218 protein-coding genes, 1 tRNA gene and 4 pseudogenes (1 of these 223 cut by a window edge) are annotated in these 224,566 nt (G+C 67.2%); 120 read left to right on the top strand and 103 right to left on the bottom strand.

Going from position 1 to position 224,566, the window contains the following annotated elements; all coding sequences use genetic code 11:
* On the bottom strand, positions 1-1,192 hold a 1,192-nt coding region (locus tag VM780_RS08260; protein WP_325446793.1), incomplete at its 3' end, for an NAD(P)H-binding protein.
* 90 nt (positions 1,193-1,282) lie between these two features.
* Positions 1,283-1,717 carry a hypothetical protein gene (locus VM780_RS08265; protein WP_325446794.1) on the bottom strand — a complete coding sequence of 145 codons (435 nt, stop codon included), beginning with the start codon at positions 1,715-1,717 and terminating at the stop codon, positions 1,283-1,285.
* A gap of 315 nt (positions 1,718-2,032) precedes the next feature.
* Between VM780_RS08265 and VM780_RS08270 the strand changes: the two genes are divergently transcribed.
* On the top strand, positions 2,033-2,434 hold the full coding sequence (locus VM780_RS08270) for a ferritin-like domain-containing protein (protein WP_325446795.1): 402 nt from the start codon (positions 2,033-2,035) through the stop codon (positions 2,432-2,434).
* A gap of 210 nt (positions 2,435-2,644) precedes the next feature.
* Positions 2,645-2,857: a hypothetical protein gene (locus tag VM780_RS08275; RefSeq protein ID WP_325446796.1), complete on the top strand. Its 213-nt coding sequence runs from the start codon at positions 2,645-2,647 to the stop codon at positions 2,855-2,857.
* Positions 2,858-3,162: 305 nt separating this feature from the next.
* Here the strand turns inward: VM780_RS08275 and VM780_RS08280 are convergent.
* Positions 3,163-3,969, bottom strand: a pseudogene (locus VM780_RS08280) (transglutaminase-like domain-containing protein).
* Between the two features lie 636 nt (positions 3,970-4,605).
* Between VM780_RS08280 and VM780_RS08285 the strand changes: the two are divergent.
* The 5 genes from VM780_RS08285 (at position 4,606) to VM780_RS08305 (ending at position 9,436) form a co-directional block, all read left to right on the top strand.
* Entirely contained in the window at positions 4,606-5,325 is a 720-nt protein-coding gene (locus tag VM780_RS08285; RefSeq protein WP_325446797.1) for a Crp/Fnr family transcriptional regulator, read from the top strand.
* Positions 5,326-5,404: 79 nt separating this feature from the next.
* Positions 5,405-5,611: a hypothetical protein gene (locus tag VM780_RS08290; RefSeq protein WP_325446798.1), complete on the top strand. Its 207-nt coding sequence runs from the start codon at positions 5,405-5,407 to the stop codon at positions 5,609-5,611.
* A gap of 367 nt (positions 5,612-5,978) precedes the next feature.
* Positions 5,979-6,983: an HWE histidine kinase domain-containing protein gene (locus VM780_RS08295; protein WP_325446799.1), complete on the top strand. Its 1,005-nt coding sequence runs from the start codon at positions 5,979-5,981 to the stop codon at positions 6,981-6,983.
* A 1,313-nt stretch (positions 6,984-8,296) separates the two neighbouring features.
* Positions 8,297-8,776 carry a thioredoxin TrxC gene (gene trxC, locus VM780_RS08300; RefSeq protein WP_414652805.1) on the top strand — a complete coding sequence of 160 codons (480 nt, stop codon included), beginning with the start codon at positions 8,297-8,299 and terminating at the stop codon, positions 8,774-8,776.
* Positions 8,777-8,992: 216 nt separating this feature from the next.
* On the top strand, positions 8,993-9,436 hold the full coding sequence (locus VM780_RS08305) for a DUF1931 family protein (protein ID WP_325446800.1): 444 nt from the start codon (positions 8,993-8,995) through the stop codon (positions 9,434-9,436).
* On the opposite strand, the gene VM780_RS08310 is transcribed toward VM780_RS08305, so the two are convergent.
* Positions 9,433-10,437: an LLM class oxidoreductase gene (locus VM780_RS08310; RefSeq protein ID WP_325446801.1), complete on the bottom strand. Its 1,005-nt coding sequence runs from the start codon at positions 10,435-10,437 to the stop codon at positions 9,433-9,435. The two genes, VM780_RS08305 and VM780_RS08310, sit on opposite strands and share 4 nt — an antisense overlap.
* 147 nt (positions 10,438-10,584) lie before the next feature.
* Positions 10,585-11,103, bottom strand: coding sequence for a host attachment protein (locus VM780_RS08315; RefSeq protein ID WP_325446802.1), 519 nt, complete (start codon positions 11,101-11,103; stop codon positions 10,585-10,587).
* A 98-nt stretch (positions 11,104-11,201) separates the two neighbouring features.
* Between VM780_RS08315 and VM780_RS08320 the strand changes: the two genes are divergently transcribed.
* Entirely contained in the window at positions 11,202-11,696 is a 495-nt protein-coding gene (locus VM780_RS08320; RefSeq protein WP_325446803.1) for a hypothetical protein, read from the top strand.
* Positions 11,697-11,757: 61 nt separating this feature from the next.
* Here VM780_RS08320 and VM780_RS08325 read toward each other — a convergent pair whose 3' ends face one another.
* The 7 genes from VM780_RS08325 to VM780_RS08355 all read right to left on the bottom strand — a co-directional run bounded on the left by VM780_RS08325 (position 11,758) and on the right by VM780_RS08355 (position 24,390).
* Positions 11,758-12,216 (bottom strand): PRC-barrel domain-containing protein, encoded by a 459-nt coding sequence (locus VM780_RS08325; RefSeq protein ID WP_325446804.1) that lies wholly within the window; start codon positions 12,214-12,216, stop codon positions 11,758-11,760.
* Positions 12,217-12,496: 280 nt separating this feature from the next.
* Positions 12,497-12,631 (bottom strand): hypothetical protein, encoded by a 135-nt coding sequence (locus VM780_RS08330; RefSeq protein WP_325446805.1) that lies wholly within the window; start codon positions 12,629-12,631, stop codon positions 12,497-12,499.
* Between the two features lie 15 nt (positions 12,632-12,646).
* On the bottom strand, positions 12,647-13,252 hold the full coding sequence (locus VM780_RS08335) for an HdeD family acid-resistance protein (protein WP_325446806.1): 606 nt from the start codon (positions 13,250-13,252) through the stop codon (positions 12,647-12,649).
* A gap of 112 nt (positions 13,253-13,364) precedes the next feature.
* Positions 13,365-15,071 carry a cation:proton antiporter gene (locus VM780_RS08340; RefSeq protein ID WP_325446807.1) on the bottom strand — a complete coding sequence of 569 codons (1,707 nt, stop codon included), beginning with the start codon at positions 15,069-15,071 and terminating at the stop codon, positions 13,365-13,367.
* Between the two features lie 103 nt (positions 15,072-15,174).
* The gene (locus VM780_RS08345; RefSeq protein WP_325446808.1) at positions 15,175-15,828 is read right to left on the bottom strand and encodes a BON domain-containing protein; all 654 of its coding nucleotides are present in this window, start codon (positions 15,826-15,828) and stop codon (positions 15,175-15,177) included.
* A 790-nt stretch (positions 15,829-16,618) separates the two neighbouring features.
* Positions 16,619-18,343: a response regulator gene (locus VM780_RS08350; RefSeq protein ID WP_325446809.1), complete on the bottom strand. Its 1,725-nt coding sequence runs from the start codon at positions 18,341-18,343 to the stop codon at positions 16,619-16,621.
* 8 nt (positions 18,344-18,351) lie between these two features.
* Complete coding sequence (locus VM780_RS08355; RefSeq protein ID WP_325446810.1) at positions 18,352-24,390, bottom strand: HAMP domain-containing protein; 6,039 nt, start codon at positions 24,388-24,390, stop codon at positions 18,352-18,354.
* A 1,151-nt stretch (positions 24,391-25,541) separates the two neighbouring features.
* On the opposite strand from VM780_RS08355, the gene VM780_RS08360 reads away from it, so the two are divergent.
* The 9 genes from VM780_RS08360 to VM780_RS08400 all read left to right on the top strand — a co-directional run bounded on the left by VM780_RS08360 (position 25,542) and on the right by VM780_RS08400 (position 31,637).
* A complete protein-coding gene (locus VM780_RS08360) occupies positions 25,542-25,817 on the top strand; it encodes a metal-sensitive transcriptional regulator (protein WP_325446811.1) in 276 nt (91 codons plus the stop codon).
* Complete coding sequence (locus VM780_RS08365) at positions 25,814-26,224, top strand: hypothetical protein (RefSeq protein ID WP_325446812.1); 411 nt, start codon at positions 25,814-25,816, stop codon at positions 26,222-26,224. The genes VM780_RS08360 and VM780_RS08365 overlap by 4 nt, the downstream gene beginning before the upstream one ends.
* A gap of 122 nt (positions 26,225-26,346) precedes the next feature.
* Positions 26,347-26,571, top strand: a complete 225-nt coding sequence (locus VM780_RS08370) for a hypothetical protein (protein WP_325446813.1) — start codon at positions 26,347-26,349, stop codon at positions 26,569-26,571.
* Between the two features lie 59 nt (positions 26,572-26,630).
* Complete coding sequence (locus VM780_RS08375; protein ID WP_325446814.1) at positions 26,631-28,013, top strand: TolC family protein; 1,383 nt, start codon at positions 26,631-26,633, stop codon at positions 28,011-28,013.
* Positions 28,014-28,027: 14 nt separating this feature from the next.
* Positions 28,028-29,431, top strand: coding sequence for a copper oxidase (locus VM780_RS08380; RefSeq protein WP_325446815.1), 1,404 nt, complete (start codon positions 28,028-28,030; stop codon positions 29,429-29,431).
* A 28-nt stretch (positions 29,432-29,459) separates the two neighbouring features.
* Positions 29,460-29,930 (top strand): cupredoxin family protein, encoded by a 471-nt coding sequence (locus VM780_RS08385; RefSeq protein ID WP_325446816.1) that lies wholly within the window; start codon positions 29,460-29,462, stop codon positions 29,928-29,930.
* 23 nt (positions 29,931-29,953) lie between these two features.
* Positions 29,954-30,235 carry a copper-binding protein gene (locus VM780_RS08390; RefSeq protein WP_325446817.1) on the top strand — a complete coding sequence of 94 codons (282 nt, stop codon included), beginning with the start codon at positions 29,954-29,956 and terminating at the stop codon, positions 30,233-30,235.
* 168 nt (positions 30,236-30,403) lie between these two features.
* On the top strand, positions 30,404-31,147 hold the full coding sequence (locus VM780_RS08395; protein WP_325446818.1) for a glutaredoxin family protein: 744 nt from the start codon (positions 30,404-30,406) through the stop codon (positions 31,145-31,147).
* 19 nt (positions 31,148-31,166) lie between these two features.
* A complete protein-coding gene (locus tag VM780_RS08400) occupies positions 31,167-31,637 on the top strand; it encodes a DUF411 domain-containing protein (RefSeq protein ID WP_325446819.1) in 471 nt (156 codons plus the stop codon).
* 46 nt (positions 31,638-31,683) lie between these two features.
* Here the strand turns inward: VM780_RS08400 and VM780_RS08405 are convergent, their stop codons facing one another.
* Positions 31,684-32,142 (bottom strand): hypothetical protein, encoded by a 459-nt coding sequence (locus tag VM780_RS08405; protein ID WP_325446820.1) that lies wholly within the window; start codon positions 32,140-32,142, stop codon positions 31,684-31,686.
* A gap of 47 nt (positions 32,143-32,189) precedes the next feature.
* Positions 32,190-32,402 carry a hypothetical protein gene (locus VM780_RS08410; protein WP_325446821.1) on the bottom strand — a complete coding sequence of 71 codons (213 nt, stop codon included), beginning with the start codon at positions 32,400-32,402 and terminating at the stop codon, positions 32,190-32,192.
* 119 nt (positions 32,403-32,521) lie between these two features.
* On the opposite strand from VM780_RS08410, the pseudogene VM780_RS08415 reads away from it, so the two are divergent.
* Positions 32,522-32,965 (top strand): annotated as a pseudogene (locus tag VM780_RS08415) (LysR family transcriptional regulator); the annotation flags it as partial.
* Between the two features lie 787 nt (positions 32,966-33,752).
* On the opposite strand, the gene VM780_RS08420 reads toward VM780_RS08415, so the two are convergent.
* The 4 genes from VM780_RS08420 to VM780_RS08435 all read right to left on the bottom strand — a co-directional run bounded on the left by VM780_RS08420 (position 33,753) and on the right by VM780_RS08435 (position 40,063).
* Positions 33,753-35,630 (bottom strand): putative bifunctional diguanylate cyclase/phosphodiesterase, encoded by a 1,878-nt coding sequence (locus tag VM780_RS08420; RefSeq protein WP_325446822.1) that lies wholly within the window; start codon positions 35,628-35,630, stop codon positions 33,753-33,755.
* The gene (locus VM780_RS08425; RefSeq protein ID WP_325446823.1) at positions 35,627-37,453 is read right to left on the bottom strand and encodes a CHASE4 domain-containing protein; all 1,827 of its coding nucleotides are present in this window, start codon (positions 37,451-37,453) and stop codon (positions 35,627-35,629) included. Before VM780_RS08425 ends, VM780_RS08420 begins: the two co-directional genes overlap by 4 nt.
* A 343-nt stretch (positions 37,454-37,796) precedes the next feature.
* Positions 37,797-38,165 carry a response regulator gene (locus VM780_RS08430; RefSeq protein ID WP_325446824.1) on the bottom strand — a complete coding sequence of 123 codons (369 nt, stop codon included), beginning with the start codon at positions 38,163-38,165 and terminating at the stop codon, positions 37,797-37,799.
* The gene (locus VM780_RS08435) at positions 38,162-40,063 is read right to left on the bottom strand and encodes a PAS domain S-box protein (protein WP_325446825.1); all 1,902 of its coding nucleotides are present in this window, start codon (positions 40,061-40,063) and stop codon (positions 38,162-38,164) included. The genes VM780_RS08430 and VM780_RS08435 overlap by 4 nt, the downstream gene beginning before the upstream one ends.
* Positions 40,064-40,711: 648 nt before the next feature.
* Here VM780_RS08435 and coxB point away from each other — a divergent pair.
* The 7 genes from coxB (at position 40,712) to VM780_RS08470 (ending at position 47,716) form a co-directional block, all read left to right on the top strand.
* Positions 40,712-41,734: a cytochrome c oxidase subunit II gene (gene coxB, locus VM780_RS08440; RefSeq protein WP_325446826.1), complete on the top strand. Its 1,023-nt coding sequence runs from the start codon at positions 40,712-40,714 to the stop codon at positions 41,732-41,734.
* Positions 41,735-41,964: 230 nt separating this feature from the next.
* The gene (gene ctaD, locus VM780_RS08445) at positions 41,965-43,869 is read left to right on the top strand and encodes a cytochrome c oxidase subunit I (RefSeq protein WP_325447005.1); all 1,905 of its coding nucleotides are present in this window, start codon (positions 41,965-41,967) and stop codon (positions 43,867-43,869) included.
* Complete coding sequence (locus VM780_RS08450; protein ID WP_325446827.1) at positions 43,866-44,471, top strand: cytochrome c oxidase subunit 3; 606 nt, start codon at positions 43,866-43,868, stop codon at positions 44,469-44,471. Before ctaD ends, VM780_RS08450 begins: the two co-directional genes overlap by 4 nt.
* 41 nt (positions 44,472-44,512) lie before the next feature.
* A complete protein-coding gene (locus VM780_RS08455; protein WP_325446828.1) occupies positions 44,513-44,803 on the top strand; it encodes a hypothetical protein in 291 nt (96 codons plus the stop codon).
* Positions 44,800-45,738, top strand: coding sequence for a cytochrome c oxidase assembly protein (locus tag VM780_RS08460; RefSeq protein WP_325446829.1), 939 nt, complete (start codon positions 44,800-44,802; stop codon positions 45,736-45,738). Before VM780_RS08455 ends, VM780_RS08460 begins: the two co-directional genes overlap by 4 nt.
* Before the next feature lie 284 nt (positions 45,739-46,022).
* Positions 46,023-47,165 carry a DJ-1/PfpI family protein gene (locus VM780_RS08465; RefSeq protein WP_325446830.1) on the top strand — a complete coding sequence of 381 codons (1,143 nt, stop codon included), beginning with the start codon at positions 46,023-46,025 and terminating at the stop codon, positions 47,163-47,165.
* A 107-nt stretch (positions 47,166-47,272) separates the two neighbouring features.
* Positions 47,273-47,716 (top strand): SRPBCC family protein, encoded by a 444-nt coding sequence (locus VM780_RS08470; protein WP_325446831.1) that lies wholly within the window; start codon positions 47,273-47,275, stop codon positions 47,714-47,716.
* A gap of 138 nt (positions 47,717-47,854) precedes the next feature.
* Here the strand turns inward: VM780_RS08470 and VM780_RS08475 are convergent, their stop codons facing one another.
* Positions 47,855-49,642 carry a PAS domain S-box protein gene (locus VM780_RS08475; protein ID WP_325446832.1) on the bottom strand — a complete coding sequence of 596 codons (1,788 nt, stop codon included), beginning with the start codon at positions 49,640-49,642 and terminating at the stop codon, positions 47,855-47,857.
* A gap of 212 nt (positions 49,643-49,854) precedes the next feature.
* On the opposite strand from VM780_RS08475, the gene VM780_RS08480 reads away from it, so the two are divergent.
* Genes VM780_RS08480 through VM780_RS08495 form a run of 4 tightly spaced genes read left to right on the top strand, consistent with a single transcriptional unit; the run spans position 49,855 to position 53,052 of the window.
* Positions 49,855-51,030, top strand: a complete 1,176-nt coding sequence (locus VM780_RS08480) for a zinc-dependent alcohol dehydrogenase (RefSeq protein ID WP_325446833.1) — start codon at positions 49,855-49,857, stop codon at positions 51,028-51,030.
* A 13-nt stretch (positions 51,031-51,043) separates the two neighbouring features.
* Complete coding sequence (locus VM780_RS08485; RefSeq protein WP_325446834.1) at positions 51,044-51,631, top strand: hypothetical protein; 588 nt, start codon at positions 51,044-51,046, stop codon at positions 51,629-51,631.
* Between the two features lie 25 nt (positions 51,632-51,656).
* Positions 51,657-52,730 (top strand): potassium channel family protein, encoded by a 1,074-nt coding sequence (locus VM780_RS08490; RefSeq protein ID WP_325446835.1) that lies wholly within the window; start codon positions 51,657-51,659, stop codon positions 52,728-52,730.
* 22 nt (positions 52,731-52,752) lie between these two features.
* Positions 52,753-53,052 carry a hypothetical protein gene (locus VM780_RS08495; RefSeq protein ID WP_325446836.1) on the top strand — a complete coding sequence of 100 codons (300 nt, stop codon included), beginning with the start codon at positions 52,753-52,755 and terminating at the stop codon, positions 53,050-53,052.
* A gap of 88 nt (positions 53,053-53,140) precedes the next feature.
* Here VM780_RS08495 and VM780_RS08500 read toward each other — a convergent pair whose 3' ends face one another.
* Positions 53,141-53,482: a hypothetical protein gene (locus tag VM780_RS08500; protein WP_325446837.1), complete on the bottom strand. Its 342-nt coding sequence runs from the start codon at positions 53,480-53,482 to the stop codon at positions 53,141-53,143.
* A 415-nt stretch (positions 53,483-53,897) separates the two neighbouring features.
* Here VM780_RS08500 and trhA point away from each other — a divergent pair, with 415 nt between their 5' ends.
* On the top strand, positions 53,898-54,539 hold the full coding sequence (gene trhA / locus VM780_RS08505) for a PAQR family membrane homeostasis protein TrhA (protein WP_325447006.1): 642 nt from the start codon (positions 53,898-53,900) through the stop codon (positions 54,537-54,539).
* A gap of 185 nt (positions 54,540-54,724) precedes the next feature.
* The gene (locus tag VM780_RS08510; RefSeq protein WP_325446838.1) at positions 54,725-54,970 is read left to right on the top strand and encodes a hypothetical protein; all 246 of its coding nucleotides are present in this window, start codon (positions 54,725-54,727) and stop codon (positions 54,968-54,970) included.
* A 44-nt stretch (positions 54,971-55,014) separates the two neighbouring features.
* Here the strand turns inward: VM780_RS08510 and VM780_RS08515 are convergent, their stop codons facing one another.
* The 3 genes from VM780_RS08515 to VM780_RS08525 form a co-directional block, all read right to left on the bottom strand.
* Complete coding sequence (locus VM780_RS08515) at positions 55,015-55,344, bottom strand: low affinity iron permease family protein (protein WP_325446839.1); 330 nt, start codon at positions 55,342-55,344, stop codon at positions 55,015-55,017.
* 84 nt (positions 55,345-55,428) lie between these two features.
* Complete coding sequence (locus VM780_RS08520) at positions 55,429-56,058, bottom strand: response regulator transcription factor (protein WP_325446840.1); 630 nt, start codon at positions 56,056-56,058, stop codon at positions 55,429-55,431.
* Positions 56,059-56,173: 115 nt separating this feature from the next.
* The gene (locus tag VM780_RS08525) at positions 56,174-56,674 is read right to left on the bottom strand and encodes a hypothetical protein (RefSeq protein WP_325446841.1); all 501 of its coding nucleotides are present in this window, start codon (positions 56,672-56,674) and stop codon (positions 56,174-56,176) included.
* A 448-nt stretch (positions 56,675-57,122) separates the two neighbouring features.
* Here VM780_RS08525 and VM780_RS08530 point away from each other — a divergent pair, with 448 nt between their 5' ends.
* From VM780_RS08530 to VM780_RS08595, 14 genes are all read left to right on the top strand, one after another.
* Positions 57,123-59,015, top strand: a complete 1,893-nt coding sequence (locus tag VM780_RS08530) for a methanol/ethanol family PQQ-dependent dehydrogenase (RefSeq protein WP_325446842.1) — start codon at positions 57,123-57,125, stop codon at positions 59,013-59,015.
* 133 nt (positions 59,016-59,148) lie between these two features.
* Positions 59,149-60,015, top strand: coding sequence for a methanol oxidation system protein MoxJ (gene moxJ, locus VM780_RS08535; RefSeq protein WP_325446843.1), 867 nt, complete (start codon positions 59,149-59,151; stop codon positions 60,013-60,015).
* Between the two features lie 43 nt (positions 60,016-60,058).
* Positions 60,059-60,625: a cytochrome c(L), periplasmic gene (moxG, locus tag VM780_RS08540; protein ID WP_325446844.1), complete on the top strand. Its 567-nt coding sequence runs from the start codon at positions 60,059-60,061 to the stop codon at positions 60,623-60,625.
* Between the two features lie 97 nt (positions 60,626-60,722).
* Positions 60,723-61,034: a methanol dehydrogenase gene (locus tag VM780_RS08545; protein ID WP_325446845.1), complete on the top strand. Its 312-nt coding sequence runs from the start codon at positions 60,723-60,725 to the stop codon at positions 61,032-61,034.
* A gap of 220 nt (positions 61,035-61,254) precedes the next feature.
* Positions 61,255-62,310: a MoxR family ATPase gene (locus tag VM780_RS08550; protein WP_325447007.1), complete on the top strand. Its 1,056-nt coding sequence runs from the start codon at positions 61,255-61,257 to the stop codon at positions 62,308-62,310.
* Positions 62,307-63,182: a DUF58 domain-containing protein gene (locus VM780_RS08555; RefSeq protein ID WP_325446846.1), complete on the top strand. Its 876-nt coding sequence runs from the start codon at positions 62,307-62,309 to the stop codon at positions 63,180-63,182. Before VM780_RS08550 ends, VM780_RS08555 begins: the two co-directional genes overlap by 4 nt.
* On the top strand, positions 63,182-64,081 hold the full coding sequence (locus tag VM780_RS08560) for a hypothetical protein (protein ID WP_325446847.1): 900 nt from the start codon (positions 63,182-63,184) through the stop codon (positions 64,079-64,081). Before VM780_RS08555 ends, VM780_RS08560 begins: the two co-directional genes overlap by 1 nt.
* Positions 64,078-65,112, top strand: coding sequence for a vWA domain-containing protein (locus VM780_RS08565; protein ID WP_325446848.1), 1,035 nt, complete (start codon positions 64,078-64,080; stop codon positions 65,110-65,112). The genes VM780_RS08560 and VM780_RS08565 overlap by 4 nt, the downstream gene beginning before the upstream one ends.
* Complete coding sequence (locus VM780_RS08570; RefSeq protein ID WP_325446849.1) at positions 65,109-65,669, top strand: hypothetical protein; 561 nt, start codon at positions 65,109-65,111, stop codon at positions 65,667-65,669. The genes VM780_RS08565 and VM780_RS08570 overlap by 4 nt, the downstream gene beginning before the upstream one ends.
* Positions 65,666-66,631 carry a vWA domain-containing protein gene (locus VM780_RS08575; protein ID WP_325446850.1) on the top strand — a complete coding sequence of 322 codons (966 nt, stop codon included), beginning with the start codon at positions 65,666-65,668 and terminating at the stop codon, positions 66,629-66,631. Before VM780_RS08570 ends, VM780_RS08575 begins: the two co-directional genes overlap by 4 nt.
* A 16-nt stretch (positions 66,632-66,647) precedes the next feature.
* On the top strand, positions 66,648-67,166 hold the full coding sequence (locus VM780_RS08580) for an SRPBCC family protein (protein WP_325446851.1): 519 nt from the start codon (positions 66,648-66,650) through the stop codon (positions 67,164-67,166).
* The gene (locus VM780_RS08585) at positions 67,163-68,104 is read left to right on the top strand and encodes a YncE family protein (protein WP_325446852.1); all 942 of its coding nucleotides are present in this window, start codon (positions 67,163-67,165) and stop codon (positions 68,102-68,104) included. The genes VM780_RS08580 and VM780_RS08585 overlap by 4 nt, the downstream gene beginning before the upstream one ends.
* 57 nt (positions 68,105-68,161) lie before the next feature.
* Positions 68,162-68,665 carry a hypothetical protein gene (locus VM780_RS08590; protein ID WP_325446853.1) on the top strand — a complete coding sequence of 168 codons (504 nt, stop codon included), beginning with the start codon at positions 68,162-68,164 and terminating at the stop codon, positions 68,663-68,665.
* 23 nt (positions 68,666-68,688) lie between these two features.
* A complete protein-coding gene (locus VM780_RS08595; protein ID WP_325446854.1) occupies positions 68,689-69,294 on the top strand; it encodes a hypothetical protein in 606 nt (201 codons plus the stop codon).
* Positions 69,295-69,416: 122 nt separating this feature from the next.
* Here VM780_RS08595 and VM780_RS08600 read toward each other — a convergent pair whose 3' ends face one another.
* From VM780_RS08600 to VM780_RS08655, 12 genes are all read right to left on the bottom strand, one after another.
* Entirely contained in the window at positions 69,417-70,856 is a 1,440-nt protein-coding gene (locus tag VM780_RS08600; protein ID WP_325446855.1) for an LLM class flavin-dependent oxidoreductase, read from the bottom strand.
* 236 nt (positions 70,857-71,092) lie between these two features.
* Positions 71,093-71,398, bottom strand: coding sequence for a putative quinol monooxygenase (locus tag VM780_RS08605; RefSeq protein WP_325446856.1), 306 nt, complete (start codon positions 71,396-71,398; stop codon positions 71,093-71,095).
* A gap of 48 nt (positions 71,399-71,446) precedes the next feature.
* Positions 71,447-72,283, bottom strand: a complete 837-nt coding sequence (locus VM780_RS08610; RefSeq protein WP_325446857.1) for a TorF family putative porin — start codon at positions 72,281-72,283, stop codon at positions 71,447-71,449.
* Positions 72,284-72,461: 178 nt separating this feature from the next.
* A complete protein-coding gene (locus VM780_RS08615) occupies positions 72,462-73,025 on the bottom strand; it encodes a cytochrome c (protein WP_325446858.1) in 564 nt (187 codons plus the stop codon).
* Positions 73,012-74,262, bottom strand: coding sequence for a sulfite dehydrogenase (soxC, locus tag VM780_RS08620; protein WP_325446859.1), 1,251 nt, complete (start codon positions 74,260-74,262; stop codon positions 73,012-73,014). Before soxC ends, VM780_RS08615 begins: the two co-directional genes overlap by 14 nt.
* A gap of 477 nt (positions 74,263-74,739) precedes the next feature.
* Positions 74,740-75,795 carry a hypothetical protein gene (locus VM780_RS08625; RefSeq protein WP_325446860.1) on the bottom strand — a complete coding sequence of 352 codons (1,056 nt, stop codon included), beginning with the start codon at positions 75,793-75,795 and terminating at the stop codon, positions 74,740-74,742.
* A 76-nt stretch (positions 75,796-75,871) separates the two neighbouring features.
* On the bottom strand, positions 75,872-76,402 hold the full coding sequence (locus VM780_RS08630) for a flavin reductase family protein (RefSeq protein WP_325446861.1): 531 nt from the start codon (positions 76,400-76,402) through the stop codon (positions 75,872-75,874).
* Positions 76,403-76,452: 50 nt separating this feature from the next.
* Positions 76,453-77,574 (bottom strand): 3,4-dihydroxy-2-butanone-4-phosphate synthase, encoded by a 1,122-nt coding sequence (ribB, locus tag VM780_RS08635; protein WP_325446862.1) that lies wholly within the window; start codon positions 77,572-77,574, stop codon positions 76,453-76,455.
* A 106-nt stretch (positions 77,575-77,680) separates the two neighbouring features.
* Complete coding sequence (gene sfnG / locus VM780_RS08640) at positions 77,681-78,772, bottom strand: dimethylsulfone monooxygenase SfnG (RefSeq protein WP_325446863.1); 1,092 nt, start codon at positions 78,770-78,772, stop codon at positions 77,681-77,683.
* 119 nt (positions 78,773-78,891) lie between these two features.
* Positions 78,892-79,446: an NAD(P)H-dependent oxidoreductase gene (locus tag VM780_RS08645; protein WP_325446864.1), complete on the bottom strand. Its 555-nt coding sequence runs from the start codon at positions 79,444-79,446 to the stop codon at positions 78,892-78,894.
* A 257-nt stretch (positions 79,447-79,703) separates the two neighbouring features.
* Positions 79,704-80,957, bottom strand: coding sequence for an MFS transporter (locus tag VM780_RS08650; protein WP_325446865.1), 1,254 nt, complete (start codon positions 80,955-80,957; stop codon positions 79,704-79,706).
* The gene (locus VM780_RS08655) at positions 80,954-81,433 is read right to left on the bottom strand and encodes a MaoC family dehydratase (protein ID WP_325446866.1); all 480 of its coding nucleotides are present in this window, start codon (positions 81,431-81,433) and stop codon (positions 80,954-80,956) included. Before VM780_RS08655 ends, VM780_RS08650 begins: the two co-directional genes overlap by 4 nt.
* A 477-nt stretch (positions 81,434-81,910) precedes the next feature.
* On the opposite strand from VM780_RS08655, the gene VM780_RS08660 reads away from it, so the two are divergent.
* The 6 genes from VM780_RS08660 to VM780_RS08685 all read left to right on the top strand — a co-directional run bounded on the left by VM780_RS08660 (position 81,911) and on the right by VM780_RS08685 (position 89,281).
* Positions 81,911-82,519, top strand: a complete 609-nt coding sequence (locus tag VM780_RS08660; protein WP_325446867.1) for a TetR/AcrR family transcriptional regulator — start codon at positions 81,911-81,913, stop codon at positions 82,517-82,519.
* A 471-nt stretch (positions 82,520-82,990) separates the two neighbouring features.
* A complete protein-coding gene (locus VM780_RS08665) occupies positions 82,991-84,433 on the top strand; it encodes a hypothetical protein (RefSeq protein ID WP_325446868.1) in 1,443 nt (480 codons plus the stop codon).
* A gap of 592 nt (positions 84,434-85,025) precedes the next feature.
* Positions 85,026-87,371: a TonB-dependent siderophore receptor gene (locus VM780_RS08670; RefSeq protein WP_325446869.1), complete on the top strand. Its 2,346-nt coding sequence runs from the start codon at positions 85,026-85,028 to the stop codon at positions 87,369-87,371.
* Between the two features lie 19 nt (positions 87,372-87,390).
* On the top strand, positions 87,391-88,077 hold the full coding sequence (locus tag VM780_RS08675; RefSeq protein WP_325446870.1) for a Fe2+-dependent dioxygenase: 687 nt from the start codon (positions 87,391-87,393) through the stop codon (positions 88,075-88,077).
* Positions 88,074-88,760: a tetratricopeptide repeat protein gene (locus VM780_RS08680; protein WP_325446871.1), complete on the top strand. Its 687-nt coding sequence runs from the start codon at positions 88,074-88,076 to the stop codon at positions 88,758-88,760. The genes VM780_RS08675 and VM780_RS08680 overlap by 4 nt, the downstream gene beginning before the upstream one ends.
* Before the next feature lie 11 nt (positions 88,761-88,771).
* Positions 88,772-89,281 (top strand): DUF4405 domain-containing protein, encoded by a 510-nt coding sequence (locus tag VM780_RS08685; RefSeq protein WP_325446872.1) that lies wholly within the window; start codon positions 88,772-88,774, stop codon positions 89,279-89,281.
* Between the two features lie 99 nt (positions 89,282-89,380).
* On the opposite strand, the gene VM780_RS08690 is transcribed toward VM780_RS08685, so the two are convergent.
* The gene (locus VM780_RS08690) at positions 89,381-89,689 is read right to left on the bottom strand and encodes a hypothetical protein (RefSeq protein WP_325446873.1); all 309 of its coding nucleotides are present in this window, start codon (positions 89,687-89,689) and stop codon (positions 89,381-89,383) included.
* 228 nt (positions 89,690-89,917) lie between these two features.
* Between VM780_RS08690 and VM780_RS08695 the strand changes: the two genes are divergently transcribed.
* The gene (locus VM780_RS08695; protein ID WP_325446874.1) at positions 89,918-90,424 is read left to right on the top strand and encodes a hypothetical protein; all 507 of its coding nucleotides are present in this window, start codon (positions 89,918-89,920) and stop codon (positions 90,422-90,424) included.
* Positions 90,425-90,433: 9 nt separating this feature from the next.
* Here the strand turns inward: VM780_RS08695 and VM780_RS08700 are convergent, their stop codons facing one another.
* Positions 90,434-91,639, bottom strand: a complete 1,206-nt coding sequence (locus tag VM780_RS08700; RefSeq protein WP_325446875.1) for a cation:proton antiporter — start codon at positions 91,637-91,639, stop codon at positions 90,434-90,436.
* A 147-nt stretch (positions 91,640-91,786) separates the two neighbouring features.
* Between VM780_RS08700 and VM780_RS08705 the strand changes: the two genes are divergently transcribed.
* The 5 genes from VM780_RS08705 (at position 91,787) to panB (ending at position 94,511) form a co-directional block, all read left to right on the top strand.
* Positions 91,787-92,581: a sterol desaturase family protein gene (locus VM780_RS08705; RefSeq protein WP_325446876.1), complete on the top strand. Its 795-nt coding sequence runs from the start codon at positions 91,787-91,789 to the stop codon at positions 92,579-92,581.
* A 4-nt stretch (positions 92,582-92,585) separates the two neighbouring features.
* Positions 92,586-92,975, top strand: a complete 390-nt coding sequence (locus tag VM780_RS08710; protein ID WP_325446877.1) for a hypothetical protein — start codon at positions 92,586-92,588, stop codon at positions 92,973-92,975.
* 30 nt (positions 92,976-93,005) lie between these two features.
* Positions 93,006-93,230 (top strand): hypothetical protein, encoded by a 225-nt coding sequence (locus VM780_RS08715; protein ID WP_325446878.1) that lies wholly within the window; start codon positions 93,006-93,008, stop codon positions 93,228-93,230.
* A complete protein-coding gene (locus tag VM780_RS08720; RefSeq protein ID WP_325446879.1) occupies positions 93,227-93,532 on the top strand; it encodes a DUF6166 domain-containing protein in 306 nt (101 codons plus the stop codon). Before VM780_RS08715 ends, VM780_RS08720 begins: the two co-directional genes overlap by 4 nt.
* Before the next feature lie 94 nt (positions 93,533-93,626).
* Positions 93,627-94,511, top strand: a complete 885-nt coding sequence (gene panB / locus VM780_RS08725) for a 3-methyl-2-oxobutanoate hydroxymethyltransferase (protein WP_325446880.1) — start codon at positions 93,627-93,629, stop codon at positions 94,509-94,511.
* A 6-nt stretch (positions 94,512-94,517) separates the two neighbouring features.
* Here the strand turns inward: panB and VM780_RS08730 are convergent, their stop codons facing one another.
* The gene (locus VM780_RS08730; protein ID WP_325446881.1) at positions 94,518-95,231 is read right to left on the bottom strand and encodes a GntR family transcriptional regulator; all 714 of its coding nucleotides are present in this window, start codon (positions 95,229-95,231) and stop codon (positions 94,518-94,520) included.
* A gap of 203 nt (positions 95,232-95,434) precedes the next feature.
* Here VM780_RS08730 and VM780_RS08735 point away from each other — a divergent pair, with 203 nt between their 5' ends.
* The gene (locus VM780_RS08735) at positions 95,435-96,853 is read left to right on the top strand and encodes an MFS transporter (RefSeq protein WP_325446882.1); all 1,419 of its coding nucleotides are present in this window, start codon (positions 95,435-95,437) and stop codon (positions 96,851-96,853) included.
* A gap of 523 nt (positions 96,854-97,376) precedes the next feature.
* Here the strand turns inward: VM780_RS08735 and VM780_RS08740 are convergent.
* Complete coding sequence (locus VM780_RS08740; protein ID WP_325446883.1) at positions 97,377-97,505, bottom strand: hypothetical protein; 129 nt, start codon at positions 97,503-97,505, stop codon at positions 97,377-97,379.
* Between the two features lie 44 nt (positions 97,506-97,549).
* A complete protein-coding gene (locus VM780_RS08745) occupies positions 97,550-98,221 on the bottom strand; it encodes a phosphoribosyltransferase (protein ID WP_325446884.1) in 672 nt (223 codons plus the stop codon).
* A 324-nt stretch (positions 98,222-98,545) separates the two neighbouring features.
* Here VM780_RS08745 and VM780_RS08750 point away from each other — a divergent pair, with 324 nt between their 5' ends.
* The gene (locus VM780_RS08750; RefSeq protein WP_325446885.1) at positions 98,546-98,791 is read left to right on the top strand and encodes a hypothetical protein; all 246 of its coding nucleotides are present in this window, start codon (positions 98,546-98,548) and stop codon (positions 98,789-98,791) included.
* A gap of 44 nt (positions 98,792-98,835) precedes the next feature.
* On the opposite strand, the gene VM780_RS08755 is transcribed toward VM780_RS08750, so the two are convergent.
* The 3 genes from VM780_RS08755 to VM780_RS08765 form a co-directional block, all read right to left on the bottom strand.
* Positions 98,836-99,465, bottom strand: a complete 630-nt coding sequence (locus VM780_RS08755; RefSeq protein WP_325446886.1) for a response regulator transcription factor — start codon at positions 99,463-99,465, stop codon at positions 98,836-98,838.
* Entirely contained in the window at positions 99,462-100,889 is a 1,428-nt protein-coding gene (locus VM780_RS08760) for a histidine kinase (RefSeq protein WP_325446887.1), read from the bottom strand. The genes VM780_RS08755 and VM780_RS08760 overlap by 4 nt, the downstream gene beginning before the upstream one ends.
* 287 nt (positions 100,890-101,176) lie before the next feature.
* Positions 101,177-101,392, bottom strand: a complete 216-nt coding sequence (locus VM780_RS08765) for a SlyX family protein (protein ID WP_325446888.1) — start codon at positions 101,390-101,392, stop codon at positions 101,177-101,179.
* A gap of 654 nt (positions 101,393-102,046) precedes the next feature.
* Here VM780_RS08765 and oxlT point away from each other — a divergent pair.
* Complete coding sequence (oxlT, locus tag VM780_RS08770; protein WP_414652807.1) at positions 102,047-103,288, top strand: oxalate/formate MFS antiporter; 1,242 nt, start codon at positions 102,047-102,049, stop codon at positions 103,286-103,288.
* A 160-nt stretch (positions 103,289-103,448) separates the two neighbouring features.
* Here the strand turns inward: oxlT and VM780_RS08775 are convergent, their stop codons facing one another.
* Complete coding sequence (locus VM780_RS08775; RefSeq protein WP_325446889.1) at positions 103,449-103,601, bottom strand: hypothetical protein; 153 nt, start codon at positions 103,599-103,601, stop codon at positions 103,449-103,451.
* Between the two features lie 202 nt (positions 103,602-103,803).
* Between VM780_RS08775 and VM780_RS08780 the strand changes: the two genes are divergently transcribed.
* Positions 103,804-104,385: an HPF/RaiA family ribosome-associated protein gene (locus tag VM780_RS08780; RefSeq protein WP_325446890.1), complete on the top strand. Its 582-nt coding sequence runs from the start codon at positions 103,804-103,806 to the stop codon at positions 104,383-104,385.
* A 24-nt stretch (positions 104,386-104,409) separates the two neighbouring features.
* Here the strand turns inward: VM780_RS08780 and VM780_RS08785 are convergent, their stop codons facing one another.
* Both VM780_RS08785 and VM780_RS08790 read right to left on the bottom strand, forming a co-directional pair.
* On the bottom strand, positions 104,410-104,922 hold the full coding sequence (locus VM780_RS08785; RefSeq protein WP_325446891.1) for a flavin reductase: 513 nt from the start codon (positions 104,920-104,922) through the stop codon (positions 104,410-104,412).
* Positions 104,923-104,946: 24 nt separating this feature from the next.
* Positions 104,947-106,260 (bottom strand): NtaA/DmoA family FMN-dependent monooxygenase, encoded by a 1,314-nt coding sequence (locus VM780_RS08790; RefSeq protein ID WP_325446892.1) that lies wholly within the window; start codon positions 106,258-106,260, stop codon positions 104,947-104,949.
* Positions 106,261-106,499: 239 nt separating this feature from the next.
* Between VM780_RS08790 and VM780_RS08795 the strand changes: the two genes are divergently transcribed.
* The 5 genes from VM780_RS08795 (at position 106,500) to VM780_RS08815 (ending at position 112,343) form a co-directional block, all read left to right on the top strand.
* On the top strand, positions 106,500-107,099 hold the full coding sequence (locus tag VM780_RS08795) for a helix-turn-helix domain-containing protein (RefSeq protein WP_325446893.1): 600 nt from the start codon (positions 106,500-106,502) through the stop codon (positions 107,097-107,099).
* Complete coding sequence (locus VM780_RS08800) at positions 107,096-107,881, top strand: nitrilase-related carbon-nitrogen hydrolase (RefSeq protein WP_325446894.1); 786 nt, start codon at positions 107,096-107,098, stop codon at positions 107,879-107,881. The genes VM780_RS08795 and VM780_RS08800 overlap by 4 nt, the downstream gene beginning before the upstream one ends.
* Positions 107,882-108,097: 216 nt before the next feature.
* Entirely contained in the window at positions 108,098-109,942 is a 1,845-nt protein-coding gene (locus VM780_RS08805) for an assimilatory sulfite reductase (NADPH) flavoprotein subunit (RefSeq protein ID WP_325446895.1), read from the top strand.
* 8 nt (positions 109,943-109,950) lie between these two features.
* Complete coding sequence (cysI, locus tag VM780_RS08810; RefSeq protein ID WP_325446896.1) at positions 109,951-111,681, top strand: assimilatory sulfite reductase (NADPH) hemoprotein subunit; 1,731 nt, start codon at positions 109,951-109,953, stop codon at positions 111,679-111,681.
* Between the two features lie 29 nt (positions 111,682-111,710).
* Complete coding sequence (locus tag VM780_RS08815; RefSeq protein WP_325446897.1) at positions 111,711-112,343, top strand: peroxiredoxin; 633 nt, start codon at positions 111,711-111,713, stop codon at positions 112,341-112,343.
* Positions 112,344-112,397: 54 nt separating this feature from the next.
* On the opposite strand, the gene VM780_RS08820 is transcribed toward VM780_RS08815, so the two are convergent.
* Both VM780_RS08820 and VM780_RS08825 read right to left on the bottom strand, forming a co-directional pair.
* Positions 112,398-112,694, bottom strand: coding sequence for a hypothetical protein (locus VM780_RS08820; RefSeq protein WP_325446898.1), 297 nt, complete (start codon positions 112,692-112,694; stop codon positions 112,398-112,400).
* Positions 112,695-112,782: 88 nt separating this feature from the next.
* Positions 112,783-114,027 (bottom strand): phosphatase PAP2 family protein, encoded by a 1,245-nt coding sequence (locus tag VM780_RS08825; protein WP_325446899.1) that lies wholly within the window; start codon positions 114,025-114,027, stop codon positions 112,783-112,785.
* 293 nt (positions 114,028-114,320) lie between these two features.
* Between VM780_RS08825 and VM780_RS08830 the strand changes: the two genes are divergently transcribed.
* A complete protein-coding gene (locus VM780_RS08830; RefSeq protein ID WP_325446900.1) occupies positions 114,321-115,562 on the top strand; it encodes a glycosyltransferase family 1 protein in 1,242 nt (413 codons plus the stop codon).
* A 63-nt stretch (positions 115,563-115,625) separates the two neighbouring features.
* Here VM780_RS08830 and VM780_RS08835 read toward each other — a convergent pair whose 3' ends face one another.
* The 6 genes and pseudogenes from VM780_RS08835 to VM780_RS17590 all read right to left on the bottom strand — a co-directional run.
* Positions 115,626-117,173 (bottom strand): hypothetical protein, encoded by a 1,548-nt coding sequence (locus tag VM780_RS08835; RefSeq protein WP_325446901.1) that lies wholly within the window; start codon positions 117,171-117,173, stop codon positions 115,626-115,628.
* Positions 117,170-117,844 carry a hypothetical protein gene (locus VM780_RS08840; protein ID WP_325446902.1) on the bottom strand — a complete coding sequence of 225 codons (675 nt, stop codon included), beginning with the start codon at positions 117,842-117,844 and terminating at the stop codon, positions 117,170-117,172. The genes VM780_RS08835 and VM780_RS08840 overlap by 4 nt, the downstream gene beginning before the upstream one ends.
* Before the next feature lie 437 nt (positions 117,845-118,281).
* Positions 118,282-118,668, bottom strand: coding sequence for a response regulator (locus VM780_RS08845; protein WP_325446903.1), 387 nt, complete (start codon positions 118,666-118,668; stop codon positions 118,282-118,284).
* A gap of 12 nt (positions 118,669-118,680) precedes the next feature.
* Positions 118,681-119,259 carry a hypoxanthine phosphoribosyltransferase gene (gene hpt, locus VM780_RS08850; RefSeq protein ID WP_325446904.1) on the bottom strand — a complete coding sequence of 193 codons (579 nt, stop codon included), beginning with the start codon at positions 119,257-119,259 and terminating at the stop codon, positions 118,681-118,683.
* A complete protein-coding gene (locus VM780_RS08855; RefSeq protein ID WP_325446905.1) occupies positions 119,246-119,674 on the bottom strand; it encodes a hypothetical protein in 429 nt (142 codons plus the stop codon). Before VM780_RS08855 ends, hpt begins: the two co-directional genes overlap by 14 nt.
* Before the next feature lie 324 nt (positions 119,675-119,998).
* A pseudogene (locus tag VM780_RS17590) lies at positions 119,999-120,091 on the bottom strand (zinc-ribbon domain-containing protein); the annotation flags it as partial.
* A 155-nt stretch (positions 120,092-120,246) separates the two neighbouring features.
* Here VM780_RS17590 and ftsE point away from each other — a divergent pair.
* The 5 genes from ftsE (at position 120,247) to VM780_RS08880 (ending at position 124,116) form a co-directional block, all read left to right on the top strand.
* Positions 120,247-120,906: a cell division ATP-binding protein FtsE gene (gene ftsE / locus VM780_RS08860; RefSeq protein WP_325446906.1), complete on the top strand. Its 660-nt coding sequence runs from the start codon at positions 120,247-120,249 to the stop codon at positions 120,904-120,906.
* A 140-nt stretch (positions 120,907-121,046) separates the two neighbouring features.
* Positions 121,047-121,925, top strand: coding sequence for an ABC transporter permease (locus VM780_RS08865; RefSeq protein WP_325446907.1), 879 nt, complete (start codon positions 121,047-121,049; stop codon positions 121,923-121,925).
* Between the two features lie 108 nt (positions 121,926-122,033).
* A complete protein-coding gene (locus tag VM780_RS08870; protein ID WP_325446908.1) occupies positions 122,034-122,738 on the top strand; it encodes a YdcF family protein in 705 nt (234 codons plus the stop codon).
* Positions 122,726-123,571 (top strand): lysophospholipid acyltransferase family protein, encoded by an 846-nt coding sequence (locus tag VM780_RS08875; RefSeq protein ID WP_325446909.1) that lies wholly within the window; start codon positions 122,726-122,728, stop codon positions 123,569-123,571. The genes VM780_RS08870 and VM780_RS08875 overlap by 13 nt, the downstream gene beginning before the upstream one ends.
* Positions 123,572-123,618: 47 nt before the next feature.
* On the top strand, positions 123,619-124,116 hold the full coding sequence (locus tag VM780_RS08880) for a hypothetical protein (protein ID WP_325446910.1): 498 nt from the start codon (positions 123,619-123,621) through the stop codon (positions 124,114-124,116).
* On the opposite strand, the gene VM780_RS08885 is transcribed toward VM780_RS08880, so the two are convergent.
* Entirely contained in the window at positions 124,017-124,559 is a 543-nt protein-coding gene (locus VM780_RS08885) for a gamma-glutamylcyclotransferase (RefSeq protein ID WP_325446911.1), read from the bottom strand. The genes VM780_RS08880 and VM780_RS08885 overlap by 100 nt on opposite strands.
* A gap of 102 nt (positions 124,560-124,661) precedes the next feature.
* Between VM780_RS08885 and VM780_RS08890 the strand changes: the two genes are divergently transcribed.
* Positions 124,662-125,720 (top strand): DUF2125 domain-containing protein, encoded by a 1,059-nt coding sequence (locus VM780_RS08890; protein ID WP_325446912.1) that lies wholly within the window; start codon positions 124,662-124,664, stop codon positions 125,718-125,720.
* Positions 125,721-125,741: 21 nt separating this feature from the next.
* Here the strand turns inward: VM780_RS08890 and metX are convergent, their stop codons facing one another.
* From metX to rsmI, 5 genes are all read right to left on the bottom strand, one after another.
* Positions 125,742-126,926: a homoserine O-acetyltransferase MetX gene (metX, locus tag VM780_RS08895; protein ID WP_325446913.1), complete on the bottom strand. Its 1,185-nt coding sequence runs from the start codon at positions 126,924-126,926 to the stop codon at positions 125,742-125,744.
* A gap of 89 nt (positions 126,927-127,015) precedes the next feature.
* Positions 127,016-127,933, bottom strand: a complete 918-nt coding sequence (mepA, locus tag VM780_RS08900; RefSeq protein ID WP_325446914.1) for a penicillin-insensitive murein endopeptidase — start codon at positions 127,931-127,933, stop codon at positions 127,016-127,018.
* Positions 127,933-128,874 (bottom strand): glutathione synthase, encoded by a 942-nt coding sequence (gshB, locus tag VM780_RS08905; protein ID WP_325446915.1) that lies wholly within the window; start codon positions 128,872-128,874, stop codon positions 127,933-127,935. Before gshB ends, mepA begins: the two co-directional genes overlap by 1 nt.
* A 17-nt stretch (positions 128,875-128,891) precedes the next feature.
* Positions 128,892-129,257, bottom strand: coding sequence for a YraN family protein (locus VM780_RS08910; protein WP_325446916.1), 366 nt, complete (start codon positions 129,255-129,257; stop codon positions 128,892-128,894).
* Positions 129,258-130,190, bottom strand: a complete 933-nt coding sequence (gene rsmI / locus VM780_RS08915; protein ID WP_325446917.1) for a 16S rRNA (cytidine(1402)-2'-O)-methyltransferase — start codon at positions 130,188-130,190, stop codon at positions 129,258-129,260.
* Positions 130,191-130,309: 119 nt separating this feature from the next.
* Between rsmI and VM780_RS08920 the strand changes: the two genes are divergently transcribed.
* Positions 130,310-131,557 (top strand): penicillin-binding protein activator, encoded by a 1,248-nt coding sequence (locus tag VM780_RS08920; protein WP_325446918.1) that lies wholly within the window; start codon positions 130,310-130,312, stop codon positions 131,555-131,557.
* A gap of 12 nt (positions 131,558-131,569) precedes the next feature.
* Here VM780_RS08920 and VM780_RS08925 read toward each other — a convergent pair whose 3' ends face one another.
* From VM780_RS08925 to dapB, 3 genes and pseudogenes are all read right to left on the bottom strand, one after another.
* On the bottom strand, positions 131,570-132,583 hold the full coding sequence (locus VM780_RS08925; RefSeq protein WP_325446919.1) for a TraB/GumN family protein: 1,014 nt from the start codon (positions 132,581-132,583) through the stop codon (positions 131,570-131,572).
* 187 nt (positions 132,584-132,770) lie between these two features.
* Positions 132,771-133,388: pseudogene (locus VM780_RS08930) on the bottom strand (2,3-bisphosphoglycerate-dependent phosphoglycerate mutase); the annotation flags it as partial.
* Between the two features lie 84 nt (positions 133,389-133,472).
* Positions 133,473-134,279, bottom strand: coding sequence for a 4-hydroxy-tetrahydrodipicolinate reductase (dapB, locus tag VM780_RS08935; protein ID WP_325447009.1), 807 nt, complete (start codon positions 134,277-134,279; stop codon positions 133,473-133,475).
* Positions 134,280-134,491: 212 nt separating this feature from the next.
* On the opposite strand from dapB, the gene hemA reads away from it, so the two are divergent.
* On the top strand, positions 134,492-135,721 hold the full coding sequence (gene hemA / locus VM780_RS08940; RefSeq protein ID WP_325446920.1) for a 5-aminolevulinate synthase: 1,230 nt from the start codon (positions 134,492-134,494) through the stop codon (positions 135,719-135,721).
* 352 nt (positions 135,722-136,073) lie between these two features.
* On the opposite strand, the gene nagA is transcribed toward hemA, so the two are convergent.
* From nagA to VM780_RS08955, 3 genes are all read right to left on the bottom strand, one after another.
* Positions 136,074-137,219, bottom strand: a complete 1,146-nt coding sequence (gene nagA, locus VM780_RS08945) for an N-acetylglucosamine-6-phosphate deacetylase (RefSeq protein WP_325446921.1) — start codon at positions 137,217-137,219, stop codon at positions 136,074-136,076.
* Positions 137,216-138,085 carry a BadF/BadG/BcrA/BcrD ATPase family protein gene (locus VM780_RS08950; protein ID WP_325446922.1) on the bottom strand — a complete coding sequence of 290 codons (870 nt, stop codon included), beginning with the start codon at positions 138,083-138,085 and terminating at the stop codon, positions 137,216-137,218. The genes nagA and VM780_RS08950 overlap by 4 nt, the downstream gene beginning before the upstream one ends.
* 173 nt (positions 138,086-138,258) lie before the next feature.
* Positions 138,259-138,408 (bottom strand): hypothetical protein, encoded by a 150-nt coding sequence (locus VM780_RS08955; protein ID WP_325446923.1) that lies wholly within the window; start codon positions 138,406-138,408, stop codon positions 138,259-138,261.
* Positions 138,409-138,563: 155 nt separating this feature from the next.
* Between VM780_RS08955 and VM780_RS08960 the strand changes: the two genes are divergently transcribed.
* From VM780_RS08960 to VM780_RS08970, 3 genes are all read left to right on the top strand, one after another.
* On the top strand, positions 138,564-139,214 hold the full coding sequence (locus VM780_RS08960) for a bifunctional 4-hydroxy-2-oxoglutarate aldolase/2-dehydro-3-deoxy-phosphogluconate aldolase (RefSeq protein WP_325446924.1): 651 nt from the start codon (positions 138,564-138,566) through the stop codon (positions 139,212-139,214).
* Positions 139,215-139,287: 73 nt separating this feature from the next.
* A complete protein-coding gene (locus VM780_RS08965) occupies positions 139,288-140,082 on the top strand; it encodes a tellurite resistance TerB family protein (protein WP_325446925.1) in 795 nt (264 codons plus the stop codon).
* 74 nt (positions 140,083-140,156) lie between these two features.
* Positions 140,157-140,456, top strand: a complete 300-nt coding sequence (locus VM780_RS08970; RefSeq protein WP_325446926.1) for a DUF2934 domain-containing protein — start codon at positions 140,157-140,159, stop codon at positions 140,454-140,456.
* Between the two features lie 49 nt (positions 140,457-140,505).
* On the opposite strand, the gene VM780_RS08975 is transcribed toward VM780_RS08970, so the two are convergent.
* Positions 140,506-141,687: a pyridoxal phosphate-dependent aminotransferase gene (locus tag VM780_RS08975; protein WP_325446927.1), complete on the bottom strand. Its 1,182-nt coding sequence runs from the start codon at positions 141,685-141,687 to the stop codon at positions 140,506-140,508.
* Between the two features lie 139 nt (positions 141,688-141,826).
* On the opposite strand from VM780_RS08975, the gene VM780_RS08980 reads away from it, so the two are divergent.
* The 3 genes from VM780_RS08980 (at position 141,827) to VM780_RS08990 (ending at position 143,665) form a co-directional block, all read left to right on the top strand.
* Positions 141,827-142,396, top strand: coding sequence for a type 1 glutamine amidotransferase domain-containing protein (locus VM780_RS08980; protein WP_325446928.1), 570 nt, complete (start codon positions 141,827-141,829; stop codon positions 142,394-142,396).
* A gap of 74 nt (positions 142,397-142,470) precedes the next feature.
* A complete protein-coding gene (locus tag VM780_RS08985; protein ID WP_325446929.1) occupies positions 142,471-142,869 on the top strand; it encodes a hypothetical protein in 399 nt (132 codons plus the stop codon).
* A gap of 85 nt (positions 142,870-142,954) precedes the next feature.
* Positions 142,955-143,665, top strand: a complete 711-nt coding sequence (locus tag VM780_RS08990; RefSeq protein WP_325446930.1) for a GNAT family protein — start codon at positions 142,955-142,957, stop codon at positions 143,663-143,665.
* A gap of 3 nt (positions 143,666-143,668) precedes the next feature.
* Here the strand turns inward: VM780_RS08990 and VM780_RS08995 are convergent, their stop codons facing one another.
* Positions 143,669-144,151, bottom strand: a complete 483-nt coding sequence (locus VM780_RS08995; RefSeq protein WP_325446931.1) for a MarR family winged helix-turn-helix transcriptional regulator — start codon at positions 144,149-144,151, stop codon at positions 143,669-143,671.
* Between the two features lie 143 nt (positions 144,152-144,294).
* Here VM780_RS08995 and VM780_RS09000 point away from each other — a divergent pair, with 143 nt between their 5' ends.
* The 3 genes from VM780_RS09000 (at position 144,295) to VM780_RS09010 (ending at position 146,056) form a co-directional block, all read left to right on the top strand.
* Positions 144,295-144,942, top strand: coding sequence for a hypothetical protein (locus VM780_RS09000; protein WP_325446932.1), 648 nt, complete (start codon positions 144,295-144,297; stop codon positions 144,940-144,942).
* A 17-nt stretch (positions 144,943-144,959) separates the two neighbouring features.
* Entirely contained in the window at positions 144,960-145,772 is an 813-nt protein-coding gene (locus tag VM780_RS09005) for a creatininase family protein (RefSeq protein ID WP_325446933.1), read from the top strand.
* Positions 145,773-145,843: 71 nt separating this feature from the next.
* Positions 145,844-146,056 carry a hypothetical protein gene (locus VM780_RS09010; RefSeq protein WP_325446934.1) on the top strand — a complete coding sequence of 71 codons (213 nt, stop codon included), beginning with the start codon at positions 145,844-145,846 and terminating at the stop codon, positions 146,054-146,056.
* Positions 146,057-146,072: 16 nt separating this feature from the next.
* Here the strand turns inward: VM780_RS09010 and VM780_RS09015 are convergent, their stop codons facing one another.
* On the bottom strand, positions 146,073-147,032 hold the full coding sequence (locus VM780_RS09015) for an alpha/beta hydrolase (RefSeq protein ID WP_325446935.1): 960 nt from the start codon (positions 147,030-147,032) through the stop codon (positions 146,073-146,075).
* A 68-nt stretch (positions 147,033-147,100) separates the two neighbouring features.
* On the opposite strand from VM780_RS09015, the gene VM780_RS09020 reads away from it, so the two are divergent.
* A complete protein-coding gene (locus tag VM780_RS09020; protein ID WP_414652806.1) occupies positions 147,101-147,589 on the top strand; it encodes a secondary thiamine-phosphate synthase enzyme YjbQ in 489 nt (162 codons plus the stop codon).
* A gap of 87 nt (positions 147,590-147,676) precedes the next feature.
* Positions 147,677-148,348 (top strand): response regulator transcription factor, encoded by a 672-nt coding sequence (locus VM780_RS09025; protein WP_325446936.1) that lies wholly within the window; start codon positions 147,677-147,679, stop codon positions 148,346-148,348.
* Between the two features lie 9 nt (positions 148,349-148,357).
* Here VM780_RS09025 and VM780_RS09030 read toward each other — a convergent pair whose 3' ends face one another.
* Both VM780_RS09030 and VM780_RS09035 read right to left on the bottom strand, forming a co-directional pair.
* Positions 148,358-149,296 (bottom strand): sulfotransferase, encoded by a 939-nt coding sequence (locus VM780_RS09030; protein ID WP_325446937.1) that lies wholly within the window; start codon positions 149,294-149,296, stop codon positions 148,358-148,360.
* Positions 149,297-149,430: 134 nt separating this feature from the next.
* Positions 149,431-152,937: a PAS domain-containing hybrid sensor histidine kinase/response regulator gene (locus VM780_RS09035; protein ID WP_325446938.1), complete on the bottom strand. Its 3,507-nt coding sequence runs from the start codon at positions 152,935-152,937 to the stop codon at positions 149,431-149,433.
* Between the two features lie 159 nt (positions 152,938-153,096).
* On the opposite strand from VM780_RS09035, the gene mscL reads away from it, so the two are divergent.
* Both mscL and VM780_RS09045 read left to right on the top strand, forming a co-directional pair.
* Positions 153,097-153,525 (top strand): large conductance mechanosensitive channel protein MscL, encoded by a 429-nt coding sequence (gene mscL, locus VM780_RS09040; protein ID WP_325447011.1) that lies wholly within the window; start codon positions 153,097-153,099, stop codon positions 153,523-153,525.
* Between the two features lie 4 nt (positions 153,526-153,529).
* Positions 153,530-154,159, top strand: coding sequence for a glutathione S-transferase family protein (locus VM780_RS09045; RefSeq protein ID WP_325446939.1), 630 nt, complete (start codon positions 153,530-153,532; stop codon positions 154,157-154,159).
* 3 nt (positions 154,160-154,162) lie between these two features.
* On the opposite strand, the gene VM780_RS09050 is transcribed toward VM780_RS09045, so the two are convergent.
* On the bottom strand, positions 154,163-154,930 hold the full coding sequence (locus tag VM780_RS09050) for a PhyR family response regulator anti-anti-sigma factor (RefSeq protein ID WP_325446940.1): 768 nt from the start codon (positions 154,928-154,930) through the stop codon (positions 154,163-154,165).
* A 298-nt stretch (positions 154,931-155,228) separates the two neighbouring features.
* Between VM780_RS09050 and VM780_RS09055 the strand changes: the two genes are divergently transcribed.
* Entirely contained in the window at positions 155,229-155,804 is a 576-nt protein-coding gene (locus VM780_RS09055) for a sigma-70 family RNA polymerase sigma factor (RefSeq protein WP_325446941.1), read from the top strand.
* A 10-nt stretch (positions 155,805-155,814) separates the two neighbouring features.
* On the opposite strand, the gene VM780_RS09060 is transcribed toward VM780_RS09055, so the two are convergent.
* Positions 155,815-156,024 (bottom strand): NepR family anti-sigma factor, encoded by a 210-nt coding sequence (locus tag VM780_RS09060; RefSeq protein WP_325446942.1) that lies wholly within the window; start codon positions 156,022-156,024, stop codon positions 155,815-155,817.
* Between the two features lie 249 nt (positions 156,025-156,273).
* On the opposite strand from VM780_RS09060, the gene VM780_RS09065 reads away from it, so the two are divergent.
* The 3 genes from VM780_RS09065 to VM780_RS09075 are packed head-to-tail and all read left to right on the top strand — an operon-like array spanning position 156,274 to position 159,025.
* Entirely contained in the window at positions 156,274-156,639 is a 366-nt protein-coding gene (locus VM780_RS09065; protein ID WP_325446943.1) for a hypothetical protein, read from the top strand.
* A gap of 48 nt (positions 156,640-156,687) precedes the next feature.
* A complete protein-coding gene (locus tag VM780_RS09070; protein ID WP_325446944.1) occupies positions 156,688-157,938 on the top strand; it encodes a cytochrome P450 in 1,251 nt (416 codons plus the stop codon).
* Between the two features lie 52 nt (positions 157,939-157,990).
* Complete coding sequence (locus tag VM780_RS09075; RefSeq protein ID WP_325446945.1) at positions 157,991-159,025, top strand: ATP-dependent DNA ligase; 1,035 nt, start codon at positions 157,991-157,993, stop codon at positions 159,023-159,025.
* 13 nt (positions 159,026-159,038) lie between these two features.
* Here the strand turns inward: VM780_RS09075 and VM780_RS09080 are convergent, their stop codons facing one another.
* Positions 159,039-159,389 (bottom strand): hypothetical protein, encoded by a 351-nt coding sequence (locus VM780_RS09080; protein ID WP_325446946.1) that lies wholly within the window; start codon positions 159,387-159,389, stop codon positions 159,039-159,041.
* A 132-nt stretch (positions 159,390-159,521) separates the two neighbouring features.
* Here VM780_RS09080 and VM780_RS09085 point away from each other — a divergent pair, with 132 nt between their 5' ends.
* Positions 159,522-159,863 (top strand): hypothetical protein, encoded by a 342-nt coding sequence (locus VM780_RS09085; protein ID WP_325446947.1) that lies wholly within the window; start codon positions 159,522-159,524, stop codon positions 159,861-159,863.
* 316 nt (positions 159,864-160,179) lie between these two features.
* Positions 160,180-160,803, top strand: coding sequence for a phospholipase D-like domain-containing protein (locus VM780_RS09090; protein ID WP_325446948.1), 624 nt, complete (start codon positions 160,180-160,182; stop codon positions 160,801-160,803).
* A gap of 239 nt (positions 160,804-161,042) precedes the next feature.
* Here VM780_RS09090 and VM780_RS09095 read toward each other — a convergent pair whose 3' ends face one another.
* Entirely contained in the window at positions 161,043-162,764 is a 1,722-nt protein-coding gene (locus VM780_RS09095) for a glycosyltransferase (RefSeq protein ID WP_325446949.1), read from the bottom strand.
* A gap of 207 nt (positions 162,765-162,971) precedes the next feature.
* On the opposite strand from VM780_RS09095, the gene VM780_RS09100 reads away from it, so the two are divergent.
* Positions 162,972-164,228, top strand: a complete 1,257-nt coding sequence (locus VM780_RS09100) for a hypothetical protein (protein WP_325446950.1) — start codon at positions 162,972-162,974, stop codon at positions 164,226-164,228.
* Positions 164,229-164,377: 149 nt separating this feature from the next.
* Here the strand turns inward: VM780_RS09100 and VM780_RS09105 are convergent.
* Positions 164,378-164,454: transfer RNA gene (locus tag VM780_RS09105), tRNA-Arg, on the bottom strand.
* A 292-nt stretch (positions 164,455-164,746) separates the two neighbouring features.
* On the opposite strand from VM780_RS09105, the gene VM780_RS09110 reads away from it, so the two are divergent.
* Positions 164,747-165,625, top strand: a complete 879-nt coding sequence (locus VM780_RS09110; protein WP_325446951.1) for a hypothetical protein — start codon at positions 164,747-164,749, stop codon at positions 165,623-165,625.
* Between the two features lie 102 nt (positions 165,626-165,727).
* Here VM780_RS09110 and VM780_RS09115 read toward each other — a convergent pair whose 3' ends face one another.
* On the bottom strand, positions 165,728-166,543 hold the full coding sequence (locus VM780_RS09115) for an NYN domain-containing protein (RefSeq protein ID WP_325446952.1): 816 nt from the start codon (positions 166,541-166,543) through the stop codon (positions 165,728-165,730).
* A 212-nt stretch (positions 166,544-166,755) separates the two neighbouring features.
* Between VM780_RS09115 and VM780_RS09120 the strand changes: the two genes are divergently transcribed.
* The 5 genes from VM780_RS09120 (at position 166,756) to VM780_RS09140 (ending at position 174,454) form a co-directional block, all read left to right on the top strand.
* Positions 166,756-168,279, top strand: a complete 1,524-nt coding sequence (locus tag VM780_RS09120; protein ID WP_325446953.1) for an ATPase domain-containing protein — start codon at positions 166,756-166,758, stop codon at positions 168,277-168,279.
* The gene (locus VM780_RS09125; RefSeq protein WP_325446954.1) at positions 168,276-170,657 is read left to right on the top strand and encodes a PAS domain S-box protein; all 2,382 of its coding nucleotides are present in this window, start codon (positions 168,276-168,278) and stop codon (positions 170,655-170,657) included. Before VM780_RS09120 ends, VM780_RS09125 begins: the two co-directional genes overlap by 4 nt.
* Positions 170,658-170,832: 175 nt before the next feature.
* Complete coding sequence (locus tag VM780_RS09130) at positions 170,833-171,858, top strand: iron ABC transporter substrate-binding protein (RefSeq protein ID WP_325446955.1); 1,026 nt, start codon at positions 170,833-170,835, stop codon at positions 171,856-171,858.
* Entirely contained in the window at positions 171,855-173,408 is a 1,554-nt protein-coding gene (locus VM780_RS09135) for an iron ABC transporter permease (RefSeq protein ID WP_325446956.1), read from the top strand. Before VM780_RS09130 ends, VM780_RS09135 begins: the two co-directional genes overlap by 4 nt.
* Positions 173,408-174,454, top strand: coding sequence for an ABC transporter ATP-binding protein (locus tag VM780_RS09140; RefSeq protein ID WP_325446957.1), 1,047 nt, complete (start codon positions 173,408-173,410; stop codon positions 174,452-174,454). Before VM780_RS09135 ends, VM780_RS09140 begins: the two co-directional genes overlap by 1 nt.
* Here VM780_RS09140 and VM780_RS09145 read toward each other — a convergent pair.
* The 4 genes from VM780_RS09145 to VM780_RS09160 all read right to left on the bottom strand — a co-directional run bounded on the left by VM780_RS09145 (position 174,441) and on the right by VM780_RS09160 (position 178,585).
* Positions 174,441-175,877 carry a UdgX family uracil-DNA binding protein gene (locus VM780_RS09145; RefSeq protein WP_325446958.1) on the bottom strand — a complete coding sequence of 479 codons (1,437 nt, stop codon included), beginning with the start codon at positions 175,875-175,877 and terminating at the stop codon, positions 174,441-174,443. The two genes, VM780_RS09140 and VM780_RS09145, sit on opposite strands and share 14 nt — an antisense overlap.
* A complete protein-coding gene (locus tag VM780_RS09150; RefSeq protein WP_325446959.1) occupies positions 175,874-177,103 on the bottom strand; it encodes a putative DNA modification/repair radical SAM protein in 1,230 nt (409 codons plus the stop codon). Before VM780_RS09150 ends, VM780_RS09145 begins: the two co-directional genes overlap by 4 nt.
* Positions 177,104-177,205: 102 nt before the next feature.
* Positions 177,206-177,691 (bottom strand): peroxiredoxin, encoded by a 486-nt coding sequence (locus tag VM780_RS09155; protein ID WP_325446960.1) that lies wholly within the window; start codon positions 177,689-177,691, stop codon positions 177,206-177,208.
* 57 nt (positions 177,692-177,748) lie between these two features.
* Positions 177,749-178,585: a protein-disulfide reductase DsbD domain-containing protein gene (locus tag VM780_RS09160; protein ID WP_325446961.1), complete on the bottom strand. Its 837-nt coding sequence runs from the start codon at positions 178,583-178,585 to the stop codon at positions 177,749-177,751.
* 129 nt (positions 178,586-178,714) lie between these two features.
* Here VM780_RS09160 and VM780_RS09165 point away from each other — a divergent pair, with 129 nt between their 5' ends.
* Positions 178,715-179,338: a YqgE/AlgH family protein gene (locus tag VM780_RS09165; RefSeq protein WP_325446962.1), complete on the top strand. Its 624-nt coding sequence runs from the start codon at positions 178,715-178,717 to the stop codon at positions 179,336-179,338.
* Positions 179,339-179,360: 22 nt separating this feature from the next.
* Here VM780_RS09165 and VM780_RS09170 read toward each other — a convergent pair whose 3' ends face one another.
* The 7 genes from VM780_RS09170 to rfbC form a co-directional block, all read right to left on the bottom strand.
* Positions 179,361-179,990, bottom strand: a complete 630-nt coding sequence (locus VM780_RS09170) for a tetratricopeptide repeat protein (RefSeq protein ID WP_325446963.1) — start codon at positions 179,988-179,990, stop codon at positions 179,361-179,363.
* Positions 179,991-180,038: 48 nt separating this feature from the next.
* On the bottom strand, positions 180,039-180,164 hold the full coding sequence (ykgO, locus tag VM780_RS09175) for a type B 50S ribosomal protein L36 (protein ID WP_020186918.1): 126 nt from the start codon (positions 180,162-180,164) through the stop codon (positions 180,039-180,041).
* A gap of 191 nt (positions 180,165-180,355) precedes the next feature.
* Positions 180,356-182,032, bottom strand: a complete 1,677-nt coding sequence (locus VM780_RS09180; RefSeq protein ID WP_325446964.1) for a calcium-binding protein — start codon at positions 182,030-182,032, stop codon at positions 180,356-180,358.
* A gap of 235 nt (positions 182,033-182,267) precedes the next feature.
* On the bottom strand, positions 182,268-183,146 hold the full coding sequence (gene rfbA, locus VM780_RS09185) for a glucose-1-phosphate thymidylyltransferase RfbA (RefSeq protein ID WP_325446965.1): 879 nt from the start codon (positions 183,144-183,146) through the stop codon (positions 182,268-182,270).
* On the bottom strand, positions 183,143-184,027 hold the full coding sequence (gene rfbD, locus VM780_RS09190) for a dTDP-4-dehydrorhamnose reductase (RefSeq protein ID WP_325446966.1): 885 nt from the start codon (positions 184,025-184,027) through the stop codon (positions 183,143-183,145). Before rfbD ends, rfbA begins: the two co-directional genes overlap by 4 nt.
* Positions 184,024-185,106 carry a dTDP-glucose 4,6-dehydratase gene (rfbB, locus tag VM780_RS09195; protein WP_325446967.1) on the bottom strand — a complete coding sequence of 361 codons (1,083 nt, stop codon included), beginning with the start codon at positions 185,104-185,106 and terminating at the stop codon, positions 184,024-184,026. The genes rfbD and rfbB overlap by 4 nt, the downstream gene beginning before the upstream one ends.
* Positions 185,107-185,129: 23 nt before the next feature.
* Positions 185,130-185,681 carry a dTDP-4-dehydrorhamnose 3,5-epimerase gene (gene rfbC / locus VM780_RS09200; RefSeq protein ID WP_325446968.1) on the bottom strand — a complete coding sequence of 184 codons (552 nt, stop codon included), beginning with the start codon at positions 185,679-185,681 and terminating at the stop codon, positions 185,130-185,132.
* A gap of 601 nt (positions 185,682-186,282) precedes the next feature.
* On the opposite strand from rfbC, the gene VM780_RS09205 reads away from it, so the two are divergent.
* The 7 genes from VM780_RS09205 to VM780_RS09235 all read left to right on the top strand — a co-directional run bounded on the left by VM780_RS09205 (position 186,283) and on the right by VM780_RS09235 (position 195,074).
* Complete coding sequence (locus tag VM780_RS09205) at positions 186,283-187,158, top strand: DNA repair protein (protein ID WP_325446969.1); 876 nt, start codon at positions 186,283-186,285, stop codon at positions 187,156-187,158.
* Positions 187,040-188,608: a DNA polymerase Y family protein gene (locus tag VM780_RS09210; protein WP_325446970.1), complete on the top strand. Its 1,569-nt coding sequence runs from the start codon at positions 187,040-187,042 to the stop codon at positions 188,606-188,608. Before VM780_RS09205 ends, VM780_RS09210 begins: the two co-directional genes overlap by 119 nt.
* The gene (locus VM780_RS09215) at positions 188,605-191,856 is read left to right on the top strand and encodes an error-prone DNA polymerase (protein WP_325446971.1); all 3,252 of its coding nucleotides are present in this window, start codon (positions 188,605-188,607) and stop codon (positions 191,854-191,856) included. Before VM780_RS09210 ends, VM780_RS09215 begins: the two co-directional genes overlap by 4 nt.
* An 81-nt stretch (positions 191,857-191,937) precedes the next feature.
* Complete coding sequence (locus VM780_RS09220) at positions 191,938-192,126, top strand: YegP family protein (RefSeq protein WP_325446972.1); 189 nt, start codon at positions 191,938-191,940, stop codon at positions 192,124-192,126.
* A 36-nt stretch (positions 192,127-192,162) separates the two neighbouring features.
* Positions 192,163-193,305 (top strand): DNA cytosine methyltransferase, encoded by a 1,143-nt coding sequence (locus VM780_RS09225; RefSeq protein WP_325447012.1) that lies wholly within the window; start codon positions 192,163-192,165, stop codon positions 193,303-193,305.
* A complete protein-coding gene (locus VM780_RS09230) occupies positions 193,302-193,733 on the top strand; it encodes a very short patch repair endonuclease (protein ID WP_325446973.1) in 432 nt (143 codons plus the stop codon). The genes VM780_RS09225 and VM780_RS09230 overlap by 4 nt, the downstream gene beginning before the upstream one ends.
* Before the next feature lie 87 nt (positions 193,734-193,820).
* Positions 193,821-195,074 carry a sensor domain-containing diguanylate cyclase gene (locus VM780_RS09235; protein ID WP_325446974.1) on the top strand — a complete coding sequence of 418 codons (1,254 nt, stop codon included), beginning with the start codon at positions 193,821-193,823 and terminating at the stop codon, positions 195,072-195,074.
* A gap of 4 nt (positions 195,075-195,078) precedes the next feature.
* On the opposite strand, the gene lepA is transcribed toward VM780_RS09235, so the two are convergent.
* Both lepA and VM780_RS09245 read right to left on the bottom strand, forming a co-directional pair.
* The gene (lepA, locus tag VM780_RS09240; RefSeq protein WP_325446975.1) at positions 195,079-196,884 is read right to left on the bottom strand and encodes a translation elongation factor 4; all 1,806 of its coding nucleotides are present in this window, start codon (positions 196,882-196,884) and stop codon (positions 195,079-195,081) included.
* 62 nt (positions 196,885-196,946) lie between these two features.
* Positions 196,947-197,423: a VOC family protein gene (locus VM780_RS09245; protein ID WP_325446976.1), complete on the bottom strand. Its 477-nt coding sequence runs from the start codon at positions 197,421-197,423 to the stop codon at positions 196,947-196,949.
* Between the two features lie 449 nt (positions 197,424-197,872).
* Between VM780_RS09245 and VM780_RS09250 the strand changes: the two genes are divergently transcribed.
* Complete coding sequence (locus VM780_RS09250; RefSeq protein ID WP_325446977.1) at positions 197,873-198,076, top strand: hypothetical protein; 204 nt, start codon at positions 197,873-197,875, stop codon at positions 198,074-198,076.
* A gap of 37 nt (positions 198,077-198,113) precedes the next feature.
* Here VM780_RS09250 and VM780_RS09255 read toward each other — a convergent pair whose 3' ends face one another.
* Positions 198,114-198,500 carry a GFA family protein gene (locus tag VM780_RS09255; RefSeq protein ID WP_325446978.1) on the bottom strand — a complete coding sequence of 129 codons (387 nt, stop codon included), beginning with the start codon at positions 198,498-198,500 and terminating at the stop codon, positions 198,114-198,116.
* A 55-nt stretch (positions 198,501-198,555) separates the two neighbouring features.
* Positions 198,556-198,744: a DUF2735 domain-containing protein gene (locus VM780_RS09260; RefSeq protein ID WP_325446979.1), complete on the bottom strand. Its 189-nt coding sequence runs from the start codon at positions 198,742-198,744 to the stop codon at positions 198,556-198,558.
* A 375-nt stretch (positions 198,745-199,119) separates the two neighbouring features.
* Between VM780_RS09260 and VM780_RS09265 the strand changes: the two genes are divergently transcribed.
* The gene (locus tag VM780_RS09265) at positions 199,120-200,157 is read left to right on the top strand and encodes a glutamine synthetase beta-grasp domain-containing protein (protein WP_325446980.1); all 1,038 of its coding nucleotides are present in this window, start codon (positions 199,120-199,122) and stop codon (positions 200,155-200,157) included.
* A gap of 70 nt (positions 200,158-200,227) precedes the next feature.
* Here VM780_RS09265 and VM780_RS09270 read toward each other — a convergent pair whose 3' ends face one another.
* The 8 genes from VM780_RS09270 to rph all read right to left on the bottom strand — a co-directional run bounded on the left by VM780_RS09270 (position 200,228) and on the right by rph (position 211,405).
* Positions 200,228-201,679, bottom strand: a complete 1,452-nt coding sequence (locus VM780_RS09270; RefSeq protein WP_325446981.1) for an acetamidase/formamidase family protein — start codon at positions 201,677-201,679, stop codon at positions 200,228-200,230.
* Between the two features lie 88 nt (positions 201,680-201,767).
* Positions 201,768-202,838 (bottom strand): fatty acid desaturase family protein, encoded by a 1,071-nt coding sequence (locus tag VM780_RS09275; RefSeq protein ID WP_325446982.1) that lies wholly within the window; start codon positions 202,836-202,838, stop codon positions 201,768-201,770.
* A 159-nt stretch (positions 202,839-202,997) separates the two neighbouring features.
* Entirely contained in the window at positions 202,998-205,802 is a 2,805-nt protein-coding gene (locus VM780_RS09280; RefSeq protein WP_325446983.1) for a [protein-PII] uridylyltransferase, read from the bottom strand.
* Between the two features lie 106 nt (positions 205,803-205,908).
* Positions 205,909-208,587 carry a DNA mismatch repair protein MutS gene (gene mutS / locus VM780_RS09285; protein ID WP_325446984.1) on the bottom strand — a complete coding sequence of 893 codons (2,679 nt, stop codon included), beginning with the start codon at positions 208,585-208,587 and terminating at the stop codon, positions 205,909-205,911.
* A 76-nt stretch (positions 208,588-208,663) separates the two neighbouring features.
* Positions 208,664-208,810 carry a hypothetical protein gene (locus VM780_RS09290; protein ID WP_325446985.1) on the bottom strand — a complete coding sequence of 49 codons (147 nt, stop codon included), beginning with the start codon at positions 208,808-208,810 and terminating at the stop codon, positions 208,664-208,666.
* A 65-nt stretch (positions 208,811-208,875) separates the two neighbouring features.
* The gene (gene hemW, locus VM780_RS09295; RefSeq protein ID WP_325446986.1) at positions 208,876-210,024 is read right to left on the bottom strand and encodes a radical SAM family heme chaperone HemW; all 1,149 of its coding nucleotides are present in this window, start codon (positions 210,022-210,024) and stop codon (positions 208,876-208,878) included.
* Complete coding sequence (rdgB, locus tag VM780_RS09300; protein ID WP_325446987.1) at positions 210,021-210,680, bottom strand: RdgB/HAM1 family non-canonical purine NTP pyrophosphatase; 660 nt, start codon at positions 210,678-210,680, stop codon at positions 210,021-210,023. The genes hemW and rdgB overlap by 4 nt, the downstream gene beginning before the upstream one ends.
* A gap of 11 nt (positions 210,681-210,691) precedes the next feature.
* Positions 210,692-211,405 (bottom strand): ribonuclease PH, encoded by a 714-nt coding sequence (gene rph / locus VM780_RS09305; protein WP_325447013.1) that lies wholly within the window; start codon positions 211,403-211,405, stop codon positions 210,692-210,694.
* A gap of 146 nt (positions 211,406-211,551) precedes the next feature.
* Here rph and hrcA point away from each other — a divergent pair, with 146 nt between their 5' ends.
* A complete protein-coding gene (gene hrcA, locus VM780_RS09310) occupies positions 211,552-212,634 on the top strand; it encodes a heat-inducible transcriptional repressor HrcA (RefSeq protein WP_325446988.1) in 1,083 nt (360 codons plus the stop codon).
* A 46-nt stretch (positions 212,635-212,680) separates the two neighbouring features.
* Here hrcA and VM780_RS09315 read toward each other — a convergent pair whose 3' ends face one another.
* Entirely contained in the window at positions 212,681-214,009 is a 1,329-nt protein-coding gene (locus VM780_RS09315; RefSeq protein ID WP_325446989.1) for a sorbosone dehydrogenase family protein, read from the bottom strand.
* A 200-nt stretch (positions 214,010-214,209) separates the two neighbouring features.
* On the opposite strand from VM780_RS09315, the gene VM780_RS09320 reads away from it, so the two are divergent.
* Complete coding sequence (locus VM780_RS09320; protein ID WP_325446990.1) at positions 214,210-215,751, top strand: cation:proton antiporter; 1,542 nt, start codon at positions 214,210-214,212, stop codon at positions 215,749-215,751.
* A 12-nt stretch (positions 215,752-215,763) separates the two neighbouring features.
* On the opposite strand, the gene VM780_RS09325 is transcribed toward VM780_RS09320, so the two are convergent.
* Positions 215,764-217,281, bottom strand: coding sequence for an amidase (locus VM780_RS09325; protein WP_325446991.1), 1,518 nt, complete (start codon positions 217,279-217,281; stop codon positions 215,764-215,766).
* Between the two features lie 162 nt (positions 217,282-217,443).
* On the opposite strand from VM780_RS09325, the gene VM780_RS09330 reads away from it, so the two are divergent.
* Complete coding sequence (locus tag VM780_RS09330; protein WP_325446992.1) at positions 217,444-218,370, top strand: LysR substrate-binding domain-containing protein; 927 nt, start codon at positions 217,444-217,446, stop codon at positions 218,368-218,370.
* Between the two features lie 12 nt (positions 218,371-218,382).
* Here VM780_RS09330 and VM780_RS09335 read toward each other — a convergent pair whose 3' ends face one another.
* Positions 218,383-219,294, bottom strand: coding sequence for a DMT family transporter (locus VM780_RS09335; RefSeq protein ID WP_325446993.1), 912 nt, complete (start codon positions 219,292-219,294; stop codon positions 218,383-218,385).
* Positions 219,295-219,494: 200 nt separating this feature from the next.
* Here VM780_RS09335 and VM780_RS09340 point away from each other — a divergent pair, with 200 nt between their 5' ends.
* The 6 genes from VM780_RS09340 to VM780_RS09365 all read left to right on the top strand — a co-directional run.
* Complete coding sequence (locus VM780_RS09340) at positions 219,495-220,469, top strand: DMT family transporter (RefSeq protein WP_325446994.1); 975 nt, start codon at positions 219,495-219,497, stop codon at positions 220,467-220,469.
* A 96-nt stretch (positions 220,470-220,565) separates the two neighbouring features.
* Complete coding sequence (locus VM780_RS09345) at positions 220,566-220,943, top strand: DUF971 domain-containing protein (protein WP_325446995.1); 378 nt, start codon at positions 220,566-220,568, stop codon at positions 220,941-220,943.
* 42 nt (positions 220,944-220,985) lie between these two features.
* Positions 220,986-222,731, top strand: a complete 1,746-nt coding sequence (locus VM780_RS09350) for a fumarate reductase/succinate dehydrogenase flavoprotein subunit (RefSeq protein ID WP_325446996.1) — start codon at positions 220,986-220,988, stop codon at positions 222,729-222,731.
* Positions 222,732-222,742: 11 nt separating this feature from the next.
* The gene (locus tag VM780_RS09355) at positions 222,743-222,976 is read left to right on the top strand and encodes a 4Fe-4S dicluster domain-containing protein (RefSeq protein ID WP_325446997.1); all 234 of its coding nucleotides are present in this window, start codon (positions 222,743-222,745) and stop codon (positions 222,974-222,976) included.
* A 10-nt stretch (positions 222,977-222,986) separates the two neighbouring features.
* Positions 222,987-223,949: a HEAT repeat domain-containing protein gene (locus VM780_RS09360; RefSeq protein ID WP_325446998.1), complete on the top strand. Its 963-nt coding sequence runs from the start codon at positions 222,987-222,989 to the stop codon at positions 223,947-223,949.
* A 196-nt stretch (positions 223,950-224,145) separates the two neighbouring features.
* A protein-coding gene (locus VM780_RS09365) for a Crp/Fnr family transcriptional regulator (RefSeq protein WP_325446999.1) crosses the window boundary here: on the top strand, positions 224,146-224,566 show its 5' portion. It continues 338 nt past the right edge of the window; 421 of the gene's 759 nt are visible here — the first part of the coding sequence; it begins with the start codon at positions 224,146-224,148; its stop codon lies off the right edge, out of view.

The following is a 224,566-nucleotide window of genomic DNA, read 5'->3' on the forward strand; positions in this document are numbered from 1 at the left end:
ACAGCGAGATGGCGATCGCCGCGTAGAGCGCCATTCGCGCGGTGCGCCTGAAGGCTATGCCGATCCCGATCAAAAGGTCCGCAAGCCCGCCGGCGATGACGGAAGGGCCGCTGAAGCCGCCCGCGCCGCCGCGCTCCATCAGCGTAACGCCTGCCTCGTAACCCGGGCCGATCGAGGTCAGGCCGGTCGCGATCCAGAACAACGAGAAGACGCTGAACACCACGGGCTTGAGGAAGTAGAGCGAGGCGAACCAGCGCTCCTGAACGCCGGCCGGCTCGGCTGCGAGGCTAACGGAGACGCTCTTCGGCTGCACCCCGGTGAGCCGCATCCACTCTCCCGGATCTCCGACCGCTCCCCGCACGATCTCGCGCTGCGCCGTGCTGCGCATCGGTGGACGCCAGCCGAGCAGTCCAACGAGGTCGCCCAGGCGGTAGAGCATGGAGGCCAAGGCCGATGGCAGCGGGATGACGCGCGCCCTCGGGAGGCCGAGCCAACCGCGATAAGCCTGCACGATCTCCACCAATGAAAGTGGTTCGGGCCCGGCGAGTTCGAGTGCGACCCGGCTTGGCGCTCCAGGGAACAGGAAGAACAGGATCGCGTCGGCAACGTCGTCGAGATGCACGACCTGAAGGGGACCGGTTCCCGGCATGGCCGGAAGGACGGGCAGACCCGCGAGCCCCCTGATCAGGGCGCTGCCGCCATACGCCCGGCGGCCAAGAACCACCGAAGGCCGCAGGATGATCCATTCAAGGGCGCTCGCCATGAGAGCCCTGTCACCGTCGATCTTTGCGGCGGAGAACGCGCTCGCAGCGCCTCGATCCACCCCGACAGCGGAGAGGTGGACGACCCGCCGGACGCCGGCCTCTGCGCAGGCGCTGGCGAGCGCGGCGACGGAGTCGGCGAAAACGCTCTTCACGTCCTCCCCCGGGGCGTCCTGCAGCGCGCCCGCGCAGTTCACAACCGCGTCTATCCCCGCGAGGTGCGGAGCCCAATCGGTCGAGGCTTTGCACCCCGCGATGTCCAGCGATAGCCAGCGCGCTTGCGGGAACCGGCGGCTAGCCTGATCAGTCCGTCTGGCGACGCCGGTGACCTCGAAGCCGCCCGCGATCAGTCGAGCGATCACCTCGGATCCGATAAGCCCGGAGCCTCCGATAACGAGCACGTTCATCGAGCTGTCGGCGCCGCGGTTCATGTTTTACGTCCGGACCCCATCCGAGGAAAGGTTGCCTTCGAAGAAGCAGCACCTAAGCGGCTCCCCATCTTCTCGAAGTGGATCGGCACGTCAGCTGTTCCGGCTCGGTGCATCGAGGGCGGGGCCGGTGCATAGAATCGTCCGCCGCGCACGTGTCAGCTCGGCGAGGATTAGAGCCGTCGCCGCGCCCCAGATCGCGTGAGCTGCGATCATCAGCGCCGTGCGCGACGCCGGATGTCTCGACGGCGGTGTGAGGATCCTAGCCCAGGGGACCCACCCCAAATAGCTCCCGGCCCATATGGCTATTCCGCCGCCCGCAGCCGCCGCTGGTTTAATCCGAGGCGCCAGGGAGGCGAGCAAGGCGCCCGCTATCCCTCCGTAGATGAAATGACCAAGCATCGCCAGATCCTTCGCCCCCTCCTGGCTCCGGACCTCGAAGGCGGCGTCTACAATCTCCTTCGGCGGCAGCGGATATCTGAACTTCAGAGGCAGAGAACGGTGCATGCGGGTCATCGAGAGGGTCATGACGGCGGTCGCGGCGCATCCCGCAAGGCCCCCGAGGAGCAGACGAGTGCGAAATTCGTTGCCCAAGATGGTCCTCCGCGCCCTGCAAGGCCACCAGCCCAATCCGGAAGCAGCAAAATCAGATCTAGAGCCAGCCATCCGCTGGACAACCTAAGACCGGCACACGAGAACGCGCATAGCGATCGAGCAGTGCGCCGAATTTCCAACATCTCGCACTTCCCTTCACGCTGAGGCAATGACGCGAAAGGCTGTACCAAGCGCTCGCGGCGTCCTCTGTTCACAGAGGCGCTGATCAATCGGCAGCTCGACCGCCTGATGAATTATGACGATGTGGCCGAGCGGCTTCGCCAGCACCATCGCGAGACCGAGGTTCAGATCGAACGGCTGGAGACGATTCTTGACTCCCTCGGAGAGAGTCACTCGTCGCTCAAAGACGTAGCTCTATCGATGAGCGGCAATCTCGCTGCCCTGGGCCACAGCATAGCCGGCGACGAGATCCTCAAAAACACTTTCGCTAACTTCGCTTTCGAGAACTTTGAGGCTGCAAGCTATCGCTCTCTCATTGCGATGGCGGAAGCAGGGTCCTTCACCAATGCGCTGGAGCCATTGAAAGCGACCCTTGGGGGAAGAGCTAGAGATGGCGTCTTGGGTCGAAAGCAGGATTCCCGCGATCACCACGAGGTTCCTCGCGCTCTCGGCGGCTGGCGAGAAGGCTGACCGCTGAGACAACCGGCTGTCAGGACACGCGGCGGCGCACGGAGAGCTCCGGGGCCCGAAAGGACCGCTGGCTCCACGCTCCCGCGCCTCCAGGGCAGCCGGAGGCAGACGATTTCTCCGCCGTGCCACTCCTCAGGAGATGGATCAGGTGATCGGTTGCGCATGACGCTCGGAGGGCTAGGATGCGCCTTCACCTGAGGAGGGCACCCTATGTCCTACACAGTGATCGCCGAGATCGGCGGTGCGCCTGAAGCCACTGTCACGGTCACATCGCTCGATGCAGTGCGACTGGTCCGAGAGTACGTGAAACGCGGCAAGGCAGAGGTTATCGTTGAGGTTCCGGATGGCAGGGAGTTATCGCCAGCCGAATTCGAGACCTATGCTTCTGAGCGTAGCCCAGCGCCGCCGGGCAAGACGGACTAAGGCTGCACGCCGCCCGAAGGCCTATTCTGGCCGCCGCTAGTGCGCGGCCTCGTTTCGCAGGGTGGCGCTGTGAGGAGGAAGTCGTCTGCGTTAGCCGCATCATCGCGCCGCGGTGAAGCCGCATAATCGTTCACTACATCTCCAGAGCCCAAAGGAGCAGCAGGTCAGCGTCGTCACCGGCTTTCGTCCGAAGGCGCCGAGCGTGAGGGTAGGCAGCCTTATCGCGAGCTTAGTACCGGCTGACCTCCCGTTGCCCCCGGGCGCTTCTGCCTCAGCGAGGGCGGTATCGTTGAAGCCGGTTAGTCTTAGACGGCGGGCTCGGTGATGACGCGGAACGCCGTCAGGACGCCTGCGCCGAAGGTGAGCGTGAGTGGCACGTCGGGCGAGTCGCGGCCTCGCGCGATGAGGATGCGACCAATGCGGGGATTGTTGTTCCGGGGGTCGAACATGTGCCAGTGGCCGTCAAGAAAGACCTCCATCCACGCCGCAAAGTCCTGCGGAGCGTGAGGCGGCGGGAGGCCGATGTCGCTGACATAGCCTGTGCAGTACCGCGCTGGAATATTCAGGCACCGGCAGAAGGTAATCGCCAGGCGGGCGTAGTCTCGGCAGACGCCCTTCCGCTCATCGAACGCCTCGACGGCGGTGCGTGTCGCGCGGGAGAACTCGTAGCCAAAGGTGATGTGGCGATTCACTTAGTTGCAGATCGCCTCGACCCGTGCCCAGCCAGGCGGCGCTTGGCCGAACAAGCTCCACGCGAGGTGTGAAAGGCGATCCGTCTCGCAATAGCGGCTGCCCAACAGGAAAAGCAACGTGTCCGCAAGAAGTCGCTCGACCGGGATCTGCTGTGCGCCAGGATCGCTCGCGTCCCAGAGGCCGAGGTCGCGAACAACGGTCTCCGTGCTCAGCGCAAAGCGGCCGGCCGGCGCAATGACGCGGTTGCACCAGTTGCCGAAGGTGTCCCGGTAACCTTCGATGTGCGCGGCGGGACTGGTGACGAGGTAGTCCGGCCGCTCAAGGTCGGACACACGCGACGAGTGGACGTTGAGGGTCACGATCATCGGAGTGACTTGCCCGAAGTCATAGGTCATTTCGCAGCCGACGCGAATCCGCATGCATTCTCCTCCCTCAGCGCGCGATCCCGGCCGATCGGGCGACGGCGACAGGGCGACTGGTTTGCGAGATAGACCGCAGATGAGAAAACCGACGGGCCAATTCCGGTTCAGAGCTCAATCCGAAGAACGACGTGTATTGTTATGTCTGCGGAAGGGCCTGACCCGGCACGTGCACGCTGTGTGACCCCGCGACTTTCAGACACCGAACGCGTAGCGAACAGGGTAGCGCTCAGGTTCAAGGCCTCGCGAGTTCCTCCAACTCCTCCAGGCTCAGGGTCCAGCCATCCCCAGCCACGATCGTGACCTTGAGTCCACGGTCACTGACGTGTGTCCGCGCCACCCTCAGCGCGTCGAGCACGGACGAAACGCTTACAATTGCCGCTTTCTGGCCGGCGGTGGCGACTATCCTGTAAGACATCAAGGATCCTCGCATTAGACCTCTTGCATGTGGCCTGAACATCCCTGCTTCGAACATGATCCGCCGGCTCGCAGGCCTCCTGTAGCGGCCTCAGCGGATCGCCTTGCAACCACCCCTTGTGGAACCGTCGTTCAGCACCACATTGAGTCGATCGGCTCCCTCCACGGGCACGGGCCGACTGAGGGCCGTCACCGCTCCCGCCAAAGCCGGGAGCGCTCATGCACGCGACTAAGCCGCAAGTTTCCGCTAATCGGATCCTCCGTGCTCTGCCTGACGCGGAAATGGAGCGGCTATGGTCAAAGTTGATCAGGGCCGAGCTCCCCTTCAAGAGCGTCCTCTGGTCCGCCGGGGAGCCGGTCACCGGCATTCACTTTGTCGAGGCGGGCACCGTCTCCATGCTCGCAGCAATGAGCGACGGAGCGCAGACTGAAGTGGGGCTGGTCGGCCATGAGGGCGTAGCCGGCGTGTCTGCGTTCCTTGGGGCTCCGACCTCGCCCTTTGAAGCGCTGGTCCAGGTTGAAGGCGCCGCGCTGCGCCTACCCGTTTCATCGCTGCGGGCTGCTTTGACGGATGCCCCTTCGCTCATGCCGCTGATCCTCCGGTACGTCGACTCGTACCACTTCCAAGTCTCGCAGACCGCCGCCTGCAATGGCCGGCATCAAATCGAGCAGCGCCTCGCTCGTTGGATCCTGATGACAGACGATCGGGTCGGCGGCCATGACTTCTCGATGACGCATGAGTTCATGTCGATGATGCTCGGGGTGCAGCGTCCTGGAGTGTCTCTTGCGCTCGCCGCACTGAGGCATGCAGGACTCGTTCGGCACGAGAAGGGAAGCATGCGCGTGCTCGACCGAACAGGCCTCGAGGCGGCCGCCTGCGAATGCTACGAAATGGTGCGCAGGCGTTTCGAGTGGCCCGCTAGACCTTCTGACGCTTAGACGCGGCAGGTTCGCTACCGAACAGCCAAGCCGCGGGCAGGTTCTATGGTGCCAGGGACAAACGCTCCCGGAGGCTCCAATGAGAGCTCGGCTCGACACAGAAACCATCGCCGACGAGAAGATTAGGCAGGCTGTCGCCTTCGCGATTGATCATCAGGTCACACTCGACGCCCGCTTTCTGGCCGACCTGATTGCGCAGTCCCAGGGGGTGAACGCCTCCGCCCAGCAGATCGCCGGCTGGCTGGCCGAGGCGGCCGTAGCCGCTCGCGTGCCGGTAATGCTCTGAGCCTGTGACGAACCGCTCAACTTATCCGTCAAAGGGCAGGCACTCATTGCCTTTAGGGTCATCGGCGGAGACGGGTCCTCGCCACTCGCAGTCGCTTGCCCGCGCTCTCGACAGGTTACCGGCTGAAGCCATGCGCCGAGACGGGTCTGACCACGAGGCCCGACGGAATGGCGGCGGCCGTGGCTCACGACGGCAGCGGATCGTGGCGATTCTCGCGCGGGCCTGGCTGATTGCCTGAGCTTCGACGACCGCGCGCTGGCCTTTCAACCCCGCCCCGCCGAGTGCGGGGGGTTGCACGCCTCGCGAACGCCCCATTTCGCCGGATGAGGCGCGGCTCTATGGTGTCGCCCGTTATCCGGGGCCCACGATGAACGTCGAAGATCTTTACCGCCTGCTGCGCACCAGTCACATCGAGGCCCAAGGGATCGTGGACACCGTTCCCGATCCATTGCTCGTGCTCGATGAAAACCTCCGCATCCAAAATGCGAGCCGCTCATTCTATCAGACCTTCAGAGTCGATCGTTACGAGACCGTCGGCCGGCATCTTCACCAGATCGGCAACGGTCAGTGGGACGATCCGGATCTTCGTGAGCTACTGCTGAACGTCATCCCCAGAAGCGCCGCGGTGATCGACTATCGGATCGAGCACGAATTTCCCGAGATCGGCCGAAGAACGATGCTTGTGACGGCTCGAAGGCTGATCCATCCCGACGACGGCGTCCGCTCCATGCTGCTGTCCATCGTCGACGTGACCGAGTCCCACCGCCGAGACGTCGCGAAGGACATGCTGTTCGACGAAATGCGGCACCGGATGAAGAACCTGCTCGCACTCGCGACCGCGATCGCGCACCAGACCGCCGCGGAAGGGCGTTCGGCGGAGGAGTATCGCGACGCCTTTCTTGGCCGGTTCAACGCTCTGGTGGAAGCGCACGACATGGCCTTCCTGGAGCAGACCAGGAGCAGCCTCGCCGAACTGGTCGAACGCGCGCTAGCCCCTTACAAGGGCAGTCCCGAAAAGATCGCGATCGACCCTGACGGCGATGTGGAGTTGGCTCCTCGGGCGATGATGTCGCTCAGCCTTGTCTTGCATGAGCTTGCGACCAACGCGGCTAAATACGGCTCGCTGTCGGCGCCCGAGGGCCGGGTGCGCGTGGGCTGGCGAATCGAGGGCGCAGGCGGAGAACTTCGGCTTGAATGGGTCGAGAGCGGCGGCCCGCCTGTAAATCCGCCCTCGCGCGCGGGCTATGGCGCGCAGCTCATCAAGTCCGCCACCACCTACAGCCTCGGTGGTCAGGTGGAGCAAGAGTTTGCGCCGACCGGTTTGAAGACCGAGATCGTGATACCGCTCAAGGCAGCCTCGCGCACGGCCTGAGACGCCTAGCGGGGCGCGTCACGCCTGCTGGATGTCGATCTTGGACACGAAGCGTCACGCCCGTGCCGGAGGTCCCTGGAGTCGGTCGCCGCTCGTGGCGCGGAGACGGTTCGCCCTACGGCTCACCGCCCACGCTGGTCGCGTCGAGGCTTGCCCTCAGGCCGTAAGGCGGGAGGCGCCCGTTCCACGGGAGCCCCTGGTTCTCCCCGAAAGGGCCGCCGGGTCCTCGCTCCCTCGCCTCCACGAACTGGCGCAGGACTAGAGAAGGTTCGATCCCAGTTCCGCTCCCTCCGCCAAGCCGCAACCCCGGACGTTTCTCTCCGCATCCGGCGCGCGGTAGAGATCCCCAGGAAGCACAAACGCTCCGCGGGCGAGCTGTGTACGCTCCTGACAGAGCGTCCTGCAGGTTTTGGCTCTCTGGCGCGGCGCGTTCTCCGAAGCTGTATACTCCTACGCGGACGTACGCAGTCGTACAAACAGCTGATCGTCAACGGCTTCGCGAAGAACTTGGGTTCCTGGTTCGAGCCGGTGAACTCGCGTGGGTGATTTATGCCGGGTTCAAACAAGTGCCCGCGCTCGACTCATAGCCGCTATTGAAGATGTCGGCAGTCCGACAGCACAGAAGGGCATCGCTGCTATTGGGGACACGATGGCATCCGGATGCGCACCCCGTCGTCATCGTCCCGAAGGCCGTCGCAAACGGTCAGGGAATATCGGAGGACGTCGTCTCGGTTTAATGATTTAGCTGTGTCATGGCCGAGAAAAGGAACGTTCGACGATCGGCCAGGCTTCCCGGTCAGCGACGTTGCGGCCCTGCTCGACGCCGATCTGCGATAGTAGGAGCGCCATTGGCGTTCAAGTCGCGGCGCCTTGCCACAAGTTGATCTTCGACTGAACTTCCGCTGCCACTCCGCCCGCCGCCGAAAACAGCGACGGCGCTCGGCCAGCGCTCGGCCAGCGCTCGTCGTGCGGAGGCGGACGTATCGGCGGGTGTCCGGTCGCGCTCGATTCCTGACGCTCGTCAATGCCGGACCGGCGCCAGTTCGGTACAAGGCCCTGCAGATCGTTGGCTCAACGGCCGCAGGCGGATATGACCGCGCTGCGTCCGTTCGGCCGGGATGATCCGGTGATACGGCGGGGGAGAAGGTCGGCGCCAGCAGGCTTGACTGCGTTTTCAGTCATTGCGGAAGGGATCCGCATCCCGAAGGCGGATTTCATCGAAAGGCCCGGCGGGCGCTTCTCGGCACAGATCCGCGAGACAGCGCGCTGCTGCGACTGCACACGGCCCGCCGCGGCGTGGCAAGGAGACCCAGATGTCCGACTCGACCGCCGACCGCCGACAGGAAGCATCTGCCGAGATGCTGTTGGTCGCCTGTCCGGTCGATGCATCAGTGAACCGCGTCCCCCGCGCAAAACTCGACCGCAGCCCGAAATGTGGGAAGTGTCATGCCCCGCTCTTCACCGGCAAGGTCGTCGATCTCACCGGCGCCACCTTCGATTCGCACGCGCTCAGGAGCGACCTTCCGGTCGTGATCGACTTCTGGGCGGAATGGTGCGGTCCGTGCCGGACGATGACGCCCAATTTCGAGAGGGCGGCGCCGCGGCTGGAGCCGCGGGTGCGGCTCGGCAAACTCGACACCGAGGCGGAACCCGCCATTGCGGGGCGCTACGGGATTCGCAGCATTCCGAGCATGATCATGATCAGGAAAGGCGAGGAGATCGCTCGCACGTCAGGCGCGATGCCGACGGCGGCGATCGTCGATTGGGTCGAGCAGGCGCTGAAGCGGGCCTGAGAACTCCCTTGCACACCCTCTGTCAGTGACGAAGCCGACAAGTGCCGCTCTGGGCCATCCGCTCCCGTCGATCTGCCGAGCACAGATGCGCCTGCCAAAAAATGGTCGGTGGCGCAGTCTTCGGATCGAAGCGGCGGCCGGCCGCCCTGACGATCGTCAAGGCCGGGGTCGGACGGATGGCGTACATGTCCGGCCGTCCAGCTTGGGAGGCGCGCAATGGCGACCGTTCATCGGCTAGAGAAGATGTTTCGACAGGAGAGCGCTCTCGATCTCGATAAGAGCGATCTCGAACGGCTCGAGAACTTCGTTCGTCAGAAGGTCCAGGACCTTGTCGTTCGCGGCGAGGCGAACGCCAAGGCGAACAACCGCGACGTGGTCGAGCCTTGGGACCTTCCGATCACAAAAGGTCTCCAGGAGACGATCCACCGGTTCCGGCCCGTCAACGCGGAGTTGCAGCTTACGGATTACCTGGGCGGGCTGATAGCGTTGCCGCAGACCGATCTGGCGATCGGCGACGAAACCGAGGCGCGATTTCCCGAGATCGCCGGAGGACTGTGCCTCGCGCTCTCGGATACCTTCAAGATCGTCGACCAGGATCTCAAGAATCCACAGACTAAGGATTGGGACCGGGCGTATCGCCTGTTCGACCTGCTGCTCTAGCGTGTACTCGCCTCCTCGAGGGGCGGCGTCCCCCCGCCTTCGCCCAGGCGGGGGAGCACCTCTCGGCCGATCTCCTCCAACACCTCGGCCGCATCGCGCCGGCTATATTTGAGGTTGAGGATGACGTGATTGACGCCGGCGTCGGCGAGTTCGTTCAGGAAGGCGAGCATGAAGTCGCGGCCGGCCCGGAACCCGAGGTGAATCGGTCGGGGCGGCTCGGTCGGCTCGTCGGCCAGGTCGACGTAGAGCGACTGCACGAAGGGCTTGAACACGCCAGGCGACCTGACCTCCACCGCTGCGCGCCATTTCGCGACCAGCTCCGCCTGCCGCGCGAGGCCGCGTGGATAGGTGATCCAGCCGTCCGCGTTTTCGGCGATCCACTCGAAGCTCTGGCGGCTCGAACCCGTGATCAGGATCGGCAGGCGAGAGACGGGCTTGGGCACGGGGTCCGCCGTTCCCACCAAGGCGCCATAGCTCGACTGGACGCTTGGAAATTCCTCCATGAGCACCCTGCGTATCGTCGACAGGTTCTCGCGAAAGAGGACGTCGCGCTGATCCCAGTCGACGCCGAACGCCGGAAACTCGACTGGGCGATCGCCGGAAGCGACGCCGAGGACGAAGCGCCCGCCCGTCAGTTGGTCGACCGACGCGGACGCCTTTGCGGTGTGGAGCGGGTGGCGCAAGGGGAGAATGATTGATCCGGTCGCAAGCGCGATCTTCGAGGTATGCGCAGCGATCCAGCCCAGCCACACCCATGGATCGTAGATCTGGCCGAGATCTCCGAAACTCGGATCTCGCAGAGGCACGTCTCGTGTCCACACGCCGGCAAAGCCGAGTTCCTCGGCGCGCCGGGCGAGCCGCGGCTGATCGCGCATGCTGGGCTCGTCCCTCTCGAACGCCTCGATCGGGAAGAACAGCCCGAGCGACAGCTGGCGAGGCGAGAACATGCGCCGGAAGCCGGCGGACTCGCTGACGGACGCAGCTCTGTTGACCTTCAGCATGACGCCTCATCCTGAACGGGGAGCGCAGCCGCGCCATGACAATCGTCAGTGGTTTCAACAAACGAGAGAGGAAGCTGCGACGTCGTGACTAGCGACCATCCTTGGGGCTCTTCGTCTTTTCACGCTTCAGCGCTAGCGCGGGCGGAATCACCCAACCGCGCTTCGGGCGGTCGCAAGACGGCGTGCGATCTCTTCGACCCGCAGCCCGATCAGATCCTTGGTGATCGATCGCGCTTGCAGCCTGATCTGAACAGGCAGCGCTTCGCGCAGGAACGCGAGGAAAGCAGGCGGCGCCACGAGCGTCAGCTGATGCGCCCCGTGCGCCGCCTCGATCTTCACGAGCGCGGCGGCGATCTCATGCGCAAAGCGTTCCTTGCCGAGCCGATGCCAGTCGGTCTGCTCCATAGCGCTGCGTTGGCGCCCAACGCTTTGAAAAGCGCGGCCGGGACGGTCGGCGCCCTGTTTGCCGGTGGGTGGGTGTCGGACGCCTGAAACACGCCGCGCACTCGCAGACGCGGTCGAAGCAAAGAGCCGAAATCGTCGAAAAGCAGGGCTTTTCGGCTGTCGCAGACCAGTATCGTCTTGCCCTTTTTCATAATCGTAATTGTGACACGAGCTTTCGCACCCGCTCTGACGATCGTCAGTTTTGGCGGGTCGAGGCACCATAATGGCTGGTTTCGCCGCACCGACGAGCTAGCTTTGCCCAAGGCGATCATGCCCACATAAGGGGCTGGCAGGCTGCCGCTCATAGGAACACGTCGCTGATGAGTTTTCTTCCCCATGTGTCTGAACTGACGCGGGAGCACATCGCCCGCGAGTTCGATGATCTTGGTCCCGACGCCTGCATGACGGAGATCGTCGAAGCCATGCGGCGCGACAATCCGGAGCTTTTGGAGATGGCGCTGAAATGCGCTGAAGATGTCGGCGAGGCGCGAAGGGTGATGGCCGGCTTCGGCATGTTCTACAGGGCGCTCTCGTTTGAGGCCGCCGTCGCACTGGGACATCAGACGATGAGCGCGCTCCCGCGGGTCGACCCGCAGACGCGGGAGCAGATCGTCTTGGAGATCGACGAGCATGGCCCCAAGGCGTTCACGCTCCGCTCAATGGATAGCCTTGAGAAGTCTAATCCTGAACTGATGCAGATTGCGCATCAATTTGCCGCTCGAAGCGCCAACTATCTTGGCGTCATGCAGGGCTTCGCCCTGTTGCACCGGAGCCTCGTCGTCCAGTTCAGGGCAGACAGATCTAATCTGCACTGAATTTCCGTCTGCGCGGGGTCATAATCAGCGCGTGACGGCGGCGTCTAGCGATGGGTCGACATCACTTTTTGTACTGGAATTCCGGCAGCTTCCCGAGGGCCTCCTTTGAGCCGCCGCCGAGCGTGATCTTGGCGCCGTCATCGCTGATGTTGAGACTGGTGTAGGGAACCGCGACCAAGTGGCCGCCCAGCCCCAGGAAGCCGCCCACTTGGAGAATGGCGACCAGCTCCCGCTCCTTTGTGATGATGAGATCGTCCAGCGACCCAATTTTTTCGTTCTTGTCGTTCTCGACCTTCGCGCCGATGAGTTTGGACGCCTGATAGCCTTCCGCGACGGTTTTCACGTCGACGGCCACGAGGCGAACGGCCTGCGCCTGTACGGAGCCCACGGACCCCGCAAATAATATGGCCGCTGTCGACAGGACATAAGCCGATGCGGCGCGACGATCTAAGCTGCGATCGCAGAAGGATCTGCCTTCGCCCGCTTGATCGGCCTGTGACGATTGTTTGGTGGATGACATGGTATCCTCTTGTCTCAGGGGATTGGCACTTCCGAGAGGAGCCCACGTGATCATTTCCGAAGGCGGCGTGCGTTGACGACCGTCAGTTCCTCAAAATGACTTATCCGATCGTCGCCGGAAGGAGCCGATCGATGGCCTCGCCAAGTCCAAACACCCCGTTAGTGTCGTCATAGCGCGCGCCGTGGATGAAGAAGGTGCGCGTTCCAATAACGCCGCTGCGGACGCCGCCGATGAAGTCAGCTGCAGGCGGATGCAGCGGCCAGAGAGGAGCGCCGGACGGCTACGCGAGGTTCGCGGCTGAAGCACTCTGGCGCCACCCGGCGCCGGCGAATTCGTTGAGCGAGAGCGTCTGGTCGGGGGTGACGTGGAGGGTGAAGTCAGGGCCCTGAGCGCCCTTCTCAAGAATTTGGGTCATAGTCGCCGCCCGCGGTCACGCTGACGCCGCCAGTCGGCCGGGCGTGCGCTCGCCACGATGTTTCCGAAGCTGGAAGGCCAGGCCAATGAGGATTGCTCCCAGCACCAGTGAATAGGCGGCCATCCACAAGGTGAGCACCAGCGCGCCAATGTCCGGCGCGGCGAACAGCAGCACGCCGTAGATGAGCGAGGCGACCCCGCCGACGACCGATATCCACCGTCCGTGGCTGATCTTCAGGCTGAGCGCGGCGCCGAGCATCAGGGCGCCGGAGATCAGCGCCCACGCGCCGACCACGAAGACGAACGCGATCACCGTGATGCCCGGCCAGATCGCCGTCACCACGCCGACCAGCGCTCCGAACAGGCCGTTGAGGAGAAGCAGTCCCCAGCGTTCGCCTTTCCGGGCGCCGCGAACCGCAAGCACGATGTTGAGGATTCCGTCCGCCAGGCTGTAGGCGGCGAAGATGAGCACGACAGCCAACATCGCCGCGCCGGGCATGGCGAAAGCGACTGCGCCGAGCACGACGGCGAGGAGACCGCGCAGCCCGACCGCCCACCAGTTGTCGGCAAGCATGGCGTTCATGGAGCCGATGCGGGAACCGACCCACTGGATCTTGATCATGGCGCGCCTCCGCAGTTTGCTTGCGCCTGAAATTCATTCGCGCTTAAGCGTAGCGATCGGCTGGGCGCGCGACCTTGACGGTCGTCAACTCCCCGTCTTCCGCTGGCGTCGCTCAGATGCCGACGCGGTCGCGCAGCTCGGGACTGATTTCGGCGCGCAATGCGGTGACGACGCTCCCTGCTTCCTCCTGCGTGAGCCCGGAAAGCAGCAGGGTCTGGTCGGCGAGGCCGAGGCCGGCCGCCAGATTCTCGGGAAATACGACGCTTGCGCCAGCCTCGACGAAATCGGCGACGCCACGATCGTCGTTAGTGCTGACGATGCAGGCGACGGATGGGTTCTGCCCACGTGCGAAGGTCATGATGCGCTCGACGATCGGGCGATGGTCGAAGGTGACGATCACCAGCTTGACGCTCGCGATGCCGGCAGCCGAGAGAATGCGGTGGTGGCCAGCGTCGCCATGGACGACATTGTGGCCGAGGCGCTGAGCTTCCTTGAAGCGCGCGTGGTCGGACTCGATCAGGATGTGCGGGAGCTTCGCGGCTTCCAGAGCCGTCGCCACCAGGCGACCGACGCGGCCGCAGCCGCACAGCACGATATGGCCATCAAGTCCCACCGTTTTAGCGCGAATCTCCGTTTCACCGGCCGTCATCCGCGCCCAACGGCGCTCGGAAAGCCGTCCGAACATGGCGTTGCGCTGGATGATCAACGGCGCGAGCCCCATGGTCAGCGCCAGAGCGATCAGCGCGGGCTGACCGATCGCTGCGGGCATCAGCCCGGCCGCGATGGCGAGCGTCAGCAGGAGAAGCCCGAATTCTCCGCCGTGACCGAGGATGACCGCGATCCGCAGCGAGGTCGCGAACGGGCGGCCGAGGAGCAGGCAAACGCCGAGGGTGACGATCGGTTTTCCGACAAGAAACACGGCCATCCAGGCGAGAATGGCGGCCGGATGCTCGAGGATCAGATTGGGATCGAGCGACATGCCGATGGTGATGAAGAACAGCCCGACGAGCACGTCGCGGAAAGGCCGGACGTCGTCTTCGACCCGATAGCGGAAATCGCTCTCGCCGATCACCATGCCGGCGATGAAGGCGCCGACCGGCAGCGCGAGGCCGGCGAGATGAACGAGATAAGCGGCGCCCAGCGCCACAAGAAGCGCAGTGAGCAGGAACAGGTCGTTGGAGCGGGACTTCACCACCCCGGCGAACAGCGTGCGCACCACGGGGCGCGAGATCACCGCGGCGGCGGCGAGGGCGAGAGCCGCCAGCCCGAGATGCCTGGCGAGGTCGAGCGGCGCGACGGCGTCTTGTCTCGACCAGCTGTCGAGCAGCACGAGCAAGGGGATGGTCGCGAGATCCTGGAACAGCAGGATGCTTATGGCGGCCCTGCCATGCTGCGTGCTGATCTCGCCCTGTTCGGCGAGCTGCTTGGCGGCGATCGCGGTGGACGACATCGCGACTGCGCCGCCGAGCAGCACGCAAAGCCGCAGGTCGAGACCGAGCAGCCATAACGGCGTCGCCACCGCAGCCATCGTCGCGCCGACCTGCAGCCCGCCGGCGAGCAGCACGTCGTACCGCGCTGCGAGCAGCGTCGACAGCGAGAACTCCAGCCCCACCGTGAACATCAGAAAGACGAGGCCGAGCTCGGCCAGGAAGCGCGTCTCCTCGCCCGCTGCGATCAGGTCGAGAGCATGCGGGCCGATCGCCACTCCGGCGGCCAGATAGCCCATGACGGCCGGCATCCCACACGCTGCGAGCAAGCCGACGGCGAGGGCCGACGCGAGAACCAACAGCAGGCTTTGGGTGAGCAGGGCGTCATTCATGGCGGGACGTGGTTCCCGAACTGGCCGCATGCGGTGTCAGCGGGTCAGACGTTCGGCCCGACGTGTGTCCGCCGGGCCGCCTCGAACCGAAGTCGCCTCAAGATCAGACCCGGATCGTGATACGGTTCTCGACCTTGGTGACGCCGGGGGCGCGCCAGGCGGCGCGTTCCGCTTCCTGCCGCTCGGCCCATGATCTGACGGAGCCCTTGAGGATCACTTCGCTCCCGTGCGCTTCGACAGTGATCTGATTGGCGTCGATTTCCGCGTTGCGCCGAAAGGCCTCCTCGATCTTCGCCTTGATCTCGGTCGCGGCGGCGCGCGGCTTGAGGACGATCATGTTGCTGACGCCCTTGATGCCGCGAACGCGCCGCACGGCGTCTTCCGCGCGCGTACGCTGGTAGTTCCACTCCGCATTGCCTTCGAGCGTGACCCAGCCGTTCTTCACCACCACCTTCATGTTCTCATGCGAGAAGGGCAGCTCGTTCTTGAGCGCCTCCACCGCGTCGCGCGCGATCTCCGGATCCGGCCGCTCGCTGCCGATCGGCAGACGCACTTCGATGTCGTTCGCCAAGCCCATTACGCCGCTGACGCGCTTCACGTCCCGTTCGGCCTGCCATTTCTGCGTATAGCTACGGACGAAGCCGGTCAGGGTGACGACCCCGCCTTTGACCGCCACGGCGATGTCGGTCGCGTCGATATCGGCATCCCATTTGAGTTCGGCTTCCACGTCGCGTTTGATGTCGGCGTCGGATTTCATCTCGCTCTCCCGTGCTCTCGAACAGCTTTGGAACCGCAGGCGCCGGTCGCGCTGCGTAGCCTCAGGCTGGCTTGAACGTTGCAGGGCCGCCTTGACGGCCGTCAGCTTTTCCCAGCCGGTCGCGGCCGAACGTCTTCCGAGGACATGACCGCCAAAAAATGATGCGGCTCCGCGAGGCGCCGCATCAGCGAGGCAGGACGGAAGCCTGGGAGCGCCGTATCCTCAAAGGGTCTGCGCCGGTACGTTCGTGGCGCGCTTAAGCCGAAGTTACGGAGAATATCTTGGAGGCCGCGTCGTTCGCCTTTGGCGCGATCAGCCGCAGCACGCCGTCCTTCAGCGGTGCTTCGATCCGATCTTCGTCCAGCAGGGACTCTCGTCTCCACGGGATACGTCGCCGACGCGACTGAACTCAGCGTCCAGTAAACCGGCCTCGGCGGCCTGTGCCCATCGTACGAATGCGGCGATGCCTTCCGGAGACATTTTAGCGCCGCCGTTCGGAAGAGCTCCGTCTGGCGCGGATCGCGGCGGACGATCAGCGGCCCGCTGGCGACCGCCTCCCTCTACGGCTCTGCGGCGCGCTTGATAGAGCGGGGCGGGCGAGGCGGCTTGGCCGTGCGCCTGAGGGTGATGACAGAAGCTTAAAAAGCAGTCACCCGGAAAGAAGACGGAAATTCACTTATATTGATCGCAGGCAAGGAGAGCGCCGGTGTCGACGTCGTACAAGTGCCGATCAGGCGCGCCGTCCCCCCGCGGCCCTGAACTGCCTCAGCTATAAAGGTTCACTCTCTCGTCACCCAGCTCTCATAGGTACGAGATTTTGGGGATCTACCAACTTCGAATTTAAGCTAGCGATCGCTAAAGCGAGGTCTCCCTGGCTATAGGGTTTGGCCAGGCGCAGCGCGATTGGAAATGCTTCCTCTGGATCGGAATCTGGCAACTCAGCGTAGCCACTGGCGAGAATAACTTGCAAGCGCGGGCGCAGGATCTGAATTTTCTTTGCAAGCTCGATCCCGTTCATCAGCGGCATGGCGAAGTCGGTTATGACTAGGTCGATTTGCCGATCGCCCTTCAATATTTCGATCGCCTCTGCTGCGCTTGGCGTGTCGATGACGTGATGCCCCAGATCTTGAAGCATTTCGGCCGTTCCCGCGCAGACCAGCGGATCGTCGTCGACAAGCAGGACCACCTGGGGCGCGGCGTTCTTGGATGATCCGATCTCTGGACGCGGCGCCGCGCTCGCCTCCAGACGATCTACGGCGCGGGGCAGCCAAAGCTTGATCGTGGTGCCTTCGCCGAGCTTGCTCTCGATGCCGAGCGCACCGTTCGACTGCGCGGCCAGCCCATGCACCATCGACAAGCCGAGTCCGGTGCCTTTGCCTGGACCTTTGGTAGTGAAAAACGGCTCGGCGGCCTTGGCGACGGTCGTCTCATCCATGCCGGTCCCGGTGTCGCTCACCGCGATGCACAGGTACTCGCCCGGGGGGAGGCCCGCCGGCGTGGACCCGGCGATCATAGTCTCGCCCTGCGCCGCTATGGTGAGCGATCCCCCAAACGGCATCGCGTCCCGCGCGTTTACCGCGAGATTGAGCAGAGCGAGCTCAAGCTGGTTTGAGTCGACGCGGACGTCCCAAAGGCCCTCAGGGAAGTTTTGATTCAAACGGATGCTCGGCCCAAGAGCGTGGCTCAGGAGATCCTGGATCCCGTCGACAAGCTGCGGGACGTTGACGGTCTCGGGTTTCAGCTCCTGACGGCGTGCGAACGCCAACAGACGTTGCGTCAGCGCGGCGCCTCGCGCCGCGCCCTGCATCGCATTGTCGATCAGCCTCGCGGTCCTTGGGTCGTCAGGAAGCCGCTTCCTCAGGAGTTCGAGACTGCCCGTCACCGCCATCAGCAGGTTGTTGAAATCGTGCGCGACGCCGCCCGTCAGCTGGCCGATGGTGTCGAGTTTTTGAGCTTCGAAGAGCTGCGCGAGCGCCTGTTCGCGCTCGCGCGTGCGCTGCTCGATGCGCGCTTCGAGTTCGTCGTTGAGGCGCCGCAGCGCGGCGGTCCGCTCGGCGACGCGGTTCTCCAGATCCTTGTTCAGCCTCTCGAGCTCGCGGGTCTTGCGGTAGAGCTCGGCGAACACCTTCACCTTCGCGCGCAACAGCTGCGGAACGACCGGCACCGGCACATAATCGACCGCTCCGGCCTCGTAGCCGCGCAGCATGTCCGGATCGGCGATCTGGACGGCGGACACGAAGATGATTGCAAGCCGCTGGAACCGCGGATGTTCGCGGATCATCTGCGCCAGTTCGAAGCCGTTGAGCTCCGGCATGCAGACGTCGATGAGAACGACGGCGAACTCTGAGCGGAGGAGGTGCTCGAGCGCTTCCCGCGCCGAGGTCGCCTTGACCAGCGTCTCGCCGAGCTCGGCGAGGATGACCTCGTAGCTCAACAGCTTCGCCGGCTGATCGTCGACCAGCAGAATGTTGATCGGGTCCGACGACGGGTCGGCGAGCCGCGGCGCATCGGTCATCAGGGGGGTCACCGGTGCAGCCACATGCGGAGCGCCGACAACAGCTGCTCGGTGTTGACGGGTTTGGCGAGATAATCCGAAGCGCCCGCCTCGAGGCACTTTTCGCGGTCGCCCTTCATCGCCTTGGCGGTCAGCGCGATCATCGGCAGTCTGCGGAAGGCGGGGTCCGCGCGGATGACCTGCATGGTCTCGTAGCCGTCCATGCCTGGCATCATGATGTCCATCAGCACGATCGCGACTTCGGGACAGGTTTGTATCACCGAAATCGCCTCGCTCCCCGTCGTGGCGGTCAGCACGTTCATGCCCCGACGCTCGAGCACGCTCGACAGCGCAAAGATGTTGCGCGCGTCGTCGTCGACGAGCAGGACGGTCCGTCCGACAAGATCTTCGTCGGAGGAGTGCAGGCGCTCCAGCATCTTCTGCTTGTCGGCGGGCAGCTGATGCACGACGCGGTGCAGAAAGAGCGCTGTTTCATCCAGCAGGCGCTCCGGCGACTCCACGCCCTTCACCACGACGCTGCGCGCCATTGTGTGAAGCTGCGCGTCTTCGTCGGGCGACAGCTCGCGGCCGGTGAAGATGACTACGGGAACGTCCGAGAGCGACGCGTCGTCCCGGATCTTCTCGAGGACCTCGAATCCCGACATGTCCGGCAGCTTCAGGTCGAGGACCACGCAGTCGGCCGGGTCCTCTCTCAGCGCGGCGAGCGCTTCGCGGCCGGTGCCGACCGTGGAGATGTCGATGTCGTCATGGCCGAGGAGCTCTGTGACGCCAAGTTGTTCGGCGGCGTTGTCCTCGACCACCAGCAGCCGTCGCCGGCGGTGCAGCGCATAGTCCTTCATGCGGTTCAGTGCGCTTCCCAGCCCTTCCATCGTCGTCGGCTTGTTCAGGAACGCAAAGGCCCCGCGGGCGAGACCATGCTGCCGATCCTCGTCCAGAGTGACGATCTGGACCGGGATGTGCCGGGTCGCCGGATCCTGCTTTAGCTGGCTGAGCACCGTCCAGCCCAGCATGTCGGGCAGGAAGACGTCGAGCGAGATCATCGTCGGCAGGTATTGACGGGCGAGCGCCAGCGCGTCGGCCCCCCGCATCGCCACGAGCGCCTTCACGCCGTTGGCTCGCCCAAGATCCATCATCACCCGCGCGTAGTGCGGATCGTCCTCGACGATGAGCATCACGACGTCGCCGGGCGCGATGTCGTTGCGGTCGTCGGGCACCTGATCGACGACAGCGTGTTCCGAGAGTCGGATGGGCGCAGGCGTTGCAAGCGCCGAAGGCGCGGCTCTCGAGGACGCGCCGACATAGGTCAAGGGCAGGTAGAGCGTGAAGGTCGAGCCCAGGCCCGGCTGGCTGCGGAGCTGGATCTCTCCGCCCAACAGGCCGGCAAGCTCTCGGCTGATCGCGAGCCCCAGCCCCGTGCCGCCATAGGTGCGGCTGGTGGAGGCGTCGGCCTGCTGAAACGCCTCGAAGATGATGCGCTGCTTCTCAGGCGGGATGCCGATGCCCGTGTCGGAGACTTCGAACGCGACCACGGACGGCGCATGTCTGAGACTTGGATGGTCAGGGGTCCAGCCGCTGGCGACCGGGGAGACCTTGAGGCGCACGCCGCCTTCCTTGGTGAACTTGAACGCGTTCGAGAGGAGGTTCTTCAGCACCTGCTGTAGGCGCTTGGAGTCCGTGATGATGCTGCGGTCGAGGGTCGGGCCGGTTTCGACCTCGAAGGACAGGCGGCGGCTTTCGGCCTCATGTCGGAACGGCCGCGCGACCACTTCGAGGAGCGACGAGAACTGAAGCTCCTCCGCATCGACTGAGACCGTGCCGGACTCGATCTTCGACAGGTCCAGGATGTCGCTGATGAGGTTGAGCAGATCGGTGCCCGCGCCGTGGATGGTGCGCGCGAACTCCACCTGCTTCGCCGACAGGTTTCCCTCGGGATTGTCGCCGAGCTGCTGGCCGAGGATCAGGATGGAGTTCAGCGGCGTCCTGAGCTCGTGGCTCATGTTGGCCAGGAACTCCGACTTGTATTTCGACGTCAGCGCGAGCTCCGTGGCCTTTTCCTCGAGCGCGCGACGGGCCTGCTCGATCTCCTGGTTCTTGGCCTCCACCTCGACGTTGCGTTCGGCCAGCTGCTGCGCCTTCTGTTCGAGCTGATCGTTGGTCTGCTGGAGCTCGCGCTGCTGGGACTGCAGCTCGGTCGCGAGCTGCTGCGACTGCTCGAGCAGGCCCTCAGTCTGCATCGTCGCCTCGATCGAGTTCAGCACGATGCCGATCGAGGTCGTGAGCTGTTCGAGGAACGACATCTGGAGGTCGGTGAAGGCGCCAAGCGAGGCGAGCTCGATCACCGCCTTGACCTGGCCCTCGAACAGCACAGGCAGCACGATGGCGCTCTGGGGCGGCGCCTTGAAGAGGCCCGAGCCGATCGCGACCGCGGTCGCGGGCATCTCGGTGATCAGCAGGCGGCGCGCGTCGCGGGCGCATTGGCCGACGAGCCCTTCGCCCAGGGATAGGCGTTCCGGATGGCCCCCCTGCGCGCCGTCCGCATAGGCCGACAGCAGCTTGAGCCCGGGCGCGGCGCCCTCGGCGTTCACCTGGTAGATCACGCCCTGCTGCGCGTCGACGAGCGGCGCGAGCTCCGACAGCAGCATGCGGCCCACAGTCGCGAGATCGCGCTGCCCCTGAAGCATGTTGGTGAAACGGGCGAGGTTGGTCTTCAGCCAGTCCTGTTCGGTGTTGCGGTCGGTCGTGAGCCGCAGATTGCCGATCATCGTGTTGATGTTGTCCTTGAGCTCCGCCACCTCGCCCGAGGCCTCGACCGCGACCGAGCGTGACAGATCCCCCTTTGTCACCGCGGTGGCGACCTCGGCGATCGCGCGCACCTGAGTGGTCAGGTTCGCGGCGAGCAGGTTCACGTTGTCGGTGAGGTCGCGCCAAGTGCCGGCGGCGCCCGGGACGTTCGCCTGTCCGCCCAAGCGGCCTTCGACGCCGACCTCGCGCGCGACCGTCGTCACCTGCTGGGCGAAGGTCGCGAGCGTGTTGGTCATGTTGTTGATGGTCTCGGCGAGCGCCGCGACCTCGCCCTTCGAGGCGACCGTGAGGTTCTGCTTGAGGTCGCCGTTTGCGACCGCTGTCACGACCTTGACGATGCCGCGCACCTGCTCGGTCAGGTTGGCCGCCATGACGTTCACGGTGTCGGTCAGGTCCTTCCAGGTGCCGGCGACGCCGGGCACCTGAGCCTGGCCGCCGAGCTTGCCTTCGGTGCCGACCTCCTTGGCGACGCGCGTCACCTCGCCGGCGAAGGAATTGAGCTGGTCGACCATGGTGTTGATGGTCGATTTCAATTCGAGCACCTCGCCGCGCACTTCCACCGTGATCTTGCGGCTGAGGTCGCCGCGCGCGACGGCGGTCGTCACCTCGGCGATGTTGCGCACCTGGGTGGTGAGGTTCGCGGCGAGCAGGTTGACGTTGTCGGTCAGGTCCTTCCACGTGCCTGCGACGCCAGGGACGACGGCCTGACCGCCAAGGCGCCCTTCGGTGCCGACCTCGCGGGCGACGCGCGTCACCTCGCCGGCGAAGGAGCGCAACTGATCCACCATGGTGTTGAGCGTCTCCTTCAGCAGAAGGATTTCGCCGCGCACGTCGACTGTGATTTTCCGGCTGAGGTCGCCGCCGGCGATCGCCGTCGCGACCTCGGCGATGTTGCGGACCTGGCCCGTCAGGTTGCCCGCCATCGAGTTCACATTGTCGGTCAGGTCCTTCCATGTGCCGGCGACCCCCGGCACCTCGGCCTGTCCGCCGAGCTTGCCTTCCGTGCCCACCTCGCGCGCGACGCGCGTCACCTCGCCCGCGAAGGCGTTGAGCTGGTCCACCATGGTGTTGATGGTGTTCTTGAGCTCGAGGATCTCGCCCTTCACGTCCACGGTGATCTTGCGGCTGAGGTCGCCGCGCGCGACGGCCGTGGTCACCTCCGCGATGTTTCTCACCTGGCCCGTCAGGTTCGAGGCCATCGAGTTGACGTTCTCGGTCAGATCCTTCCACGTGCCGGCGACGCCCGGGACCTGAGCCTGGCCGCCCAGCTTGCCCTCGGTCCCGACCTCTCGGGCGACGCGCGTCACTTCGGAGGCGAACCGGTTCAGCTGGTCGACCATCGTGTTGAGGGTCTCCTTCAGCTGAAGAATCTCGCCGCGCACGTCGACCGTGATCTTGCGCGACAGGTCGCCGTTCGCGATGGCGGTCGCGACCTCGGCAATGTTGCGAACCTGGCCGGTAAGGTTCGAGGCCATCGAGTTCACCGAGTCGGTCAGGTCCTTCCAGGTGCCGGCGACGCCCTGAACCTCGGCCTGCCCGCCCAGACGCCCCTCCGTGCCGACTTCGCGCGCGACCCGCGTCACCTCGCCGGCGAAGGAGCGCAACTGGTCGACCATCGTTTTGATGGTCTCTTTGAGCTCGAGGATCTCGCCCGAGACGTTGACCGTGATCTTCTTCGACAGATCGCCCTGAGCGACCGCGGTCGTCACCTCGGCGATGTTGCGCACCTGACCGGTGAGATTGCGCGCCATCGAGTTCACGTTGTCGGTGAGATCCTTCCAGGTGCCGCCGACGCCCAGCACGTTCGCCTGGCCGCCGAGCCGCCCTTCCGTGCCGACCTCGCGCGCCACGCGGGTCACCTCCGAGGCGAAGGCGTTCAGCTGATCGACCATCGTGTTGATGGTCTCCTTCAGCTCCAGGATCTCGCCCGAGACATTGACGGTGATCTTCTTCGACAGGTCGCCGTTCGCGACCGCGGTCGTCACCTCGGCGATGTTGCGCACCTGCCCCGTGAGGTTGGCGGCCATCGTGTTGACGTTGTCCGTCAGGTCTTTCCAGGTGCCGCCGACGCCCTCGACGCGGGCCTGACCGCCAAGCTTGCCGTCGTTGCCGACCTCGCGCGCGACGCGCGTCACCTCGGAGGCGAAGGAGTTCAGCTGGTCGACCATCGTGTTGATGGTCTCCTTCAGCTCAAGGATTTCGCCCGACACGTCGACAGTGATCTTGCGGCTGAGGTCGCCGCGCGCGACAGCGGTCGTCACCTGCGCGATGTTGCGGACCTGAGCGGTAAGATTGCCGCACATGGCGTTCACCGAGTCGGTCAGGTCCTTCCAGGTGCCCGCGACCCCCGGCACGATGGCCTGGCCGCCGAGCTTGCCTTCGGTGCCGACCTCCTTCGCGACGCGCGTCACCTCGGAAGCGAACGAGCGCAGCTGGTCGACCATCGTGTTGATGGCCTCTTTCAGCTGAAGGATCTCGCCGCGGACGTCGACGGTGATCTTTTTCGACAGATCGCCGTTCGCCACGGCGATCGTCACGTCCGCGATGTTGCGGACCTGCGCCGTGAGGTTCGACGCCATCGAGTTCACGGACTCGGTGAGGTCGCGCCAGACGCCGGTCACCTCCGTCACCTGCGCCTGGCCGCCTAGCTTGCCGTCGGTGCCGACCTCGCGCGCGACCCGCGTGACCTCGGAGGTGAACAGGCCGAGCTGCTTGATCATCGCGTTGACGATCGTGGCCGAGCGCAGGAATTCGCCCTTCAGCGGCCGGCCGTCGACGTCGAGCGGCATGGTCTGGAGAAGGTCGCCTTTCGCGACCGCCGTGATGGTCCGCGTCACGGCATGGGTCGGCCAGAGCAGGTCGTCGACCAGCGTGTTGACCGACGTCTCCATGTCGCCCCAGGCGCCGTCGTTCAGCTTGAACCGAACTCGGGTCCTCGTGCGGCCCTCGCGCCCGACCACCTGGCCGACATGCTCGAGTTGCTTCGCCATGCGCTGGTTGGCGGCGATGATGTCGTTGAACGTGTCGGCGATCTTGCCGGCCCGTCCCGTCAGTTTGCCCGGAAGCCGGGCGGAGAAGTCGCCGATCCGCATCGCCTGCAGCGCATCGAGAAGCTGATCGAGGTCGATTTCGGACAAGCCGAGACGAGCGTCTCCGTCCTTGGCGAGAGGCGTTTCGGGGTCCAGATCGACAACCCCGGCGGCCGCCATCTCCGCACGCTGCGTCGCGCTACTCGTCGGCTGCATAAGCGTCGTTCCACTCCGTCGGACAGTCAGAACCCATACAGCTTTTCACGCGCAAAACGACGGCGGCGCGGTCGAGCCTGACATCGGCGCGTTTGCTATGATTTTGATAGCCGTATCCGAGCGATGGCGACGACGCGCATCGCCGACGACCCGCTGAAGTCGGCAATTCAGACGGCATCGCAGCGCGTCGCTCCCGGGCCCCGCCTCATCTTGCTATGAGTGTTGGGAATCCACCACCACGAAGCTCGAAGTGGGGGTCATCATTTCTGCGCAAGCATCGAAATGAGGCGCTTGACCCACGATCGGTGGCCTCGAGCTGACGACCGATCACGAGCGGGCCTGTGCTCGCGTGCGATGGGCGCGGGTTAAGCCTAGGACCACTTGGCGGCCTTCCGCCGCGGGGTCAGCGTGCTCGGGACGTCTTCCCACCGACGACCTGTCGGAGGTCGTCACCAACGCGGCCGAGCCGCTACCTCGAGGCGATGCGGACCGGCGGCGCGATCTCAGACGGAGCTGACCTGACTGGGATGACCTGGAACAGGTCGACAGTGACGCCCGTCAAGCTGGACAACCGGTCAATAGCCTGTGGCGAGGCATCGCCGACTGAGGGGCCTTGAATTACCAGGCGGACGCCTCCACCTACGAGAAGCGGTTACGAGGTCATCCAAGAGGCGATCCGCCGCGCTGACCGACGCGCGGCCCGCTGCCTGCCCGACCTGACGGGGGACCGAATAGGTCCGTGCTCGACAACATCCGGCGTTGGTTTGTTAACGGTTCCACTCCCTCCGCCAAGCCGCAACCGCGGACCGGTATCTCCGTCGTCTGACCGTGCTGGAAACCCTCAAGAAGCAGAAGGCTGCGGCGTGTTAGCTGTGTAGCCCATCGACTGCTCTTTGGCCGGTTCAGACTCTCCGGCGAGCCGGCTTTCTCGAAAGCTGTGTGCTTTCGCGCGGCCGTACGAAGTACGGGAAGTGCCTGATCCTCTGGGATCAAGCGAGCAACCGGTCGTCGTGGTTCGAGCCGGCGCTGTCGCAGGACGGGTGCTGCCAAGGCCAAAATGCGTCGGCATTTGACCCATAGCGGCCCTTACACAGTTCCGATTTCCGGAGCGCCCCCTTGTCGCTTATACCCCCATCGGGTACATTTCGCGCATGCAGTGCTGCACCAAGACATCGTGCGGGAGGCGGCTGAGCCGGATTGAAGGCCAGGTCCGCGGCATTGCGCGCATGATCGACGAAGACCGCTACTGCATCGACGTCGTCACCCAGATCTCCGCCGTCCGGGCCGCGCTCAAGCGGGTCGAGGAGGAGATCCTGAAAGACCACGTCGGCTGCTGCGTCGAGACCGCCATCCAGTCCGGGGACAAGGACGAGCAGCGCCGCAAGGTCGCCGAGCTTGTCGACGTGCTCGGGAGGATGCGCGGATGACCGCCTTCCTGCGCATGATCGCCGCGGTCGTCTTCGCCGTCTTCGTGGCGGCCGCTTGGGCGAGCCCGAGCGAGGCCCACGCCGGAAATACCGACGCGTCCGCCGCGGCAGCGCCGGCTCATCAGCCGTCTTCCGTCGAAAGCGTGACGGACTGGGCGAGGGACCGTCACTCTGCGGCCGTGGCCACTTCCGCGGAAGAACTGGACTGTGAAGGTCACATCGCAACGGGCGAAGCCGGCTGCTGCAGCAACGTCTGCCATGCGGCGATGTCCGAGGAGCTGAACGTTCTCACGCCCCTGCCCATCGAGAAGACGGCGGGGCGGTCCCTGACGGAGCGGACCGCCCACAGCGGCCCGGCCATCCACATCAAGCGACCTCCGAGACGGCTGGCCGCCAAGGTCGGCTGAGCCTCGCTGACGTTCCGCGCGCGCCCCCGGCGCCCGCGCAGCACCCGTGAGACCTGACCGACCGTGTCCCGCGGCGCCCTTCCGCGCCGCCCGCGTCCGCTCGTTCAGACCTCGGGATTCTCATGAAGCCGCTCCTCACGGCCGCCGCAGCGTCGCTGCTGGCAGGCTGCGCTACGCTCCCATCAGCCCCGGTGGCGGGGCGCGATCCCTCCGACCCGGCGGTGAGGGTCGCTCCGGCCCGCTACGCCTCCGTCATGGCCGGCACGGCCGACCACCGGCCCGTGCCGCCGAGGCCCTGGGCGGAGCAGAACCAGGGCGTGGCTCCAAAGAAGCCGGGGGGCTTGTGATGGCCGCGACTGGTTCTCGACGCCTCGCGCGAGCGACCCTCGTCGCGGCGGCCGCTGCCATGCTCGGCGCCTGCGCGTCGGCTTCGCCTGACGGCGGCATGACGCCGGTCGTCTCGCGGATCTCGCTCGAGCTCGGCAAGGACACCGCGAAGATCGTCACCCCGGCGGACGCAGCGGTGGCGCAGGGGCGCGTCCGCTCGCTGCTGTCGCGGCCGCTGACCGCCGACGGCGCCGTTCAGATCACGCTTCTGAACAACTGTGGCCTGCAGGCGGAATACAACGCCCTTGGCGTCTCCGAGGCCGCCTACGTGGAAGCGAGCCTGCCTCCGTCGCCGACCGTGTCGCTCGAGCGGGTGGCGGGGTCGGGCGACCTTGACGTCGAGCGGCGGCTGGTCGCGGACCTGCTCGGGCTCCTGACGCTCCCGAAGCGGACGAGGGTCGCGGAGACGGTGTTCCGCGCGGCGCAGCAGAGGGCGATCGCCGCGACCTTCGGCGCCGCGTCCGAGACAAGGCGCGCCTGGATCCGGGCTGTGGCCGCGCGGGAGACCGTCGGCTTCCTCGAGACCGCCCGGGCCTCTGCGGGCGCCGCCGCCGAGCTCACCCGCAAGCTCGGCGAGACGGGGGCGGCGACGAAGCTCGACCAGGCGCGCGCCGCGGCGCTCTACGCAGAGGTCTCGACGGAACTCGCCGAGGCGCGGCTCGAGGCCGCGAAGGAACGCGAGGCGCTGACCCGGCGGCTCGGTCTCTGGGGCGGGGACGCCGACTACAGACTGCCGGGCCGGCTGCCGGCCCTCCCCAAGCTGAAGCCGCAGGGCGACATAGAGGCCGCGGCGCTCACGCGCCGCGTCGACATCATCGCCGACCGTCTCGAGCTCGACGCGCTCGCGCAGGAATACGGGCTGACCGAGCAGACCAGGGCGATCTCCATGCTCGAGCTCACCGGGATCGCCAACCGATCCCGCTCGGCCGAAGGGGGGACGGCGGACCCGAAGGGCTTCGAGGTCGCGGTCCAGATCCCGATCTTCGACTTCGGCAAGGCGCGCTCGGCGAAGGCTCGCGAGACATATATGGGCGCGGTCAACCGCCTGCTGGAGAAGGCGGTGAACGCCCGATCGGAGGCCCGCGAGGCCTACCAGACATGGCGCGGCCGCCACGACATCGCCCGCTCTTACCAGGCGAGGGTTCTGCCGCTCCGGAAGACGATCTCCGAGGAGTCGCTGCTCCGCTATAACGGCATGCTGGTCGACGCCTTCGAGCTCCTGACCAACGCTCGCGAGAACGTCGCGAGCAATGTCGCGGCCATTCGCGCCAAGCGCGACTTCTTCATCGCCGACGTTGACTTCCAGGCGGCCTTGATCGGGGGCGGCGCGCCGTCCGCCGCGTCTTCGACCGCCGCCGCTTCGGCGCCTCCGACCTCCGCCTCCGCGGCCTCGCCGCATTGACCGGGACACGGACCATGACCGTCTCGCGCCGATCCTTCCTCTCCGCATCCGCGGCCGGAGCCACCTCGCTGGTGGCGACCGCCGCCGTGTCCGGCCGCGTGCAGGCCGCCTCCATCCCCGAAGCCGCCACCATGAGGGAGGCCACCATGCAGCCTCCGCTCGTCCCGACCACAGGTCCTGACTACAACCCCGTGGCCACGCTGAACGGTTGGACCGCGCCATGGCGCATGAACGGCGACTGGAAGGAGTTCCACCTCGTCGCCGAGCCCGTCGTACGCGAGCTCGCGCCGGGAATGGTGGCGCATTTGTGGGGCTACAACGGTCAGTCGCCCGGTCCGACGATCGAGGCGGTCGAGGGCGACAAGGTCCGTGTCTTCGTGACCAACCGTCTGCCGGAGCACACCACGGTGCACTGGCACGGCCAACTCCTTCCGTCCGGCATGGACGGCGTCGGCGGGCTCACCCAGCCGCACATCAAGCCCGGCCAGACCTTCGTCTACGAGTTCCAGCTCAGAAAGAGCGGGACCTTCATGTATCACCCGCACGCCGACGAGATGGTCCAGATGGCCATGGGCCTGATGGGCTTCTTCGTCGTGCACCCGAAGGACCCGGCCTTCCGGCGCGTCGACCGCGACTTTGTCTTCCTGATGTCGGCTTACCGTATTGAGCCCGGCGCCTACGTGCCGCGCGTCGCCGAGATGACGGACTTCAACCTCTGGACCTGGAACACGCGGGTCTTTCCGGGGATTGACCACCTGGTCGCCGCCAAGGGCGATCGGGTCCGGGTGCGGTTCGGCAACCTCACCATGACCAACCACCCGATCCACATGCACGGCTACGACTTCAAGGTGTCGTGCACCGACGGCGGCTGGGTGCCGGAGGCCGCGGCTTGGCCTGAGGTCACGATCGACTGCGCGGTCGGACAGATGCGCGCCTTCGACTTCGTCGCCGACGTCCCCGGCGATTGGGCGATCCACTGCCATAAGTCGCACCACACCATGAACGCCATGGGTCACGACGTCTCGAACTTCATCGGCGTGAACAAGAAGAACGTGGCCAAGCGCATCAAGGCGCTCGCGCCCGGCTACATGCCGATGGGGCAGGCGGGCATGGCCGACATGGGCGAGATGGAGATGCCGCTCCCGGACAACACGCTGCCGATGATGACGGGCTTCGGCCAGTTCGGCGCGATCGAGATGGGCGGGATGTTCTCGGTCGTGAAGGTCCGCGAGGGCATGGCCCGAGGCGACTACAGGGATCCGGGCTGGTTCGAGCATCCGGAAGGCGAGGTCGCATTCGAGTGGAAGGGCCCGGGACGCGACGCGGCCGCCGCCCCGCCCGCCAGGCCCAAGCCCGGAGACCTTGAGATGAACGTCGTGAAGCCCAAGGCGGGCTCCGGCGGGCACGCGAACCACTGACCCACCTAACGCCAGAAGAGGAAGCGCCATGAGGAAGCTGATCGCCGCCGCCGCTTTCGCCGCAGTCCTCGCGCCCTCAGCCGCGCTCGCCGATCCCGGCCATGACGGCAAGGCCCGCGCCTACGGCGAGCCGGGCGACCCGTCGAAGCCCGCCCGCACCGTCGAAGTCGTCATGACGGAGGCCGAAGATGGAAAGATGCTGTTCGAGCCCGGCTCCGTCACCGCCAGGCGCGGCGAGCAGGTCCGCTTCGTCCTGAAGAACGAGGGCCAGGTCGACCACGAATTCATGCTCGCGACGCGCGCCGACAACGACTGCCATGCGATCGCGATGCGCAAAAACCCGGACATGGAGCACGACGACCCAAACGGCCGTCGCCTCGCGCCCGGCAAAACGGGCGAGATCGTCTGGAAGTTCACCCGGGCGGGTGAGTTCAACTTCGCCTGCCTGATCCCCGGCCACCGCGAAGCCGGCATGGACGGCGTGGTCACGGTCAAGTGACCCGCAAGCCTAAGGAGACCGACATGAAGAAGATCGCCGCCTGCGGCGCGCTCGCCGCCGTCCTTCTGTCCGCGACCGCCGCCCTTGCGGCCGACGGCACGGTGAAGAAGATCGACCAGGCCGCCGGCAAGATCACGCTCGACCACGGACCGATCAAGAACCTCGACATGGAAGAGCCCATGTCGATGGTCTTCAAGGCCGCCGACCCCGCCATGCTCAAGGCCCTCAAGGTCGGAGACAAGGTGACCTTCGAGGCCGACCGCGTGAACGGCCAGATCACCGTGACCAAAATCCGCAGGAAATGACATCGCGGCTCGGCGCGCGGGTCGCGCCTGTTCGGCCTGCGAACAGGAGACGGACATGAGGAAATTCGTTCTGGCTGCCGCGGCCTTGGCCGCGAAACGCCCGACCGCAATGGCGCACGACGCCAAGCAGGCGCCGGAGGGCTCCGACAGCCTGCCCAGAGAGACGACATGAGCATGACCACGAAGCCGACGGCCTCGGTCCACCGCATGGTGATGCCGTCGCACGTTTGCCCCTACGGGATGAAGGCGGTCGATCTCCTGAAGCGCAAGGGCTTCGAGGTCGAGGATCACTGGCTGAGGACGCGGGAGGAGACCGACGCGTTCAAGGAGCGACAGGGGGTAGAGACGACCCCGCAAGTCTTCATCGACGGGCGGCGCATCGGCGGCTACGACGACCTGCGCCGCCATTTCGGCCAGCACGTTCCGAAGCCCGGGGAGACCAGTTACAGGCCCGTCGTCGCGGTGTTCGCGATGACTGCGCTGGTCGCACTGGCGGCGAGCCACGCCGCGTTCGACACGCCCTTCACGGTGCAGGCCGCAGAGTGGTTCATCTCGATCAGCATGTGCGTGCTGGCGCTGCTGAAGCTGCAGGACGTCGAGAGCTTCTCGACGATGTTCCTGAACTACGACCTCCTGGCGAAGCGCTGGGTCCGCTACGGCTATGTCTACCCCTACGCGGAGGGCTTGGCGGGCGTGCTCATGACGGCGGGGGCGCTGCACTGGATCTCAATCCCAGTGGCGCTGTTCATCGGCACGATCGGCGCAGTGTCGGTGTTCAAGGCGGTCTATGTCGACAGGCGCGAGCTGAAGTGCGCCTGCGTTGGAGGCTCGAGCAACGTGCCGCTCGGCTTCGTCTCGCTGACCGAGAACCTGATGATGGTCGGCATGGCGATCTGGATGATCTTCCGGTGACAGACAGGAGGAACGAACGATGACGCATCATCTCAGCCGCAGGCTCGTCCTATGCCTCATTGGCGCGACGCCCCTGGTCGGCCGCGCCCGGGCTGACGAAAGGCCCAGGATGATCGTCCACAAGGACCCGTCCTGCGGCTGCTGCGAAGCCTGGGTGGACCATGTCCGCGCGGCCGGATACCGCGCTGAGTCCGTGGAGACGGACGCTATCAGCCGGGTGAAGGCGAAGCTCGGCGTGCCTGTCGGTCTGCGCTCCTGCCACACCGCCGAAATCGACGGCTACGTCCTCGAGGGTCACGTGCCCGCGTCCGCGATCGACCGCCTGCTGACGGAGCGGCCAAAGATCCGGGGCCTTGCGGTGCCCCGCATGCCGATCGGATCGCCTGGGATGGAGGTCGAGGGTAGCGAGCCAGAGGCCTACGATGTGGTGGCCTTCAGCGACGGGGAGCCGCAGACGTTCATGAGGTTCAAAGGCGGCGCGCCCGCCTAATCGAAGGACCCGCTCGCATCAGACGTCAAGCCGAGGACACCAAGATTCAGGATGCCGCGAAGCTATCCATCCCGACGTAAACAGGGCGTCCACCGTAAGTTTCCGTACCCTCGTGTCCTTCGAAGATCCTGTCGATCATCGACGGCTCCGGCAGCGTCAGCCTGAGGAAGCGGCAGAGATAAGAGAAGTTGACCTTCTCGGCTGCGGCAAGTTCCCCGACCGAGCCGTAGCCGCCGCTCTCCAGCATCAGCTTCCATCGCCAGGCATGGGCCAGAGCCCTGATCAGCGGATCCTCGAGCCTCGCGGGAGCAGGCGCGACGACGACACGCTCTCCATCCGGACCGATGATGCGCTTGGCGTAGCCGCGCCGCTCGAAGCGCGTCGGGATCCGGATGGAGAGCGTCGCGTCGCCGCTCAGCCGGCGCTCGGCCAGGCGGCTCTGCAGCGCGCTTGATCGTGCGAGGCGGGCGCGGCGGCTTGGCCATGCCCGGAACATGGAGCGCATTGGCCCAAGAAGCCGTGCCCGAGCAGCGGCGCACTCGCGTTGTTTCCTCAGTCGTCAGTGCGGCTTGCTGCGCCCGGCTCAGAGGCTTCTTCTTTTTCAAGAATCGTCAATGCGGCGAAGGCGTTGACCAACGGAGAGACGTCGGCGCCAAACGCGCTTGGCTCGAAGCCTTGGCGGGTGTGCCTTGTGTACGCTTCGCTCAAGGCTGCAAGAACGGTGCTGCGGGCTCGGGCAAGAGATGCCGCGTCGGGGGTGGTCATCACAAACGTCCTGGGTTGTCGGCATCAGTGAGCGGACAACTAGGGCAGATCAGCCATCGCACCACGTTGACCAGTCCGCGCGCCGAAGCGTCGGCCAAGCCTTAGCGTGCCCTCGCAGAATTGCCCGTACCGGCACGCTGGGCGCGGCCGCTCGCGCGCTTCATCTGAGCCATCCCACGGTCGGACGCCGCCTTCGGGCTCTCGAAAAGGCTACAGGCCAAACGCTGTTTCAGAGAACGGCCGAAGGATTCATTCCGACGGAGGAAGGAAGCGCCGTCATCGCGCTGGCCGAGCAGATGGCGGGAGGCGCTCGGGCCATCGAACGCCGGCTCGCCGGACAAGAGCAAGAGCTCCAAGGCGCCTTGCGCACATCATCCGCCGACTGGTTCGGAGCCCACGTCCTGCAGCCGATCATCGACGATTATGCGAGGGCCTATCCGCACGTCGATCTGGAAATTCTCACAGGCGCCCGCCTGTTCAGCCTCGCGCAGCGGGAGGCCGACATCGCCTTCCGTATCGTCCCGTTCGACAACCCCGATGTCGTGCAGCGACGACTGGCGACGTGGCGCTGCGGGTGGCCGACCGATCGGCGCACTCCACCGATGACCTTTAGCTGTCGCATCGGCCCGGTCCGTGTGGGGCCGCGGACCGGGGGCCGAGCTCACCCGTTGTTCTCGTCGGCGTCCCAGGTCGTCGGATCGTAGTGTTGAGACCCGCTCCGATCGCTCCTCACGACCGCCTTCTTGAGCCGCGCCGGCATGACCTCGGCCGCCGACGTCTGGGGCTCTGGCTCATCAATGTCGCCTGGAGCGCCGAGTGGATGCGCGCCCAGTCTTCAGAGGAGGGCTCGGCGAACGCCGCGGTGGAAAGAAGGGTCGCCAGGGCTGCCCCGATGATCATAGTCTTCATTGTGAGTCTCCGTCATCTTCCTTAAGGCGCCAACCGCGGCGTCTGATGGAGACAGAAATGTGCGTCTGAGGGCGAATTGTTAATTGTACTGTGAGGTTGCGAATTCATACCGTCGTATGAGCGCCCCCCTCCTTTCGATCGGCGACGCCCAGTGTGGACGGAGAATGTTCGATCCCCGTTCCGCTCCCTCCGCCAAAGCCTTCCAATACAGCGTCTCCCGCTTGCAGACGAACCGGCCGCTCTGCGTGTTCGCCGGCATCCGGAGCAACTGGAGCTGCGTCCAGAAGAAGTCCGAGGGGGAGGTCACCTGCGAGGTCTACGGCTTTCTCACCGGGGAGCCGAACGCTGTCGTCGCCCCGATCCACCCGCAGGCGGCGCCGTTATCCTCACCGGGCCCGAGGAGATCTACGTGTGGATGAGCCCCTTCGGGGCCCGCGCATCTTACGCCACCTTCGTCGCGGCTTTGGAGACTTCCGGCCTGCCGCGCAGCGTCTGGAGCTCTTCGCGGGTCAGCGGGCGGTGGAAGAGAAAGCCTTGCATGTAGGAGCAGCCCGCCGAGGTGAGGACGCTCAGCTGGTCCGCGTGTTCCACGCCCTCCGCAGTGATCGAAAGGCCGAGGGCCTTGCCGAGCCCGATGATCGCCCGCACCACCTGATCAGCGCCCGGCTTGCTTTGCAGATCGTTGACGAGCGAGCGGTCGATCTTGAGCTTGGTGAAGGGGATTTGCGTCAGATAGGCCAAGCTTGCAAAACCGCTCCCGAAATCGTCCAGAGCGATGCGGAAGCCGTGCGCCATCAGGCTTCTCATCTGGTCCGCCGCTTCGTCGACGTCTCGGATCAGCGTGGTTTCCGTGATCTCCAGCTCGACCGCCCTCGGGTCGACCCCGGCCTCGAGCGCCAATCCGTGAATGCGTTCGACAAAGCCCGGCGCGCGGAGCTGCACGGGAGACAGGTTGATCGCAGTGGTGATGTCCGGCCATTCGCGCGCGTCCCAGAAGGCCCGCCGGATGACCCACTCGCCAAGCTCGTGGATCAGGTTTGAGCGCTCCGCAATGGGGATGAAAACCAGCGGAGGGATCATGCCGCGCGTCGGGTGCCGCCAGCGCAGGAGCGCCTCGACTGCCTCGATGCGATGGCCATCGACCGCCACCACGGGCTGGTAGTGTAACGAGAGCTGGTCGTTCGCCAGGGCCTCGACAAGCTCATTTGCGAGCGTCTGGTCTCCGACGATGTCGCGCTCCATCGACGGCTCGAATTCCCGCCAGACGCCGCCTCCGGCGGATTTCGCGGCATAGAGCGCGATGTCGGCCCGGCGCATCGCCTCGAGCAGCTGGCACTGCGCCGAATGCGCGATCCCGATCGAGACGCCGACCCTGATCCTGTGACTCTTGAGGTCGTAAGGCCGCGAACAGGCGTCGATCAGGCGCTCGGCGAGCCGGTGCGCGCGATTCGGATCCGTGCAGATCACGGCGAACTCGTCGCCGCCGAGCCGCGCCGCGAAGCCGTCCTCGCCTGTCTGCTCTGCAAGACGGGCCGCGAAGGCCTGGATCAGCTCGTCGCCAACGATGTGGCCAAGCGAGTCGTTGACGTCCTTGAAGTTGTCGAGGTCCAGATAGAGCGTCGACACCGTCGGGCCCCCCGAGCCGTCCGGCCCGTTGGCGCAGAAGCGTTCGCTGAGGCCATTGCGGTTCGACAGGCCGGTGAGGGCGTCGAGCAACACCGCCTGGCGGGCGCGCGACTCGCTCGCGGCCAGCTCCAGGTTCAGCCGCTCGAGTTCGGCGACGCGCTGCGAGAGCTCGTCCGCGGCCGCTCGCTCGCTCACCCAGCGATCCGTGAGGGCGGCCGCAATCTGCCGAAGTTCGTCCGGATCGAACGGCTTGGTGAGGTAGAACAGGCGCCCGGGGATGCCGAGCGCGTCGGCGATCGTGCCCGGCTTGTGATCGGAATAGCCGGTCACGACCACGATCGTGACGTCCGGGTCGGTCGCGCGGATGCGCCGCGCCGTCTCGAGGCCGTCGATCCCGGGCGGCATGCGCATGTCGAGAAAAACCACCGAGATCGGCCGGCCGCCGTGGAGGCCGGCGGCGACCGTCTCGACCACGGCCTCGCCCTGCCGGCAGTAGATGACCTCGTCGAGCGTCGGCGCAGCGGAGGCGGTCTTCGGGGCATCGCCGAACAATTCGGCGGACAGTTCGTCGAAGCTTGCGTCTCCTGCCGCCGATTTTGCGAGCAGCGGTTCAAACACCCGCTGGTAGGCGAGGATCACCTGCTCCTCGTCGTCAGCGACCACGACCCGCTTCAGGCGGCCGGGCGCGCTCACGCCGCGCTCCTCAGACCGGCGCGGGCCTTCGGCAGCACGAGACGAAGCGTCGCTCCCCGGCCAGGGCCATCGCTTTCGGCGAACAGCCTCCCGCCCATCGCGCCGACGGCGTTTGCGCACCAGTGGAGGCCGAGACCTCCGGAGCGCTCGCGACGCGTCGAAAACCCCTTCTGGAAGATCCGCTCCGAGGCGTCCGGCGGGAAGCCGTCGCCGTCGTCGGCGATCTGGATTTCCGCGGCGGGAGCGCCGTTCAACTCCGCCTCGACGACCCGGACCCGGATGGTGCCTTCGCCTCGTCCGGTCGCCTCGATCGCTTCCGCGGCGTTGATCAGAAGGTTGCCCCAAACCTGTTCGAGCGGAATGCGGTGGCCGAGAACGCACACGTCGTCGGCGATATCGAATTCTATGGAGACGCCCGGACGGCGCCCGGCGACGCTGGCGAAGGCGCGAAGTTGACGTGGGAGATCGATAGGCTCCGCAATCCGCTCGGCGCGGGAGAGCGCCTCGCCATCCTTGAGAATCCGGTCGACGTGGCGGACGATGCCCTTGAGCGTCGCCACGTCCGAGTGGCGCTTCCGCTCGGCCTCGAGCAGCTTCGCCGCCGAGAGCGAGACGAACTGGTTCAGCTTCTCGCGTCTCTCCAGGTCGATCCGCCCGTTCTTGAGTTCACCGAGAGCCTTGTCGAGGTTGTCTCTCCAGCGCGCATCCGTCTCGTCCGCCAGGTCGGATATGATGGCGGCGATCGGGCTGACCGCGTTGCGGATGTTGTGGAGGACTTCCGCGGCCTGATCGGCGGCGCCGTGCTGATAATCCTGCCGCCGCAGCTGCTCACGAAGCTCTTCGAGCTGCGCAGCCATGTCGTTGAAGGCCGTGACCATCTCGCTGAGCTCGTCACGCCGGCTATCGGCCGGTAGCGGGTGCAGGGTCCCGGTGGACTTGATCTGCACGAGATGCTCCCGCATCCCGGCGATGCGCTTCAGGGCGATGCGGCGCAGGATGACGGCCAGGCTCGCGATCAGCGCGCCTCCGGCGAGCAGCAGAAGCGCGAGCGCCGCCCACACGGCCTGGTGTCCGGCGGATGAAATCGAGCGGCTGGTCTTGGAGACCAGGTCGGCGATCGGCTTACCCTCGACGTCCATCAGCGTGGAGGTGACTTCGATCGCGTCGTCGCTGTGGACCATGGAATTCGAGGCGACGGCGCCCGCAAAGGGACGCAGCTCGAAATCCACTTTGGTGGTTTCACGCAGCAGATCGAGATCGATGATCTTGCCGAAGAGCAGGGTGCCGGCTCGCGGGCCATTTCGCTCCGAGTCGAGGATCGGCGCATAGCCGACGGCGACCACGCCGTGCTTGGTGTTCACAAGACCGGTACGGGACCCGGCCTCTGGAAATTCGGCGAGATAGGGATGGCCTGCCGGGAAGCGGGGCTCGCTCGTCAGCTTGAGCTCCGCCGGCTCACCGGCGGAGAAGTCAAAGCCCTTGTCGATCTTGACGCCGCCGTCGGGCTCCAGCGCCAGGTAGAAGTTGACGTTCAGCGCCTTCATGCTTTCGGCGTTGAGGTTCTTGACCTCGTACGACGCATTCTCGCCGTGCATGAACGAGAAGGTGTCGTCCCAGAACGCGTAATCGCGCGCAGAGGCGGCGACCTGGCCCTGCTGGAGCTGGATCGCCTCCAGCGCCCGGTCCTGGTTTCTCTGCGCCGTCTCGTCTTCGATCTGGTTGAAGCGAGGCGCGACCGTCGCCTGCAGAGCCGCGAAATTCAGGAGGGCTGACACGCCGACGACCGCCGCCAGCGCCAGGTTGATCTTGGTGACTATGCGCATGCTCACTCCGCCGTCGGAGGATTAAGGCGGCTGCACGTTAAGAAAGAGTGCTATGGTGTGGCTCAACCTCTCCGGTTGCTGTGGATCGTGAAGCGCCTCGGCGCCTGGCGAAGAAACGAGAGGGCGGATGATCCGCGCAAGTGCGAGCTGACTGAGCCGAGAAGAGCAGCGGGACGCGAAATTATGAGTTCGACTGCTCCGGCCGCTGTGGAGAAGGTTTCAGTCTGATCAAAGAAGCGCAGCAATGGTCGGACGAGGCTGGACGCTGAGGCGGAGAAGCTGAGGAAGCGTTGGTAGACGGGCCGGTGGCGACCATGGCGCCGCCACTCACGGACAGCAGCGATTAGGCCTCCGGAAACAGCTTTCTCGCCACCACAGACGGGTCGGCCGGCTTCTGGCAGCAAGGGTATTTGGCGTAAGGTTCCGGCAGGGACGTCCGGTCATAGCCGGTCACGAACACGAAGGGGATGTCTTGCTCGGCGAGGACCGCCGCGACGGGCAGCGAGCACTGGCCCTGCAGATCGACGTCCAGGACAGCGCCGTCGAGAGCCTCCGTCCTGGCGATCTGCAAAGCGGGCTGAAGCCGCGCCACCGGGCCCGCGATCTGAGCGCCTTGGCTGCGAAAGTGGTCTACGAGCACCCGCACAAGGAAATAATCGTCTTCGACGATCAGGACGCGGCGGCCCTCCAATGGCCGAGGCGGAGCGTTCACCGGTCCGAGCTGCCAAAATCTCTTTGAGGCAGTTCAATTACGCAACGCACGCCGTCCTCCCTCAGTTCGAAGCTTGTCCGGGCGCCGAGCGCATAAGGCAGGGCGTCCTCGATCAGCTCGCGCCCGTAACCCTTCCGCCCCCTGTTTTGATCCGCAAGCGGCGCCCCTTGCTCAAGCCACTCGACCCTGAGGACCGGCTGTCGGCTGTCGTCCTCGCTCGCGACGATTGCCCATGTGACGCTGAGCCGGCCCACGTCGCCCGCGAGCCCACCGTATTTGCGGGCGTTCGTGGCGAGCTCGTGAAGCGCCAGCGCCAGCGTCTGGACCGTCGAGCTCTCCAGAAGGGCCTTCGGTCCCGCCAGTTCGATCCTGTCGCCGAGAGCGTCGGCCGCAAGAGCTGCGAGCTCGAGGTCGATCAGGGTGCGGATGTCGACCGGCTCTTGTTCCGCCCTCGAAAGCAGCCCCTGAACGCGAGACAGCGCAGCAATCCGGCCCGCGAAGCGGCTGCTGAAATCGGCCAGTGATGCTGAATTCCCCGCTGTCTGGATGGCGATCGAGGACACGACCCCCAGCAGATTGCGCGTGCGATGCTGGAGCTCGCTGACGAGGACTTTCTGAGCGTCCTGCAACTTCCGAAGCTCATCAACGTCAGTCGAGGTCCCGAACCATTCGCGCACGCGGTCTTCGCCTGTCTGAACGGGTGAGGCGCGCGTGGCGAACCAGCGATAGCGGCCGGTCGCGGCTTCGCGTATCCGCCACTCGCCCGCGAGACGCGCGTCCCGGCTGGCTTCCCGCCAGGCGCGGCGCGCATCATCACGGTCATCAGGATGGATCGCATCCAGCCAGCCGAGGCCGGCGCTCTCCCCCTGAGACAGCCCCGTGAAGCGGCTCCACTGCGGGCTGGACCAGAGCCATTCTCCGCCGTCGCCCGATCGCCAGACCAGCTGCGGAATGCCCTCCACAAGCGTCTGCAGTTGCCGGCGGCTCGCCTCGAGCGCGCGCTCGGCCTCATGGCGTTTCGTTACGTCCTGCGCGATCTTGGCGAAGCCTTGAAGCGCGCCATCGGCGTCGCGAAGCGCGGTGACGGCGCCGTAAACGAACACCCGCGAGCCGTCCTTGCGCAGATGCCATCGAACGTCAGGCGCGACGCCGTTCTCTCGCGCGGTGGTGAGCTCCTTCTCGTCCTTGCCCTTTGCGCGATCCTCGGGCGTGAAGGTGATGCTGCTGGTCTGCCCCTGCGCCTCTTCCGCCGTCCACCCGAAGACCGCCTGAGCTCCGGGGAACCAGTGCGTGATCCTTCCTTCGGCGTCCGTGACGAAGATCGCATAGTCGCGCGCGCTCTCCACGATCAGCCGGAAGAGTTCGCGGGTCTCCCTCAGGTCGCTGAGCTTCCGCAGCCGGTCGATGACCGGTCCCAGGATTGTCGCGTAGATGCGGAGAAACTCGATTTCCTCTTCGCCGAAGTCGCGCTGCTCAGTGCTGTCGACCTGGAGGAGCCCAAAGGCCCGATCGCGCGGCAGGAAGAGCGGGACATTCACGAGGGCGACGACCCCGGCCTCCTTCATGAACTCAGGGATATCGAAGCGGGCTTCTTCGCGCACGTCCCGCGAAAATATCGGTCGACGCTTCCGGATCGCGAAGGTCTCTGACGAGCGCTCGTCCAACGAAAGGCGCAACTCGCCGACGACGCCGGCCGCCCAACCGACGCCAGCTCTGACGAGAAGCGTGCGGCTTTCCTCGTCAATTTCGAGGATCTTCGCCCGCCTTGTGCCGAGCGCCTCAGCGACCTGCCGGCAGGCTTCGCAGAGCACCTCATCGAGGTCCTCGCTCTGAAGGGCGAATTCTCCGAAACGCGCCAGCGCCTGCTGGCGCTTCTTCATCTGCTCGAGAGTCGGCATGGGGCCTCCCACTCTGCGTTGAACTGGCGCAACGCCGGGTCAGGGCCACCGAGGCGCATCTGCAAGGGCGTCGGAAGCCACGACGGCGCTGTAACCTGCGGCCGCCGGCCTGTCTTGCCGGAGCCCGCAAACACCGAGAGCGCTACTTTGAGGCGCAAATGACGCCGGCGGAACAGCAAAGATAGAACTTCTGAGCTGGTCACCAGCTGGTAGGCGCAGCTCGCCGCGGAGCCGCGGCGCGCCCGGGCTGCTGGTCTGGAACAATTCACTTTGCGCGAAGTTGAGGTCGCCATTGTAACGCTGGCGTGAGGGGAGAATGAGCGGCCTATTTCAAGCAGTCGCCACCCTGTTGCGCGCCGCCGCGGCCAAGCGCGCGGAGCCGCCGCACCTCGCCGGAAACGTCCGACGTCTGCAGCCAGCGCTGTCGGCCTGTCTGAGGGTCGCGCAGGCAAGGGCTCGCTGCGCGGCTTCGATCTCGCAGCCATGGCTCTTCCGACCCGCTGCGGAAGCAGTTTCGACAGGCCGCACGTTCCGGCACGAGGTTGTGGCGAGTGTAGCGCATGGCGAAACCGACCAGGCGAAGCAGCCCCGACTCCGCGGCCGGGTGATCCCGGTCGGCGCTGCGCCGACCGTGGAAGATCCATCGCAATGAGCCCCCGGGGCGGCGCGACGGCGACCGCTGTCTGCGCCGTTGCTCTCGCGCTTACGGGCTGCTCCGGGATTCAGTCCTCGACCGATCCCCACGGGCCGGTGGCGGGGGCCATCTATGGGCTTTTCATCGTCTTTATGATCGTCGCCGCCATCGTGCAGGGAGGCGTCACGATCGCGCTGCTCCTCGGCGCGCTGAGACGGCGACGGCTTGACGCCCGCTCCGTGCTCGAGCTCGATCCCGCCAGCGAGCGGCGGGCGACGCTGGTCGTCTCAGCCTTGGTCGGCCTCACCGCGGCGACGATCGCCGGCCTGACGTTGCTCAGCTTCTTTGTCGGCCGCACGGACGCAAGGCTCGCCGGATCGCAGGAGTTGGTGGTGCGCGTCACGGCGCATCAGTGGTGGTGGGAGTTCACCTTCGAGGACCCTGCGCCCGATCGTCAGCTGACGACCGCGAATGAGCTCCACATTCCGGTCGGCAGACCGGTGCGGCTGAAGCTGCTTTCGCCGGACGTCATCCACTCGTTCTGGGTGCCGGCGCTGTCCGGCAAGAAGGACCTGATCCCCGGCCGGTTGAACGAGATTCTGGTCCAGGCGGACAAGGCCGGCGTGTTCCGTGGACAGTGCGCCGAGTATTGCGGCCTGCAGCACGCCAACATGGCGCTCAAGATCGTGGCGGAGCCGCCTGCGCAATTCGACCGCTGGTTCGCCGCCCAGCTGACGCCGGCGGCGGAGCCCCGGGGCGCCCAGGCGACGCGCGGCCGTGAGGTGTTTCTCTCCTCGGGTTGCGCGCTCTGCCATCGCATTCGCGGGACGTCGGCCGCAGCCGTGTTCGGGCCGGACCTCACCCATCTGGCAAGCCGCTCCATGCTCGCCGCCGGCGCAGCCCCGATGACGCCCGGCGGGCTCGGCGGCTGGATCGCTGATCCGCAGACCGTGAAGCCGGGCTCCAAAATGCCGCGCGTTCCGCTCTCGGGGCCAGAACTCGTCGCGCTGGTGGCCTATCTGGAGGAGCTGAAGTGACGCGGCGGCTTCAACCGGACCGGCGGACGCTTGACCCGGCGGCGTTCTCCCGCGCGCTCGCCTCCGGCCTTGCGCGGCTGCGCGTCAAGGCGGCAGGCCCGACGACAGGCCCTGGCTTCTGGGCGCTGCTCGCGGCTGCGCTCGGGCTCGCGGCGTTCGGCGGTCTCGCCGCCCGAGCTCTTTGGGCCGCCCGGGCGGGACGCGTCGAGCGCAGGGAGGAGTGGCGGCGCCTGTCGCTGTCGAAGGAGCCGGACGACGGAGGCCCCGGCGACGCCGCGCTTGCGCTCGCCCTGGGCCGGACGTGGGCGCGAAGGCCCGGCCTGATCGGGGCGCTTTCCACGGTCGACCACAAGGTCATCGGCCTCCGGCTGGTCCTGATCGCCTTCAGCTTTCTGCTGCTCGGCGGCTGCGCGGCGCTGGTGATGCGCCTGCAACTCGCCGGCCCCTCCCAGAACATCGTCGGAGCCGATTTCTACAACCAGCTCTTCACGATGCATGGCACCACCATGATGTTCCTGTTCGCCGTGCCGGTCATGGAGGCTGCGGCCGTGCTGCTCGTGCCGCTGGTCGTCGGCGCGCGCGCCATCGCCTTTCCGCGGCTGGTCGCCTTCGCGCAGTGGATGCTGGTCGCGGGCGGCGTGCTGCTGTGGGGCGGCTTCGCGCTGAACCTGGGGGCCGATGTCGGATGGTTTTCCTATGTGCCACTGGCCAGCCTGAACTATTCGCCGACCAAGCGCGCCGATCTCTGGGCCCAGACGGTGACATTCACCGAGCTCAGCGCGCTCGCGATCTCGGTCTCGACCATCGTCACCATCTTCAAGCAACGCGCTCCGGGCATGTCGCTCGACCGCGTGCCGCTGTTCGCCTGGGCGCAGCTCGTCACGTCCTTCATGACAGTCTTCGCCATGCCGGGCGTGATGCTGGCCTCGACCTACCTGATCCTCGACCGGCTGGTCGGAACACAGTTCTTCAACCCCGCGGCTGGCGGCGATGCGCTGCTCTGGCAGCACCTGTTCTGGTGGTTTGGCCACCCGGAAGTCTACATCATCTTCGTGCCCGCGACCGGCTTCGTCTCGGCGATCGTGCCGGTGTTCGCGCGACGTCCGATGTTCGGGCACACCGCGATCGTCCTCTCGCTGGTGTCGATCGCGATTTTGGCGTTCGGCCTCTGGGTCCACCACATGTTCGCGACCGGCCTGCCCCGGCTCGGCGAAAGCTTCTTCACCGCCTCCTCGATGGCGATCGCGATCCCGAGCGGGATCCAGATCTTCTGTTGGATCGCCACGATCTGGCTCGGGCGGCCGGTGTTCCGGACGCCGTTCCTGTTCGTGCTCGGCTTCATCATCCTGTTCGTGATGGGCGGCCTGACCGGCGTCATGGTGGCCTCCGTGCCGCTCGACCTGCAGGTTCACGACACCTACTTCGTGGTCGCCCATTTCCATTACGTGCTGATCGGCGGCGCCGTATTCCCGCTGCTCGCTGCGGTCTATTACTGGTTCCCCAAGGTGACCGGCCGGATGCTCTCCGAGCGCATCGGCCGGTGGCACTTCTGGACCGCCTTCATCGGCTTCAACGTCGCCTTCTTCCCGATGCACCTGCTGGGCCTGCAGGGCATGACGCGGCGCATCTACACATATCCGGCGGAACTCGGCTGGGGGCCGCTCAACCTGCTTTCGAGCTGCGGCGCCTTTCTGTTCGCGGGAAGCTTCGCGCTGATGGCCTGGAACGTCGTCGTCAGCCTGCGCTCCGGCGAGCAGGCCGGGCCGAACCCCTGGGATGCGGACGGCCTCGAATGGGCGACCTCGTCGCCGCCGCCGCCCTACAATTTCCTGTGGCCGCCGGTCGTTCAGGGACGCGAGCCGCTGTGGGCGAGCGCCGGTCGGCCGCCGGCCGTCACCGGTCACAGGACGGACATGCGCGAGGTGCTGATCACCTCGATCGCCGACGCCGTGCCGGAGACGCGGGAGCCGTCGCCGGATGAGTCCATCTGGCCGTTCGTCGCCGCCGTCGTGACCACCATCTTGCTGACGGGCTCGATCTTCACGCCCTGGGCGGTGGTCTGGGGCGCTCCGCCCGTCGCGGTCGCGCTGATCGCCTGGTTCTGGCCGAAGGGCGACAAGGAGGATGAGCAGTGACGCCCGCCGGAAACGTCGACGTTTCGAAGCTGCCGGATTGGGCGCATGGGCCGAAGAGCGTGACCTGGTGGGGCACGCTCGCCTTCTGCGCCATAGAGGGGACGGGCTTCGCGCTCGCCGCCGGCGGCTATCTGTTTCTTGGCTTCCTCAATCAAAGCTGGCCGATCAGCAGTCCGCCGCCAGACCTGATCTGGGGCGCCCTGACCACGGTCACGCTGCTCGCGAGCCTGATCCCGAACGCCTGGCTGAACCGCGCAGCGCACGCCGAGGATCTGCGCAGGGTCCGGCTCGGTATGGTGATCATGTCCTTAGCCGGCGTGATCGCGCTCGTGCTGCGCGTGTTCGAGTTCGGCGCGCTCAACGTCAAATGGAACCAGGACGCCTACGGCTCCACGGTCTGGGTTCTGCTCGGCCTGCACGCGACCCATCTGGTGACGGACCTCGGCGATACGCTGGTGCTCGCGGCGCTGATGTTCACCCGCCATGGCCACGGCAGGCGCTTCAGCGACGTCACCGACAACTGCTTCTACTGGAACTTCGTGGTGGCCGCCTGGCTGCCGCTCTACGCCCTGATCTACTGGGCCCCGAGGCTCGGCGCATGACCGGCCCCCGTCAGCTCCGCTGGCCGGGAGGAGGACTGGTAATGGGTCCGGTCGCCTGGGGCGCGGCGCAGCTCTCGTCCTATGCGGCGACGCCGCTCGCCTGTGGGAGCGGCTCGTCCCTGCTGCCGCTGGCGATCCACGCCATCGCCCTTGCGGCGGCGCTCGCTGGCGGGGGGCTGTCATTGCGCGCCTCTCGAGCGCCAGACGCCGCGCAGCCGACCCGCTCCGCTCGCTTCGTGGCGCATCTCGGGATCGCCGCTGCGCTTCTGTTCGGGCTCGCCATCGTGCTGCAGGGCGCCGCCGACCTCGTCCACTCGGCCTGCGAAAGGTGAGGCGCGTCGCCCTCTCGACGTTGTTGCTCGCGCCATGCCCCGCTTGGGCTCATGGGGGAGCGCCGGACGCGTCCTCCTGGGAAACGACCGCGGCTTTTCTGGTCGCGGCCTCGCTGTTGCTCGGCCTGGCCGGCTTCATCCGTCTGATGCGGCGCGCGCGCCGGGCCCGGCCGGCGATCCTGCGGCGCTGCGCTCTGTTCGCGGCCGGGATGCAAACCATGATCGCGGCGCTGATCGGCCCGTTGCCGGCGCTCGCGCTGGCGAGCTTCACGGCTCACATGATCGAGCACGAACTGCTGATGGTCGTCGCCGCGCCGCTGATCATTCTGTCGCGCCCCGGTCCGGCCCTCACTCTTGGCGTTCCGGCGGCTGCGCGCGGCTCGGCGCGCGCGCTGAAGCGCGTTGCTCAGACGCTGGAGGCGCTGCGGCGGCCGGCGGTCGCGACGGTGTTGCACGGATTGGCGCTCTGGCTTTGGCACATCCCGGTTCTGTTTCGCGCCGCTCTTGAGGGCGCGCCGGTTCATGCCCTGCAGCATGTCAGCTTCTTCGGAAGCGCGCTGCTGTTCTGGTCGGCCCTGCTGCCGCGGCGAGCTCCAAACCCGACCGCGCGCGGCGTCGCGGCCCTGCACCTTACGGTGACGTCGCTCCACGCCGGCGCGCTCGGGGCGTTGCTCGCGATGTCCGGCAAGCCCTGGTTCGTCGACGCGGGAAGCGCGGCCTATGGACTGTCGCCGCTCGAGGATCAGCAGCTCGGCGGCGTCATGATGTGGGTGGTCGGCTGCAGCATCTATGCGGCCGGGGCGGTCGCGCTGTTCGGGGTCTGGCTCGCCGAAACCGCAGCGCGACCGGCGGCGTCGATTTCAGAGAGCCCGATTCAAGAGATTTTACGCCCCGCTTCACCTAGGAAGTCGCAACAGGCCGGCGAAGCCATGTGAGCCGACCGCGGCGCCGCCGCGGGGGCTGGATGTGCTGTGTTCCGCAAAAAAGCGGGCGCCCGAGGCGCCCGCGAGGTGGGAGGAAACGGAGAAGGGTGCGCCCGCAGGCGTCCGACTCCCCCGGCGAAAGCGCGCGCTCGACGGCATGTTCCCAAGCTCGCGCGTCTGAAGCCGGATGTCAGGCTGCGCTTCCTCCCTCGACCCAGTCGGCCCGTGAAGGTTGCGCTTCCCCATCCGCTGACCAAAACTGCCCTCTAGCTGCGTCCCCGGCGGGAGCGAGCATCATGCGGGCGCTGTATCTGGTCTGTGGTGGGACCGCGCTGATAGCTCTGACGCTCGCCGGCTTGGGCGGATGGATGCTCAGCCTGCCGGCGGCGACCAGCACAGCAGATGCGCCGCCAGCGCCTCAGGCCGAGGCGGACGCAATCCTGGCTTCCCTCAAGCCGCGAACACCCAGGCGTCCGCTGGTCGCCGTGGTCGGGATCAATGACGCGACCGAAACCACCGACTATCTGATGCCGACCGGCATTTTACGGCGCGCCGACGTTGCGGACGTGGTGATGCTCGCGACCGGAGAGGGGCCGGTGCAGCTCTTCCCCGCGCTGCGGGTTGTGGCGGACGCCACGCTGGCCGAGTTCGACAGGGCGCACCCGGAGGGAGCGGACTACGTCATCGTCCCGGCGATGAGCCGTGACGATGATCCGGCAGCGCTCGGTTGGCTCATCGCTCAGGCGAAGAAGGGCGCCAGAATCATTGGGGTCTGCGCCGGAGCCAAGGTGCTCGCGTCGGCTGGCCTGCTCCGGGGGAAACGCGCGACGACGCACTGGTATTATCGCCGGGAGATGCTCAAGCGCGACCCCACGATCGAATACGTCGCGGATCGTCGCATGGTGGCGGACGGCGCCGTTGCGACCACGACAGGCATCACGGCTTCCATGCCGATGATGCTGACCTTGATCGAGGCGATCGCCGGGCGCGCCAGGGCGAATGCGGTAGCGGCTGATCTGGGACTTGCGACTTGGGATGCGCGGCACAGGAGCGATGCATTCCAACTGACCCGCCCCTTCGCCGCGACCGTGCTGGCGAACCGACTCGCCTTCTGGAGCCGCGAACGGCTCGGCGTTCGACTTGAGGAGGGCTTCGACGAAGTCTCGGTCGCCCTCGTGGCCGACGCCTGGTCACGCACGTACCGCTCACGAGGCGTGACATACGCCGGATCAGGGGGCGCTGTGGGCAGCCGGAACGGCGTTCAAATCATTCCTGATGTGACGAGCGCAGATTGGCCTCAGGAGCGCCGCGCCTCCGCAGCCGGGCCGCCCGCTGAAGTCCTTGATCGAACGCTGGCGGCGATCAAGGCGCGGTATGGCGACCCGACGGCCAATGTGGTCGCGATGCAGCTGGAATATCCGCGCTCCGAAGCGGAGTGACGGCGCGCTTCGCGCTCTTCGGGCAAAAAAGAGGGTTCTCCTTGTCGGGCGGCGCAGCTCCCGCTCGTCCTAGGGGCTGCCGTCATTCAGGGAGAAGGAATAAGACCTTGCCGAGCACCGTCACTTTGCACCGCGTCCTCGCCACCAAACCCGAGAAAGTCTACCGGGCGTTCGTCGAGCCCGATGCAATCGCAGGCTGGCTGCCCCCGAACGGGTTCACCTGCACGGTGCACAAGCTGGAGGCGAGGATCGGCGGAGAGCACCGCATGTCGTTCCGCAACTTCACGACGGGCGACAGCCACTCCTTTGGTGGGACGTATCAGGAGTTGGTCCCCGGCGAGCGGCTCGTCTACACGGACAGGTTCGACGATCCGAACCTCCCCGGAGAGATGACCATCACGGTCTCGCTGAGAGCAGTATCGGTCGGAACCGAAATCAGCATCGAACAGCAGGGGATTCCGGACGTGATTCCCCCAGAGGCCTGCTATCTCGGCTGGCAGGAGTCCCTGCGCAAGCTTGCGAAGCTGGTTGAACCTGAGATCAACCAGTAGTCAGGACCGAGCGGAGCTGAAGTCCTAAGGTTGATGACCGCTTGGCTTGGCTCGGCGAAGAACCCGCTGAGGCTGCCGAATGACCCCAGCCAGGATCCTCGTCACGCATTCAGCTCTGATCTCAGCTCAGCGACGGCCCTAGAGCTGGCGAGCGGCCCCTTTCGACGTTGTGCCTCGCGGAACGTGGGCGTCGGCCGTAGGAGTAAGGCCGGCCGCCAGCGCCGTCTGGAGCAGTTCGGACAGGCTGCCTGCGTTGAGGCGGTTCATGACCTGGGCGCGGTGCATCTCGACGGTGCGAGGGCTGATGCCGAGCTTCTGGCCGATGATCTTGTTGGTCCCTCCGTTCACAAGTCCGAGGAGCACCTCGCGCTCCCGTGTCGTCAACCTGGCGAGGCGGGCGCTTACGTTTTCGTCGCAGGTCGGCCGCACCCCGCCGTGACACTCCGCCAAGGCGTCGGCGAGCGTCGCTCGGACGGACGCTTCGTCTTTCACGATCACGTAGTCGACCGCGCCGGCCTTCATCGCGGCGACAGCCGCCGCGGCGCCAGGCGCCGCCGCGTCGAGCGCGATCGTCGGCAGCGGCGCTGACCGAGCCTTGAGCTCGCGCGGTATCGCGAGTCCCTCGTCCCTTTCCTTGCGAAGGTCCACCAGGACGCAGCCCGGCGCGAGCGATGGGGCGATGGTCAGGAAGGCCGAAGCGGTCTCGAATGTCCGGGCCTGGTAGCCGAGTGTCCGAACGAGGCTCTCCAGCCGGCGGGCCTCGGCCGGGCTTGAGCTGACGATATAGACTTGGCGGACATCTTCCTGGGTCAGGTCCTCGGTGATGCCGCCGATCCGCGCCACGGCGCCTTGGCCGTCAAGGATTGGAAAGCTGGTGTCACGGAGCCACCGGACGGCGCCGTCGGCCGGCCGGATGATCCGATACTCGAACCGGGCGACCTCCCCGGTCCGGACGGCGCCTAGAGCGTGTTCGACCTGCGGGCGGTCATCGGGGTGAACGTCCTTTATCCACTCGGCAAGATCGGTGGGGCCCTCGCCACCGGGCAAGCCCCAGATCCGCTCGTAGGCGGCGCTCCGATAGATGATGGTGTTCGCGACTGGATCCCCGATCCAGATCAGGTTCCGGCTATAGGCGGCGAAGTCGCGAAACTGGGCCTCGCTCGCCCGGATAGCCGCCTCAGCGGCGCGCCGCACGGTCATATCGATCGCGGCGCCGATGAAGCCCACCGCGTGGCCTTGCGCGAAGGTCGTGCGTCCCGCCGTCGCGATGTCGCGCATGACGCCGTCGTCGCGTCCGAGCACCCGAAATTCGATGTCGTAACGTCCGTCGCCGGCCGGATCGGTGCAGGTCGCGATGGCGTCTCGAACTCGGGCAAGGTCGTCCGGATGGATGCCCGCCTCGTAGACGTCCATGTCAACCAGCGCGTCGACGGGCAGTCCCCACATGGCGCGAAGCCGCTCGTCCCAGTCGAAGGCGCCAGTGGCCGGATTCCACGAGTAGACGCCGAGCCCGACGAGCTCGGTCGCGGCGCGCAGGCGCGCTTCGCTCTTCCGCAATGCTTCCTTGGACGCGCTGCGCTCGCTGGCGTCGTGCGAGACGCCCACCACCATCTCCACCGAACCGTTCTCGCCGCGGACCGGACCTAGGAGATACGCGAAATAAGCGGTCTTGCCCGCCGGACTGCGGAAGAAGACCTCATCTTCCACGGTCACGCCGTGCGCCAGGACAAGGTCGATATGACTGTCGAGAAGGCTGACCGACTCTGGCGGATAATTCAGGTCGCCGAAGGTTTTTCCGAGGATCTCGTCCGGCGACAGCCCGAACAACCTTAGCATTGCAGGATTGGCGTAGGCGAAACGTCGCTCCTGATCGAGGGCGTACACAAAAATCGGGATCGACGAGAAGATCGCCTCAAGGAAGCGCACACGTCCCGCGCGGTTGGCGTCAGCGGCGGCCGGCGCACCGCCTCGATCCGGCGCGGCCGCTGATGATCGCCTGCTCGGCATCGCCCGTTCTCCTTACGTGATGCCACAAAGGTAGAAGTGCTCGCCCACAGGGAAGTTCCCTAGGGATCGCCCGAGCGAACGCAGTTCGCCGTGCGGAGCTTATGCAGGGATCACGACCGAGGAGACCCGGCATGAAAGCCCTCGTCTGGCACGGCAAAGAGGACATCCGTTGCGATACGGTGTCCGATCCCGCGATCGAGGATCCGCGAGACGCAGTCATCAAGGTGACGAGTTGCGCAATCTGCGGCTCCGATCTTCACCTCTTCCACAACCTCGTTCCCGCGATGTTGCCCGGCGATATCATGGGCCACGAGACGATGGGCGAAGTCGTCGAAGTAGGCAGTGCGGCAAAGAGCAAGCTCAAGAAGGGCGACCGCGTCGTCATCCCCTTCACCATCCAGTGCGGAGAATGCGACCAGTGTCGGCGGGGCAATTTCTCGGTCTGTGAACGCACAAATCGCAAGAAGAAGCTAGGCGACAAGGCCTTCGGCCACGCGACCGCAGGCCTGTTCGGCTACACGCATCTGACTGGCGGATACCCGGGCGGCCAAGCCGAATATCTGCGGGTGCCGTTCGCCGACACGACGCATATCAAGGTGCCGGACGGCATCAGCGACGAAAAGCTCCTTTTCCTGTCTGACATCCTCCCGACGGGCTGGCAGGCAGCGGTTCAGGCGGACATTCAGCCAGGCGATACCGTCGCGGTCTGGGGCTGTGGACCGGTCGGACAAATGACGATCCGGTCCGCCGTCCTGCTCGGCGCAGAGCAGGTCATCGCGATCGATCATCTCCCCGAGCGGCTCTCGATGGCCGCGGCGGCGGGGGCCATCACGATCAACTTCGATGAAGAAAGCGTCGTCGAACGGCTCAATGAGCTGACCGGAGGCAAAGGGCCGCACAAGTGCATCGACGCGGTCGGCGCCGAGAGCCACGTCGGCGTCGGTCAGCCCGACACGCTGTTCGACCGCGCCAAGCAGATGCTGATGATGGAGAACGATCGACCGCATGTCCTCCGCGAGATGATCTACGTCTGCCGCCCGGCTGGCGTCATATCGATCATCGGCGTCTATCTCGGTCTGATCGACAAGCTCCCGATGGGTCAGGCGATGAACAAAGGCCTGACCTTCCGTATGGCGCAGGCGCACGTCCCGCGCTGGACAGGCGACCTGCTTCGCCGGATCGAGGATGGGCAGATCGACCCTTCGTTCGTGATCACCCACAAGGCCGATCTTTCCCAAGGCCCCGAGATGTACGCCAAGTTCCGCGACAAGGCGGATGGCTGCATCAAGGTCATGCTCCAGCCCTGAAGGAGGCGCTCCCATGCTGCTCACCAAACTCACCGGGATCGCTCGCTCCGAGGGAGACCCGCGCGTCATATACAAGGGGCCGAGTTCTCTGACCGACGCCGACCGGCTTGCGCGGGCTCTCGGCTGGTTCTCTGTCGGGCTCGGCGTCGTCGAGCTCGTGGCGGCGGGACGCATCGCCCGCGCCCTCGGGCTCGAGGACAAGGAAGGGTTGATCCGAGCCTTTGGCGCGCGCGAGCTGGCGAGCGCCGTCCCCACGCTGTCCGTGGACAAGGCCCCCGGATTGGCGGCGCGGATCGGCGGCGACGTGCTCGACCTGCTCACGCTGTCGACGGCGCTGCATCGCCATAACCCCAAGCGGAGCAACGCCGCGCTCGCGACCGCCCTGGTGCTGGGCGTGACCCTACTCGACCTTGCGGCGTATGCGGGCGTCAAGGCTGCGCACCACCGCGGATCGGGCAGCCGCCGCGACTATTCCGGGCGCACCGGGCTCCCGCGGGGGGCGCAAGCCTCCCGCGGCCTCGCCCGCAAGGATTTCAAGACGCCGCCGGACTATCGGGCGGAGGGGACAGTCGCTGCCGCGCTCCCGGCTGCTGCGACCTGAATCAGCGAAAGACGAGGCCCCGCCCATGACGCTGGGACAGATCATCGGGGCTGCGCTGATGCTGTTGTTCCTCGCCGACATCTTCCTGACCGTGCTCTACGCACGAGCGGGCGCCGGACTGCTCGCCCCCTACTGGAGTCGGGCAGTCTGGGCCTTGCTCTACGGCGCCGCCAAGCTGTTCGGTGGGCGGCGTGGGACCGTTCTGTCGCTCGCCGGTCCGACCATCGTCGTCTCGCTGATCGGCCTTTGGGCGCTGGGACTGACGATCGGGGCCGCGCTCATCATCGGCCCCGAACTGGGCGCCGCAATTCGGCCAAGCAGTGGCGACGCGTCGACCGACTTCGTCACCGCGCTGATGGTCGCCGGCAATAGCCTGTCCATCGTCGGCAGCGGTGACTACTCACCGCATACGGCCGGAACCCGCGTCCTTTTTCTGATCAACTCGCTGATCGGCGCCTCGGTGCTGTCGCTGGTGCTGAGCTACCTGGTTCAGGTCTATACCGCGCTCCGGGAGCGCAACGCGTTGGCGCTTTCGATACATCTCATGACTGACGGCACCGGCGACGCGGCCAGAATGCTGGCTCGGCTGCTGCCGGAGGGCGATAGCAGCCACGCCGTCAGCGAGCTGGGCAACCTTGCGCGGTCGCTCGCCGCCACCAAGGAAGCGCACCATTTCTATCCACTGCTGTTCTATTTTCGGTTCGAGGAGCCGTACTACGCAGTGTCGCGGTTCAGTTTCGTCGTTCTGGATCTAACCACGCTCCTCGAGACTGCGCTCGATCGTCAGCGATATGGAACTCTCATCAGCTCCGCGTCCGCAACATCGTTGCGCCAGGGCGCGCTCCTCCTGCTCCAGACGCTCGACAGGGACTTCCCGTCGGCCAGCGACCATGGCGACGACGCTGCGGCGGAGGCGCGGCGACATACACAGAGCTACGTCGCAGCGATCGACACGCTGGCGCGCTCCGGCGTCGCGGTCCAGACGGCAGGCATGGAGCGCTACCTCGCCGCGCGGCGCGAGTGGGAGCCGCTCACCCGCCATATCGCGCCGACGCTCGGCTACACGATGAACGAGATCGACGAACGGCAGCCCGGGTGAGAGCCGCAGTTTCCGCAGATCAATGACCATTGCCGCTGCAAGGGAGCTGGAGCTTCTCGGAGCGAACCGGCTGTGTTCGGGAGAAGCCCGAGGCGAAGTGACCTGCGACGTCCACGCCCTGCTCACGATGGAGCCGGACGCGGTCGTGGCCCTGTCCACCCGAAGGCCATGCCGGGGATCCTCACCCGCCCGGCGATATCGGCGTCTGGATGCGAGCAGCCGGGATGAGGCGAAGGCGCTGCAGCGGCCGCTGCCGTACGATGCGCTGGCGAGCGTCGCGCGTGGCGAGAAGGAAGACGGCGCGCGGGCCCAGTCGGCCTGAGCCGCCCCGGGGGCAAGTGATCTCAAGGCCAGGATGCTTTACGCTCCCGCCGAATGGCCTCAGCTCGGCGGCGCTCCTGCGCCTGAGCTTATGCCGCGGAGGTCGCCAGAGTGACCTTGCGCTTCAGCGCTCCTGGCCGGAACGGATCGTTGCCGAAAGAGGCGCCGGCGCCTTCGCTCTGCGTGGTCATGATCTGTCCCACCGTACCCGCCAGCCGAACCAGGCTGCCGGCCTCGCAGGAGGCCGCAATCGTCATCGCGACGTCCCGCAGGTGGCTCCGGCTGTAGCAGAACAGCGCGAGGCGCGCGCGCTGGCCCTCGGAGAATGGCCGGACCATCTCGGAAATCAGCGACGGGTCTGCACGGTGAAGTCGCCCGAGCAGTTCAAGCGACACCGGGCATTCGATGTCGGCGTCGGCGTTCGCGTGCATGAGCGGACCTCCAGGTTTCCGCATCCACTGATGCGGCCGCGAAGCTAACGGATGGTTAACCATGGCGTGAAAAGTCCGCACCGTCGTACCTCGCGGAGCGGGGACAGCCGCAGCGTCGACGGCTGCGATGGCAGCTCAAATGCAGGCCGCTCCACCACGAGATGCCTGTGGCTTCGAATGGGGCGAGACGGTCAAGGCCACGGCTGCTTGCATCGGCGGGGATCTCTGCGGCATCCTTCACCCATAGCCGTTGCGCTCTCTGGCGGTCCGGCAGCGGCGGAGCCCTGTGAGGGTCCGTGCGCTCGCGCAGGCGTCGGTTCCCCAGCCTCCGCGTGATCAGAAGCTCGTGGTGATCGTCCTGCCAATCATTGAAGCCCGTTCTGGATCTATCGTCGCTGACGCCGAACGACCCGGGTTGAGGCCGGGCGAAATCCCATGGCGTTACACGCTCCAGGAGCTTTGGGCGGACGGCGTCGTGCATGCCGCGGGCCTGGCGTTCGTCGCCGTCGGCTCGATCGCGCTGGCGGCGGCCGTCCGCACCGCATCCGGCGCCGCGATCGCGGCCACCGCGGCCTACCTTGCGGCCCTTTGCCTCTCATTCGCGGCTTCGGCCGCGTACAACATCTGGCCTCCGTCGGCGACCAAGTGGGTTCTGAGACGGTTTGATCAATCGGCGATCTACCTCTTGATCGCGGGAACCTACACGCCCTTTCTGGTGACCATGAGCGCCTGGGGAGCGCTTGCGGGCGTGTGGTCTGCGGCCGCGGTGGGCATGGCCCTGCGCATGTGGCGGCCGGGCCATTTCGACCGGCTGTCGATCGCGCTCTATCTCCTGCTCGGCTGGAGCGGCGTTCTCATGCTCGACAGGGTCATCACGCAACTACCAGCCGGCGTCCCGTGGCTGATCGCAGGCGGCGGCCTCACCTATTCTCTCGGCGTCATCTTTCACGTCTGGGGGCGGCTAAGGTTCCAGAACGCGATCTGGCACGTCTTCGTGCTTGCCGCCGCCTCAATCCACTATCTCGCTGTGTGGTCGACGATGATCTCGGCCGCCTAGGCGGTGTGAGGGACGCCGACGTCCGCTTCGCCCACCTCGCCGCTTGCGCCAGCTTGCATCAGAGGAGGCCCGTGGACCCTTGGCGGCTGATCCAGAGAGACCATTTTGGGAGCGCTGAGGCGGCAAGGTCGCTGCGGCCTCAGCGCCTCTGGGACAGCGTCCCTTACCTGCGGAGAGAAATCGGAATGGGACTGAACACGGACGACGGCTTCTTTATCGAGAGCCGGATCGCCGATGATGCGGCAGGAGCCACGGACGGCAAGCAACGCGTCTTCCGCTGGATAGCGCTGGCCGCTTCCGCCGAGGAAGCCGTTTCGCTGCTTGACCGGGATTTCCCCGACGCCGAGAACTCCGTGGTGGACAGCGGCCACGAAATCCGCGCTCAGGCGGCGCGGCTGGGTCTTGTGCCGGGAACCTATCAGCGGGCCTAGCGCGCCGCGGCCTCCGCATCAGGTCGGCGACTCCGCGTCAGGCGTCAGTCGCCGCTTCGATGCTGTTCCCGCTTCCGCTCGATCTCCTCTGGCTCTTCCTCGTCGATCCGGGTCAGCCCGCTCTCGGCCGCGCCCTCGGCGTGAAGAAGCTCGTCGAGCTTGGCGTGGATCGCCTGCGTGTCTCGATGCTCAGAACGCTGGATGAACAGCGTCATGAGCCAGGTCGCCAGGGTCGCTATGCCGTGCCAGTCAAAGGTCTCGCGTTCGAAGATGAACCAGAGCGTCCCGTAGATCGGCACGACCAGGAACACCAGCGGGCGGGATGTCAGCGAACCAAGCTGGGTGATGCGGGAGCGGAGCGCGAGCTGTGTCATCCCGACCAAACCTCGCGCGCGGCCGGGCGGTTCCGGGAGTGCAGGGTGGCGCCGCGGTCCCGAGCCCGTCTCTGCAGGCCGCGGTCAGCCGTGCACGCGTCGCATCACCGCGATGCGGACCAGATCCTGCAGCGTCGTCGCCTTGAGCTTGTCTTTCAGGATGGAGCAGGTGTTGGCGACCGTCTTGTAGCTTACGCCCAGATCGTCGGCGATCTGAGCATAGGCCTTGCCTTCGCCGAGGAGCGCGAGGGTCTGCAGCTCGCGGGCGGTGAGGTCAGTCTCGTCCTTGCGGCTGCGGGAGCCGAGGAGGGCGACCTGCACCGCCATCTCGTGCCCGATGTAAGGCTGGTTGCGCCGCACCTTTTCGACCGCCTCAAGAAACGTCCTGGGGCCGGCGTCTTTCGCCACAAAGCCGGTCGCGCCGACATTGAGGGCGCGGCGCGCGATGATCGGGTCGCCATGCATGCTGAGCACCAGGACCGGGGTCCCTTCGTCGTGCCGCCTGAGCCTGCGGATGAACGACAGGCCCGCAAGGCCTTCGCCACGGATCGCGAGATCCACGACGATCAGGTTGGGTCGGCGGCGGCGATAGAGCTGATAGCCCGCAAGCGGGGTCGCGGCCTCCAGCACTTCCGCGAAGCCGGCCTCCAGCAGGATGCTGCGGCACCCCTGCAGAACGATCGGATGATCGTCGATCACCAGAGCGCGGCTCACGCTTCCGCCCTCCGGCTTCGTGGCGTCGTCGTTTCCCGCGGGGAAAACATGGTCGGCGATCGGGCCGCCTGATCGCGGCGCACGCCAGCTCGCGTGGCGTCCAGCGCAGCCGAGGTCATCGTTCGTCGCCCGCGGACGGCCCCGGCAGGCCTTTGCGTTTTAGCAGCGCAAGCGCGTCGTCGCGCGAGGCGCCCTGAAGCCTTGCCGTGACGTAGTGCTGGCCGGTTTCGCCGAAGCCGGCGTGCTCGCCGTCGGGGGCGATGGAGGAGAGCTGCTCGATGATTGTGCGCGCATCCTCATGGACGCCGTTCTCCTTGAGCATCTCCTCGAGCTGGACGGCGCGGTTCGCGATCATCCGGCGGCCTTCGTAGAAGCGCTGGTCGGCTGTCGCCAGAACCGCCTGCATGCGCCGCGCCGCTTCGCCTAGGGCGGCGGAGTCGCCGCCGGTCTCGCGGCGCGCGAGCCATTCGGACGGCGAGATCGCGTCGCCGACCTGCAGCCAGTCGCCCTCAGCGTCCGGGGATGCGCGCCGCAGCGGCTGAACGCCCTCGGTCCTCTCGGTCGAGACGTCGTCGCAGGCGGCAACCGCGTATAAAAGCGGAATGGAAACGGCCAAGCTCCAGATCAACTTAATAAGTTTATATTTATACATTTCCCGCGCAGGCTCCGCTGGATTCCACTGTCGATATTACAAAAGCACCGGCGTGGCCAGCGTGCGCAGCCGCCCTGCCCGGCTTCCCGTTGGCGCCGCTACGGGAGCCGCCTTGTCGATCTAAGCAACTAAAAAATCTATGAGATTTTCATGAGAATGGCATGCCAGCAGCGACGCCGCCCCCGCGGCAGAGCTATGGGGAAATGTTCCCGTCTGGTTTTTCTACTCTCCCCGGAGACAGCTTTCGGTTGTTCGTTAAAAGTCCCTGCGCTGCAGAACGCAAGAAGCGCCGACGCGCAGATCAATAAAAAGGTTCGGCACACCGCCCTCCGGACCATCGCGTCTCAGCGCGTCGCCAGAGCCAAGCTCCAGCGCCGCCGCTTCCACGAACCGGAAACGCAAGGGGATCCACATGACCAGTCTGAGAACTTCCGTGTCGGCGGCGACGCTTGCCGCGGCGGCCGCGCTGGGGCTCGCCGCCACGGCGCTGCCGGCGCGCGCCAACGACAAGCTCGTCGAGCTCTCGAAGAGCAACGAGAACTGGGTGATGACTGGCCGCACCTACAGCGCCCAGAACTACAGCCCGATGACGCAGATCAGCACGGAAAACGTGAAGGATCTGAAGCCGGCTTGGTCGTTCTCGACGGGCGTGCTGCACGGCCATGAAGGTACGCCGCTCGTGGTCGGCGACAAGATGTACGTTCACACGCCGTTCCCGAACATCACCTTCGCGCTGTCGCTGGACGAGCCCGGCAAGATCCTGTGGATGCACAAGCCGAAGCAGTCCCCGACCGCCCGCGCGGTCGCCTGCTGCGACGTCGTGAACCGCGGCCTCGCCTACTGGCCGGGCGACGGCAAGGCGCCTCCGGAGATCCTGAAGACGCAGCTCGACGGCCACATCGTGGCGCTCAACGCCGAGACCGGCGAAGAGCTCTGGAAGATGGAGAACTCCGACATCAAGGTCGGCTCGACGCTCACCATCGCGCCCTATGTCATCAAGGACACGGTGCTGGTCGGCTCCTCCGGCGCAGAGCTCGGCGTGCGCGGCTACGTCACCGCCTATGACGTCAAGACGGGGGCGCAGAAGTGGCGCGCCTACGCCACCGGTCCGGACGAGGACATCAAGCTCGCCAAAGACTTCAACATGGCCAACCCGCAATACGGCCAGTTCGGTCTCGGCACGAAGAAGACCTGGGAAGGCGACGCCTGGAAGATCGGCGGCGGCACCAACTGGGGCTGGTACGCCTTCGACCCGGAGACGAACCTCTTCTACTACGGCTCGGGCAACCCGGCGCCGTGGAACGAGACGATGCGTCCGGGCGACAACAAGTGGACGATGACCATCTGGGGCCGCGACATCGACACCGGCGAGGCCAAGTTCGGCTACCAGAAGACGCCGCATGACGAGTGGGACTACGCCGGCGTCAACGTGATGATGCTGTCGGAGCAGAAGGACAAGGACGGCAAGGAGCGTAAGCTTCTGACCCACCCGGACCGCAACGGCATCGTCTACACGCTCGACCGGACCAATGGCGACCTGATCTCGGCCAACAAGATCGACGACACGGTCAACTGGGTGAAGCAGGTCGACCTGAAGACCGGCCAGCCCGTGCGTGATCCTGAATTCGCGACCCGCATGGACCACAAGGCGACCGAGATCTGTCCGTCGGCCATGGGCTACCACAACCAGGGTCACGACAGTTACGATCCTGAGAAGAAGCGCTTCTTCCTCGGCATCAACCACATCTGCATGGACTGGGAGCCCTTCATGCTCCCGTACCGGGCCGGCCAGTTCTTCGTCGGCGCGACCCTGTGGATGTATCCTGGCCCGAAGGGCGACCGTCAGAACTACGAAGGGCTTGGCCAGATCAAGTCGTATGACGCGATCACCGGCAAGTTCGACTGGGAGAAGATGGAGCGCTTCTCGGTGTGGGGCGGCACCATGGCGACGGCGGGCAATCTCGTCTTCTACGGCACGCTCGACGGCTTCATCAAGGCGCGCGACAGCCGCACCGGCGACCTGCTCTGGAAGTTCCGGCTGCCTTCAGGGGTGATCGGCCATCCGATGACGTATGAGCGCAACGGCACCCAGTACGTCGCGATCTACTACGGCGTGGGCGGCTGGGCCGGCGTCGGACTTGTGTTCGACCTCACCGACCCGACCGCGGGTCTCGGCGCCGTCGGCGCCTTCAAGAACCTGCAGAACTACACGCAGATGGGCGGCGGCGTGATGGTGTTCTCGCTCAACGGCAAGAACCCGTACGACGACCCGAACGTCGGCGAGTACAAGGGCAAGAGCCTCTGATCGCAGGCTGCGGCCGACAGATGATCCCGCCGGCCAAGGCCGGCGGGATCAAGAACTCCAACCGACAGAAGACGTCTCGCGAGCGCCCCCGCCCTTGGCGGAGAAGAGTTGCGCCGGGATCGGGAGAGCCGAAATGACCTCGAAGAACTGGAGCGCGGTCGGCGTCGCGCTGGTCACGGGCGCATCGGCCCTCGCGGCGCCTGGCGCCTGGGCGGCTGAGACGAAGAGCGCCCCTCAGGACGGAAGCGTTCTCCGAGTCTGCGCCTCGTCCGTCGAGGCGCCTTATTCGATGAAGGACGCGAAGGGCTTCGAGAACAAGATCGCCATGGTGGTCGCGGAGGCGATGGGCCGCAGGGCCGAGTTCGTCTGGTTCGACAAGGCGGCGATCTATCTCGTCCGCGACGGGCTGGACAAGAAGCTTTGTGACGTCGTGCTCGGAGTCGACGAGGGCGACGAGCGGCTGCTGACGACCAAGCCGTATTTCCGCACCGGCTATGTCTATGTCACGCGGCCCGACGAGGGCGAAGTCGGCAAGAGCTGGGAAGCCATCCGCAACCCCGAATTCAACAAGTTCGCCGTGCGCTTCCAGACGCCCGGCGAACTGATGATCAAGCAGGCAGGCAAATACGAGGGCACCGTCTCGTATCAGCTCTCGCTGGTGAACTTCGAAGACAAGCGCAACAAGTATACGCAGGTCCCGGCCGACAAACTCGTCAGCGAGGTGGCGTCCGGAGAGGCCGACATCGCGATCGCCTTCGCGTCGGACGTCGCCCGCTACCTCAAGGCGTCCTCAAAGCCGCTCAACGTCACGATGATCGACGACGACTTCGCGCTCGCCGACGGGACCAGGATTCCCCTGCATTACGACCAGGCGATGGGCGTGCGGAAGGACGACAAGGACCTTGCCGCCGCGCTCGACGCCGCGATCAGCAAGGCCCAGCCGCAGATCGATCAGGTGCTCAGGGACGAAGGCGTCCCGCTGCTGAAGCAGAACACGTGATGCGACGAAGCCGGTTCAGTAATCCGAAAGCGATTGGATAGTGATGACCAGGAAGATTTGGATCGCCGCGCTGGCTTCGGCGGCAGTGATGGCCGCCATCCCGACCGTAAAGGCGGCGATTGAGCTGCACAACACGATCACAGGCGAGCCGCTGAATCTCGAGGACGCAGGGCCCGAGGGCAAGGACGTGGCGGCGTTCAAGGAGTTTCTGGAGACCGGCCGAAACCCCTATCTGGACCAGCCGAACTGCCTCGCAAAGGGCCAGCAGCTGTTCCTCGGCGCCTGTTCGGGCTGCCACGGACACGTGGCGGAGGGCAAGATTGGCCCAGGTCTCAACGACAATTATTGGACTTATCCGGACAACAACACCGACAAGGGTATGTTCGAGACCATCTTCGGCGGCGCGAGCGGCCAGATGGGTCCGATGTACAACGTCGTCAATGTAGACGAGATACTGCTCGTGATGTCTTGGGTCCGGCACATGTACGCCGGACCGAAGGAAGACGCCAAGTGGTTGAACGAGAAGCAACTGGCGAACTTCAAGACCTATGACGGCAAGGATGCGCCAAAGCCGCAGGGCGACACGCTGCCGGAATGCAAGATCGACTGACGGATCTCCGCCGCGCAGCCGGCGCGGGAGACGGGGCCGGCGCGTCCGCCGGCTCCGGTGACGAAACCAGAGCGCTAAGCGTCAAGGAGGAATGCCCATGTCCAAGATCAAGAGCATCTGCGGCTTTGCGGCCGCCGCGGCGTTTGCGTCGGTGGCGCTCGCCGCTCCGGCTCTCGCCTATGACGGCACCAACTGCAAGGAGCCGGGCGTGTGCTGGGAGCCGAAGCCCGGTTACCCGGCCAAGGACAAGATCGTTGGCTCCAAATACGACCCGAAGCACGACCCGAAGGAAGTGAACAAGCAGTCGGAGTCGATCAAGGCGATGGAGGAGCGCAACCAGAAGCGCGCCGACAACTACGCCAAGACGGGCAAGTTCGAGTACGACGTCAAGAAGATCGGCGCCAACTGAGCCGCCGCGGCCGGAAGACCGCGGCAGGCGGGCGGCCGGCCGCCTCTCCATCCCTGGCGATCCGAGCGAGCTTCGGATCGCCTCTGTTGTCGCCGGGGCGGGCTTCTTCCGACCGTCCCGCGGGATGGCGACACGCGCCTGGCGGCCGCCGAACGCCGGTTCATCCTCCGATGATCCGCGGCGGCGGCCGCCCTTTTGAGACGAGAGGCGTCGCATGAGCATGTCGAGTGCCGCTGAGCTGCGCGCCGGCGAGGGCGAGAAGCCGTGGCCCGGGCTGGCCGAGTGGCGCGAGAAGGCGATTTCGTTCGAGCACGAGGTCGGAAAGGCGGTGGTCGGGCAGCCCAAGGTGGTGCGGCTTCTGACGGTCGCTCTTTTCGCGCGCGGGCATGTTCTGCTTGAAGGCGACGTCGGCGTCGGCAAGACGACGATCTTGCGCGCCGTCGCGCGGGCGCTCGGCGGCCCCTTCGAGCGCATCGAGGGCACGGTCGACCTGATGCCGACCGACATGCTCTACACCGCCTTCGTCGACGATGACGGCAAACCGCGGGTCGAGCCGGGGCCGGCGCTGCATCACGGCGAAGAGCTCGCGGTGTTCTTCTTCAACGAGATCAATCGTGCGCGTCCGCAGGTCCATTCGCTGCTGCTGCGGCTGATGGCCGAGCGCAGCGTCACGGCTTTCGGCAGGGAGTGGTTCTTCCCCCACCTCCAGGTGTTCGCGGACCGCAACCGGGTCGAAAAGGAAGAGACCTTCGAGCTTCCCGCCGCGGCCCGGGACCGCTTCCTGATGGAGATCCCGGTCGAGGCCCCGACCGACCCGGAGGTCCGGCGCGAGCTCGTCTTCGATCCGCGCTTTTACGACGTGGACCGACTGATCGAAGGCGTCGCGGAAGGGGTGATCGATCATCGTCAACTCGGCGAGGTCGGCCGCGCGATCCAGACCTCGGTCCACGCCAGCCGGACGCTCGAGAACTACGTTCTGGCCCTGTGGGACGCGCTGCGCGCGCCGGCGGCTGCGGGCGTGGAGATCGCCGGCGTCGACATGGGGCGGCTGCTGCAGGGCGGCGCAAGCCCGCGCGGCGTCGGCGCCTTGGTGCGCGCGGCCCGGGTGACAGCGTGGCTCGAGGGCCGCGACATGGTTCTGCCGGAAGACCTGCGCGCCGTGTTCGGACCGGTGATGGCGCACCGCGTCTTCCTGGACCCGATCTATGAGGTCCGCCGTGAGCGCATTGTGCCGGACCTCTGCCGCCAGGTGTTTGAGCGGGTTCCTGCGCCGTGACGCTCGCGCGCGCCCCCGCGCCGCCTGCGCCTCGCGATCTGCCCTACCGGCTCTTCGGCCGCGCGCGAGGCGTGACTGCCGGGGCGCACCGCGCGGTCGGCTCGGGCGGGGCGGGCGCCTTCCTGCGGCATGCGTCCCTGCTTGAAGCGCCCGACGCGCGCCGGATCGACATGCGCGCCTCGCTGCTCGATCCCCTCGGCGGACTCAAGGTGCGCCGCTTCGAGAACCGCGCCCGCATCGACGTCTTTGTCCTGCTGGATCTCTCCGGATCGATGAGGTTCGGTCGCGCTGGCGAGGACGATCCGGTCGCGGAGCTCTGCGCGACGATCGCGCATGCGGCCGTGCGCGGGCAGGACCGCTTCGGGATGATCGCCGCGGGGCCAAGCGCGCGCGCTGACCTCGCGATCCGGGCGACGCGGCGGCGCGGCGTGCCTGAGGAGATCTGGCGCGCGCTCAGACGGGAGCCGGGCGAGGGGAGCGGCGTCGCGGGACTGTTGGAGAGTCTCGACCATCTCCCGACCCGCCGATCCCTCGTGTTCGTCGTATCGGATTTTCTGCTGCCGACCGAAACGACTGAGGCCCTGCTCGGCGCGCTGTGGCGGCATGACGTGGCGCCGGTCGTGGTTCGCTCCAGCACGGTCGAAGGCAGGCTACCGGGGTTCGGACTGGTCGAAACGCGCGATCTCGAGACGGGCAGGCGGCGGCTCGTGCTGATGCGAAAGGCGCTTCGTGAGTCGTGGCGCGAGAAGGCCCGGCGGCGGCGCGAGGAGCTGGAACGGATTTTCCTCAGCCACGGCAGGCCCGCTTTCGACCTCGTGGACCGGTTCGATCCCGACGCCTTCGCGGATTACCTGCTTTCCGGAGGCGTCTAGTGCGCCGCCTTGCCGTCCTCGCGTTCCTTGTCCTGTTCGTCTCCGCTGGAGCCGCCGCGGCGCAGATCCGGAGCGTTCGGACCGATGGACCCCGCCCGTTCGGCGTTCTGCTCGGCGACGTGCTGAAGCTGACGACGACGGTGGATGTCGAGACGCCCTTCAGGCTCGACCGGTCGACGCTGCCGCAGCCGGGGCCGCTCACCTATTCGCTCGAGCTGCGCTCGATCGACGTGACGGAGCAGGCCGCGCCGGGCGGCGGAACGCGCTACCTCATCACGACCGAATACCAGACCTTCTATTCGGCGCTCGAGACAGGCGAGCAGGCCATCCCGGGCTATACCGTTGCGGTCTCTGACGGTTCGCGTCGGGCAGAGGCCCAGGCGGGCAAGTGGACCTACCTGACGTCGCCGCTGCGGCCGATTCAGGGCCAGGCTGGCGACAGCGACCAGCGCCTGAGGCCCGATGCGCGGCCTGCGATTCCGGCCGTCGGACCCGCACGGGACCGGCTGATCGCCGCCGCCACGCTGGCCGCGCTGCTGCTCGTCGCGCTCGCCTGGAGCCGCGCCTGGCCGCCGTTCCACACGCGGCGCGCGAGGCCGTTCGCTGCCGCCGCGCGGGAAGTCGCGCGGCTCGTCCGGCGCGGCGAGGAAGGACGGCGCGAAGCGCTGCTGCGACTTCATCGCGCCTTCGACGCCGCCTGGGGGAAGCGGATGCTTGGCGAGGACATCGGAGCGTTCCTGCGCGACCGGCCTGCCTTCACTTCGCACGCCGACGACATCCGCACGTTCTTCGCCGCTTCGCGCCGCGCCTTCTTCGGACGTGATCGAGCGGACGTCCTGGCGCCGGACGCGCTGTCGCGCTTCGCACGCGATCTCGCGCGGGCGGAGCGCGGCGCATGAGCTGGCTCGACATTCTCGGCGTCGACCGCCCGTGGGCCCTCCTGCTGGCGCCGCTGGCGGCGCTGCCGCTTTTGGCCTCGCCCTTGCGGCTCTCCGGGACGCCGTCTGACGAACTGGCGCCTCACGATCCGCTTTCGGCGGGGCTCTCCGTGGCGCTCGCGGCAGCCGGCTGCATCGCGCTTGCGGGCCTCGCGCTTGGTGTTGCGGGACTTCATCTGCGTGAGCAGAGCGTCGAGCGCCGCGGCGTCGGGGCCAACGTGGTTCTGCTGATCGACCGGTCGAGCAGCATGGACTCCACCTTCGCCAACCGCCTTCCGGACGGAGCGGAGGAGTCGAAGTCAGCGGCGGCGCGTCGGCTGCTCACGGACTTCGCGTCTCGCCGGCCGGCCGACCGCGTGGCGGTCGCGGCGTTCTCAACTTCGCCAATGCCGATCGTCCCGATGACCGACGAGCACGAGGCGGTCCGCGCGGCGATCGCGGCGATCGACCATGAGGGATTGGCGAAGACCGACGTCGGACGCGGTCTGCTGCTGGCCTTCTCCATGTTTGACGCGTCGTCGAGCGAGAGCTCGCGCGCGATCGTGCTGGTCTCGGATGGGGCGGCGGTGATCGATCGGCGCGTGCAGGAGGCGCTGCGCGCCGCCGCCGCAAGCTCGCCCGCCAGCCTCTACTGGCTGTTCCTGCGCACCGAGGGCTCCAAGGGCATCTATGACGCGCCGGCGCCGGGCGAGGAGGACTCGCCGTTCTCCAATCCCGAGCGACACCTCAACATCTTCCTCAAGAGCCTCGGGCTCCCCTACCGGGCGTCCGAGGCGCGGAGCGCCAGCGACGTCTCGAACGCGATGCGCGAGATCGACCGGCTCGAGCAGCGGCCCACGGTCTATCGCCAGAAGCTGCCGCGGCGGGACCTTGCCTCCTGGTGTTATGGGCTCGCGAGCCTGGGACTCGCTCTGTTGCTCGCCGCCAAGCTGCTCGAACGTCGCCTTGAGGAGGCGCCATCTGCGCCAGACGTCGCGGAGCCCGCGCGATGAAGTTCCTTGACAGGTTCCGCAACGCGGCGCTTCCGGCCGCTTTGACCATCGCGCTCGCCGGCGTCGCCTGGTCCGCATGGGCGCTCTACGGCCGTCTGCACGACCGCCGCGTCGTTCAAGATCTGATGGCCAACCGGGACGTCACGCCCCAGCCGGGCGCGAGCGCCGACGTGCTGTTCGCCCGCGGCTACTACCTCTTCATCCGGGATCGCATCGATGAGGGGCAGGGCTATGCCCAGCCGATCGCCGATCAGGGCGCCCGGCTGCTGCTGGGTCGCTTCTACTACGACTTGGGCAACGCGCGGCTGAGGCGAGCGATCGCGCAGGTCGAGGCCAGCAAGATCGACGCCGCGATCCCCGAGGTTCGTCTGGCGAAGGCGGCGTACAGGTCGGCGCTGCTGGCGGATCCGGAGCTTTGGGACGCCCGCTACAATCTCGACGTCGCTATGCGGCTGGTGCGGGACTTCCCCGAGCTCGAGCGCGGCGACGAGGAAGCCCAGGGTCAGCCGAAGAAGCTCTGGACCGATCTGCCGGGCCTTCCGCGAGGGCTGCCATGAGACCCCGGCCCGATCTGCGCCTCTGGGCGCTGGCGGTCGCGCTTCTGCTCGCTCTCGCAGCTCTTTGGGGGCCAACGGCGAAGGTCGAGCGCCCCGTCTATAACCTCATGGCCTTCATCGACATCACGATGAGCATGAACGCACGCGATTATGCGCGCGAAGGGCGGCCCCAGAGCCGGCTTGACGCCGTCAAGGAACGGCTGACCGCCGCCGCCGCCCGCCTGCCTTGCGGGACCAAGATGGGGCTTGGAGTCTTCACCGATCGGCGTTCTTTCATGCTGCTCGCCCCGCTCGACGTCTGCGAGAACTTCACCGCATTCGCCGGCGCGGTGAGCGGCGTCACCTGGCGGATGGCCTGGGAGGGCGATAGCCGCGTCGCCTCCGGCGTTTTCGAGGGACTTCGGCTGGCGCGTGAGACCGGCGCCGATCTGCTGTTCTTCACCGACGGTCAGGAGGCGCCGCCGCTGCGCGCCGATGTCCCCCTTAGCTATGAGGCCGAGGGCGCCGCCGTGCGTGGTCTTCTGGTCGGGGTTGGGGGCGATCAACCTGCGCCGATCCCGAAGTATGACGATTTCGGCCGCGAAGTCGGATTCCTCGCCATGTCGGACGTGCCTCAGGAGTCGCGGATCGGTCCGCCGCCGGCCGACGCGGAGTCACGTCCAGGCTACAACCCGCGCAACGCGCCGTTCGGCGAAATGCCGGCAGGCGAGGAGCACCTGACCTCGGTGCGCGAGCCGCATCTGAAGGAACTCGGCCGTCTCACCGGCCTCGGCTACGCCCGTATGGGGGACCCCGACGCGCTCGCCGCGGCGATCGCGGCGAACGCCCGACCCACCGCCAAGCCCGTCCGGATCGACCTCGCCGCCATTCCCGCGGGGCTGGCGCTCGCCACCCTGATCGCGCTCTACGCCGCTCCGCTCGTGGCCCGCCGCATAGCCGGCCGCCGCGCCCGAACAGCCTGAAGGAGAAATGCTTCCGATGAACATCCGCACCTTGCTCGCGACTGCCCTCCTGATCGCTGCGACCACCCCTGCTTTCGCGCACGGACCGACGCCGCAAAAGGTCGACGAGAAGATCGAGATCAAAGCGGAGCCGGCGAAGGTCTGGTCCCTCGTGAAGGACTTCGGGGCGCTGCAGAGCTGGCATCCGGACGTCGCGAAGAGCGTCGTGGAGGGCCAGGAGCGCACGGTGACGCTGAAGAGCGGCGGCGAGTTCAAGGAGGGGCTCGACGCCGCCGACGACCAGCAGATGGGGCTCGACTACCGGCTTTCCGGCGAGGCCGGAGACGCGCTGCCGGTGAGCTCCTACAGCGCCGCCATCAAGGTCGCCCCGAAGGATGGCGGCTCCGAAGTCACCTGGGAGGGACGCTTCTATCGCGCCGATACGGGCAACGAGCCGCCGGAAGGCAAGGACGACGCCGCCGCCGTGGAGGGCATGACTTCCTTCCTGAAGAACGGGCTCGAAGGATTGAAGAAGAAGTCGGAAGCCGGCGGATGAGGATCGCATTCGCGGCCGCTGCGCTTGCCGTCGGGATCGGGTTGTCCGGGACGCGGGCGGAGGAGGCCGCCTTCGCGGTCGTCTCGCAGGCTGGCGCAGCGGTGTCGTTTCTGAGTCGATCCGGCCTGGAAGGCGCGTCCGTGAAGCTCGACGACGCGCCGGCCTCGATTGCCGCCGGACCTGACGGGCGCACGCTCTACGTGACGCATCCGGACCGAAGCCGCGTCACCGTGCTGGACGCCGTCACCCGCACCGTGACCGAGAAGTTCAACGTGGCCGGCAGCCCGTTCGGGGCCGCCGCCACCGAGAGCGAGCTCTACGTCACGGACTGGGCCAACGGGAGCCTTGTCCGGATCGACGCGCTGACGGGCGCGACCACCGGGACGGTCTCCGTGGGCAAGTCGCCCGCGGGGCTTGTCCTCGACGTCAAGCGGAGCCGCGCCTACGCGGCCGACCGCGAAGGCGACGCCGTCGGCGTTATCGACCTCAAGACGATGCGGCGCGTCGGCCAGGTGAAGGTCGGCCGGGCGCCCTTCGCGCTCGGGCTCTCGCCGGACGGCGCGCGGCTGTTCGTCGCCAACGTCCAGAGCGGCGATCTGTCCGTGATCGACACGTTCCGGCTGTCGGAGATCACGCGCGTCCCGGTCGGCCGCATGCCCTATGGGGTCGCGGTCACGAGCGACGGCGAGCGCCTCGCGGTCACGCTCCAGGAAGAGGCGACGCTCCTGGTGATCGACGCCGCGAAGCTCACGCCACTCGGCCGGATCAAGGTCGGCAAGTACCCGGAGGGCGTCACGATCTCCGCAGACGGCCGCACGGCGGCCGTCGCCAATTGGTTCGACGACAGCGTCACGTTTGTCGATCTCGCCGGCATGACGGCCTTGAGCCGAATCACAACCCCGGCGGGCCCGCGCTACCTCGCGGCGCTCGCCCAATGAAAAGAACCACAAGGGAGAAGACCCATGCGTAAAGCGTTTCTCATCGCAGGAGGCTTGATGGCGAGCGTCATTGCGAGCCCAGCGTCCTCCCAATCCCTCGCAAACGTCCCGGCGCTCGATCTCAGCGCGGCGATCGGCGATCCGGGTCCTGGCTGGCGCAAGCATTCGTCCGGCGAGGAGAGCGTCACCTATGTTTGCGACGCCGAGCCGTGCGGGGGCCGCGGCGTCCTCGGCGTGAGCCAGGCCAGCGCAACGTCCGACTATGTCAGGGCCATCATCGCCGATCCGCAGAAAATGCTGCAGAGCTACGAGTACGGCTCCGAGGAATCGATGAAGCCATCAGGCTGCGCCTTCACCTCCTATGCGGTGAAGCGGATCGGCGAGCAGCGGGTCCAATACACGAGCGTCGGAACCTGCCCGCAGGGCGGCCACGCCGCGATGGCGACGATCTTCGACGCCAACCGCCCATACATGCTCTCGGTTCAGGTTCTGACCGGCTCGGAGGTCGCCGCGGTGAAGCTCCGCGACAAGACGGCCGACAAGCTTCTGGAAGCGCTTTGAACGTGCTCCGGAAGCCCTCCATCATGATCCGACGGGTTATCGTTCCGCTCGCGGCGCTCGGCGCTCTCATCGTCTCTCCGGCGGCTGCTCAGAGCCCTCAGCCGCCAGCGGCGGAGTCTGCCCCGCCCGCCGAGGCCGCGCCCCAGGCGCCCGGCCCGGCGACGGAGATTGTCGGTCCCGACGGCGCGTTTCGGTTGAAGCCGGACGGGGTCGAATGGCGGCGCTTTCAGACTGTCCGGGCCATCGGGGTGGCGTGTGGCGACGAGGCCTGCGGCGGGGATCGCGTGTTCTGCATGGTGCAGGTCCGCAGCGCGCCGGAAGCTAGGCCCGGCGAACGACCCTCAGCCGAGGCGGCGAAGCGCTTCGGAGATGGGGTCGCGGCGAACGCCCCGAAGGAGATGAAGGCGGAGTACCTCACCCCGTTCGCCGCCAAGGATCTCGGCGGCCATCCTGGCCAATGGGCCGAGCTGAAAGCGGAAGGCGAGCCCGGCGCGGTGCGCTTCGGCCTCTTCCTGCTGGAGGCGAAGGCCCAGGAGGTCGCCTTCAACTGCGTCGCTCCTGCTGCGAAATGGGATGAGCACCAATCCCGGATCGAGAGGGTGATCGCGTCGCTGAAGATCGAGCGCTGAGTTCTCAAGCGACGAAGGCCAGTGCTGGGGCGACCGCTCGATCCTAATTCCGGCCCCGCGTTGTGCGAGTGAGGCGGGACGGACGTACAGTCCATCCCGCCGGATCACTTGAGGTCGTTCTCTTATTCGGCTGCGATCTTGCTGTACTGCTCGAAGTTCGAAGCGGTCGTGCGATCGTCCACGCTCTCCTTGCCCGCATAGGCGCCGTGATATTGCGAGGCCGGGTGGCTCTTCTCGACGCGACCGTCGGGCGTGCCCAGAAGCTTCTGGCGGAACGTTCCCGGCTGGTACTCCGACTGCGCGCGGCCGCGCTTGCGAAGCTCAGGCACGACGTAATCGATGAAGTCGGTGGTCGTCGCCGGCGTCACCGCATAAGCGAGGTTGAAGCCGTCGATGCCGCCTTCGTCGACCCAGCGCTCGAGCTCGTCCGCGACCTTCTGTGGGCCTCCGACCAGCACCGGACCGAGACCGCCGATGGTGCGGTCCTTGATGACGTCCTGAACCGTCCACTTGCGGCTCTGGCCGTGCGTCAGCGACTCGAGCGTCGTGCGCAGGCTGTCATTGTCCATCGCCTCGAGCGGCTGCTCTGGGTCATATTGCGAGAAGTCGATCCCGGTCCATCCTCCGTAGAGCGCAAGCATTCCCTCGGAGCTCGAGTAGGACAGGTACTCCTGATACTTCTGTTCGGCCGCTTCGTCGGTCGCGCCGGTGATGACCGTCAGCAGCGTGAAGATCTTGATCGAATCGCGCGAGCGGCCCTGCTTCTCTGCAAGATCGCGAATGTCCTTGGTGACCGTGCGGGCCTGCTCGGGGCTCGTCGTCAGGACGAACATGCCCTCGGCGTTGGCGGCCGCGAACTGCTTGCCGCGCCCCGAAGCGCCGGCCTGGAAGATGAAGGGCGTCCGCTGCGGCGACGGCTCGCAGAGATGGAAGCCGGGCACCTTGTAGTACTTGCCGTTATGCCCGATCGGGTGGACCTTCTTCGGATCGGTGAAGATCCCGGTCTCCTTGTCGCGATGAACCGCGCCGTCTTCCCACGAACCTTCCCAGAGCTTGTACATCACCTCCATGTATTCATCGGCGATGGCGTAGCGCTCGTCATGCGCGATCTGCTTCTCCAGCCCGACGTTCAGCGCCGCGCTGTTGAGATAGGACGAGACGACATTCCACGCGACGCGGCCCTTGGTCAGATGATCGAGAGTCGAGAGCCGGCGGGCGAGCAGATAGGGCTGCTCGTAGGTGATCGCGGCCGTGACGCCGAATCCGACATTGCTGGTGACCGCGGCCATGGCCGAAATCGCGCCGAACGGATCGTTCACCGGCACCTGGTCCGCATCCCTCAGCGCCGCCGCGGCCGTGCCGCGATAGACGTCGTAGACCCCGACCACGTCGGCGATGAACAGGCAGTCGAAGCAGCCGCGCTCAAGTTCGCGCGCCAGATCTGTCCAGTACTCGATCGTGTTGTAGTTCCACGCCCGGCTCGACGGATGCCGCCAGGTTCCCGAGGACTGATGACTGACGCAGGTCATGTCGAAGGCGCTGAGCAGAATGCGCTTTGCCATAGGAAATCCCTCTCCCTTACTGTTCTTTGTTGTCGCCGCCGTCGAAGAGCTGAGCCCCCTGGGCCAGCAGGTCCTTGAGCGGCGGTTCATCTCGTTGCGGCCGGGGACGCGGCGGAGCGGCCGCGTCGCATATTCCGGACCGTCATGGTTGTACCGATCGGTCCATTTAGGCAGCGCCGCCGCCATTTTGCAAGCTCGAAGCGACGGCTGCGCTTGCCTCCGACCGGCGTCGGCCGCTATGCGCCCTTGCGGGCGATGACCTCCGCCGGGTGAATCTTGGGGTCGCCGCTCAGAAGCGGGGGCACGGTGCGGAAGATCTGTTCGGCGGCCTTGCCCGTCATGTGAGCGTCGAGCGCCGCGTCATTCGTGAAAAGATCGACCAGGAATACGGCGTCGGGATCGGCCTTCGAACGGATCACCAGCCAGAGCGGCGTTCCGGTTTCCGCCTCGACATGCGGAAGCGCGTCGGCGATGAGCCGTGCGACCTCGGCTCCCCGTCCCGGCTTCGCGTTGAACTCGATCACGCCTGCCACGTCGCTCATGCTGGTTCTCCAATTCAAGGGGTGCGTTTCGGCCGCCTGGCGGCTGATTTACTTGAGAGCGCTCAGCGTCGTGTCGAACGACAGGCTCAGCACATACCGGTCGCCGCACCAGCCTCGATCGTTGACGAAGAGGCCGCATTGCCGGCGCGACAGCGACGTGTCCCAGTAGCGCGCGTCGAGCGTCATCGACTTGTAGGTCAGGCCGACGCCGCCGTTCCAAACGAGATAGTCGGGGAAGTTGAAGCCGGCCTTGGTCTTGCCGATCCAGCGGTGCCCGAACTCGCCCGAGACATAGAGGCCGAGATCGCTGTTGTTGGTGAAGTTCGGCAGCTTGATCTTCGCGTTGCCGAGGAGATAGAGCTCTTTGGCGCTCAGATTGACGAAGTTGTCGGTGGCGCGGACGAGCCCGCCGACTGTCAGCCAGTCATTGACCTGATAGGTCGGCCGGAAATAGGGCTCCCAATAGTCTGTGTTCGCGCCCTTTTCGCCGGCGTACCAGAAGTAGATCACGCCGCCGTCAAGCGTCAGCCGATCCCAGGTGTGACGTAGGCCGATATAGGCGTCGACTTCGAGCGCGGGATCGGTCAGCCCCTTCGAGGCCGGGAGGTCCAGGCTCGCCGCCCAGGCGCCGGCGTAGAACCAGTCGAACAGGCGGATCTCTCCGTAACCCTGAACGCCTGGATTTCCGGCGGACTGCGCCACCCCTCGCGCCACATACTGGCTCGCGAGAGTGACGCCGAAGGCGGCGTCGATGTTCGGCGTCGTCGGAACCTCGGCGAAAGCCGGCGCCAAGGCGAGATCCGCCGCGCTCGCCGCCACCGGCGCGGTCGCGAGCGCCGCAACCCCCAAGATCGCGCCCAGGGCGCGCCCGCTAAAGGCAGTCATCGTGTCCTCCCCGTGTTGGTGGCGGCGGTCCGAGCTGTGGAACGACAGGGCGCGAGCGCCCGCCCGGGCCTGACCGAACAGGTCCGTCTTCCACGTCCCGGCCGGACCGACGCCGAAGTGCGCGTCGTTTCCTCGGATGTTCTTATTGCGGCGGCTCCGGCGCTGACGCCGGCCGCCGCTATTTGCCGTTCTGCACTGCGTAGGCCGAGAGATCAGTCGCCCGGCCGTCATAGAACCCGTCAGCGTTCGGCATTCGGACCTTCGGGAGCGTCTTGGCGTCGAGCGTGGTCCCGGCGTCGATGACGCCGCCGCGCTCGAGAATGTAGGCCGACACCGCGTAGACGTCGTCCGGGCTCAGCGAGCCCGGCGCGTGGAACGGCATGGCGCGCCAGACATAGTCGTAGAGCGTCGTGGCGTAAGGCCAGTAGCTCTCAACCGTCTTCACCGGCTTCGGCGAGGCGAGGGTGCCGCGGCCGCCGATGAGCGCCGGACCGCCTGCGGTCGGTACGCCCTGGAGCTTGTCGCCGTGGCACATCGCGCATTGCGATCCGTAGACCTTTGCGCCGGCCTCAGGCGTTCCGGACCCGGCCGGGAGGCCATCGCCCGCCGGCTGGATCGCGAAATAGCGCGCGAGCTCCGCAGGCGCGATCGGCGCGCCATAGTCGGACTCATCGGCGAGCGCCGGGAAAGCTGCGGTTGCGGAGAGCAGCAGGGCGGAGGCCAGTCCGTTACGCATGGACATTGCTGATCCCTCCGTCGGCCGCGACCGCCCAGCTCTGAATGGCGTTGTAGTGGTAGACGCTGTTCAGGCCGCGCCGACGGACCAGGTCCTGGTAGGTCGGCTGGACGGCGCCGGTCTCGTCAGTGCAGCGGCTCTGCAGGGTCGCCGGACGGCCATCCCACACCCAGGGCAGATTGAACCGGACGGTGCACATCGGCTCTGGAGCGTTCTCTATATTCGCAGGGCTCCAGCTCTTGCCGCCGTCGATCGAAACCTCGACGGTCTGCACGCGTCCACGCCCTGACCAGGCGATCCCCCGAATCTCGTAGCGACCCGGCTTCGGCAGCATCATGCCGACGGAAGGGAAGGTGATGACCGATTTGGCGTCCATCTGAAGCGTGAACAGCTTGGCGCGACCGTCCGGCATCAGGTCTGAATATTTGGACGTCTCCTCGCGGGTCATGAAAGGACGGTCGCTGACCTGCAGCCGCCGCAGCCATTTGATATGCGTGTTGCCCTCATAGCCGGGCAGCAGCAGGCGCAGCGGGTAGCCCTGCTCCGGGCGTAGCGCCTCGCCATTCTGGCCGTAGGCGATCATGCCGTCGGAAAGCAGCTTCTCGATCGGCACGCTGCGCGTCATCACCGCGGCGTCGGCGCCTTCGGCCAAGACCCAGAGCGCGTTCTCCTTGAGCCCAACCTCGCGGGCGAGCGTGGAGAACAGCACGCCGGTCCACTCGGAAGTCGAGAGCAGGCCGTGCGAGACCTGGACGCTCTTCGCTGTCGGCTTCGCCCACTCGTAGAGCGTATTGCCCGAGCACTCGATGAAGTGCTTGCGGGTGACCGACGGCATCCGCTTCAGATCGGCGACGGTGAACTTCTTCGCCGTATCCACGAGGCCGTGCAGGATCAGCTCGTGGCGCGCGGGATCGATGGTCGGAATGCCGCCATGATGGCGCTCGAAGTGAAGACCAGACGGCGTCAGGTTGCCGATCTGCGACGCGAGCGGCGTGAAGGTCCAGGAGGTGATGTCGGTGGGGTTCGGCGCCTTGACCCGCACCTCCGTCTCGAACTGGGAGCGCGTCCCGTAGCCGCCATCCTCCAGCAACGGCCGCCCGGGGATCTTGGTCGGATCATCGGGGACGTCGTAGCGGACCGCGCCGGGAGGCGCCGTTTCGCCGGCCGCTCGCGCCGAACCGACCGCAAGCGCGCCTGCCCCAAGCGCCGCTCCGGCGCCCGCGAGAAGCCGGCGGCGGGGCATATCGACCTCGGGCCGCATGCCCTCCTGGCAGGGACAGGGCTCGGCATCCGCCTGGCGTGGGTCTGTGGCTCGAGAACGGCCCGGCCCCGATACGCGTCCCACTGTCAAAGCCATGCCCTCCGAGAGTGGCGCCTCTTGGATCGGGCGCACTGTATGTACCGGTCGATACAAGATGGTTGTTGAAGATCTGTCAAGAGTGGAGGCGGGCGCATTCGTCGCTTTTTCGCCATTTCTGCCCACGACGCGGGCGGTCTGATCCGCGCCGCATCAGGATATCGGCAGACAAGCCGCTCAGCCTGGAGCGGCCTGAAAGTGCTTTTCTCCGCCGTCCTCGGCTGAGGAGCTGCTCTGAGGAGCCAAAGTCTTCGTCTGCTGCCCTCTGGAGGTACTAAGATAGCGTCACATCTTGAAGCGAGGCAGGCGTCCCGCGTAGCTCTACTCGAGCGACGCGGGACGCTGACGGAGAGAGCGGGTCGACTAGGCGACGTCGTCCCATCCGCCCGCAGTCTTCTGTCCTCGCCAGAGATAGGGTTCCTCGAAGCCGACGCCGAACACCAGCGGAAGCACGAGCGACCAGTTGACGCCCATATAGGCGTAGGTGAGCAACGCCTCAGTGCTGCTGAACACCGAGCCGACGAGGCTCAGCAGAATAGACGCGACCACGACGTCCAGCGTCAGGTAGAACAGACAGGCCAGCAGGCCGCCCCACGGCATCCGAATATGTGTAAACGGCCAATTGTAGGTGATGATCGGCATCGCGTAATTGATGGAGGTCGCGACCATGAAGCAGACCAGCCAGCGATTGTCGGGCGTGAAATGCCCCATCGACCAGAAGGCCGAAATCGGCGACGCGTCCGGCGTCCAGAAGCCCGTCAGGATTGAAATCTCCACGCAGGCCGCCACGGTCGCAAACAGGATCGCCAGGATCGCGAAGGCGCGCCCCGGCTGCGCCATTCCGCGGGTCAGATAGGTGAGCGTCCCGGTGGAGAGGCCGATCAACAGGAAGGGGAACCACCAGGCCGGAACCCAGACGATCGCCGAATGCGTCACCAGAAAGGTGCAGCCGGTGATCAGCAGGAGAAGCAGCGCGAACTGACGCGCCGGCGGCATGCCGGCCACCAGCCAGTTTGCGCCGGCGAAGCAGAACAGCGCCAGGAAGAACCAGGTGGTGCCGACGAGCGGAAAGATGCCGCTGACGCCAGGGCCGACCTCCACGATCAGATAGGCGCTTAACCAGCCGAGCGCCCAGGAGACCGCGGTGACCACGATGCCGCGGGTGAAGCGGCCCTCGATGCCGGAGAACGGCCAGAGTCCGCAGACGGCGAACAGGCAGGCCCACCAGGCGGCGAAGATCTGCCAGCTTACATTGTCCAGCCAGAACGACTTCTGGATTTCCTCGCCGCGCCAGGGCCCGATCGGGTGCTGGGTGACGAACAGATTGACCAGATAGCAGGAGAGAATCGTCAGCGCATAGATCGCTACGAAGGAGCGGACGGTCTTGAGCGGGCGAAAAGGGGCGATTGCGATGGACATCGCATCAATCTCCACAAGGATTTCGGGAGCGCCGTCGCCGCACTCCGGCGGACGAAGGCGACAGCTTCGGCCGCCGCTAGATCAGAGCGGGGCGCGCATAGCTCGCATTGTGGTAGATCAGCGGCGCGCCAGGCTGCGCTCCTGCGCCCACCACGCGACCGATGAAGATCGTATGGGTGCCGACGTCCACCCGCTGCGTGACATGGCACTCGATGAAGGCGGCCGCGCCGTCGATCACCGGCACGCCGCTCGGCGTCACCGCATGACTTACGGTCGCGAACTGCTCGGGATTCTTGCCCGCGAAATGGGTCGCGACGTCGACCTGGTCTTCCGAGAGGATGTTGACCGCGAACGCTCCCTTCTTGTCGATATGCGGATGCGTCCGGGTCGACCTGTTCACGACGATCAGGATGGTGGGCGGCTCGGCGCACACGCTGCAGACCGCCGTGGCCGTGAAGCCGTGAAGCGCGCCCTGGCCCTCCGTGGTGATGACGGCGACGCTGCCGGCGAGTTGTCGCATGACCTGCCGGAAGACCTCGCCGTCGACGCGCTCCTCGCCGACCTCGATGCCGGATCTGCCGTGACCTGTGTTCTGCTGGACGTTCATGTGGGTTCCTCCCTCGGGCGGGATTTCGCTCCCGCCTTTCTTTGTGCTTGTCATTGAAGGGCCGCCGCCACGTGCTCGACCACGTTGAGTCCGTAGCCCTCAAGTCCAATGAAGTTCTGGTTGGTGTCGGAGATCACCACCATGTCGGAGACGCCAAGATCGATCAGGATCTGGGCTCCCACGCCGTAGTCGCGCAGCGACTTTCCGGGGCGCGAATGCGGGCTTCCATTACGGATCCGCTCCGACAGCGCGTCTCGCCGGGGGTCGTTGAGGATCACCACGACGCCGCGACTTCGCCGGGTGATCTGATACATCGCGCCCTCGAGCGCTCCCCCTGAACCCGCGAGCAGCATGTCCCCGACGGGGTCCGCCATGTGTATGCAGACAGGCGTGGGCTCCGGCCGCCGCAGGTCGCCCTTCGCAAGCACGATGTGTTCGCCGTCTTCGACGGTGTCGCGATAGATCATCATGCGCCACTCGCCGAACGCCGGGTGATGGAGCCCGGAGGTCACGATCAGTTCGACCAGGCGTTCGGTCCGCAGCCGGTAGGCGATCAGATCGGCGATGGTCCCGAGCTTCAGCTCGTGGCGCCGCGCGAATTTGAGGAGCTGCGGCAGCCGCGCCATCGAGCCGTCGTCGTTCATGATCTCGCAGATCACGCCCGCCGGGTTGAGCCCTGCGATCCGCGCCACATCGACCGCGGCCTCGGTGTGGCCAGCGCGGATCAGGGTCCCGCCGTCGCGTGCGATCAGCGGGAAGATGTGCCCGGGGGTGACGATATCGTCCGGGCGGCTCTCGGGATTGATCGCCACGGCGATCGTGCGCGCGCGGTCAGCGGCGGAAATCCCGGTGGTCACCCCGGTGCGCGCCTCGATGGACAGCGTGAAGGCTGTCTGGTGGCGGCCGGAACGGTTGGACTGCGCCATCGGCGCGAGATGGAGCTGAGAGACCCGCTGCTGGGTCAGCGCCAGGCAGACGAGGCCGCGCGCATGGCGCGCCATGAAATTGACCGCCTCGGGCGTCGCGAACTGCGCTGGAATGACGATGTCGCCTTCGTTTTCCCGATCCTCGTCGTCGACCAGGATGAACGGGCGCCCGGCGCGCGCCTCCTCGATGATTTCCTGTGCGGTGTTGATGTCAATCTGTCGGGCGAGCGCGGGCATGTAGTTCATCTGCCTGCTTCCTCCGTATACAGGCGCCCGGCCGGATTTCCGTCGAGGCCGGGAAGTAAAAAAGCGCGAGCCAAAACGAGGGGATGATCGAGGCTCGCGAAGCGGTTCAGGCGGCTCTCAGCTCGCGGACCGGATCCGCCAGCTCGAGCTCTCTGACGAGCGGGATCACCCGTTCGCCGAAGTATCTCGTCTCTTCATGGAAATGCAGGAAGGCGCAGAGAACGAGATCGACGCCGATCTTCTTCAGGTCGTGGATCTTCGTCGCGACCTGCTCCGGCGTCCCGATCAGGCCGGTCCTGAACCCGTCATTGTACTGAACGAGATCTTTCTCCGACGAATCCACCCACATGCCCTTCTTGTCTTTGGTGGATTGGCCGGCCTCCTTTACGGCAGCCTTGAAGCCTCTGACGGCCACGTCGTCCGCGAACCCGACGATGCGGCGAAGCTCGTCCCACGCTTCATCTTCGTTTTCGCGCGCGATCACGAAAGCATTCGCCCCGAATTTGACGCGCCGACCTTGCGCGGCGGCCAGTTTCCTGACCGCGTCGATCTGCTCTTTATGCGCGTCGAGGCTGTTGCCGTTCATGAGATAGTAGTCGGAAACGGCGGCCGCCATGCTCTGTGCGGCGAGCGAGTTTCCACCCTGGAAGATCTCGGGCATCGGCCGGCCGGGCAAACGGAGCGGCTTTGGCTTCAGGTTGTAACCGTTGATCTTCCAGTACTTGCCGTCATAGCAGAAGTCGTCTTCCGACCACGCGCCACGCAGGATGTCGATGAATTCACGGGACCTGACGTAGCGCTCGTCATGCTCGAGCCATTGCACGCCGAGCGCGTCATATTCGGCGCGGAACCAGCCGCTCGCGACGTTGATCGACCAGCGACCGTTGAAGATCTGGTCCGCCGTCGCGCCCTGCTTCGCGACCACGCCAGGATGGCACAGCCCCGGCAGGATTCCCGTGATAACGTTGAGCCTGTCGGTGTTCGCAAGCAGCGCGGCAGAGAACATGACGGAGTCGTGCTGGTATTCCGCGCCGTAGCTCCCCATGAAGCGCACCTGCGTCAGGGCGTATTCGAACCCCACCGCCTCGGCGATCTTCGCCAGCTCGATATTATAGTCGAGGCTCCAGTCCGTGCGTTGCGGAGCCTTGCTCACCACAAGTCCGCCACTGACGTTCGGGACCCAGTGCGCGAATTTCATCGGCGGCTTCGATTTCTTTGACGCCAACTCTCTGCCTCCCAACTTTTATTATTGTGTCTAGGCGCTTCGTAGTGAGCTGAGCCGCACTCCTCCCGACCCGTTTCTTGCAGGCGACATCCTCAGGCGGCCCGGTCCTCGGCGTCCGCCCCGATCATGAGCGCGCTCACAGCCTCTCGCGCCGCGCGAGAGACGCGTGCGAGCAACTCCGCGTTCGCGATACGGCGGCCCGAAAAGTCACTGTCGACTGCGTAGATAGTCGTCGGCGTCGTCCACATGCCGAAAAAGCCCATCAGCGGACGCAGTTGATGTTCAAGCATCAAGGCGTGGAAGGGCGTACCCCCGGTCGCGACGAGAACCGATTTGCGGCCGCGCATCGCCCTGCGGTCGAGAAGATCGAAGAGATGCTTCATCACGCCGGGGTAGCCTGCGCGGTAGACAGGGGCGCCGACGACCAAGAGATCCGCGCGCTCGATAAGTCTCAGCAGGTCGAGGCCGCGCTCCGACAGGCGATCCCTCATCAGTCCCGTCAGGAACGCGCCGCCGTCATCCGCGAGCCGGACATATCCGCGTTCGACCGTCGTCGACGCTGCGATCGCGTCGGCTACGGCGTCGATCACGATGCCGGTGCGCGATTCCCGCCGGGGACTCCCGTTGATGCACACCAGCAGCGGCATGGACGACCCTCTGTATCGATCGGTCCATAGTGGTGCGGTTATGAGGTTAAATCAAGCCTGTTTTACGAGGAAAGCGACCGCGAGATCATAAGGCTTTCGTTCCGTTCAGCCGCGGGACCTCCTCAGAAACATTAGATAAATCAGCGGTGCTCTGAGATGGTCCGGCCGCGTCAGCTCAGCCGTGGTCCTGGCGCGCGCCAGCAACCTGAGGCGCGCCTCGCCGCGCTCCTGTACCCTTCGATACACAGATGCCGGCGTCAGCGTCTGCCTTGCGCTATCCTGAACGCCTCAGGAGACTTTCTCAGCGCGAGCATGCTCCAGGCGCCGACCAGCGGCCCGGGGGCGAGCGTCACGAAGGCCCATTGCCAGCCGACCAAGTGGGCGAAGGCCGGCACCGCCGTGATCGCGACCGCCGTCAGCGCGAAGCCGAGCCCGAGCTGCAGCGCGAGCGCCGTACCGACAAAAGCCGGGTCGCCGACCTCGGTGACGATCGCGGAGAACTGAGCGGAATCTGCGATCACCGATATTCCCCAGACCACGGCGACGAGCAGGAACAGCCAGAGCGGCCCGTGGAATGTCAATCCGATGAGGATCGAGCATGCACCCGAGATCGCCATCGCGAGCGCCGTCGTGGCGGTGCGGCCGATGCGGTCGGCCAGCAGTCCGCCGCCGACGCAGCCGACCGTGCCGACGGCGATGACCGCGAAGGTGATGAGCGAGGCGGACGAGGTCGCGTCCGCTCCGTTCTGCAGCCGGTAGGCCTGCGCGAAGGCCAGGAACCAGCCCCACATCGCGTAGAGCTCCCACATGTGGCCGAAATAGCCGAGATTGGCGAGCGCGACGGGCCGGTTGCGGAGGACACGGCCGATCTGGCGAGGATCGAAGGCGGCGCGCGGATAAGGGTTCGGCCCTTCTGTCGCATAGCGCGCCATCAGCGCCGCGCCCCCCAGCGTCATGACCGAGGTCGCGGAGACCACGAGCCGCCAGTCGAGGTTCGCCGTCACCGCGCGCAGCAGATGCGGGAAGGCCGAGCCCAGCGTCAGCGCGGCGATGACGCAGCCGAGCGCAAGGCCGCGGCCGCGCACGAACCAGGTCGACACCAGCTTCAGGGCCGGCGGGTAGATGCCGGCGAGCGCCATGCCGGTGAGGAAGCGGGCGAAGATCGCAAGCTCGGCGGTCGGCGCCACGAGCAGCGCCGCGTTCACGACGGCCGCCAGCACCGCCGCCGACGCCATCAGGGCTCGCGCCGGAACCATGTCGGGAAGATTGATCAGGCTCGAGCCCAACGCGCCGAACACGAAGCCGATCTGGACCGCGTTGGTCAGCCAGGCCGCCGCTACGCCGTCGAGTCCCCAGACCGCCCTAAGCTCGGTGACGATCGCGGTCGCCGAGAACCAGGTCGTCATGGACAGCACGAGCGCGACGCTCAGTAGGCCGAGCGTGCGCCAGGCCGCGGCGTCGGCCCTCGCGGCGCGATCTGCGGGAGCCATGCAGGCGTCGGTCTGCGTCACGCCACGGCGCTCCTCTTCTGTTCGGCGGCGGGCCGCAGCGCGGCGACGTAGACGGTCGCCTCTCCGGTCAGGCAATCCTCGCCCTGGGCGTTCACCACCCTGGTCTTGAGCTGGCAGATCGGCTTGTCATCTCGGACGCCGATCACCTCCACCTGACCAGTGATTTCCTCGTCGACGCCGACCGCCTGGACGAAGCGCCAGGAGACCTGCAGGAACACCGTTCCGGGCCCCGGAAGATCCTCGGCCACCACCGCGTTCAGGATCCCCGACGTCACTCCGCCCTGGACGATGACGCGCCCGAAGACGGAGCCCGCCGCAAGCTCTGCGTCGTAGTGAAGCGGATTGAAGTCTCCGGTCATCTCAGAAAAAATGTCGATGTCTCGCAAGGTCGTGCGGCGCGTCCTCGTCGCAACGGCTCCGATTTTCGGCTTGCCGTTCACCGTCGCCGCCCAGACGTCATTGCTGCTCTCCGGCATCGCCGCCCTCCTGATCGTTTCCTCGAGCTGCATCGCCGCCCCATCTTTTTCATCGAGGCTCGGACGTCAGGCTCGCGTCTTGTTCTTGTAGTGGGCCGGGTCTTGAAGCCGGCCGGCAGTTGCGCTTAATCGAACCCTCTCAGGACCAGTCGGAGGCGGCCATCGAGCTGCTCGCCCGTGTCTCCGGCTCCGCGCTCCCTGATTGGACCGGGCGTACACCGCGGCGATTATCGCCGGAGCCGCTCAGCGAGGCGACTTCGACGGGAGCCCGGTCCCCTTAACCGGGCGCCTTGCGCTGATAACCCTTGCCACAATCGCGCCTCCGCCAGAAAATGCCGCCCGGAACCTGTGAAGGACGTCTTCGTGCCCCGCACTCGCACTAACCTCACCGCCAGCAAGCCGCGATCGCGACGCTCTGGCGAGGAGACAAACATTAGCCCACCTGTACCGACTGGTCCATACGCAAGTGATGCGAACGTGAGCGCCGGGAGGCCCCTCGAGGTCGCGCCGACGGCGCCTGCGACGCAGCAGCGGGAGCGCATCCAGCACATCGCCGCGAAGCTGTTTGCCGAGCGCGGCTACCGTGCGATCGGCGTCGCGGAGATCGGCGACGCCGTGGGGCTCGGGAGGGGCGCGCTCTACTATCACATCAATAGCAAGGAAGAGCTGCTCTTCAACATCGTGGTGCGCTACATCGAGGATCTGGTGATCTTCGGCCAGGGCACTCTGCAGAAGGAGCCGGATCCGCGCCAGCGCATAAGGCGGCTAAGCCGCTATCTGATGCGTGTGATCGCGCAGAACCTGCCGGAAATGACCGTCTGCTTCCGTGAGGCGGACGCCCTGACGGGGCAGCGCCACAAGCTCGTCTCCGACCTGCATCAGCAATATCAGGACGTCTGGCACCAGACGTTCAAGGATGGCGAGGCCAAGGGTTACTTCAAGTCGCTGCCGCTCGTCGCTCTCAAGGGCATCCTTGGAATGTATTTCTACAGCTTTCTCTGGTTCCGGCCGAGCGGGAAGCACACGTCAGACGAAATCGCCGATATCTTTGCAGATATGGTTCTGAAGGTGCTGGAAAAGGATTAGGCTCGGGCCGAGCGCCGGGTTGTCACCTCTTCCTGAATGTCTCTTCGCGCTGCGTCCAGGCCCACATCGGTACGATCAGACCGAAGACGGCGCAGCAACTGCAGGACTTCGCCGAAGGGCGCCGATCCTGAGGACCGGACCAGGGGAGAGCAGCCTGTGCCGACTCGTCCTGCGCCGCGCCTTGCTGCGGACCGAACTGTTTTGCCGGGTGAGCGGGCCTCAGAAGGTTCGGCGGCGACTCGGCCATGCGTGGCGGACCGCCCGCGGTTTCCGACTAGCGCTTTCTTGCCGCTCAGGTGCTGAAGCTTCAGGCTATCGCGGTCAGTCGTCCGAAGCGAAGGCGCGCTTACTCGCGTCCCTATGCGCCATCTCCAGCGGAGGCGTCGCCAATGGGCGGCCTCTACGAACGTCCGTCGCTTTTCCCGATGTCGTACGGTAACTTCACCGGGACAGGCTGATGAGGGCGAGTTCGTGGCGGCAAGTGAGGGCAGCGAAGCTCTAAGGGAAGGTTTGCGGCTTCTCGACGAGAAGGACAATGTCGGGGCCGAACGTCTTCTGGCAAGGGCAGTGGATGCCTATCCGCATGATTTGATCACGCGGTTTTATCTCGGAATATCCCTCAGAAAGCTCAAGAAATATGACGAATCGGACAGGCAGTTTTCTATCCTTCTTCGAGAAGCCTGTCGTTTACCTCCCGTGCTCGGGTACAATGGAGCGCCACATTGCGTCCTGAGGCTGGTGGCGCAGCTATCATGGTCCATGGACCTGACGGCGATCGACCCTTCCTTTGCGACGATAGACGGTCTCCTGACAGGGGACGCGACTGACGCTGACGCCGTCGACGCGGTGCGGGACCTACAAGGTCGCCAGCCGGGGCTGCCGTACAGCGCCTGGCTGTATGTCTACGCCAGGTTCCTGCGCCGCGGGTTTGGCGGGGGCGCCTTCGCCGCCAAGTCAGCCGCAGGCCGCGTTGCGATCACCCTCGCAACCGGGGGAGATCGCGCGGCGGCGCCAGCTGCGGTTCTGGGCGCGGTGTATCTCGGCGAATTTGAATTGGCGCACCAACTCTGCGACCGCATCGCGGCAGAAGGCGGTCGCAAGGCCGTGGGGCAGGCGCATGCGCTCCGGCTTGAGGTTCTTCTATCTGAGGGACGCGTGGAGGAGGCGGTGACGCTGCGCCGGACCGCTTTTAAGCAGCGGGCGGAGCATCAGCGATACGAGGCTTTCATAAAGGGGCGCTCTGTCGCATTGGTGGGGCCGGCGCCTAACACTCTTGGGAATGGCCGGGAGATCGACCGGCACGATGTTGTGGCGCGAACCAATTACCAAGGAGCATTCCAGTTCCTCGACAAAAGCGAAAATTTCGGATCGAGAACTGACGTATCATATTACAACCGGCTGCAAATTGGCCGGTCCGGCGCAGAGATCGTTCAGAACTTGGCAGATGAAGGGATTCCCTTCGTTGTGGCGCGAAAGAAATCGGCCGCTCTAGATCTCCGGGCAAAGCTGCCCGCCTCGGTCGCCGTTCGGAAGTGGTGGGCTCGTCGATGGTGGGGTTATTTTGGTAATGGCTTCGCGTTTCGCCACATAATTTTCGATCTACTTTTGTTCTCGCCTGAGCGTATAACCGTCTTCAATGGGGATTTTTTTCTAGGCGAGAAGCCTCACTTCCCGAGCTATTGGTCGACGGAAATTGATGTAGTCAGATCATATATCATGCACGATGTTTTCGAATGTTTTCTATTTATGAAGAGATTGAAAGAGGCTGGCCAGATCGATGGCGACGCCGTTCTGGAACAGATCATAGATCTTCCTGTCGAGGATTTCCTCGCGCTGGTCTCTCGTCGCTGCGCCGCCGCGACGCAAACAGGCGTCGTCAACGCCTCCGAAGATCTTCTTGCGCAAGACGCCTGAGCCCAGCGCGCGGTAGCGCCCTGCGCTTGACCTCAACGGCCACCTGCTCCGCCGAGGTCAGTTAAGGCCAAGGCGCCTTGGGCGGGACGAGGCGTCTCAAGGCCTCTCTGGCTGGCCGGGAGCGTAGGGAACGGGGACGCTCCTCCCGTCAGGACGGGGAGGTGGCTCCGAGAAGCCGATCAAAGATCGCTCTCCAAGCGCGTCGTTCTTCGCCGTTGAGCGCCTTCGACAGTCCACCCGGCTCACGCCGGAAGGCACAGCCGCCGTCGACCCGTGCAGGTCAGGCTCGCGAGCATTTCCTGGGTTAGCGATAGGCCAAGGGCTCGCCGAGCGGGACGATCGCCTGAGCCAGTTCATCGATTGCGTCCAGTGCGCTCCGTGACCGGGAAAGCTCAGCCGATCGAAAGCGGGTTCTCGGCATCTTATAACTATTAAAATGCGGAACTGAGCGGTCGAGCTGGTGATTTGCAGCGATATTATTAAAGTAGAAAAATTCCAATCTCATGTTGAGAGAAGCTTATTTTTGGCGTGACGCTTGCCATGCCTGAGTTTGGCCGTCAAAAGGCCTCAAACAGGTTTGGAGTCCGGACACATGATCGTGCGCAGTTCCATCTCGCTTCGGCCGAAGATGTCGAATGTGGCGTTTACGGCGAGCGCCACACTGGCTGTGGCGGTTCAACCGATGGCCGCGCAGGCTCAATCGGCCGAGTCCGATTCCACGTCCCTCGACCCCATCCTGGTCGAAGGCGCGGCGGCCTCGGGTAACGCCAACGACGCCTCGACCGGCATCAGCCGGCTTCCGGCGACGGTGTGGGAGATTCCGCGGGCCGTGACCGTCATCCCAAAGGAGCAACTCGAGCAGCAGGGCGTCACGAGCGTCGAGCAGGCGCTGAAGAACGTGCCCGGCATCACCTTGTCCACCGGCGAGGGCAACGGCGGCACCAATGGCGACCAGTTCCGCATCCGCGGCTTTCAGTCCAAAGGCGACATCTATATCGACGGCCTGCGGGACTTCGGCGCCTATGTCCGCGACAGCTTCGACATCGACAGCATCGAAGTCATCAAGGGTCCGAATGGCGAGAATTTCGGCGTCGGCACCACCGGCGGATTGATCAACCAGACGTCGAAGAAGGCGCATCTCGGCGATGCGCTCTCCATCGAGGGCCAGATCGGCAGCGGCCCCCTGAAGCGCGGGACGGTCGACTACAACAAGCAGATCAACGAGACGACCGCTATCCGCCTCAACGGCATGGTCCATGACCAGGACGTGGCGGACCGCGACCATGTGAAGACGGATCGGCAGGGTTTCGCGGCCGCGCTGGGGTTTGGCCTCGGCACCGACACCACCTGGTCCATCAACTACATGTACCAGCACAACAACCGGAAGCCGGATTACGGCGTGCCGTTCATCGCCGACGCCAATGGCCGCTGGCGGCCCGCGACCGAACTCGGCCTCAGCCGCTCGACCTCCTATGTCCGCGCGACCGACAAGGACGTGACCAACGCGCACGTCGTGACGTCGCTGTTCTCCAAGGAGGTGAACGACTGGCTGACGATCTCGAGCGACTCTCGCGTCGGCTTTTACGACCGGGACTATTCGTCGACGCCCCCCGGCTGCTCCAACGACGCCAGCAGCGCCACTCCGGGGGTGCAATATGCCGGAAGCTGCTCTCAGCAGTTTCTGGCCGGCGGCAATCCGCTCGTCACCTACGGGGCGGGCGGCGGCCTCAGCTACAAGCAGAAGACCTGGGGGCTTGAAAACACCACCACCGCCAAGGCGGAGTTCGAGACCGGGGGCCTCAAGCACAAGGCCATCGCCGGCGTGAACGTGTACCACCAGGACGACCATCGCGAGCCCGCGAGCTACGGCCAGACCCGCGGCAACCAGACGATCCGCGATCCGTTCTACAGCACGCCGAACGCCGTTCGTACGCGCGTGGTCGGCAATGACCGCGACGCGACGGCCTCGGACGTCGCGCTGTTCGCCAACGACCGGGTCTGGTTCACGGACCAGATTTCCATCATGGGCGCGCTTCGCTGGGACAACTTCAAGAGCAAGTTCTACAGCTTCACCCCGGCGGCGGCGGACACCACCGCGCCGTTCGAGGACACCAAGGTCAACGGCAAGCAGTCGGACAGCAAGCTCAGCCGGTCGGTCGCGCTGATGTTCGAGCCGCAGCCGAACCAGACCTATTATGTGAGCTACGCCCGGTCCTACACGCCGATCGGCACCAACGTCGCGACCCAGGCGGCGAACGCCACCAGCGAGGTGCCGGGCGGCGCGAGCGGAAACCTGAAGCTCGATCCGGAGAAGGCGGACCTCTACGAGTTCGGCGGCAAGATCGATCTCATGGACGGGCGCCTCGGCCTGTCCGGCTCGGTCTTCCAGATCGACAAGAGCAACGCCTACGACGTCGACCCCGTCACGGGCGACCTTATCGGCGGCTTCTCCGACGCAAGTCAGAAGCGGCGCGTGCGCGGCTTCGAAGTTGGCGCGACCGGTGAAGTGACGCCGGGGCTGACGGTCCAGTTCGGCTACGCCTATCTGGATGGCAAGATCCGCGGCGAGACGCCCGGCACGGCGGCCGCGTCATCCGTGAAGGGCAATGACGTTCCCTATGTGTCGAAGCACAACGCCGCGCTGTGGGCGACGTATGAGCTGTCGCGTCACTTCGCCGACAAGATGCCCGGCAGGCTGCTCATCGGCGGCGGCGTCCAGTACGCCAGCGCGTACTGGGCCGATCCCGCGAACAAGGCGCGCGTTCCGAGATCCTTCTCGCTCGATGGTCTGATCTCCTACGAATATGAGGGGGTGCGGGTCGCTCTCAACGGATACAACCTGACCAACGAGCTGAATTACACCTCCGCGCAGGGCACGGGCCGCGTCGTGCCGGGCTCCGGCCGGACGGTGCTGCTCTCCCTCGGCTACAAGATGTGACGCGCGGGCGGATCTAGCCGTGCTGGTGCACATCAACGGCGTCCTGACGCCCGACGAGGTCGCGTTCTGCCGCTCGATCCTGGAGAGCTCCTGCTGGATCGACGGAAAGGCGACCGCCGGCGATCAGGCGGCCAAGGCCAAACGCAACATGCAGGTTCCGGAGGATTCAGCCGAGGCTCGCCGCCTTGGCGAGCTGATCCTGACGGCGCTCGCCCGCAACCCGGTCTTCAACTCCGCTGCGCTGCCGCTGCGCGTGCTGCCGCCAATGTTCAACCGCTATGACGAGGGCATGAGCTTCGGCGCGCATGTCGACGGCGCCATCCGGGCGATCCCCGGCGCCGGCGGCATGCGGATGCGGGCGGACGTCTCGAGCACGCTCTTCCTCACCGACCCGGACGATTACGACGGCGGCGAGCTCGTGATCGAGGACAGCTACGGCGCGCACGCCGTCAAGCTGCCCGCCGGCGACATGGTGGTCTATCCGGCCACCAGCCTGCATCGCGTCGAGCCGATCACCCGGGGAAGCCGCTGGTCGTCGTTCTTCTGGACCCAGTCGATGGTCAAGGACGACGGCGAACGGTCGCTGCTCTACGACCTCGACCTCGCGATCATCGAGACCCGGGCCCAACTCGGCGACCGAAGCCGCGCCACGCTTGGCCTCGTGAACCACTATCACAACCTTCTGCGGCGCTGGGCGGAGCTGTGACGGCGGCCGGTCCTGTCATCGGCCGGGCGATCGCGCGCGCCCAGCTCGAATGGGCGCAGATCCAGCTCGACGGGTTGGGCGGCAAGCCGCAGGACCCGGCGGCGGCGCTCGCCTGGTACCGCAGCGCGGCCCGACTTGGCGACGAGCGGGCGATCAACATGCTCGGGCGCGCCTATGAGCGTGGCTGGGGCACGCGCGTCGATCTCCAGGAAGCGGCGCGCTGCTATGAGCGCGCCGCCGCGCTCGGCGAACCGTGGGCGCTGTTCAATCTCGCGGATCTGACGCTCGGCGGTCGCGGACGCAAGGCGGACCCGGTCGCCGCCTATGCGCTCTACGAACGCGCGGCGGCGGCGGGAATCGCGAAGGCGTTCAACATGATGGGCCTCCTCAGGGAGAGCGGGGAGGGCGCGCCGCGCGACGCCGCGCTCGCCAAAACCCTGTTCCGTCATGCGGCGGAAGGCGGCGATTGCTGGGGTTGCTTCAACTACGCCCGCCGGCTGGCCGATGACGACGGGGACATCGACGGCGCCGAGATCTGGCTGCGGCGAGGCATCGAGCTCGGCTTCCCCGATTTCTGGCGGGTCGTCGGCGAGGCGCTGGCGGCCCATCCGGTCCCTCGTCTGGCGGAGCTCGGCCGCGCCGCTTCGAGGCGTTGCGCGGATTCTTTCCAGTCTTCCCGCTGAAGGGCGCAGCTTTGAAAACCCTGATCCATCGCTACGGCACGCCGCTCACCACCGGGCTTTTTCTGGTCTCCGCCGTCTCGGGGGTTGCGCTGTTCTTCCGCTGGCAGCCGGCGGCGTTCCACATGATGCATGAGTGGCTGAGCCTCGCCCTGCTTGCGCCCTTCGCTCTGCACATCTGGAAGAACTGGAAGCCGTTCGTCGGCTATCTGAGGCGCAAGACGCTGATCATCCCGCTTCTCGCATCGATCCTGGTGGCGGTTCCATTCGCCGTGAACGGCATGATGCAGTCGCGCGGCGGCAGCCCGGGATTTCGCGTCATGTCGGTGATGACAAAGGCCCGCCTAGTTGACCTCGCGCCTGTTCTGAACGCCTCGCCCGAAGATCTCGTCAGGCGGCTTCGCGAAGATGGACATAATGTCGATGCGCCGGAAGCGACGCTCGAAAGCGTCGCCGCGTCCTCGGGCGTGAGACCGTCCGAACTGCTCCTGAAGCTCATTCCTGACCGCGCCTCAAGAAGATAAGGCGCCATCACGGAACGCCCGCAGGGCGGACGCGAGGCCTCCACCCGGCGAGGCGCTCTCTCGAGCTCCAGCTGGCGAGCCCTCTCCAACGTGGCCCGTTCAGGGGCAGAACCAGACCGGCCCGACCACGACGCAGCCGCGGGTCCGCCAGTCGCGCGGACGGGCGCGGTAGCTGCGCCAGCCATGCGGCGCCGAGCGGTAGCGTCCGCCAGGCCTGTAATGGGAATGCCCGTGGCGACGGTGGCGGTAGTCGTGGCGTGGGCCTCGATGGTCGTGGCGCCGCATGTCGACGAGCTGGATCGGCGCGACTGCGGAGGTGAACCCGGTTGACGGCGTAGCAGGCGTCGCGACCGCCGCCGAGGCAGGCAACATCGCCGCGAGGGCGATCGGGAGGAGGCGCTTCAGCATGGATCTGTCTCGCTTTCTCTCTTCGATGAATATGGTCACGCACGCGGATCAAAGTCCCTGCACGAGGGCGGCGTCGTGACGAGAGCCGAAGAGGTTCTGGGGTGTAGGGGCTGCGTCGGCACGCTGGCCTCGCCAGAACGTGATCGTCATCCGGAGATAATTAGGAGACTGATCAGCCGAGATCGTTAGTCAGACCCCTGCCGCTCAATGGGCGAAAGGAGGTCATAGATGAAGAAGCTGTTCCTTGCCGCGACAGCCGCCTTGGCTGTGCTGTCGCTTTCCCCGGCTGAAGCGGCCGAGAAGAACATCGGGTTCTTCGGAAGCTGGAGCGTGTGGCAATATAGTGATGCGGGAGGCAAGGGATGCTTTATCTACGCCAATCCGTCCAAGGCGGAACCTGCGCGCCTCAATCACGGACTAGTTTCCTTTTTCATCAGAAGCGTCGGCAAGTCGCCGCCCCGTACGGAAGCCAGCCTGCAGTTCGGTTACGCGGTCGATCCGAATGGTCCCTCATGGCTGAGCGTGGACGGCAAAAAGTTCCGTCTGCAGACGTACAAGAGCGGCGCATGGCTCGCCGGCGGCAAGCCGCGGGAGCGAGACCTCCTGAAGGCGATGAAGAGCGGACGCTCCATGCGCGTCTCGACCGCCTCGAGGCGCGGCAACGAAACGCATTATGTGTTTCCGCTGAACGGCGTCACCCGAGCCATGGGACTGCTGCGCCGCCGCTGCTCGTGACGGCGTCGTTCAGTCGGAGGCGCCGCCCGGCGCCTCCGAGGAGGAGCTCCGCCTGCGGATCAGCCACGGCATAGTGAGCCCCTGAACGAAGATCGAGAACGCGACGACGGCGAAGGCGAACACCACGATCTCTGCATGCTCGGGAACGCTGCTGGGAACGGCGAGCGCAAGCGCGAGCGCGAGCGCGCCGCGCAGGCCTCCCCAGAACAGCACATGCTGATCCGATGCGAGGATCCGGAGCGGGGTGAGGCCAAGGATCGCGCAGAGCGGGTAGACCGCGACCGCCCGCCCGAGCAGCACGAGAAGGATCGCGGCGGCCGCGCCCCAGCTGAAAAAGCTGCCCGGCTGATGGGCCTCATGCGCGCCGATCAGGATGAAGATCACCGAGTTCGCCAGGAACGCGGTGTATTCCCAGAACGCCGGGACGTGGACCCGGCCGCCTTCCGAGATCGCGCGTCGCCAGCCGAGGTTCCCCACGAGCAGGCCAGCGGTCAGCGAGGCCAGCACGCCGGACGCATGGAAGCGCTCCGCCAGTAAAAAGGAGCCGTACGCAGCGATGGTGGTGAGGGTGATCTCGACCAGATGGTCTTCGGTGCGCCCCGCGATCAGCAGGACCGCGCCTGCGACCGCCGCGCCGGCGAGCACCCCGCCCGCCACCGTCCAGAGCAGCGACGCCGGGATCCATGCCGGGGAGCCGCCGCTGCCTTCCGCAAAGGCGAGCAGCACGCCGAAGCCCACCGCGGCTGCGCCGTCGTTCAGCAGACTCTCTGATTCCACCAGCAGGCTGAGGCGCGGCTCGACCTTCATCTCCTTGAACGCCGCGATGACGGCGACCGGGTCCGTGGCCGCGATCAGCACGCCGAACAGACCCGCCCCCAGCCAGCTCCAGCCGAGCGCAAAATGCAGCCCCGCCGCCACCACGCCGGCGGCGATCGTCACGCCGACGAAGGCGAGCAGCGCTGTGGCGGGCAGTTCACGGGCGAAGGGCCGCCATTTCAGCTGAAGCGCCGCCTCGAAGACGAGCGGCGGCAGGAACACCGTGAAGATCAGATCCCGGCTCAGCGGAGCCTCAAATCTGAGAGGCAGCGCCGCCAGCGCGAGGCCGGCGACCACCAGTCCGACGCTGTAGGGGAGGCGGAGCCGCCGCGTGATCATCGCTACCAGACAGGCGGTCAGGAGAATGAGGCCAAGGGTGACGACCGAAAGCTGAGCCATGCGCCACATCTAACGGCGCCGCCCGCCACGGCGAGGGCTCCATCTCCGCCAGCCTCGGGAGACGAGCGATCTTCCGCTGGCGCTTCTGATACGTCACTGATATATTAGTGACCGAAGCGATCACCAGCATCGCCATGGGAGGACTTCATGGAACTCGCGCAATCGCCCATGTCAGAGCGCCAGCGCGCGTATCGCGCCAACTACCGTCAGCGCGTCGCCGGCTGGTACAATGGCCTTCTGCACATCGCGATCATCTATGTGATCGGCTTCACGGCCCTCTACGTCTATCTGTCGAATGTCGAGGCGCCGAGCTGGCTCGAGCTCGCGACCGTTCCGGTGACCTTCCTGTTCTGTAACTTCTTCGAGTGGTGGATCCATCGCTACGTGATGCACCGGCCGTCGAAGAATCCGGTGGCGCGCGCGGTCTACAACCGCCACACGCTGCAGCATCACCAGTTCTTCACCGAGCACGAGATGCGCTTCGCGGATCACAGGGATTACCGCGTCACGTTCTTCCCGCCCTATGCGCTTGCGGCCTTCACGCTGATGTCGATTCCGGGGGCGATCGCGCTCGGGTTCATCTTCTCGCCGAACGTCGGCTGGCTGTTCATCACGACGACCACGTCGATCTACATGATCTACGAGTTCATGCACTTCTGCTGCCATGTGGACGAGAACTGGTTCGTGCGGAACATGCCGTTCATCAACACCAACCGGCGCCACCACACCGCCCATCACGACCAGTCGATCATGATGGAGCGCAACATGAACCTGACCTTCCCGATCATGGACTGGCTGTTCGGCACGTCCGACCTGAACCGCGGGCTGATCGGAACGCTCCTCAATGGCTACGACACGCGCTTCGTGAAGAAGGACATGCGGAAGACCTCCCGCACGCCGGGCCGCGAGGCGCCTTCGGGCGCGATGCAGCCGGCGGAGTAAGACGGTGGACGCGGTCGAGCCGAACGTCGCAGCCCTCTGCTGGTTCGCGCTGTTCGCGGCGGTCGCCGGCGTCGGCTTCTATGTTCTGGCCGGCGCCTTCCCGCTCGCGACCCGCGACGATCTCACCGGCAAGGCCACAAGCGTCGCCCTGGTCGCGCTGAACGCGGCCGCGTTCCTGGCGCTCGCCTATGGGGCGCTCACCTTCGGCCTGGCGGAGCTTCGCTGGACAAGCGTGGTGATCGTGAGCGGGCTCGCCGCGCTGTTCACGCCTGCCGTGTTTCACCTCTGGCCGGAACGGTGGAGGGACGGCGCTGCAGGCCTCGCAATCCTGCTTGCGGTGACGGTCGCGGCGCTCGGCGCGCTCCAGGCGGTCGGCGGCGTCTTCGTCGCCTGAACGTCATCAACGAGAAGAAAGGGGAGGAACATGCCGTTCAAGATCAAGATGGGGCTCACCATCATCGTCGGCCTCGCGGCGCTCGCCGGCTTCTTCTTCATGGGCCATCTCGGCAAGACGGGGCCGCAGATCGCGCTGCTGTTCCTCGGGCCGTTCACGATGGGCAGTCTCTGGATTTTTCCTGAGGTGATGAAGACGGCGGCCGATAACAAGCCTGCCACCCGGCGCCGCGCGCTCGAGGGGCAGCCGCGATGACGCTTTATGCCGGCGACCGCACCATCGACGGCATCGCTGTCACGGCGGACGGCGAGCCGCTCGACACCTATGAGGACATGAAGACGTTCTCGCCCAACGGCTTCGAGTGGAGCTACGAGGGGCCTGAGCCGAGCCAGCTCGCCTTCGCGCTGCTTGTCGACCATCTCGGGGACGCCCGCCACGCGGAGGCCTTGGCCGATCGCTTCATGCGCGACGTGGTGGCGAACTTCCAGAACGAGTGGGAGATGTCGTCGGCCGACATCGATCGCGTGCTTGAGGGCTACGGCTCCGCGGCGGCCTGAGCGGCCGCTCGTCATCTCCTGCGCTGCGGACAAGAAGTGCTCCGGACGAGCCGGGCGTCACGCCGCTGCTGCGCCGAAACCCATAAGGCAAGCCATGAACGACGCTCCTGCCGCCGCTCCGAAGCGCGAGAAGCGGACCATCGGCGAGATCCGAGACTCCAAGACCACCGGCGAGAAGATGGTCTACATGTCGGTGCCCGACTACACCTCGGCGAAATGGGCCGAGATGGCGGGCGTCGACGTCGCGGTGGTCGGCGACAGCCTTGCGATGATCGCGCATGGCCACGCCAACACGATCCCGGCCACGATGGACATGATGGTGATGCACGCCCAGGCGATCCGCCGCGGCGCGCCGAACACCTTCGTGCTCGGCTGCATGCCCTATCAGAGCTATCACACCGTCGACCGGGCGCTCGCCAACGCCACCCGCTTCATGCAGGACGCGCTCACCGACGCTGTGAAACCCCAGGGCGGCAAGAGCCAGGCCCACATCCTCAAGGCGCTGGTCGACGCCGGCATACCGACCGCCTCGCACATCGGGCTCACGCCGCACACGATCGCGAACTTCGGCGGCTTCAAGATTCAGGGAAAGACCGCCGACGCCGCCTTCAAGATCCTTCAGGACGCGCTCGCGAGCGAAGATTCCGGCTGCTTCATGCTGGAGTTCGAGGCGGTGCCGGCCCGCATCGCCAAACTGATCTCCGAGCAGCTGACGATCCCGACGATCGGCATCGGCGCCGGCGTCGGGACGGACGGGCAGATCCTGCTCTGCCACGACCTCCTCGGCGTCTTCACCGACTTCAAGCCGAAGTTCACCAAGCGCTACGCCAAGCTCACCGAGGTCGCGGTGGCGGGAATCCGCGACTATGTGCGCGAGGTCAAGGAAGGCGTGTTCCCGGACGACGACCACTCCTATTCGGTGAAGGACGAGGAATACGAGAAGTTCGCCGCCATGGTGGAGCGCCGGAGGCAGATCTGACCGGGGTCAGACGTCCAGCGTCTTGCGAGCGAAGCTCTCGATGTAGTCCATCAACCGGTCCGAGGCTGCAGCCGCGGCCGCGGCGTCCCGAGCGGCGATCGCTTCGGCGACTTCGGCGTGGAGCGTGGCGGAGAGCGACAGGTCGCCAACCTCCCGGTAGTGCTGGTACCAGAAGCGGCGTGACAGCGCCGTCATGTTCGCCATGGCGCGGGCGGCGAATTCGTTGCGGGCGGCTGCGACCACAAGCTGGTTGAAATCACGGTCGAGCCGCATGAAAGCGATGTCGTCGGACGCCTCCGCCGCGGCGCGCATGCCCCGGGCGAGCTCGGCGAAGCGCGCGCGTTCGGCGGCGTCGCCGCGCTCGGCCGCGAGCCGGGCGAGCAGCGATTCCAGCACCCGCCTTGTCTCCAGCAGGCGCAGCTGCGCCTTCAGGTTGATCTCCGAGACCAGGATGCCGCGGCGCGGCGCGACGACGACCAGCCCATCGCGCGCGAGCCGCTGCAGCGCCTCCCGGATCGGCGTGCGGCCGAAGCCGAGCTGCTGCGCGAGCGCCATCTCGCTCAGAAAGGCGCCCGGCGGCAGCTGGAGCGTGCTGATCAATTCCTCGAGCTCGACATAAGCCTGCTCGGTCAGCGTCAGTCCGCCTGAAGGACGACGCGCGGCCGGCTTGGTCTCGGCCTTGCCGCCGGCGCGGCTCGAACGGGCGCTCGTCACGTTCATCGTACCCCGGGCTCGCCGCGGTCGGGAAGCGAACTCCCCGCCGCGCCTCAGTGGCTTAGCACGGCGACCAAACGCCACAAAGGCGCGGGGACGCCTGGAAGACGACTAATATATCAGTTGCATCTCTGGTGGTCGCCGACTAGCCTCCCGCTCAAGAAGCCCAGAAGGGCCCGACTGGGGAAACGCGCAAGCGGGAGGGATACATGACAGACGTAATGCTGCCGTCGGGCGGCGTCGCGACGCATTCCGGCGCGACGTCGCCCTCGGCGGCGGCAGGCGCAGACGTCGCCATCGCCGCCCGCCTCGATCGCCTGCCCATGACCGGCTACCAGAAGATGATCTTCTCGATCATCGCCACCGCGTGGCTGTTCGACTCGATCGACCTCGGGTCGCTGACCTTCCTGCTCGGCTCCATCAAGACAGAGTTCAACCTGACGGCCGTGCAGACAGGGTTGATGTCGTCGATGAGCTTCGTCGGCATGTTCCTGGGCGCGGCCCTGTCGGGCATGCTCGCCGACAAGGTCGGTCGCAAGCTCGTCTTCCAGATCTCGATGATCTTCTGGGGCGCCGGCAGCCTGTGGTGCTACGCGGCGGGCGACGCGACCTCGCTCGGCTATGCGCGGCTGCTGCTCGGCTTCGGCATGGGCATGGAGTTCCCGGTGGCGCTCGCGATCGTCTCGGAATTCGTGCCGACCGCCAAGCGCGGACGTTATTTGGCGATCCTCGAGGGCTTCTGGCCGATCGGGTTCATCGTGGCTGGCCTGATGAGCTGGTTCTTCCTCGCGCATTTCAGCTGGCGCGAGATGTTCCTGGCGCAGGCGGTGCCGGCGCTGTTTCTGCTCGTGGTGCGGTTTTTCGTGCCGGAGAGCCCCCGCTGGCTGGCCGATCAGGGGCGCAACGAAGAAGCCGACAGGGTGATGTCGGACATCGAAGCCAAGGTGCTGGAACGGCTCCCGGCCGGGACCCGGCTGCCCGAGCCGCGTCCTGCGCCGGCGGTTGCGCGCGGCGCCCGACGGTTCTCGTTCCTGGAGCTTTGGGCTCATCCTTATGCGAGCCGCACCGTGATGATCTGGCTCGTCTGGTTCTTCGCGCTGCTCGGCTTCTACGGCCTGACCACTTGGCTCGGTGCGCTGCTGCAGGCCTCCGGCTTCGCCGTGACGAAATCGGTCGAGTACATCGTGCTGATGGCGCTTGCCGGCGTGCCGGGCTTCATTACGGCCGCCTGGCTCGTCGAGGCCTGGGGCCGCAAGGGCACCTGCGCGCTCATGCTGATCGGCTCCGCCGTCGCCGCCTTTGCCTACGGGCACGCGCCCAACTTCACGATGCTGATGGTGTTCGGCCTCATCATGCAGTTCTTCCTGTTCGGCATGTGGTCGACGCTTTACGCCTACACGCCCGAACTCTACCCGACCCGGGCGCGGGCGACTGGAGCGGGCTGCGCCTCCGCGGTCGGTCGGATCGGATCGCTGATCGGTCCGTCGGTGATCGGCGTGGTGCTGCCGTCACTCGGTTCGGGCGGCGTGTTTGCGCTCGGCGCTGGCTCGTTCTTCATCGCCGCGATGGCCGTGTTGGCGCTCGGCGTCGAGACCAAGGGCCGGTCGCTGGAGGAAATCTCCGCCTGAGGCGCATTCTCGCGCGCGGCGGTCGATGCCGCCGCGCGCGAGAGACGTCACTGCCCAGGACCCGCCCTGTCGTCCGGTTCGCCGCGCCAGTCTTCCGCCTTCGGCTTGTCGCCATCCTTATCGGGCTGCTCCACGGGCCGCCCGTCATTCTTAGGGATCGCGCCGGCGCGGCCGGCGTCCTTCGCTCCCGGTTTGCGAGAGTCTTCGCGCTCCTCGCCTCGTGACCGGTCATCCAAAACGCCGTTATCGGCGGACGTCGCGCTCATCGACTGCCTCCCTGCAGCGGTCGCCGGCTCATTTGCGCCGGTCTTCAAAATCCTCCGCTTCCTTTTCAAAGAGGCAGCGGCCTTTAAGTTCCAGGCAGGTCGCGCCGTCTATCGACGGATCGCGCTGCCGGCGACAGCCGTGATCGGCAGAAGGCCGCGGCGCAACCACGGCTCAGCTCCTGCATCTGCCAGGACCGCGTTCGCGCGCCGGTGACTTCTCTACGGGCGCGGAGCAATCGGCCACAGAGGCGCGGCCCTCAGCGCATCAGGGGGTCGAAATCCGTGCCGCCGCTCATCGCGAGCGACAGAACGACATAGACGCCCGCCGCAACGATCAGGGCGGCGATAGCGGTGACGATCGGGTGAGCGCGCGCAAAGGACAGCATTGCGAACTCCAGAGCCGTTCAAGCCAAAACGCGGGAGACAGGCCTCAGCCGGTTCTCCGGCCAGGCTGCGCGGCGCTCAGCAGACTGACGACCTCCTCATCCCCGATCTGGCCGAAATCGTTGTAATGCAGACCGACTGCGCGGAAGTTCGGGGGACTCTGCAGGCAGATCACGTCGTCGGCTTCGCGCCTCAAGCCGACGAGGACATCCGGCGGTGCGACCGGGATGGCGACGATAAGCCGTCGCGGCCTGAGACTGCGGAGCGCCCGCAGCGCCGCTCGGATGGTCCCGCCAGTTGCGATCCCATCGTCGACCAGGACGACATTCCGATCCGTTGGGGAGGAGGGCGGCCGATTCCCCAGATAAGCGCTGCGGCGGCGTTCGATCTCCTTGAGCTGCCGCCTGATCTCCTCCTCCACATAGGCAGCGGAGGGCGCGACGTCGCGCATGACGTCGTCATTGAAGATCACCTGAGGGTTTGACCCGTCCACGACGGCGCCCAAGCCGTATTCCTCGTGGCGTGGGGCGCCGATCTTCCGCACGAGGAGGATGTCCAACTCGGCGCCGAGCGCGCGGGCGACCTCGAATCCGACGGGAACGCCGCCGCGCGGCAGCGCGAGCACCAGCGGGTCCTGGCCGCGCAGAAACTCCAGCGCGAGCGCTAGCCGCCGCCCCGCGTCTCGCCGATCTGCAAAGACGGCCGTTTGCGGCGTCATCGCGTGCGTCTCCTCGAATGGCGAACAGACGGGATCAGCTCTCGGTCATCTGGCTTCGCCTGCCTCACCTGGCAAGGTGATCGGGCGGCGTCAGGCTCCGACCTGCGCCTCTGGCGCGGCGAGGGGCGCTGCGTGATGACGGAAAGGGCTGTCCGCGGGCGAAGTCGGGTGTGACGCCGCCGCCCGCCAATTCGGCCGCCGCGCCGCGGCCGCGCTCACCATTTGCGACCGAAGGCCTGTTCGGCTGTTTTTTTAACGCCTCCGGAACAAGACCTACGTCTAACGGCTTGTTGCGATCAAAGAAGAAGAAGCTGGGAGGCGTGAATGCCCTACAACGTCATCGCCGACCGCGAGGGCCGGTCGGAAATCATCTTCTGCGAAAGCGCCGGCGAAGCGAGCTTTCGCTTAAAGCTGTTGGCTTCGAAGGGCGTCGGACGCGCCCGGGCGATGTCCACGGAAGGCATCGACGTGCCGCTTGACCGGCTGGAGAAGATCGCGCGCTGTGAGATGGCGGATGCAGGCCTGGCCTGTCGGACGCCGGCGAGCGATCGGTTTTCGTCGGCGGCCTGACAAGGGGACGGATCGCCTCGAGCGGCTGAGGAGCGTCCCTGTCGCTACGCGCCGACGCGGCGCATCACGGCGATGCGCACGAGGTCCTGCAGCGTGCTGGCCTTCAGCTTCTCCTTCAGATTGGAGCAGGTGTTGGCGACGGTCTTGTAGCTGACGCCGAGTTCGTCGGCGATCTGGCCATAGGCTTTGCCCTTACCGAGCAGCGCCAGCGTCTGCTGCTCGCGGCCTGTCAGTTCGGACGGGGCGCGCTGCGCCCGGCTGCCGAGCATCGCGACCTGCATCGCCATGTCATGCCCGATATAGGGCTTGCGCTGGCGGACCTTGTCGACCGCCTCAAGGAAGGTCGCCGGCGGGATGTCCTTGGCTACGAAGCCGGTGGCGCCGGCTTTCAGCGCGCGGCTCGCGATCACAGGGTCGCTGTGCATGCTGAAGACCAGCAGCGGCGTCACGTCGTCGTGCAGCCTGAGGCGCCTGATGAAGGACAGGCCGGCGAGGCCAGCGCCGCCGATCGACAGGTCGACCACGATCAGCTCTGGCTTGCTGCGACGATAGATGCGGAAGCCCTGGAGCGCCGTCGTCGCCTCCAGCACCTCGGCGAACCCGGCCTCGAGCAACATGCGACGGCACCCTTCGAGCACGATCGGATGGTCGTCGATGATCAGCGCGCGGCTCAACGAAGCCTCTCCTCGGGCTGCGGAAGCGGGACGACGACCTCGAGCGCCGCGCCCTCCGGAGTTGAACGCAGCCGGAACCTGCCGCGCAGCGCTTGGATCCGCTCGCCCAGTCCGAGCAGGCCGAAGCCGGAGGTGGAGCCAGCCGCAAGGCCCACCCCGTCGTCCGTCACCTGGATCACGAGTTCGGTCCGGTCATCGGTGACCTGTTCCTCGACCCGCACCTCGATGCTTGTGCAGACCGCGTGCCTCAGTGCGTTGGTCACGCCCTCCTGCACGCTGCGGTAGACGGTGAGATCGACCACGGGGCCGTAGCTCGGCTTGAGATCTGCCGGCAGGAACGTGAACCCATGGTTTGGGTGCCGCCTCTCGAACTCAGCGATCAGGCCGCTCAGGACTTCGCCTAGCGGGGCCTCGCCGAGGGCTATCGGCTTCAATCGGCGCAGCAGCTGCCGATTGAGGGTTTGCAGACGATGTGAAATCTCGATCGCGGTCGCGAGCCGCTCTTGCGCCGGCGCGTCCATGGCGCAGTTCGTCGACAGGCCGCTCTTAAGCAGCCCCAGATTGGCCTGCAGGCCGAACAGACAGGGGCCGAGCTCGTCGTGGAGCTCCGCCGCGATCTGCCGGCGCTCGTCGTCTTGCAGGGAGACCATCCGGTGGGAAAGCCGGGCGTTGGTTTCGCGCTCTTCGCCGAGCGCGACCGCGAGCGTGTTGAACCGCTCGGCGAGAGCCGCAAGCTCCTGAACGTGAGGGATCGGCAGCGGTCGCTCGAACCCGCCCCTTCCGAGCGCCGAAAGCCCTTGGGCCAGTGCGCCGAGGGGGGAAAGGATGCGGCGCAGGAGCAGCGCGAACGCGACTAGGCCGAGCGCATTCAGCACCGCGAGAAGGGCGGCGAGGCTCGTCATGTCTTCCCAGACTTCAGCGATCTCGTCGGCCGGTTCGCCCTGGATCGCCACCGTGCCCTGCACCTCGCCGGCGGCCACCACGGGGATCTCCAAGCGCGCGAGAGACGTCTCGATCAGGCCGGCGAACCAGGCGGGCGCCGGCGAGAAGGCCGACGGCCGCACAGGCTCGCGCGACGACACGAGGGAGCCGTCAGGTCGATGCACGGTGATGCGGACGTGGCGAACGCCCGGCAGCGCGAACTGCAGCTCGGCGAGGTCTTCCGAGGGCTCCCGCTGGAAGCCCGCGATCGTCTCCCGCACGAGCGGCTCGGCCATTTCGAGCGAAGCGCCGACCTCGACGCGCGTCGCCTCCCGCGCGTTCAGGATCTCGACGACCGCTGCGGCGAAGCAGCAGCACGCGTCGATGGCGATCACTGCAAGCAGGATCTTTCGCCTGAGGGTCTGGTGAGATCGCCGCGCGCCTGTGGCCCCCACGCGATCCGGCCGGGACACGGCGGCCGGAACGGCTCCGACAAGACTCATCTCTCCACGCCTCACCGCGGCCGCAGGCTCCTCTGGCGAAACAGCTTCAAGGCGCCTTCTCGCACAAGCAAATGACGCGCGGTGACGTCATGCCGCCCGCGCCGAAGCCGGCATGCTCGCTTTTCCGGGCGAACGACGAAAGGGTCTCGGTGAGGACAGGCGCAGATTCGCGCAGGGCGTTCCTGGGGAGCATCTACTCGAACGGAGACTCGGCCGTGATCCGCCGGCCTCAGAGGCCGCGCGCTGCCTCGCGTAGAAGGAGCGGCAGGCCATGGCGCTCCGTCACCTCAATAATGGGGCGGCGGCCTGTCGATGGGCGGGAGGGCGCCGGCTGCGTCCTCGAGGCGCTCACCGAGCTCGGCCACCTGGCGCTTGAGCGCTTCGATCGTCGCCCATTGAGCTGTGATCGTCTGGTTTAGGGCCTCGATCGCCTCGTCCTGATAGGCAATGCGCGTCTCGAGGCTGTCGAGACGCTCTGCGAGTTCGTCCGGGGCGGGGCTCATAGGGGAAGATCTCCCGTCTCAGGGCGAAGGTAGGCTTCCCTTGCCGTAGAACCGGAGGGCCGTCCAGAGACGGCTCTGCTCCCAAGGTGATCAACGCGCATCCTCGAGAGCCGTCGTGCGATCACGGCGGACTCACAGAATTGTGAGTGCAGAAGGGAAGTAGAAGCCCACACGGCCAAATAAGCCTCAGCAGCTTTTGTCTTCATATGATCACTTTCATGGGTAGTTTTTTCGCGTGCGGCGCAGCATGGATGCATCATGGAAGAATACCGACGAAATTCAGGGCGGCGACCGTCTACCGAAGGTCCATGATCGGAAGCGCTTGATCGCGCCCGCACTTGCTGCTTCGGCGCTGCAGCGAAGACGAGAGCCGCATTCTTGCGACTTGTGAGGCGGCAAACTGCCCGTTCGATCCCGATCTCGTGATCGCTGAGCCCCTATCCGGACATTTCGTTGGGATGCCAGATTTTGCATGCCAGCTATGCGTGGTGGGCGCCTCTGTGCGTCGCCTACGCCCGGCGAGGAACTCATAACGGGCCAAAGAGCCCACCAAGGGGCAGGGAAACGCCAGTGACAACACTCTCAACGGCAGCGCCGCAGCCATCCGTCTCGGATTCGAAACGCTGGATCCAGCTCCTTGTCGGCGTCATCTGCATGGTCGCGACCGCGAACATCCAGTACGCCTGGACGCTGTTCGTGCCGGAGATCAAGGAGACCTTCGGCTGGGACCGCGCCAGCATCCAGGTGGCCTTCACTATCTTCGTGCTGGTGCAGACCTGGCTGACGCCCGTCGAGGGCTACTTCATCGACAAATACGGCCCCCGCGCGATGGTCGCCTTCGGCGCGATCTTCATGGGCGCGTCGTGGGTCATCAACTCGCAGGCGACCTCGCTCTGGGGCTTCTACCTCGGTGCGGCGGTCGGCGGCGTAGGCGTCGGCTGCATCTACGCCACCTGCATCAACAACGCGCTGAAATGGTTTCCGGACCGGCGCGGCCTGGCGGTCGGCCTTACCGCCGGCGGCTACGGCGCGGGCTCCGCGGCGACCATCCTGCCCATCGCGGCGATGATCGAATCGAGCGGCTTCCAGTCGACCTTCCTGGTCTTCGGCCTGCTGCAGGGCTCGCTGGCGTTGCTGGCCTCATTGTTCCTGCGCGCGCCCCAGAGCGGCGAGGTCAAGTCGTCCACCAAGCTGAACCAGAGCCGGCGGGACTACACGCTGAAGGAAGCGCTTTCGACCCGACTGTTCTGGCTCATGTTCCTGATGTTCATCTGCGTCGTCACCGGCGGCATGATGGCGGTCGCGCAGCTCGGCGTGATCGCGCAGGACCTCGGCGTCAAGGACTTCAGCGTCAATCTCTACTTCGTGACCATGGCGGCGCTGCCGCTGGCGCTGATGCTCGACCGCATCATGAACGGCGTCTCGCGTCCGCTGTTCGGATGGATCTCCGACAACATCGGTCGCGAAAAAACGATGCTCGTGGCCTTCTCCCTCGAGGGGATGGGCATCATCGCGCTGGGTTACTTCGGCTCCAATCCGTACGCCTTCCTGATCCTCTCGGGCGTGGTCTTCCTGGCCTGGGGCGAGGTCTACTCGCTGTTCTCGGCGCTCGCCGGCGACGCCTTCGGCACCAAGCACATCGGCAAGATCTATGGCGTGCTCTACTGCGCCAAAGGCATCGGCGCGCTGTTCGTGCCGGTCGGCAACCTGCTGATGGAGGCGACCGGGACCTGGTCGACCGTGCTCTACACCGTGGCCGCGATGGACCTCTTCGCCGCATTCCTGGCGATCGTGGTGCTGAGGCCGGTGCTGGCCGAACATGTCCGCAGATCGAGCGCTCCGGCGCCGCAGGCGGCCACGACGGCTGACGTCAATCCGGCGCTCGCGCGCGCCTGACCAGAACTACCCCGCCTCGCTCCCTCGGGGGCGAGGCCACCTCGCGGGCTTCCTCGGAAGCCCGCCTTTTCCGCTGGAGCGGGATCGCCCCAGCGGGCGCCGTTTCACCGTTCGGTCGCCAGAACGGCGGCCTCGCGCAGCGCCCGACGCCCGGCCGGCGTCACGTCCAGCCCTCGGCTGAGGCCTCGACAAGGCCGCGGCGCGCCAGGCCGAAAAGCAGACCGCCATCGAAAATCAGACGCGGGTCTCCATGGGCGACCTGATCCAGAACCGCGCGCTCCTTCGGCGAAAGTTCTCTCGTGGCTTCCTGCATGTCACCCTCCCGACCGCAAAGCGCGTGGAGCGGGCGGAATGTTCCCGCGACCGCACGCTTGCGCCGCGCTCGGAACGAGCCTGATTGTTCGCGAGTTGGCGTCTGGAGCAGTCGCCACTGAACCCGCCTGCGCGGCGCCTCGCCGCAAAGGATCTGGCGGCCGACTTGGGGTCGTGCCGACCCCCAACGAGGGGAGATCAGAATGAACGTTCCACTGGAGATCGCCTTCAAGAATCTTCAGACCTCAGAAGCTCTCGAGAGACTGATCCGCGACCGCGTGGCGCGGCTCGAGCAGAGCCATCCGCGTCTCATGAGCTGCCGCGTCGTGGTCGAGACGCCCTATCGCTCCGCCGCGGGCGGCAAGCAGCCGCTCGGCATCGCCGTGGAGGTGACGCTTCCGGGAGCGAAACCCATCGTCGCCAAGGACAGCCAGGAGCGGCGCGATTCCAAAGGTGACGAGACCGCCTTCGTCACCCGCGCCTTCAAGCGCATCGAGCGTCAGTTGGAGGACGAAGCGGAGATCCGGCGTGGCGACGTCAAGAGCCACGGCTCGGAGGCCGCGCTCGGCAGGGTGGTGCGGCTTTTTCCGGAGCAGAATTACGGCTTCGTCGAATATGCCGGCTTGCCCGACCTCTACTTCACCAGGAACGCCGTCAGCGGCGATGGCTACGACCAGTTGAAGGTCGGCGCCATGGTGCGGGTGACGGTCGCCGCCGGTGAAGGCCCGATGGGGCCGCAGGCGAGCTCCGTCCGCCCGGTCGGCGACATGGCGGACGTTTCCTGACGGGACCGTGCCTGCCAGACCGCGTCACGAGGCGCAGGCGCACACCGAGTCATAGCGCCGGCCGACATACACCAGGCCCTCGGTCGGCGCTCCGCCGCCGACCGAAACCACCTCGCAGAACAGGACCGCGTGCGTCCCCACGTCCACGGCGCTGACGACCCGGCAGTCGAATGAGGCGAGCGCGCCTTCGAGCACCGGGGATCCTGTTCCGCCTGTCGACCACTCCGCCGCGGCGAACCGCTCTTCGGCGGGGGTTTTGCCGCCGAACAGGCCGGAGAGCCCCTGGTGCTCCGGCGCCAGCGTGTTGACGCACAGCACGCCGTTCGCCCGGAACGCTTCGCCGACGGAGCTGTCGCGCCGCACGCAGACCAGCAGCGTCGGCGGCTCGTCCGTCACGCTGCAGACCGCCGTCGCCGTGAAGCCGGCGCGCCCCGCTCGCCCATCGGTGGTGACGACGTTCACGGCCGCCGGGACGCACGCCATGGCGTCCCGGTAGCGCTCCTTCGTCACCAGCGCCTCGCCATTCAGATCGGCCATGGTTCGCTCCGTCCAGCGCGGCGATTAGAAGTCCAGAAGATTGTCGCGAAGCTTTTCGTGCGCGTAGGAGGTGCGCATGAGGCCTCGCTTCTGCAACGCCGGGACGAGCCCGTCGGCGATCTCGATGATGAAGCGCCGGCTCACCCGCAGAACCGGGGTGGTGATCAGGAAGCCATCGCCGCCGACCTCCTCCATGATCTCGCCCATCCGGTCGGCGACGGTGTCGGGCGTGCCGACGAGCTCCACGGAGGACACGAGGCCGCCGCCGCCGTCATAGACGAGCTCGCGCAGGGTCTTGCCGCTGCCCCACTGCTGGAACTTGTCGAGCGTGCCGGACTCGCCGTTGGTCACGAGCTTCTCGGGCAGCGGCTTGTCGAGGTCGTACTTGGCGAAGTCGATCTCCGTGATGGCGGCCAGCGAGGCGAGGGTGTCGACGATGAAGTGCTCGGAGCTCAGCATCCGCTCGTATTTGGCGCGCGCCTCGGCGTCGGTCTCGCCAAGCGTCGGGGTGACGCAGAACATGACCTTGATCGAATCCGGATCACGACCCGCCTTCTCGGCGCGGGCGCGGATGTCCTCGCGAAAGCGCTTCATGTCAGCGACGCCGCTTGCGACTGAGATGATCGAGTCCGCATGGGCGGCGGCGAAGTCCCGGCCCTTGGGCGAAGCGCCGGCCTGCACGTAAAGCGGCTTGCGCTGAGGCGACGGCACGGTGTTCAGCGGGCCGCGCACCTTGTAGTACTTGCCCTCGAAATCGATCGAGTGGACCTTGGTATCGTCGGCGTAAACGCCGGCGTCGCGGTCGAGCACGACGGCGTCCGGCTCCCAGCTTTCAAACAGCTTGCCGACGACCTCCATATATTCGTCCGCCATCTCATAGCGCTGGTCGCGCGGCGGCAGCCGGTCCATGCCGAAGTTCTTCGCCATGAGGTCTTCGGCGCTGGTCACGATGTTCCAGCCGAAACGACCCTTGGTCAGGCTGTCGATGGTCGAGCACAGCCGCGCGAGCAGGAAGGGCGGGTAGGCCATGGTGGACATAGTCGCGATCACGCCGAGCCGCGACGTCGCCATGCCCATTGCGACCGCAAGCGGCGCCGGGTCGTGCTTGGGAACCATCATGCCGTGGTTCAGCGAGGCCTTGGACGAGCCGCCATAGGTCTGCGGCACCATCAGCTTGTCCTCGATCATGATGTAGTCGAAGCAGGCGCGCTCGAGCGTCCGCGCCATCTCGACATAGAACTGGCCGTCCCAGGGATCGCCGCCCTGGCCGAACGGCTCGCGCCACTCGTCCGGCGTGAAGTTCATGAACCAGGCGAGGTGGAAGCGCTTGTCGGCCATCATCCTACTCCGTTGCGTCCGCTGCCCGGCCCGTGTGGGTCCCGCGCCTCAAGCTCGACGCGCTATTGAACATGCGTTTAATATGACGGATCGCGGGCTGTTTGTGCAGCGCAAAAGATGGGCGCCGGGGAATGCCGAAGAGGCTTGAATCTTCAGGGGCGGCGCTCGCCGCTGAGGCGTCCGGTGGGCAGCAGACGGGCGCCGTTCCAAAGCAGCACGCCCGCGGTCCGCGCCGCCGCATGGCGCCGGAAGTCCGCTCTGACCTGATCCTTGACGAGGCGCTGCGGCTGTTCGCGGAGCGGCACCACAGCAACGTCTCGATGCGCGACATCGCGTCCGCGTGCGGCGTCAACGCCGGGCTGATCTACTACTACTTCACCAACAAGGAGCAGCTGTTCGGGCGCGCCCTGGCGCACGCCATCGATCAGCTCCACGCCGGCTATGCGGCCCTGCGGCCGACGGCTTCCGATCCGCGTTCCGAAATGATGGCCTGGCTCGACATGCACATCTCCATCGCGCCGACGCTCGCCCGCATGACGAAGCTCATGGCCGACTATGCGGCTTCGGCTCCGCAGGATCCGCAGGTCGGCGGGTTGATCCGCGACTTCTACGCCCGCGAGCAGGCGCTGCTCGAGGACTGCATCTTCCGCGGGATCGCGGCCGGCCTGTTTGGGGATGTGGACGTGCGAAAGACGGCGCGGATCATCAGCCTTCAGCTCGACGGCATTTTCTACGCCACCGGCAGCCGCGGCGACGACAGGGTCGCGGCCGACATCGAGGATCTCCGGTCGCTGGTCGACAGTCTGCTCCGCGCTCGTGGCGCGGGAGAGCGCGCATGATCGTCGCGGCCTACCAGATGATCGCCGCAGCGGGAGACGTCGCAGCCAACGTCGCTGCGATCGAGGACGCAGCGGAACGGGCTGCGGCGCAGGGGGCCCGAATCCTGGTGGCGCCGGAACTCGCGACCACCGGCTACGGCGCTGGCGACGCCATCCGCTCGCTTGCGGAGCCCGTCGACGGGCCGCAGCTCTCCAGGCTCTCGGCGGCGGCCAAGCGGCTTGGGCTTGCGATCGTCACGGGCTTCGCCGAGCGGAATGGCGGCAGGCTCTACAATGCCGCGGCGTTCCTGTCGCCGGCAGGCTGGACGAAGATCCACCGCAAACAGTTCCTGTACGGCGACTATGAAAAGGCGCTGTTCGCGCCCGCGGACGGGCTGTCGGAGCCGTTCCGCTTCGAGGACGCGACCATCGGCATGAGGGTCTGCTTCGACGTCGAGTTTCCCGAGGCCGTGCGCCCGCTCGCGCTGGCCGGCGCTGACCTCATCCTGGCGCCGACCGCGCTGCCGGCGAGTCCGGGCTCGGATTTCGTGGCGCGCACGCTGATCCCTGCGCGTGCGTTCGAGAACGCCGTCACGCTGGTCTATGCCGACCATGCCGGCAGCGACGCGGCGTTCTGCTACGCCGGCCAGAGCGTGATCGCGCTCGCGGATGGCGGAGAGGCCGCGCGCGCCCCGGCCGAAGGTGAGGCGCTGCTCATGGCCGCGATCGGCCCCGAGGCGGCGGCGCGGGCGCGCGCCGAGAACGATTACATTGGCGAGCTTCGGGCCCGGCTCGAGAGCTGATCCGCCAGAGCTGATCCTTTTCCGACCTTCTGGTCCTTCGGGCTCGGCGGAGACGCCGCGAGCTTCTGCGTGTCGCGGACAGAACAGGTCTGCGCAATCGCTCACTTGAAGGCCTGTGAGAAAAATGCATATTGACCTTGGACAACGTAGAATAAAACAAAAAAATTACGTGCAATAGGAAGCGCCACTCAGCGCGCGGGGCCGTCAGGAGCCTGCATGTCAGCTTCAGAATTTCCCGGACCGGGGCTCACCCCCGACCAGTGGGAGCACATCCAGTCGCTCGCGAAGGCCATCAGCCCCGAGCAGGCGCTCTGGCTGAGCGGCTATTTCGCCGGCGTGCGAGACGCCGAGCGGCGCGAGGCGGGCCGTCCCGCGCTGGCGCCAAACATCCCGGTGGGGCGTCCTGCGGCCGCGGCCAGCGTGGATGAGCGCCGACTGACCATCCTGTTCGGCAGCGAGACCGGCAACAGCCGGGCCTTGGCGCAGGCGCTCTCGGGCGCGGCGCGCGAGGCAGGTCGCCAGCCGACGGTGGTGGACATCGCGGACTACAAGACGCGCGCGCTCCGTGACGAGCAGGATCTCTTGATCGTCGTCAGCACCTATGGGGAAGGCGACCCGCCCCAGGGCGCCGCGGATTTCTTCGAGTTCCTCGACAGCCGCAAGGCGCCGAAGCTTCCGGATCTGCGCTTCGCCGTTCTGGCGCTCGGCGACTCGACCTATGAGCGCTACTGCGAGGCTGGCAAGCGGCTCGACCGGCGGCTCGAGGAGCTCGGCGCCACCCGGATTCAGCCGCGGGTCGACTGCGACGTCGACTATGACGAGCCCGCCGCCGCCTGGACGGCCGACATCATCGCGAAGATCGCGAAGCAGAGCGGGGCCAATGGGGCGGCCGCGACCGTGCTGGCCGATGCGCCGCATGTCGCGGGCCCGGCCTCGCCGGCGCTCTATGACAAGCGCAATCCCTTCCCTGCGACGGTTTTGGAAAACCTCGTCCTGACCGGCCGCGGCTCGACGAAGGAGACGCGGCATGTCGAGCTCTCGCTCGAAGGTTCGGGCCTGATCTACGAGCCCGGCGACGCGCTCGGGCTGATGCCGAAGAATGATCCTCAGCTGGTCGAGATCCTGCTGGCTGCGCTGAAGCTGGACGGGTCCGCTCCGGTCGAGATCAAGGGCCGCGCCTCCACGATCGCCGAGGCGTTCGAGAGCGGGTTCGAGATTTCCGCCGCCACGCCTCGCTTCCTGGAGCATTGGGCGAAGCTGTCGGGCGCAGACCAGCTTGCGCGGCTCGCCGGCGAGGAAGCGACCGCCGAGAGGACGGCCTTCCTGCGCCAGAACCATGTGGTCGATATCGTGCGCGCCTACCCGGTCGCGGGCCTCGAGGCCCAGGCGCTGGTCGCTGGCCTGCGGCCGCTCCAGCCGCGGCTGTACTCGATCGCGTCGAGCCTCGCCGCCGCGCCCGAAGAGGCTCATCTGACCGTCTCGACGGTGCGCTACGATCTGAATGGCGAACCCCGCTCCGGCGTCGCCTCCGGTCATCTCGCGGCGCGCGCCACGCCCGATGCGACTCTCCCGGTCTATGTGCAGGCCAATCCACATTTCCGGCTGCCGACCGACGACCGCCCGATCATCATGATCGGCGCCGGCACTGGCGTTGCGCCCTACCGCGCATTTCTGCAGGAGCGCGAAGCCCGCGGGGCCGAAGGCCGCAACTGGCTGTTCTTCGGCGAGCGCAACTTCCGCAGCGACTTCCTCTACCAGACCGAGTGGCAGGGCTGGCTGAAGGATAAGCTGCTGACCCGGATGGACGTCGCCTTCTCGCGAGACCGCGCCACCAAGGTCTATGTGCAGGACAAGCTCCGCGCGCAGGCCAAGGAGGTCTTCGCCTGGCTTGAGCAGGGCGGGCATGTCTATGTCTGCGGCGACGCGGCCCATCTCGCGCCGGACGTTCACGAGAGCCTCATTGGGGTGGTGCAGGACCAAGGCGGGGTCGCGCGCGACGCCGCGGAGGAGTATGTCCGCAATCTCCAGCGCGATCACCGCTACCAGAGAGACGTCTACTGAGCCCCGACATGACCGAGACCAGCCATCCGGCGGTCGACCGCAGCCGCGACATCTCCCAGCCGCTCGACCGGCTCGGGCCGGACGAAACCCTGAAGGCGACCAGCGACCAGCTGCGCGGCACGATCGCGCTCGGGTTGCTCGACGAGATCACCGGCAGCGTCACGCCGGAAGACAATAAGCTGATGAAGTTCCACGGCATCTACATGCAGGATGACCGTGACATCCGCGATGAGCGCCGGCGCCAGAAGCTGGAGCCCGCCTACACCTTCATGATCCGGGTGCGCATGCCGGGCGGCGTCTGCTCGCCCGCTCAGTGGCTGAAGCTGGACGAGCTCGCCCGAGCCTATGGCGGCGACACCATCCGGTTGACCACGCGCCAGACGGTGCAGTTCCACTGGGTTCTGAAGGAGAATCTCAGGCCGACCATCCAGAAGCTCCATGAGGCGCTGCTCGACTCCATCGCGGCCTGCGGGGACGTCCCCCGCGGCGTCATGTGCTCCGTCGATCCGAGGCTCTCGAGGCTGCACGCCCAGGTTTACGCCGCCGCCAGCCGCACGAGCGCGCACGCGATCCCGAACCAGCGCGCCTATCACGAGATCTGGTACGGCGAGGAGCGGGTCGCGACGTCAGAGCCGGAGGAGCCCTTCTTCGGCAGGCAGTACCTGCCGCGCAAGTTCAAGATCGGGTTCGTGATCCCGCCGTCGAACGACATCGACGTCTACACGCAGGATCTCGGTTTCATCGCAATCGCCGAGGCCGGCGAGCTCAAGGGTTTCGACGTCTCGATCGGCGGCGGCATGGGCCGCACCGATCAGGCGCCGGAGACCTACCCGCGGCTCGCCGACGTCGTCGGCTTCATCCCGGCCGAAAAAGTGCTCGCGGCCACCGACGCCGTGATGAGCGTCCAGCGCGACTATGGCGACCGCACAAACCGCGCCCATGCGCGCTTCAAATACACCATCGACGACAAGGGCCTTGGCTGGATCAAGGCCGAGATCGAACGCCGCATGGGCTTCGCGTTCGAGCCTGCGCGGCCCTTCTCGTTCCGCTCGAACGGCGATGAGTTCGGCTGGGTCGAGGGCGAGGACGGCCTTTGGCACCACACCCTGTTCATCGAGAACGGCCGCGTCATAGACCATGGCGAGAAGCGCCTGATGGACGGCCTGCGCGAGATCGCGCGGGTCCACAAGGGCGCTTTCCGCCTGACGCCGAACCAGAACCTCTGCATCTCGGATGTCGCGCCGGAGGATCGGCCCCGGATCGACGCGCTGCTTTCCGAGTATGGGCTTGTGGAGACGCGCAGCGCTCTCCGGCTCAACTCGATCGCCTGCGTGGCGCTGCCGACCTGCGCGCTCGCCATGGCGGAGAGCGAGCGCTACCTGCCGACGCTGATCGACCGGATCGAATCCATTCTCGACGCGCATGGTCTGCGCGAGGAGCCGATCACGATCCGTATGAGCGGCTGTCCCAACGGTTGCTCGCGGCCCTATGTGGCGGAGATCGGCCTGTCGGGCCGCGCGCCCGGCAAGTACAATCTCTACCTTGGCGGCGGCTTTCACGGGCAGCGTCTCAACAAGATGCATCTCGAGAATGTCGGCGAGCAGAAGATCCTCGAGACGCTCGACGAGATCATCGGCCGCTACGCCGCCGAGCGCGGCGCCGACGAACGTTTCGGTGACTTCGCGATCCGCGCCGGCTACGTGCCGGAGGTGACGGAAGGCCGCTTCTTCAACGCGTGAACAAGACAGCTTCTCGAAGGGGGAACGCTATGTCGCTGCAACTCGGACAGATCGCGCCGGACTTCGAGCAGGACAGCACCGAGGGCCGCATCAAGTTCCACGATTGGCTGGGCTCCTCCTGGGGCGTCCTGTTCAGCCATCCGAAGAACTTCACGCCGGTCTGCACGACCGAACTCGGCGAGGTCGCCCGGCTGAAGCCGGAGTGGGAAAAGCGAAACGTCAAAGTGCTCGGCCTGTCGGTCGATCCGCTCGAAGCCCATGGCGCCTGGAGCGTCGACATCGAGGAAACGCAGGGCCACGCGCTGAACTTCCCGCTCCTGGCCGACGCGGACAAGAAGGTGTCCGAGCTTTACGGCATGATCCATCCGGAAGCCGACCCGACCGTCACCGTCCGGTCCGTCTTCGTGATCGACCCGAACAAGAAGATCCGGTTGATCCTGACCTATCCGCCGAGCGCCGGGCGCAATTTTTCCGAGATCCTGCGCGTCATCGACAGCCTGCAGCTGACCGACCGCGAGAAGGTTTCGACGCCGGTGAATTGGGAGAAGGGCGAGCCCGTGATCATCGCTCCGAGCGTGTCCAACGAGGACGCGAAGGCCCGCTATCCGCAGGGCTGGAAGGAGCTGCGGCCTTATCTGCGGGTCGTGGAGCTCAAGGACTGAGCTGTCAGGGCCCGGACCCGGCCGCCCGGAGACGGGCGGCTGGGAAGCGGGCCGTCACCAGTTGTCGTCGCGCTGGTGTTCCTTGCACGTGTAGCCGATGAAGCAGTTGCGCTCGTCGGCCGTCGAGATCCAGGCGGCTTCGGTGTCCTCGGTGGGCTCGCAGTAGCGCCCGCCGCTGACGAACCGGTCATAGGTCGAAGGGCCGGTGCTGATCACGACCGCGCCCCGGGCGCGGATCAGTTCCTGTACGGCGCGGCACGCCATGCCAGGCGCGTAGGGTCTCGCGGCGGCTGCGCCGGTCGCCATGGACGCGAGCAGGAGGGCGGCAAGCGCCGTGACGGGCGTTCTCATGGCTGCATAAACCTGGCGGCCCTCCGCGGGTTCCTGATCCATCATCGTGCTGTCGCGCTTCGATGATGTCGAACAGTTTGGGCCTTCTCTAACTTGTGGCCAGCGCGATGTCCGAGCCACGCGCCCGATATCGCCAGGTCGGAACCAATAGCCCCGACCCCACCGCAAAGCCGAGAATGGAGACGACCGCGAGGCTCGCCGCCACGTGAGGCGCGTCCAGCAGCGCCTCGACATGACGCACCAGCAACAGCAGCCACGCGCCCGTCATGATCGCCCCGAACGCGAACGCGAACGCGACCGCGCGCCGCGAGACGCGTTCGGTCCGCTCCGCCCTGTCAGGAGCCCCCACAAGCATCTGGGATGCGGCCTGGATCGCCAGCGCGAAGGGGGCGGCCACGATCAGATCGATGACGTAGTGTTCTCCAAGGATCAATGTTGAGCACAAGGTGAGGACGAGAAATACGGAGCAGCATCCCCGCGCCACATGCCCCATGTCCCGCGAATTCAGGAAGATCAGCAGCGCCCATGTCGTATGCAGCGACGGCATTCCGTTTCGGATGAATTCCACCGGAACCGGGACGGGCGCGACGTCTGGTTGCAGATCAGGCTGCATCATGAAAGCGTACAAGGGTCCCGCCGCTGGAAACAGGTGATAGAGAGCGCTGCCGAAGACGCCGGCGAGAATGAACGCCACGGTCGCGACGAACCATCCTCTGTCGCCGCGCCTGATCTTGCACATGATCAGGAGGCCGAGCGCCAAGGTGATCGAGGAGTAGCTGCTGAATATCACGACGCGGATCGGCATCGACAAAAGCAGAGCCCGCGCGCCTTCGTAGAAGCCAGCGGGGATGCCTATCGAGCGGTCCACCAGAAGGGCTCGGCCATCGAACGTCTCGGGATAGGCCGTGGTCAATCGCTGGAAGAGCGGGCAGATCAACTGAGCGATCGGCGCCAGGAGACCTGCGCATAAGACAAAGCCCGTTTGCCGCCTCTCCTGCCCATTAAAGGTGAGCTTGAAGACCAGCACGAAGAACGCGCCGGCCCCGATGCCGGTGATGATTGGAAGATCCGGCAGGCGCAGCGCGATCTGAAGCGCTCCAGCAGTCAGGAATCCGACCAGCAAGGCCGCAATAATGGCGCGCCGATCTCTCTGAAAAATCCAGATCGCGCAAGGGATTCCGAGAAACGCCCAGGGTCCGACGTCGAACAGGATCGCGCCGAACATCAGGTATTCGGTGGCCTTACAGGCGGCCGCGAAGATCAGTCCGGCCAGAGCGAGCCCGATGATCAGCGTATCGTCGCCACTCGAGGCCCGCAGCAGATTGGTGGGCATCGTCAGCGGCTCCGGTCGTGGCGTGATCACGAAGTTATCGGCGCAATGCGTTAAAGATTGCCTGTACTGTTCTGGACTGTGTTCAGTCGAGGACAGCTCCAGATAGGGATACCGCCTTCCTCCACTTGCTCCGAACGATGCACTGTTCTAGCGGCCACTGATCGCGGCGCGCTCGTTGGCCTGTGCGGCGGCACTTCTTCGACGCGCTAAAGGGACGCGAGATTCAGCCGATTGGTTTTCGCCCCGCTCGGCGGCGTGCTACACGCCCGATCCAGGCTCACGGTCGAGGACGCATGCCAAGAACGATCCTCGACATCACGCGCCTCCTGACGCGCGCCGGCCATCCAGTCGCCACGGGCGTGGACCGGGTGGAGTTCGCCTATGCCAAACGCCTGCTGTCCTCGCCGGGCGAGAGACGCGGCTTTGCGGCGATCGTCGGCGGCAGAACGGTTGCGTTGCCGGCGGAGCCGGTCGCCCGCTTCATAGAAGCCGTGGATGCGAAGTGGCGCGTCGGAGCAGGAGATCCGGTCGCCGCGCGTCGGGTGGCGGAATGGCTGGGGGCGCCGTACCCCGAGCAGGCGGCTGAACCTTCGGAGGCCGGAGACGCCGGCAGACGGGCGCTGTGGCTTCGGACGAAGGCGGCGCTCACGAGACGACCCTCAGTCGGCGCCGGAGATGTCTATGTCCATGTCTCGCACCTCCGTCTTGACCGCCCCGAGGTGTTCGCGGGCGTTCGAAAGACCGGCGCCGCACTCGTTATTATGGTGCATGACCTCATCCCGATCCGTTTCCCGGAGTACGGCCGGGCAGGGGAGGCGGAGCGACACGCGCGCCGCATGACGACCGCGCTCCAGCACGCCAGCACGCTGATCGCGAATTCGGCCGACACGGCGCGTAACGTCGCCGCCTATGCGGCGGAGAGCGGTCACGCCGTTCCCCACATGGTGGCGGCGCCGCTTGGAGTGGAAAGCGGGTTTGCGCGCGCTGCTCCCGCGCTTGCTGCCGAGCGCCCGTATTTCGTCGCGCTCGGCACCATCGAGCCGCGGAAGAACCATCTCCTGCTGCTCCACGTCTGGCGGAGATTGGCGGAGCGGCTGGGCGCCGCCACGCCTCGTCTGGTGCTGGTCGGGCGTCGGGGGTGGGAGAACGAGATGGTGATCGATCTTCTGGAGCGCTGCCCGGCCATCCGCGCCCATGTGATGGAGGTCAACGATCTTCCGGACGTCGCGCTCGCTTCGCTGGTGCGCGGCGCGCGGGCGTTGCTGTTCCCGAGCTTCAGCGAAGGGTTTGGGCTGCCTCTGGCGGAGACGCTGGCTATGGGCGCGTCCGCCATCGTCTCCGACCTGCCCGTCTTCCGAGAGATCGCCGGCGATCTCGCGCTGCGGCTGGACCCGCTGGACGGCCCCGCCTGGGAGAAGGCCGTCCTGACCTATGCGGCGGAGCCCGCCGGGCGTGGACAAGGCGCGACCGGCTATCGGCCGCCGAGCTGGGACGACCATTTCCGGCTTCTGGAGGCCGAAGGCGTGATCGTTTAGGCCGGAGCCCGAGGCCGAGACGCGGCTTGGCGGAGGCCGTCGCCGCGTCCCATGTGGCGCGGCTCAGGCGCTATGGTCGCGGATGCCGTAGAAGATCAGCGCGCCGATGGCCCATGCGATCGTCGAGCAGACCAGGACGAGCAGGATCATCTGCAGACGCGCCGGATAGAGCGAATCCTCAGGAAGATACGGCTCGACGAAGGTCGCCAGATAGCGCGACTGGCGCTCCGCCGTGATGCGGGCCGCGTCGACCGCCTGGCTCGCCTGCTGGTAGGCCTTCTGCGCGAAGTCCCGCTCCATCGCGAGGTTCTCGAACTCCGCCATGGAGGCGGAGATCAGCGGGCTCTTTCCGCCGCCGGTCTGAGGCTGCACCGAACCGATCTTGGCGCGTTCGGCTGCGACTCGAGACTTCAGCGCGTCGACGTTCTTCTGCATGAAGCGGATCGTCGGCGCGTCCTTGTTGAGGAAGGACAAGCTGGCTGAAAGCTCCGCCTCTTGCTTTGCGAGCTGACCCTCAAGATCGGCGACGATCTTGCTTTGCCCTTCGGCGAGGCTCTGCGCGTCAGGCGCGCCTTGACGGTCGCGGTAGTCCTGAATGGCCTTCTGCGCGAACTTCAGCCGCAGCTCCGCACGGGACTGCTCCTGCTTGGCGAGCATCAGGGCGTCATCACGCGCGCGCGCCGATAGCTTGTTGACGAGGTTCTCGCTCTCCCGGACCGTCTCGCGCGCCACTTTGAGCGCGTCGTCCGGCGTGAAGGCGCGCACCGTGAAGGTGATGATCCCCGTAACCGGCTCGTAGTAGACCCAGGAGACCGAGTTCCAGTACCGGGTGAGGTGCTCGACCGTGTCGTCGAAATCATAGGGCCGGTACTTGGCCACGAAGTCGGCGTTCTCGTGCGTGTAGATCGAGCGCAGATCGAGCGCCCGCTGCATGTTCGCGACGATCTGGCCGCTCTCGATGTACTGCGCGACGATGAAGCTGTCCGACGCCATGCCGGCCATATTCGTGCCGAGACCGGTCATCGCGGCGATGGCGTCCCCGCTGCCGCCTCCGACTTCCGCCGGTCCGCGCACCGCGAAGCGCGCTTCGGCTACATATTGGGGGGCGGCGATCAGCCCATAATAGAGCGTGGCCAGCGCCGTCGGCAGCGCGATGCACAGCCACGCCGAAATCTTGACGACATTGCGCTTGCGACGAACCCCGATCGGTCGCGCGGCAGGAACGGTGACCTGACCTGGCTCCGGAGCCGGCGCGCCGCGCTTCGGAACGCCCCGCCGCGGCAGCGGGACAACCGTGTTCGACGCAGGGGGCGCCGGAACCGAATGGTCGAGCTCTGCCGTCTTGCTGTCCTCTTTGGGCTGCGATCGTACAGCGCGTTTGGCGGCCCGGGCGGCCTTGGCCCGCGCGCGCGGGCTGAGCGTGTCGTCCTCTGCGGGTTCCGGACGCCGCGCCGGCTCGCGGGCGGACAAGGAGGGCGCGCCAAGCAGCCGGCGCGCCGCAGGATGCGCCGTCAACGCGCCTGGAGCCGCGTTCGACAGGGTCTTCAGGATCGAACGGGCTCTGGCGCCAAGTTGAACCTCGACCCCTGTCTTGGCCATGGTCTCGCTCATTTACGCTTGCTCGTCTCGCCGGTGGTCAACTTTCCGTACGCCTCAGACGCAGCTTCCAACGTATCATAGAATGTTAGAGCTCCTTGGTCGAGGACCAATCCTGCATCGCAATATCCTGCGACAGTCTCAGGTTTCGTGGTCGCCCAGATGACGCCTGCCCTGCTGAATCGGTCCGCGATCACGCCGTCGATCTGCGCAACCCGGCCCTTCGCGACCCGCGGGAGGCGCTGGTTGATAAAATACCAGTCGAATTGCAGGGCGAGCGTCAGTCCCAGCGCAAGTTGGCGCCGTTCGGACAGCGGATACCTTTTTAGCGGCCTTCCCTTCCGAAGCTTCACACCGCTGAGTTCGGTCGCGATCGCGGCCACGTCGCCCCCATCAACGCCGTAGATATAGCTCAGGAAGTTGGCGTTCTGACGAAGGGTTCCGGCGACGTCGATGAACTTGCTGCTTCCGAACGGCCAGCAGGGCAGGCCAACCCGTCGCACAGAGCCGCTGTCGGGATGCTCAACGCCGGCGAGCACGTGCAGCACGGTTCGAATATCAGCGGCGTCCGTCCCGAGCAGCGCGACGCGGCGTCCGGCCGGCACGGCCAGATTGGCGCCAGCCAGCATCCAGCGTTGCTTCCCCTTCGATTTTGCGCCCTTCCAGACCTCGCGCAATTCAAGCATTGGCGCAGCCGGTCAAACGCGACAAAGCTTGCTTCGGAGGGCTCTTTCGCCCGCCGACCCCATCAGGATGGGGCCTATCATGGCCGTGAGGAGATCGCCTAGATCGGCAGACGCGCCTTCCTTGAACCATTCCAAACAAGGCGGCCCCGGGCTCCACAGGACGAACTCGCACATGCGCGGCGGAACGCGTCTTATCATCATTGAGAAGCCCATGATGATGAACAGAGGCACTCTAAGGTCTGAAAATGCCTCAAGCTTGGCGCCATCGTTATGACGAGCCCAGCCTGAGCGAGCGCCGAAGCGGGGGTGTAGAGCCGCGAACCCTTCGATCCAGGCCATGGACCGGGCTTGCGCTCAGGCTGACGATCTTCCCCCGATCATGACGGAAGCCGCGGCAAGGTTGAAGCCTCGGCGTGCGATCTCTCGCCGCGGCGGCGTCAGGCGCTCAGACGTTGCCCGCCTGCATCGAGGGCGCCCGCCACGGCGTCTCGGATCTGGCTTAGCGAAAACGGCTTGGTGACGACGTCATGGATCAGGGCGTCGAGCCCGGAGGCCCGTTCGCGCTGGTCAGCATAACCGGTCATCAGCAGGATCGTCACGGCCGGAAAATCACGCGCCGCCGCAAGCGCCAGCGCAATGCCGTCCATCATCGGCATTCTGATGTCCGTCAGCAGGAGGTCGAACGCGCCGTTCTCTTCGTTGAGCTTTTCAAGCGCATCCGCTCCGTCGAACGCAGGCGTGACGTGATGCCCGTCCATCTCGAGCGCGCGCTTGACGAAGCCACGAACTGCTTCTTCGTCGTCTGTCAGAAGGATGCGAGCCACGAGCGGCCTCCCTCAGTTCGATGCGGCTTCGATGTCGGCTGAGAGCACGCCGACGAAAGGCAGTTGTCGGTATGCGTGCGCGGCGTCCATGCCATAGCCGACGACGAACAGGTCTGGACAGGTGAAACCGACAAAGTCGGCCTCGACCGGCGCCACGCGCTTTCCGGGCTTTTGCAGCAGGACGCAGGTTAGAGCGCGCCGGGCGCCGCGGGCCGCCATCAGGTCCTTGGCGAACGCCAGGGTGCGGCCGGATTCGAGGATGTCGTCGATCAGAAGGACGTCGCGTCCCGCGACGTCGCTCTCGACGTCGTGCACGACGCGCACCGCGCCTCCCGACACTCTTTGGTCGCCGTAGCTCGACAGCGTGATGAACTCCATCTCGGGTTTCAGCCCGACCGCATGAAGCGCGCGGATCAGATCGGCGGCGAACACAAAGCTGCCCTTGAGCACCGCCAGCACCAGCAGGCGCTCGGGCCTGGCGGCTGCGATCGCCGCCGCCAGTTCCGCGTTGCGCTTCCCGATCTCCTCGACCGAGAACAGGACTTTGACGTCCTCGGCGTGCGAGGCGGGGGTGGGATCAGCGGACGGCATGGGTGGCGAGATCCTGCCTTCCAAGAAACCGCACCGCAACCGTCCGTCCCTCCGCGGGCGGCGAGGCCAGCCGGGCGCGGAAGGTCGTCGCTTCGCCCTGCGCCAGCTTCGCCCGGGCGGCCATGGTGGTCCAGGCGTAGAGCTCGCGGCCGTCCGCGGCGATCACCGCGACCCTGAGCCGCGGCACGTCGACGGGCGTCTCTGAGAGGCTTGTGATCGATCCCTTCACCAGCAGAAGCGGCGCGCCTTCCTCCGTCTGCTCGGACGAGCTGACGCCGTGGATCGTCAGCCCTCGCACGTTCACCTCGATGCCGATCGCCGTATAGAGCGACGCCAGCGAAGGCGCCGCCCGCACGACCGGCACGGGAAACAGCGCGAGCGCCGCCAGGACGAAGAGTCCGGCGACCGTGAGCAAGGCGGGCGCGGCGGCGCGGGAGCGCCGGCCGGGCCTGTACCGAAAGGGCTTAGGCCGGCTCCCGCGTGGCGGCTTCCGGCTGCTGCGGCGTCTGCGTCCCAGCCGCCATCGCGACCGCCGCTCCGGCTCGGTCCGGCGCGGAATGGGGATAGCCTCAATGAGTTCAGGCGTCTCCACGACCTCGACCGCCGCCGCATCCTCGAGGCCGAGGATTGGCGGAAGTGGCTCGGCCTGCTCGGCGGCCGCAAACGATGGTCCAGGTCCAGACGCCGCGGTTGCTGCGGCGAGATGAAGCGCGGGGGGCTGCTCTGCAAGCCACGCTGTTCGGCACCGGGCGCAGCGGAGCTTGCGGCCGGTTTCCAGCGCCCCGTCCGCTAGCCGGTAGCTTGACTGGCAGGAAGGACATGTGACGAGCATGGGGTCCAATCGCAGAGCGGGCGCGCCACGACGCGCCGGGCCAGGGCGAGCGGGTTCTCCGGGACGACCTCGCCACTTTATCGTTAATGGCCCGTTAAAACGTGCGGCGGCACAACGGGTCGCGATCTCCGAGACCCGTTGGAAGGGATCCGCTGATGTTGCGTTTCGAGAATGTCGGCCTGCGCTATGGCCTCGGGCCGGAGGTCTTGCGCGACCTGTCGTTCGCGATCGAGCCCAACTCCTTCCAGTTCCTGACCGGTCCCTCCGGGGCGGGGAAGACCTCGCTGCTCCGGCTGATGTTCCTCGCCATGAAGCCCACCCGCGGGCTCGTGAGGATCTTCGGGCGCGACATCGTCACCCTGCCTTCGCGGGAGCTGCCCTCGCTGCGGCGGCGCATCGGAGTGGTGTTCCAGGACTTCCGGTTGCTCGACCACATGACGACCTATGAAAACGTCGCGCTGCCGCTTCGGGTCGCGGGCAGGGACGAATCCAGCTATCGGGCCGAGGTGGTGGAGCTGCTTGGCTGGGTCGGTCTGGGGGAACGGCTCGACGCGCTGCCGCTGGTGCTTTCTGGCGGCGAGAAGCAGCGCGCCGCCATCGCGCGGGCGCTCGTCGCGCAGCCGGAACTGCTGCTCGCCGACGAGCCGACCGGCAATGTCGATCCTCAGCTTGCGCGGCGTATCCTCCGGCTGTTCGTGGAGCTTCACAAATCCGGCACCTCCGTGGTGATCGCGACCCATGACATCGCCCTGATGGACCTTTATGACGCCCGCCGTCTGGTGCTCCACGAGGGTCGGCTGCACGTTTACGAATGAGCCCGAAGATTGGCGCGGCGCCAGCCGAACGGCGCGATAGGGACACGCCCGCGGCGCACGCGGGTGAAAGTCGCTCGCGCCCGTCCGGGCGAACGCCTGCGAAAGGGCAACCGTCCGCCAACCGGCGACAGGGTCCGATCGTGCCGGCCTCTTCGGTCTCCGGCAGCACCCTGGTCATCGTGATCGCGATCATGACCTATCTGGCGGCCCTGACCGTCGGGGCCGTGGACCTAGTTCGGACAGCGGCGAACGACTGGTCGCAGGACGTGGTGCGCGAGACGACGATCCAGATTCGACCCGCGGAGGGCCGAGACCTGGACGCCGCGGCGGCGCGGGCCTCGGAGCTCGCTCGGGCCGCAGCCGGCGTCGCCGACGTCAGGACCTATTCAAAGGCAGAGACGGCGCGCCTGCTCGAGCCTTGGCTCGGCTCCGGCCTGTCCTTCGACGACCTGCCGATCCCCCGCCTCGTGGTGCTGCGGCTTTCGCCTGACGCGCAGTTCGACGCGGTGGGCCTGAAGGCGGCCCTCGACCGGGAGGTGCCGGGCGCGAGCCTCGACGACCACCGACGCTTTCTCGATCGCTTGGTCTCGATGGCGCACACGATCGTCTGGCTGGGGATGGGCGTTCTGGTGCTGATGCTCACCGCGACCGTCTTGTCCGTGGTGTTCGCCACCCGCGGCGCAATGGCCGGCAACCGCGACATCGTGCAGGTCCTGCACTTCGTGGGGGCGCGCGACGGCTATATCGCGGGCCAGTTCCAGCGGCGCTTCCTGAGGCTCGGCCTCAAAGGAGGGATCGCGGGCGGAATGGCTGCGATCGCGACCTTCCTGATCGCGGAGTTCATGGTGGAACAAGGCGTCGGCACGGCGGCGGTCGACCAGATGGACGCCCTGTTCGGGCGGTTTCAGGTCGGGGCTTCTGCTTATGCGGGCGTCGTCGCGATCGTGCTGCTGATCGCGGCCCTGACGGCGATCACGTCACGCGCGACGGTTTACCGTACGTTGCGAGCCATGGGATGAGCATGGCGGCGTCGCCGGACGGAGCGCCGCGCCGGCGCGGCGCGAGAGCGTCTTGCCCACTGTTCCGCCGGGGAGCAGTGTTCGAAGGCTAAGCAATGTGCCGGTCATATGGCGACTGAGGTCGATCTCAATTCTACCGGGACGCGCCAGGCACGACGGCCGACGGGCTCCTGGAGCGCGTTCCGCCCACTCGTGTTTGGGGCGCTCGCCGGCGCGGTTCTGACGGTCGCCGGCTTCCTGGCGTTTCTGCAGATGGTGCCGCAGGGGGAACAGGCGCCGCCGCAGCAGGCGGATGGAATCGTGGCGCTCACCGGCGGCGCTGAGCGTCTCTCGGACGCACTCCGCCTGCTCGCCTCGGGCCGGGGCAGAAGGCTTCTGATCTCAGGCGTTCATCCCGAGACGACCGAGCGCGAGCTGGCGCGCGCGCAGCCCGACTATGCGGCGTTCGCGCGCTGTTGCGTCGACCTCGGGCGGCGTGCGCTGAACACCGCCGGAAACGCCGTCGAGGCCAGGCGCTGGGCGGAGGGCCATGGCTTCCACTCGCTCATCGTCGTGACTTCGGGCTATCACATGCCCCGGACGCTGATGGAGCTTTCACGCGAGATGCCGGACGTCGAGCTGGTCCCGTACGCGGTCGTCACCGAACGGCTCCGCGAGGAGCCGTGGTGGCGCGACTGGCCCACCGCACGGCTGCTCGCGGGCGAGTACGTCAAATACGTCGCGGCGCTGGTGCGGGTGCGCCTGGCTCCTCGGCTGGCGCACGCCGAGACGACGGCGGAAAGGCGGGCCTCTTCGCCCGATTGCTGCTCCTGAACGCCCACGCGCCGTTGGCGACCGATGAGGCCGCGTCGGCCACGCCGCCCCGCGTCGGCCCGGTCGTGTTGTGGCGTTCGATCCTGTTCGACGTCGTGATGGCCATCCATGTCTGCCTCACCGCTTTGCTGGCGGGCCCCGTCGTCGTCTTCATGCCGCGCCGGCGCGCGCTGGCTGTCGGGAAGTGGTGGGCGCGCACCACGCTGGCTTTGCTTCGCGCCATTGTCGGCTTGGAGGTCGAGGTGCGAGGGCGGGAAAACATCCCGCAGGGCGCGGCCATCGTGGCTGCGAAACACCAATCGGCGCTCGAGACGTTCGCACTGACCCCGGAACTGCCGGACCCTGCCTTCGTGCTGAAGCGCGAATTGACCGTCATCCCGTTCTTCGGCTGGTTCCTGCGCGGGCTCGACATGATCGCCATCAACCGCGCGGCTGGCGGTGAGGCCCTGGTGCAGATGCTGGAGCAGGCCAGCGAGGCCGCCCGCGCCGGCCGCCAGATCGTGATCTTCCCGGAAGGCACCCGGCTGCCGGTCGGGGCGCCGGCGCGCTACAGGCTCGGGGTCGTTCACCTCTATGATCGGCTCAAGCTGCCTTGCGTGCCGGTCGCGGTCGACACAGGCGTGTTCTGGCCGCGCGACGGCTTCAGGAAACGGCGCGGGCGCACTGTGGTGCAGTTCCTGAAGCCGATCCCCGCGGACCTTCCGCGCGACGTCTTCGAGAAGACGCTCCGAGAGCGGATCGAGGTTGCGAGCGCAGCTCTTGTGCGCGAGGCGCAAGGCTCGCCTTCTGACGCGCCGGCCGCGGCCTCTGCGCAGGGCTTGACACAACGGTAACCCGGAACCCTTATCGGCCGTGATCCGTAAGAGCCAAGCGATTCGCGATGAGCGAGACCCGCGACGACCCTTCCACGTTCCTGGACGACGTGTCCGCCGCCGCCTCTCCGGTCGCGTCCCCGGAAGATGACGGTCTGGCGCTGGCGGCGAAGGAGCTCGATTTCGACGACCGGTACAGGGTGTGGCGCGGCCGGTCCGGCCGACGCTACCTTGTGACCGTGATGCCCCTCGGCGAGGCCGTCGCGGTCGAAAGCGGCGTCTTGCTGCTGGTCGCCGTAGACGGTTCCGGCGAGCGAAGGATTGTCTGGGCTGGCGAGACCGGCGGGTCCTTGCCGGGGCTTGCGCTTGCGGCGGGCGCGCGGCTCGAGGCGCATGTGCATCTGCTGGCAGGCAACGCCGCGCGCCGGGCCGAGGCCCTCGTCGATCTTTTCAACGGCGCCGAGGGCTACTCCTCAGTGCTCACCGTGAGCGAAGCGGCGAGCCAGGCGAGGGTCGGGTCCACGACCCCGAGGCGTTCGAGCTCCCGGGCCGTATTCACCACATAATCCGGGTTGGGCCCCGCCAGCCCTTCGGCGCCGACGACGCGCCGCAGGGTCTCCTCCGGCGACAGCCGCCCGACATATTGCGGGTGGTCACGGTCGACCACATAGGCGACGGCCGAGACCTGGCGGCCGTCGATCAGCGTCGTCGGCAGCATCTTTTCGACATAGACATGCGTCACGAGCTCGCGTTCGCGGAGATAGGCGAGCGTGCTGGCCGCGCGCGCGGCCTCGACGCGGAACACCACGCCTCGGCAGGAGCCTCCCACGTCCAGACCAAGGACCAAGCCCGGCCGCTCGGGAGTGCCGCGATGACGATGCGATTCGATGCAGAGCGCGCGATGGTAGCCATCGACGTCGGCGGCGCTTTGCTCCACGGCCTCAAAGCCGGGGCGCCACATCAGCGACCCGTAGGCGAAAATCCAAAGGTCGACGTCTGTCCGAATCATCGCGAAAGCTTCGCCAGGCGCGACGCGCAGTCTTCGGGTATCAGCGCCTTCGCGTCGCGGCAAGTTGAGGCGCTGCGGCGCAAAAGATAGGTGTGGACGTCCATGAGCCAATCGCATCCCGCGGTCGACCAGATCCCGCCGCAGCCTCGGCGGTCCCGCTGGCCGATCTTCCTGCCCTTCACGCTATTGCTCATCGCAGCGGCGGCGTGGTCGGGGTTTTGGTTCTATGCGGCCCATCGGGCCGACGAGGCTATTGCCGACGCCCTGACGCGTGAGGCGGCGCACGGCCGCGTGTACGCCTGCGCAGATCGGCGCATCGTCGGCTTCCCGTTCCGCGTGGAGTTGATCTGCGATCGCCTGACGGCGACCGTGCCGGCGGACGGCGGCCCCGTCGTGGCGACGGCGCCCCGGTTCATGGCCGTCGCTCAGGTTTACGACCCGAAGCGGCTGATCGGCGAGTTGAGCGGCCCGGTCGAGATCACCGACGCGAGCGGCGGCCGCTCCGAGATGAGCTTCGCCCTTGCGCAGGCGAGCATGCTGATCGGCGGCAACCGGTTTGAGCGGACCTCCGTCGCGCTGACGGAGCCGCGGCTGACTGCCGGCGATTCCGAACTTGGTTCGGCCAAGGCGCTTCAGGTTCACGTCCGCCGCGCGCCCGGGCAGCAGGAGGGCTCCTATGATCTCGCCGCCAAAGTGGACGAGGGAACCGCTCCGCTGCTCGACGCTGTCGCGATCGGCTCGGGCCCGGTCTCGCTTGAGATCCAGGCGGAAGCGCGGGGGCTCGATGATCTGAGGCCGCGGCCGACTTCGGAGCGCCTGAAGGATTTCGCCGCCGCCGGCGGCAGGCTGCACGTGGCGCTCGCCCGCATCGTCAGAGGGGACGTCGCCGCCGAAGCGCGCGGGGATCTCGGCCTTGACACGGAAGGCCGCGTCAACGGCGGCGGCGACGTCGTCGCTCGCGGGATCGACGGCCTCCTGAAGGACCTCGTCGGAGGCGGCAAGAAGACCGCGCTGGCGTCGCTGCTCGGGATCGGCGCGCAGATGCTTGGCGCGCCGGCCGAGCTCAACGGCGAGCCGGCCACCAGCTATCGCGTCAGGATCGAGCGCGGCAAGGTCGAGATCGGGCCGATAAAGGTCTACAAGCTGCCGCCGGTCTTCTGATCGACGCGCAGGAGGGCGCGTTCAGCCGGCGTCAGGCAGGCCCCGCACTTTTGCTGCGGCGTCGATGAAGCCCTTCGTGGTCGCGAACAGTTCCGGCACGTCGAGCAGGAAGGCGTCGTGGCCCTTGTCGGTCTCGATCTCGACAAAGCTGACATTCGCGGCCGCGGCGTTCAGCGCATGCACAATCTGCCGGGAACCCTCCGTCGGGAAAAGCCAGTCGGAGGTGAACGACACCACGCAGAAACGCGTCTTGGTGCCCAGGAAGGCATTGGCGAGCGAGCCGCCATGGTCCGCCGCGAGGTCGAAATAGTCCATCGCGCGGGTCACGTAGAGATAGCTGTTGGCGTCGAAACGTTCGACGAAGCTCGCTCCCTGATGGCGCAGATAGCTCTCGATCTGGAAATCGGCGTCGAACCCGAAGGTGCGCCTGTCCCGGTCCTGCAGATTGCGGCCGAATTTCCGCTGCAGGGCAGGTTCCGACAGATAGGTGATGTGCGCGGCCATGCGGGCGACGGCCAGCCCCTTGCGGGGCACCGTGCCTTCCAGCAGGTACCGGCCGCCGCGCCAGTCGGGGTCGGCGGTGATCGCCTGCCGGCCGACCTCATCGAAAGCGATGTTTTGGGCCGAATGCTTCGCCGCGCTCGCAATCGGCAGCGCGGCGAAGACGCGGTCCGGATGACGGGCCGCCCATTGCAGCACCTGCATGCCGCCCATCGAGCCGCCCACGACGCAGAACAGGTCCGGGATGCCGAGATGGTCGATCAGCATCGCCTGCGCATCGACCATGTCGCGGATCGTGACGACCGGCAGATCGAGCCCGTAGGGCTCGCCGGTCTCCGGGTTGGTGGAGGCCGGCCCGGTCGTGCCCATGCAGCCGCCGACGACGTTCGACGAGATGATGAAGAAGCGGTTGGTGTCGATCGGCAGGCCCGGGCCGATCATCGTCGACCACCAGCCCGGCTTGCCGGTCACCGGGTGAATGTTGGCGGCGTGCTGATCGGCGGTCAGCGCATGGCACACCAGAACCGCGTTGCTGCGATCCGCGTTCAGCTGGCCGTAGGTCTGGTAGGCGATCCGCAAGGGCGCTAGCGTCGAGCCGGACTCGAGCCTGAGCGGCTTGGCGATAGTCGCGACGAGAGAGCGCGGCGAGTCCGCCTCGCGGCGCGCCGACGCATTCACCGACAGTTCGATCGTCGCCTGGTTCATCGCCTCAAGCAGGCCTGTGGCCCCTCACCGCAATCGAACCCGAAGGGTGAAGCGCTCCGGGACCGCGCTGTCAACTTCGTCGCGCTGGGTCAGGGCGCGTTCAGGACCGCGGCGCACGCTGCGGGCATCTTGGCGACCGTGAAGGGCGGCGGCGGCTTGGAAGGCTTTGGCGCGGGCCTGGGATGCAGGACGGCGTCGGTGAACCAGTAATCCAGCTCGCGTCCGCAGCCCTCGCCCGGGACCACGTCGCGCTGCGGACGGCAGGAGCTTTCGCCGGCCGGGCAGCCCAGCCTGACGTGCATGTGGTAGTCGTGCCCCCGGTTCGGCCGAACCTTCTGGAGCCAGGAGCGGTCGCCGCGCGCCTGGCGGCAGATCGCCTTCTTGATCGCAGGATTGACCAGCACCCGCTCGACCTCAGGATCGGTCGCCGCGTCCTTGATCACCTGCAGCGTGTCGGGGGTCCAGTAGCGGTTCACGTCCCGCCTGTCGTCTGAAACCACCGTGGTCGACATGATGGTCTCGCGCTGCGCCATGCTGATGACCTGCGACGGCATCTGGCGGAGCCAGACGTCGACGTCGAGCCCGATCTGGTGCGAGGCGTGGCCGCCCAGCATCGGCCCGCCGCGCGGCTGCGACATGTCTCCGATCAGCAGGCCCGCCCAGGAGGTGTTCGACGCAACCCGGCGCGAGAGGCGCTCGACGAAGCTCACAAGCTTCCTGCGCCCGTAATAGCGGTTTCGGCCCGGTCGCATGACCTGCCAGGTCGGGCCGGTAAGCGGCAGCGCGACGCTGCCGGCGAGGCAGCCGTTGGAGTAAAAACCGATCGAGCGCTCCGGACCGTCGCTCGGGCGCACCACGCGTCCGAACAACTCCTTGGCGGGCGTGAGCGCCGTGACGGAGGCGAGTGGGGGAAGCTGGAAGTCAGGCGGCCGCACGTCCTGCGCGCGTGCGGCCGTCGCGATCGCCGCGAACACGCCGGCGACCGCAACCGCAGTCAAAGCCTTCATCAGCGCCGCGCCTCGATGGCGTCCCAGGCGGCGACCGCGACGTCCGGGCCGCCGAGCCGCTTGATCGCCCTGACGCCGGTCGGCGAAGTGACGTTGATCTCGGTGAGCCAGCCGTCGATCACGTCGATGCCCACAAAGATCAGTCCTCTGCGCGAAAGCTCCGGCCCGATCGTCTCGCAGATTTCCTGTTCGCGGGCGGTGATCTCGGTCGTCTCCGCCGCGCCGCCCCGCACCATGTTGGAGCGCAGGTCGCCCTCGGCCGGCACGCGGTTGACCGCGCCGGCGAACTTGCCGTCCACAAGCAGGATGCGCTTGTCGCCCTTGCGGACGCCGGGCACGAATTTCTGCACCATCCAGGGCTCTCGGAAGCTCGTGGTGAAGAAGTCGAACAGCGATCCATAGTTGAGATCGTCGGGCGTCAGCCGGAACACCGCGGCCCCGCCCATGCCGTAGAGCGGCTTCACGACGATGTCGCGATGCTCGTCGCGGAAGGCCGCGATTTCCGCCTTGTCGCGGGTCACGAGCGTCGGCGGCATCAGATGCGGAAAGTCGAGCACGAAGATTTTTTCCGGCGCATTCCGGACGCTGGCCGGATCGTTCACCACCAGGGTCTTGGGATGGACGCGCTCCAGCATGTGGGTCGTCGTCACATAGGCCATGTCGAAAGGCGGATCCTGCCGCAGCAGGATCACGTCCGTCTCATCCGCGAGCGAGATCCGCATCTCCTCGCCGGCCGAGAAATGATTGCCCGGCGCGTCCCGCACCTTGACGGGACGGCCGGTCGCAAAGACGTTGCGGCCGATCTGCGAAAGACGGTCCGGGATGTAGACGAAAAGCTCGTGGCCGCGCGCCTGCGCCTCCAGCATCAGGGCGAAGGTCGAGTCGCCCGCGATATTGATCCGCTCGATCGGATCCATCTGCACGGCGACGCGAAGCGACATGACTGATCCCGCGACTGCTACAGGCCGAAGGCGTTCGGCATGTGCTTCGGAAATCGGCGCGGAGCGATCAGCACCACGTCGAAGGTGACGAGATATCCCGCATAAGCGGGCCGTCGCGCAAGGAAGCTCTCTGCGGCGCGGCGGATGCGCGCCTGCTGGCGACGGGTTACGGCCTCGCTTGCCGCCTCGAAATCGGCGCGCGCCTTCACCTCCACGAAGGCCAGGGTGCGACCGCGGGCCGCGACCACGTCCACCTCGCCCGGGCCTTCGGAGAAGCGTCTCGCGACGATCGTCCAGCCCTTCAGGCGCAGCAGCCACACAGCGATCGTCTCGCCCTGCAGGCCGCGGTGGAACGCTCGAAGCCGGGCGCCGGGCTGAGCCATTTACGCTCCCGCTTTGATCTCGAGCGCGCGCGCATAAACCTCCCGGCGCGGCAGCCCGGAGGCGGAGGCGACTTCGGCGACGGCTTCCTTCACGGTCGTTCTGGCGAGCGCCTGCCTGAGGAGTTCGTCCAGGTCCGCCTCGGAGGCTTCCGCCGCCTCGGCCGGCGCGATGACCAGCACGATCTCGCCCTTTGGATCAGGTTCGGCGGCGAGCGCCGCCGCAAGCTCGGGCAGCGTTCCGCGCCGGACCTCCTCAAACCGCTTGGTGAGCTCCCGCGCCAGAGCAGCGTCGCGCGGGCCGAGGACGTCGGCGAGATCCGCCATCGCGCCGGCGACCCGAGGGCCGCTCTCGAACAGCACCAGCGTGCCCGGAACGCGCGCGAGTTCGGCCGCGCGGGCGCGACGCGCATGCGCCTTCGGCGGCAGGAATCCCTCGAAGAAGAAGCGGTCCGTCGGCAGTCCGGACAGCACCAGAGCCGTCAATACGGCGGAGGCTCCAGGCGCCGCGGTGACGAAGCCGCCGGCGCCGATGAGGTCCCGCACCAGCTTGAAGCCCGGATCCGAAACCAGCGGGGTGCCGGCGTCGCTGACAAGCGCAATCCGCTGCCCCTGCTCGAGCCGCGCGAGAACCTTCGGCCGCACCTCGGCGGCGTTGTGCTCGTGATAGGCGGCGAGCGGCGCGGAGATGCCGTAGTGGCTCGTCAGCTTGCGGGTGACGCGGGTGTCCTCGCACAGGATGAGATCCGCGGCGGCGAGCGTCTCGAGGGCCCGCAGGGTCACGTCTCCGAGATTGCCGATCGGGGTCGCCACCACATGCAGACCGGGCTGCAGCGCTCTTGCGCTCAGGCGCTGGCCGGCGATCAGGTAACTTCGCGCCTCGTCGCCGGCGGGCGGGGTATCTGGATGGCTATCCTGCCGCTCGGGCCTTGGCATCGCGGAACTCGTCAGGTACGGAAGTCGAAGTCTATCGGGGGCGCGCGTCTGCGGAAAGCCGCGCCTCCTGGCGGATCATCGGGGCGAGCGGCGCGGGCGCAGCGGGGGCGGCCGCCCGAATGGCGGTGATGATGATGACCTTCCACATGCGCGGCCTCAGGCGCGCCGCCCTCGTCGTCGCGGCGGCGCTCGCGCTGACCGCCTGCGCCTCCGAGGGCGGGCCGGACGAGGCGACGCTCGATCCGACGCAGGGCGTTCCGACGCCCCAGGTCGAGAGCAAGCCGCTCGGCGAGGTGGTCGGCCAAGGGTCGGTGAAGGTCGCGCTCGTGCTGCCCGCCTCCGCCTCCGGCAATGCGGGGCTTGCGGCGCAGTCGATGCGGAACGCCGCGGAACTTGCGCTCTCCGAGTTCAACACGCCCGATATCCAGCTTGTCGTGAAGGACGACGGCGGCAGCGCGCAGGGCGCGCAGGCGGCGGTTCAGGCCGCGACCGACGACGGCGCCAAACTGGTCATCGGCCCGCTGTTCGCGCATTCGGTCGTCGCCGCAGCGCGCGTGGCCAAGCCTCGCGGCGTGCCGATCCTCGCCTTCTCGACCGACTCGAACGTCGCGGCGCCGGGCGTGTATCTGCTGAGCTTCATGCCGGAATCGGACGTGCAGCGGATCGTCAACTACGCTGTGTCCAAGGGTAAGCGCTCCTTCGCGGCGCTGCTGCCCGAGACCGGCTACGGTTCAGTGGTCGAGGCCGCGTTCCAGCAGGCGGTGGCCAAGGCGGACGGTCGAGTGGTCGGGCTGGAGCATTATCCGACGGAGCGGTCCAAGATGACCGAGCCGGTCGCCCGGCTCGCCGAGTCGCTCCCGCAGGCGGACGCGCTGTTCATCCCCGACACGGCCGACGACGTGCAAACGATCGTGGGGATGCTCGCCACCAACGGCGTCAACCTCAAGCGGCTGCAGCTTCTGGGCACGGGCCTCTGGGATGATCCGGCGCTCGCGCGGGACGCGAGCCTCGCCGGCGCCTGGTACGCCGCTCCTGACGACGCGGGCTTCCGCTCTTTCGCGCAGCGCTACAAGGCGAAGTATGGGTCGGAGCCGGTGCGGACCGCCTCGCTCGCCTATGACGCAACGTCCCTCGTCGCTGCGCTGGTGAAGACGCAAGGGCCAGGCGCCCTGACGAGTGAGACTTTCGCGAACCCCTCCGGTTTCAAAGGTGTCGACGGCACCTTCCGGTTCCGGGCCGACGGCGGCAATGAGCGTGCGCTGGCGGTCTACCAGATCGGTCCAGGCGGCCCCCGCGTGATCAGCCCGGCGCCCTCGAGCTTCGGCGGACAGACCGCGCAGGCCTCGCCGGCGACGCCCGCCAACTGACGCCGGTCAGCGTCACCAGATCCGGGTGACGCTGAAGCCCGCGCGCCGGATCAACTCGACCATCCCGTAATCGCCCGGCAGGTGCAGCGCGCCGACCGCGATGAAGGCGTCGCCTGCGATCAGGATCGGCAGCGCTCGCTGCAGCATCGTCAGGTTGCGGCGGGTGATGAAGGCCGAGATGAACTCGGCATAGCCGTCGATGTCGAACACGCCCGCCCACGCGGGCCCGCGCATCGCGAGCAGGTAGCCGATCCGGCGCGTCGAGTAGAGGCCGGTGATCGTGCTCTCCATATCCTCCGGCTTCAGACGCTTGGCGGCGGTGTCGCGCAGCATGCGCAGCGCCACGTCATCCGGGATGGATGCGAGGGCGTCGACCTGCTCCACCGGGCTCTCGAGCCCCAGCAGGGTTGCTCCCTGTTCGACGGCGAGCCGTTCGATCCTCGCGTCGGCGGTTTCGGTGTCGGTCGCAGTTCCGGCGCTCGCCGCGCAGTTCGAGCGCGACAGGGTCAGAGCGAGGTACCAGGGCTGCAACTGATCGGCCACTGCAGGCGGAATGCCTGCGACCGAGATGCGCCGCTCCACCTCCTCGCGCGTGTCGTCCTCAAGTCCCGAAAGGGCGCCGCCCTGGGGCCTGAACGACCGGTTGGCCACCAGCCGGCGAAGTTCGGCGGCCACCCGCCGGGTGCTCGCGCCGGGCAGCTCCGTCGCCACGACGGTGGAGCGGCCAAGCGCGCGCAGGACCAGATCGTCGAAGCTTCTGGCGGCCGGCTCGCTCGAGTGCATCGTGCCGAACAGGTACGACACCTTTCCGGCGCGGCTTTCGATCCGCCAGAGCAGCCCTTGGCCATTGGCGATCCCGCGGGCGCTGTGTTCGAATTTTTCGAACCCAGCCGGATCGCTGAGCTTGAGCGCCTGGACCAGATCGATGCCGCCGCACGGGTCCACGCGCCCGGAGGCGGCTTGGCCGGCCGGGCCGCCCGCCGCGTTCTGGTCGTCAGCGCTGGCAGGCTGGGTGGCGACAAGCAAAAGAACGAGCGCCGCAAGCGAGCCGAACGATCTCGCCGCCGTACCAGGCTTCGCATCCGCCGAACGCGCCATCGGAACAAAGATGCGCCCGATCGCGCCGACGGCCAATCACATCTTACTGATTCGTATCGTCGCGGCCTGGCCGGTCTGGCGGCGCTTCCGCCTGCTCGCCCTTTGCGGCCGGAGGTCCGGCAAGGTCCTTGATGGACGCGATGGTGGAGTCAGCGTTCATCTCGTAGATGATCGGGGCCCCGGTGAAGAGCTCCCGCTCCAGCAGAGCGTCGGGCGAGAGCCGTTCCAGCGTCATGATCAGCGCTCGCAGCGAATTGCCGTGGGCGGTGACCAGCGTGGTTTCGCCGCGCAGCACATGCGGCAGGATCTCGCGGACGAAATAGGGAAGGGTGCGGGCCACAGTATCCCGCAGGCTTTCGCCGCCCGGCGGCGGCACGTCGTAGGAACGACGCCACAGCAGCACGCGGCCGTCGCCCCAGGTCTTGCGCGCGTCGTCCTTGTTGAGGCCGGTCAGCTCGCCATAGTCGCGCTCGTTGAGCGCCTCATCCTCGATCGTCTTCAGGCCGCGCTGGCCGAGTTCCTCCAGGATCAACTGGTTGGTGCGCTTCGCGCGCTGCAGCTTGGAGGTGAAGGCGATATCGAATTTCAGCCCTTCGGCCTTGAGGCGGCGCCCCGCCTCTCTCGCCTCCTCAAGACCGCGCTCGGTGAGCTCGGGGTCCTTCCAGCCAGTGAAGAGGTTCTTGAGATTCCACTCGCTCTGGCCGTGTCGGACGAGGACGAGGCGACGTTCCATACGCATGAGCTCCAGAAGCGGCGCCGCGGGCGGCGGCAGCGATCCCTTATCGCAGGCGCCGCCGGATTGCACCGAGGGTTTTGCTCAGGCGGAAGGGATCCCGAGCACGTCGGCCATCGAATAGTGCCCGGGCTTGCGCCGGAAACCCCACTGCGCCGCCTTCACGGCGCCGCGGGCGAAAATCATGCGGTCTTCCGCCCGATGGGTGAGCTCGAGCCGTTCGCCGGCCCCGGCGAAGATCACCGTGTGATCGCCCACCACGGTTCCGCCGCGGAGCGTCGCGAAGCCGATCGCCCCGGCGGGTCTCGGCCCCGTATGCCCGTCGCGGGAGCGGACGGCGTTCTCGCCAAGCTCGACCTCACGACCTGCCGCCGCCGCATCGCCGAGGAGAAGCGCGGTGCCGGACGGCGCGTCGACTTTCGCGCGGTGGTGCATCTCGAGCACCTCGATGTCCCAGTCGGGACCCAATGCGCGCGCCGCCTGCCGCACCAGCGCCGCCAGAAGATTGACGCCGAGGCTCATATTCCCGGAGCGGACGATCACGGCATGCCGGGCGGCGGCGTCCAGGCGCTGCAGGTGCGTCTCGTCGAGGCCGGTGGTGCCGATCACATGGACGATGCGGCCCTGGGCGGCGAGGGCCGACAGGGCGACGGTCGCGTCGGGCGTCGTGAAATCGAGCGCGCCGTCCGCCGCGGCCACCAGCGGCAGCGGATCGTCCACCACCGCTACCCCAAGCGGGCCGACGCCGGCGAGTTCCCCGGCGTCGCGACCGATCGCGTCAGATCCGGCCCGTTCGAACGCCCCGGCGAGCGTCACGCCCTCGGCTTCCGCGATGGCGCGGACCAGCGCGCGTCCCATGCGGCCGGCCGCTCCGGCTACGATCAGGCGCATGGCTGTCATGGCGAAACCTCCCGCGGTGGCGCGTTGCGCCCGCCTATATCAGCGGCGTTCCCCCTCAGGAAGCGCTCGGCGCGGCTTGATGCAGCGCAAGGCGCCGGCGCCGCGTTAGCAGCCATTTTCTTGCGGCCTTCTGTCGCTTTCAGGGGTTCAGGCCGCGACATTTGGCTCTAGAATGATTATCAAGTGCGCGGGAAGAGACGCCAATGGCTTATGACGACGTTTTCCGCCGCGCGGTCGAGCAGCTCCACGCCGAGAAGCGCTACCGGGTGTTCGCCGATCTCGAGCGCCGGGTGGGGGATTTCCCGCGCGCGACCTGGCATGCGCCGGACGGCGCGCGCGACGTCGTCGTCTGGTGCTCCAACGATTATCTCGGCATGGGTCAGCACCCGAAGGTGCTGGCGGCGCTGACCGACACTGCGACGCGCGTCGGCGCGGGCGCGGGCGGCACCCGCAACATCGCCGGCACGAACCATCCGCTGGTCCTGCTCGAGCACGAGCTCGCGGACCTGCACGGCAAGGAGGCGGGGCTCGTCTTCACCTCCGGCTATGTCTCGAACGAAGCGTCGATTTCGACGATCGCGCGGCTGCTGCCGAACTGCCTCATCCTGTCCGACGCCCTGAACCACGCCTCGATGATCGCCGGCATGCGCGGCTCGGGCTGCGCGCGGAAGGTGTTCCGCCACAACGATCTCGACGATCTGGAGCGGCTTCTCCAGGAGGCCGGTCGCGAGCGTCCCAAGATCATCGCGTTCGAGAGCGTCTACTCGATGGATGGCGACGTGGCGCCGATTGCGGCGATCTGCGAACTCGCCGAGCGCTACAACGCCATGACTTATCTGGACGAGGTGCATGCGGTCGGCATGTACGGTCCACGTGGCGGCGGCATCGCCGAGCGCGACGGCGTGATGCACCGCGTCGACATCATCGAGGGCACGCTCGCCAAGGGTTTTGGCGTGATCGGCGGCTATGTGACGGCCTCGAAGCCGATCATCGACGCCATCCGCTCCTATGCGCCGGGTTTCATCTTCACGACCGCCATGCCGCCAGCGATCGCAGCGGCGGCGCGCGCCTCGGTCGCCCATCTGAAGAGTTCGCAGGTCGAGCGGGATCGGCATCAGCGGCAGTCGATGCAGACCAAGATCGCGCTCGCGGCGCGCGGCCTTCCGGTGATGCCGTCGGAGACGCACATCGTGCCGGTTTTGGTCGGCTGCCCCGAAAAGGCGAAAGCCGCCACCGACATGCTGCTGTCGGAGCACGGCATCTACATCCAGCCGATCAACTACCCGACGGTTCCTCGCGGAACCGAGCGGCTGCGGATTTCGCCATCGCCGGCGCATGATGACGGGCTGATCCGCGAGCTCGCGCGGGCGTTGGACGCCGTGTGGGGCAAGCTCGACCTGCCGCGCCGCTACGAGGCCATCGCGGCCGAGTGAGCTGCGTCGGCCTTCTTGGGCTTCGCTGTCACGCCGCTTGTTGCGATCTGCGCTGACCGGCGGCCCTCCGAAGCTGCGCTGATACCATCGTCTACTTTGAGGAACCCCTGCGGCTAGAGGCAGTTGATGCTACGAGCCGCGGCGGACGTTCCGCTGCTTTCCTGGTCGCGGCCGAAGACAGTCGCGTGCGTGGAGCAAAGTGTCGATGAACCCTCTCGCAGGTACTCCGTTCGCCTTCTGGATCACCGGAATGATGGTCTGGACCGAGCTGCTCGCCAAGGCGACGCAGGCCAGCGATCAGAGCTGAGGCCTAAGCGGCGGCTCGAACCGCCGCCTTTTCGTGGCTGATCCGTCAGCTCGCTTCTTCCCGCTGTCCGGCGATCCAGGTGGCCCGCGCCTCAAGGTTCTCGTCGAGCGCCACAAGGTCCGCGGCGAAGCCGATCGCGATTCGGCCCCGTTCTTTTTCGAGCCCCAAAAATTCCGCCGGGCTGCGGGACGCCATCGCCAGGGCGTCCGCGAGCGGCGTTCGCAAGCGCTGCACGGCGTTGCGGACGGACGTGGCCATGTCGAGATCCGAGCCGGCGAGGGTGCCATCCTCCGTCGTCAGACGTCCGCCAGCGCGCAAGATGCGCCGCCCCTGCAGGACGAACTCCGTCATCTCGGCGCCGACGGTCGACATCGCGTCCGTGACCAGCATGATCCGCTGCGGCCCCTTGGCGGCGATCGCCGCCATCAACGAGGGCGCCGCTACGTGATGCAGATCGGCGATCAACCCGCAGAACGTTCTCCGCTCGCTCAGCGCGGCCCCCACGGGGCCGGGCGCTCGTCCCGCCATTGGCGGCATCGCGTTGAACAGGTGCGTGTAGCCGGAAAGCCCCTCGGCCAGCGCCCCCTCGAGCTGCTCGGGAGTGGCCTCCGTGTGGCCGGCCGCAATACGGACGCCGGCGGCTGAAAGACGTGAAATGGCGCCGGCGTGAACCATTTCTGGCGCGAGCGTCACCAGGATCGCGCCCGCGGCGGCCGAGGTGAGCAGATCGAGATCCGCCTCGTCGGGCGCTCGCATGAACGCCGGATCGTGAACGCCCTTGCGCGCCGGGTTGAGAAAGGGTCCTTCGATGTGGACGCCGAGAACGCCGGGCGTCTTTGCCGCAACCGCGGTTTCGACGCTTCGAAGCGCTGCGACCATCTTCTCCCGCGCGTCGGTGATCAGCGTCGGCAGCAGGCCGGTGGTCCCGTAGCGGCGATGCGCGGCGGCGATGCGGGCCATTGCGGCGGGCGATTGATCGTCGTTCAGCAGCACGCCGCCGCCGCCGTTGACCTGTACGTCGATGAAGCCGGGCGCGAGCAGGCCGGGCACGACCTCGACTGCAGCGTGCGAAGGGATTTCGTTGGCGGCCGCGACGCCTGCGATCCGTGCGCCTTCGATCAGGACAGCGCAGCCTTCCCGGAAGCTGTCGCCGTCGAACAGGCGGTCGGGCAGGAGCGCCGTGAGGCTCACAGCGCGCTGTTCCGTGCGAGCGCGAGAGCGCCTTCGGTGGCGTCCGCAGCGGGCTCGACCAGCAGCGCTTGCGCCGAGACCTCGAGGTGCGGGGCGATCGCGCTCGAAAGGCCGCCCACCAGAGCCACCCGTTCCGCCCCACAGGCCGCAAGGCGCAGGACCAGGGACGTCACGTGGCCCGCGCACTCGTCACGCAGGCGCGCCGCCTCAGGGTCTTGGTTAGCGTGCGCGAAGACGAGCGGCGCGAGCCGGCCGAAGTCCGAGGGAGCGGCGCGGCCGACCCACTCCACTGCGGCGTCCTGATCGCCGCCGAGCGCGGCCAGCGCCTCCTCGGCGAGCGGTCCACGTGGCGCGAGTCCATCCGCCGCGCGCAATGCATGGCGCACCACCTCGCGCCCGAGGGGGGCTCCGCCTCCGTCGTCGCCGACCTCGAAGCCCCAGCCGCCAAACCGGAATTCCGCGCCTCCGATCCGCGCATAGGCGGCGCTGCCGGTGCCGACGATCACGATGCCGCCGTCGCCGCCGCCATGAGCGCCGAGGCAGGCGGTCGCGAAGTCGGTGGCGAGTTCGAGGCGCGCGAACGGGTGAGGCTCGGCGCGCATCTTCTCCATCTCCCGCGTCTGCGACACGCCCGCAAGTCCTGCGCCCGCCACGAGGCGAGAGAGGGAGTCCACAGGCAGCCGGCCCGCCGCCAGCGCGGCCCGGGCGGCGGTCACCATCGCTTCGATGGCGAGCCGGGACCCGCGCCGCGCATTGGCGGGCCCGGCCTCGCCTTCACCGACGAGGCGGCCCTCGGCGTCGCGAATGCGGGCGCGGCACCGCGTCCCGCCCGCGTCAAGGCCGAGAAACAGGAGGTCTGGCGACAACGCGGCCTCGGCCTGCGCGCCGGGAGGCATGGTCGTAAAGCAGCCGTCAGTCACTGTCGTGGCTCGAAGTGTTCCGCAGGCGTAGAGCCGCGATTCGCAGGATCGCCGTACGATAGGACGGATCGGGCGTCCGTCGTGCAGTTCGGAAGCGGTCCATGCGGCGGGCCCGCTCCTCAAAACAGCGTCATCAGTCGGCGCGCTGCGCCTGCCGCCAGCACCAGCATGACGATCACATAGCCGGCGATCCAGAGCTTCCGCTCCAGCGCGGTTTCGCGCGACACCGGATCCGGCGCTCCATGCGGCTCAACATTGCGAGGCGGCATCTGCATTCATCCGTCGAGCTTCGACCGCCGCAACCTATCCGCCGGAAGAGGCAAGGGCGAGCGGCGCCTGCGCCTCACTTTCGCCGCTCTCGCTTGACCTCAGCGCGATGCGGAGCGATGGACCTCCGCCGTTCGTCGAACCGGAAGGAGCCCGCATGTCGTTCACGCTCGCCAAGACCGAACGCCTGGCCGCGATCCTGTCCCGGTGTCCGGTGCTGCCGGTTCTGACCTTTTCGTCGCCGCAGGCCGCCGTGGAGGCCGCCAAGGCGCTCCGTGACGGCGGACTGATGGTGCTGGAGATCACGATGCGCACCCCGCAGGCGCTGGACGCGCTGCGGGCCGTCGTTGACGAAGTCGAAGGCGTCACCGTCGGCGCCGGAACCCTGCTGGAGCCCGAGCAGGTGCAGGCCGCCATCGCGGCGGGCGCGGATTTCCTGGTCAGCCCCGGCACGAGCTCGCGGGTGCTGGCCGCGGGCAGCGAGGCCCCGATCCCGTATCTGCCTGGCGTTTCGACCGTATCGGAGGCGATGCAACTCGCCGAGCGCGGCGCGACCTTCGCGAAGTTCTTCCCGGCGGGTCCCGCGGGCGGCCCCGCTTTCCTCAAGGCGCTGATCGCGCCGCTGCCGGATCTGCACTTCGTGCCGACGGGCGGCGTCGACGCCTCGAACGCCCAAAGCTACCTGTCCCTGAGCAATGTCGCCTGCGTCGGCGGCTCCTGGGTCGCGCCGCAGGAGGCGGTCGAGGCGGGCGACTGGAGCCGGATCACGTCGCTGGCCCGGGAGGCGTCGGCGCTCAAGGCGCGTTGACCTCGGTCGGGCTTGCTGCGGCGGTTTGGCCTCCCTACCTCCTCCACGGCTTTCCGCCGACGGAGATTTCAGCATGTTCGACGCCCGGGCGATCCTCGACCAGCTTCTCGGCGCAGGCCAGCAGGCCGGCCGCGGCCGACCGACGCCAGACGGCGACCGACGCCCGGCTCCGCAAGGCGGCGGCTCCGGCGACCTGATGCAGCAGGTGCAGGATCTGGCGCGCGGCAATCTGGGCGGCATCGCCGGCGGCGCGATCGCCGGCAGCCTCGCCTCGGTGCTGCTCGGCGGCCGCAAGAAGTCTCCGCTGTCGGGTTCCGGGATGCAGCTCGGCGGCTTGGCGATCCTCGGCGGGCTCGCCTACAAGGCGTGGCAGAACTACCAGGAAAAGCAGGCGCAGCAGGGCGCGGGGCAGCCGCCGACGCCGCAGGCCGGGCCGGTGCAGATCGCGCCCCCGCCCGCCGAGACGCCTTTCGCGCCGTCCAACCCATCCGAGGAACAGGTTCTCGGGCTCTTGCTGGTGCGCGCCATGATCGCGGCGGCGCGCGCGGACGGGCGCATTGACGGCGAGGAGATTTCGAAGATCCGCCAAGGCCTGCAGGCTTCAGGCGCGGGGACCGACGAGCAGGCGTTCCTGCTTGAACAGCTCGGGCGTCCGGACGACCTCGATGCGATCGCAGCCGAAGCGCGTGGGCCGCAGATCGCCTCCGAGGTCTGGCTTGCGGCGCGGCTGACGATCGAGCCGGACTCACCTGCCGAGCAGAGCTTTCTGAAGACCTTCGCCGAAAAGCTCGGTCTCGGCGCGCCGCTGGTGGCTCATCTCGAGGCCACCGCGTCGCAGGCGAAACAATCCGGCGTCGCCACGGCGTAATTTTCGCTCTTCGAGCGTTATGCCCCTGAGGCTCCGCCATCAGGCGAAGCCGCCACATGATTTGCGAGATCGAGATGTCCGAGACCCCCATCACCCCGAAAATCCGCGAACGGGCCCGGAAGCTGTGGGAGGACGCGGGCAGCCCCGCCGGGCGCGAAGACGATTATCTGGAGCGCGCCCGTGAGCTGGCCGGTCTCGAATCCAACCCGGAAGCGGGACTGGAGCCGAACCCTCTGGCGGACGGCGTCGTGACCCCGGCCGAGCGCGGCGAATATGTCGAAGAGGCGAGCATCCAGGAGAATCTCGGAGAATTCCCGGGCCTCGAGACCGACCAGGGCGACCGCCTGCAGACTCCGCGCAGGCGACAGGACTGACCGCCAGTCAGGAAGGGAGCGCGGGGAACGCGCTCCCAGCCCGGCTCGGTTACGCCGCCTGGCGCTCCGAAAGGAACTGCCGCATCCGCTCCAGTGCGCGAGCGATGTTCTCCGCCGAGTTGGCGTAGGACAGCCGGATATAGCCCTCGCCGAGCACGCCGAAGTCGGGGCCGCCGATCACCGCCACGCCAGCTTCGTCAAGCAAGGCGGCGGCCAGCGGCTTCGCTTTCCAGCCAGTCTCCTTCACGTTCGGGAAGGCGTAGAACGCGCCCTTTGGCGTCTCCGCCCGGACGCCGGGGAGCCCGTTCAGCCCTTCGGTCACGAGCTTCCGGCGCTTGTCGAACTCCTGTCGCATCTGGACGACCGCATCCTGCGGGCCTTCGAGCGCCGCGATCCCGGCATATTGGGCGGCGGCGTTGACGCATGACCAGGCGTTGACGGCGAGCTTGCGCACGTCGTCGTAAAGCGCCTTCGGCCAGATCGACCAGCCAAGCCGCCATCCCGTCATCGCATAGGTCTTGGACCACCCGTTCAGCACGATCAGCCGGTCGCGGATCTCCGGGTAGGCCAGCAGCGTACGGTGCTCGAGCCCGTCGAAGATCAACTGATCGTAGATCTCATCGGACATCACCGCGACGTTCGGGAACCGAGCTAGGCCCTCGACAAGCTTGTCGATCTCGCTTGCCGGCGTGACGCCGCCTGTGGGGTTGGCGGGCGAATTCAGGATCAGCAGACGGGTGTTCGGCGTGATCAGCGAGAGCGTCTCTTCGGCCGAGAACGCGAAGCCGTTCTCTTCGCGGATCGGCACCGGGATCGGGTTTGCGCCGGTGTGCTCGATCATCGAGCGGTAAATCGGGAAGCCGGGGTCCGGATAGAGGATGTCCGCGCCCGGCTCACCGAACAGGCGGATCGCCGCATACATCGTCACCTTGCCGCCCGGCACGATCATCACAAGGTCCGGATCGACCTCGACCCCGAACCGACGGTGGACGTCCGTTGCGACGGCCTCGCGCAGCGGCAGGATGCCGGTCGACGGCGTGTAGCCGTGATGGCCGTCCCTCAGCGCCTTGATGGCGGCCTCGACAATGTGCGGCGGCGTCGGGAAGTCCGGCTGTCCGATGCCCAGATTGATGATGTCGCGTCCCTCGGAAGCGAGCTTTGTGGCGCGCGCCAGAACGGCGAAGGCGTTCTCTTCGCCGATGCGGTCGAAGGCTTCGACAGTCTTCAGCATGGTCTGCTCCACGGTCCGCGCCGACGCGGGAACGATCCCGACGCCGAGCGTGTTGGATAGGCGAGACCGGAGCCCAGAGAGGGCGCCCGATCGTGCCCTAACGCTCCCCGCCAATCAGCGCGAATTCAAGGAGGATGTCATGGCCAATCGCCTCGACGGCCGCAAAATCGCGATTCTCGCAACCGACGGCTTTGAGCAGGTCGAACTCACCGAACCCATGAAGGCTCTGAAGGAAGCGGGCGCGACGGTCACAGTCGTCAGCCCGAGCTCTGGGTCGATAAAAGGATTCAAGCACGACAAGCCCGGCGACGAGGTCAACGTCGATCAGGAGCTGTCGTCCGCTGACGCTTCCGCCTTCGACGGGCTGATGATTCCCGGCGGTCTGTTCAACCCGGACGCGCTGCGCCGCGACCAGACGGCGCTCGCTTTCGCCAAAGCATTTTTCGACGCTGGCAAGCCGGTCGCCGCGATCTGCCATGGGCCGCAGGTGCTGATCTCGGCGGGTCTGGTGAAGGGTCGTAAAATGACCGGCTTCGAGGCCATCCAGATCGACCTGAAGAACGCAGGCGCGATCGTTTCGGACGAAGCGGTCGTCGTCGATCGGGGCCTCGTGACCAGCCGCAAGCCCGACGACATTCCGGCTTTCAACGCGAAGATGGTCGAGCAGTTCGCCGAAGGCAGGCATGCCGGACAGCGAAGCGCAGCCTGAGGACAGTCTGAGCGTGTATGGCAGCGGCGGGTGAAAGCCCGCCGCTTTCGCGCGTCGATCCCAGGAAGCTCGTCATGAAGATCGCGGCCATCGCGGCCATCGCCGTCTTGTTCGCCGGACCGGCCGTCGCCGCGCCCAAGTCGCTCGAGGCCGCCACCACGGTGGGGCGCTCGAATGTGCGGGTGCGTGTGATCCTTCATCCGCAGGCCGATCGATGCTCGCAGCCGCAGCTGGAGGAGATCCGCAAGCAGGCGGTCGTCATCGGGCAGGACCATATCAGGCGGCGCCTCAAGGCGATCATCGCGAAGAGCGGCACCGACGCCAGCGGCGACAAGGAGTTCTTCGGCGTCAGCGTGATGGCTGGCTGTCCTGCGGACGGCGGCGCCTGGATCGCCTTCCCGATCGAGGGCAAGCAGAGGTCGGTCTCGCGCTACGAACCGAAGACCGGCTGGTCGCCCATGATCCGGCTGTGAGTCGGCCGTCACCAAAAGTCATTGGTCGGCGACGCCGGAAGGCGGCAGGAACGGGCGACGATCTTCCGCAAGAGCCCGAGTCGCGATGACCGCCCAGATCGATCCCACGCTGTCTCCGCCCCGCGGCCTCCTGGTGAGCGGGCCTGCGCCGGTTCGGCCAAGACCGACCGTCCTGAAAGGCCGGCGCGTGACGCTTGCGCCGCTCGAACCCGAGAAGGACGCAGCTGATCTCTACGCGCCCACCCATGGCGAAGAGAAGGAGCGGCTGTTCGCTTACCTCTTCGACGGACCGTTCGAGAGCCAGGCGGCGATGGCCGAGGCGTTGCGCGTCGCGGCGGCCTCTCCGGACAACGCCACGCTGGCGATCCGCGACGCCGAGACGGACCGGACGGTCGGCCGGGCGACGTTCATGCGCGTCGAGCTCCACCACCGGAGCGTCGAAGTCGGCTCGATCCTGTTCTCTCCGGCGCTCGCCCGGACCGCGGCCGCGACGGAAGCCATGTATCTGATGGCCGACCACGCCTTCTCGCTCGGCTTCCGCCGCTACGAATGGAAATGCGACGCATTGAATGCGCCCTCACGCGCGGCGGCCGAGCGGTTGGGTTTCCGCTTCGAGGGCGTCTTCCGCAAGCACATGATCATCAAGGGGCGCAGCCGCGACACGGCGTGGTTCGCCATGACGGAAGACGACTGGCCCGCAGTGAAGGCCGCCATGGAGACCTGGCTCGCGCCGGAAAACTTCGACGCCGAAGGTCGGCAGCGGCGCCGGCTGCGGGATCTGATGGAGCGACGCTGAGGGTCATTCCTCAGGAAGCTCGTCCTCGACTTCCTGTTCGACCGCGCGTCCGCGGAGATTGGCGGCGACATTGCGCCCGAGCTTCCGCAGCAGCTTCCGCAGCCTCTTGCGATCCTTGGCGTCCAGATCAGAGACGGCCTCCTGTTCCAGCGCCTCCCAGAGCGCGTACACGGATTCCGCGCGTTTCCGTCCTTCCTCGGTCAGCCCCACCCGCACGACGCGCGCGTCGCCGCCGCTGGCTCGGCGTTCAACGAGTCCATGGGCCGCAAGCCGCGCGATCGTTTTGGAGGCCGTCGGTGGGCGCACCCTGAGTTGCGCGGCGAGGTCGCTCATCGTCCGGCCGTCTTCTTCGACCAGCAGCGTCAGCACCTGCTCCTGCCCCGGAAATAAGCCAAGCTCTCCCAGAAGTTGCGCGCTGCGGGCGCGATGGAGGCGGGCGGCGTGCAGTAGTTCGTATCCGACGGTCTTGGCGTACGGGCTTTTCATCGCGTGAACACCTTGCCGCCTGTAAGTCTGCAGCAAGAGATATATTTCCCGAAAAAAATCAAAGTCGAGGCGTTGTCCATCTATGAATTCGTCGGAAGTTTGATTTTGGCCGTCTGCGACGCCGGAGAAATGAGCAGCCCGTCATGAGCCTGCTGATCACTGCGTTCGGGCGCTTCATGGGCGGTCCGAACTGCTCCCAGATCCTGCTCAAGGCTTTGGCTGCCGAACGAGCGGAGCTGGAGCGGATCTGGCGCGCGCCGATCACTCTGGAAGTGCTGCCGGTCGACGTCGAAGCCGTGCGTCCAGCGTTGGAGCGCCTGCTTCGAATGGCGGCTCCAAGCCATCTCCTGCTGATGGGGCAGGCGGGCGCCCGGGACGCGATCTGTCTTGAACGTAAGGCTCGCAACCATATCGATCTGGGGGTCCCGGACGCCGCCGGCCGCCTCGGGCCGCTCGGCCCCGTCATTGCAGGCGGACCGGACCAAATGCTTGCGAACTGGCCGGATCCTGAAGGCGTGGTCGCGGCTGTCAAAGCGGCAGGCGCGCCAGCCCGGCTGTCCGACGACGCCGGCGGACATCTCTGCAACCAGACCCTCTATCTGGCCCTGGAAGCCGCGGGGAAGGCCGCTGGAGGCTCTCTGGTTGCGACCTTCCTGCATCTGCCGCTGCTGCCGGAGCAGATCGCAGCCGGCGTTCCGGCCGCGCAGGGCGCGGGTTGCTCGGTCGCGCTCGACGACATGAAGCGTGCGGTGCGGGCCATTCTGCGCCATACCCGCGAGACAGCCGTTTGATCGAGAGGAGCCCATCGATGCCGTGCCCGCGCCGCCGCTGGGTCGACATGACCACGGAGGACTTCGCCGATCCGGACGTGGCGTCATGGGTCGCGGTCCTGCCTGTGGCGGCCGTCGAGCAGCACGGCCCGCACCTGCCCGTCGGCGTCGACGCCATGATCGGCGAGGGCTATCTGGCTCGCGCCGAAGCCTTGATCCCGGATGACCTGCCGGTGACGTTCCTGCCGATGCAGACGATCGGAGCGTCCGCCGAACACCTGGCCTTTGCGGGAACGCTGACGCTTTCGCCGGAAACCGTTATCAGGGCCTGGACCGAAATCGGCGCGTCGGTCGCCCGCGCCGGCGTTCGCAGGCTCGTCTTCCTCAACAGCCACGGCGGCAACTCCGCGCTGCTCGACGTCATCGCGCGTTCGCTGCGCGTCAGCCACGGCATGCTGGCGGTGACGGTGAGCTGGCAGCGCTTCGGCTATCCGGAAGGGCTTTTTTCCGCCCAGGAGGCCCGCCATGGCATCCATGGCGGCGAGATCGAGACCTCGCTGATGCTCGCCTTCAGGCCGGATCTGCCGCGGATGGCGAAGGCCGCCCATTTCCGCTCGGCGACCTATGAGATGGAGCGTGAGTTCAGCCACCTCAGGGCCGGCACCCCCGCGGGTTTCGGCTGGATGTCGCAGGACCTGAATGCGTCCGGAGCGATCGGCGACGCCGCGGCCGCGACCGAGCGGGCCGGCGAGGCCGCCGCCGAGTTCGGCGCGCGCGCCTTTGTCGAACTGCTGCAGGATGTGCGACGCTTCCCGCTCGAGCGCCTTGCGGCGGGCCCGCTCGGCCGGTGAGCGCTTGCGGGTCGACAATTCGCGGTCGGCGGCACACGATGCGGCGCGAGCAATGAGAAGCGGGGAACGGAATGCCTGATGCGCAGCGCGATGAGCGGCTGATCGAGGGGCTCAAGGTCATCGAGACGACCGAGAGCGACAACATTCTGCGCTGGGACGGCGTGACTCTTTACGTCGAGCAGGACGTCTACCACAACGGCCAGCTGGTTCACCGCAAGTACCGTCGGCGCGTCACGGCCGAGGTCGCAAAGGTGCTGCTGAGCGTGGTCTCCGGCAACCACTGAGCAGGAGGAGGCTGCGTCAGCCCGACCGGCCGCGCAGGAACTCCATGATGCGCTCGAACGCCGGCGCCGCGTTCGGCTCCGGCAGCGAGGTATGGACGTGGCCTGATCCTGGCCACGCCGAGAGCTCCGCCTCGTTGCCGGCCGCGACCCAGCGCGCCGCCATGAACAGCGTGTCGTCGATCAACGGATCGCGCGTGCCGACCGTGAAGATCGCGGGAGGCAAGCCGGCGAGGTCGGCGTAGAGCGGGGACACGTCAGGGTCGCCCAGATCCTCGCCGTTCTGCAGGTAATTCGCGGCGAACATCCGGATGTCGCGGCCGTTCAGCACGAATTTCTCGGTCGCGCGGCGGGCGCTCGGCGTCAGCCCAAGATCGTAGCTGCCCGCGGTCAGGTTGGCGGCCGCGAATGGCGCCAGACCATGCCTGTCCCGCAGCCGCAGCAACGTCACGACCGAAAGATGCGCGCCCGCGGACTCGCCGCCGATCAGCAACCTCTCCGCGCCGAACCGCCGGCGCCCTTCGCGCGCAACCCAGAGCGCGGCCGCCTCGCAATCGTCCGGGCCGGCCGGATAGGGATGTTCGGGCGCGAGCCGGTATTCGACGGAAAGGCAGGCGAAGCCGAGTTCGTCTGCGAGCCGTTCGAGCCGCGGGTCGTCCTGATCGTTCGAGCCGAGCGTCCAGCCGCCGCTGTGGAGGTGCAGATAGACCGCCGTCGGTCTTTCCGGCGCGATCACGCGCAGCGCGATCGGTCCGGCGGGGCCGTCGATCGTCAGCGTCTCCGCCTTGGCGCTCTTCGGCTCGATTACGAAAGCCGTAAAGCCCTGCTTGCGACGCTCGCGCACCGCCGCGGGACCGAGCGCCCAGATGTCCGGCGCCGCTTTCGCCTGCGCGATCAGCGCCTGGGCATGTTCACGCGTGCCCTCCGGCGCTGCATCGGGGGCGAACCAGGCAGGATCGATCGTGATTGGTCGCGACATTTCAGTCTCCGCGGGGTCTCGACCGAGAAAACGCGACAGGGGGCTTCGCCGCAAGGCCGCGGCGCGTCATGTTCGCACTCATGAAGCTTGCGGCAGACACTGCGACGGTGGACGAGATCCGCGTCGGCGTAGCGACCCATCAGGCCATCGCGCGACTGACCGTCCGCACGCGCGGAGCCGGACTCTCAGACGTCACGTCGGCGGTCGCCGCAGCCCTGGAGCAGGCCGGCGCGGGGGATGGGCTCGCCACCGTCTTTCTGCGCCACACGTCGTGCTCGCTTACGATCCAGGAGAACGCCAGCCCGGAGGTCCGGGACGATCTGGTCGACGCGCTGGACAGGCTGGCTCCGCGTGACGCCGGGTGGCGTCATGACCTGGAAGGCCCTGACGACATGCCCGCGCATGTGAAGGCGATGCTTACCGGCGTGTCGCTCGCCATTCCGGTGATCGCAGGACGCCTCGCGCTCGGCGTCTGGCAGGCGATCTTCCTGATCGAGCACCGCGACCGGCCACATCGCCGCGAATTCGTGGTTCATTTCGTCGGTTCGCGCGTCTAGCGCTAAATTCGCAACGACTTTCGCGTAATGTGAATGGAGGCGTTGTAACGCATCGATTTTGCATGCGCGAAGGATTATGAAGCCGACATGACGACCGCCGACGACGATTCCTATCGCCTCTTGATTGCTGACGACCACCCGCTGTTCCGGAGCGCCCTTCGGGAGGCGATGTCGGGCGGCGCGGCGGAGATTTCCGAGGCTGGCTCCTTCGACGAGGCCTCCAAGGCGCTCGAGGCCGATCCTTCCTTCGACCTGGTGCTGCTCGACCTCAACATGCCTGGCGTCAGCGGCTTCTCGGGCCTGATGTATCTGCGCGCGCAATATCCGGCGGTGCCAGTGGTCGTGGTTTCGGCGAACGAGGACCCCAAGGTCATCCGCCGCTGCATGGAGTTCGGCGCCTCGGGCTTCATCCCGAAGACGCTTGAAGTCGAAAAGATGCGCGCGGCGGTCCGCGCGGTCCTCAAGGGCGAGGAATGGACGCCGCCGGACGTCGATCTCGGCGCGGCGGGCGACGACGAGGCGGCGAAGCTCGCCGCGCGGCTCGGCACGCTGACGCCGCAGCAGGTCCGGGTCCTGATGATGCTGAGCCAGGGTCTGCTCAACAAGCAGATCGCCTATGAACTCAGCGTCTCCGAGGCGACCGTGAAGGCGCATGTCTCGGCGATCCTCGCCAAGCTTGGCGTCGAGAGCCGCACCCAGGCCGTCATTGCGGCCTCGAAGATCGAGGCTGGGCAGTGGCCGGAGCGGATGCCCGGCTGAGAGCTTCGGTCAGGACGTGACAGAGGCTGACGTCGGCGGGCGCGTCGCGCAGCCTGGCTTGCGGAAGCGCCCGCGGCGCAGCCAGAATCTCTTCTGCTGACGTTCCGCCCGCTTGCCGCGCGGCAGTTCCAGCGTCTCGTAAATCTCGCCGATCGTGCTGAGCGGGTCGCGGATCAGGTCCGCATACGCGACCCGCGCTGTTCGCCGCGCGGGGAGAGCGGCCCAGTCGGCGTCGAAGCGGGCCATGACCCTGCGATGCAGAGCCGTCGCCTCGTCAGCGCTCATCGGCTTCCATCGGCCCTGGAGCGACAGATAGCGATCGCCGAGATTGATCAGCCGTTCAAACGAGGGGATCACCTCCGCGGGATCCCGGTCGATCCTGATGAACATCGCCTCCGGGCAGAGCTGGATCAGGCGGCGCAGGCGTGTGCAGTTCGCGGGATTTTTTAGGACCAGTCTGCGACCCGGATAGGCGACGACCAGCGTGCGGAGAAAGCTGGCGTACGCCTCGCGCCATCGTCGCTCCGGCTCGGTGCCGTCCCGGGCGAACAGCGCCTCCTCGATGATCTCGCCTCGTCGTCGCGGGAAATAGGATGCCGCGAAGAACGACGGCGCACCGAGGTGACAGAGCGCCGCCTCCTCCTCCTGCGGCGAGCGGAAGAACACCTGAACGTCGTCGATCCCGCGCGTCGTGGGCGGCTGCACCACCTGCAAGAGCCGACGTTTCCAACCGCGCAGATATGGCGCATCGGACGGACACAGGACGTCGATCAGGATCGGCGCCGCAAGCGTCCGATCCGCCGCCATAAGCTCATGCAGGAGCGTCGTTCCGCTCCGCCAGAAGCCGACGATGAAGATTGGCGGCAGGACCAGATGCCAGTCGTCGGGGACCGCCCGCACCTCGGCTTCGGTTTTCTCGATCGACTCGCGCCGCCACCGCGAGATCACGAACGAACACGCCAACGGAAACAGATGAGACAGGCGGAAAATGTCGTGTTCGCGAAGTATCCGCCAAGCCACGCGAGTGTCGCACGCCGCCAGCGGGTGGATGGCGAGCGGCCTCAGCGATGTGGTCGCACGCTCTATTCTGCGGCCGCTCGCCTCGTCAGCGCCTTCGCGAGCAGCGCCCTGAGCGCTGCGGGTCGAACCGGCTTCGGCAAGATCTGGAGGTCCTTGGAGGCGGCCTGCTCCCTCAACCCCGGCGACCGATCCGCCGTGATCAGCACGGCTGGAATGGGCGCGCCGAGCTTCCATCTCAATTTGACGATCGCCTCGAGGCCGTCAGCCTCATCGAGATGATAATCGGCAAGTATTACGTCGGGCGTCAACTTGCTCTTAAGGATAACCTGTTCGGCCTCTCTTTCGCTGGCGGCAGTGACGGCGGTGCAGCCCCAGCTCTCAAGCAGTGTTTTCATCCCATCAAGTATCGCGGGCTCGTTGTCGATGACGAGGATCGCCAAGCCCTTGAGGGCCGAAGCCCGATGCGCGGGCAGCACTTCCAGGGACGCCACCACCGGCATGGCCGCTGCGGTCGGCAGTTCGAGCGCGAAGACCGAGCCGCGCCCGGGCTGCGAGCGCAAGGTGATCGGGTGCTCCAGCACACGGGCGATGCGCTCGACGATGGACAGGCCGAGGCCGATCCCCGGAGCGACCTTGGCGCCCTGTTCGAGCCGCTTGAACTCGCGGAACACCAGCCGCTGCTGGCCGGAGGCGATGCCGAGACCGGTGTCCCAGATCTCGATCCTGACGCGCCCCCGGAGCCGGCGGCAGCCGACGATCACCCGTCCGGAAGGCGTGTACTTGATCGCGTTGGAGACAAGGTTCTGCAGCACGCGCCGCAGCAGTCGCCGGTCCGAGCGCACCGTCAGGCTGGTGGGCAGCACCTTGAGCTTCAGCCCCTTCTCGGCCGCCACCGGTGCGAATTCGCGCGCGAGCTGCGAGACGATCTCGTCGAGCCGGAAACTCGACAGCTCCGGCTTCATCGCGCCGGTGTCGAGGCGCGAAATGTCGAGCAGCGTGGACAAGATCTCCTCGACGGCGTCGAGCGAGGAATCAACGTTTCTCGCGAGCCGCGCCTGATCGCTCCCGGCGTCGACGCGCTCGACCAGGCTGGTTGCGAACAATCGCGCCGCGTTGAGCGGCTGCAGGATGTCGTGGCTCGCGGCCGCCAAGAAGCGCGTCTTGGAGATATTGGCCTCGTCCGCCTCGGTCTTGGCGCGGGCGAGCTCCTGGTTGAGCCGCGTCAGTTCGCGCGTTCGCTCGCGCACGCGGCGCTCCAGCGTTTCGTTCGCGCGCTCCAGCGCCTCCTGGGCTGCGACGGTCTCGGTGATGTCCGTGTAGGTGGTCACGACGCCGTCGTCCGGCATCCGGGCCGAACGGATCTCGATGACGCGCCCCGACGGATGCAGCCGGGTCCGCAGCGTCTCGAGCCGCACCACGAAGCGCTCGATCCGGTCGGCGATGAACTCGTCGGCGTTGACCGGGCCGTAGAGCCCGCGTGCGGCGTTGAATCGGAAGATGTCGTCTAGGCCAACGCCGAGATGGATCATCTCGTCGGGCAGATCGAACAGTTCCCGGAACTCGCGGTTCCAGCACACGAGCTTCATGTCCCGGTCGATTGCGGTCACGCCCTGGCGCGCGTGATCGAGCGCGTTCTGCAGCACGTCCCGGCTCGTCTGCATCGCCGCGGAAGCTTCGTCGAGCAGTTTGAGCGCCGCCGTCGTGGTCAGGTTGCGCCGGGTCAGCAGCATGGAAAGCACGAGCCGCGAGGAAGCGGGGCCGATCGCCGAGGCGAGCAGATGTTCCGAGAAGCGGAGCGTCTGCAGGTCGACGGCGGCGTTCGGCTCGACCTCGACGTTGCGCGCGATGGCGAAGCCGCGGAAGGCCGTCTCCGCGCGTTCCGGCCCAAGATAGCGCGAGACGGTCTGGATGAGCTCGCCGACGGTGGCGCGCGCGCGCAGCGGCCGGCGCGGCGGAGGGCTCAGCCCCTCGGCCGCGGGTTGAACCGCGCCGTCGCAAAACAGGCCCGCCTGCTGGCGCTCGATCGGCGTCGGCGCGCGCGTCAGCGAGAACGTCAGGAAGGCGAGGGCGTTGGCGGCGAGGCTCATGATGAGGCCGTGGACCAGCGGGTCGCCGAACGAGGCGCCGAGCAGGCTCTCCGGCCGCAGCCAGGCAAGCCCCCACGGGCCGTCTGCGACCAAACCCTGCAGAGCCGGCAGCCGGGCCGCGAGAGGCGGCAGGACCAGCGTCCAGCCCCACACGGCGACGCCCGCCGTCACGCCCGCCACAGCGCCCCGCCCCGTGCCCCGGCGCCAGAAGAGGCCTCCGAAGAAGGCGGGCGCGAACTGCGCCATCGCGGCCATGGCGATGAGCCCGAGCGCGGAGAGCTGCGCCCCGCTCGTCCAGCGGTGCACGAGATAGGCGGCCAGCATAACGCCCGCGATCGCAAGCCGCCTCAGCATGAGCAGCCGCTCCGTCATGCTTCGCCGCCGCGCGCCTCGTCCGCGGAGCAGGAACGGCATTGCGAGATCATTGGAGATCATGATCGCGAGTGCGACGGATTCCACGATCGCCATCGCGCTCGCGGCTGACAGGCCGCCCATGAAGGCGATCGCGGCGAGCCAGTCGGCGCCCTTCTCCAGAGGCAGCGCCAGGACGAAGCCGTCGGGCGGGACGGCGGCCGGGGCCGGAAAGGCCACGAGGCCCGCGATCGCGATCGGCGCGATGAACAGGTTGAAGGCGAGCAGGTAAAGCGGAAACGCCCACATGGCCCGGCGCAGCTCGCGGTCGCTGCGGTTCTCCACCACGGTGACATGGAACTGCCTCGGCAGAAGCAGGAACACCACGAGAGAGAGAAGCGTCAGCGACAGGAGCTGCAAGAGGTCCGGGGACTGCGTGAAGATGGCCGTGGCGCCGGTTGACTGCGCCTGCGCGAGCAACGCCGCGGGACTTTCGTGAAGCCCGAAGACGACCAGCACGCCGACGGCGAGGAACGCCAGGAGTTTGACGACGGACTCGCTCGCGATCGCGAGCATGAGGCCGTCCTGATGTTCTGTCGCGGCCACCTTGCGGGCGCCGAACAGCATCGCGAACAGCGCGAGCGCCACCGCAGCGCCGAAGGCGGCATCGAAGCCGCCGAACGCCTCCGGGCCTGACAGAAGCGCAAGCGAAGCGGCGATCGCCTTGAGCTGGAGCGCCAAATAGGGCGTGACGCCGAACAGGGCGGCGATCGCCACCGCCCCAGCGACCAGTTCGCTCTTGCCGTAGCGGGCGCCGACGAAGTCCGCCACGGAGGTGATGTTGTTGGCGCGCGCGATCCGGATCACGCGGCGGATGAGCGGCCCGAACAGCAGCAGCGCGAGCGCCGGACCGAGCGAGAGCGCGAGGAAGCTCCAACCGTTTTTCGCCGCGAAGCCGACCGCGCCGTAGAACGCCCAGGAGGTGCAATAGACGCCGAGGCTAAAGACGTAGATCCACGGCCTCAGCCGGCCGGTCATCCACAATGGCCGCCTGCGGTCCGCATAGGCCGCGAGCGCGAACAGGCCGCCCAGATAGGCGAGGGCGATCGCAATCACGATCCAGGCCTGCAAGACGAACGCTCCCTCACGCGCTTGAGCGCCGGAAAACCCAATCGAGGCCGGCGGAGGCGCAAATCGCCTCGCCTTGCCTAGTCCGTCGCCGCTTCGATAACCTCTAGCGGGGGCGAGGCCAGCTTGTCATCGGGCAGGGAGGGGAATGCCGCAATGTCGATGGTCCAGGAATTCAAAGAGTTCGCCATGAAGGGCAATGTCGTCGACCTCGCGGTCGGCGTCATCATCGGCGCGGCGTTCGGGAAGATCGTCGAAAGCCTTGTCGGCGACATCTTCATGCCGGTCGTCGGCGCCGTGGTCGGCGGGCTCGATTTCTCGAATTACTTCGTCAGTCTGTCCCCCGCCGTCACCGCGTCATCGCTCGCCGAGGCCAAGAAGCAGGGGGCCGTGCTGGCCTATGGCGAGTTCCTGACCGTCACGCTGAACTTCCTGATCGTGGCGTTCATCCTGTTCCTTGTGATCAAGGCCATGAACCGGATGAAGCGGAAGGAGGAGGTCAAGCCCCCGTCGGCCCCCGAGAAGCCCGAGGACGTCAAACTTCTGGGCGAAATCCGCGACATTCTGGCGGGCGCGTCGGCGAGGATCTGACCCGATGGCCGCTCGCTTCATTCTCTTCCACAATCCGCGCTCGCGCTCGCAGCGCATCCACTGGCTGCTGGAGGAGACTGGCGCGCCCTACGAATTGAGGCCGGTCGATCTTCAGGCGGGCGAACACAGGCGTCCTGATTTCCTGCGCCTCAACCCGGACGGCAAGCTGCCGACGCTGATCGACCGCGGCCCGGACGGAACGGCGGCGGTTCCGCTCACCGAAAGCAGCGCGATCCTGCTTCACGTCGCGGACGCGTTCCCGGAAGCCGGGATGGCGCCGCCGCCCGGCAGCCTGGAGCGCGGTCCGTATCTGACCTGGGTCTGTTACGCGGCCGCCGCGCTGGAGCCCGCGCTTGCCGATATGGTGTTTCCGCGCGCCGCTCCGCCGCCGCCGATGGCGATCGGCTGGCCGAACTTCGAGCAGGCGCTTGCGCGTGTGCACGCCGCTCTGGAGCCTGGACCTTGGTTGCTGGGGGAGCGCTTCTCTGCGGCCGACATCATGGTCGGCGCGCTGCTCGCATGGGTTCGCTCCTGGGGCAAGCTGCCTGACCCGGAGCGCTTCGACCCGTATCTACAGCGGCTTTCGGAGCGGCCCGCCTATCGCCGCGCCTATGGAGACGCTGATCGCGCCTGATCCTCAGGCGAAGAACAGCGCCTGACTGACGGTCGACTTGATCATCGCAGGAGAGAACGGTTTGGTGATCAGGTAGATCGGCTCCGGCCGGGCGCGCGCCAGCAGGCGCTCCGGGAAAGCCGTCACGAAGATCGCCGGCGTCGGTCGGTCGCGGAAAATCTCCCGCACGGCGTCGACTCCGGAGTCGCCGTCGGCGAGGTGCAGATCCGCCAGAACCAGCCCGGGATTGTCGCGAGCGGCGAGTTCGAGCGCCTGTTCGCGGCTCGCCGCCACGCCGGTCACGCGGTGGCCGAGATCGCTCACGATCCGGCGCAGATCTCTGGCGATCGCCCACTCATCCTCGATGATGAGAATGTCGGTCTCGAGCCTGCGCTCGACGTCGTTCTGGGCCTCGCTGGCCAGCCGCAGAACGTCGCTTCCGCTCAACCCGGTGACTTCGCTGGCGTCGGCCACGCTCAATCGCTCGACCGCGAGCAGCAGCAACACCGAGCGCCGCGGCAGCGACAGGCTTTGCAGGCGCGCATCGACTGGCAGATGCGTCTCGGTGGAAGAAGTCGCCGTCTCCGGCAGGCCCTGAGCGTAAAGCGCCCCGTACAATGCCTTTAGCAACTGCCGACGGGGATCGTAATCGATCGCGGCGCAGTCGCCTGTCCTCAGGAGTTCGCGCAGCGCCTCCTCGATCATCAGGTCGGCATGATCCTGCCGCCCAAGGAGCATCCGCGCATGTCGCCGAAGATACGGCAGCTGCCGCGTTAACTCGCCAATATCCATCCCGACGGCGCTCCTTGAATTGGAGACCAGAGCCTAGCCGGGTCTGATCGAATGCATTGTCCTGCTGGTTGCTTGAGAGCGCGTCACGTCGCCGTTGGCGGAGCGCTATCGATGCACCCACCCTTGCACGGAAGTGGGCGCCCGACTACCCCGGAATCCGCAGGTACGGAACAAAGCTACTCGCGCAGCCGTTGCCCCAGCGCCTCATCGGACTGGCGGAGGGCTGTCTGAAGCCGATCCGGGATGCTGGCGGCGTGCGGCGTCGCACAGTTGAGGGAATGCCGGTGTGGGAACAAGTGTGACGGAGAAGCCGGCGCTGATGGAGCATCGAGAGGCAGTCGAGCAGGCGCAGGAAGCGTCTGCGTCGACCGATCGCGCGCGGTCGGACCTTGCCCGATCCGTCACCGACTTGATCCCGGCGTTGCGCGCATTCGCCCGCTCCATGACGCGGGACGTGATCGAGGCCGACGACCTCGTCCAGGAGACCCTCGTGCGCGCTCTCGCGAACATCCATCAGTTCGCGCCGGGCACAAACCTGAAGGCATGGCTCTTCACCATCCTGCGTAACACCCACATCTCGCTATCGAAGCGGCGCAGCCGCGAGCGCAACATGATGTCGGACACGGCTCCGGAGGACGTCGGAGCAGCCGCGGCGCAAGCCTGGCTTCCGGCGACCTCGGCCTTGCGATCGGCAGTCGAAAAGCTGCCCGACGAGCAGCGCGAGGCGCTGATCCTGATCGGCGGTCTTGGCCTCAGCTACGAAGAATGCGCGGAAGTGTGCGGCTGCCCGATCGGAACTGTGAAAAGCCGCCTGAACCGCGCCCGCGCCAGGCTCGCCGCACTGCTCGACGCCACCACGGCCGACGAAATCTAACGGCTGGCGCTCATTTTGGGCGCTTGGCCTCCGGCGCGGCCGGCATCTTCTCGCCTTCCGACCGATGCTGCGCGAGTTGTGACTCCAGGCGCGCCGCGAGATCCTGGAGCCGTTCCGGCAGCCGCTCCTCAATCACGCTACCGAAGACCCGCTTGAGCTCCGCCCCCAGCGCGCGCTGGCGGGCGATGCGGTCTTCTTCGGTCTCATCCCCTTGCGCCATAGTCATCTCTTTGCCCGAGGCCCCTCGGTGCTCGTCAGTGCTGGCCGTCGGTCATTCGGATGTCGCCCCGATGGAAAGCGGTGCGTCGACCACGCGCTCCGCGCCCTAAGTGAAGCGCTGCAACGGCAGAATGTTCCTGCGCCCGCTCCCGCGCTGCGTCAATCTCATTACGCGCGGGCCATCTGGCGTTCCTTAGCGGAAACGCTATGTTTCGATCTCTCGCGTTTTGCGCGCAACAGGCTTGGTTCGATGCTTCAGACCGTCTGCGCAGATAAGGCGCTGCTGATCTGTGACGGCACAGAAGCCGGGCCGGTCGACTATTCGATAGCGGTGTGGCGGGACCCTGTATCAAATCGCAGCTACGCCTCAGGTTATCTGATTGCGGCCAGCCTGACGCTCAAGGCTTGCGCGCGCTGCCAGACGGCCGCGATCGATAGTGGGCATTTCGGAAGGCTGCTGATCCGGCTCCGCCACGTCGAGGGCGAGCGCGCCGACTTCGAGGTGATGGAGCCATTCCCGGCGCTCGACGTCGACCCTCCCTTGGCGCCCGAACTGACGACTCCGGAGGAGCCTGAGCTTTTCGCGGCGCACGGTTTGTCCGATACGGACTGGTGACGCGCGGCTGCGGGAACAATCCGCGAGCCTCCCGCCTTCGTGCCGCCTATGGCCGACATTCCGCGCGATCCCGCACTCGACAGCAGCCTCGCCTTCCTGTCGGAAGGCTACGCGTTCATCCCCTCCAGGCGCCGCCGCTTCGGCGCCGATGCGTTCGAGACGCGCATCATGCTCACGCCCGTCGTCTGCATGACCGGGGCGGCTGCGGCTCGGGAGTTCTATCAACCGGGCCGCTTCACCCGAAGCCGCGCCATGCCGCTCACGACCTTCGCGCTGATCCAGGACAAGGGCAGCGTGATGGAGCTCGATGGCGAAGCTCACCGCCAGCGCAAGCAGATGTTCCTGTCCTTCATGCGCCCCGAGCGGCTGGCCCCGTTGAGCGAACGCGTGCGCGAGCATTTTTGCGCCCGCGCGCGCGCCTGGTCAGGGCGCGAGCAAGTCACGCTGTTTGAGGAGGCGAGCGTCATCCTGTGCGGCGCCGTCTGCGCGTGGGCAGGCCTCGATCTGACGCAAGCAGAGGTCGAACAGAGAACGCGCGAGTTCAACGCGATGATCGACGGCGCCGGCTCGATCGGGCCGCGCAACTGGAAAGGCCATCTGCTGCGCGCGCGAACGGAGCGCTGGGCCCGCGCCGTGATCGAAGACATTCGGAGCGGCGCGCGGCGCGTTCCCGAGGATAGCGCGACCGCCATCATCTCCCGCCATCGGGAGCCGGACGGGCGGCTGATAAGCGTCGAGGCGGCTGCGGTGGAGCTCATCAACGTCCTGCGGCCGACGGTCTCCAACGCTCGCTACGTCGTCTTCGCCGCCATGGCGCTGCGCGACCGGCCGGAGCTCGCCGACGAAATCGCATCCGACGAAGGCGCGCTCGATCGCTTCACCCAAGAGGTTCGACGCTTCTATCCCTTCATCCCGCTCATGGCCGGCCGCGTGCTGGAGCCGTTCGCGTGGCGCGGGCGGCGTTTCGCCGAGCGCGACTGGGTCTTCCTCGACCTCTATGGCACCAACCGGGACGAACGCAGCTGGGAGGAGCCGGAGAGCTTCCGTCCCGAGCGCTTCCGCGACTGGGCCGGCGATCCCTTCAGCTTCATCCCGTCCGGGGGCGGAGCCCATGAGCAGACCCATCGCTGCCCCGGCGAATGGATGACCATCGAAGTCGTCAAGGCGATGGCCCGGGCGCTAACGGCTGAGATCCGCTACCGCGTCCCGCCGCAGGATCTCACGCTCGACCTCACCCACATCCCCGCCATTCCCCGCAGCGGCTTCGTAATCTCGGACGTCAGGCAAGCGGCGGCCTAGACGCCGGCCGCTCAGTCCTTGAAACGGCTGGCGTCAGCGCGACAAAGCACCGATGGCGCCTGCACGCGAAACCTCATCCGGAGAGCCGTTCGGCGTCCCCCTCGCCACGGCGCCGATGGAGGCGCGCTCCGCGGAAGCGCTGCCGGAAGGACCGGGCTGGCTCTACGAGCCGAAGTGGGATGGCTTTCGCTGCCTCGCTTTCAAGGCGGGCGGCGACGTGGAGCTCAGGGCCAAATCCGGCAAGCCGCTCGGCCGCTATTTTCCGGAGGTCGTCGCGTTCCTGCGCGGCGTGGCCGCCGACCCGTTCGTGCTTGACGGCGAACTGGTCATCGAGACGGACGGGCGGCTTTCGTTCGACGCTCTCCAGATGCGGCTTCACCCAGCTGAGAGCCGGGTGCGGAAGCTCGCCGCCGCCACGCCGGCGCGGCTCATCCTGTTCGACATGCTGCAGGCGCCAGCCGCGGGAGCGCTTCTCGAAAAGCCGCTTTCGGAGCGCCGGACCGAGCTCGAGAGTTTCGCGTCCAGGTTCCTGAAGACCCCAAGCGCCGTGCTTTCAAGGTCCACCGAGGACCGGGGCGAAGCGGAGCGCTGGCTCGGCGACGCCGGTCACGGCGCGACCGACGGAGTCGTAGCCAAGCGCCTCGACGGGGCCTATGCGCCCGGCGAGCGGGCGATGGTCAAGGTCAAGCGCTTGCGTACCGCCGACTGCGTCATCGGCGGCTTCCGCTACGAGAGCGGCGGCCCGCTCGTCGGCTCGTTGCTGCTCGGGCTCTACGACGCCGAAGGGCGCCTGAACCATGTCGGCTTCACGTCGACCATCTCGAACGCCGAGCGGCCGGAGCTCACGCGCCGGCTGGAAGCGCTCCGCGAGCCGCCGGGCTTCACCGGCCGCGCGCCGGGCGGGCCGAGCCGCTGGAGCGCCGAGCGAAGCGCGGAGTGGCAGCCGCTGAGGCCGGAGCTGGTGGTCGAAGTGCGCTTCGATCACGTCACCGGCGACCGGTTTCGGCATGGAACCAAGCTGTTGCGGTGGCGGCCGGACAAGTCGCCGCGGCAGTGCGGAATGGAGCAGATCTCGGCTGATTCCTGACCATCCGCGGCGCTCAGCTGCGTTCGGCCTTGTCGAAAACGGGTTCGCCGTCACGCCGATCTGCGGTGTCGACGTCCGGAATGTCTTCCGCCGTATGGCGCAGCATCTCCTCGGTCTCGTCGAGCCCGTCTTCGGTCTCGATGGCGCCGGTGCCGGAGGTGTGGAAGTTGGTCCTGCTGCTCGCCGGCTCGCCTCCGACGCTTTTCTCGCGAATCTCCTCCTCCCAGACGCTGGACGCGTCGGATTCGGCCGGGGCCGCGCGGCCCGTGGCGGTTTCCAGCACGGCGCGGTCGCCCGGATCGGTCTCCGAGGTGTTGGCGTAGGGGCTCTGAGGCTCCGGCGGGTCGCGATCCAGTCGTGCCATGACGCGTCTCCTGATCCTGTTATGCCCCGGAGTAACAGGCGAGACGCAGCGCCTGTTCCGATCCAATCTCCGCCATGATCCGGCCAAGCTTGCTGGGACATTCTGAGTCGAGGGCAGACAAGGGTACTCGTAATGCGTCTTGCGACAGCGCTTTCGCTTTTCTCCGTCATGGCCGCAGCGCCGGCCTTCGCGGCCGACATGCCGCAGAGCTACTACGAGCGGCACAGCTATGAGCAGGCGCCGATCGAGCGCGAGACCGTGGTCGAGGAGCCGGCCTGGCGCAGCGTCACCGTCGAGGAGCCGGTCGAGGAGCGGGTCGAGGAGCGTGTGATCGTCCGGCGGGCTCCGCCTCCCGTGGTGGTCCGGCGCGACCATGTCGAGGAGTTTGCGCCCCACGACCGGTGGCGCCGCGTGAGCCGCGACGAGCCCATCGAAGAGGAAGAGATCACCCGCTACGACGAGCCGCGCTGGTAGGGCCGTCAGGCGGCGGGCGCGAGCCTGGGGGCCGTCGCGCCGCTGGGACTTGCCTGGCGCTCCCTTGGGGCGGCGTGAGCGCCAGGCGAAGGTCCGCAGGAAGGCGGCGAGGCGGACTGCGCCAGGTCGGGCGGCCCGGCGTCCCGATCGGGAGATGGGCCTCGTCTCGGCGCTCAGATCAGTCTGCCGCTCCGATCACTCAGACCAGCCAGCTTTCGGCTGATCTCCGCCCCCTTGTGGCCGCTTTCAGCGTCGACGTTGCGAACCGCTGGCGCCCTCGGGCGCCTCGAGAAGCGCTCGGTGAGGGATAAGGGAAATGATGAAGGCGCGCCTGTTGGTCGCTCTGGTCGCTCTAGCGACGGTCTCGTCTGCGAGCGCAGAGACAATGAACGGCGCGGCGTCTTCCGCGCTGCACGCGGACAACGCGCGGGTCGATGCCTGTTTCACGCCGGGCGACGCCTGCGACGATATGCTGGGCGACGCTATCGACAAGGCTCAGCGGCAGATCCTTGTCCAGGCGATGTTCTTTTCGAACAAGAAGCTGATGAGAGGATTGGCTAACGCCCATAAGCGCGGGGTGGACGTGAAGATGATCATGTCGATCGGCTCCGAGAAGAAACGAAGCAAAAACTTGTTGTATTTTATGAAACAGGGAATCCCGATTCTGATAGATGCTAATGTAAAGACTCAGCACAACAAGGTAATGATCATTGACAACGCTGAGGTATTTACAGGAAGTTATAATTTTACATATTCTGCTCAAAGAAAGAATGCCGAAAATATGGTGCGCATAACTGATTCTCCCGAGGTCGTTTCCAGTTTTGTCAATAACTGGAAGCGGAGGGCAGCTGCCTCGAGGCCGGTGGATCTAAAAGCCCGCGACGCCGGGAAGAGCGTCGGAGATAGCGACGTCGACACCGAAGAGGACGACGCTGAGTAGAGGCGGCTGAGGGAGGGTCCGGGCGGTTCTCCCCCGGACGCAGACGCGGCGATGCTTGGCCGCGTCGTCGCGCGGGCGGCGGCTTGGACCGGGCGGCCGACGAGGCGGAGGCCGGAACGCCGTCGCTCATGTCGGTGGGGAATCCCGGGCGCGAGCGAGCCAGCGGAAGTCCCGGCACCACATAGGCTGGAGCAGGGCCCTGCGCTGCTGCTCTCCCAACTGCAGAGGCGCGCTGCCTCCTAAGCGGTCGGGACGGATGCGTCTGGCAGCGCCTCGGTTGAGGTCGGCCGGCTGGGGGCGCGTTTTGCTGCGCAAAGCTCGTCGACCTTCTGGACCCAGAGCGCGGATATCCGCTTCCGATCGAACTTCTTCACAGAAGCCTCTGCGGTCTTGATGACCTCCAGCAACTTCTCGTCACGAGACTCGATCATGGTCATGACCTTGGCCATGGCGGCGGCCAGTTGATCGCGCTTGTTGTCGCGCGCGAGGAACCCCGTCTTGTTATTCTTGATCATGTATTTCGCGCCGTACTGCTTGTCATAGCTGACGACCGGGCATCCCGCGACCATCGCTTCAATCAGCACCAGAGGGTGAGCCTCCGCGGCGCTGCCGGTGACGAAAATCGCTCCTGCGGCCAGAACGGACGTGACCTCGCGATCGAAGCCGCGCAACCTCGCCCGGTCTCCGAGCGCCAGTCTCTCAATCTGCTCCTCCAACTCGGGCCGTCGTTCGCCCTCGCCGAAAATATCGAGCGACCACTCCGGAAACTGATCCGCGATGAGGCCGAAGGCGTCGATGACGTGACTCATCCGCTTCGTTCCGACCAGGCGTCCGATTGAGATCAATTTCCGGGTTGCGAAGAACTCCTCCCCGCGACGGATCGGCTCTCCGAGGTCCGCCATGTTCGGTATCGCGAAGACGGGCTTCTTCGTCAGCGGCTGAAGAAGCTCGCCGATGAGAGGGTTGACCGTGTGAGCGCCGTCGAAGTTGTTGAGCGCCCAGACGAAATGCTCGTTCGGCGCGCCTTTCTCCACCATTTCAGGGCGCCGCGGATTGTGGTCTCCGATCACCAGAACGGTCTGAGGGCCCACACTCGCCTTGATGAACGTGTACATGGGCGAGTCATAATTGGGCACGTAGATGAAATCGAGATCGTGCTCCTTGAAGTATTTGACGAGTTTCTCGTCAGTCGCCTTCGTGACGTTCTTGTTGACGCTCTGAAATCCACTCTCGCCTGAGCTGCGATCCTCGGCGGCCTGACGATAAGAGCCATCGATGAAGTCGAAGCCGATATTGTCCGGAAATCGGAACTTCGGTTGCTTGTTGGAGAACCACAGCGCAGTGACGCGGACGTCGTGACCCGCGGTCGCAAGCGCTTCGGCGAGCTGGAACACCGCCTTCGTTTTTCCGCCCCCCCGGCGAATGTCCGTGACGAGCATCATGATCCGCTTGCCGCTCTTGGTGGGCTTCAGCGAACCGGTCCGGCGATCCAGACGCAGTTCCAGAGCGCCCGCTTCCGTCCTGTAGAGCATGATCGTGCGGCGGCCGATGTCGGCTCGAAACGGCAAGACGCCTGGCTGGCAGCTGATCGGCAGCGACCGACCGTCCGCCGCCTCCGCCGATCCGGGGGAGTTCTGATGAGGCGCCGGCCACCGGAGCCTCACATCGGCCCGGAAACTGATTATCCATTCCTTGCGAACGGTTGCGCCGACCGCCCGGATCGGAACATGGTACACATAGACGTTGCTGGACGGCTGCGACGTAGGAGCGATGTCCTCGAGCTTCCGGGGCTGCTCCTGGTCGGATCCTGGCCTCCACGCGATCGAAAATTGGGGCTCGCCCTCAAGATGGGCGGGGGTGCGGATTGTTAACTCGATGGTTTCGTTCGTGAGGCTACACCCTTCAAGCACGGCCTTCTCATCCGAGGCCATCAGTGCAGGTCGACCTGAAAGAAGCATCATGAAGCAACCGTCCTTGAATGCCGGATGGCGAATCTTGCACTTTACCGTCGCGCCAACGACATGTCTTGCTAGGCCCTAACTAGTCCCCGCGCCGTCCACCGTGCCATTCGAAGCGGGCGCAGGCTCAGAATCCTCATATCTCTTATACCGTTCCGGGCCCACCTGATGCCAGATATTTCTTTATTTGAAAGCCGCGTCGAAGCCATCATGAGGCTGCGGCGAGACTTCTTTCCTGACTTGTTTTTCCAGTCCTCGACCACGGATGATCCTCTGCGGATCAGACTTCTGGATGAGCCGATCAAGGTGGTCCGGTTCGAGCTCTCCGAGGCTGGCACGCTCCACCTCGGCTCCATGAGCCTAGAGGATGCTGACGGCAATCTGAGCGACCTTTCCAAGGCCGCGCTTCACACCAGCAGCGTCTATCCCGGCACGGAGAAGGCGCTGAACGCTCGGCTTTTTTTCGAGAAGCAGTGGGCGCGAGTCGGCTTTCACACCAAGAAGGATCAGTCCCCCTGGGCGGAGGCGCGGCTTGCAGCGCCAGGAACGTACCGGCGTCTGATCGTCAACAACCGCGGCGGGAAGTGGGCCGCCCGGGCCTGGGCGCTTCGCGTGAAGGTGCAGACCGCCGACGCGCAATGGCGGGAGGTCTATGACCACCAGGCGCGCCGGCGCATGTTCGAGGACGTGCTCTCGGCGTCGGTCGGCGGTTATCCGGCGACGTGCCATCAGGCGATCGCCGCTCTTGATCGAATCGTCCTGGAGGCGCTCGCCGGCGAATTCCGCGGCATGAAGAGAAATTTGCGCGCTGAGCCGGGCGTTTCGCGTCAGGCGAAGGCCGACATACGCAAGGTGGTGAACGATCAGATCCTGTTGCCGCGTGAGGTCGAATGGACGACGCATGGCGTCACGCGCTCATTCCGGTTCTGGTCGGCGGAGGAGAAGGTCGAGTATCTCAAGGACGCCAATCAGCTTGTGGCGGATCTGAGAGACATAACCCCGGACGTTTGTCTTGGTTTTGGGTCTGTTCTCTCGATCGTTCGGGACCGAGACCTGATCCCGCATGATGATGATCTTGATATCATCATCGCTTTTCCGAAGAGCGTCGCCGCCAAGTTCTCTGAGGGCCTCAAGATTGTTTCAGAGCACCTTTCGGCCCGAGGCTATTCGGTGAAGGGCAACTATGTGAGCCACCGGCATGTGTCCCTCCGGGGCGCCAAAGCCGTCGACGTGTTCGTCGGGGTCTATGAAGAGGGCGAGCGCGTGACGTGGTTCCCGGGCCCCAGAGCCGTCTTCAGCCGCAGTGACGTCTTTCCGCCCGTGGATGTCCCGTTGTTCGAGGTGCCCTGCGCTGTTCCGCGCAACCCGTTCCTTTACCTCGAGAAAATCTACGGCCCGGACTGGGCGGTCCCGAAGCCGCGCTGGCATCACAAGTGGGATAGGGCGAGCATCGCCGACCTGCTCTGACGGACGCAAGCAGGAGACACGCACCCTGACAGTCCGAAGAGCCTCAAAGCGTCTCGGCCCCGCCAGATCCGGGCGCTTTGATCCTCCGAACTGCGTCGCAGGCGCAGGACCTTGCGGCGGCAGCCGAACTCCGGCCGCTCTGTCGAAATTGGCGCACCCGAGAGGATTCGAACCTCTGACCTCTGCCTTCGGAGGGCAGCGCTCTATCCAGCTGAGCTACGGGTGCCGAGAGCCGGGCGGAACCTAGCCGAACCGGAGGCGGGGGGCAATCGGGGTCGGCGGTTTGGCTTTCGATCGACGCCGCCGCAGCTTCGCTCGCGCGAGAGGCGGCATCTGTGTGCGTTGTGGGCCCAGGGGTGGACGGCGCAAGCGCCCGACGCGTCCGGACGCGCGCCGCGAGACGGCGGCGAGATTCCTGGTCCGCTCTCCGCTGAGGTTTGACTTGGGGCGCGGCATGCGCTGGCCGTCGGCGGCGGCGCCTCTACAATCCCGGGGGTCGCCATGGGGACGGTCAGCGCATGAAATTCTCCCTTCTGCTCGCAATCTGCGGCCTCGCAACCTGCGCGCCCGCCGTCGCGCAGGAGAAAGGGGCGGACTTCCGCTATCGCGGGTGGATCGGAGCGCCGCTTCCGAACGACGCTGACAAGGGATGCGCCATGGCGGCGCAGGCGCGCGGCGGCGTCTTTGTCGCCTATGCAAATGCGACAGGCGCTTTCAAGATCGGCGTGGGAGGCGACGACTTCGAATTGGAGCCCGGCAAGGAGACGATCGCGGCCGTTGTTTTCGACGACGGCCCGCCGATCGTGCTGAAGGGCGTAGCGGCCACCAAGGCGATGGCCTTGTTCGAGCCCATCAACTTTCCGGCGGGCGGCCGGCTGGAGCCTCTGGTCGAATCCTCTCGCTCGGTGCGAATGACCTTCGCCGGACGCTATCTGCGGGCGCGGCTCAACGGTTCGTCACGGGCTTTGAGGATGCTGCGAGACTGCGCCACGGCCCCGCAGCCGGTCGCGCCCTCGGCCGACGCGAACGGGAACGCGGCGAGCGGCCCCGAGGCGGGCGAGCGCGCCGCCGACTTCGGCTTTCTGCGACAGGGCATGGACGCGACCCAGGCCAACACCCGCCTGCTTGATGCTGGCTGGCAGGTCGAGGAAGCGACCGGAGCGGCGTCGGCCAGCCCAGGCGCACCGAACCCGCCGCTTGAAGCGCTGCGGGCTCGGGGGATTGCGGCGCAATCCTGCGAAGGCGCGCCGCCCTCCTGCGTCATTGCTTATGCAGACGCTTACGGGAACGCGCTGCGGGTGACAGCCGTCGGCGAGGAAGATCCAAAAGTGAAGAATTGGCGTTTCAATCCGCCGGATGAGCCAAATGGCGCTGCGTCAGAACCCGATGATCGGTAGCAGAGACCAAGCTCAGCGGCTTCGCCGCGTTCGGGTCCGCCGACCGCTATAGAGGCGACGAAGGGCAGGCGCTCCAGGCTGCGGCGCGCGACAAGCGCAGCCTCACCTCAGCCTGACGGCGATCCCGCCGCTCTTGGCTGTTCGGTCCAGCTGGAACAGCCCTGTGGCCTCCACCAGGTCGCTCAATCGGGCGAAGCCGTAGTTGCGGGAGTCGAACTCCGGGGCGCGCTTCGCGATGTGGCTGCCGACCGCCCCGAGGCTGGCCCATCCGGTGTCGTCGGCGACCGCCGAGAGGGCGGAGGTCAACAGCGCGGCGGTGGCGTCGTCGATCCCCTCGCCAGAGCGCTTCAAGGGCGAGGGCGTGGAAGGCGCCTTCGCGGTCCGTCGTGCGGCGGTCCTCTTCTTCGGCGCTTCGGGCGCCGTCGGTTCAATGGGATCGGGCTCGGCGGGCCTCGCCAGCACGTCGAAGAAGATGAACTTGTCGCAGGCGGTGATGAACGGCCGCGGCGTCTTGCGCTCGCCGAAGCCATAGACCCGCAGTCCCTGCTCGCGCAGCCTGGACGCCAGTCGGGCGAAATCGCTGTCGCTGGAGACGAGGCAGAATCCGTCGAACCGGCCAGTGTAGAGCAGGTCCATGCCGTCGATGATCATCGCGCCGTCGGTCGCGTTCTTGCCGGTCGTGTAGGCGAATTGCTGGATCGGCTGGATCGAGTGCTCCAGCAGGCACGTCTTCCAGCCGCCGAGATTGGGCTTCGTCCAGTCGCCGTAGATCCGCTTGACGCTGGCGGTGCCGTATTTCGCGATCTCGGCGAGCAAACCCTCGACGATCTTCGGCGACGCGTTATCGCCATCGATCAGCAATGCGAGGGTGGCGGAGCGGTCTGGGCCGTCCGGCGGAGGGGAGGAGTTCGGCGTCATCGCAGAACCCTGCGCCGGCAGGCGAAGGCGCGCAACCGCTCAAGGGGTGGGGACGCGAGCGCGCCGCGTCGGCCTGGTTCATCGGGCGGTTCGACTTGCCGGCCGCCGGTTCGGCGCGATCTTCACAGCGGCAAGGCCGCTTTGCCGCTCTAAAACAGCGCTATAACGGTCACCGTTCACGTGCCTCCGCTTCTTGCTTCGGGTTCATCGACATGCCTGGCCCCTCAGGATCAGACGACAAGGCCGCGTTTGGCGTTCCCGGTCTCGACGACATCCTCGTCGGCGGCGTGAGACGCGATCGCCTCTATCTGCTGGAGGGCTCGCCCGGAACCGGCAAGACGACGATCGCGCTGCAATTCCTGCTCGAAGGCGCAGCGCGCGGCGAGCTCGGCCTCTACATCACGATTTCCGAGACAGAAACGGAACTGCGCGAGACCGCGACGTCGCATGGTTGGTCTATCCCGCCGAACCTCACCGTCTTCGAACTCGCCCCGCCGGACAGCCTGCTCGACGCCGAGCAGCAGCAGAGCCTGCTCTATTCGTCGGACCTGGAACTCGGCGAGACGGCGCGGATGATCTTGGAGGCGGTGGAGCGCGTGCGGCCGTCCCGCATCGTCATCGACAGCCTCTCGGAGATCCGCCTGCTCGCCGGCGGATCCCTCCGCTACCGGCGCCAGGTTCTCGCGCTGAAGCATTATTTCGCAAAGCATGGCGCGACGGTGCTGATGCTCGACGATCTGACAGCCGAGGTCAGCGACAAGACCGTCCACAGCGTCGCGCATGGCGTGATCCGGCTGGAGGATCTGGCGCTGTCCTATGGGGCGGAGCGACGCAGGCTGAGGGTGGTCAAGTACCGCGGGCAGCGCTATCGCGGCGGCTACCACGATTTCGCGATCCTGACCGGCGGAGTGACGGTGTTCCCGCGCCTCGTGGCGCTCGAACATAAGACGGAATTCGCGCGCGCGCCGCGCAGCAGCGGCATCCCCGAGTTCGACGCCCTGCTTGGCGGCGGCGTCGAGAGCGGATCGAGCACGCTGATCCTCGGCCCGACCGGGAGCGGGAAAAGCTTGATCGGAATACAGTTCGTGGCGGCGGCGGTCGCGCGCGGCGAGCGTGGCGCGATGTTCGTCTTCGACGAAGAGCTCGGGCTCCTGTTCGAACGAACCAAGGCGATGGGCTTCCCGCTGCAGCGCTGGGCCGAAGAGGGCAGCGTCGTCATTGAGCAGGTCGACGCGGCGGAGCTCACGCCTGGCGAATTCGCCCATCGGGTGCGCGCTCGGGTCGACGCCGGCGAGATCAAGACCGTGGTGATTGACAGCCTGAACGGCTATCAGGCGTCGATGCCCGACGAGCATTCGCTCATTCTGCACATCCATGAGTTGCTGCAGTATCTCAACCGGCAGGGCGCCTCGACCTATCTGACGCTGGCGCAACATGGGCTCATCGGCGACATGAGATCGCCTGTGGACGTGACCTACCTGGCGGACACCGTCGTCCTGCTGCGCTATTTCGAGTCTTCGGGACGCGTGCGTCGGGCGATGTCGGTCGTGAAGAAGCGGACGAGCGCTCACGAAGAAACCATTCGCGAGTACCGCATCGGGTCCACTGGCCTGTCCGTGGGAGCGGCGCTTAGAGGGTTTCAGGGCATCCTGCGCGGAACGCCGAGCTATACCGGCAAGGACGGCGACATGCCCCTCATGGGCGCGGAACCCGAGAGGTCCGGCCCATTTTCGTGACTGCGCCGCACGACCCATCGTCCGAACGCGTTCTGATACTCGCGCCCCTCGGCAGGGACGCCCGGATCGCGCAATCGCTGATGCACGAGGCCGCGATCGCGTCTCTGATCGTTTCGGATCTTGATGAGCTGCTCCGTGGCCTGACCGAGACGGCGGGCTCTGTTCTCGTCACCGAGGAAGCGCTCCAGGGCGCCGACCTGTCCGGCCTCCGCGGCTGGATCGCTGATCAGCCGCCCTGGTCGGACATGCCCTTCGTGGTGCTGGTTCGACATGGCGGAGGCCGTGAACGCAATCCGGCCGCGACAAGGCTGTCGGAATTTCTCGGCAATGTGACGTTCGTCGAGCGGCCGTTTCATCCGACCACGCTGATCAGCGTCGTGCGAGCGGCTCTTCGCGGGCGCCGGCGGCAGTATGAGGCGCGCGCGCGGCTTGAGGCGCTGCGCGTCGAGCGGCAGCATTATCTGGACCTTTTCGAGAACATCGACGCCGGTTTCTGCACGTTCGAGATGAAGTTCGACGAGGCCGGGCGCCCCGTGGACTACCGGTTCATCGAAACGAATCCGGCGTTCGAGGCGCAGACCGGGCTCTGCAATGCAGTGGGACGGTGGATGCGCGAGCTCGCTCCGAACCATGAGCCCCACTGGTTCGAGGCCTATGGGGGCGTCGCGATGACGGGCGAGCCCATTCGGTTCGAAAGCACCGCGAAGGAGCTTGGACAACGCTGGTTCGACGTCCACGCCTTCCGCGTCGACAAACCCGAACAGCGTCGGGTGGCGGCGCTGTTCAATGACATCACGCCGCGGCGTAAGCTCGAGCTCCAGCTCCGTCAGCTGAATGAAGGCCTCGAGGCTCAGGTCGCGGAGCGCACGGCTGAGCGGGACAGGGTCTGGAGGAACTCGCGCGACCTTCTGATCGTCGTCGGGACCGACGGCGTGTTCCGCGCGGTCAATCCCGCCTGGACAGCCATTCTCGGCCATCCATACGAAGATGTGGTCGGCCGGAGCTTCCGAGATTTCATCTGGCCCGAGGATCTCGCCGTGACGGAAGCGGCGCTCCACGAAGCGTCGGAAGCGCGCGACCTGACCAATTTCGAGAACCGGTTCTGTCACATTGACGGGACGCCACGCTGGGTCTCCTGGCGGACCTCGGCGGAGGGCGAGCTCATCTATGCGTACGGACGCGAGATAACCGCCGAGAAGCAACAGGCTGCGGCGCTCGTCCAGGCCGAAGAGGCGCTCAGGCAGTCGCAGAAACTCGAGGCCGTCGGGCAGCTGACCGGCGGCGTCGCGCATGACTTCAACAACCTTCTGACGATCATCCGGTCGTCGGTCGATTTCCTGAGGCGGCCGGACCTGCCGGAAGAGCGTCGCCGGCGGTATGTCGAGGCGATTTCGGAGACCACCGATCGCGCCGCGCGGCTGACCGGCCAGTTGCTCGCCTTCGCGCGCCGGCAGGCGCTCAACCCGGAGGTGTTCGAGGTCAGCGCTTGCGTCTCGGCGCTGACCGACATGCTGGACACTGTCACGGGCGCGCGCGTGAAAGTTGTGAGCGCCTTTCCGAACCGGCCGTGCTTCGTGAAAGCGGATCGAAGCCAGTTCGAGACGGCCGTCGTCAACATGGCGGTCAATGCGCGAGACGCGATGAACGGCGAGGGGGTTCTGACGCTTCGGGTCGCCTGCGGCACCGGGCTGCCGCCGATCCGAGGACAGGCCGCCAGCAGGAAGCCATTCGTCGCGGTGTCTCTGGCGGACACGGGCGAAGGCATCGCCCCGGGCATCATCTCCCAGATATTCGAGCCGTTTTACACCACCAAGGAGATCGGCAAGGGCACCGGTCTCGGCTTGTCGCAGGTGTTCGGCTTCGCCAAGCAGTCCGGCGGGGACGTGGCGGTGGAAAGCACGCCAGGCGCCGGCGCGACCTTCACGATCTATCTTCCTGAAGTTCCGGAGGCCGCGGAGCCAGCCCCCAAGCGTCGACTCGATGAGCCTGCGCCGGTCGGTGACGGACGGCGGGTGCTGATCGTCGAGGACAATGTGGAGGTCGGCGGCTTCGCGACTCAAACGCTGCAGGATCTCGGTTACGTGACGAGTTGGGCGATGAACGCCTCGGAAGCTCTCGTCATGCTCAAAGATCCCGGCGCGCGGTTCGACGTGGTGTTTTCCGACGTCGTGATGCCCGGCATGAACGGGGTCGATCTCGCTCGGGAAATTCGGCGGCTGACCCCTGAATTGCCGGTCGTCCTGGCGTCGGGCTACAGCGACGTGCTGGCCCAGGAAGGACGCTCCGGATTCGAGCTTCTGCAGAAGCCTTATTCGGTCGAGGAGCTGTCTCGCGTCCTGCGGCTCGCCATCTCCAACTCCTTCGGTTCAGGAGACTGAGGCCAGTTCCCCCCGGACCGGCAGGGTGGCCGCCGCGTCTCTCGGGCGCGTAAACGCGGCCGCTCCGCTTCGTGATTGAGAGCAGTCGATTCACGCGCTGCGCAATGTTGACTCCGGACGCAAGTGAGACTCCTTTCACGGCAGCTAAACACTTGCGCTGTTTGGAGTAATTATAATGAAAAAGTTGGACCGGCGTACTTTTGCGGCTGGCCTCGCCGCAGTCGGCGGAGCCACGTTGCTCGGAGCAGGGCGGAGCGTTCGGGCCGCCGAGGGCGGCGCGCTGACCCTCTACAATGGCCAGCATGCAGAGACGACCAACGCCATCGTCGAGGCCTTTGCGCGGCAGACGGGGATTGAGGTCGCCATCCGTCGCGGCAACAGCGCCCAGCTCGCTAACCAGATCATCGAGGAAGGCGAGGCCTCGCCGGCCGACGTATTCTATTCGGAGGAGAGCGCGCCCATCGCCGCGCTCGCCGCCCGCGGCCTGCTCGCGCCGGCGTCGCCCGACACCATCGGGCAGGTCCATTCGCGCTTCGCGGCGAAGGACGGCTCCTGGGTGGGCGTCAGCGCGCGCTGCCGGGTGGTGGCCTACAATGTCGACATGATCCAGCCCGCCGCGCTGCCGGCCTCGCTGATGGATTTCGCCAAGCCGGAATGGCGCGGCCGCGTCGGCTTCGTGCCGACGAGCGGCGAGTTCCAGGCGCAGGCCCTCGCGATCGTCAAGCTCAAGGGGCGGGACGCCGCAGTCAGCTGGCTGAAGGGCCTCAAGGACAATGGCCGCGTCTACAACGGCAATGTCGCAGCGGTTCAGGCGGTGCAGCGCGGGGAGATCCCGACCGCGCTGGTCAACAACTACTACTGGTTCCGCGTTGCGGACGAGGTCGGCGCCGACAGGATGAAGTGCCAGCTGCACTATCTCGGCCACAAGGATCCCGGCGCGCTGGTGACCCTCTCCGGCGCCGGGGTTCTGAAGTCGAGCAAGCGCCAGGAGATGGCGCAGCGGTTCCTGGCCTTCATGGTGAGCGTGCCGGGCCAGCAGGCGCTCGTCGGCGCCGTCGCCGAATATCCGGTGCGGTCCGACGTCAAGTCGCCTTACGCGTTGAAGCCGCTCGACGAACTCGATCCGCCGGACGTCACCCCTGAGGACATTGCGGACTCCGATCTCGCGCGCGACCTGCGCCGCGAGGCCGGGCTCGCTTGACGCTCGCGCTGGCAGGCGGGGATCGGCGGCAGGCGGGGCCGCCGAGCTGGCTGACGCTCGCCGTCTTCGCGCCGACGGCGCTGATCTCCCTGCCGCTCGCCTATGTGGCGGCCCGCGCCTGGCAAGCGGGCCTCGCCGGCGTGACGGAGGAGCTGTTCCGGGCCCGCACCGCGGAGCTCCTGCTCAACACCGTGACGCTGGCGGGTTCGGTGACGGCTCTGTCGGCCCTCATCGGCGTCGCGGTCGCCTGGTGCGTCGAGCGGTCCGACATTCCGGGCCGGCGCTGGTGGCGTGTCGTGGCCGCGCTGCCGCTCGCGGTCCCAGCCTTCGTGGCGAGCTTCGCCTGGGCCTCGATGGGCGTCGCGTTCCAGACGCTGCCGGGCGCGGTTCTGATCCTCACCCTGTCGCATTATCCGCTGGTCTATCTGCCGGTGGCCGCCGCGCTGCGGGGCATGGACCCGGCGTTCGATGACGTCGCCCGCTCGCTCGGTCGGGCGCCTTGGTCGCGATTCGTGAGCGTGACGCTGCCCCAGGCGTGGCCGGCGCTGGGCGCCGGCGCGCTGCTTGTGCTGACCCACATGTTCGCCGAGTTCGGCGCGCTCGCGCTGCTTCGTGTCCAGACCTTCACGACCGCGATCTTCGAATCCTATGAGCTCGAGTTCGACGGCGGCACGGCTGCCCTGCAGTCGGCGGTGCTGCTCGCGCTTGCGCTGCCGCCGGCCCTGTTCGAGATGAGGCTGCGGCGGGATCTGCGGTTTGCGCGCGTCGGCAAGGGAGGACGTCGGCAGCCGCCGCTCACCGAGCTTGGCCGCGCCAAGCCGCTCGTTCTGCTGGGAATGGCGGCGTTGACCGCCCTCGCGCTCGGGGCGCCCTGCGCCGTGCTTGTCTACTGGCTCGCGGTCGGCAAATCGCTCGGCCATGCCGCAGCCGACATCTGGCCGGCCGTGAAGGGGTCGTTGACGCTGGCGCTGCCGGGCGCGCTCGTCGTCACGGCGCTCGCCGCGCCGCTCGCGCTCGCCGCCACGCGCCACCGGGGACGGCTGTCGGGTCTGGCTGAGCGGCTGCCATATGTGGTCCACGGCCTGCCCGGCCTCGTCGTCGCCCTTGCGCTGGTGTTCTTCGCCATCCGCTTCTTTCCGGAGATCTACCAGACCGTCGGGCTGTTGTTCGCGGCCTATGCGGTGCTGGCCCTGCCGCTCGCCCAGTCGGCCCTGCGCGCCTCTCTCGAGCTTGCGCCGGCGCGGTTCGAGGAGGTGGCGCGAAGCCTGGGAAAGGGCCCGCTTGCGGCGTTCGTCGCCGTGACGCTTCCGAACATGCTGCCAGGCGTGGGCGCCGCGCTGGCGCTCATCACGCTCGAACTTGCGCGGGAGCTCACCGCAACGCTGATGCTGGCGCCGATCGGCGTCACCACCCTCGCCACCGAGGTGTGGTCGCAGGCGAATGAAGGGCGTTACGCGGCGGCGGCGCCGTTCGCCGCATTGCTGGTCGCGGTTTCGGCCATCCCCGTTTATGTGTTCACCCGCCGCAGCCTGGAGCTTCATGATCTCTGATGACGAGCGTCCGCGTCCGCGAGGCGAAAAAGGCCTTCAACGGCCAGCCGGTGCTGCGTGGCGTCGACTTCGCGGTGCGCGAGGGCGCGATCGCCGCGCTGCTCGGCCCATCGGGCTGCGGCAAGACCACGCTGCTGCGGCTCATCGCGGGCTTTGAAAGGCTCGACGGCGGGACGATCGAGATCCATGGACGTGAGGTCGCGCGCGACGGCCTCCATGTGCCGCCCGAGCGGCGCAGGATCGGCTACGTTCCCCAGGAAGGAGCGCTGTTCCCGCATCTGACGGTCGCCGGAAATGTCGGCTTCGGGCTCGCCCGCCGGGAGCGGACGAAGGAGCGGATCGGCGACGTGCTGGCGCTGGTCGGCGTCGCGGAGCTCGCCGGGCGCTATCCGCATGAGCTTTCGGGGGGACAGCAGCAGCGCGTGGCGCTGGCGCGCGCGCTTGCGCCTCGGCCCGAGATCGTCCTGCTGGACGAGCCGTTCAACGGGCTCGATCTCGATCTTCGTCGCGCGGTGTCCGCCGAAGTCGTCGCGACGCTGCGGCGCTCCGGCGCCTCCGCCGTTCTGGTGACGCATGATCCCGAGGAGGCGTTCGCGAGCGCCGATACGGTCGCGGTGATGAACCATGGCGCGATCGCGCAGCAGGACGATCCGCGATCAGTTTATCTGCGGCCCGCCAGCGCGGAGGTCGCGCGGATTACGGGCGCGGCCGTGTTCCTCGACGCCACGATTCACGGCGCTATGGCTGAGACCGCGCTGGGCAGCATGCCGCTCGGCGCCGTCTCGCCCGGCGTGAACGGGGTTGCGCGGGTCTGCGTGCGGCCCGAACAGATCGTGCTCGGCGATCCCGGCTGCGGCCGCGCGGCGAAGATCGTGTCGCGCAGCTTCCGGGGCGATCATACGGTCCTGACCGTCGCGATCGGCGAGTTCCGGCTGCCGGTCCGGGCGCCGACCAGCTTCGTGGCCGACGACGCCGGCGAGGTGCAGGTTACGCTGGAGGGGTCCTGCGTCGCTTTCGCTCCAGCGCGGCCCCTCAAGCCGCTTTGAGGAACGGCGTCGCGAGCCGGAGATCCTCGACGAAGCGCGCGAACTCCGCGCGTTTGCGCTCCTCGTCCGGCACGCGCAGCAAATAGGATGGGTGAACGGTCACCAGCACGTCCGGCTCGCCGTCGCGCTTCAGGATCGAGCCGCGCGTCTCGCCGATCTTGACGACGCGCCCCATCACGGCCCGCGCTGCGGTCGCGCCCATCGCGACGACCAGCCGCGGCTTCAGCGTCGCCATCTCACGCTCCAGCCACGGCCGGCAGGCGGCGATCTCGGTGGGGCCCGGCGTCTTGTGCAGCCGGAACTTCCCGCGCGGCTCGAACTTGAAGTGCTTCACGGCATTGGTGACGTAGACCTTGTCGCGCTCGAAGCCGGCCTCCTGGGCTGCGCGGTCGAACAGAGCCCCGGCTGGCCCCACAAAGGGCCGCCCCTGAATGTCCTCCTTGTCGCCGGGCTGCTCGCCGACGACCATCACCTTGGCGTCGGCGGGCCCTTCGCCGAACACCGCCTGCGTGGCGTCGGCCCAGAGCGGGCAATTGCGGCATTCGTCGACCTCCGCCCGCAGCGCGTCGAGCGTCGACGGATCGTGAGGCGCAAGGCGCTCGGGCTGTTTCATCGGACGGTGACCCTTCTTCGGCTCGGTCGCCGGAGCTGCGACCATCGCGGCCGACCGGGCGGCGGCGGACGCGATCAGGGGACGAATGAGCGAGGCCTCCGGAAGGTTGCGCCAGTATTTCTGCGGCATCTCGGACCGCATCGCGGCGACCTTGAGCCGCGCGGGATTGAAGATGCTCGCATAATAGGTCCGCCAGACGCTTTCGAGCCCGTCGCTGTCCGGCGCGTCGGAACGAGCCGCGCCGTCGCCGAAGACAAGCTCCTCGCCGTCCCAATGCGCTGAGCGCTCCGGCGTCAGGATCGACCATCGCATCGAGGCGAAGCGGCGGACGAAGAATGGCGCGGTCGCCTCGACGATGTGGTGCTCGGGCTCGAACCAGGCCACGAAATGCGCGCCTTCCGGGGTCGCGATTTCGCGGAAGCGCACGAAGGCGGTCATCTTGTGCTTGTCCCGCCGAACCGCCTTGGCGAGATCCCGGGCGCGCGCGACCTCTGGATCGGCTGCATCTTCCAAGAGAGCGCGGTTCGCCACGACGCGGGCGAGCAGACGGTAGAACAGATCGAACCGAGTGGGGTCGCTGTGGAGAAGCCCCGTTTCGGCGAGCTCCAGAAAACCGCGGGCGACTGAGAATCCCTGCGGGGCCCCTGTGACAGGCGGGACCTCCTCGGCGGCGAACAGATCGTCGGGCTGACCCGAGACCGACCATACAATTGATGAGGCTGGCTCGCCGGCCGCGATCAGGCTTCGCGCAGCCGCGCGCCACCCCGCCACATCGGCGGGCCCGGCGAGAACAACGCGCCGCGGCGTCAAAGGGAGAGCGCCAGCTGGCGCGGCGGCGGCGCGATGCGCTCGAGCAGCCGCTCCGATTCGAGCAGCCCGATTGACGGAACGTGGTCGGCCAGCCGGAGGAAGGGCAGGACCTTGCGCAGCGGAGCCTTCAGCCGCGCAAGGTCCTCGCAACGGATAGCGCGAAAGCGTCGCGCCGAGAGAATGCGATCCACCACCGTCTTGCCAAGCCCCGGGACGCGAAGCAGCTCCTCGCGCGAGGCGCGGCCGACATCGAGCGGAAACCGCTCCCGATGGCGCAGCGCCCAGGCGAGCTTCGGATCGACCGCCAAGTCGAGCATGCCGCCGCCTTCGGTGATTTCGTCGACGGAGAAGCCGTAGAAACGCATCAGCCAGTCGGCCTGGTAGAGCCGGTGCTCCCGGACGAGCGGCGGCGCCTGCAGCGGCAGGGTGGCGCTCGCGTCCGGGATCGGACTGAAGGCCGAATAGTACACGCGCTTCAGCCGGTAGGAGCCGTAGAGGCTTGCGGAGGTTCCGAGGATCGCTCGATCGTCGGACGCGTCCGCCCCGATGATCATCTGCGTGCTCTGGCCGGCGGGCGCGAACCGGGGCGCGCGCCGCTCGGCCTTCGCCTCTTCGATCCGGCCGCGAAGTCCGGCCATCGTGCGGCGCACCGCCCGGATGTCCTTTTCGGGCGCGAGCTGCTTCAGCGCGGTCTCCGTCGGCAGTTCGACATTGATCGACAGCCGATCGGCGTAAAGCCCGGCCTCAGCGAGCAGCTCCGGAGATGCGTCCGGGATCGTCTTGAGATGGATGTAGCCCTTGAAGCCGTGCTCCAGCCGAAGCGTGCGGGCGATGCGGACGACCTGCTCCATCGTATAGTCGGGGCTTCTCACGATGCCGGAGGAGAGGAACAGGCCCTCGATGTAGTTCCGCCGGTAGAAATCGAGGGTCAGCTTGACCACCTCGGCCACCGTGAACCGCGCCCGCGGCACGTTGCTGGAAGAGCGGTTGACACAATAGAGGCAATCGAACGCGCAGGCGTTCGTCAGCAGAATTTTCAGCAGCGAGATGCAGCGACCGTCAGGGGCGTAGGAGTGGCAGATGCCAGCGCCTTCCGTCGAGCCGAGCCCCTGTGGACCCGCGCCTTTGCCGCCTGCCGAGCTGCGCTTGTCTGTTCCGCTGGAGGCGCATGAGGCGTCGTATTTGGCCGCGTCGGCCAGGATCGCGAGCTTGCGGGCGATGTCCAAAACAGCAGGTCCTCCAGCGACGGCCTCCTGTTCTATGTACCCTTTTTGTTCACATCAAGGGGTATGGCGGTACGCAAGCGCCGTTCGCGTACCGCCAAACCGTCAGAGAGCCTCCAGCAGGCGCTCCGCGCTCGAAAGATCGGCTTTGCCCGGCTGGTCCTCGACCGCGAGCTGCGTGACCGTCATGTCGTCGAGCACCATCGCGTAGCGCTTCGACCGGATGCCGAGCCCGCCGGCGGAGGCGTCGAGCTCCAGGCCGATCGCCTTGGCGAAATCCGCGCTGCCATCTGACAGGAACTCGATCTTGCCCTTGGCGCCGGTTGCGTTCGCCCAGGCGTCCATCACGAACGGGTCGTTGACTGCGGTCACTGCGACGACCTCGACGCCCTTGGCCGCAAGCGCGTCCATGTTGTTGAGGTAACCCGGCAGGTGGTTCTTGTGGCAGGTCGGCGTGAAAGCGCCCGGAACTGCGAACAGCACGGCTTTTTTCCCGCCGAAAATTTCGTCCGCCATGACGGTTTCGGGGCCGTTCGGCCCGAGGCGGCGGAAGGTGGTGTTCGGCAGCCTATCGCCGACTTTGATCGTCATGGCCGTCTCCTGAGGATCGCGAAGCCGCCGTCGCGGCCTCCAAGAAGTTCGCGAGACTTAGGACCTCGGCTTTATGGCGTCGAGGGGCACGCGCGTCTCGATCGCCTTGCCGGCGGCCACGAGCGTAAGACGAAGGCCCGTTGCGGGCGGATCCGGCTCGTCCAGAGGGATTCGGAACGCCGCGCGCCCCGAGGCTGGCTTCTCTATCAACTCGGGCGCCGCGACATACGCGCCGTCGCCAGTTTCGGCGAACAGCTGCGGCGCGCCGCCGCCTTCAGGAGCGGCGACCTCTATCCGCAGCGCCGGCGCATCGGCCTCAGGGATCTGGGTGACGGAGGCGATCGCGACCGACGCCTTCGCGCCGAGCGGCTCCAAAACGGGAAGTTCGGCGGCGGCCGCCCGAACTTCCTCAAGCGCTGGCCCCGGCTTGGCGCCATCCGGGGCGAGCTCGAGCTGCGCCTCGGCATGCGTCGGCACGCAGATCCGTTCGCAGACGCCGTAATCCGCCACCAGGCGAAGCGTCACCGGCGCAGCCGGGTCTCGAGGCACGATACGGACCGGCAGCGTCACGGCGCCATGGTAGACATTCGTCACCCCGTCCTCGTCCGTGTTCCGTTCGGGAGCCGGATAGGAGATCGAGGCGGACTCCAGATTATCCGACCCGGAAAAGTCGAACCTCGGGGGAACGCCGCTCGCCCCGGGCTGGCGCCAGTAGGTTTTCCAGCCCGGATCAAGCGTGATCTGCACCGCCGCCAGACGAGCCCCGTCTCCCGGGCCGCCGTCGACGAGCCGGAGGCGCGCGCCTGTATCGCCGATCCATGGCGAGGCGGGTTCGGCCAGCGCGGGCGCGGCGATGAGCGAAAAGGCGAGGGGCAGGAGGAGACTTCGGAACATGTCGCCCCAAATTAGGTTGTTGTGCGCGGGCGCCAACTCACGGCCTCGCGACGAAGGTTCGACATAGCGGCGCCGCGTCGCGGGTTCGCCTGCCTTTCAAAAGCTCCAGAGGCCACTTACTCTTCGCCAATGCCGCAGATGCTCCGACGACATCAGGCCAACCGCACCGACGCCTCGGGCTATCTCGACGGCCAGGTGCTGGTCGCTATGCCGACGCTGGCGGACGACCGCTTCGCCCGCACGGTGATCTATGTCTGCGCCCATTCGGCCGAAGGCGCGATGGGCATCGTGGTCAACAAGCCCGCGCCGCACATCAGCTTCCCTGACCTGCTGGTGCAGCTCGACATCATCAGCGCCGGCGAAGAGATCCGGCTGCCTGAGAAGGCCGGCGCGATCCAGATCCTGCGCGGCGGGCCTGTCGAGTCCGGCCGGGGTTTCGTGCTGCATTCCGCCGACTTCATGATCGAGGATTCGACGCTTCCGATCGACGACGGGATTTGTCTCACCGCCACCCTCGACATCCTGAAGGCGATCGCGCGCGGCGACGGTCCGGAGCGGGCGCTGCTCGCGCTCGGCTATGCGGGCTGGGCGCCGGGCCAGCTCGAAACCGAGATCCAGGCGAATGGCTGGCTCAATTGCCCGGCGGATCGCGCGCTGGTGTTCGGTGAGGACACCGACACGAAATATGAGCGTGCGCTTGCGAAGATCGGCATCGATCTCGCCAAGCTCGCCCCGGAAGCCGGCCACGCCTGAACGCGTTCAGGACCCCGATCGATCAGATCGGCTGTCCCTCGACCTTCAGCGACAGATCGTCCACCCGCTTTTTGAGGCCCTCGATCTGCGGATAGATCGCGAGCACGTGGCGGTAGGCTGCGAGCGCCTTGGCGTCGAGATCGGAATCTTCGAGGATGCGGCCGAGGCCGAGCCAGGCGCCGAAATGACGCGGCTCGCGGGCCAGCGTCTGCCGGATGTCCAGCATCGCCGCGTCGTAGTCCTTCGCCATGAAGTGCAGGGTCGCCCGGCGATTCCAGCCCTCCGCGAAGTCGGGCTTCAGGCTCACGACCTCGTCCATGAGCTTGATGGCGACATCGAGCTTCGACTGACGCTGCGCCTGGGTCGAGCGCGTGAGAAGGAGGTCGATCGTGTCGCTGCCGGAACGTCGCCACAGGGCCTGCACGGCCGCCGCGATGCGCTTTGCGGTCCGTGGTTCGTCGGCTTTTGCGAGTTGGACGAGCAGTTCGTCCAGCGCCTGACCCTGAACCGCGCGATCACGCGGCTCCGGCGCAGCGGGCGCGGCCGGAGCGAGCGATTCGGGGGGATCTGAAGGCGCGAGCTCAGGTTCGGCCGCGAAAGCGGCTCCGAGCTGAAGAAGCAGGAGGCTGACGGCAAGTCCGCATCGGATCATGCCGTCGAGCTTACCGTGCGATCAGGCCGCGTCAAAGCGGCCGCACGATCAGCCCTGGCGCGCCTTGTAGCGCTTCTGCGTCTTGTTGATGATGTAGACGCGGCCCTTGCGGCGGACGATGCGGTTGTCGCGATGCCGGTTGCGCAGCGACTTGAGCGAGTTGCGGATCTTCATCGGTCAGTCCTCAAGACGCCGGCCGCGCTGCAGCGCCTTGCGTCATAGAATGGCAAAAGCGGCGGGACGAGCCGCCGCGTTCGGGCGGGTTCTAGAGAAGGTCGCGGAATTTTGCAAGACGCCGCCGGAGGGCGAGGACAGGGTCGGCGGCCGGCGGCCGGCGCATTCGCGCAGCCGCCGACCGCGCCGCGCTACACGATGCTGAAGTCCCCATTGGTCAGCGCGAGCCCCGTGCCGAGCGTCGCGAACTGCACCGCCGCATAGGTCCCGCCCGTCCCGTCGCGGTCGAAGAACAGCGCCCCGGTGGTGCTGTTGTAGATGATGCGGTCCGAGGCGTCGTGCGCGGCCGCGCCGATGTAGAAGGCCCCAGCCGCGAGCGGGCCGACGGCGAGCCCCGTGAAGACCGAATCGTCGAGGCGTATCGTGTCATCGACGACCGTGAAGTCGGTGATCCGATCGACATTGCCCGCCCCGAGGGCCGAGCCGAACAGGAAGTAATCGGCCCCGCCGCCGCCGGTCATCGTGTCAGCTCCGGCGCCGCCGTTGAGCTGGTTGCTTCCGGCATTGCCGGTAAGATGGTTCGCCACCGTGTTGCCCACCCCGTTGACGTTGGCTGAGCCGGTCAGCACCAGGTTTTCGACGTTCGCCCCGAGCGTGTAGGCGATTGAACTTCTGACCGTGTCGGTTCCGGCGCCCGCCGCCTCGGTGACCTGATCGCCGGCGTCGTCCACCAGATATGTGTCGTTCCCGACGCCTCCAGCCATGCTGTCGGCGCCGGTTCCGCCGTCGAGCGTGTCATTGCCTTCCTGCCCGAGCAGCCGGTTGCCGATCGCATCGCCGGTCAGCGCGTCGTTGTGAGACGAGCCTGACAGGTTCTCGAACTCCTGGAAGGTATCGCCCTCGGCGTCGCCGCCGCTTGCGGCGCCGGTCAGGAGATTCACCGTCACGCCTGCGCTCGAACCGGCGTAATTGAGCGTGTCGCTGCCGACGTCGCCCCACAGCACGTCACCGCCCACGCCGCCATTTACGGTGTCGTCGCCGATTCCGCCGCTCAGCCAGTTGATGCGGCCGTCGCCGACCAGGACGTCGTTGTAGTCGGAGCCGAACACGTCTTCGACGAAGCGGAGACTGTCGCCCTGGGCGGACCCGCCGGTGTTCACGTTCGTTCGAAGGTTGACGCGAACGGCCTCGGCGCTGGCGTCGTAGCTCACGCCGTCCTCACCGGCCCCACCGTCGAAGGTCTCCAGGTATGTCGACGCGGAGAGGAAATCGTCTCCGGCTTCCCCATAGATCAGAGCCGCCGGACCATCTGCGGCCGCAGACGATCTTGCGTTGTTCATGTTCGGTCCAGAAAATACGTCGTCCCCGATTCCGCCGTGGAGGGAGCAATTTCCGCCGTCGAAGCTGATCTCGTCGTCGCCGGCGTCGCCGTTCACGAAATAATTATCTCCGTACACATAGATCGTGTCTTCTCCGCCGCCGCCATAGATTGTCCCCGAAGCAATTTGGCTGGCGGAGATATAGTCGTCTCCCGCATCTCCAGTTATGTAGTCGGACCCATAGGCTGAGGTGATCTGGTCGTCTCCTGATCCGCCACTCAGGGTGCAGTTCAGGCCGTAATCGGTGATGATGTCATCACCGGTCTCGCCATACACGTGGTTGTCCCCGCCGTCATCGTACAGATAATCGGCGCCGTCGCGACCGAAGAGATAGTCATTGTCAGCGCCGCCGTTTAGGCTGTCGGCCAGATATCCTCCGTAGAGAAAGTCGTTCCCTTCAGCTCCGCTGTAATTGTTTGATTGATCATTCTCGCCAAGAGTGGCGGCATTGATCGTGTCGGACCCGACGCCGCCTATATGGACAGCCATGTCTGTTCCTCCCAAACCCGGACGGACCGATGGGGAGGCGCTCGTCTCGCCGGCAACGGCGCGAGCGCTTCAACGCAACGCCCCACAAGCGGGACCCGGACTGCGTTGCGCCGGAACCGGGGCGCACGGCGCGCGTGCGGCGTTCAGGCGGAAGGGCGTCGCCCTCCGGCGGCGATATTATCGCTGAGAGCCCGGACCAGACACTTGGGTGTTCTGCGTATGCGGTCAGAGGCGTTCAGATTTCGCCGCCGGCTTCCGCGAGGCGGAGGAGGTATGCGCCGTAAGCGGTTTTTTCGAACAGCCGGCCCCGCGCTTCGAGCGCCGCGAGATCGATGAAGCCGTTCTGAAACGCGATCTCCTCGAGGCAGGCGATCGCCAGCCCCTGCCGGCGCTGCAGGGTGCGGACGAATTCGCCGGCCTCCAGCAGGCTGTCATGCGTGCCGGTGTCGAGCCACGCGGCGCCCCGGCCGAGCCGCTCGACGGTGAGTTGGCCACGCGCCAGGTAGGCCTTGTTGACGTCGGTGATCTCCAGTTCGCCGCGCGCCGAGGGACGCAACCCGGCAGCGATGTCGAGCACCTGGTTGTCGTAGAAATAGAGCCCGGTCACCGCCCAGTTCGAGCGCGGCGCCTTCGGCTTCTCGACGATGTCCACGACCTCGTCGGCCGGCCCCATCTCCACCACGCCGTACCGTTCCGGCTGATCGACGTGATAGGCGAAGATCGTCGCGCCGCGCCGCCGCCCGACGATCGCCTGGAGCTGCTCGCGCAGATTCGCGCTGAAGAAGATGTTGTCGCCGAGCACCAGCGCCGCGCAGTCGTCGCCGATGAAGTCGCGGCCGATGATGAAGGCCTGCGCGATGCCCTCCGGGCGCGGCTGCTCGGCGTAGCTCAGCTGGATGCCGTAGGCTTCGCCGTTCCCGAGCAGCCTGCGGTAGCTTTCGAGCGACTCCGGCGAGGAGATCAGCAGGATCTCCCGAATGCCGGCCAGCAGCAGCACTGAGAGCGGATAGTAGATCATCGGCTTGTCGTAGACGGGCAGCAGCTGCTTGTTCACCGCGAGCGTCGCCGGATGCAGCCTGGTGCCGGCGCCGCCGGCGAGCACGATGCCCTTCACGCCTCGTCTCCGATGATGTCGCCGACGAGGCCCGGAAGCGCCTCGATCCAGGGTCGCGGCCTGATCCCGTAATCCTGTTCCAGTCGCCGCGTCGAGAGCAGCGAATGCGCCGGCCTGGCCGCCGCCGCCCCGTACGCCGCGCTCGTCACCGCCGCGAGCCGCGGCGCCGGCAGACCTTGCCGCACGCCTTCCGCGAAGATTGCGGCCGCGAAGCCATGCCAGGTCGTGGGGCCGTGGTTTGCGAAGTGAAAGACGCCGGAAGGCGCCGAGCGATCCGACGTCATCCGCAGGACGATGGCCGCAAGAGCCGTCGCGAGGTGCGCCGCGATCGTCGGCGCGCCGCGCTGGTCCGTCACCACGCGCACGATGTCTTGCCGGCGGGCGAGCCCCAGCATCGTCCGGACGAAGTTCGTCCCATCGCGGCCGACGAGCCATGACGCCCGCACCACGGCTGAGCGTGGCGCCCGAAGCGCCGCAAGTTCTCCGGCGGCCTTGCTGGCGCCGTAGACATTCAGCGGGCTGACGGAGTCGTCGATCTCGTAGGGGCGCGGCGAGGCGCCATCGAACACGTAATCCGTCGAGACATGCAGCAGCGCAGCGTCCGTCTGACGCGCGGCGTCGGCCAGAACCGCAGGGATCTGGGCGTTGGCGGCGAAGGCGGCCGCAATCTCGCTCTCCGCCCGATCGACCGCCGTATAAGCGGCAGCGTTCACGATGGCGGCGACGCTGTTTTTGCGCAGAAAAGCCGCCACGGCGGCGAGGTCCAAAAGGTTGAGTTCCTCCCGGGCGGGGGCGAACAGGCGGACCTCTTCGGGCCAAGGGTGGCGGCGAAGCGCGGAGCCCAGCTGGCCGCGGCCGCCCGTAATCAGGATCGCGGTCACCGAAGCCCCCTGCGCGCGAGCGCGTCGCCGCCGGCCTCGGCCCGCTTCAGCAGCGGCTCCCACCAGTCACGATTCGCGAGATACCAGCGCACCGTCTTCTCGAGCCCGCTCTCGAAGCTTTCGCGCGGACGCCAGCCGAGCTCCCGCTCGATCCTGGTAGGATCGATCGCATAGCGCGCGTCGTGTCCCGGCCGGTCCTCGACGAAGCGGATGAGGTCACGGCGGCTGTGCCCGAGGGGCGGCGCCAAGGCGTCGAGCAGGTCGCAGACCGCCTCCACCACGGCGATGTTGGTCCGCTCGCAGCGCGCCCCGACATTGTAGGTCTCGCCTGGGAGGCCGCGCTCCAGCGCCAGGATGAGAGCTTCCGCGTGATCCTCGACGTAGAGCCAGTCGCGCACATTCGCGCCCGATCCGTAGACCGGCAGTTCGGAGCCTTCGAGCCCGCGCAGGATCATCAGCGGGATCATCTTCTCCGGGAAATGATAGGGGCCGAAATTGTTGGAGCAGTTGGTGACGAGCGTCGGCAGCCCGAAGGTCTCGCGCCACGCCCGCACCAGATGGTCGGCGCCGGCCTTGGAGGCCGAATAGGGCGAGCTCGGCCGATAGGGCGTCGTCTCCTGGAAGAGACCTTCCGGGCCGAGCGAGCCGAACACCTCGTCGGTCGAGACGTGCAGCAGCCGGAAGGCTGCGCGCTCGGCGGGCTCGAGTCCGCGGAAGTGACGCAGCGCCTCCTCCAGCAGCACGAAGGTCCCGACCATATTGGTCTCGACGAAAGCTTTCGGGCCGTCGATCGAGCGGTCGACATGGGTCTCGGCCGCAAGGTGCATCACCGCGGTCGGTCGATGGCGCTCGAACACATGGCGCATCGCTGCGGCGTCGCGGATGTCGGTCTTCTCAAAAGCGTAGCGCGGGTTCTCCACAGCCCCCGGCAGCGATGCGAGGTTCGCCGCATAGGTGAGCGCATCGACATTGACGACCGAAGCCTCGGTCGTGTCGAGCAGCCGCCGCACCACGGCCGAACCGATGAAGCCGGCGCCGCCCGTGACGAGGATCCGGGCGTCCTTGAGGCGAGGCGGCATCGGCTGCGGATCCCGGGAGGTTTTCAGAAGAGATCGCGCGCGTCGGCGAGCAGCGGCGCGCGCAGGTCCTTGTCGGAGAGCCGCGCCTCGGCCGGCGCGACCGGCCATTCGATGCCGAGCGCCGGGTCCGCCCAGAAAATCGCGCGCTCGCGCTCCGGCGCATAATAGCTCGTGACAGCGTAAAGCACCTCGGTCTCCGGCTCGAGGGTGCAAAAACCATGCGCGAAGCCCGGCGGAATGTGCAGCTCCGCGCCCGAGGCGGCGGTGAGCGTCACCGCGACATGCCGTCCGAAGGTCGGCGAGTTCCGCCTCAGATCGACCGCCACGTCGAACACCGCGCCGCGCAGGACGCAGACGAGCTTGCCCTGCGCTGCGGGCGCGAGCTGGTAATGCAGGCCCCGCACGGTCCCAGCGGCCGCGGAGCGCGACCGGTTGGTCTGCACGAAGTCGACGAGAAGCCCTTCCGCCTCGAAGGCCGAGCGCCGGAAACTCTCGAAGAAGCTGCCGCGCGCGTCCGGAACGAGACGCGGGCGTATTTCGACCACGCCGTCTATCGCGTGCCGGACGAATTCCATCGGCCTCTCCGTCAGGGGCTTCGACCCGCTAAGCCGGAACGGCCGAAGAAGCAATCGGGCCCAGCGCAGGTTCGGCCGCCGGGCCGCCGATGGGTAGTGTCTCGGTTTGAGTTTTAATGCCGCTTGATCGTCATAGTGGTTCATTCTCTACGCCGTAGCGCCCCGCTCGCCTCACGGCTGAGAGCTTGACCGGGAACCTTGCGACCTCGCCGTCATCGTCCTCAGTGATCGAGACGACGCGGACAGGGGGCGGCTCGCGGCGAGCTCCGGGCCTCCGCGCACGCGGCCTGAGACTCGGTCGCCTTCAACATGGGCGGGGCTGATAGCCCCGGTTCAAAGCTCGCGGCGTAGCTCGGCAAGGCTGCGGCTCCCAAGGGAGGAGCTCGGCGTGGCGGGAGTACTACCGCGCGTCCCGCCAGTCGCCAGAGAGACACGTCCTCTCTCTCGCCGATCGGCAACCGTACCAAAGATTTCCAAGTGGCCAAATCGCCTGAGTCCCTAGCCAATTCCAGCGCCCGAAATTCAAACTAGACACCACCTGCCGAGGGGCCGGTTGACTCCCTTCCTGAGAGGATTCCATAAGAACAAAACAGGAACTTTCATGTGGCGGAGCGGCATGGGCGCGGCGGAGGAGACGCTGGGCGCGCTGCGGAGCGCGCTCGCCCGGATCGAGGCCGAAGCCGGACGGCCGCCGGGAAGCGGAGGCCGTGTCGCGCTCGGGGTCGGGCCGGTGGACGAGGTTCTCGGCGGGGGGCTGAGGCGCGGCGCGCTGCATGTGGTGACGGCGGCGTCGGCCGCCGCGGCGGCGGCCGCGAGCGGGTTCGCCGCCGGGCTTGCGGCGCTGGCGATCGGCGAGGGGAGGGCGGTGTTATGGATCCGGCAGGACATGGCGGGGCGCGAGAGCGGCGAACCCTGGCCGCCCGGCCTTGCGGAGCTCGGCCTCGACCCGGCCCGCATCGTGCTGCTCCGGGCGCCGGACGCGGGCGCCGCGCTCAAGGCGGCGGAAGCGGGGCTCGGCTGCCGCGCCTTGGCCGCCGCCTTGATCGAGCCTTACGGGGCCTTCAGCCGGTTCGACCTTGTGGCGGGCCGCAGGCTCGCGCTTGCCGCCGGCCGGTCCGGGGTCATGGCGCTGCTGCTGCGGACCGACAGCTCCGGCTCCGCGCCGGCCGGGCTTTCGGCCGCCGAAACGCGCTGGCGGGTGGCGCCGCTCGCCGCCCCGGCACTCGAGGATTGGGGGCGTCCTTGCGCCACGGTGGAGCTTGTCCGCAACCGGCTCGGCGCGCTCGGCCGCTGGCCGCTGGAATGGGCGGCCGATGACGGCCGCTTCCGCCTCCTCAAGCCCGACGCCGCTTTGGCGGATGACGCCGGCCGTCGATCCGTCGGCGCGGGGCCGGCGCATCCTGGCGCTCGCCCTGCCGACCTTGTCGATCGACCGGGTACGGCGGCGGGAGGCGCTTTCCGGCGGCGCGCCGGATGAGCGCCCGCTGGCGATCGTCGAACGCGCGGGCGGATTGCTGCGCCTCGTCGCGGTCGACGCCCGGGCCGCCGCATCCGGCTGCGTCGCCGGGACGGCGCTCACCCAGGCGCGCTCCGTCTGCCCCGAACTGCGCGTCGAACCCGCCGATCCGCGGGAGGACGCCGCCCTGCTCGGCGCCGTCGCGGACTGGTGCGACCGCTACACGCCGCTCGTCGCGCTTGATCCCCCCTCCGGACTGACGCTCGACATCTCGGGCTGCGCGCATTTTTTTGGCGGCGAGGCGGCGCTTGCGGAAGATCTCGTCGCCGGTCTTCAGCGCCAGGGGATTGCGGCCCGCGCCGCGGTGGCGAGCGCGGCAGGGCCGGCGCGGGCGCTCGCCTGGTTCTCACAAGGGGGCGTCGCGCCGCCGGACGGCGAGGCTGCGCTCGTCTCAGGCCTGCCGATCGCGGCGCTCGGGCTGGACGAATCTGCGCGCCTCGGCCTCGTCCGCGCCGGCCTGAAGACGGTCGGCGCCGTCGCCGGGCGCAGCCGGAGCGAACTCGCCGCCCGCTTCGGCGCAAGGCTGGTCGCGATCCTGGACGATGCGCTCGGGCGCACCGAGGCGCCGATTTCGCCGCGCCGCCCGGTTCCCGTGCGCCTGGTCGAGCAGCGCTTCGCGGAACCGCTCTCCAGCGCCGAGGCTGCGCTCGCAGTCCTGCGCGCGCTCGCCGGCGCGCTCGCCGCCCGGCTCGAGGCGGCGGGCGAGGGGGTGCGCGCCGCCGAGGCCGCTTTCTTCCGCGCCGACGGCAAGGTGGCGCGCATCGCGCTCGGGGTGGGAGCGCCGACGCGCGACCCGGACCTGCTGCTGCGCCTGTTCCGTGAGCGTCTCGACGCGCTGGCGGACCCGCTGGATCCGGGCTTCGGCTTCGATCTCATGCGGCTCTCCGCGCTCGCCGTCGAGCCGCTGACGCCGCGCCCGCAGGGATTTGATCCGGGAGAGCGCCAGGAGGGGGAACTCGCAGAGCTGATCGACCGGCTCTCCGCCCGTCATGGTCGGCGACGCGTGCTGCGCTTCCTGCCGGGCGACGCGCACCGGCCGGAAGCCGAGGCCGCGCTGCGCCCGGCGCAGGACGTTCGCGAGGCGGTCGCCTGGCCTGAACGCCCTACGGGCGAGCCGCCGCGCCGGCCGCTGCGCATGTTCTCGCGGCCCGAGCCCGTCGATGTGCTGGCCGAGGTGCCGGACGGGCCGCCGCTGCGCTTCGTCTGGCGGCGCGCGACCCACCATGTCGTGCGCGCCGAAGGGCCGGAGCGCATCGCGCTCGAATGGTGGCGGCACGACGAGGCGCCGCTGACACGCGACTATTTTCGCGTGGAGGATTCCGCGGGCGCGCGCTTCTGGCTGTTCCGCGACGGCTTGTTCGGCCGCGAGGTCCGGCATCCGCGCTGGTTCGTGCACGGTCTCTTCGCATGACCGCGCGGTTTGCGGAGCTCGCGGCCATGACCGCCTTCTCCTTTCTCCACGCCGGGTCGCGGCCGGAGGAATATGTCGTGGCGGCGAGCCTCTATGGCCTGGAGGGGATCGGGATCGCCGACCGCAATACGGTCTCGGGGGTGGTGCGGGCTTACGCGACGCTGACCAATCCCGATTTGCCGCGGCCGGTGAAGCTGCTGCCGGGCGCCCGGCTCGTGTTTTCCGATGGAACGCCCGACGTGGTGGTCCACCCCTCCGACCGCGACGCCTGGGGGCGGCTCTGCCGGCTGCTGTCTCTCGGCAAGCTGCGGGCGAAGAAGGGCGAATGCCGGCTCGGCCTGCCGGATCTGCTGGCTTGGGGCGAGGGGCTGAACGCCATCGTCATGCCGCCCGAAAGGCCAGGCGCAGAGACGAGCGCGGCGCTCGAGGCGCTTCAGGGCGCTTTTCCGGGCGCGGTCTGGCTCGGCGCGACGATGCCGCGGCGCGGCGACGACGCGCGCCGGCTGAAGCGGCTGAGACGTCTCGCCGGCCGCTGTGGCGTCCCGCTGATCGCGACCAACGAGCCGCTCTACCACACGCCTGAGCGCCGGGCTTTGCAGGACGTCGTGACCTGCATACGCGAAGGCCTGACGCTGGAGACGGCCGGCCGCATCCTCGAAGCCAACGCCGAACGCCACCTCAAGCCGGCAGCCGAGATGGAGCGTCTGTTCCGCGAGGCGCCGGAGGCGGTGACGGAGACGCTGCGCTTCGCCGGCCGGATCGTCTTCAGTCTCGATGATCTGAAATACAATTATCCGAGCGAGCCCATCCCTCCCGGCAAAACCCCGCACGGCCATCTGCGGGATCTCGTCCGTGAGGGCGTGAAGCGCTTCTACCCGCAGGGCGCGCCGCGCAAGGTGGAGAAGCTCGTCTCCAAGGAGCTCGCCTTCATCAAGCGCGAGAGCTACGCGCACTACTTCCTGACGGTGCACGACATCGTCGCCTACGCGCAGTCGCGCGGCATTCTGTGCCAGGGCCGCGGTTCGGCCGCGAATTCCGCCGTCTGCTACGTGCTCGGCGTCACCGCCGTCGATCCCGCGGAGACCGACGTGCTGTTCGAGCGCTTCCTCTCGAAGGAACGGTCCGAGCCGCCGGACATCGACGTCGATTTCGAGCACGAGCGGCGCGAGGAGGTCATCCAGTACATCTATGGGCGCTACGGCCGGCATCGCGCCGCGTTGGCCGCGACGGTGATCCACTACAAGCCGCGCAGCGCCATCCGCGAGGTCGGCAAGGTATTCGGGCTGAGCGAGGACATCGCCGCCGCGCTCGCCGGCACGGTCTGGGGCAGCTGGGGCTCCGGCCTCGATGAGGTTCATGTGCGCCAGGCGGGCCTCGATCCTGAAAATCCCTATCTCAAGCGCGCCGTCGCAATCGCCTCCGAACTGGTCGGCTTTCCGCGGCATCTCTCCCAGCATGTCGGCGGCTTCGTGCTGACCCAGGACCGGCTGGACGAGATCGTCCCGGTCGGCCCCGCCGCGATGCCGGACCGCTCCTTCATCGAGTGGGACAAGGACGACATCGACGCGCTCAAGATCATGAAGGTCGACGTGCTGGCGCTCGGCATGCTGACCTGCATCCGCAAGGCTTTCGACCTGATCCGCGCGCATGGCGGCGAGGATCTGTCGCTCGCCTCCATCCCGACTGAAGACGACGTCTACGCGATGCTGTCGCGCGGCGACTCGCTCGGCGTGTTCCAGGTCGAAAGTCGGGCGCAGATGAACATGCTGCCGCGGCTGCGGCCGAAGGAGTTCTACGACCTCGTCATCGAGGTCGCGATCGTCCGGCCGGGTCCGATCCAGGGCGACATGGTGCACCCCTATCTGGCGCAGCGGGCGAAGGATCCCGCGAGCATCGTCTATCCCGGTCCGGCGCCGGAACATGGCGAGAAGGACGAGCTGAAGAAGGTGCTGGAGAAGACGCTCGGCGTGCCGCTGTTCCAGGAGCAGGCCATGCGGATCGCCATGGTGGCCGCGAAGTTCTCCGGCGAGGAGGCCAACGCGCTGCGCCGCTCGATGGCGACCTTCCGCAACCGTGGCGGCGTCGACGTGTTTCGCGACAAGATGGTCGGGCGGATGATCGCGCGCGGCTACGATCCCGAATTCGCCAACCGCTGCTTCAAGCAGATCGAGGGGTTCGGCTCCTACGGTTTTCCGGAGAGCCACGCCGCGAGCTTCGCAAAGCTGGTCTATGTCTCGTCCTGGCTCAAATGCCGCCATCCGGCGGCGTTCGCCTGCGCGCTGCTCAATTCGCAGCCGATGGGATTCTACGCGCCGGCCGAGATCGTCCGCGACGCCCGCGAGCACGGCGTCGAGGCGCGCGGCGCGGATGTGGCGGTCAGCTTTTGGGACAACACGCTGGAGCGTCGCCCGGACGGCGCGCTGCGCATCCGCCTCGGCTTCCGGCAGATCGACGGCTTTCGCCAGGATTGGGCGGATGCGCTCGTCGCAGCCCGCTCAGGCCTCTTTGGCTCGATCGAGGAGCTGCGCCGCCGGGCGCGGCTGCCGAAGGCGGCGCTCGTGAAACTCGCCGACGCCGACGCCTTCCGCTCCATGAAGCTCGACCGCCGCACTGCGCTGTGGGACGTGCGCCGCCTGCCGGACGACGTCGCCCTGCCGCTGTTCGAGGCGGCGGACGCCGCCGACCATGCCTCCGAGACCGGGACGCCGCTGCCCGTCATGCCGCTGTCGGAGCATGTCGTGGCCGACTACCAGACCACGCGGCTGTCGCTCAAAGGCCATCCGATGCAGTTTTTGCGCGCGCTGTTCTCGGGCGAAGGCGCGGCGAGCTGCGCCGAGGTCCGCGCGGCGCGCGACGGGCGCCGCCTGAAGGCCGCCGGCGTCGTGCTGGTGCGGCAGAAGCCCGGCAGCGCCAAGGGCGTGGTGTTCATGACCATCGCGGACGAGACCGGGATCGCCAACGCGGTGATCTGGCCGACCATCATGGGGCGCTTCCGCAAGGAGGTGATGGGTTCGCGGCTGGTGCTGATCGAGGGACGGGTGCAGCGCAGCCCGGAGGGCGTCGTGCATCTCGTGGCGGAAAACCTGGTCGACCGCACTTACGAGTTCAGCCGGCTGTCGGAGCGCGAGCTCAAGCCGCAGCTCTCCAACGCCGACGAGTTCCTGCACCCCCAGATGGAACGTGGCGCGCGGCCCCAGATCCACCCGCGCGAGGTGCGCATCATGCCGAAATCACGGGATTTCCACTGAGGACGAGCAAGGCCGCTTGGCGCGCCGCCGGGATTCGATCTAGCGTCGCTCCCCGAGCGGGCGCCACTCGGGAGGACGTCGATGTACAAGTTCGAGATCTACAAGGACAACAAGGGCGAGTATCGCTTCCGCTTCAAGGCCTCGAACGGCGAGACGATGTTCGTCTCCGAAGGCTATGAGGCCAAGGCCTCGGCGCTGAAGGCGATCGAGTCGATCAAGAAGAACGCGCCGGCGGCCCCCGTGAACGATTCCACGACGGCGGTGGCCTGACAGCGAACGATCGGACCTGCTGAACGCGAGGCGGCGATCCCAACCTTTTACGAGTTCTTCGCAGGCGGCGGCATGGCGCGAGCCGGCCTCGGGCCTGGCTGGCGCTGCCTGTTCGCCAACGATCTCAGCCCCAAGAAGGCTGCGGCCTACCGCGCGAACTGGGGCGGCGACGACCTTTGGGTCGGCGACGTCCACGCCGTCACGCCGGCGATGCTGCCCGGCCGCGCCGACCTCGCCTGGGGCTCCTTTCCCTGCCAGGACCTTTCTCTTGCGGGGGCCGGCGCCGGCCTTTCGGGCGGGCGGTCGGGCGCCTTCTGGGGGTTTTGGAACGCGCTCCTCGCATTGAAGAGCCAAGGCCGCGCGCCGCGGGCGCTGGTGCTCGAAAATGTCGTCGGAACGCTCACCTCCCGCGGCGGCAGGGACTTCGCGGCGATCGGCGCGGCGCTGGCGGGGGCCGGCTACCGGTTCGGCGCGATGGTGATCGACGCCGCGCTGTTCCTGCCGCAGTCGCGGCCGCGCCTGTTCATTCTCGCCGTCGACGCTGACGTCGACCTGCCGCCGCATATCACCGCTCCCGCGCCATCGTCGCCCTGGCATCCGAAGGCGCTTCTTGCGGCGCATGCCGCGCTCGACGAAGAGGCCGCGGCCCGCTGGATCTGGTGGCGGCTCGCCGCGCCGCGCGCCAATGTCCCGCGCCTCGCCGACCTCGTCGAGGAGGAGCCGCTCGGCGTGCGCTGGCATGATCCCCAGGAGACCGAAGCGCTGCTCGCCCTGATGGCGCCGCTGCACCGCGAGCGGATCCGGACGATCGCCGCCTCCGGCGACCGGCGCGTCGGGTCGGTCTACAAGCGCATCCGCAGCGACCGGAACGGTGTCAAGGCGCAGCGCGCCGAGGCGCGCTTCGACGACCGCGCCGGCTGTCTTCGGACGCCCGCCGGCGGCTCCAGCCGGCAGACGCTGATCCTCGTCGAAGGCGAACACATCCGCAGCCGGCTGATCTCGCCGCGCGAGGCGGCGCGGCTGATGGGTCTCGACGACGGCTACCGCCTGCCGCCAAGCTACAACGACGCCTACCGGCTCGCCGGCGACGGCGTCGCTGTGCCGGTCGTGCGGTTCCTCGCCGCCGGGCTGCTGGAGCCGCTGCTCTGCGGAAGCCTCGTCGCGCAGGCCGCGGGATGATCGTACCGCCCTCGGCGGCGCGCTCCGCGGTCATGCGCGCCGTAAAGGGGCGCGACACCGGACCCGAGATGCTGGTGCGCCGTCTGGCGCATGCGCTCGGCTACCGGTTCCGGCTGCACCGCAAGGACCTGCCAGGCAATCCGGACCTGGTCTTCCCGGCGCGCCGCAAGGCGATCTTCGTGCATGGCTGCTTCTGGCACGGCCATGACTGCGCCCGCGGCGCGCGCATGCCGAAGGCCAACGCTGCATATTGGAGCGCCAAAATCGCCCGCAACGTCGCGCGCGACGCCCGCGTTCTCGCCGAACTCCGCGCGCTCGGCTGGGACCCGCTGGTGCTCTGGGAGTGCGAGCTGAAAGACCGTGCGGGCCTGCCGGTCAGGCTGCGCCAGCATCTTGGCGAGCCGACCACGACTTTGATCGATCGCTGAAACCAAACGTAAGCCGATCCGCTCCATTGTGCCGGCAGGCGCCGGAAAGGGGCGCGGTCCGCATTCGCCGTGAGAGGAGCATCCGCCGTGGGTTCTGACCAAGCTTCCGTGGCCGCCGTCAATCCCGGACCGACCGACGCAAGCGAGGATGAGCGCCTGGCGGCGCTGGCGCATTACGACGTGCTCGACACGCCGAGCGAGGAGGCGTTCGACCGGGTCACGCGGCTCGCGGCCAAGATCTTCAACGTCCCCATGGCCATGGTGTCGCTGATCGACGGCCACCGGCAGTGGTTCAAGTCGCGCCGCGGGCTGCACCTGCAGGAGACTCCGAAGGGCGACGCGTTCTGCAGCGTCACCGTGCGCGAGGGCGCGCCGCTTGTGATCCCGGACGCCGCCGTCGATCCGCGCTTCGCCGCGAATCCTTATGTCGTCGGCGACCCGCACGTCCGCTTCTACGCCGGCGCGCCGCTTCGGACGCCCGAAGGTCACGTCATCGGCACGTTGTGCATTCTGGACCGTGAGGCGCGCAGCTTCGACGCGGAGCAGGTCGCCATTCTGGTCGACCTCGCGCAGATCGTCATGGAAGGGCTCGAGCTTCGCCTGCTCGCCAACACCGACGCGCTGACCGGCGCGCTGTCCCGCCGCGCCTTCCGCGACGAGGCCACGCGGGCGCTGCATCTCGCCGCCCGCCACCGCAACGAGATCAGCCTGATCGTCCTCGACCTCGACCGCTTCAAGCAGGTCAACGACACCTTCGGACACGCGATCGGCGACGCGGTGCTGGTGCGCAGCGTCGCGGCCTGCCTCGGACAGCTGCGCAAGTCCGACGTGATCGGCAGGCTGGGGGGCGAGGAGTTCGCGGTGCTGCTGCCCCAGACCGGCGGGCGCGCCGCGCTCGACGTCGCGGACCGGCTGCGGCTCGCGATCGCGGCCGAGGCCCACGCCACGCCTGAGGGCCAGCTGAAGGTCACCGCGAGTCTCGGCGTCGTCGCGGCCGAGCCGGGCGCGACCGACATCGACCTCCTGCTGCGCGAGGCCGACGCCGCGGTCTACCGCGCCAAGGCCGAGGGCCGCGACCGCTGCGTCATGGGGCGCTCCACGACGCGCGAAAAGCCCGGGCGGCGGCGCGTGTTCAAGGGCGGCCGCATCCTGTTCAACAAGCGCGCCTCGACCATGGACTGCACGGTGCGCTCGATGTCGCCGACCGGCGCGGGGCTCGACGTCTCGAGCGCTCTCGGTCTGCCGGAGCGCTTCGACCTCGCGATCGAGGCCGACCAGACCATCCGCCCCTGCCGGATCGTCGAGATCGCCGGGCGGCACGTGGAGGTCGAATTCGCCTGAGGCGTCACTCGTCCATCTTCAGGGCGGCGATGAAGGCCTCCTGCGGGATCTCGACGCGGCCGAACTGGCGCAGCTTCTTCTTGCCGGCCTTCTGCTTGTCGAGCAGCTTGCGCTTGCGGCTGGCGTCGCCGCCATAGCACTTGGCCGTGACGTCCTTCCTGAGCGCCCGGATGGTCTCGCGCGCGATGATCTTGCCGCCGAGCGCCGCCTGCACCGGGATCACGAACAGATGCGGTGGGATCAGCTCCTTGAGCTTCTCGCACATCACCCGCCCGCGGGCCTCGGCGCGGGTGCGGTGCACCAGCATCGAGAGCGCGTCGACCGGCTCGCCGTTCACCAGGATCGACATCTTCACCAGATCGCCCGGCCGGTAGTCGGTGATGTGGTAGTCGAACGAGGCGTAGCCCTTCGAGATCGACTTCAGCCGGTCGTAGAAGTCGAACACCACCTCGTTGAGCGGCAGGTCGTAGACCACCATGGCGCGCTTGCCGACATAGTTGAGGTCGATCTGCACGCCGCGGCGGTCCTGGCAGAGCTTCAGCACCGCGCCGAGATAATCGTCGGGGGTGAGGATCGTGGCGCGGATCCAGGGCTCCGCGATCTCCTCGATCTTGACGACATCCGGCATGTCGGCCGGGTTGTGCAGCTCGATCTCGGAGCCGTCCGTCATCCGGATCTTGTAGACGACCGAGGGCGCGGTCGCGATCAGGTCGAGATTGAACTCGCGCTCCAGCCGCTCCTGGATGATCTCGAGGTGCAGCAGCCCGAGGAAGCCGCAGCGGAAGCCGAAGCCGAGCGCCGCGGAGGTCTCCATCTCGTAGGTGAAGCTCGCGTCGTTGAGGCGGAGCTTGCCCATCGCGGCGCGCAGGTCCTCGAAGTCGGCGGCGTCGACCGGGAACAGGCCGCAGAACACCACCGGCTGGGCCGGGCGGAAGCCCGGCAGCATGTCCTTGGTCTGCCGCTTGTCCTCGGTGATGGTGTCGCCGACGCGGGTGTCTGCGACCTCCTTGATCGAGCCGGTCAGAAACCCGATTTCGCCGACGCCGAGCTCGGCGACATCCGTCATCTTGGGCGTGAACACGCCGACCTTGTCGACGTCATAGGTTGCGCCGGTGCCCATCAGGCGGATCTTCATGCCCTTGCGGAGTGCGCCGTCGACCACGCGCACCAGCACCACGACGCCCAGATAGGTGTCGTACCAGCTGTCCACGAGCATCGCCTTGAGCGGCGCCTCGCGGTCGCCCTTGGGCGGCGGCAGCCGGTTCACGATCGCCTCGAGCACGAGGTCGATGCCGAGGCCGGTCTTGGCCGAGATCGGCACGGCGTCGGAGGCGTCGAGGCCGATGACCTCCTCGATCTGCTCCTTCACCCGCTCCGGCTCGGCCGCCGGCAGGTCGATCTTGTTCAGGACCGGCACGATCTCATGGCCGTTGTCGAGCGCCTGGTAGACGTTGGCGAGCGTCTGGGCCTCGACGCCCTGGGAGGCGTCCACCACCAGCAACGACCCTTCGCAGGCGGCGAGACTGCGCGAAACCTCATAGGCGAAGTCGACGTGGCCGGGCGTGTCCATCAGGTTGAGGACGTATGTCTTGCCGTCCTTTGCCACATAATTCAGGCGCACCGTCTGCGCCTTGATGGTGATGCCGCGCTCCTTCTCGATGTCCATCGAGTCGAGCACCTGCTCGGTCATCTCGCGGGCCTGCAGCCCGCCGGTCACCTGGATCAGGCGGTCAGCGAGCGTGGACTTCCCATGGTCGATGTGAGCGACGATCGAGAAGTTGCGGATGTTGGTCTGGGGCGCTGCGGTCATGGCGCGGCGGATAGCAGGGGGCGGCCGCAACGGCAAGGAGATCAGGGCCCGCGCCGCTCGCCTCAGCCTTCGGCGGCGGCCCTCAGCGTCGCGATGTCGAGCTTCACCATCCCCAACACGGCCGCCATCACGCGCGGGCCCTTGGCCGGATCGGCGAGCCAGTCCAGAACCCCGGCCGGAAACACCTGCCAGGGAAAGCCGTAGCGGTCGATCAGCCAGCCGCATTGCTGCGGCCTGCCGCCGCCCTCGATCAGCGCGTCCCACAGCCGGTCGATTTCGGCCTGAGTCTCGAGCGCGAGCGCGAAGGAGATCGCATGCGGATGCGCCGCAGCCGGCGCGCCGCCATTGAGCGCCATGTGGGGCCGGCCCGCGAGCGTGAACTCGACGACCAGCGTCGAGCCGGACGGGCCGCCCGGCGTGTCCATCGGGCTGCGCATCACGCGGTCGATCCGGCTGTCGGGCAGCAGGCCGGTATAGAAGCGGGCGGCCTCTTCGGCTTGGTCGACGAACCACAGGCAGGGCACGATCGTGGGGGTCATTCCGGCGTTCTCCTCAGCAGGACGTTCGCGCCAAGGACGATTCGCGGCGCACGGACCCGACACAAGGGATCGTGAAAAATCGTCGGGGCGCGCTAAAGCCCCCGGCGCCGCGGCGACGGGCTCGGAGGGGCCGGAACTTCAAACAGCCTGGAGACGCGGGGACGCCGCACCGCCTGAGACATTTTTTTACTGGCGCACTTCTCCCCTCCCTCGCAGAGGGGAGGGTGGACGGACGCAGCCCGGCCGGGTGGGGTGTTCTAAGCGATGCGCCCGAACCTCGCCGTCATGCCCGCGAGCGGGGCAGGGCGGCGGCGGACGACGCCGGGCCGCCGCGCCATCCCGAAGCCGCGACGCTCTGGATAAACCTCCGCCATCTCGACAGCGCTCGGCGGCGGTGAAACGGTGGCGGCCGCGCCGGGGCGGTTCCGGCGCCGAAAGGGGGCGCGACGATGAAGATGATTTCGCTGACCGATTTCGATACGAGATCGCTCGTCTTTCTGCATCCCGCCAATGTCGTAGCGGTCCGCGAGCATGGTCGTCAGACCATGGTGCACACCGCCGGAGGCGGCACGGGCGGCGACGGGCTGGTGTTCACGGTGGTCGAGGGGCTGCCGGAGGTGATCGAGAAGATCAACGCCTGCCTCAAGGCCTAGTCTTCTCAGTCTCGACAGGTCCCGACGTGGCCCGGCCTCACCACTCCGGCTTTTGCGGCAAGCCGTCAGTCAAATCGTAATAGTCCGGCTTCGAGGCCGCGAAAATGTGAGAGGCGAGGCGCAGCCCCGTCGGGCGGTCGAGCGTTCCGGCGGTGACGTAGGTTTGCTCGCCGGGCTCCGCCTTCCAGAACAGATTGCCGCCGCAACGCGTGCAGAAACCGCGTTGCACCGTTTCGGAAGACTGGAACCAGGCCAGCGTCTCTGCGGCTTCGACCGTCAGATCGTCCGAGCGGCAGGCCGCCATCATGGCGAAGGCGCCGCTCGTGCGCGCGCACTGCTCGCAGTGGCAGGCGACCGGCGCATCCACCGGCCCTTCAATGGCGTAGCGGACCCCGCCGCACAAACAACCGCCGCGTCGCGTCATTCCGTTCCCCCCGGAGCGGCGTTACTTAAACCCCGCTGCGCGGGACCGGAAGACCTTAGTGCTTGCCGGACCTGTTCGCCTCTTCGATGGCGGCGTCATGGTACCAGCCGCTCGAGGCCATGACCTTGACCTGAGGCTCCGGGGCCTGGCGCACAGCCGCCTGGACCGCGCGGGCGGAGATGAGGGCGCGCTGGCGGACGGGGAACTGGTAGATCTTCGCGGAGCCCTGGATGCTGTTTCTCATAGGCGTTTCTTCCGTTCTGCTCGTTCCCGCAATGTAGCATCGGCTGTCCGGAATTTAAGCGGACTGCCTAATCAAAAAGCAGCAATTGCTGAAACTACGTGCAGTGGCCGCTTTGCCGCAGCCGGAGGCGCCGGCGAAGCTGCGAGCGAAATGGCTGTCCGGCGTGTTTGGTTCCGCGCCGCCGCTTGCGGTCTCCTCGGGGGAAGGGACGGATGCGGTTCGGCGGCCTTGCTAAATGGCGTTCGGCGGAGCTGCGAGCCGCGTGGCACGCAAAATGCCTCTGATGGCCGCTTGAGCCGCGGGGCGTCGTGCGCCGGGGCTCGCCTGACCGATCGATTCCCTCAGATCGCATCATCGAAGTTTGAGAGACCCGCGATGACGAAGTATAAGCTTGAGTATATTTGGCTCGACGGGTACACGCCGGTGCCGAACCTGCGTGGAAAGACGCAGATCAAGGAATTCGACGCCTTCCCGACGCTGGAACAGCTGCCGCTGTGGGGCTTCGACGGTTCTTCCACCCAGCAGGCCGAGGGCCACAGCTCGGATTGCGTGCTGAAGCCGGTCGCGGTCTATCCGGACCCGGCGCGCACCAATGGCGTGCTGGTCATGTGCGAGGTCATGATGCCGGACGGCGTCACGCCGCACGCCTCTAATAAGCGCGCCACCATCCTCGACGACGAGGGCGCCTGGTTCGGCTTCGAGCAGGAATATTTCTTCTACAAGGACGGCCGCCCCCTCGGCTTCCCGGTCGAGGGCTATCCGGCCCCGCAGGGCCCCTATTACACCGGCGTCGGCTTCAAGAACGTCGGCTCGATCGCGCGCCAGATCGTCGAGGAGCACCTCGATCTGTGCCTCGCGGCGGGCATCAACCATGAGGGCATCAACGCGGAAGTCGCGAAGGGCCAGTGGGAGTTCCAGATCTTCGGCAAGGGCTCGCGCAAGGCCGCCGACGAGATGTGGATGGCGCGATACCTGCTGCTGCGCCTGACCGAGAAGTACGGCGTCGACATCGAGTTCCACTGCAAGCCGCTCGGCGACACCGACTGGAACGGCTCGGGCATGCACTGCAACTTCTCGACCGAGTATATGCGCACGGTTGGCGGCAAGGCCTATTTCGAGGCGCTGATGGCGCAGTTCGACAAGAACCTCGACGACCACATCGCGGTTTACGGCCCGGACAACCACATGCGCCTGACCGGCAAGCACGAGACCGCGCCGTGGAACAAGTTCTCCTACGGCGTGGCCGACCGGGGCGCGTCGATCCGGGTGCCGCACTCCTTCGTCAAGAATGACTACAAGGGCTATCTCGAGGACCGCCGCCCGAACTCGCAGGGCGACCCCTACCAGATCGCCAGCCAGGTCCTGAAGACGATCTCCGAGGTTCCGACCGAGGCGGCCGCCGCCGCGGCCTGAGCGCGGAAGGCTTCACAACGCAAAACGGCGCCGGACGGAGACGTCCGGCGCCGTTTCTGTTTTCGCCGCGTCAGCCGCGGCCGGCGAAGATGTCCTTCTTCACCACCGCATGGACGCCCCAGTTGCCGTCGACGACCTGGGTCACGCCAAAATCGACGCCGATCGACATCAGCGACACCGCCTCGTCTTCGGTCAGCTTCTGCGTGTCCATCAGGAAGCGACGCATCTTGCGGAAGGCGTCGCGCATCGCGAGGTCGACCGACGACTTGCCGTAGATCGCCGACTGCGCCTCCGGCCCGAGCTCCTTCAGGTAGTTGGCGAAGGAGAAGCCGTGGACGAGCCACTCGTCCTGGGTCTCCAGCATCGGGTAGTCCAGGCCCTCGAGCGGCGTGCCCGGCAGGTCGGCCTTCTTGTGCAGGATCAGCTGGAACACGCCGGTGAGCGAGCATTCGATTGCGGTGCCGCAGAGCTCGCTGTCGCCTTGGCTCGCGTGCGGGTCGCCGACCGACAGCAGCGCGCCCTCGACCGCGACCGGGTAGTACATCGTCGCGCCCTTGCCGATGCGCCAGTTGTCGATGTTGCCGCCGACATGGTTCGGCGGGATCGTGTCGACGAACTCGGCCTCGGCCGGAGCGAGCCCCAGCGTGCCGAAATGCGGCCGGATCGGCACGCGCACGCCCTTGAGCACGTCGAAGTTGCGGCTGGTCTTTGAATGGTCGACCGGCACGCCCGGATAGTCGATCGTGTCGTGCGTCACCCCGTATGGGTCGGTCTGCGGAACCCATTTGAAGTTGTAGACCGCCTGCGCCCAGCTCTTCGATCCGGTGGCGTCGACCTCGTAGATCGTGACCATCTCGCGCTTCGCGCCGCCGAGCATGTCGTTGTAGTGGTAGCCCCACCAGGCGGCGGCGTTGGAGCCGAACGCCTTGCCCTTGAATTTGGGGTTGGCGCAGGGCCGCGGCGCGCAGTCCAGGATCCGCACCTCGAGCACGTCGCCGGGCTCCGCCCCGCGGACATAGACCGGCCCGGTCATGACGTGGACGCCTTGGCCCTCGCCGGAGCCCTTCTTGTAGACCTTGGGGTCAGTCGGGCCGGCGCCGCGGCGGTCGACGCCCTTCTTGTCGTTGGTCCAGAGGAACACGCTCTCGGCGCCCGGATCGCCCTCGACCATGCGCTCGGCGTCGTCGTTGGCGTGATGGGTCAGCGTCTCGATCGTGACGATGTCGCCGGACTCGATCTCGACCCGCGGCTTCAGCGATTTCGAGAAATAGCCCCAGTGCACCGTGTCGGCGTTCGCCGGCAGATAATGGTGCTTGCGCTCGCCCGGCGCGCGGGCGGCCGAGGCCTGCGCGAGCGCCGGCGTGACCAGCGAGGCTGCGCCGGCGGCGCCGAGCGTCGCCAGGCCCCCGGCCGCCACGAAGGAGCTTTTCAGGAAGCCGCGCCGCTCGGCGCTCAGCTCCTCCTTGAAGGCGCGGTAGTGAAGCTGAAATTCAGGGCAGTTGGCGTCGTCGCCGCGGCACATGCGCGTCATCCCCGTTGGCGTTCATCGGACGATGAGGTCCGGCGCAGGGATGAGCAAGCGCGGCGCCAGCCGGAGCCAGCGGCTCGCCTTATTCCCCCGGCACGATCTCCGGGCGCGGGGCGCGGCGGTTGTCGCGGATCGCGCCGAGCAGGCGGCCGGTGACGTGCCAGAAGCCGCGGTGGCTGCCCTTGTGGTAGGGGCTTTCGGGCGGCAGCGCCTCGCACAGGCGGCGGTGGGCGGCGCCCAGCGCGTGATAGGGCAGCCGCGGCAGCAGATGGTGCAGGCCGTGATAGCGCAGGCCGACGGGGGCCCAGAGCATCGGCAGCGTCGAGGGCGGCGGCACGTTCACGCTGTCCAAGAACTGGCCGGTCGAGCTCATCTCGTCGCCCTTGTTCTCCCAGTGATGGGCGACGAGGGTGCGCAGCTGGTTGATCACCGCGACCGCGGAGCCGAGCGCGAGCGCCGTCAGGAACACCCGCAGCGGGATCACGCCCGCGATCGTCAGGCCGACGAAGCTGAGCGCCCACAGGCTGCACAGCGTCTCCAGGAGAATCCAGAGCGGGCGCTGCGCGTCGGTCGGGTGGTCGCGGATGAAGGCCGGGTTGATCGCCAGCGCCGAGCAGCGCTCCACCACGAATTTGCGCACCGGCGGCACGAGCGCGGCGAGCGGCGTCAGGATCCCGAAGCGGATCAGCAGGCCGACCGGCGCGAGCGCCGAGATCGCGATGAAGCCGATCACGTGCCACACCGTCTGACGAGCGAGCGGCATGTATTCCGGGTCGAGCGCGGTGCCGTAGCGCGACTTGGCGTGATGCTGGTTGTGCACGCCCTCATACATCAGGGACGGCACCAGATAGGGCACGCCGATCAGCGCGTTGTAGCCCGCCTTGAAGCCCGGCACGTCCTGCGGCCGCAGGTGGCTGACCTCGTGAATGAAGCTGACGCCGCGGTAGAAGGCGAGCGCCGAGACCACGAAGGCGGCCGCGCGCTCGAGCCCGGTCGGCAGCAGCAGCGCGCCCGCGAAGGCTGCATAGGCGACGAGCGCCGTGAGGATCAGGTCGGCCCAATAGATAACGGGCCTCGCGGCGGCGAGGTCGGCGGTCAGCTTGTGCGCGGTCGCGACGAGCGCGCGCTCGGAAGCGGCGGTGGTGGGCTGCATCTGGTCCGGCGGGTTCCTTCTTCGGCCGCCTGCGGGCGGCGCGAAGCGCAACGATGTCGTGCCGCAACATAGCATTTGCGGGCGCCGGCGCACAGGGCGGCCGGGTTCACGACGCGCAACGGAGCATTGCGGCCGGCGGGCCCTGCGGGCGGCAGCCGGCTATTTGGCGGCCGTCGCGCGCTTGTCGTCGGCCTGCAGGGCCGCCATCAGCCGGCTGCGGATCGAGCCCTGCCGGGCGGCGCTCGCGATCTTCGCCCCGGTCAGATCGGTGACGTAGAACACGTCGACCGCGCGCTCGCCGAAGGTCGCGACATGCGCCGAGGCGATGTTGAGGTTGAGGCGGGAGATCGCGTTGGTGAGGTCGTAGAGCAGGCCGGGCCGGTCCAGACAGACGATCTCCAGCACGGTATGGCGGTCCGACCAGGCGTTGGTGACGGTCACCTCCGGCGGAATTTCGAAGGCGCGCGGCCGGCTCTTGGCGGAGCTACGCGTCTTGTTCGCGACGATGTCGAACAGCCGGATCTCGCCGCGCAGCGACTGCTCGATGTTCTCCGCGATGCGGCGGGCGCGGCGCAGCTCGTCCTCGTCCTCCGGGAAGGCGCGGCCGATGAAGATCGTGTCGAGAGCGAAGCCGTCGGTCGTGGTGTTGATGTGCGCGTCCATGATGTTCGCGCCCGCCGCCGCGCAGGCGCCTGCGATCACCGACAGCAGCTTCGGGTGGTCGGGCGCGAGGACGGTGAGCTCGGTGACGCCGCGGAAGGCGTCGGTCGCGACATCGGTCGCGAGCTTCTCGCCGGCCGCGTCGGCGCGCGCGATGAAGCGGGCGTGCCGCGCCGCGCGCTCCGGCTCGGCCTTCAGCCAGTAAGGCGCGTAGTGGCGCTGCGCGTAGGCCTCGAATTCCGGGTCCGTCCAGTCGGACAGGCGCTGGCGCAGATCGTTCTTGGCCTGCTCGACGAGGCTCTTGCGGTCGCCGGCGGAATGGCCGCCGGTCAGCACCGTCTCGGTCTCCCAGTAGAGCGTGCGCAGCAGCTGGCCCTTCCAGCCGTTCCACACTCCCGGACCGACCGCCTTGATGTCCGCGATGGTCAGGATGAACAGCATCTTGAGCCGTTCCGGGCTCTGCACGATCTTGGCGAAGTCCTCGATCGTCCGGCGGTCGGACAAGTCGCGCGACTGGGCGACGATCGACATCGTCAGATGCTGCTCGATCAGCCAGGCGACGGTGTCCGTCTGGGCCGGCGTCAGCCCGAGCCGCGGACACAGCCGGCGGGCGATGCGGGCGCCGGCGATCGAGTGGTCCTCCGGCCGCCCCTTGGCGACGTCATGCAGGAACAGCGCGACGTAGAGCGCGACCCGGTCCCTCAGCGTCGGCATCATCTCGTTGGCGAGCGGGTGCGAGTCGGCGGACTCGCGGGCGTCGATCTCCGACAGCACGCCGATCGCCCGCAGCAGATGCTCGTCCACCGTGTAGTGGTGGTACATGTTGAACTGCATCATCGCGACGATGCGGCCGAAATCCGGGATGAAGCGGCCGAGCACGCCGGTCTCGTTCATCCGCCGCAGCACTTTTTCGGGACTGCGGCGCGAGGTCAGGATCTCGAGGAACAGCGCGTTCGCTTCCGGATTCTCGCGCAGCGTCCCGTCGACCAGCTTGAGGCATTTGGTGATCAGCCGGATCGCGTCCGGATGGAAGGCGAGGCCGTGCGCGCCGGCGATCTTGAAGAACCGGATCAGATCCACCGGATTGCGAGCGAACACGCCTTCGTCGCGGACGTTGAGGCGGTCGTCCTCGATGATGAAGCTGTCGCTCTCGTCGACGACCTTGGGCTTGCGCTTGCGGAAGCGGGTCAGGAAGCGGTCAAGCCGCGGCTTGGGCTTCTCCTGCCGGGCTTCCAGCGCGTGGCAGAGGATCGCAGTGAGGTCGCCGACGTCCTTCGCCACCAGGAAGTAGTGCTTCATGAAGCGCTCGACGTCGCGCAGGCCCGGATGCTCGGTGTAGCCGAGCGCGACCGCGATCTCGCGCTGCAGGTCGAAGGACAGCCGGTCCTCTGGCCGGCCGGTGATGAAGTGCAGATGGCAGCGCACCGCCCAGAGGAAGTCCTCGCACTTCTTGAACAGCCGAAGCTCCGCGGCGGAGAAGATGCCCTTGCCGACGAGGTCGTCGGCGTCGCGCACCCGGCAGACATATTTGGCGATCCAGAACAGCGTGTTGAGGTCGCGCAGCCCGCCCTTGCCCTCCTTGACGTTGGGCTCGACCAGATAGCGCGAGGCGCCGGCGCGGCCGAGGCGCTCGTCCCGCTCGGCGAGCTTTGCGGCGGCGAACTCCGCGGCGCGGCCCTCGATCACCTCGGCGTCGAAGCGGCGGGTGAGCTCCTCGAACAGCTGCTCGTCGCCCGTGATGCGGCGCGCCTCCAGCACCGCAGTGCGGATCGTCATGTCGGCGTGCGACAGGCGGATGCACTCGTCGACCGAGCGGGTCGCGTGGCCGACCTTCAGGCCCATGTCCCACAGCACGTAGAGCATCGCCTCGACGACGCTCTCGCCCCAGGCGGTCTGCTTGTAAGGAAGCAGGAACAGCAGATCGACGTCGGAGCCCGGCGCCATCGAGCCGCGGCCGTAGCCGCCGACCGCAACGACCGCGAGCCGCTCGCCCGAAGTCGGGTTCACGCGCGGATAGAGGTCGGTCGTGGCGTGGTGGAACAGCGCGATCACCACCGCGTCCATCAGGCGCGACAGGCGCTGCGCACAGGCCGTGCCGGCGCCGTCCTCGTTCAGCCAGAGCCGGGCGGTCTCGCGGCCGGCGGCGAGCGTCTGCTTGAGGTGCGCCACCACGGCGAGGCGAAGCGCGTTCGGGTCGCCGCGATGCCGCGCGGAAAGCTCCGTCAGCTCGCGCGACAACACGGCGCTGTCGGCCAGTTCACGGGCGTTGCGCGCGACGCGCAGGCGTTGGCGGACGGTCGACATCGAGATTCGCGCAGCCGGGCTTTGGTCAGAAGCCGCGAAACATAGGGGGCAACCGGTTAAGGCGCCATGGCGGGAAGCGTGGTGTTTGCGCGCGGGGCGGTCATGCTCAGTTCTTCCGCAGCGCCTTCAGCCGGTAGAGCGCGTCGAGCGCCTCGCGCGGCGTGAGGGCGTCGGGGTCGATGGCGTCGATCGCCTCGATCGCCGGGTCCGCCTCCGGCGCGGGCTTCGCGCGGGTGGTTGCGAACAGCGGCAGGTCATCGATCAAGCGCTCGACCGGCGACGCCCGGTCGGCGGCCTCAAGCTCGTCCAGAACCGCCTTGGCGCGCTTGACGACTGCGGCCGGCAGCCCGGCGAGCTTCGCGACCTGGATGCCATAGGAGCGGTCGGCGACGCCCGGCGCGACCTCGTGCAGGAACACCACCTCGCCCTTCCATTCGGCCACCCGCACGGTCGCGTTCCTCAGCCGAGGCAGGCGCTTGCTGAGCGCGGTCAGCTCATGGAAGTGGGTGGCGAACAGCGCTCGGCAGCGATTGACCTCATGCAGGTGCTCGATCGCCGCCCAGGCGATGGAGAGGCCGTCGAACGTCGCTGTGCCGCGGCCGATCTCGTCGAGGATGACGAGCGCGCGCGGGCCCGCCGAGTTCAGGATCGCTGCGGTCTCGACCATCTCGACCATGAAGGTCGATCGGCCGCGGGCGAGGTCGTCGGCCGCCCCGACGCGGCTGAACAGCCGGTCGACGGCGCCGATATGGGCTGAGGCCGCGGGCACGAAGGCGCCGGCCTGCGCCAGCACTGCGCACAGCGCGGCCTGCCGGAGATAGGTCGACTTGCCGCCCATGTTGGGCCCGGTGACGAGCTGGATCAGCCCGCCCGCCGCGTCGGGCGCGGAGAGGTCTACGTCATTCGCCACGAACGGCTTGCCCTCGCGGCGAAGCGCCGCCTCGACCACCGGGTGGCGGGCCGCCTGGAGCCGGAACTCGAGGCTGTCGTCGACATGCGGCCGCGTCAGGTTCTGCTCGACGGCGACCTCGGCGAGCCCCGCCGCGACGTCGAGCGCGGCGAGCGCCTCGGCGCAGGCGCGGCACGAGTCCCAACTCCCGGTGACGCGGGCGGCGAGCCGGTCGAAGGTTGCGAGCTCGCAGCGCAGCACGGTGTCGGCGGCTTCCGAGATGCGCCGCTCAAGATCGCCGAGCTCCGTCGTGGTGAAGCGCATCGCGCCCGCCATGGTCTGGCGGTGCACGAAGGTCTCGGCGTGCGGCGTCTTCAGCAGCCGTTCGCCGTGCTGCTGGGGGACCTCGATAAAATAGCCCAGCACGTTGTTGTGCTTGATGCGCAGCGTGCGGATTTCGGTGGCGTCGGCATAGGCCGCCTGCAGGCCCGCGATGACCTTGCGGCTCTCGTCGCGCAGGGAGCGCGTGCCGTCGAGCTCGGCGTCGCAGCCATGCCGCACGAAGCCGCCGTCGCGCTTGTTGAGCGGCAACTCGTCGGCGAGCGTCGCGGCGAGCTCCTCGGCGAGCGCGTGGTCGGCGGCGGCGAGCGCGGCGGCGATCGCCGTGAGCTCGTCGGGCGCGTCGGCGAGCGCGCCGAGGCGCTCGGCCAACGCCTCGGCTGCCTTGAGCGCGTCGCGGATCGCGGCTAGGTCGCGCGGACCGCCGCGGCCGAAGGCGACGCGCTGCGCCGCCCGCGCAAGGTCCGGCGCGCGTGACAGCGAAGCCCGGACGGCGCGGCGAAGCTCCGGCGCCTCGATCAGCGCCTGAACCGCGTCATGACGCGCCGCGATCGCGGCGGGATCGAGCAGCGGGCCGGCGATGCGCTGGGCGAGCAGGCGCGAGCCGCCGGCGGTGACGCAGCGGTCGACGGCGTCGAGCAGGCTGCCCTCGCGTTCGCCCGAGAGCCGGCGCGTCAGCTCCAGATTGGCCCGGGTGGCGGCGTCGATCTCCATCACCGAGCCGCGGCCCTCGCGGACCGGACGCGCCAGCGGCGGCCGGCTTGCGAGCTGCGTGCGCTCCAAATAGCCGACGATCATCGCCGCGGCCGAAAGCTCCGGGCGGGTGAGACCGAAGGCGTCGGCGGCCGCAACCGCGAAGTGGCGCGCGAGGCGGGCGTCCGCCCGCGCGGGATCGGACAGGTCGCGGCCGACCGGCGTCACCGCCGCGCGGGTCTCGCCGAGCGCCGGCGCAAGTTCGTCGACGAGCGCTTCCGGAACCAGGATTTCGGAGGGATCGCGCCGCGAGAGCGCCGCGCCGAGATCAGCCGGCGAGGCCTCCCCGGCCGAGAACGCGCCGGTCGAGACGTCCACCTGCGCGACGCCGAAAGCGATGCCGCCGGCTTCCGAACGGCCGCGCGCGACCGCGACCAGCAGGTTCGCGGCGCGCGGCTCGAGCAGCGCGTCCTCGGTCAGCGTGCCGGGGGTGACGAGTCGCACCACATCGCGCCGCACGACGGATTTCGCGCCGCGCTTGCGGGCTTCCTTGGGATCTTCGGTCTGCTCGCAGACCGCGACCCGGAAGCCCGCCGCGATCAGGCGCTGGAGATAGTCGTCGGCGCGCTCGACTGGCACGCCGCACATCGGGATGTCCTCGCCGAGGTGCTTGCCGCGCTTGGTCAGCGCGATGCCGAGCGCGCGGCTCGCGACCTCCGCGTCCTCGAAGAACATCTCGTAGAAGTCGCCCATCCGGTAGAACAGCAGGCAGTCCGGATTGGCCGACTTGATCTCGATATACTGCTCCATCATCGGCGTCGCGCGCGCCGGAGGAGCGGAGGCCGTGCTCGCAAGTTCCTCCATCAGCTTAAGCGAAAGCTCGTCATGGGCCGCAGACCCTCGGCCGAGGCAGCCGGCCGCCGCGCCTGAACAGGTTCCATCACGTCGCTTGAGCGCGCCACGCGCCGTAACGCCGCTCGGTCAGGGGAATCGCGTATCGGGCTGAGACGTGAAGCCGCGCGAGCGCCTCTGCCGGCAGCGCCAGCCGCGCCGAACCGCAATCGCGCGCGAGTTTGATCGCGATCATCGTTGGCTCCCCCCGCAGCCTTACTGACGTAAGTCAGAACAGGATGCTCCCGCAACGTCGCCCCGTCAGCTGGCGAGGTCGGCCACCACGGCGTCGAGCACCGGAAAACCCTCCGGCGTCACCCGCAGCCGGTCGGCGCCGACGCGCTCGACCATGCCGTCCATGACGAGGTCGTCGATGCGGCGCTGGTCGAGCCGGCGGCCGGAGATGCGGTGGAAGCGCGCTAGGTCGATGCCCTCGGCGAGCCGCAGCCCCATCACCAGGAACTCGTCGGCCTGAGCTTCGAGGCTCAGCGCCTCGTCGACCACGAGGCCCGCCCCCTCCGCTTCGACGGCGGCGGCCCAGAGCTCCGGGTTGCGCTCGGTGGCGAGTTCGCGGCGCGCGCCGTCGACGATCAGCCGGCCATGCGCGCCGGGCCCGACGCCGGCATATTCGCCGTAGCGCCAGTAGACGAGGTTGTGGCGGCTCTCGCAGCCGGGCTTCGCATGGTTGGAGATTTCGTAGGCGGGCATTCCGGCATGGCCGCAGACCTCCTGCGTCACGTCCCACAGCGCGCGCCCGGTCGCCTCGTCGGGCGTCTTGAGCTTGCCGGCCTGATGGAGCGCGAAGAACGGCGTGCCTTCCTCGATGGTCAGCTGGTAGAGCGACAGGTGTTCGGTGCCGTAGCCGATCGCGCGCGTCAGCTCCTCCCGCCACGCTTCGGGCGACTGGCCGGGACGGGCGTAGATTAGATCGAAGGAGACGCGCGGAAAGATCGCGCGCGCCAGCTCCATGGCGGCGAGCGCCTCCTCCACGGTGTGAAGCCTGCCGAGGGCGGCGAGGTCGGCGGCCTCGAGCGCCTGTACGCCAAGCGAGACGCGGTTGACGCCGGCAGCCCGATAGCCGCGGAAACGGTCCGCCTCGACGCTGGTCGGGTTCGCCTCGAGCGTGATCTCGGCCTCGTCCTCGATCTCCCACCCGTCTGCGATCGCCTCCAGGATGCCGGCGACCGTCTCGGGCTTCATCAGCGAGGGCGTGCCGCCGCCGAAGAACACGCTCGCGACTTTGCGGCCCGGCGCCAGCGCGGCCATGTGCGCGATCTCACGCCGGAAGGCGGCGAGGAACCGGCCCTGGTCGATTTCGGCGCGGCGGACATGGCTGTTGAAGTCACAATAGGGGCACTTGGCCGCGCAGAACGGCCAATGTACATAGACCCCGAAGCCGGGCTCGCTCACCGCGGCGGGCCTTCCGGGAACAGCGCCGCCATCAGCTCGCCGAAGGCGCGGGCGCGGTGCGACAGACCGCTGCCGCGGCCGGAATGGTCCCAGGTCACGCTGTGCTTCTCGTCGGCGGTCATCTCGCCGAAGGTGCGCTCGTGGCCGTCCGGCCGGAAGATCGGGTCGTAGCCGAAGCCAAGATTTCCGCGCGGCGGCCAGACGATCTCGCCGGAAACCGAGCCCTCGACCGCGATCGCTTCCCCGGACGGCCAGGCGAGGCAGAGCGCCGCCACGAAGGCGCCCCGGCGATCCTCCGCCGCGGTCGCGCCGCGATCCTGCAGATCCTCCTCGACGCGCTGCATGGCGGCCGCGAAGTCCTTATCCGGTCCGGCCCAGCGCGCGGAGAAGATGCCCGGAGCGCCCCAGAGCGCCTGCACCGCAAGCCCGGAATCATCCGCGAGCGCCGGCAGATCGGAGGCGGCGGCCGCAGCCTCCGCCTTGATGTGGGCGTTCTCCGCATAGGTCGTGCCGGTCTCGTCCGGCTCCGGCAGGCCGAGCTCGCCGGCCGACACCAGCTCCAGCCCGAACGGCTCCAGCAGCTCGCGGAACTCGCGCAGCTTGCCGGCATTGTGGGTCGCGATCACGAGCCGGGGGCCGAGGGGAGGGAGGCTCACGGGCGTTCCTCTCAGGCGACGGCGAGCTTCTGCAGCTCGACGAGGTTCGAGCAGGCGGTCTTGGCGAGGCCGAGCAGCGACATGAGCTCCGCTTCCGAGAATGGCGCGCCTTCGGCCGTGCCCTGCACCTCGACGATCCCGCCGGAGCCGGTGAGCACGAAATTCGCGTCGGTTTCGGCGCTGGAATCCTCGGCATAGTCAAGGTCGACCACCGGGGTTCCCTTGAACAGGCCGCACGAGACGGCCGCCACGTGGTCCTTCAGCGCCGGACCTTTCAGCATGTCGCGCGCCTTCATCCAGGCCAGGCAGTCGTGCAGCGCGACCCAGGCGCCGGTGATCGAGGCGGTGCGGGTGCCGCCATCGGCCTGCAGCACGTCGCAATCGACCGTGATCTGCCGCTCGCCAAGCATCTTGAGGTCCACTACGGCGCGCAGGGAGCGGCCGATCAGCCGCTGGATTTCCTGGGTGCGGCCCGAAGGCTTGCCGGAATTCACCTCGCGGCGCGTGCGCTCATGGGTGGCGCGCGGCAGCATCGCGTACTCCGCCGTCACCCAGCCGCGGCCCTGGCCGCGCAGCCAGCCGGGGGCCTTGTCCTCGAGGCTCGCGGCGCACAGCACATGGGTCTCGCCGAACTTCACCAGGCACGAGCCTTCCGCATAGCGCGCGACGCCGCGCTCGAGGGATACGGCGCGCATGACCTCGGGGGCGCGTTTCGACGGACGGATCGACATCAAGGGCTCGCAGGCTTTCGGGAACGGCGTTCCTTCTGCCCTCGCGGCGCGTCCGCCGCAAGCGCGGCGGCGCTTGATCGCGGGGCGCGCTTGCGAAATCCTGCCTGTTCACGCGTGCGGCGAAGGCCTACCTCACAGGCATGTCAATTGAACGCCCGATCACCGAAACGACCGCCGGCCTCGCCCAGCTCGATCGCCGGTCTCGCGAGATTTTCCGCCGCATCGTCGACAGCTATCTGACGACCGGTGAGCCGCTCGGCTCCCGCAACGTATCGCGGCTGCTGTCGGTCTCGCTGTCGCCGGCGTCCGTCCGCAACGTCATGGCGGACCTCGAGGCGCTCGGCCTGATCTACGCGCCGCACACGAGCGCCGGCAGGCTGCCGACCGAGCTCGGCCTGCGCTTCTTTATCGACGCAATGATGGAGGTCGGCGAGCTTTCGCCGGACGACAAGAGCGCAATCGAGCGTCAGGTCGCTGGCTCAAACCGCTCGCGCTCGGTCGAGGAGGTGCTGACCGATGTCTCCAGCATGCTGTCCGGGGTCTCGCGCGGAGCGGGCGTCGTGCTCGCCGGCAAGCAGGACCCGGCGATCAAGCACATCGAGTTCGTGCCGCTCGATCCGGAACGGGCGCTGGTCGTGCTGGTCGGTGAGGACGGCTCGGTCGAGAACCGCATTCTGCCCTTGCCCCGCGGCCTGCCGGCTTCCGCGCTGGTCGAGGCGACCAATTTCCTGAACGGCCATATGCGCGGCCGCACCCTCGGAGAGGCGCGCGAGGCCGTCGAGAGCGCATTGTCGACGGCGCAGACGGAGCTCGACGCGCTCTCGACGCGGATCGTCGAAGCCGGGCTGGCGAGCTGGGCCGGCGCCTCGGAAGGCGAGCCGCGCCAGCTGATCGTGCGCGGCCAGGCCAATCTGCTGGAGGACCTCCGTGCCCTCGAGGATCTCGAGCGGATCCGCCTGCTGCTCGACGATCTGGAAACCAAGAAGGGCGTCATCGACCTTCTGGGCCGCGCCGAAACCGGCGACGGCGTGCGCATCTTCATCGGCTCGGAGAACAAGCTGTTCTCGCTCTCGGGCTCCTCGATGGTGGCTGCCCCGTTCCGGGACGGCGACCGCAAGATCGTCGGCGTGCTGGGAGTCATCGGCCCGACCCGGCTGAACTACGCCCGGATCGTGCCGATGATCGACTACACCGCCAAGGTGCTCGGCAGCCTTCTGAGGTGAGGCGTCGGAAGCGTCGCCGGGCCGGCCCGGCGACGCCGGCGCGCGCTTAGCTGCCTGCCTGCGCGGGCGTGACGCGCCAGACCTTGTTGCCGACATCGTCGGCGACCAGCAGGGCGCCGGACTTGTCGATCGCGACGCCGACCGGTCGGCCCTGCGCCTCGTCCTTGCCGTTGAGGAAGCCGGTCAGCACGTCCTCGGGCGCCCCGCTCGGCATGCCGTCCTTGAACGGCACGAAGATCACCTTGTAGCCGCTCTGCGGGGTGCGGTTCCACGAGCCGTGCTGGCCGACGAAGGCGCCGTTGCGGTACTTCTCGGGGAACAGGCCGCCGGTGTTGAAGGTCAGCCCAAGCGAGGCGGTGTGGGGTCCGAGCGCGTAGTCGGGCACGATCGCCTTCTCGACCAGATCCGGCCGCTGCGGCTTCACGCGGTCGTCCACATGCTGGCCATAGTAGCTGTAAGGCCAGCCGTAGAAGCCGCCGTCCTTCACCGAGGTCATGTAGTCCGGCACGAGGTCGGAGCCGAGTTCGTCGCGCTCGTTGACGACCACCCAGAGCGCGCCGCTGTCCGGCTGCCAGGACGGACCGTTCGGGTTGCGCAGCCCGGAGGCGAACAGGCGCACGTTCTTGCTGGCGATGTCGACCTCGAGGATCGCCGCGCGGTTCTTCTCGGCGTCCATGCCGTTCTCGGCGACGTTCGAGTTCGAGCCGACGGTGGCGTAGAGCTTGGAGCCGTCGGGGCTCGCCACCAGATCCTTAGTCCAGTGGTGGTTGATCGGCCCGCCCGGCAGGTCGACGAGCTTTTCGACCGGCGCTTTGATCTCGGTGTCGCCCTCCCGGTAGGGGACGCTGACGATCGCGTCGGTGTCGGCGACGTAGAGGCGGTCGCCCGCGAGCGCCATGCCGAAGGGCGAGTTTAGGCCGGTCAGAAACGTCTTGCGGACCTCGGCCTTGCCGTCGCCGTCCGCGTCGCGCAGCAGCGTGATGCGGTTCGCGCTTTTCACCTTGGCGCCGGCGCGGTCCATGAAGAAGCTCTGGAACCACGCCTTGACGCCCTTGCCGTCCTCAGGCTTCGGCGGCTCGGCCGTCTCCGCGACCAGCACGTCGCCGTTCGGCAGCGCGTAGACCTTGCGCGGATGATCGAAGCCTCCGGCGAACTCGGTCACCTGGAAGCCGGCGCCGGCCTTCGGCGTCGCGCCATCCGCCCAGCCGACCGCCTTGGAGACGTTGACGTGCGGAATCCAGCTCTTCTGCGGCGCCGGAAGCGTCGGGTTGGGGCCGTAACCCTGGGCGATCGGAACCTTCGCTTCGTCATTGCAGCCCGCGAGCGCGAAGCCCGCGGCGGCGATGATCAGCGCCTTTGAAACCATCGATGTCATAGAGAGCAGCCCAAAAACGTGAGGATGGGAAAAGCGCGCGCGACGGCTGGCCGGCCGCGCGTCCCCAAAACGGTGATCAACCGCCGTTGAGGACGCGAGGTTCCGCGCAAGTTAGACGCTTCCTGGGCCGGAGCAGTCTCCGGATGCTCCGGATACCCGTAGCCGACGCAACACTCTCTAAGGCCTGAGAGAGCCGCTCAATGTCGCTGTTCGAGAGCCTTCTCACATTGATGTTAGCGGCGATCGTGCTGCTGCAGCTCTCGCGTCGGCTCGCGGTTCCCTATCCGACGCTGCTCGCGATGGCCGGCGTAGCCGTCGCGGCGCTGCCCTGGGCGCCCTCGATCCGCATCGAGCCGCATCTTGCGCTGGCGCTGTTCATCGCTCCGGCGCTGCTCGACGCCGCCTTCGACTTCGCCCCGCGCGAGCTGCGCCGCCACTGGGCGCCGCTGATCGCGCTCGCGGCCGTGGCGGTGCTGCTCACGGCCGCCGCCGTCGCCGCCCTTTCGGTGTGGTGGGGACTGCCGCTGGTCGCAGGCGTCGCGCTCGGCGCAATCGTCGCGCCGCCGGACGCGGCCGCGGCCTCGACGATCATCCGGCAGGTCGCGCTGCCGCGCGCCACCGCCTCGGTGCTGCAGGGCGAGAGCCTGCTGAACGACGCCGCCGCGCTGCTCATCTTCAGCGCCGCGGTGACGATCGCCACGACAGGCGAGCCCTTCGCTGCGCTCGCGCCGGGTCTCGTGCTCGCGCCGATCGGCGGGGTGATCGGCGGCGCGCTGACCGGGGTCGCCTATCTCCAGCTCCTGCCGTTCCTCGCCGGCACGCTTGGCGGCACGCTGTTTGAATTCGTCAGCACCTTCGGCGTGTGGATCATCGCCGAGCGGCTCGGTCTGTCGCCGATCCTCGCGGTCGTGGCCTTCGGGATGGTGCTCGCCCGCGGCGCCCCGGAGCGACATTCGCCGCGCGACCGGGTGCGCTCCTATTCGGTCTGGGAGGCGGTGGTCTTCCTGCTCAACGTGCTGGCCTTTTTGCTGATGGGCATCCAGGGGCGGGAGATCGTCAACCGGCTGCCCTCCGCCGAGCTCTGGGACGCCGCGCTGTTCGCGCTCGCGGTGCTGGGCGTGGTGATCGCCGTCCGCTTCGCCTGGGTGATGGCCTACGGCCGCATCGCCAGTCTGATCGTCCGCTGGCGCGGCCGCGGAACGGCGCCGACTGTGGCGCAGGGGATCGCGGTGTCGTGGTGCGGGATGCGCGGCCTGATCACGCTCGCGACCGCGCTCGCCCTGCCGCCGGGCTTCCCGCACCGTGACCTGATCGCGCTCGCGGCCTTCGCGACCGTGCTCGGAACGCTCGTCGGCCAGGGGCTGACGCTGGCTCCGCTGATCCGGCTGCTGCGCTTCGAGCGCGACGGAACCTTCGACAAGGAACTCGTCGCGGCCCGGGTGGAACTGATCGAGGCGGCCGAGGCCGTCCTGGACAAGAGCGACAGCCGGGCCGCGCGCTGGCTGCGGGAAGAGCTCAGCGCCGCCGCCCGCGCCGCGACCGAGGCCGGTCGCCACCCGAGCGCCGAGGGCGAAGCCGACGAGTTGCGGAGAGCGGCGCTCGCCGCCAAGCGCAAGCGCCTCTCGGAGCTCCGCCGCCGCGGCGAGATCGGCGACGACGTGTTCCACGCGCTCGAGGAGGAGCTCGACTGGGCCGAGCTCGCCGCCTCTCCGCCGGACCGGTTCGAGACCCTCGAGGTCTGAGCCGGGGGAGCTTTACGCGTCCGCCAGATAGGCGTGGCCGGCGCGCAGCACCGTCTGGTCGTCGAACGACCGCCCGGTGAACATCAGCCCGACCGGAAGCCCCGAGACGTCGTGGCACGGCACCGAGATCGACGGGTGTCCGGTCAGGTCGAAGGCGGCGGTGTTGCAGACCATGTTGAGGGCCTGCGCGATATGCTGGGCCCGGTCCACTTCCGGCAGCGGCGGGATTTCGTGCGCGGTCTGCGGCGTCGTCGGCATGACCACCAGGTCGAAGCTCTCGAACACCTTGTCGTAGGCCGCCGTCAGCTGACGCGCGAGGTTCTGCGCGCGGCCGTAGAACACGCCGTGATACTGCGCGCTCATATATTCCGAGAGCACCACGCCGAGCTTGGCGGTCGGCGAGAAATCGCCGCCATTGGTCTTGATGCCGCGGTTCATCGCCGACATCAGCCGCGTGTTGTACCAGCCCTTCATGCCGTAGGCGTTGAGCCCCTGGTAGAAGGTCGCGATGCCGCCTTCGATCGCGATGCTGTTCCAGATCGCCGGGACGCGCGCATGCTCGGGGACTGAGATCTCCTCGACCGAGGCGGCGAGTTTCCGGAGGTGCTTGACCGCCTCGCGCACCGCCTTGTCGACTGCCTTCATCGACCAGGGCGTGCCGAAGCCTTCCTTCACGACGCCGATCCGCAGGCCCTTGATCGAGCCGGTCAGGGCGGCCGCATAGTCGACCTTGTTGATCGTGGTGGGCTGGCGCATGTCGCGCGCCGTGTCGTCGACGCCGGCGATCACCGAGAGCAGCAGCGCCGCGTCCTCGACCGTCTTCGCCATCGGGCCGACATGGTCGATGGTCGGGTCGAAGCCGGCGATGCCGGTGTAGGGCACGAGACCGTGCGTCGGCTTGTGGCCGACGATGCCGGACCAGGAGGAGGGGATGCGGATCGAGCCGCCCTGGTCGCCGCCGAGCGCGATGTCGACCTGGCCGCTCGCGACCGAGGTGGCGGAGCCGCAGGACGAGCCGCCCGCGACATGCTTCTGGTTCACCGGGTTGAGGCCGGCCCCATAAGCGCTGGTGTGGCCGCCGCCCGAGAACGCGAAATCGTCGGTGTTGAGCATTGCGGTGATGTGGCCGCCGGCCTCCAGGATGCGCTTCACCACAGTGGCGTCGGCGTCGGGGATGAAGTCGTAGAGCAGGCGCGAGCCGCAGCTCGTCGGAATGCCGGCGACGCAGATCGTGTCCTTGATGCCGATCGACTTGCCCGAGAGCGGACCCGTGGCGTCGACAGCGCGCACGTCGCAGGTCCGCACGACGCCGTTCAGCGGGTCCTCCGCCGGGCTCGGCCGGGCGCCCGGAATGCGGATGGCGGGGACGACCGGCCGGACCGGGTCCGGCGTCTGGTCGAGCTCGTCGTAAAGCTCGAGATTGGCGGCGACCATCTTCTCCATGACGTCGAGCTCGGCGTCGGTGAGCCGAATGTGCGAGCGCGCGCTGATGGCGCGAATGTCGTCCCGGGACGGCCGCCGCAGGGTCATGTGATGTCCTTCTCGAACCGAATGCTTCGTCGTTTGCGGAGAGGCGCGGCGGGCGCGTCGCTGCGCCGGGCCTGCGCCGCGATGCTCGTCGAGCTTTCGCAGTGCAACAAATGAATTGTTCCGTTAGCATTCATGGCGTCCCGCCATGAATGAGCGTCGGCGATGTTCGACCCGGACCTGCTGCGCGCTTTCGTGACGGTCGCCGACTGCGGCGGCTTCAGCCGCGCGGCCGAGCGGTTGAACTCCACCCAGTCGACCGTCAGCCACCAGATCAAGCGGCTGGAGCGGCAGGCGGGAAGAACCTTCCTCAACCGCACCACGCGCGCGCTGTCGCTCACCGAGGACGGCGAAATCCTGATCGGTTACGCGCGGCGCTTCCTGCAGCTGATCGAGGACGCGACCGAGCATCTCGGCTCGCCGAAGCTCGGCGGGGTCCTGCGCTTCGGCGCTTCGGACGATTTCGCCGCGCAGTGCCTGCCGGAGATCCTCAGCCGCTTTCGCCGCATCCATCCGGACGTGCATCTCACCGCCGAGATCGGCGTCAGCCGCGCGCTGGTGGAGCGGCTCGGCGCGGGTGATCTGGACCTCGCGCTGGTCAGACGGCCTGCCGGCGAGACCGGCGGCGAAGTGGTGTTCCGGGACCGGATCGTCTGGGCCGCAGCCCCTGACCTTCGGCTCGAGCCCGGCGCGCCGGTTCCGCTCGCGCTGTTCCCGCAGCCCTGTGTCTACCGGGCGGCGGCGCTTGGCGCTCTCGAGAGAGCCGGCCGCGCCTGGGAGGTCGTCTACGCCTGCCCCAGCCTCGCCGGCGTGCAGGCCGCCGTGCGCGCGGGACTGGGGGTCACACCGCTGGCGGGGCGATTTCTGGGGTCCGGCCTCGTGCGCGCAGACGGCGTCGGGCTGCCCGACCTGCCCGACGTCGAATTTGCGCTCTACAGCGTCGCCAGCAAGCGGGTCGCCCCGGCGGCCCGGGTTTTCGGCGAGCTGGTCCGCTCATGGCTCGCGCAGCATCCGACCGGCGACGGATTCGGAGCTCCGGAGCTTCTGATGTGGCGCAACCCCGCCGCCCGAGCCCGCGCCGGCCTCCGCTGATCGCGGGCCCGCTCAGCCGGCGTGACGGGCAGGGGATGCAAAGCGCTGGCGGAGCGGCTCGACCAGCGTCGCCGACAGGATCAATGCGCAGCCGAAGAATTCCCGCGGCCCGAACGGGTCGTCCGCCAGGATCGCGGACGACGCGAAGGCGATTCCCACCTCGCACATCAGCAGCAGCATCAGCCGGGTCGGGGTGAGCCGCGCCGCCCCCCACAGGGTGAGCAGGTTCATCGGCAGGAACAGCAGCGTGCCGAGCGCAGCCGCCGGCAGGAAGGTCGCGGTCAGGCTGTTCGCCGCGGCGAGCGCCCGCTCGAGCCCGTCCGGGTTGTACAACGCGCCCGCAAGCCATGCGGAGAGGGCGGAGCCCACCGCCCAGGCCCAGGTGAATGCGACCGCGCCCGGCGCCGGGTGGCGGTGGATCAGGAACGACGACAGCGCGAACAGCGCGCCGGCCCCGAAGGCGAACAGGTCTCCGAGATTGACGCTGCCGCCTTCGCCGCCGCCCGGCCCGAGGATCACGACCAGTCCGGCGAAGCCGAGCGCGAGCTCGAAGCCGCGGGTGAGCCCGATCGGCCTTCGCAGCGCGAGGAACTCGATGAGCGTGGTCCAGGCCGGCGCGAGATAGAACAGCAGCGTGGCGCGCGCGACCGTGGTGAGCGTCACGCCGAGATAGTAGCAGGTCATCGCGACGCCACCGGTCAGGCCGATCCAGCCGATCGCGCGCCAGTGCCCAGAGAGCCGCGCCCGCGCGCGCCAGATCAGCGGCGCCAGCACAAGCGCCAGCGCGCCGAACATCACCGCCACCGCCCAGTCCGGATCGAGCCCGCGCTCCTGAAGGGCGCGCATCGGGTACCAGGCTGTGCCCCAGAACAGGGTCGACAGCGCCACCGCGAGCGTGGGCGAGATCAAACGTCCGGCCCGCATGTCTTCCGATTCCCCGCCCGTGATTGAGAGGCGCGCTCTTGGCACGCCGCAGCCCCGAAGTCGACGGGCGGGGAAGCTCTCCGGGCGATCTCCGGGTTGGCCGGAAACGCTTGGCCGGCAACTAATTGCTGTCCTTCGCAGCCGCAGCACGATTGCTTTCGCGCCGCTCCGGCGGCTCCCGCGCCGGTCGGGAGACACGCTTGCACCACGCGGCTTCGCGCAGACCGTTTCCCTGGCTCGGCCTGCCGACCGACCGGGCTCTGATCCGCATGGGCGTTGGGGCGGCCTGCCTGCTCGTCGCCTCGGCGAGCTGGGGCTTCAACTGGCCGGCCATCAAGGTGATCTCGCTCGAGATTCCGCCGATGTTCGCCCGCGGCGTCGCCGCGATGGCGGCGGCGGCCCTGCTGTTCGGGCTCGCGGCCCTGCGGCGCGAACGGCTCCTGCCCGGCGCAGGCCAATGGCGTTCGCTGGCCTGGCGGTCCTTCACCAACGTGTTCGCCTGGATGGGGTTTTCGGCGCTGTCGGTCCAGTGGCTGCGGCCGCCTGAGGGCGCGCTGCTGGTCTACACCATGCCGCTCTGGGCCATGCTGCTGTCCTGGGCGCTCGAGGGCGTCCGCCCGACGGCGCGCGCGCTCGCCGCGCTCGTGATGGCGGCGGCGGGCGTGGCGGTGATCCTCGGCGGCTCCGGCATGGCGTTCAGCGCGGCGCGGCTGCCGGGCGTGGGCTTCGCGCTCGCGGCGGCGGTGCTGTTCGGGCTCGGCTCGGTCACGGCGCGCCGGCCGCTCGCGTTGCCGGCGCTGAGCGCCACGGCCTGGCAGCTCGCTCTCGGCGGGCTCGCGCTCGCCGCGGTATCGCTCGCTTTCGAGAGCCAGCCGGCGGCGCCGTTGTCGGCGCAAGGGCTGTGCGCCTGGGCCTATATGGCGCTCGGGCCGATGGCGGCCGGCTATCTGGCCTGGTTCGCGGCCGTGCGCGCACTGCCCGCCTCGGTCGCCGCGACGGGCATGCTCATGGCCCCGCTGTGGGCTGCGGTCGGCTCCTTCCTGGCGTTCGGCGACCGCTTCAGCGGCATCGAGGCGATCGGCTTCGCCGCGACCCTCTGCGGCGTCGCGCTGGCGCTCTCGCCGGGCCTGCGCCGGCCGGCCGCGCCGGTGCGGGCGGAGCCCGTCTCCGCCTGACGGGCGGCGCCCGCAATGCACGCGGAGCGGCAACTAATTGCTGTCGGGCGCCGGGCTTTGCGGGTCTTCTTTTCGAACGACGCGGAAGGGCCTGACATGCAGCATCCCCTGGAAAACATCGCCGCGCAGCAGCCGCCGTTCGACCCCGCGGACGCGCCGGTCGAAGCGGTGCTCGGCCGCGGCGGCCGGGAGCTGCGCATGAGCTTCGCTGACGGCTCGACGGCCGCGGCGCCGGCCGAGACGCTGCGGCTGCGCTGCCGCTGCGCCTGGTGCACCCGCGCCCGCGTCGACGCCCGTTTTCCCGCCGCCTTCGCGGACGCCGCCATCGTCGCGGTTGAGCCGATGGGCGGTTACGCGGTCCACCTGGTGTTCGCCGACGGCCACGACCGCGGGATTTTCCCCTGGAGCTATCTCCGCAGCCTCGCCCGCGAGGCGTCTGCGGCCGCGCACGCCGAGCCGGCGCAGGCCGCCTGACCCCGCATCCCAAGCGATCCAACAGACGGAATGACCTCGAACATGAGCGGAAGCGACATCAAGACCGAGATCATCGAGGCCGACATCCTCGTCATCGGCGGCGGCACCGGCGGCCCGATGGCGGCCATCAAGGCGAAGGAGGCCAATCCGGGCCTGCGCGTCGTCTTGATGGAGAAGGCCAACGTCAAGCGCTCCGGCGCGATCTCGATGGGCATGGACGGGCTGAACAACGCCATCGTGCCCGGCTACGCGACGCCCGAGCAGTATGTGAAGGAGATCACCGTCGCGAATGACGGCATCGTCCACCAGAAGGCCGTGATGGCCTACGCGCAGGGCTCCTTCCCGATGATCCAGTACCTCGACAAGCTCGGGGTAAAGTTCGAGAAGGACGGCTCCGGCGAATACAACATGCGCAAGGTCCACCACATGGGGACCTACGTTCTGCCGATGCCGGAAGGTCACAACGTCAAGAAGGTGCTGTACCGGCAGCTGCGCCGCCTGCAGGTCTCGGTCACCAACCGCTACATGGCGACCCGGCTGCTGAAGGCCGAGGACGGCCGGATCGCCGGCGCGGTCGGCGTCAACACCCGCACCTCCGAGTTCCTGGTGGTGAGGGCGAAGGCCGTGGTGCTCGCCTGCGGCGCCGCCGGCCGTCTCGGCCTGCCGGCCTCCGGCTACCTGTTCGGCACCTATGAGAACGCGGCCAATTGCGGCGACGGCTACGCGATGGCGTATCACGCCGGCGCCGAGCTCGCGAACCTCGAATGCTACCAGATCAACCCGCTGATCAAGGACTATAACGGCCCGTCCTGCGCCTATGTCACGGGCCCGTTCGGCGGCTATACGGCGAACAACAAGGGCGACCGCTTCATCGAGTGCGACTATTGGTCGGGCCAGATGATGCTGGAGTTCTGGCGCGAGCTGCAGAGCGGGAACGGCCCGGTCTACCTCAAGATGGACCACCTCGCCGAGGAGACCATCTCGGAGATCGAGACCATCCTGCACACCAACGAGCGGCCCTCGCGCGGCCGCTTCCACGAGGGCCGCGGCAACGACTACCGCAAGCGTCCCGTGGAGATGCACATCTCGGAGATCGGCTTCTGCTCCGGCCACTCCGCCTCGGGGGTGTGGGTCGACGAGAACGCCCGCACCACGATCCCCGGTCTCTACGCCGTCGGCGACATGGCGAGCGTGCCGCACAACTACATGCTGGGCGCCTTCGTGAACGGCGGCATCGCCGGCGCGGACGCCGCCTCCTACTGCGAGAGCGCGGATCTGCCGGCCTATGACGCCGGCTATCTCGCCGCCGAGCAGGAGCGCGTGCTGGCCCCGACCCGCCGCGATGACGGGCTGACGCCGCACGAGATGGAGTTCAAGACCCGCCGCCTCGTGAACGACTATCTCGAGCCGCCGAAGGTCACCGCCAAAATGGAGATCGGCCAGCGCCGCTTCGCCGAGATCCGCGAAGACCTGCAGCACCTCTGCGCCACCGATCCGCACGAGCTGCACCGCGCGCTCGAAATGCAGTCGATCCTCGACTGCGCCGACATGGCGGCCGCGGCCTCGCTCTACAGGACCGAGAGCCGCTGGGGCTTCTATCATCTTCGGGTCGACCATCCCGAGACGAATGACGACGAGTGGTTCTGCCACACGATGCTGTTCAAGGACGAGTTCGGCCGCATGGCGCACCGGAAGCGTGAGGTCGCGCCTTACGTGGTGCGGGTCGAGGCGGACGAGATGGCCGCGTACCACCAGCTCCGCGTCAAGACGCCGGTCGCGGCCGAGTAAGGAGAGAGCAAGTGCCGATCATCACCCAGCAGAAAAGCGCGGCCGTCGTGATCGACGACGCCAAGTGCATCGCCGAGAAGGGCTGCACGGTCTGCGTCGACGTCTGCCCTCTCGACATTCTCGCGATCGATGAAGGTCGCAAGAAAGCTTACATGAAGTACGACGAGTGCTGGTACTGCATGCCCTGCGAGGCCGACTGCCCGACCGGCGCGGTCAAGGTCAACATCCCCTATCTGCTGCGCTGAGGAGGAAGCAATGCCGCCTTTCGATCCGTTCGGCGACGATCTTGCGGATCTCAAGGAGCGGGCGACCGATCCCGATCCGGGCATCCGCCGGGTCGCGATGATGGAGCTCGCCGAGGAGGTCGGACCGGACGCCAAGGTCCTGCTGCTGACCGGCCTCGCCGATCCCGACGCGGAGGTTCGGGCGGCCGCCGCCAAGGCGCTCGACGAGCATGACGGGCCGGATGTCGTGGAGGGCCTCGTGGGTTCGCTCGAAGACCCCGATGTGGCGGTGCGGCAGAACGCGGCCGAGGCGCTCGCCGAGAAGAAGGAGCCGTCCTGCGGACCGCTTCTGATCGACCGCGCCCAGCACCCCGATCCGTTCGTCCAGGCGGCGGCGCTGCGCGCGCTGCGCGAACTCACCCTCCCGGACGCGCTCGCGGCGGCGCTGAAGGCCCTGCAGAACGAGAACGCCGAGGTGCGCCGCGAGGGGCTTGGCGTGATCGGCTGGCTCAAGGCCGAGGAGGCGCTGCCGGCGCTGATCGCGACCGCCTCGGACCCCGACGCGTCCGTCCGGCGCGCCACCATGTCGGCGCTGGTGTTCGTGCGGCCGGGCGGCCGCGGCGCGGCGACGCTCGTCGCCGGCCTCTCCGACCCGCACTGGCAGGTGCGGGAGGAGGCCGCCGCCTCGGTCGCCAAGATCCGGCTGCCCGAGGCCACAGTGCAGCTCATCCAGGCGATGGGCGACGAGGTCTGGCAGGTGCGGGTGAAAGCCGCCAACGCCCTCGGCCGTCTCAAGGCCGCGAGCGCGATCGAGGCGCTCGGGAGCAATCTCGAGAACGAGACCAGCAATGTCCGCAAGGAGTGCGCGGCGGCGCTCGGCGAGATCGCGGCCCCGCAGGCGCTGCGCTGGCTCGAACGCGCGATGGACGATCCCGATCCGGATGTCCGCAAGTTGATCCGCTGGGCGATCGGTCGCTGCCAAGAAGCCGTGTGATCAGAGCGCGCCGCCCACAATAAAGCCGGCTCCCGCCAAGGGACGCCGGCTTTTTCGTATCGGGCGCCCAGAGACGCCGCAGCGGCGGCCATCTTTGTGACTTTGAATTGGAATGGTTCCGTGCTTCGCTGCAGCGCACAGTCGGTGAAGCAGGGAAACGACATTGGCCATCCCACAGGCTTCTTGGCCGCCATTGATGTCGGGCTCTCCAGAGGCGGTGAGACCCGCGGCCGCGTTGCTGCTGTCCGACGGCGAGCCGAACATCCGGGTCCCGGACCGCGCGCGTCAGCGGCCGATCCTCGAACAGTTGTCGCAGCGGGAGCGCGAACTGGTCGTCTCGCGCGGCCGCAAGAAGGTGCTGAACCGCGGCGCGACACTGTTCAGCCAGGGCTCGCCGCATGACGGCATCTATCTGATCGACTCCGGACGCATCCGGGTGTTTTACGCCGCGCCTTCGGGTCGCGAGATCACCCTGGCTTACTGGTACCCCGGCAACTTCGTCGGCGGCCCCGAGATCTTCGGCGGCGGGCCGCATGTCTGGTCGGGCGTCGCCTCCTGCAATTCGAGCGTGCTGCACCTCTCGGGAAACGCGCTGCGGGAGCTGGTCGTCACCATTC

Source organism: Hansschlegelia sp. (genome assembly GCF_035538955.1).
Taxonomy (GTDB): Bacteria; Pseudomonadota; Alphaproteobacteria; order Rhizobiales; family Methylopilaceae; genus Methylopila.

Coding starts and splice junctions, on each gene's coding strand:
- VM780_RS08435 (WP_325446825.1), bottom strand. CDS start 40,063: ATGCCGACTCTCGAGCAGATGAAGAAGCGCCAGCAGGCGCTGGCGCGT.
- VM780_RS08750 (WP_325446885.1), top strand. CDS start 98,546: ATGCCCTACAACGTCATCGCCGACCGCGAGGGCCGGTCGGAAATCATC.
- VM780_RS08500 (WP_325446837.1), bottom strand. CDS start 53,482: ATGCACGCGAACGCCGACGCCGACATCGAATGCCCGGTGTCGCTTGAA.
- VM780_RS09115 (WP_325446952.1), bottom strand. CDS start 166,543: ATGACGCCGAACTCCTCCCCTCCGCCGGACGGCCCAGACCGCTCCGCC.
- soxC (WP_325446859.1), bottom strand. CDS start 74,262: ATGCCCCGCCGCCGGCTTCTCGCGGGCGCCGGAGCGGCGCTTGGGGCA.
- VM780_RS08965 (WP_325446925.1), top strand. CDS start 139,288: ATGTTCGACGCCCGGGCGATCCTCGACCAGCTTCTCGGCGCAGGCCAG.
- VM780_RS08395 (WP_325446818.1), top strand. CDS start 30,404: ATGAGCATGACCACGAAGCCGACGGCCTCGGTCCACCGCATGGTGATG.
- VM780_RS08585 (WP_325446852.1), top strand. CDS start 67,163: ATGAGGATCGCATTCGCGGCCGCTGCGCTTGCCGTCGGGATCGGGTTG.
- VM780_RS09025 (WP_325446936.1), top strand. CDS start 147,677: ATGACGACCGCCGACGACGATTCCTATCGCCTCTTGATTGCTGACGAC.
- VM780_RS09205 (WP_325446969.1), top strand. CDS start 186,283: ATGTGGCGGAGCGGCATGGGCGCGGCGGAGGAGACGCTGGGCGCGCTG.
- VM780_RS08960 (WP_325446924.1), top strand. CDS start 138,564: ATGTCGTTCACGCTCGCCAAGACCGAACGCCTGGCCGCGATCCTGTCC.
- VM780_RS08370 (WP_325446813.1), top strand. CDS start 26,347: ATGAAGCCGCTCCTCACGGCCGCCGCAGCGTCGCTGCTGGCAGGCTGC.
- VM780_RS09090 (WP_325446948.1), top strand. CDS start 160,180: ATGATGAAGGCGCGCCTGTTGGTCGCTCTGGTCGCTCTAGCGACGGTC.
- VM780_RS08765 (WP_325446888.1), bottom strand. CDS start 101,392: ATGAGCCCCGCCCCGGACGAACTCGCAGAGCGTCTCGACAGCCTCGAG.
- VM780_RS08490 (WP_325446835.1), top strand. CDS start 51,657: ATGACGCTGGGACAGATCATCGGGGCTGCGCTGATGCTGTTGTTCCTC.
- VM780_RS08760 (WP_325446887.1), bottom strand. CDS start 100,889: ATGAGTCTTGTCGGAGCCGTTCCGGCCGCCGTGTCCCGGCCGGATCGC.
- VM780_RS09215 (WP_325446971.1), top strand. CDS start 188,605: ATGACCGCGCGGTTTGCGGAGCTCGCGGCCATGACCGCCTTCTCCTTT.
- VM780_RS08510 (WP_325446838.1), top strand. CDS start 54,725: ATGGGACTGAACACGGACGACGGCTTCTTTATCGAGAGCCGGATCGCC.
- VM780_RS09255 (WP_325446978.1), bottom strand. CDS start 198,500: ATGACGCGACGCGGCGGTTGTTTGTGCGGCGGGGTCCGCTACGCCATT.
- VM780_RS08595 (WP_325446854.1), top strand. CDS start 68,689: ATGATCCGACGGGTTATCGTTCCGCTCGCGGCGCTCGGCGCTCTCATC.
- VM780_RS09085 (WP_325446947.1), top strand. CDS start 159,522: ATGCGTCTTGCGACAGCGCTTTCGCTTTTCTCCGTCATGGCCGCAGCG.
- VM780_RS08605 (WP_325446856.1), bottom strand. CDS start 71,398: ATGAGCGACGTGGCAGGCGTGATCGAGTTCAACGCGAAGCCGGGACGG.
- VM780_RS09060 (WP_325446942.1), bottom strand. CDS start 156,024: ATGGCGCAAGGGGATGAGACCGAAGAAGACCGCATCGCCCGCCAGCGC.
- VM780_RS08600 (WP_325446855.1), bottom strand. CDS start 70,856: ATGGCAAAGCGCATTCTGCTCAGCGCCTTCGACATGACCTGCGTCAGT.
- VM780_RS09160 (WP_325446961.1), bottom strand. CDS start 178,585: ATGTTCCGAAGTCTCCTCCTGCCCCTCGCCTTTTCGCTCATCGCCGCG.
- VM780_RS09165 (WP_325446962.1), top strand. CDS start 178,715: ATGCCGCAGATGCTCCGACGACATCAGGCCAACCGCACCGACGCCTCG.
- VM780_RS08980 (WP_325446928.1), top strand. CDS start 141,827: ATGGCCAATCGCCTCGACGGCCGCAAAATCGCGATTCTCGCAACCGAC.
- VM780_RS08625 (WP_325446860.1), bottom strand. CDS start 75,795: ATGTCCATCGCAATCGCCCCTTTTCGCCCGCTCAAGACCGTCCGCTCC.
- VM780_RS09320 (WP_325446990.1), top strand. CDS start 214,210: ATGTCGCTGTTCGAGAGCCTTCTCACATTGATGTTAGCGGCGATCGTG.
- VM780_RS08990 (WP_325446930.1), top strand. CDS start 142,955: ATGACCGCCCAGATCGATCCCACGCTGTCTCCGCCCCGCGGCCTCCTG.
- VM780_RS09045 (WP_325446939.1), top strand. CDS start 153,530: ATGGCCGCTCGCTTCATTCTCTTCCACAATCCGCGCTCGCGCTCGCAG.
- VM780_RS08790 (WP_325446892.1), bottom strand. CDS start 106,260: ATGGCCGACAAGCGCTTCCACCTCGCCTGGTTCATGAACTTCACGCCG.
- VM780_RS08545 (WP_325446845.1), top strand. CDS start 60,723: ATGTCCAAGATCAAGAGCATCTGCGGCTTTGCGGCCGCCGCGGCGTTT.
- VM780_RS09075 (WP_325446945.1), top strand. CDS start 157,991: ATGGCGCCTGCACGCGAAACCTCATCCGGAGAGCCGTTCGGCGTCCCC.
- trxC (WP_414652805.1), top strand. CDS start 8,297: ATGTCCGACTCGACCGCCGACCGCCGACAGGAAGCATCTGCCGAGATG.
- VM780_RS08735 (WP_325446882.1), top strand. CDS start 95,435: ATGACAGACGTAATGCTGCCGTCGGGCGGCGTCGCGACGCATTCCGGC.
- VM780_RS09130 (WP_325446955.1), top strand. CDS start 170,833: ATGAAAAAGTTGGACCGGCGTACTTTTGCGGCTGGCCTCGCCGCAGTC.
- VM780_RS08800 (WP_325446894.1), top strand. CDS start 107,096: ATGATCGTCGCGGCCTACCAGATGATCGCCGCAGCGGGAGACGTCGCA.
- VM780_RS09245 (WP_325446976.1), bottom strand. CDS start 197,423: ATGACCCCCACGATCGTGCCCTGCCTGTGGTTCGTCGACCAAGCCGAA.
- VM780_RS08360 (WP_325446811.1), top strand. CDS start 25,542: ATGCAGTGCTGCACCAAGACATCGTGCGGGAGGCGGCTGAGCCGGATT.
- rsmI (WP_325446917.1), bottom strand. CDS start 130,190: ATGCCAAGGCCCGAGCGGCAGGATAGCCATCCAGATACCCCGCCCGCC.
- VM780_RS09280 (WP_325446983.1), bottom strand. CDS start 205,802: ATGTCGACCGTCCGCCAACGCCTGCGCGTCGCGCGCAACGCCCGTGAA.
- VM780_RS09360 (WP_325446998.1), top strand. CDS start 222,987: ATGCCGCCTTTCGATCCGTTCGGCGACGATCTTGCGGATCTCAAGGAG.
- VM780_RS08480 (WP_325446833.1), top strand. CDS start 49,855: ATGAAAGCCCTCGTCTGGCACGGCAAAGAGGACATCCGTTGCGATACG.
- VM780_RS08530 (WP_325446842.1), top strand. CDS start 57,123: ATGACCAGTCTGAGAACTTCCGTGTCGGCGGCGACGCTTGCCGCGGCG.
- VM780_RS08515 (WP_325446839.1), bottom strand. CDS start 55,344: ATGACACAGCTCGCGCTCCGCTCCCGCATCACCCAGCTTGGTTCGCTG.
- VM780_RS09325 (WP_325446991.1), bottom strand. CDS start 217,281: ATGACCCTGCGGCGGCCGTCCCGGGACGACATTCGCGCCATCAGCGCG.
- VM780_RS08385 (WP_325446816.1), top strand. CDS start 29,460: ATGAGGAAGCTGATCGCCGCCGCCGCTTTCGCCGCAGTCCTCGCGCCC.
- VM780_RS09080 (WP_325446946.1), bottom strand. CDS start 159,389: ATGGCACGACTGGATCGCGACCCGCCGGAGCCTCAGAGCCCCTACGCC.
- VM780_RS09260 (WP_325446979.1), bottom strand. CDS start 198,744: ATGAGAAACAGCATCCAGGGCTCCGCGAAGATCTACCAGTTCCCCGTC.
- VM780_RS09005 (WP_325446933.1), top strand. CDS start 144,960: ATGCCGTGCCCGCGCCGCCGCTGGGTCGACATGACCACGGAGGACTTC.
- VM780_RS08275 (WP_325446796.1), top strand. CDS start 2,645: ATGTCCTACACAGTGATCGCCGAGATCGGCGGTGCGCCTGAAGCCACT.
- VM780_RS09220 (WP_325446972.1), top strand. CDS start 191,938: ATGTACAAGTTCGAGATCTACAAGGACAACAAGGGCGAGTATCGCTTC.
- hpt (WP_325446904.1), bottom strand. CDS start 119,259: ATGCCGTCCGCTGATCCCACCCCCGCCTCGCACGCCGAGGACGTCAAA.
- lepA (WP_325446975.1), bottom strand. CDS start 196,884: ATGACCGCAGCGCCCCAGACCAACATCCGCAACTTCTCGATCGTCGCT.
- dapB (WP_325447009.1), bottom strand. CDS start 134,279: ATGCGCCTGATCGTAGCCGGAGCGGCCGGCCGCATGGGACGCGCGCTG.
- VM780_RS08695 (WP_325446874.1), top strand. CDS start 89,918: ATGAAGAAGCTGTTCCTTGCCGCGACAGCCGCCTTGGCTGTGCTGTCG.
- VM780_RS08305 (WP_325446800.1), top strand. CDS start 8,993: ATGGCGACCGTTCATCGGCTAGAGAAGATGTTTCGACAGGAGAGCGCT.
- VM780_RS08590 (WP_325446853.1), top strand. CDS start 68,162: ATGGCGAGCGTCATTGCGAGCCCAGCGTCCTCCCAATCCCTCGCAAAC.
- VM780_RS08885 (WP_325446911.1), bottom strand. CDS start 124,559: ATGATTCGGACAGACGTCGACCTTTGGATTTTCGCCTACGGGTCGCTG.
- VM780_RS08745 (WP_325446884.1), bottom strand. CDS start 98,221: ATGACGCCGCAAACGGCCGTCTTTGCAGATCGGCGAGACGCGGGGCGG.
- hemA (WP_325446920.1), top strand. CDS start 134,492: ATGGCTTATGACGACGTTTTCCGCCGCGCGGTCGAGCAGCTCCACGCC.
- rfbC (WP_325446968.1), bottom strand. CDS start 185,681: ATGGAATTCGTCCGGCACGCGATAGACGGCGTGGTCGAAATACGCCCG.
- VM780_RS08740 (WP_325446883.1), bottom strand. CDS start 97,505: ATGCTGTCCTTTGCGCGCGCTCACCCGATCGTCACCGCTATCGCCGCC.
- VM780_RS09265 (WP_325446980.1), top strand. CDS start 199,120: ATGACGAAGTATAAGCTTGAGTATATTTGGCTCGACGGGTACACGCCG.
- VM780_RS09100 (WP_325446950.1), top strand. CDS start 162,972: ATGAGGCTGCGGCGAGACTTCTTTCCTGACTTGTTTTTCCAGTCCTCG.
- VM780_RS08645 (WP_325446864.1), bottom strand. CDS start 79,446: ATGCCGCTGCTGGTGTGCATCAACGGGAGTCCCCGGCGGGAATCGCGC.
- coxB (WP_325446826.1), top strand. CDS start 40,712: ATGAGCCCCCGGGGCGGCGCGACGGCGACCGCTGTCTGCGCCGTTGCT.
- VM780_RS08550 (WP_325447007.1), top strand. CDS start 61,255: ATGTCGAGTGCCGCTGAGCTGCGCGCCGGCGAGGGCGAGAAGCCGTGG.
- VM780_RS08610 (WP_325446857.1), bottom strand. CDS start 72,283: ATGACTGCCTTTAGCGGGCGCGCCCTGGGCGCGATCTTGGGGGTTGCG.
- metX (WP_325446913.1), bottom strand. CDS start 126,926: ATGAACCAGGCGACGATCGAACTGTCGGTGAATGCGTCGGCGCGCCGC.
- cysI (WP_325446896.1), top strand. CDS start 109,951: ATGACCGAGACCAGCCATCCGGCGGTCGACCGCAGCCGCGACATCTCC.
- VM780_RS08325 (WP_325446804.1), bottom strand. CDS start 12,216: ATGTCATCCACCAAACAATCGTCACAGGCCGATCAAGCGGGCGAAGGC.
- VM780_RS09050 (WP_325446940.1), bottom strand. CDS start 154,930: ATGGATATTGGCGAGTTAACGCGGCAGCTGCCGTATCTTCGGCGACAT.
- VM780_RS08655 (WP_325446866.1), bottom strand. CDS start 81,433: ATGCCGGAGAGCAGCAATGACGTCTGGGCGGCGACGGTGAACGGCAAG.
- VM780_RS08720 (WP_325446879.1), top strand. CDS start 93,227: ATGACGCTTTATGCCGGCGACCGCACCATCGACGGCATCGCTGTCACG.
- VM780_RS09250 (WP_325446977.1), top strand. CDS start 197,873: ATGAAGATGATTTCGCTGACCGATTTCGATACGAGATCGCTCGTCTTT.
- mutS (WP_325446984.1), bottom strand. CDS start 208,587: ATGGAGGAACTTGCGAGCACGGCCTCCGCTCCTCCGGCGCGCGCGACG.
- VM780_RS08270 (WP_325446795.1), top strand. CDS start 2,033: ATGAATTATGACGATGTGGCCGAGCGGCTTCGCCAGCACCATCGCGAG.
- VM780_RS08820 (WP_325446898.1), bottom strand. CDS start 112,694: ATGAGAACGCCCGTCACGGCGCTTGCCGCCCTCCTGCTCGCGTCCATG.
- VM780_RS08465 (WP_325446830.1), top strand. CDS start 46,023: ATGCGGGCGCTGTATCTGGTCTGTGGTGGGACCGCGCTGATAGCTCTG.
- moxJ (WP_325446843.1), top strand. CDS start 59,149: ATGACCTCGAAGAACTGGAGCGCGGTCGGCGTCGCGCTGGTCACGGGC.
- VM780_RS09000 (WP_325446932.1), top strand. CDS start 144,295: ATGAGCCTGCTGATCACTGCGTTCGGGCGCTTCATGGGCGGTCCGAAC.
- VM780_RS08295 (WP_325446799.1), top strand. CDS start 5,979: ATGAACGTCGAAGATCTTTACCGCCTGCTGCGCACCAGTCACATCGAG.
- VM780_RS09095 (WP_325446949.1), bottom strand. CDS start 162,764: ATGATGCTTCTTTCAGGTCGACCTGCACTGATGGCCTCGGATGAGAAG.
- VM780_RS08570 (WP_325446849.1), top strand. CDS start 65,109: ATGAAGTTCCTTGACAGGTTCCGCAACGCGGCGCTTCCGGCCGCTTTG.
- VM780_RS08400 (WP_325446819.1), top strand. CDS start 31,167: ATGACGCATCATCTCAGCCGCAGGCTCGTCCTATGCCTCATTGGCGCG.
- VM780_RS08805 (WP_325446895.1), top strand. CDS start 108,098: ATGTCAGCTTCAGAATTTCCCGGACCGGGGCTCACCCCCGACCAGTGG.
- VM780_RS09155 (WP_325446960.1), bottom strand. CDS start 177,691: ATGACGATCAAAGTCGGCGATAGGCTGCCGAACACCACCTTCCGCCGC.
- VM780_RS09335 (WP_325446993.1), bottom strand. CDS start 219,294: ATGCGGGCCGGACGTTTGATCTCGCCCACGCTCGCGGTGGCGCTGTCG.
- VM780_RS08880 (WP_325446910.1), top strand. CDS start 123,619: ATGAGCGAGACCCGCGACGACCCTTCCACGTTCCTGGACGACGTGTCC.
- VM780_RS08575 (WP_325446850.1), top strand. CDS start 65,666: ATGAGACCCCGGCCCGATCTGCGCCTCTGGGCGCTGGCGGTCGCGCTT.
- VM780_RS08825 (WP_325446899.1), bottom strand. CDS start 114,027: ATGCCCACCAATCTGCTGCGGGCCTCGAGTGGCGACGATACGCTGATC.
- VM780_RS09275 (WP_325446982.1), bottom strand. CDS start 202,838: ATGCAGCCCACCACCGCCGCTTCCGAGCGCGCGCTCGTCGCGACCGCG.
- mepA (WP_325446914.1), bottom strand. CDS start 127,933: ATGAAGGCTTTGACTGCGGTTGCGGTCGCCGGCGTGTTCGCGGCGATC.
- VM780_RS08310 (WP_325446801.1), bottom strand. CDS start 10,437: ATGCTGAAGGTCAACAGAGCTGCGTCCGTCAGCGAGTCCGCCGGCTTC.
- VM780_RS08630 (WP_325446861.1), bottom strand. CDS start 76,402: ATGAACGTCCAGCAGAACACAGGTCACGGCAGATCCGGCATCGAGGTC.
- VM780_RS08380 (WP_325446815.1), top strand. CDS start 28,028: ATGACCGTCTCGCGCCGATCCTTCCTCTCCGCATCCGCGGCCGGAGCC.
- VM780_RS09065 (WP_325446943.1), top strand. CDS start 156,274: ATGCTTCAGACCGTCTGCGCAGATAAGGCGCTGCTGATCTGTGACGGC.
- VM780_RS08565 (WP_325446848.1), top strand. CDS start 64,078: ATGAGCTGGCTCGACATTCTCGGCGTCGACCGCCCGTGGGCCCTCCTG.
- VM780_RS08455 (WP_325446828.1), top strand. CDS start 44,513: ATGGGTCCGGTCGCCTGGGGCGCGGCGCAGCTCTCGTCCTATGCGGCG.
- VM780_RS08405 (WP_325446820.1), bottom strand. CDS start 32,142: ATGCGCTCCATGTTCCGGGCATGGCCAAGCCGCCGCGCCCGCCTCGCA.
- VM780_RS09315 (WP_325446989.1), bottom strand. CDS start 214,009: ATGACATCGATGGTTTCAAAGGCGCTGATCATCGCCGCCGCGGGCTTC.
- VM780_RS08830 (WP_325446900.1), top strand. CDS start 114,321: ATGCCAAGAACGATCCTCGACATCACGCGCCTCCTGACGCGCGCCGGC.
- VM780_RS08870 (WP_325446908.1), top strand. CDS start 122,034: ATGGCGACTGAGGTCGATCTCAATTCTACCGGGACGCGCCAGGCACGA.
- VM780_RS09070 (WP_325446944.1), top strand. CDS start 156,688: ATGGCCGACATTCCGCGCGATCCCGCACTCGACAGCAGCCTCGCCTTC.
- VM780_RS08615 (WP_325446858.1), bottom strand. CDS start 73,025: ATGTCCATGCGTAACGGACTGGCCTCCGCCCTGCTGCTCTCCGCAACC.
- VM780_RS09010 (WP_325446934.1), top strand. CDS start 145,844: ATGCCTGATGCGCAGCGCGATGAGCGGCTGATCGAGGGGCTCAAGGTC.
- ftsE (WP_325446906.1), top strand. CDS start 120,247: ATGTTGCGTTTCGAGAATGTCGGCCTGCGCTATGGCCTCGGGCCGGAG.
- VM780_RS08840 (WP_325446902.1), bottom strand. CDS start 117,844: ATGCTTGAATTGCGCGAGGTCTGGAAGGGCGCAAAATCGAAGGGGAAG.
- moxG (WP_325446844.1), top strand. CDS start 60,059: ATGACCAGGAAGATTTGGATCGCCGCGCTGGCTTCGGCGGCAGTGATG.
- VM780_RS08975 (WP_325446927.1), bottom strand. CDS start 141,687: ATGCTGAAGACTGTCGAAGCCTTCGACCGCATCGGCGAAGAGAACGCC.
- VM780_RS08985 (WP_325446929.1), top strand. CDS start 142,471: ATGAAGATCGCGGCCATCGCGGCCATCGCCGTCTTGTTCGCCGGACCG.
- ribB (WP_325446862.1), bottom strand. CDS start 77,574: ATGAACTACATGCCCGCGCTCGCCCGACAGATTGACATCAACACCGCA.
- VM780_RS09330 (WP_325446992.1), top strand. CDS start 217,444: ATGTTCGACCCGGACCTGCTGCGCGCTTTCGTGACGGTCGCCGACTGC.
- VM780_RS09140 (WP_325446957.1), top strand. CDS start 173,408: ATGACGAGCGTCCGCGTCCGCGAGGCGAAAAAGGCCTTCAACGGCCAG.
- VM780_RS08775 (WP_325446889.1), bottom strand. CDS start 103,601: ATGCAGGAAGCCACGAGAGAACTTTCGCCGAAGGAGCGCGCGGTTCTG.
- mscL (WP_325447011.1), top strand. CDS start 153,097: ATGGTCCAGGAATTCAAAGAGTTCGCCATGAAGGGCAATGTCGTCGAC.
- VM780_RS08700 (WP_325446875.1), bottom strand. CDS start 91,639: ATGGCTCAGCTTTCGGTCGTCACCCTTGGCCTCATTCTCCTGACCGCC.
- VM780_RS09180 (WP_325446964.1), bottom strand. CDS start 182,032: ATGGCTGTCCATATAGGCGGCGTCGGGTCCGACACGATCAATGCCGCC.
- VM780_RS08335 (WP_325446806.1), bottom strand. CDS start 13,252: ATGATCAAGATCCAGTGGGTCGGTTCCCGCATCGGCTCCATGAACGCC.
- VM780_RS08970 (WP_325446926.1), top strand. CDS start 140,157: ATGTCCGAGACCCCCATCACCCCGAAAATCCGCGAACGGGCCCGGAAG.
- VM780_RS08290 (WP_325446798.1), top strand. CDS start 5,405: ATGAGAGCTCGGCTCGACACAGAAACCATCGCCGACGAGAAGATTAGG.
- VM780_RS08715 (WP_325446878.1), top strand. CDS start 93,006: ATGCCGTTCAAGATCAAGATGGGGCTCACCATCATCGTCGGCCTCGCG.
- VM780_RS08285 (WP_325446797.1), top strand. CDS start 4,606: ATGCACGCGACTAAGCCGCAAGTTTCCGCTAATCGGATCCTCCGTGCT.
- VM780_RS08495 (WP_325446836.1), top strand. CDS start 52,753: ATGACCATTGCCGCTGCAAGGGAGCTGGAGCTTCTCGGAGCGAACCGG.
- VM780_RS08785 (WP_325446891.1), bottom strand. CDS start 104,922: ATGGCCGATCTGAATGGCGAGGCGCTGGTGACGAAGGAGCGCTACCGG.
- VM780_RS08410 (WP_325446821.1), bottom strand. CDS start 32,402: ATGACCACCCCCGACGCGGCATCTCTTGCCCGAGCCCGCAGCACCGTT.
- VM780_RS08920 (WP_325446918.1), top strand. CDS start 130,310: ATGGCGGTGATGATGATGACCTTCCACATGCGCGGCCTCAGGCGCGCC.
- VM780_RS08795 (WP_325446893.1), top strand. CDS start 106,500: ATGGCGCCGGAAGTCCGCTCTGACCTGATCCTTGACGAGGCGCTGCGG.
- VM780_RS08670 (WP_325446869.1), top strand. CDS start 85,026: ATGATCGTGCGCAGTTCCATCTCGCTTCGGCCGAAGATGTCGAATGTG.
- panB (WP_325446880.1), top strand. CDS start 93,627: ATGAACGACGCTCCTGCCGCCGCTCCGAAGCGCGAGAAGCGGACCATC.
- VM780_RS08955 (WP_325446923.1), bottom strand. CDS start 138,408: ATGCCGCCTCGCAATGTTGAGCCGCATGGAGCGCCGGATCCGGTGTCG.
- VM780_RS09290 (WP_325446985.1), bottom strand. CDS start 208,810: ATGATCGCGATCAAACTCGCGCGCGATTGCGGTTCGGCGCGGCTGGCG.
- VM780_RS08580 (WP_325446851.1), top strand. CDS start 66,648: ATGAACATCCGCACCTTGCTCGCGACTGCCCTCCTGATCGCTGCGACC.
- VM780_RS09170 (WP_325446963.1), bottom strand. CDS start 179,990: ATGATCCGATGCGGACTTGCCGTCAGCCTCCTGCTTCTTCAGCTCGGA.
- VM780_RS08340 (WP_325446807.1), bottom strand. CDS start 15,071: ATGAATGACGCCCTGCTCACCCAAAGCCTGCTGTTGGTTCTCGCGTCG.
- VM780_RS09230 (WP_325446973.1), top strand. CDS start 193,302: ATGATCGTACCGCCCTCGGCGGCGCGCTCCGCGGTCATGCGCGCCGTA.
- hrcA (WP_325446988.1), top strand. CDS start 211,552: ATGTCAATTGAACGCCCGATCACCGAAACGACCGCCGGCCTCGCCCAG.
- VM780_RS09015 (WP_325446935.1), bottom strand. CDS start 147,032: ATGTCGCGACCAATCACGATCGATCCTGCCTGGTTCGCCCCCGATGCA.
- VM780_RS08835 (WP_325446901.1), bottom strand. CDS start 117,173: ATGAGCGAGACCATGGCCAAGACAGGGGTCGAGGTTCAACTTGGCGCC.
- VM780_RS08910 (WP_325446916.1), bottom strand. CDS start 129,257: ATGGCTCAGCCCGGCGCCCGGCTTCGAGCGTTCCACCGCGGCCTGCAG.
- VM780_RS08485 (WP_325446834.1), top strand. CDS start 51,044: ATGCTGCTCACCAAACTCACCGGGATCGCTCGCTCCGAGGGAGACCCG.
- VM780_RS09270 (WP_325446981.1), bottom strand. CDS start 201,679: ATGTGCCGCGGCGACGACGCCAACTGCCCTGAATTTCAGCTTCACTAC.
- VM780_RS08390 (WP_325446817.1), top strand. CDS start 29,954: ATGAAGAAGATCGCCGCCTGCGGCGCGCTCGCCGCCGTCCTTCTGTCC.
- VM780_RS09110 (WP_325446951.1), top strand. CDS start 164,747: ATGAAATTCTCCCTTCTGCTCGCAATCTGCGGCCTCGCAACCTGCGCG.
- gshB (WP_325446915.1), bottom strand. CDS start 128,874: ATGTCGCTTCGCGTCGCCGTGCAGATGGATCCGATCGAGCGGATCAAT.
- VM780_RS08730 (WP_325446881.1), bottom strand. CDS start 95,231: ATGAACGTGACGAGCGCCCGTTCGAGCCGCGCCGGCGGCAAGGCCGAG.
- VM780_RS08425 (WP_325446823.1), bottom strand. CDS start 37,453: ATGCGCATAGTCACCAAGATCAACCTGGCGCTGGCGGCGGTCGTCGGC.
- VM780_RS08345 (WP_325446808.1), bottom strand. CDS start 15,828: ATGAAATCCGACGCCGACATCAAACGCGACGTGGAAGCCGAACTCAAA.
- VM780_RS08365 (WP_325446812.1), top strand. CDS start 25,814: ATGACCGCCTTCCTGCGCATGATCGCCGCGGTCGTCTTCGCCGTCTTC.
- VM780_RS08705 (WP_325446876.1), top strand. CDS start 91,787: ATGGAACTCGCGCAATCGCCCATGTCAGAGCGCCAGCGCGCGTATCGC.
- VM780_RS08375 (WP_325446814.1), top strand. CDS start 26,631: ATGCTCGGCGCCTGCGCGTCGGCTTCGCCTGACGGCGGCATGACGCCG.
- VM780_RS09020 (WP_414652806.1), top strand. CDS start 147,101: ATGTTCGCACTCATGAAGCTTGCGGCAGACACTGCGACGGTGGACGAG.
- VM780_RS09210 (WP_325446970.1), top strand. CDS start 187,040: ATGACGCCGGCCGTCGATCCGTCGGCGCGGGGCCGGCGCATCCTGGCG.
- VM780_RS08355 (WP_325446810.1), bottom strand. CDS start 24,390: ATGCAGCCGACGAGTAGCGCGACGCAGCGTGCGGAGATGGCGGCCGCC.
- VM780_RS08315 (WP_325446802.1), bottom strand. CDS start 11,103: ATGGTGCCTCGACCCGCCAAAACTGACGATCGTCAGAGCGGGTGCGAA.
- VM780_RS08890 (WP_325446912.1), top strand. CDS start 124,662: ATGAGCCAATCGCATCCCGCGGTCGACCAGATCCCGCCGCAGCCTCGG.
- VM780_RS09120 (WP_325446953.1), top strand. CDS start 166,756: ATGCCTGGCCCCTCAGGATCAGACGACAAGGCCGCGTTTGGCGTTCCC.
- sfnG (WP_325446863.1), bottom strand. CDS start 78,772: ATGAAATTCGCGCACTGGGTCCCGAACGTCAGTGGCGGACTTGTGGTG.
- VM780_RS08690 (WP_325446873.1), bottom strand. CDS start 89,689: ATGCTGAAGCGCCTCCTCCCGATCGCCCTCGCGGCGATGTTGCCTGCC.
- VM780_RS08995 (WP_325446931.1), bottom strand. CDS start 144,151: ATGAAAAGCCCGTACGCCAAGACCGTCGGATACGAACTACTGCACGCC.
- VM780_RS08780 (WP_325446890.1), top strand. CDS start 103,804: ATGAACGTTCCACTGGAGATCGCCTTCAAGAATCTTCAGACCTCAGAA.
- VM780_RS08320 (WP_325446803.1), top strand. CDS start 11,202: ATGAGTTTTCTTCCCCATGTGTCTGAACTGACGCGGGAGCACATCGCC.
- VM780_RS09350 (WP_325446996.1), top strand. CDS start 220,986: ATGAGCGGAAGCGACATCAAGACCGAGATCATCGAGGCCGACATCCTC.
- oxlT (WP_414652807.1), top strand. CDS start 102,047: ATGGTCGCGACCGCGAACATCCAGTACGCCTGGACGCTGTTCGTGCCG.
- VM780_RS08350 (WP_325446809.1), bottom strand. CDS start 18,343: ATGACCGATGCGCCGCGGCTCGCCGACCCGTCGTCGGACCCGATCAAC.
- ykgO (WP_020186918.1), bottom strand. CDS start 180,164: ATGAAGATCCGCAACTCGCTCAAGTCGCTGCGCAACCGGCATCGCGAC.
- VM780_RS08330 (WP_325446805.1), bottom strand. CDS start 12,631: ATGACCCAAATTCTTGAGAAGGGCGCTCAGGGCCCTGACTTCACCCTC.
- rfbB (WP_325446967.1), bottom strand. CDS start 185,106: ATGCCGCCTCGCCTCAAGGACGCCCGGATCCTCGTCACGGGCGGCGCC.
- VM780_RS08265 (WP_325446794.1), bottom strand. CDS start 1,717: ATGACCCTCTCGATGACCCGCATGCACCGTTCTCTGCCTCTGAAGTTC.
- VM780_RS09345 (WP_325446995.1), top strand. CDS start 220,566: ATGCAGCATCCCCTGGAAAACATCGCCGCGCAGCAGCCGCCGTTCGAC.
- VM780_RS08815 (WP_325446897.1), top strand. CDS start 111,711: ATGTCGCTGCAACTCGGACAGATCGCGCCGGACTTCGAGCAGGACAGC.